The organism is Sphingobacteriaceae bacterium (assembly GCA_002319075.1).
In the GTDB taxonomy this organism is placed as follows: domain Bacteria; phylum Bacteroidota; class Bacteroidia; order B-17B0; family Aurantibacillaceae; genus Aurantibacillus.
On sequence record NVQB01000001.1, the window covers coordinates 1,149,661 to 1,380,346 of the forward strand.

216 protein-coding genes and 1 tRNA gene (2 of these 217 running past the window's edge) are annotated in these 230,686 nt (G+C 38.3%); 130 read left to right on the forward strand and 87 right to left on the reverse strand.

Annotation, left to right across the window (positions count from 1 at the left end; all coding sequences use genetic code 11):
• From CNR22_05150 to CNR22_05285, 28 genes are all read left to right on the forward strand, one after another.
• Positions 1 to 1,089 carry the 3' portion of a beta-ketoacyl synthase gene (locus CNR22_05150; GenBank protein ID PBQ31175.1) on the forward strand. Its footprint begins 129 nt before the window's first position, so 1,089 of the gene's 1,218 nt are visible here — the last part of the coding sequence; the start codon falls outside the window, past its left edge; its stop codon occupies positions 1,087 to 1,089.
• 22 nt (positions 1,090 to 1,111) lie between these two features.
• On the forward strand, positions 1,112 to 1,369 hold the full coding sequence (locus CNR22_05155; protein ID PBQ31176.1) for an acyl carrier protein: 258 nt from the start codon (positions 1,112 to 1,114) through the stop codon (positions 1,367 to 1,369).
• A 7-nt stretch (positions 1,370 to 1,376) separates the two neighbouring features.
• Entirely contained in the window at positions 1,377 to 2,279 is a 903-nt protein-coding gene (locus CNR22_05160; GenBank protein PBQ31177.1) for a lipid A biosynthesis acyltransferase, read from the forward strand.
• A gap of 93 nt (positions 2,280 to 2,372) precedes the next feature.
• Complete coding sequence (locus CNR22_05165) at positions 2,373 to 2,846, forward strand: hypothetical protein (GenBank protein PBQ31178.1); 474 nt, start codon at positions 2,373 to 2,375, stop codon at positions 2,844 to 2,846.
• Between the two features lie 3 nt (positions 2,847 to 2,849).
• Positions 2,850 to 3,749, forward strand: a complete 900-nt coding sequence (locus CNR22_05170) for a hypothetical protein (GenBank protein PBQ31179.1) — start codon at positions 2,850 to 2,852, stop codon at positions 3,747 to 3,749.
• 4 nt (positions 3,750 to 3,753) lie between these two features.
• Positions 3,754 to 4,899 (forward strand): hypothetical protein, encoded by a 1,146-nt coding sequence (locus CNR22_05175; protein PBQ31180.1) that lies wholly within the window; start codon positions 3,754 to 3,756, stop codon positions 4,897 to 4,899.
• A 28-nt stretch (positions 4,900 to 4,927) separates the two neighbouring features.
• Entirely contained in the window at positions 4,928 to 5,341 is a 414-nt protein-coding gene (locus CNR22_05180) for a hypothetical protein (protein PBQ31181.1), read from the forward strand.
• Complete coding sequence (locus tag CNR22_05185; protein PBQ31182.1) at positions 5,325 to 6,332, forward strand: peptidase; 1,008 nt, start codon at positions 5,325 to 5,327, stop codon at positions 6,330 to 6,332. The genes CNR22_05180 and CNR22_05185 overlap by 17 nt, the downstream gene beginning before the upstream one ends.
• A complete protein-coding gene (locus CNR22_05190; GenBank protein ID PBQ31183.1) occupies positions 6,333 to 7,088 on the forward strand; it encodes an ABC transporter ATP-binding protein in 756 nt (251 codons plus the stop codon).
• Positions 7,081 to 8,361 (forward strand): ABC transporter permease, encoded by a 1,281-nt coding sequence (locus CNR22_05195; GenBank protein ID PBQ31184.1) that lies wholly within the window; start codon positions 7,081 to 7,083, stop codon positions 8,359 to 8,361. The genes CNR22_05190 and CNR22_05195 overlap by 8 nt, the downstream gene beginning before the upstream one ends.
• A 3-nt stretch (positions 8,362 to 8,364) precedes the next feature.
• Positions 8,365 to 8,637: an acyl carrier protein gene (locus CNR22_05200; GenBank protein PBQ31185.1), complete on the forward strand. Its 273-nt coding sequence runs from the start codon at positions 8,365 to 8,367 to the stop codon at positions 8,635 to 8,637.
• 3 nt (positions 8,638 to 8,640) lie between these two features.
• A complete protein-coding gene (locus CNR22_05205; protein ID PBQ31186.1) occupies positions 8,641 to 9,828 on the forward strand; it encodes a 3-oxoacyl-ACP synthase in 1,188 nt (395 codons plus the stop codon).
• Positions 9,829 to 9,830: 2 nt separating this feature from the next.
• On the forward strand, positions 9,831 to 10,874 hold the full coding sequence (locus CNR22_05210) for a hypothetical protein (GenBank protein ID PBQ31187.1): 1,044 nt from the start codon (positions 9,831 to 9,833) through the stop codon (positions 10,872 to 10,874).
• 98 nt (positions 10,875 to 10,972) lie between these two features.
• The gene (locus CNR22_05215) at positions 10,973 to 11,389 is read left to right on the forward strand and encodes a 3-hydroxyacyl-ACP dehydratase (protein PBQ34826.1); all 417 of its coding nucleotides are present in this window, start codon (positions 10,973 to 10,975) and stop codon (positions 11,387 to 11,389) included.
• A 2-nt stretch (positions 11,390 to 11,391) separates the two neighbouring features.
• Positions 11,392 to 11,814 carry a 4-hydroxybenzoyl-CoA thioesterase gene (locus CNR22_05220; protein PBQ31188.1) on the forward strand — a complete coding sequence of 141 codons (423 nt, stop codon included), beginning with the start codon at positions 11,392 to 11,394 and terminating at the stop codon, positions 11,812 to 11,814.
• A 3-nt stretch (positions 11,815 to 11,817) separates the two neighbouring features.
• Positions 11,818 to 12,957: a beta-ketoacyl synthase gene (locus tag CNR22_05225; GenBank protein PBQ31189.1), complete on the forward strand. Its 1,140-nt coding sequence runs from the start codon at positions 11,818 to 11,820 to the stop codon at positions 12,955 to 12,957.
• Entirely contained in the window at positions 12,958 to 13,614 is a 657-nt protein-coding gene (locus tag CNR22_05230) for a 3-oxoacyl-ACP synthase (protein ID PBQ31190.1), read from the forward strand.
• Between the two features lie 2 nt (positions 13,615 to 13,616).
• The gene (locus CNR22_05235) at positions 13,617 to 13,877 is read left to right on the forward strand and encodes an acyl carrier protein (GenBank protein PBQ31191.1); all 261 of its coding nucleotides are present in this window, start codon (positions 13,617 to 13,619) and stop codon (positions 13,875 to 13,877) included.
• Between the two features lie 25 nt (positions 13,878 to 13,902).
• Complete coding sequence (locus CNR22_05240; GenBank protein ID PBQ31192.1) at positions 13,903 to 15,093, forward strand: beta-ACP synthase; 1,191 nt, start codon at positions 13,903 to 13,905, stop codon at positions 15,091 to 15,093.
• 1 nt (position 15,094) lies between these two features.
• Entirely contained in the window at positions 15,095 to 16,153 is a 1,059-nt protein-coding gene (locus tag CNR22_05245; GenBank protein PBQ31193.1) for a 3-oxoacyl-ACP synthase, read from the forward strand.
• Positions 16,147 to 16,917 (forward strand): polysaccharide deacetylase, encoded by a 771-nt coding sequence (locus CNR22_05250; GenBank protein ID PBQ31194.1) that lies wholly within the window; start codon positions 16,147 to 16,149, stop codon positions 16,915 to 16,917. The genes CNR22_05245 and CNR22_05250 overlap by 7 nt, the downstream gene beginning before the upstream one ends.
• Positions 16,910 to 17,542 carry a cell envelope biogenesis protein LolA gene (locus CNR22_05255; GenBank protein ID PBQ31195.1) on the forward strand — a complete coding sequence of 211 codons (633 nt, stop codon included), beginning with the start codon at positions 16,910 to 16,912 and terminating at the stop codon, positions 17,540 to 17,542. The genes CNR22_05250 and CNR22_05255 overlap by 8 nt, the downstream gene beginning before the upstream one ends.
• Positions 17,505 to 18,152, forward strand: coding sequence for a hypothetical protein (locus tag CNR22_05260; protein PBQ31196.1), 648 nt, complete (start codon positions 17,505 to 17,507; stop codon positions 18,150 to 18,152). The genes CNR22_05255 and CNR22_05260 overlap by 38 nt, the downstream gene beginning before the upstream one ends.
• The gene (locus tag CNR22_05265; protein ID PBQ31197.1) at positions 18,152 to 18,538 is read left to right on the forward strand and encodes a 3-hydroxyacyl-ACP dehydratase; all 387 of its coding nucleotides are present in this window, start codon (positions 18,152 to 18,154) and stop codon (positions 18,536 to 18,538) included. The genes CNR22_05260 and CNR22_05265 overlap by 1 nt, the downstream gene beginning before the upstream one ends.
• A 75-nt stretch (positions 18,539 to 18,613) precedes the next feature.
• A complete protein-coding gene (locus CNR22_05270; protein ID PBQ31198.1) occupies positions 18,614 to 19,798 on the forward strand; it encodes a glycosyltransferase in 1,185 nt (394 codons plus the stop codon).
• Positions 19,799 to 19,801: 3 nt separating this feature from the next.
• On the forward strand, positions 19,802 to 23,680 hold the full coding sequence (locus tag CNR22_05275) for a glycerol acyltransferase (protein PBQ31199.1): 3,879 nt from the start codon (positions 19,802 to 19,804) through the stop codon (positions 23,678 to 23,680).
• Positions 23,625 to 25,193, forward strand: a complete 1,569-nt coding sequence (locus CNR22_05280) for an all-trans-retinol 13,14-reductase (protein PBQ31200.1) — start codon at positions 23,625 to 23,627, stop codon at positions 25,191 to 25,193. Before CNR22_05275 ends, CNR22_05280 begins: the two co-directional genes overlap by 56 nt.
• The gene (locus tag CNR22_05285) at positions 25,193 to 25,981 is read left to right on the forward strand and encodes an inositol monophosphatase (GenBank protein ID PBQ31201.1); all 789 of its coding nucleotides are present in this window, start codon (positions 25,193 to 25,195) and stop codon (positions 25,979 to 25,981) included. The genes CNR22_05280 and CNR22_05285 overlap by 1 nt, the downstream gene beginning before the upstream one ends.
• Positions 25,982 to 25,994: 13 nt before the next feature.
• Here the strand turns inward: CNR22_05285 and CNR22_05290 are convergent, their stop codons facing one another.
• From CNR22_05290 to CNR22_05305, 4 genes are all read right to left on the reverse strand, one after another.
• Positions 25,995 to 26,306 (reverse strand): hypothetical protein, encoded by a 312-nt coding sequence (locus CNR22_05290; protein PBQ31202.1) that lies wholly within the window; start codon positions 26,304 to 26,306, stop codon positions 25,995 to 25,997.
• Positions 26,307 to 26,527: 221 nt separating this feature from the next.
• On the reverse strand, positions 26,528 to 27,355 hold the full coding sequence (locus CNR22_05295; protein ID PBQ31203.1) for a 50S ribosomal protein L11 methyltransferase: 828 nt from the start codon (positions 27,353 to 27,355) through the stop codon (positions 26,528 to 26,530).
• Entirely contained in the window at positions 27,352 to 28,113 is a 762-nt protein-coding gene (locus tag CNR22_05300; GenBank protein PBQ31204.1) for a triose-phosphate isomerase, read from the reverse strand. Before CNR22_05300 ends, CNR22_05295 begins: the two co-directional genes overlap by 4 nt.
• 7 nt (positions 28,114 to 28,120) lie before the next feature.
• Positions 28,121 to 29,197: an ABC transporter permease gene (locus tag CNR22_05305; GenBank protein ID PBQ31205.1), complete on the reverse strand. Its 1,077-nt coding sequence runs from the start codon at positions 29,195 to 29,197 to the stop codon at positions 28,121 to 28,123.
• Between the two features lie 171 nt (positions 29,198 to 29,368).
• Between CNR22_05305 and CNR22_05310 the strand changes: the two genes are divergently transcribed.
• On the forward strand, positions 29,369 to 31,666 hold the full coding sequence (locus tag CNR22_05310) for a hypothetical protein (GenBank protein PBQ31206.1): 2,298 nt from the start codon (positions 29,369 to 29,371) through the stop codon (positions 31,664 to 31,666).
• A 64-nt stretch (positions 31,667 to 31,730) separates the two neighbouring features.
• Here the strand turns inward: CNR22_05310 and CNR22_05315 are convergent, their stop codons facing one another.
• From CNR22_05315 to CNR22_05330, 4 genes are read right to left on the reverse strand one after another with little or no spacing between them, the layout of a single operon-like run.
• Positions 31,731 to 31,952: a hypothetical protein gene (locus CNR22_05315; GenBank protein PBQ31207.1), complete on the reverse strand. Its 222-nt coding sequence runs from the start codon at positions 31,950 to 31,952 to the stop codon at positions 31,731 to 31,733.
• A gap of 10 nt (positions 31,953 to 31,962) precedes the next feature.
• On the reverse strand, positions 31,963 to 32,169 hold the full coding sequence (locus CNR22_05320; GenBank protein PBQ31208.1) for a hypothetical protein: 207 nt from the start codon (positions 32,167 to 32,169) through the stop codon (positions 31,963 to 31,965).
• Between the two features lie 23 nt (positions 32,170 to 32,192).
• Positions 32,193 to 33,203, reverse strand: a complete 1,011-nt coding sequence (locus CNR22_05325) for a methylmalonyl Co-A mutase-associated GTPase MeaB (GenBank protein ID PBQ31209.1) — start codon at positions 33,201 to 33,203, stop codon at positions 32,193 to 32,195.
• Complete coding sequence (locus tag CNR22_05330) at positions 33,187 to 33,960, reverse strand: AMP nucleosidase (protein PBQ31210.1); 774 nt, start codon at positions 33,958 to 33,960, stop codon at positions 33,187 to 33,189. Before CNR22_05330 ends, CNR22_05325 begins: the two co-directional genes overlap by 17 nt.
• Before the next feature lie 135 nt (positions 33,961 to 34,095).
• Between CNR22_05330 and CNR22_05335 the strand changes: the two genes are divergently transcribed.
• A complete protein-coding gene (locus CNR22_05335) occupies positions 34,096 to 34,470 on the forward strand; it encodes a restriction endonuclease subunit R (protein ID PBQ31211.1) in 375 nt (124 codons plus the stop codon).
• A 741-nt stretch (positions 34,471 to 35,211) separates the two neighbouring features.
• Here CNR22_05335 and dnaN read toward each other — a convergent pair.
• The 4 genes from dnaN to CNR22_05355 form a co-directional block, all read right to left on the reverse strand.
• Positions 35,212 to 36,333, reverse strand: a complete 1,122-nt coding sequence (gene dnaN / locus CNR22_05340; GenBank protein PBQ31212.1) for a DNA polymerase III subunit beta — start codon at positions 36,331 to 36,333, stop codon at positions 35,212 to 35,214.
• Between the two features lie 70 nt (positions 36,334 to 36,403).
• On the reverse strand, positions 36,404 to 37,444 hold the full coding sequence (locus CNR22_05345) for a hypothetical protein (GenBank protein ID PBQ31213.1): 1,041 nt from the start codon (positions 37,442 to 37,444) through the stop codon (positions 36,404 to 36,406).
• Positions 37,445 to 37,482: 38 nt separating this feature from the next.
• Positions 37,483 to 38,523: a hypothetical protein gene (locus CNR22_05350; GenBank protein ID PBQ31214.1), complete on the reverse strand. Its 1,041-nt coding sequence runs from the start codon at positions 38,521 to 38,523 to the stop codon at positions 37,483 to 37,485.
• A gap of 92 nt (positions 38,524 to 38,615) precedes the next feature.
• The gene (locus CNR22_05355) at positions 38,616 to 41,435 is read right to left on the reverse strand and encodes a hypothetical protein (GenBank protein ID PBQ31215.1); all 2,820 of its coding nucleotides are present in this window, start codon (positions 41,433 to 41,435) and stop codon (positions 38,616 to 38,618) included.
• Between the two features lie 172 nt (positions 41,436 to 41,607).
• Between CNR22_05355 and CNR22_05360 the strand changes: the two genes are divergently transcribed.
• Positions 41,608 to 43,509 (forward strand): amidophosphoribosyltransferase, encoded by a 1,902-nt coding sequence (locus tag CNR22_05360; protein ID PBQ31216.1) that lies wholly within the window; start codon positions 41,608 to 41,610, stop codon positions 43,507 to 43,509.
• Between the two features lie 169 nt (positions 43,510 to 43,678).
• On the opposite strand, the gene CNR22_05365 is transcribed toward CNR22_05360, so the two are convergent.
• Together CNR22_05365 and CNR22_05370 are read right to left on the reverse strand one after the other, a co-directional pair.
• Positions 43,679 to 43,957 carry a hypothetical protein gene (locus CNR22_05365; GenBank protein PBQ31217.1) on the reverse strand — a complete coding sequence of 93 codons (279 nt, stop codon included), beginning with the start codon at positions 43,955 to 43,957 and terminating at the stop codon, positions 43,679 to 43,681.
• Positions 43,958 to 44,011: 54 nt separating this feature from the next.
• Positions 44,012 to 44,455: an SsrA-binding protein gene (locus CNR22_05370; GenBank protein ID PBQ34827.1), complete on the reverse strand. Its 444-nt coding sequence runs from the start codon at positions 44,453 to 44,455 to the stop codon at positions 44,012 to 44,014.
• Here CNR22_05370 and CNR22_05375 point away from each other — a divergent pair.
• Positions 44,448 to 44,987: a GNAT family N-acetyltransferase gene (locus CNR22_05375; GenBank protein PBQ31218.1), complete on the forward strand. Its 540-nt coding sequence runs from the start codon at positions 44,448 to 44,450 to the stop codon at positions 44,985 to 44,987. The two genes, CNR22_05370 and CNR22_05375, sit on opposite strands and share 8 nt — an antisense overlap.
• Positions 44,988 to 45,049: 62 nt before the next feature.
• Here CNR22_05375 and CNR22_05380 read toward each other — a convergent pair whose 3' ends face one another.
• Together CNR22_05380 and CNR22_05385 are read right to left on the reverse strand one after the other, a co-directional pair.
• On the reverse strand, positions 45,050 to 47,080 hold the full coding sequence (locus tag CNR22_05380) for an excinuclease ABC subunit B (protein PBQ31219.1): 2,031 nt from the start codon (positions 47,078 to 47,080) through the stop codon (positions 45,050 to 45,052).
• A gap of 171 nt (positions 47,081 to 47,251) precedes the next feature.
• Positions 47,252 to 48,022, reverse strand: a complete 771-nt coding sequence (locus tag CNR22_05385) for a peptidase M15 (GenBank protein PBQ31220.1) — start codon at positions 48,020 to 48,022, stop codon at positions 47,252 to 47,254.
• A gap of 62 nt (positions 48,023 to 48,084) precedes the next feature.
• Here CNR22_05385 and CNR22_05390 point away from each other — a divergent pair, with 62 nt between their 5' ends.
• From CNR22_05390 to CNR22_05435, 10 genes are all read left to right on the forward strand, one after another.
• Entirely contained in the window at positions 48,085 to 48,573 is a 489-nt protein-coding gene (locus CNR22_05390; GenBank protein PBQ31221.1) for a YajQ family cyclic di-GMP-binding protein, read from the forward strand.
• Positions 48,574 to 48,631: 58 nt separating this feature from the next.
• Entirely contained in the window at positions 48,632 to 49,654 is a 1,023-nt protein-coding gene (locus tag CNR22_05395; protein ID PBQ31222.1) for a dehydrogenase, read from the forward strand.
• A gap of 183 nt (positions 49,655 to 49,837) precedes the next feature.
• The gene (locus CNR22_05400; protein ID PBQ31223.1) at positions 49,838 to 50,788 is read left to right on the forward strand and encodes a phosphoribosylaminoimidazolesuccinocarboxamide synthase; all 951 of its coding nucleotides are present in this window, start codon (positions 49,838 to 49,840) and stop codon (positions 50,786 to 50,788) included.
• A gap of 297 nt (positions 50,789 to 51,085) precedes the next feature.
• Positions 51,086 to 52,282 (forward strand): hypothetical protein, encoded by a 1,197-nt coding sequence (locus tag CNR22_05405; GenBank protein ID PBQ31224.1) that lies wholly within the window; start codon positions 51,086 to 51,088, stop codon positions 52,280 to 52,282.
• 131 nt (positions 52,283 to 52,413) lie between these two features.
• Positions 52,414 to 52,842 carry a hypothetical protein gene (locus CNR22_05410; GenBank protein PBQ31225.1) on the forward strand — a complete coding sequence of 143 codons (429 nt, stop codon included), beginning with the start codon at positions 52,414 to 52,416 and terminating at the stop codon, positions 52,840 to 52,842.
• A 107-nt stretch (positions 52,843 to 52,949) separates the two neighbouring features.
• Positions 52,950 to 53,564, forward strand: a complete 615-nt coding sequence (locus CNR22_05415) for a histidine kinase (GenBank protein PBQ34828.1) — start codon at positions 52,950 to 52,952, stop codon at positions 53,562 to 53,564.
• A gap of 1 nt (position 53,565) precedes the next feature.
• On the forward strand, positions 53,566 to 53,901 hold the full coding sequence (locus CNR22_05420; GenBank protein ID PBQ31226.1) for a hypothetical protein: 336 nt from the start codon (positions 53,566 to 53,568) through the stop codon (positions 53,899 to 53,901).
• Positions 53,902 to 54,026: 125 nt separating this feature from the next.
• Positions 54,027 to 54,977: a hypothetical protein gene (locus CNR22_05425; GenBank protein PBQ31227.1), complete on the forward strand. Its 951-nt coding sequence runs from the start codon at positions 54,027 to 54,029 to the stop codon at positions 54,975 to 54,977.
• Entirely contained in the window at positions 54,974 to 55,888 is a 915-nt protein-coding gene (locus CNR22_05430) for a hypothetical protein (protein PBQ31228.1), read from the forward strand. The genes CNR22_05425 and CNR22_05430 overlap by 4 nt, the downstream gene beginning before the upstream one ends.
• Before the next feature lie 40 nt (positions 55,889 to 55,928).
• A complete protein-coding gene (locus CNR22_05435; GenBank protein ID PBQ31229.1) occupies positions 55,929 to 56,834 on the forward strand; it encodes a hypothetical protein in 906 nt (301 codons plus the stop codon).
• Between the two features lie 4 nt (positions 56,835 to 56,838).
• On the opposite strand, the gene CNR22_05440 is transcribed toward CNR22_05435, so the two are convergent.
• The 3 genes from CNR22_05440 to CNR22_05450 form a co-directional block, all read right to left on the reverse strand.
• Positions 56,839 to 58,398 (reverse strand): ATPase, encoded by a 1,560-nt coding sequence (locus CNR22_05440; protein ID PBQ31230.1) that lies wholly within the window; start codon positions 58,396 to 58,398, stop codon positions 56,839 to 56,841.
• A gap of 94 nt (positions 58,399 to 58,492) precedes the next feature.
• A complete protein-coding gene (locus CNR22_05445; GenBank protein PBQ31231.1) occupies positions 58,493 to 59,194 on the reverse strand; it encodes a DNA-binding response regulator in 702 nt (233 codons plus the stop codon).
• Positions 59,191 to 60,453, reverse strand: a complete 1,263-nt coding sequence (locus CNR22_05450) for a two-component sensor histidine kinase (protein PBQ31232.1) — start codon at positions 60,451 to 60,453, stop codon at positions 59,191 to 59,193. Before CNR22_05450 ends, CNR22_05445 begins: the two co-directional genes overlap by 4 nt.
• Before the next feature lie 175 nt (positions 60,454 to 60,628).
• On the opposite strand from CNR22_05450, the gene CNR22_05455 reads away from it, so the two are divergent.
• Positions 60,629 to 61,045, forward strand: coding sequence for a hypothetical protein (locus tag CNR22_05455; protein ID PBQ31233.1), 417 nt, complete (start codon positions 60,629 to 60,631; stop codon positions 61,043 to 61,045).
• A gap of 34 nt (positions 61,046 to 61,079) precedes the next feature.
• Here the strand turns inward: CNR22_05455 and CNR22_05460 are convergent, their stop codons facing one another.
• From CNR22_05460 to CNR22_05500, 9 genes are all read right to left on the reverse strand, one after another.
• Positions 61,080 to 61,724: a hypothetical protein gene (locus CNR22_05460; protein ID PBQ31234.1), complete on the reverse strand. Its 645-nt coding sequence runs from the start codon at positions 61,722 to 61,724 to the stop codon at positions 61,080 to 61,082.
• Positions 61,725 to 61,833: 109 nt separating this feature from the next.
• On the reverse strand, positions 61,834 to 63,447 hold the full coding sequence (gene pckA, locus CNR22_05465; GenBank protein ID PBQ31235.1) for a phosphoenolpyruvate carboxykinase (ATP): 1,614 nt from the start codon (positions 63,445 to 63,447) through the stop codon (positions 61,834 to 61,836).
• Between the two features lie 93 nt (positions 63,448 to 63,540).
• Positions 63,541 to 63,918, reverse strand: coding sequence for a hypothetical protein (locus tag CNR22_05470; GenBank protein ID PBQ31236.1), 378 nt, complete (start codon positions 63,916 to 63,918; stop codon positions 63,541 to 63,543).
• Between the two features lie 78 nt (positions 63,919 to 63,996).
• Entirely contained in the window at positions 63,997 to 64,413 is a 417-nt protein-coding gene (locus CNR22_05475) for a hypothetical protein (protein PBQ31237.1), read from the reverse strand.
• A gap of 31 nt (positions 64,414 to 64,444) precedes the next feature.
• Positions 64,445 to 65,101: a hypothetical protein gene (locus CNR22_05480; protein ID PBQ31238.1), complete on the reverse strand. Its 657-nt coding sequence runs from the start codon at positions 65,099 to 65,101 to the stop codon at positions 64,445 to 64,447.
• Positions 65,049 to 65,654, reverse strand: a complete 606-nt coding sequence (locus CNR22_05485) for a peptide deformylase (protein PBQ31239.1) — start codon at positions 65,652 to 65,654, stop codon at positions 65,049 to 65,051. The genes CNR22_05480 and CNR22_05485 overlap by 53 nt, the downstream gene beginning before the upstream one ends.
• A gap of 65 nt (positions 65,655 to 65,719) precedes the next feature.
• Positions 65,720 to 67,198 (reverse strand): IMP dehydrogenase, encoded by a 1,479-nt coding sequence (locus CNR22_05490; GenBank protein PBQ31240.1) that lies wholly within the window; start codon positions 67,196 to 67,198, stop codon positions 65,720 to 65,722.
• Positions 67,199 to 67,785: 587 nt separating this feature from the next.
• Complete coding sequence (locus tag CNR22_05495; GenBank protein ID PBQ31241.1) at positions 67,786 to 68,535, reverse strand: DNA-binding response regulator; 750 nt, start codon at positions 68,533 to 68,535, stop codon at positions 67,786 to 67,788.
• An 11-nt stretch (positions 68,536 to 68,546) separates the two neighbouring features.
• Entirely contained in the window at positions 68,547 to 71,372 is a 2,826-nt protein-coding gene (locus CNR22_05500; GenBank protein PBQ31242.1) for a hypothetical protein, read from the reverse strand.
• Between the two features lie 349 nt (positions 71,373 to 71,721).
• On the opposite strand from CNR22_05500, the gene CNR22_05505 reads away from it, so the two are divergent.
• A complete protein-coding gene (locus CNR22_05505) occupies positions 71,722 to 72,222 on the forward strand; it encodes an isopentenyl-diphosphate delta-isomerase (protein PBQ31243.1) in 501 nt (166 codons plus the stop codon).
• A gap of 1 nt (position 72,223) precedes the next feature.
• On the opposite strand, the gene CNR22_05510 is transcribed toward CNR22_05505, so the two are convergent.
• The 5 genes from CNR22_05510 to CNR22_05530 form a co-directional block, all read right to left on the reverse strand.
• Positions 72,224 to 72,889 carry a hypothetical protein gene (locus tag CNR22_05510; protein PBQ31244.1) on the reverse strand — a complete coding sequence of 222 codons (666 nt, stop codon included), beginning with the start codon at positions 72,887 to 72,889 and terminating at the stop codon, positions 72,224 to 72,226.
• 80 nt (positions 72,890 to 72,969) lie between these two features.
• A complete protein-coding gene (locus CNR22_05515) occupies positions 72,970 to 73,962 on the reverse strand; it encodes a hypothetical protein (GenBank protein ID PBQ31245.1) in 993 nt (330 codons plus the stop codon).
• A 137-nt stretch (positions 73,963 to 74,099) separates the two neighbouring features.
• Positions 74,100 to 74,675: an RNA polymerase sigma-70 factor gene (locus tag CNR22_05520; GenBank protein ID PBQ31246.1), complete on the reverse strand. Its 576-nt coding sequence runs from the start codon at positions 74,673 to 74,675 to the stop codon at positions 74,100 to 74,102.
• 109 nt (positions 74,676 to 74,784) lie between these two features.
• A complete protein-coding gene (locus CNR22_05525) occupies positions 74,785 to 75,096 on the reverse strand; it encodes an antibiotic biosynthesis monooxygenase (protein PBQ31247.1) in 312 nt (103 codons plus the stop codon).
• Positions 75,093 to 75,908, reverse strand: coding sequence for a hypothetical protein (locus CNR22_05530; protein ID PBQ31248.1), 816 nt, complete (start codon positions 75,906 to 75,908; stop codon positions 75,093 to 75,095). Before CNR22_05530 ends, CNR22_05525 begins: the two co-directional genes overlap by 4 nt.
• Before the next feature lie 102 nt (positions 75,909 to 76,010).
• Here CNR22_05530 and CNR22_05535 point away from each other — a divergent pair, with 102 nt between their 5' ends.
• Positions 76,011 to 76,961 carry a phosphate starvation-inducible protein PhoH gene (locus tag CNR22_05535; GenBank protein ID PBQ34829.1) on the forward strand — a complete coding sequence of 317 codons (951 nt, stop codon included), beginning with the start codon at positions 76,011 to 76,013 and terminating at the stop codon, positions 76,959 to 76,961.
• A 29-nt stretch (positions 76,962 to 76,990) separates the two neighbouring features.
• Entirely contained in the window at positions 76,991 to 77,983 is a 993-nt protein-coding gene (locus CNR22_05540; GenBank protein PBQ31249.1) for a hypothetical protein, read from the forward strand.
• A 45-nt stretch (positions 77,984 to 78,028) separates the two neighbouring features.
• On the opposite strand, the gene CNR22_05545 is transcribed toward CNR22_05540, so the two are convergent.
• From CNR22_05545 to CNR22_05560, 4 genes are all read right to left on the reverse strand, one after another.
• On the reverse strand, positions 78,029 to 79,003 hold the full coding sequence (locus tag CNR22_05545) for an NAD-dependent dehydratase (GenBank protein PBQ31250.1): 975 nt from the start codon (positions 79,001 to 79,003) through the stop codon (positions 78,029 to 78,031).
• 29 nt (positions 79,004 to 79,032) lie between these two features.
• Positions 79,033 to 80,358, reverse strand: a complete 1,326-nt coding sequence (locus tag CNR22_05550) for a UDP-glucose 6-dehydrogenase (protein PBQ31251.1) — start codon at positions 80,356 to 80,358, stop codon at positions 79,033 to 79,035.
• Between the two features lie 29 nt (positions 80,359 to 80,387).
• Positions 80,388 to 81,497 carry a transcriptional regulator gene (locus tag CNR22_05555; GenBank protein PBQ34830.1) on the reverse strand — a complete coding sequence of 370 codons (1,110 nt, stop codon included), beginning with the start codon at positions 81,495 to 81,497 and terminating at the stop codon, positions 80,388 to 80,390.
• 64 nt (positions 81,498 to 81,561) lie between these two features.
• A complete protein-coding gene (locus CNR22_05560; protein PBQ31252.1) occupies positions 81,562 to 81,975 on the reverse strand; it encodes a thioesterase in 414 nt (137 codons plus the stop codon).
• 310 nt (positions 81,976 to 82,285) lie between these two features.
• Here CNR22_05560 and CNR22_05565 point away from each other — a divergent pair, with 310 nt between their 5' ends.
• From CNR22_05565 to CNR22_05585, 5 genes are all read left to right on the forward strand, one after another.
• Entirely contained in the window at positions 82,286 to 82,591 is a 306-nt protein-coding gene (locus CNR22_05565) for a hypothetical protein (protein ID PBQ31253.1), read from the forward strand.
• Between the two features lie 6 nt (positions 82,592 to 82,597).
• Positions 82,598 to 82,822 (forward strand): hypothetical protein, encoded by a 225-nt coding sequence (locus tag CNR22_05570; protein PBQ31254.1) that lies wholly within the window; start codon positions 82,598 to 82,600, stop codon positions 82,820 to 82,822.
• A gap of 4 nt (positions 82,823 to 82,826) precedes the next feature.
• Positions 82,827 to 84,266 (forward strand): chromosomal replication initiator protein DnaA, encoded by a 1,440-nt coding sequence (locus CNR22_05575; protein PBQ34831.1) that lies wholly within the window; start codon positions 82,827 to 82,829, stop codon positions 84,264 to 84,266.
• Positions 84,267 to 84,385: 119 nt separating this feature from the next.
• On the forward strand, positions 84,386 to 85,294 hold the full coding sequence (locus CNR22_05580; GenBank protein ID PBQ31255.1) for a 3-hydroxybutyryl-CoA dehydrogenase: 909 nt from the start codon (positions 84,386 to 84,388) through the stop codon (positions 85,292 to 85,294).
• A 15-nt stretch (positions 85,295 to 85,309) separates the two neighbouring features.
• Entirely contained in the window at positions 85,310 to 85,738 is a 429-nt protein-coding gene (locus tag CNR22_05585; protein PBQ31256.1) for a hypothetical protein, read from the forward strand.
• Between the two features lie 128 nt (positions 85,739 to 85,866).
• Here CNR22_05585 and CNR22_05590 read toward each other — a convergent pair whose 3' ends face one another.
• From CNR22_05590 to CNR22_05635, 10 genes are all read right to left on the reverse strand, one after another.
• Positions 85,867 to 86,856: a 2-amino-3-carboxymuconate-6-semialdehyde decarboxylase gene (locus CNR22_05590; protein PBQ31257.1), complete on the reverse strand. Its 990-nt coding sequence runs from the start codon at positions 86,854 to 86,856 to the stop codon at positions 85,867 to 85,869.
• A gap of 4 nt (positions 86,857 to 86,860) precedes the next feature.
• On the reverse strand, positions 86,861 to 88,048 hold the full coding sequence (locus CNR22_05595; GenBank protein ID PBQ31258.1) for a hypothetical protein: 1,188 nt from the start codon (positions 88,046 to 88,048) through the stop codon (positions 86,861 to 86,863).
• 3 nt (positions 88,049 to 88,051) lie between these two features.
• Positions 88,052 to 89,236 (reverse strand): hypothetical protein, encoded by a 1,185-nt coding sequence (locus CNR22_05600; protein PBQ31259.1) that lies wholly within the window; start codon positions 89,234 to 89,236, stop codon positions 88,052 to 88,054.
• Between the two features lie 91 nt (positions 89,237 to 89,327).
• On the reverse strand, positions 89,328 to 89,675 hold the full coding sequence (locus CNR22_05605; protein PBQ31260.1) for a MerR family transcriptional regulator: 348 nt from the start codon (positions 89,673 to 89,675) through the stop codon (positions 89,328 to 89,330).
• Positions 89,676 to 89,831: 156 nt separating this feature from the next.
• Complete coding sequence (locus CNR22_05610) at positions 89,832 to 90,821, reverse strand: hypothetical protein (protein PBQ31261.1); 990 nt, start codon at positions 90,819 to 90,821, stop codon at positions 89,832 to 89,834.
• A 95-nt stretch (positions 90,822 to 90,916) separates the two neighbouring features.
• Positions 90,917 to 91,846: a DUF2279 domain-containing protein gene (locus CNR22_05615; protein ID PBQ31262.1), complete on the reverse strand. Its 930-nt coding sequence runs from the start codon at positions 91,844 to 91,846 to the stop codon at positions 90,917 to 90,919.
• Positions 91,847 to 93,019: a hypothetical protein gene (locus CNR22_05620; GenBank protein PBQ31263.1), complete on the reverse strand. Its 1,173-nt coding sequence runs from the start codon at positions 93,017 to 93,019 to the stop codon at positions 91,847 to 91,849.
• On the reverse strand, positions 93,016 to 93,447 hold the full coding sequence (locus tag CNR22_05625; protein PBQ31264.1) for a hypothetical protein: 432 nt from the start codon (positions 93,445 to 93,447) through the stop codon (positions 93,016 to 93,018). The genes CNR22_05620 and CNR22_05625 overlap by 4 nt, the downstream gene beginning before the upstream one ends.
• Positions 93,447 to 94,214: a hypothetical protein gene (locus tag CNR22_05630; GenBank protein PBQ31265.1), complete on the reverse strand. Its 768-nt coding sequence runs from the start codon at positions 94,212 to 94,214 to the stop codon at positions 93,447 to 93,449. Before CNR22_05630 ends, CNR22_05625 begins: the two co-directional genes overlap by 1 nt.
• Positions 94,215 to 94,244: 30 nt before the next feature.
• Entirely contained in the window at positions 94,245 to 94,793 is a 549-nt protein-coding gene (locus tag CNR22_05635) for an RNA polymerase subunit sigma (GenBank protein PBQ31266.1), read from the reverse strand.
• 58 nt (positions 94,794 to 94,851) lie between these two features.
• Between CNR22_05635 and CNR22_05640 the strand changes: the two genes are divergently transcribed.
• Positions 94,852 to 95,205, forward strand: coding sequence for a hypothetical protein (locus tag CNR22_05640; GenBank protein ID PBQ31267.1), 354 nt, complete (start codon positions 94,852 to 94,854; stop codon positions 95,203 to 95,205).
• Here the strand turns inward: CNR22_05640 and CNR22_05645 are convergent.
• On the reverse strand, positions 95,189 to 97,351 hold the full coding sequence (locus CNR22_05645) for a hypothetical protein (GenBank protein ID PBQ31268.1): 2,163 nt from the start codon (positions 97,349 to 97,351) through the stop codon (positions 95,189 to 95,191). The two genes, CNR22_05640 and CNR22_05645, sit on opposite strands and share 17 nt — an antisense overlap.
• A gap of 130 nt (positions 97,352 to 97,481) precedes the next feature.
• Between CNR22_05645 and CNR22_05650 the strand changes: the two genes are divergently transcribed.
• The 3 genes from CNR22_05650 to CNR22_05660 all read left to right on the forward strand — a co-directional run bounded on the left by CNR22_05650 (position 97,482) and on the right by CNR22_05660 (position 103,551).
• Positions 97,482 to 100,865 carry a methylmalonyl-CoA mutase gene (locus tag CNR22_05650; protein PBQ34832.1) on the forward strand — a complete coding sequence of 1,128 codons (3,384 nt, stop codon included), beginning with the start codon at positions 97,482 to 97,484 and terminating at the stop codon, positions 100,863 to 100,865.
• A 189-nt stretch (positions 100,866 to 101,054) separates the two neighbouring features.
• A complete protein-coding gene (locus tag CNR22_05655; protein PBQ31269.1) occupies positions 101,055 to 102,188 on the forward strand; it encodes an ATPase in 1,134 nt (377 codons plus the stop codon).
• A 7-nt stretch (positions 102,189 to 102,195) separates the two neighbouring features.
• A complete protein-coding gene (locus CNR22_05660) occupies positions 102,196 to 103,551 on the forward strand; it encodes a hypothetical protein (GenBank protein PBQ31270.1) in 1,356 nt (451 codons plus the stop codon).
• 351 nt (positions 103,552 to 103,902) lie between these two features.
• On the opposite strand, the gene CNR22_05665 is transcribed toward CNR22_05660, so the two are convergent.
• Positions 103,903 to 104,898, reverse strand: coding sequence for an LPS biosynthesis protein WbpP (locus CNR22_05665; GenBank protein PBQ31271.1), 996 nt, complete (start codon positions 104,896 to 104,898; stop codon positions 103,903 to 103,905).
• A gap of 734 nt (positions 104,899 to 105,632) precedes the next feature.
• Here CNR22_05665 and CNR22_05670 point away from each other — a divergent pair.
• The 7 genes from CNR22_05670 (at position 105,633) to CNR22_05700 (ending at position 111,876) form a co-directional block, all read left to right on the forward strand.
• Positions 105,633 to 105,989, forward strand: coding sequence for a hypothetical protein (locus CNR22_05670; GenBank protein ID PBQ31272.1), 357 nt, complete (start codon positions 105,633 to 105,635; stop codon positions 105,987 to 105,989).
• A 462-nt stretch (positions 105,990 to 106,451) separates the two neighbouring features.
• Positions 106,452 to 106,853, forward strand: coding sequence for an AAA family ATPase (locus tag CNR22_05675; protein PBQ31273.1), 402 nt, complete (start codon positions 106,452 to 106,454; stop codon positions 106,851 to 106,853).
• An 81-nt stretch (positions 106,854 to 106,934) separates the two neighbouring features.
• Positions 106,935 to 107,705 carry a hypothetical protein gene (locus CNR22_05680; GenBank protein PBQ31274.1) on the forward strand — a complete coding sequence of 257 codons (771 nt, stop codon included), beginning with the start codon at positions 106,935 to 106,937 and terminating at the stop codon, positions 107,703 to 107,705.
• A gap of 116 nt (positions 107,706 to 107,821) precedes the next feature.
• The gene (locus CNR22_05685; protein ID PBQ31275.1) at positions 107,822 to 108,922 is read left to right on the forward strand and encodes a tRNA 2-thiouridine(34) synthase MnmA; all 1,101 of its coding nucleotides are present in this window, start codon (positions 107,822 to 107,824) and stop codon (positions 108,920 to 108,922) included.
• 100 nt (positions 108,923 to 109,022) lie between these two features.
• Positions 109,023 to 109,907 carry a [acyl-carrier-protein] S-malonyltransferase gene (gene fabD / locus CNR22_05690; GenBank protein ID PBQ31276.1) on the forward strand — a complete coding sequence of 295 codons (885 nt, stop codon included), beginning with the start codon at positions 109,023 to 109,025 and terminating at the stop codon, positions 109,905 to 109,907.
• 6 nt (positions 109,908 to 109,913) lie between these two features.
• A complete protein-coding gene (locus tag CNR22_05695) occupies positions 109,914 to 110,642 on the forward strand; it encodes a hypothetical protein (protein ID PBQ31277.1) in 729 nt (242 codons plus the stop codon).
• A gap of 16 nt (positions 110,643 to 110,658) precedes the next feature.
• Positions 110,659 to 111,876: an alanine dehydrogenase gene (locus tag CNR22_05700; GenBank protein PBQ31278.1), complete on the forward strand. Its 1,218-nt coding sequence runs from the start codon at positions 110,659 to 110,661 to the stop codon at positions 111,874 to 111,876.
• Positions 111,877 to 111,937: 61 nt separating this feature from the next.
• Here CNR22_05700 and CNR22_05705 read toward each other — a convergent pair whose 3' ends face one another.
• The 3 genes from CNR22_05705 to CNR22_05715 form a co-directional block, all read right to left on the reverse strand.
• Positions 111,938 to 113,428 (reverse strand): hypothetical protein, encoded by a 1,491-nt coding sequence (locus tag CNR22_05705; protein ID PBQ31279.1) that lies wholly within the window; start codon positions 113,426 to 113,428, stop codon positions 111,938 to 111,940.
• 28 nt (positions 113,429 to 113,456) lie between these two features.
• Complete coding sequence (locus CNR22_05710; protein ID PBQ31280.1) at positions 113,457 to 114,959, reverse strand: hypothetical protein; 1,503 nt, start codon at positions 114,957 to 114,959, stop codon at positions 113,457 to 113,459.
• Between the two features lie 84 nt (positions 114,960 to 115,043).
• Positions 115,044 to 116,093, reverse strand: a complete 1,050-nt coding sequence (locus CNR22_05715; protein PBQ31281.1) for an anhydro-N-acetylmuramic acid kinase — start codon at positions 116,091 to 116,093, stop codon at positions 115,044 to 115,046.
• Positions 116,094 to 116,205: 112 nt separating this feature from the next.
• On the opposite strand from CNR22_05715, the gene CNR22_05720 reads away from it, so the two are divergent.
• The 6 genes from CNR22_05720 (at position 116,206) to CNR22_05745 (ending at position 121,091) form a co-directional block, all read left to right on the forward strand.
• A complete protein-coding gene (locus CNR22_05720; protein ID PBQ34833.1) occupies positions 116,206 to 117,345 on the forward strand; it encodes an acyl-CoA dehydrogenase in 1,140 nt (379 codons plus the stop codon).
• Between the two features lie 155 nt (positions 117,346 to 117,500).
• The gene (locus CNR22_05725; protein ID PBQ31282.1) at positions 117,501 to 118,913 is read left to right on the forward strand and encodes a hypothetical protein; all 1,413 of its coding nucleotides are present in this window, start codon (positions 117,501 to 117,503) and stop codon (positions 118,911 to 118,913) included.
• A 2-nt stretch (positions 118,914 to 118,915) separates the two neighbouring features.
• Positions 118,916 to 119,707 carry a phosphosulfolactate synthase gene (locus CNR22_05730; GenBank protein PBQ31283.1) on the forward strand — a complete coding sequence of 264 codons (792 nt, stop codon included), beginning with the start codon at positions 118,916 to 118,918 and terminating at the stop codon, positions 119,705 to 119,707.
• Between the two features lie 12 nt (positions 119,708 to 119,719).
• On the forward strand, positions 119,720 to 120,028 hold the full coding sequence (locus CNR22_05735) for an NADH oxidase (GenBank protein PBQ31284.1): 309 nt from the start codon (positions 119,720 to 119,722) through the stop codon (positions 120,026 to 120,028).
• A 4-nt stretch (positions 120,029 to 120,032) separates the two neighbouring features.
• Positions 120,033 to 120,674: a hypothetical protein gene (locus CNR22_05740; protein PBQ31285.1), complete on the forward strand. Its 642-nt coding sequence runs from the start codon at positions 120,033 to 120,035 to the stop codon at positions 120,672 to 120,674.
• A gap of 120 nt (positions 120,675 to 120,794) precedes the next feature.
• Positions 120,795 to 121,091, forward strand: a complete 297-nt coding sequence (locus tag CNR22_05745; GenBank protein PBQ31286.1) for a hypothetical protein — start codon at positions 120,795 to 120,797, stop codon at positions 121,089 to 121,091.
• Between the two features lie 448 nt (positions 121,092 to 121,539).
• Here the strand turns inward: CNR22_05745 and CNR22_05750 are convergent, their stop codons facing one another.
• The 4 genes from CNR22_05750 to CNR22_05765 all read right to left on the reverse strand — a co-directional run bounded on the left by CNR22_05750 (position 121,540) and on the right by CNR22_05765 (position 126,697).
• The gene (locus CNR22_05750) at positions 121,540 to 124,053 is read right to left on the reverse strand and encodes a hypothetical protein (protein PBQ31287.1); all 2,514 of its coding nucleotides are present in this window, start codon (positions 124,051 to 124,053) and stop codon (positions 121,540 to 121,542) included.
• A gap of 116 nt (positions 124,054 to 124,169) precedes the next feature.
• Complete coding sequence (locus tag CNR22_05755; protein ID PBQ31288.1) at positions 124,170 to 124,949, reverse strand: XRE family transcriptional regulator; 780 nt, start codon at positions 124,947 to 124,949, stop codon at positions 124,170 to 124,172.
• Between the two features lie 86 nt (positions 124,950 to 125,035).
• Positions 125,036 to 125,440, reverse strand: coding sequence for a hypothetical protein (locus tag CNR22_05760; GenBank protein PBQ31289.1), 405 nt, complete (start codon positions 125,438 to 125,440; stop codon positions 125,036 to 125,038).
• Positions 125,441 to 125,515: 75 nt separating this feature from the next.
• Positions 125,516 to 126,697, reverse strand: a complete 1,182-nt coding sequence (locus tag CNR22_05765) for a hypothetical protein (GenBank protein ID PBQ31290.1) — start codon at positions 126,695 to 126,697, stop codon at positions 125,516 to 125,518.
• Positions 126,698 to 126,784: 87 nt separating this feature from the next.
• Between CNR22_05765 and CNR22_05770 the strand changes: the two genes are divergently transcribed.
• Complete coding sequence (locus CNR22_05770; protein ID PBQ31291.1) at positions 126,785 to 127,153, forward strand: hypothetical protein; 369 nt, start codon at positions 126,785 to 126,787, stop codon at positions 127,151 to 127,153.
• On the opposite strand, the gene CNR22_05775 is transcribed toward CNR22_05770, so the two are convergent.
• The 3 genes from CNR22_05775 to CNR22_05785 form a co-directional block, all read right to left on the reverse strand.
• Complete coding sequence (locus tag CNR22_05775; GenBank protein PBQ31292.1) at positions 127,154 to 127,909, reverse strand: hypothetical protein; 756 nt, start codon at positions 127,907 to 127,909, stop codon at positions 127,154 to 127,156.
• A 438-nt stretch (positions 127,910 to 128,347) separates the two neighbouring features.
• Positions 128,348 to 128,821, reverse strand: a complete 474-nt coding sequence (locus CNR22_05780) for a hypothetical protein (GenBank protein ID PBQ31293.1) — start codon at positions 128,819 to 128,821, stop codon at positions 128,348 to 128,350.
• A gap of 248 nt (positions 128,822 to 129,069) precedes the next feature.
• Entirely contained in the window at positions 129,070 to 129,573 is a 504-nt protein-coding gene (locus CNR22_05785; protein PBQ31294.1) for an ATPase, read from the reverse strand.
• Between the two features lie 182 nt (positions 129,574 to 129,755).
• On the opposite strand from CNR22_05785, the gene CNR22_05790 reads away from it, so the two are divergent.
• The 7 genes from CNR22_05790 (at position 129,756) to CNR22_05820 (ending at position 134,227) form a co-directional block, all read left to right on the forward strand.
• Entirely contained in the window at positions 129,756 to 130,529 is a 774-nt protein-coding gene (locus tag CNR22_05790) for an AraC family transcriptional regulator (protein ID PBQ31295.1), read from the forward strand.
• Positions 130,530 to 130,591: 62 nt separating this feature from the next.
• On the forward strand, positions 130,592 to 131,134 hold the full coding sequence (locus CNR22_05795; protein PBQ31296.1) for an ester cyclase: 543 nt from the start codon (positions 130,592 to 130,594) through the stop codon (positions 131,132 to 131,134).
• A 122-nt stretch (positions 131,135 to 131,256) separates the two neighbouring features.
• A complete protein-coding gene (locus CNR22_05800; protein ID PBQ31297.1) occupies positions 131,257 to 132,291 on the forward strand; it encodes an LLM class flavin-dependent oxidoreductase in 1,035 nt (344 codons plus the stop codon).
• 447 nt (positions 132,292 to 132,738) lie between these two features.
• Complete coding sequence (locus tag CNR22_05805) at positions 132,739 to 132,948, forward strand: transcriptional regulator (protein PBQ31298.1); 210 nt, start codon at positions 132,739 to 132,741, stop codon at positions 132,946 to 132,948.
• Between the two features lie 6 nt (positions 132,949 to 132,954).
• Positions 132,955 to 133,284, forward strand: a complete 330-nt coding sequence (locus CNR22_05810) for a phosphatidylinositol kinase (GenBank protein PBQ31299.1) — start codon at positions 132,955 to 132,957, stop codon at positions 133,282 to 133,284.
• Between the two features lie 436 nt (positions 133,285 to 133,720).
• Positions 133,721 to 133,906, forward strand: coding sequence for a hypothetical protein (locus tag CNR22_05815; protein PBQ34834.1), 186 nt, complete (start codon positions 133,721 to 133,723; stop codon positions 133,904 to 133,906).
• Positions 133,907 to 133,909: 3 nt separating this feature from the next.
• The gene (locus CNR22_05820; protein ID PBQ31300.1) at positions 133,910 to 134,227 is read left to right on the forward strand and encodes a hypothetical protein; all 318 of its coding nucleotides are present in this window, start codon (positions 133,910 to 133,912) and stop codon (positions 134,225 to 134,227) included.
• A gap of 311 nt (positions 134,228 to 134,538) precedes the next feature.
• Here the strand turns inward: CNR22_05820 and CNR22_05825 are convergent, their stop codons facing one another.
• From CNR22_05825 to CNR22_05835, 3 genes are all read right to left on the reverse strand, one after another.
• Entirely contained in the window at positions 134,539 to 135,492 is a 954-nt protein-coding gene (locus tag CNR22_05825) for a DDE transposase (GenBank protein PBQ31301.1), read from the reverse strand.
• 25 nt (positions 135,493 to 135,517) lie between these two features.
• Positions 135,518 to 135,874 (reverse strand): transposase, encoded by a 357-nt coding sequence (locus CNR22_05830; GenBank protein ID PBQ31302.1) that lies wholly within the window; start codon positions 135,872 to 135,874, stop codon positions 135,518 to 135,520.
• Positions 135,875 to 136,021: 147 nt separating this feature from the next.
• Positions 136,022 to 136,098, reverse strand: a tRNA-Pro gene (locus tag CNR22_05835).
• A gap of 148 nt (positions 136,099 to 136,246) precedes the next feature.
• Between CNR22_05835 and CNR22_05840 the strand changes: the two genes are divergently transcribed.
• From CNR22_05840 to CNR22_05850, 3 genes are read left to right on the forward strand one after another with little or no spacing between them, the layout of a single operon-like run.
• Complete coding sequence (locus CNR22_05840; GenBank protein ID PBQ31303.1) at positions 136,247 to 137,773, forward strand: glutamine-hydrolyzing GMP synthase; 1,527 nt, start codon at positions 136,247 to 136,249, stop codon at positions 137,771 to 137,773.
• Positions 137,774 to 137,800: 27 nt separating this feature from the next.
• The gene (locus tag CNR22_05845) at positions 137,801 to 139,513 is read left to right on the forward strand and encodes a hypothetical protein (GenBank protein ID PBQ31304.1); all 1,713 of its coding nucleotides are present in this window, start codon (positions 137,801 to 137,803) and stop codon (positions 139,511 to 139,513) included.
• Positions 139,504 to 140,445, forward strand: a complete 942-nt coding sequence (locus CNR22_05850; GenBank protein PBQ31305.1) for an oxygen-dependent coproporphyrinogen oxidase — start codon at positions 139,504 to 139,506, stop codon at positions 140,443 to 140,445. The genes CNR22_05845 and CNR22_05850 overlap by 10 nt, the downstream gene beginning before the upstream one ends.
• A gap of 6 nt (positions 140,446 to 140,451) precedes the next feature.
• On the opposite strand, the gene CNR22_05855 is transcribed toward CNR22_05850, so the two are convergent.
• Together CNR22_05855 and CNR22_05860 are read right to left on the reverse strand one after the other, a co-directional pair.
• Positions 140,452 to 140,718, reverse strand: coding sequence for a hypothetical protein (locus CNR22_05855; GenBank protein PBQ31306.1), 267 nt, complete (start codon positions 140,716 to 140,718; stop codon positions 140,452 to 140,454).
• On the reverse strand, positions 140,718 to 142,226 hold the full coding sequence (locus tag CNR22_05860) for a DEAD/DEAH box helicase (GenBank protein ID PBQ31307.1): 1,509 nt from the start codon (positions 142,224 to 142,226) through the stop codon (positions 140,718 to 140,720). The genes CNR22_05855 and CNR22_05860 overlap by 1 nt, the downstream gene beginning before the upstream one ends.
• A gap of 133 nt (positions 142,227 to 142,359) precedes the next feature.
• Between CNR22_05860 and lnt the strand changes: the two genes are divergently transcribed.
• The 10 genes from lnt to CNR22_05910 all read left to right on the forward strand — a co-directional run bounded on the left by lnt (position 142,360) and on the right by CNR22_05910 (position 152,354).
• On the forward strand, positions 142,360 to 143,967 hold the full coding sequence (lnt, locus tag CNR22_05865; protein PBQ31308.1) for an apolipoprotein N-acyltransferase: 1,608 nt from the start codon (positions 142,360 to 142,362) through the stop codon (positions 143,965 to 143,967).
• Between the two features lie 68 nt (positions 143,968 to 144,035).
• Positions 144,036 to 145,442, forward strand: a complete 1,407-nt coding sequence (gene lpdA, locus CNR22_05870; protein PBQ31309.1) for a dihydrolipoyl dehydrogenase — start codon at positions 144,036 to 144,038, stop codon at positions 145,440 to 145,442.
• 70 nt (positions 145,443 to 145,512) lie between these two features.
• A complete protein-coding gene (gene purE, locus CNR22_05875; protein PBQ31310.1) occupies positions 145,513 to 146,007 on the forward strand; it encodes a 5-(carboxyamino)imidazole ribonucleotide mutase in 495 nt (164 codons plus the stop codon).
• 56 nt (positions 146,008 to 146,063) lie between these two features.
• Positions 146,064 to 146,285, forward strand: coding sequence for a hypothetical protein (locus CNR22_05880; GenBank protein ID PBQ31311.1), 222 nt, complete (start codon positions 146,064 to 146,066; stop codon positions 146,283 to 146,285).
• Positions 146,286 to 146,294: 9 nt separating this feature from the next.
• Complete coding sequence (locus CNR22_05885) at positions 146,295 to 146,588, forward strand: hypothetical protein (GenBank protein ID PBQ31312.1); 294 nt, start codon at positions 146,295 to 146,297, stop codon at positions 146,586 to 146,588.
• Positions 146,585 to 147,961 (forward strand): peptidase M28 family protein, encoded by a 1,377-nt coding sequence (locus tag CNR22_05890; GenBank protein ID PBQ31313.1) that lies wholly within the window; start codon positions 146,585 to 146,587, stop codon positions 147,959 to 147,961. The genes CNR22_05885 and CNR22_05890 overlap by 4 nt, the downstream gene beginning before the upstream one ends.
• Positions 147,962 to 148,021: 60 nt before the next feature.
• Positions 148,022 to 148,933, forward strand: coding sequence for a hypothetical protein (locus CNR22_05895; GenBank protein ID PBQ31314.1), 912 nt, complete (start codon positions 148,022 to 148,024; stop codon positions 148,931 to 148,933).
• Between the two features lie 144 nt (positions 148,934 to 149,077).
• Complete coding sequence (gene rocD, locus CNR22_05900; GenBank protein PBQ34835.1) at positions 149,078 to 150,277, forward strand: ornithine--oxo-acid transaminase; 1,200 nt, start codon at positions 149,078 to 149,080, stop codon at positions 150,275 to 150,277.
• Positions 150,278 to 150,283: 6 nt separating this feature from the next.
• Entirely contained in the window at positions 150,284 to 151,165 is an 882-nt protein-coding gene (locus tag CNR22_05905; protein ID PBQ31315.1) for a hypothetical protein, read from the forward strand.
• Between the two features lie 31 nt (positions 151,166 to 151,196).
• The gene (locus CNR22_05910) at positions 151,197 to 152,354 is read left to right on the forward strand and encodes an RNA methyltransferase (protein PBQ34836.1); all 1,158 of its coding nucleotides are present in this window, start codon (positions 151,197 to 151,199) and stop codon (positions 152,352 to 152,354) included.
• A 78-nt stretch (positions 152,355 to 152,432) separates the two neighbouring features.
• Here CNR22_05910 and CNR22_05915 read toward each other — a convergent pair whose 3' ends face one another.
• Positions 152,433 to 153,170 (reverse strand): hypothetical protein, encoded by a 738-nt coding sequence (locus CNR22_05915; protein PBQ31316.1) that lies wholly within the window; start codon positions 153,168 to 153,170, stop codon positions 152,433 to 152,435.
• A gap of 279 nt (positions 153,171 to 153,449) precedes the next feature.
• Positions 153,450 to 154,157 carry a 2-phosphosulfolactate phosphatase gene (locus tag CNR22_05920; GenBank protein PBQ31317.1) on the reverse strand — a complete coding sequence of 236 codons (708 nt, stop codon included), beginning with the start codon at positions 154,155 to 154,157 and terminating at the stop codon, positions 153,450 to 153,452.
• Positions 154,158 to 154,397: 240 nt separating this feature from the next.
• On the opposite strand from CNR22_05920, the gene CNR22_05925 reads away from it, so the two are divergent.
• From CNR22_05925 to CNR22_05940, 4 genes are read left to right on the forward strand one after another with little or no spacing between them, the layout of a single operon-like run.
• On the forward strand, positions 154,398 to 154,979 hold the full coding sequence (locus tag CNR22_05925) for a phosphoheptose isomerase (GenBank protein PBQ31318.1): 582 nt from the start codon (positions 154,398 to 154,400) through the stop codon (positions 154,977 to 154,979).
• A gap of 6 nt (positions 154,980 to 154,985) precedes the next feature.
• Positions 154,986 to 155,699 (forward strand): D-glycero-D-manno-heptose 1-phosphate guanosyltransferase, encoded by a 714-nt coding sequence (locus CNR22_05930; GenBank protein PBQ31319.1) that lies wholly within the window; start codon positions 154,986 to 154,988, stop codon positions 155,697 to 155,699.
• Positions 155,671 to 156,225 (forward strand): phosphatase, encoded by a 555-nt coding sequence (locus CNR22_05935; GenBank protein PBQ31320.1) that lies wholly within the window; start codon positions 155,671 to 155,673, stop codon positions 156,223 to 156,225. Before CNR22_05930 ends, CNR22_05935 begins: the two co-directional genes overlap by 29 nt.
• A complete protein-coding gene (locus CNR22_05940; protein PBQ31321.1) occupies positions 156,222 to 156,965 on the forward strand; it encodes a glycosyl transferase in 744 nt (247 codons plus the stop codon). Before CNR22_05935 ends, CNR22_05940 begins: the two co-directional genes overlap by 4 nt.
• Positions 156,966 to 156,976: 11 nt before the next feature.
• Here the strand turns inward: CNR22_05940 and CNR22_05945 are convergent, their stop codons facing one another.
• Entirely contained in the window at positions 156,977 to 160,000 is a 3,024-nt protein-coding gene (locus CNR22_05945) for a hypothetical protein (protein ID PBQ31322.1), read from the reverse strand.
• A 230-nt stretch (positions 160,001 to 160,230) separates the two neighbouring features.
• Positions 160,231 to 160,527: a GNAT family N-acetyltransferase gene (locus tag CNR22_05950; GenBank protein PBQ31323.1), complete on the reverse strand. Its 297-nt coding sequence runs from the start codon at positions 160,525 to 160,527 to the stop codon at positions 160,231 to 160,233.
• Between the two features lie 131 nt (positions 160,528 to 160,658).
• Here CNR22_05950 and CNR22_05955 point away from each other — a divergent pair, with 131 nt between their 5' ends.
• A complete protein-coding gene (locus CNR22_05955; protein ID PBQ31324.1) occupies positions 160,659 to 161,192 on the forward strand; it encodes a hypothetical protein in 534 nt (177 codons plus the stop codon).
• A gap of 27 nt (positions 161,193 to 161,219) precedes the next feature.
• Here the strand turns inward: CNR22_05955 and CNR22_05960 are convergent, their stop codons facing one another.
• On the reverse strand, positions 161,220 to 161,501 hold the full coding sequence (locus CNR22_05960; protein ID PBQ31325.1) for a hypothetical protein: 282 nt from the start codon (positions 161,499 to 161,501) through the stop codon (positions 161,220 to 161,222).
• A gap of 142 nt (positions 161,502 to 161,643) precedes the next feature.
• Between CNR22_05960 and CNR22_05965 the strand changes: the two genes are divergently transcribed.
• Both CNR22_05965 and CNR22_05970 read left to right on the forward strand, forming a co-directional pair.
• Positions 161,644 to 162,720 (forward strand): hypothetical protein, encoded by a 1,077-nt coding sequence (locus CNR22_05965; protein ID PBQ31326.1) that lies wholly within the window; start codon positions 161,644 to 161,646, stop codon positions 162,718 to 162,720.
• Positions 162,721 to 162,794: 74 nt separating this feature from the next.
• On the forward strand, positions 162,795 to 164,636 hold the full coding sequence (locus CNR22_05970; GenBank protein PBQ31327.1) for a hypothetical protein: 1,842 nt from the start codon (positions 162,795 to 162,797) through the stop codon (positions 164,634 to 164,636).
• Positions 164,637 to 164,643: 7 nt separating this feature from the next.
• Here CNR22_05970 and CNR22_05975 read toward each other — a convergent pair whose 3' ends face one another.
• The 5 genes from CNR22_05975 to CNR22_05995 all read right to left on the reverse strand — a co-directional run bounded on the left by CNR22_05975 (position 164,644) and on the right by CNR22_05995 (position 169,708).
• The gene (locus CNR22_05975) at positions 164,644 to 165,105 is read right to left on the reverse strand and encodes a hypothetical protein (protein ID PBQ31328.1); all 462 of its coding nucleotides are present in this window, start codon (positions 165,103 to 165,105) and stop codon (positions 164,644 to 164,646) included.
• 17 nt (positions 165,106 to 165,122) lie between these two features.
• Complete coding sequence (locus CNR22_05980) at positions 165,123 to 166,754, reverse strand: NADP-dependent glyceraldehyde-3-phosphate dehydrogenase (protein PBQ31329.1); 1,632 nt, start codon at positions 166,752 to 166,754, stop codon at positions 165,123 to 165,125.
• Between the two features lie 268 nt (positions 166,755 to 167,022).
• Positions 167,023 to 168,054: a transcriptional regulator gene (locus CNR22_05985; GenBank protein PBQ31330.1), complete on the reverse strand. Its 1,032-nt coding sequence runs from the start codon at positions 168,052 to 168,054 to the stop codon at positions 167,023 to 167,025.
• On the reverse strand, positions 168,054 to 169,094 hold the full coding sequence (locus CNR22_05990) for a LacI family transcriptional regulator (protein PBQ31331.1): 1,041 nt from the start codon (positions 169,092 to 169,094) through the stop codon (positions 168,054 to 168,056). Before CNR22_05990 ends, CNR22_05985 begins: the two co-directional genes overlap by 1 nt.
• Before the next feature lie 92 nt (positions 169,095 to 169,186).
• Complete coding sequence (locus CNR22_05995) at positions 169,187 to 169,708, reverse strand: TetR family transcriptional regulator (protein ID PBQ31332.1); 522 nt, start codon at positions 169,706 to 169,708, stop codon at positions 169,187 to 169,189.
• Between the two features lie 248 nt (positions 169,709 to 169,956).
• Between CNR22_05995 and CNR22_06000 the strand changes: the two genes are divergently transcribed.
• The 10 genes from CNR22_06000 to CNR22_06045 all read left to right on the forward strand — a co-directional run bounded on the left by CNR22_06000 (position 169,957) and on the right by CNR22_06045 (position 187,971).
• Entirely contained in the window at positions 169,957 to 172,959 is a 3,003-nt protein-coding gene (locus CNR22_06000; GenBank protein ID PBQ31333.1) for a SusC/RagA family protein, read from the forward strand.
• A gap of 22 nt (positions 172,960 to 172,981) precedes the next feature.
• On the forward strand, positions 172,982 to 174,613 hold the full coding sequence (locus CNR22_06005; protein PBQ31334.1) for a RagB/SusD family nutrient uptake outer membrane protein: 1,632 nt from the start codon (positions 172,982 to 172,984) through the stop codon (positions 174,611 to 174,613).
• A 77-nt stretch (positions 174,614 to 174,690) separates the two neighbouring features.
• Positions 174,691 to 175,836: a family 88 glycosyl hydrolase gene (locus CNR22_06010; protein PBQ31335.1), complete on the forward strand. Its 1,146-nt coding sequence runs from the start codon at positions 174,691 to 174,693 to the stop codon at positions 175,834 to 175,836.
• Between the two features lie 167 nt (positions 175,837 to 176,003).
• Positions 176,004 to 178,136, forward strand: a complete 2,133-nt coding sequence (locus tag CNR22_06015; protein PBQ31336.1) for a hypothetical protein — start codon at positions 176,004 to 176,006, stop codon at positions 178,134 to 178,136.
• A gap of 5 nt (positions 178,137 to 178,141) precedes the next feature.
• Positions 178,142 to 179,500, forward strand: a complete 1,359-nt coding sequence (locus CNR22_06020) for a family 88 glycosyl hydrolase (protein ID PBQ31337.1) — start codon at positions 178,142 to 178,144, stop codon at positions 179,498 to 179,500.
• Between the two features lie 6 nt (positions 179,501 to 179,506).
• Complete coding sequence (locus CNR22_06025) at positions 179,507 to 180,877, forward strand: rhamnogalacturonan acetylesterase (protein ID PBQ31338.1); 1,371 nt, start codon at positions 179,507 to 179,509, stop codon at positions 180,875 to 180,877.
• Positions 180,874 to 183,765, forward strand: a complete 2,892-nt coding sequence (locus tag CNR22_06030; GenBank protein PBQ31339.1) for a glycoside hydrolase family 2 protein — start codon at positions 180,874 to 180,876, stop codon at positions 183,763 to 183,765. Before CNR22_06025 ends, CNR22_06030 begins: the two co-directional genes overlap by 4 nt.
• Before the next feature lie 70 nt (positions 183,766 to 183,835).
• Complete coding sequence (locus CNR22_06035; GenBank protein ID PBQ34837.1) at positions 183,836 to 184,291, forward strand: DUF4440 domain-containing protein; 456 nt, start codon at positions 183,836 to 183,838, stop codon at positions 184,289 to 184,291.
• Positions 184,292 to 184,325: 34 nt separating this feature from the next.
• Positions 184,326 to 187,208, forward strand: a complete 2,883-nt coding sequence (locus CNR22_06040) for a glycoside hydrolase family 2 (protein PBQ31340.1) — start codon at positions 184,326 to 184,328, stop codon at positions 187,206 to 187,208.
• A gap of 1 nt (position 187,209) precedes the next feature.
• Positions 187,210 to 187,971, forward strand: coding sequence for a GntR family transcriptional regulator (locus CNR22_06045; protein ID PBQ31341.1), 762 nt, complete (start codon positions 187,210 to 187,212; stop codon positions 187,969 to 187,971).
• 3 nt (positions 187,972 to 187,974) lie between these two features.
• On the opposite strand, the gene CNR22_06050 is transcribed toward CNR22_06045, so the two are convergent.
• The gene (locus CNR22_06050; protein ID PBQ31342.1) at positions 187,975 to 189,240 is read right to left on the reverse strand and encodes an ammonia channel protein; all 1,266 of its coding nucleotides are present in this window, start codon (positions 189,238 to 189,240) and stop codon (positions 187,975 to 187,977) included.
• Positions 189,241 to 189,577: 337 nt separating this feature from the next.
• On the opposite strand from CNR22_06050, the gene CNR22_06055 reads away from it, so the two are divergent.
• The 7 genes from CNR22_06055 (at position 189,578) to CNR22_06085 (ending at position 200,409) form a co-directional block, all read left to right on the forward strand.
• Positions 189,578 to 190,996, forward strand: coding sequence for an exo-poly-alpha-D-galacturonosidase (locus tag CNR22_06055; GenBank protein PBQ31343.1), 1,419 nt, complete (start codon positions 189,578 to 189,580; stop codon positions 190,994 to 190,996).
• A gap of 2 nt (positions 190,997 to 190,998) precedes the next feature.
• The gene (locus tag CNR22_06060) at positions 190,999 to 192,432 is read left to right on the forward strand and encodes an arylsulfatase (protein ID PBQ31344.1); all 1,434 of its coding nucleotides are present in this window, start codon (positions 190,999 to 191,001) and stop codon (positions 192,430 to 192,432) included.
• The gene (locus tag CNR22_06065) at positions 192,422 to 193,210 is read left to right on the forward strand and encodes a lysophospholipase (GenBank protein PBQ31345.1); all 789 of its coding nucleotides are present in this window, start codon (positions 192,422 to 192,424) and stop codon (positions 193,208 to 193,210) included. Before CNR22_06060 ends, CNR22_06065 begins: the two co-directional genes overlap by 11 nt.
• A gap of 7 nt (positions 193,211 to 193,217) precedes the next feature.
• Entirely contained in the window at positions 193,218 to 194,138 is a 921-nt protein-coding gene (locus CNR22_06070) for an alpha/beta hydrolase (protein PBQ31346.1), read from the forward strand.
• Between the two features lie 243 nt (positions 194,139 to 194,381).
• Positions 194,382 to 197,528: a SusC/RagA family TonB-linked outer membrane protein gene (locus CNR22_06075; protein PBQ34838.1), complete on the forward strand. Its 3,147-nt coding sequence runs from the start codon at positions 194,382 to 194,384 to the stop codon at positions 197,526 to 197,528.
• 11 nt (positions 197,529 to 197,539) lie between these two features.
• Positions 197,540 to 199,045, forward strand: coding sequence for a RagB/SusD family nutrient uptake outer membrane protein (locus CNR22_06080; GenBank protein PBQ31347.1), 1,506 nt, complete (start codon positions 197,540 to 197,542; stop codon positions 199,043 to 199,045).
• A gap of 101 nt (positions 199,046 to 199,146) precedes the next feature.
• On the forward strand, positions 199,147 to 200,409 hold the full coding sequence (locus CNR22_06085; GenBank protein PBQ31348.1) for a hypothetical protein: 1,263 nt from the start codon (positions 199,147 to 199,149) through the stop codon (positions 200,407 to 200,409).
• A 31-nt stretch (positions 200,410 to 200,440) separates the two neighbouring features.
• Here the strand turns inward: CNR22_06085 and CNR22_06090 are convergent, their stop codons facing one another.
• Genes CNR22_06090 through CNR22_06100 form a run of 3 tightly spaced genes read right to left on the reverse strand, consistent with a single transcriptional unit; the run spans position 200,441 to position 202,868 of the window.
• Positions 200,441 to 201,334: a branched-chain amino acid aminotransferase gene (locus CNR22_06090; GenBank protein PBQ31349.1), complete on the reverse strand. Its 894-nt coding sequence runs from the start codon at positions 201,332 to 201,334 to the stop codon at positions 200,441 to 200,443.
• Positions 201,331 to 202,047: a hypothetical protein gene (locus CNR22_06095; protein ID PBQ31350.1), complete on the reverse strand. Its 717-nt coding sequence runs from the start codon at positions 202,045 to 202,047 to the stop codon at positions 201,331 to 201,333. Before CNR22_06095 ends, CNR22_06090 begins: the two co-directional genes overlap by 4 nt.
• 32 nt (positions 202,048 to 202,079) lie before the next feature.
• Positions 202,080 to 202,868 carry a heme oxygenase gene (locus tag CNR22_06100; protein ID PBQ31351.1) on the reverse strand — a complete coding sequence of 263 codons (789 nt, stop codon included), beginning with the start codon at positions 202,866 to 202,868 and terminating at the stop codon, positions 202,080 to 202,082.
• Positions 202,869 to 203,097: 229 nt separating this feature from the next.
• Here CNR22_06100 and CNR22_06105 point away from each other — a divergent pair, with 229 nt between their 5' ends.
• The 15 genes from CNR22_06105 to CNR22_06175 all read left to right on the forward strand — a co-directional run bounded on the left by CNR22_06105 (position 203,098) and on the right by CNR22_06175 (position 218,783).
• Positions 203,098 to 203,298, forward strand: coding sequence for a hypothetical protein (locus tag CNR22_06105; protein PBQ31352.1), 201 nt, complete (start codon positions 203,098 to 203,100; stop codon positions 203,296 to 203,298).
• 47 nt (positions 203,299 to 203,345) lie between these two features.
• Complete coding sequence (locus CNR22_06110) at positions 203,346 to 204,992, forward strand: glycoside hydrolase (protein PBQ31353.1); 1,647 nt, start codon at positions 203,346 to 203,348, stop codon at positions 204,990 to 204,992.
• Positions 204,993 to 205,006: 14 nt separating this feature from the next.
• Positions 205,007 to 206,926, forward strand: a complete 1,920-nt coding sequence (locus tag CNR22_06115; GenBank protein PBQ31354.1) for a glucuronyl hydrolase — start codon at positions 205,007 to 205,009, stop codon at positions 206,924 to 206,926.
• On the forward strand, positions 206,926 to 207,957 hold the full coding sequence (locus tag CNR22_06120) for a pectinesterase (protein ID PBQ31355.1): 1,032 nt from the start codon (positions 206,926 to 206,928) through the stop codon (positions 207,955 to 207,957). Before CNR22_06115 ends, CNR22_06120 begins: the two co-directional genes overlap by 1 nt.
• A 4-nt stretch (positions 207,958 to 207,961) precedes the next feature.
• Positions 207,962 to 209,482 carry an altronate oxidoreductase gene (locus tag CNR22_06125; protein PBQ31356.1) on the forward strand — a complete coding sequence of 507 codons (1,521 nt, stop codon included), beginning with the start codon at positions 207,962 to 207,964 and terminating at the stop codon, positions 209,480 to 209,482.
• A gap of 41 nt (positions 209,483 to 209,523) precedes the next feature.
• Positions 209,524 to 211,173 (forward strand): altronate hydrolase, encoded by a 1,650-nt coding sequence (locus tag CNR22_06130; GenBank protein PBQ31357.1) that lies wholly within the window; start codon positions 209,524 to 209,526, stop codon positions 211,171 to 211,173.
• Between the two features lie 30 nt (positions 211,174 to 211,203).
• On the forward strand, positions 211,204 to 212,640 hold the full coding sequence (locus tag CNR22_06135) for a glucuronate isomerase (GenBank protein PBQ31358.1): 1,437 nt from the start codon (positions 211,204 to 211,206) through the stop codon (positions 212,638 to 212,640).
• An 8-nt stretch (positions 212,641 to 212,648) separates the two neighbouring features.
• Entirely contained in the window at positions 212,649 to 213,404 is a 756-nt protein-coding gene (locus CNR22_06140; protein ID PBQ34839.1) for a 2-deoxy-D-gluconate 3-dehydrogenase, read from the forward strand.
• Between the two features lie 87 nt (positions 213,405 to 213,491).
• On the forward strand, positions 213,492 to 214,322 hold the full coding sequence (locus CNR22_06145) for a 5-dehydro-4-deoxy-D-glucuronate isomerase (GenBank protein ID PBQ31359.1): 831 nt from the start codon (positions 213,492 to 213,494) through the stop codon (positions 214,320 to 214,322).
• A complete protein-coding gene (locus tag CNR22_06150) occupies positions 214,322 to 215,383 on the forward strand; it encodes a carbohydrate kinase (protein ID PBQ31360.1) in 1,062 nt (353 codons plus the stop codon). Before CNR22_06145 ends, CNR22_06150 begins: the two co-directional genes overlap by 1 nt.
• A complete protein-coding gene (locus CNR22_06155; GenBank protein ID PBQ31361.1) occupies positions 215,380 to 216,042 on the forward strand; it encodes a bifunctional 4-hydroxy-2-oxoglutarate aldolase/2-dehydro-3-deoxy-phosphogluconate aldolase in 663 nt (220 codons plus the stop codon). Before CNR22_06150 ends, CNR22_06155 begins: the two co-directional genes overlap by 4 nt.
• A gap of 2 nt (positions 216,043 to 216,044) precedes the next feature.
• A complete protein-coding gene (locus CNR22_06160) occupies positions 216,045 to 217,376 on the forward strand; it encodes an MFS transporter (GenBank protein ID PBQ31362.1) in 1,332 nt (443 codons plus the stop codon).
• Positions 217,376 to 217,699, forward strand: a complete 324-nt coding sequence (locus tag CNR22_06165; protein PBQ31363.1) for a cupin — start codon at positions 217,376 to 217,378, stop codon at positions 217,697 to 217,699. Before CNR22_06160 ends, CNR22_06165 begins: the two co-directional genes overlap by 1 nt.
• Positions 217,696 to 218,343 (forward strand): haloacid dehalogenase, encoded by a 648-nt coding sequence (locus CNR22_06170; GenBank protein PBQ31364.1) that lies wholly within the window; start codon positions 217,696 to 217,698, stop codon positions 218,341 to 218,343. The genes CNR22_06165 and CNR22_06170 overlap by 4 nt, the downstream gene beginning before the upstream one ends.
• Positions 218,340 to 218,783: an II family cellulose-binding protein gene (locus tag CNR22_06175; protein ID PBQ31365.1), complete on the forward strand. Its 444-nt coding sequence runs from the start codon at positions 218,340 to 218,342 to the stop codon at positions 218,781 to 218,783. The genes CNR22_06170 and CNR22_06175 overlap by 4 nt, the downstream gene beginning before the upstream one ends.
• Positions 218,784 to 218,810: 27 nt before the next feature.
• Here the strand turns inward: CNR22_06175 and CNR22_06180 are convergent, their stop codons facing one another.
• On the reverse strand, positions 218,811 to 219,011 hold the full coding sequence (locus CNR22_06180; protein PBQ31366.1) for a hypothetical protein: 201 nt from the start codon (positions 219,009 to 219,011) through the stop codon (positions 218,811 to 218,813).
• A 3-nt stretch (positions 219,012 to 219,014) separates the two neighbouring features.
• A complete protein-coding gene (locus CNR22_06185; GenBank protein PBQ31367.1) occupies positions 219,015 to 220,562 on the reverse strand; it encodes a deoxycytidylate deaminase in 1,548 nt (515 codons plus the stop codon).
• A gap of 603 nt (positions 220,563 to 221,165) precedes the next feature.
• Between CNR22_06185 and CNR22_06190 the strand changes: the two genes are divergently transcribed.
• Together CNR22_06190 and CNR22_06195 are read left to right on the forward strand one after the other, a co-directional pair.
• Positions 221,166 to 222,551, forward strand: a complete 1,386-nt coding sequence (locus tag CNR22_06190) for a hypothetical protein (protein ID PBQ31368.1) — start codon at positions 221,166 to 221,168, stop codon at positions 222,549 to 222,551.
• 78 nt (positions 222,552 to 222,629) lie between these two features.
• Positions 222,630 to 223,580, forward strand: a complete 951-nt coding sequence (locus CNR22_06195) for a hypothetical protein (GenBank protein PBQ31369.1) — start codon at positions 222,630 to 222,632, stop codon at positions 223,578 to 223,580.
• Between the two features lie 141 nt (positions 223,581 to 223,721).
• Here the strand turns inward: CNR22_06195 and CNR22_06200 are convergent, their stop codons facing one another.
• From CNR22_06200 to CNR22_06230, 7 genes are all read right to left on the reverse strand, one after another.
• A complete protein-coding gene (locus tag CNR22_06200; protein ID PBQ31370.1) occupies positions 223,722 to 224,309 on the reverse strand; it encodes a lactate utilization protein B/C in 588 nt (195 codons plus the stop codon).
• A complete protein-coding gene (locus CNR22_06205) occupies positions 224,306 to 225,688 on the reverse strand; it encodes a 4Fe-4S ferredoxin (protein PBQ31371.1) in 1,383 nt (460 codons plus the stop codon). Before CNR22_06205 ends, CNR22_06200 begins: the two co-directional genes overlap by 4 nt.
• 1 nt (position 225,689) lies before the next feature.
• A complete protein-coding gene (locus CNR22_06210) occupies positions 225,690 to 226,424 on the reverse strand; it encodes a Fe-S oxidoreductase (GenBank protein PBQ31372.1) in 735 nt (244 codons plus the stop codon).
• Positions 226,421 to 227,806 (reverse strand): carbohydrate kinase, encoded by a 1,386-nt coding sequence (locus CNR22_06215; GenBank protein PBQ31373.1) that lies wholly within the window; start codon positions 227,804 to 227,806, stop codon positions 226,421 to 226,423. Before CNR22_06215 ends, CNR22_06210 begins: the two co-directional genes overlap by 4 nt.
• 14 nt (positions 227,807 to 227,820) lie before the next feature.
• A complete protein-coding gene (locus CNR22_06220; GenBank protein PBQ31374.1) occupies positions 227,821 to 229,092 on the reverse strand; it encodes a sugar isomerase in 1,272 nt (423 codons plus the stop codon).
• A gap of 43 nt (positions 229,093 to 229,135) precedes the next feature.
• On the reverse strand, positions 229,136 to 229,450 hold the full coding sequence (locus CNR22_06225) for an L-rhamnose mutarotase (GenBank protein ID PBQ31375.1): 315 nt from the start codon (positions 229,448 to 229,450) through the stop codon (positions 229,136 to 229,138).
• Positions 229,451 to 229,563: 113 nt separating this feature from the next.
• Positions 229,564 to 230,686, reverse strand: partial view of a bifunctional rhamnulose-1-phosphate aldolase/short-chain dehydrogenase gene (locus tag CNR22_06230; GenBank protein ID PBQ31376.1) — the 3' portion only. Its footprint extends 998 nt past the window's final position; only the last 1,123 of its 2,121 coding nucleotides appear in the window; its start codon lies off the right edge, out of view; its stop codon occupies positions 229,564 to 229,566.

Sequence of the window (230,686 nt, forward strand, 5' to 3'; positions counted from 1 at the left end):
TACCGTTCTTGTTTAACCGGAAAGGTAACAACCCCTCAGTTAAAAGGTGTATTAGACCGTCGCGCCAGAGTGCAACTTTCACAGGAGGCTGAATACGCCTATCTTTCTACCGTTGAAGCATTGAAGAATGCCAAAATGGATCAAGAGTGGATTGATAAAAACGAAGTCGGCATTTTATTTGGTAACGACAGTTCTGCGAAAGCCGTAATGGAAGCCATTGATATTGTACGTGTAAAAAAGGATACTACACTCATTGGTTCAGGCTCTATATTTCAGTCGATGAATTGTACCGTGACAATGAACCTTTCTACAATTTTTAAATTAAAAGGTCTCAATTTTACTATCAGCGCTGCCTGCGCAAGTGGCTCCCACTCTATTGGCATGGCGTACCTGATGATTAAATGGGGGCTTCAAAATCATATTATTTGTGGCGGCGCGCAGGAGGTAAATCCTTTTGCTTTTGGAAGTTTCGACGGCTTAAGTGCCTTCTCTGTCAATCAAAGTGATCCTACAAAAGCTTCTCGTCCCTTCGACAAAGATCGTGACGGACTGGTGCCAAGCGGTGGTTCTGCTACTTTAATTTTAGAAGACTATGAATCTGCGGTAAAACGTGGCGCGCCTATTCTTGCTGAAGTTGTAGGTTATGGATTTTCTTCAAACGGAGAACATATTTCCAATTCAAGCGTTGATGGCCAGGTACGGTCTTTACAAATGGCTTTAAAAGACGCCAATATGACCCAGGCTGATATCGATTACATCAACGCTCACGCAACTTCTACCCCGGGCGGCGATACCGCTGAGGCAATTGCTATAGATACTGTATTTGGAGAAAGTAAACCTCTGGTAAGTTCAACAAAATCAATGACGGGTCATGAGTGCTGGATGGCGGGTGCCAGCGAGATAGTGTATTCTATGCTGATGATGCAAAACGACTTCGTAGCGCCGAATATTAACTTCGAAAATCCCGACGAGGCATCTGCTAAATTGAATATTGCCACTAAAACTGTTGATAAAAAGATAACTACTTTCCTCAGTAATTCTTTTGGATTTGGCGGAACAAATTCAACTTTGATAATTAAAAAAATATAACACCCGAAAATAGACTCAAACAATGACAAAAGATCTGATTATATCAAAAGTTAACGAGTTTTTAGTTGACGAATTCGAAGTAGAAAGCGCGAAAATAGTGCCAGATGCTAATATGCGCGAGACTTTAGATCTGGACAGCCTTGATTACGTTGATCTTGTTGTGGTGATTGAAAGTAATTTCGGTTTTAAAGTGGTGGGTGAAGATTTTATCAGCATCCATACTTTCCAGGATTTTTACGATTACTGTTACGAAAAAGTAAGTCAAAAAGACGCTGCTTAATTGCGCCATGCCTGAGAACAGCAAGTGGGAAGGAAAAACCAGGGGCGGGCTCAGCGGGCACAAAATTTTTGTATTTATTCTCAACACATTCGGGCTACCAGTTGCCTATTTCTTTTTGCGATTTGTAGCCTTTTACTTTTTTCTATTTACCAAATCCACAAAAACAGCGCTGAAATATTTTCGTGAAATTCACGAATATAAAGGCCTTAAGGCTTACCGCGCCACCTATCAGAATTATTTCCTATTCGGCCAGATTCTCCTCGATAAAGTAGCTTTATTATCCGGTGTAAAAACCAATTTTACGATCGAACACGATGGTCATGCCGAAAACCTCGAAAGTTTAAAAACTTCGGGCAAAGGCAGTATTCTTTTAAGTGCACATATCGGAAATTGGGAGATTGCCGGACAAATGCTGAACTCGTTAGACACGAAATTTAACGTGCTCATGTATGATAACGAAGCTGAGAAAATGAAAGAATACATGAGCAAAGTGATGGGCAAAAAAAGCTTTAATGTAATAGCTATTCGCGATGGAGACATGAGTCACCTCATAGAACTTCACAGAGCTTTTTCAAATAACGAACTCGTGGTGATGCACGGCGACCGTTTTCTTCCCGGTACGGCCACCATTGAGAAAAATTTTATGGGTAAGCCTGCAAAATTCCCGTCCGGGCCATTTATAATGGCGGCCAAATTCGGCGTTCCTGTTACGCTTGTTTTCGCGGTTAAAGAAACCAAAACCCATTACCATTTTTTTGCACGCAAACCCATTGAAATGAAACGTGCCCGAACAAAAGAAGACATGGAACTGGCGGTAAAAACAGGCTCCGATCAGTATATAAAAGAACTGGAGTTTATGCTTAAAAAATACCCCACACAATGGTTCAATTTTTATGATTTTTGGAAGTAATTTTTCCAATTAATAACAATTACCGCCACTATTTACAAAGTTTAACCCTTTGCTGAAATTTCATTTTGTGTTATCTTTAAGCACCCCTATTTTATGCAGTTGAAATTTACCATTTTGTTTACCCTTTGGCTTGGTGTTATTACTGCTCAATCGCCCTTTACGCGGAGCACATTTTACCATGCTTTTATGGGCAATAAAATAGAAGGAATCGACAAAGAATTGGAAGCTTTAAATGCGGTGAGCGGAAACGAAGCATTTAAAGGTGCTATGTTGATGAAAAAATCGGGCCTGGTTTCGCAAACCAAAGAAAAACTCAAGCTTTTTAAAGAAGGACATAAAGCTTTGGAACTCACTATACACAACGACTCTACAAATGCAGAATATCGGTTCCTGCGATTGGCGATTCAGGAAAATGCACCAAAAATCGTCAACTACAACAAAGAAATTAAGGCAGATGCTGCTTACCTTCGTAGAAATTACCAAGGTCTTTCACAAGGTTTGCAGAGAGTTGTAATAAACTACAGCAAAACCTCTAAAGAATTAAAGCCAGAGGATTTTAAACACTAAGTTATGAGTAAAAAAATACTAGTTCTTTATTATTCACAAACAGGACAGCTCACAGACATCCTGAACAGTTACACTCAGCCTTTAATTCAGGCTGGTAATACTGTGGAATTTGTAAGAGCGCATCCCCAAATTGAGTATTCTTTTCCATGGTCTGGTAAATCCTTTTTTGCTGTAATGCCAGATTGCATACAAGGTATTACTACAAATTTAAAACCATTCGAACTTAAAGAAAGCAAATACGATTTGATTATTTTTGGCTACCAGGCCTGGTTTTTATCGCCAAGTATCCCTGCCAACTCTCTATTGCAGGATCCACGGGTGCGAGCACTTATGAAAGATACGCCGGTAGTAACAATAACGGGTGCAAGAAATATGTGGATCAGCGCTCTCGAAAAAATTAAAGTCACTTTTAAAGAAATTGGCGCGAAACATGTAGGTAATATTGTTCTCGTGGATAAGCATCACAACCTTATTAGCTTTATAACTATTTTTCGCTGGATGTTCAAAGGTAAAAAAGAACAAGCCGGTTCGGTATTCCCAGCATCGGGAGTTTCACAGGAGGATATTAAACATACCCGGGTTCTTGGCGAAATTACCAATAAGCATTTAACAAATAGCGACTGGAGTACCTTGCAAAATGAACTTTTTGCCAATAAATCTGTTGTAGTAAAATACAATTTAATGTACACTGAATCAAAAGCCGTTCGTTTGTTTGGAATCTGGGCCAACTTAATAGTAAAAAGAAAAAACCGCGATCCATGGCTGGTAGCTTTCAAATATTATATTATTATCGCTTTGTTTATTGCGGCACCAGTCATTATTACCGTGCACACAATTTTCTTTAAGCCTTTTATGAGATCAAAAACAAAAAAACAATTAGCATATTACGCAGGAGTTAACTAAATCTATGTCTTTAAACAACGTCTACATAACCAATACGTCCTCATTTTTTCCTAACGACCCCATTGCCAACGATGAAATGGAAGGGTTTTTAGGTCAGCTTAACGGAAAACCTTCGAAATCAAGAGCGATAGTTTTACGCAACAACGGCATTAAACGCCGCTTCTACGCGATCAAAGAAGGAAAACTAACACATACAAACGCAGAAATGACGGCTCTTGCCGTGAAAGGATTATTCAAGGATAAACCTGAAAATATCAAGTCTGTGGAGCTTTTAAGTTGCGGGACTTCCTCGCCCGATCAGATGTTACCTTCTCACGGCGTAATGGCCCATGGCTATCTTCCGGAGATGAATCATATTGAGGTGGTTTCACCCTCAGGGGTTTGTTGCGCGGGAATGCATGCTTTAAAGTATGCATATATGTCGGTAAAGTCTGGTGAAATTGAAACAGCTGTAGCTACAGGTTCCGACAGATTTTCTGCTTCTTTACTTGCAAATAATTTCCAGGATGAAATCGAAAAATTAAAAGAGCTGGATAAAGATCCTTACATAAGTTTTGACAAGGATTTTTTACGCTGGATGCTCTCGGATGGTGCTGCTGCTTTTTTACTTTCAGATAAACCAAATACAAGCGGACTCAGCTTAAAGATAGAATGGATAGAAGGTTTTTCCTTCGCCAACGAATACGAAGCCTGCATGTATATGGGTGCTGAAAAAAATACAGACGGCACTTTAACGAGCTACCTCGATTATACTCCCCAGGAAGCAATGTCTAAATCTGTTTTTTCAATAAAACAGGACGTAAAATTATTGAGTAAAAACATTGTGGTTCTTGGAGGCATTGGGCTAAAACAATCTCTTGAAAAACATAAAGTTTCTACAAACGAAATAGATTATTTTTTACCGCATTTATCGAGTGGATTTTTTAAAGAAAAAGTATATGAACAATTAATCGTTAACGGAAATCCAATTCCTTACGACAAATGGTTTGTAAATTTAAGTGAAGTTGGAAATGTGGGAGCTGCCTCTGTTTACCTAATGGTAGACGAATTATTTAAAAGTGGAAAACTGAAAAAAGGAGAAAAAATTTTGTTACTCGTTCCTGAAAGCGGACGTTTCTCCTACATGTATGCCCTGCTTACTGTTTGTTAAGATTTAAAATTCCAGCTATAAATCACAAATGAAAAAAGAAGATATTCCTCAAGACCCGAGCGCCCTTAACCGGCACACAAAGGAGTTGTGTTATGCTACCGACAAAGACGGTAACTATGTAACTGCCCTTAGCGCCGGCTGGGACGTAAAAATAAAAGCTCTGGACCTTGCCTGGGAAGATATCGAAAAACGCATTGCAGAAGTAAAACAAAAAGTACTCAAAAAAGAAGCGAGTCCCCTGCTCTACTTTATGGAGCTGCGACTAATGGACATGATTATTCTTTCTGCTTATTCCGGTTTCTGGCAATGGCAGATCAAAAGACATATGAAACCGCAGGTTTTTGAAAAATTATCTCAGAAAAAATTAGAAAAATACGCCAAAGCATTTAATGTGAGTGTTGAGGAATTAAAAACGATGAACGTAAATGCAAGCTCAATTTAAACACCTGCAGGCCGCGCACTGCGAAAACGGTGTCACCACCAACCTACTCCAGCATGTTGGCGTAAATATTACCGAGCCTCTTGCTTTTGGCATCGGCTCCGGGTTATTTTACATCTATATTCCTTTTTTAAAAATCAATAATGGCCCGGCAATCGCTTTCAGAACGCAGCCGGGAAATATTTTTAGACGCACCTGCAAAAGTTTGGGCATTGAAGTCGTTCGTAAAAAATTCAGCTCTGAAAAAGAAGCTCAGAAATTTTTAGAAGAATGTATCGCTAACAATCAACCTGTGGGATGCCAGGTAGGTGTTTATTACCTGACGTATTTTCCAAAAGAATACCGCTTTCACTTTAACGCACACAATTTAATTGTTTACGGAAAAGAAGGCGACAATTTTTTAATCAGTGATCCTATCATGGAAAACGTTACCACACTTTCAAGCTACGAGCTGGAACGCGTGCGCTTTGCAAAAGGACCCTTTGCTCCGAAAGGACAATTGTATTACCCTAAAAAGAAAGCCGAAATTACTCCAGAGAATATTAAACAAGCCATTGTAACCGGCATCAAACGTAACGTGCGCGACATGCTGCACATACCCGGCCCTATTGCCGGAGTAAAAGGCATTAAATACACAGCGAACAAAATTAAAAAGTGGCGCGACACTTTAGGACTTGAAAAAGCAGGTTTATATTTAGCCCAGCTAGTGCGTATGCAGGAAGAAATTGGAACGGGCGGTGGTGGCTTCCGTTACATTTATGGAGCTTTCTTACAACAAGCCCAGGCTTATCATCCCAACGCCCCTTTAACCGAGCTTTCTAAAACATTTACGCAGGCCGGCGATCTTTGGCGTACTGCAGCTGTTCAGGCTTCCGGAATTTACAAAGGACGTATCACCGCACAAGCTGATTTTAACGTGATGGCTGATTATTTATATGAAATTTCCGATTTAGAAAAACAAGCTTTTATTTCGCTTTCTAAAATCAAATGGTAAATGAGCATCCCGGCCGTAGATATACACGCTCTGGATTTCAGTTATTCCAGTCCTCCACAAACTTTATTTGCGGGACTTAGTTTAAAGATCAATGCAGGTGAACGTTTTGGACTTTTTGGCCCGAACGGTGCAGGAAAAACAACTTTAATGAGTTGCATGACCGGTCTCTTAGCCTACAATGGAGGTACTATCCATTTGTTAGGAAAAGAAATTAAGAAAGAATCAAAAGACATAAAAAAACTTATTGGCTTTGTGCCACAGGATCTTGCTTTTTACCAGGAGTTAAGTCCTAAAGAAAACCTGGAGTACTTCGGAGCCCTTTCAGGGATGAACTCCACAAGCATCAAAAAAAGAACTGCTGAACTATTGGACGTTTTAAGCCTTACAGATGTAAAAGATAAACCCGTTCACAAATTCTCAGGCGGTATGAAACGCAAAGTGAATCTCGCCATCGGAGTGATTCACAATCCTGCTTTGTTATTTTTAGATGAACCCACCGTTGGTGTGGATATTCAAACGCGCAGAGTGATTGTGACTTATCTTAAAGAATTGAATGCCCAAGGTACAACGCTTGTGTATACTTCTCATCAGCTAAGTGAAGCACAGGAACTTTGTACAGACATCGCTATGATTCATGAAGGAAAACTTATTGAACAGGGTAGTCCCGAAACTCTTTTTACTAAACACCAGGAAAAAAATCTGGAAGGTTTATTTATAAAACTCACCGGCAAAAATTACAAAGAACTAAATGTTTAAGCTTTGGGCCAGCATAAAAAAAGATCTGCGCCTTTTAACGCGTGATAAGGTAGGCTTGGTCCTCATGTTCGCCATGCCTATAATCCTCGCTATTCTTATCGCTGCCATTCAAAACAACACATTTAAACTGGTTAACGACAACAAAGTTTCCTTACTCATTTATAATGCCGACAATGCAGAAATCAGCAAACACTTCTCCCAGGCCATGAAAGAAGCCGGGATGTTTGAAATCAAAGAATATACTGGAAGCGCGACTCCCTCAGAAATTGTAAAGAGCATGGATAACGATGATGCTTTAGTAGCGATTATTATTCCCAAAGACTTCTCTGAAAAACTCGAAAATAAAGCAAAGGGACTAAGCTCCAGAGTATTAACAGATCTTGGACTTGGAACGGATACTTTAAAAGAAACGGCTCCGAACTTAGATGCTATGGAAGTCTATTACAGTCCTGTTTTACAAACATCGTTTCGTCAATCCATTAACGGAGCTATTCACGCTTCCCTACAGCTCATTGAAAATAAACTCCTGATAAAAAACATTTATGCTCTGGTAGATGAGAAAAAATCTCCCGGCAAATTAGAAGACGACATCTTAAAAGGTCAGATCGAAATTCGCGAGGTAGCGGCGGCGCGCAATGGTAGCCGAACAATTCCTAACGCCACGCAACATAACATTCCAGCCTGGACCATCTTCGCCATGTTTTTTATTGTTATTTCTTTAGGAAGCAGTGTGGTGAAAGAAAAGTTGAATGGCAGTTTTGTCCGTTTAAAAACATTGCCCAGCTCTTACCTCCTTTCTTTACTTTCGAAACAAATTACCTATTTAAGTGTTACCCTTTTGCAGGTAGCGGTTATTTTTGCTTTAGGTATTTATTTATTCCCACTTATGGGATTGCCGAAATTGAATCTGCCCGACGATATTTTTGCTTTGTTCCTTGTTTCCTTTGTTTGCGGATGGTGCGCTGTGAGTTACGCCATTACAATTGGCGTATTTTCGAACACACAAGAACAGGCCAATGGCTTTGGAGCCGTAACCATCGTTATTCTTGCGGCTATAGGTGGCTTATTAGTTCCGTCTTTTGCCATGCCAGACTCTTTTAGCGTAGCAATGAAAATTTCACCGCTACATTGGTGTCTTGAATCGTATTACGGTTTGTTTTTAGAAAATGGAACGCTGAAAGATATTATGGTGAATATTCTACCTTTATTAGGAATTACGATTTTACTCCAATTAATAGCATTCTGGGGTTTAAAGCGAAAAAATTTAATTTAAAATATGGAAAAAGAACAATTGAAAGAAGAGTTGAAAGCACAGGTAATAGAATTTTTAAACCTTGCGCCAATGACTGCAGCGGAGATTAAAGACGATATGCCATTTTTTGGAGAAGGCTTAGGACTTGATTCTATCGACTCGCTGGAGCTTGTTGTGATGTTGAAAAGACAGTACGGGATTGACATTCAGGATCCTAAAGAAGGCCGTAAAATCCTGGTCGACATTAATACCATGGCTGACTACGTAGAAAAAAACAGAACAATTCCTGAGCATTAAAACGTGAGTAGAATTTTTGTAACTGGAATTGGAGTCATCAGCGCTATCGGGAATAACGTTTCCGAAAATCATGCTGCCCTTAAAGCAGGCAAATGCGGGATGAGTAGCCTTGAAATGCTATCGTCCAACTTTGCAGACAAACTTCCTTTCGGAGAAGTAAAAATCAGTACTTCTGATTTAAAAGAAAAATTAAAGGCTCATGAGCCGGGCGTAACACGAACCAGTTTATTGGCTTTGCATGCCTGTGAAGAAGCTTTAAAAGACAGCGGCCTCTCCCTTGCAGATATTCAATCTAAAGACACTTGTTTAATCGGTGCTAGCACAGTAGGCGGCATGTGCCTTACGGATGAAATGTACCACGATGCAAACGAAAAAACCGTTGGTTCGGAATATCTGGGCTCCTACGATTTTGCTTCTGTGAATTTATATTTGCAGGAACGTTACAACATAAATGGCATTGTAAATACAATCAATACCGCTTGCTCTTCCTCCGCAAATGCGATTATGTATGGAGCAAGATTAATGAAACAAGGCCTCGCTAAACGCGCCATTGTTGGCGGTGTAGATAGCCTCGCAAAATTTACCATCAACGGATTTAATTCGCTAGCGATTCTTTCCAACGACATCTGCCGACCTTTCGATGCAGCGCGCAAAGGATTAAATCTTGGCGAAGGCGCAGCTTTTTTAATTTTAGAAAAAGAAGAAGATTGCTTTGGCAAAAAAATCTATGCCGAACTAACCGGCTATTGTAATGCCAACGACGCCTTTCATCCTTCGTCTTTATCTGATCAAGGTGATGGTCCCTTCCTGTCTATGCAAGGTGCTTTGAACTTAGCAAATTTAAAACCTGAAGACATTAGTTTTATAAACGCGCATGGAACCGGAACAGAAAATAACGATTCAGTAGAAAGTACAGCCATGCAACGTATTTTTTCAAAGGTTCCCGATTTCGCATCTACCAAATCCAATATTGGTCACACTCTTGGTGCTGCCGGATCTATTGAAGCGGTTTATAGTATTTTAAACATTACTCATAACGAAATTTATCCAGGACTTAATTTTTCGACCCCCATGGCAGACAAAGGTTTGAGTCCCGTTACAGAATACAAACAAAAAGAGATTCGCCATGTGCTTTCCAATTCTTTTGGATTTGGTGGCAATTGCAGTTCTTTATTATTTTCGAAAGTTTAAGCATGTTATACATTCATCATACTTCCTGCATCTCTGCTCAAAGTACATTTAAAGACCTGGATCTTGAGACCTTGCACGAATCGCATGAAAATAAATTAAAGGCCATTGAACCCGTTTACGAAGGCATTCCTCCCAACATTCTAAGAAGAATGGGAAAAGCCGTGAAGATCACGGTGGGCGCGGCTCTTCCGCTGGTGAACAAAACATACAAACTCGACGGAATCATTATTGGCACAGCGAATGGTGGTATGGAAGATTGTATTAAATTTATGAACCAGATCATAGAATATAACGAAGGTCTGCTAACTCCCGCCAATTTTGTACAAAGCACACCCAATGGACTCGCGGCGCAATTAGGTTTATTAAAACAAAACAAAGGCTATAACATCACGCACGTGCATCGTGGACATTCCTTTGAAAATGCAATTATTGATGCAAAACTTCTTTTGGAAGAATATCCCCACAATGTTTATTTGCTGGGTGCTGCAGACGAGATTTCCTCTTATAATTTTAATGTCGACTTTTTAGGCGGCTGGTACAAAAAAGAAACCGTTTCCAACAAAGATCTTTATACTGTTGATTCTCCCGCCAGTATTGCGGGAGAAGGGGCAACCATGTTTATAGTAAGCGCTGATAAAAAAGATGCTGTTGCAGAATTAAAAGCCATACATACTTTGCACAGCACAGATGCCCGTTATGTGAACACAGAATTAAAGTCTTTCTTACAAGAACACTTAAAAGGAGAAAGTCCGGATATGCTGATCACCGGCGAAAACGGAGATAACCGTTTTACCCACTTTTACGAAGATGCTGAAAAACTAATGCATGAGGAAACTACGATTTTGCGTTTTAAACACATGAGCGGAGAATATCCCACTGCGTCGGGACAAGCTGTGTGGCTGGCCTGCCAAATTTTACAAGGCCAGGCTATTCCAAAGCACACGATCAAAAAAGAAGGGACAGGAAACAACTTCAAAAACATTCTTATTTACAATAATTATAAAGGGTTGCAACATAGTTTTATGCTTCTTACCAATAATTTATAGAAACAGATGACTATCGTTGAATCAAAGTTTTTTAAATTAATCGTATTTTAGATTCTTAATTTTAAGCTATGCAAGCTCCTTTGGTTTCCAAAGAAAATATAACAGAATACATCCCACAAGCGCATCCGATTGTGATGATTGACACCTTGACTTATTGTGAAGGCGACACCACAAAAACCACTTTCAAGGTAGAAGAAGGAAACATTTTTGTAAAGAACGGCATTCTTCACGAACCCGGAATTATTGAGAACATCGCTCAGACTGCCGCCGCCAAAGCGGGTTACGAAGTCAAAAAATTAGGCGCCGAACCTTTGTTGGGATTTATAGGAGCGGTGAAAGATCTTAAAATCCATGCTTTTCCTAAAGTGGGAGATGTTTTAGAAACAACGGTTGTTATAAAAACGGAAATCATGGGTGTGACTTTAATAGAAGGAAGTTCTGTTTGCAATGGGGTTAAAATAGCGGACTGCGAAATGAAAATATTTATTCAAAGACCCGATCAAGCTAGTATCTAATTATGTCAAGATCTTTAACACACACGAGTTTTGTACACATCCGTTTTAGCGAGTGTGATCCCTTAAACATTGTCTGGCACGGAAACTATGTAAAATATTTTGAAGACGGTCGCGAGGCTTTTGGAAAAGCACATCAGTTTTCTTACGGAGAACTCTATACTCAGAACGGGGTTTCTGTTCCTTTGGTGCATATGGAAATGGATTTTAAACGCTCAGTGAGTTTTGGCGAAACCATTCGTGTGGAAACAAAAATGGTGGATAATCCAGCCGCTAAAATAGTTTTTGAATACAAATTGTTTAACGACAAAAACGAGATTCTTTGCACAGGCAAAACCATACAGGCCTTTGTGAATATGGAAAAGAAAGAACTCCTGATCACCATGCCTCCGTTTTTTGAAGCCTGGAAAGAAAAGCATTTAAAATAAAGTATGAGTGTTTTTTTCGGAGCGCATAACATCATCAGTCCACTTGGCTTTACCAGCCGTGAAAACTTCGATGCGCTTCTGAATGGAAAATCCGCACTCAAAAAAAAATCTTTCCCTTTTTCAGAAAAAGAAATCTTCTGCTCCACTCTGGAAGAATCGGAAGTAGACAAAAGATTTTCAAAACTTGGAAATGCAAAAAACTTCACGCATCTCGAAAAACTCTCTATCCTTTCTGTAAAAGATGTGGTGGATCAATCGGGGATTGATCTCTCCGACAAAAACAATCTCCTCATTGTATCTACTACGAAAGGCAACATTGATATTTTAGAAAATAACTATCCCCATCTTCCTCAAAAACGTGCATATTTAACAGAGTTTGCGAAAATCGTTGGCGATTTTTTTAAGTCGGTAAATACACCTATCGTTGTTTCGAATGCCTGCATTTCCGGACTTCTTGCCATTATTATTGCAAAACGTTTTATAGACGCAGATAAATATAAAAACATCATTGTCTGCGGTGCAGATCTGGTTTCTGAATTTACCTTATCCGGTTTTAAATCTTTTAATGCCATGAGCGACGAAGCCTGTAAACCTTTCGACGCCAATCGTACCGGTATTAATTTGGGCGAAGCTGTTGCGAGTATTCTTCTTAGCTATGATAAACTTAGCAACATTCAAATCATTTCCGGAGCAAGCGCCAATGACGCCAATCATATTTCAGGACCATCACGCAATGGCGACGGACTTTACCAGGCTGTTACAGAAACGTTAGCAAAAGCAAATAAAACAAATGTTGATTTTATTTCAGCGCATGGCACGGCAACCGAATACAATGACGAAATGGAATCTATTGCTTTTTCAAGAGCGGGCATCAGCTCTTCACCTTTAAATAGTTTAAAAGGGTATTACGGTCATACTTTAGGAACGGCGGGTGTTTTAGAGAGCATTATTTCTATTTTATCGCTCCAGGAAAATACACTCATAAAATCTATGGGTTTTGAGATTCCCGGTACCAGCCAGGTTTTAAACATGATCACCAAAACAGAAACTAAAGATCCGATAGCTATCGGATTAAAAACCTGCTTAAAAACAACGTCCGGATTTGGAGGATGTAATGCAGCGGCTATTTTTGAAAAACTATAAGTGGAAACAAGTATACTTTCATATTGCAAAATTAAAAACAACTCCGTTTGGATCAACGGTACACTGGTAGCGCAGGCAGAGACTAATGAAGAGGCTACAACATTTTTAGCGACCCTTTATAAAACCAATGAACTGAATTATCCTAAATTTTTTAAAATGGATAAACTTTGCAAGCTTGGAGTACTTACTACTGAACTTGTGATCCGCAGTATTCAAGACTTTTCCGATATTCCAAAAAACAAAATAGCATTGGTTTTTTCAAATAGTGCATCCAGTTTAGAAACAGATAGAACACACGCTAAAACTATAGCTGACAAAGAAAATTATTTTCCAAGTCCCTCCGTTTTTGTGTATACACTTGCCAACATTGTGATTGGTGAAATTGCCATCAAACATAAAATAACCGGAGAAAATGCTTTTTTTGTTTCTGAAAAATTTGATGCAGAACTTATGGCTTCTTACACGGCTACATTATTGCAGGATACAGCTACTACCACTGTATTAGCAGGCTGGATCAACGTTGACGGTCCCGATTTAGAAGCCTTTGTATATTGCGTTAAAAATCTTAATTTTAAACAGGAAAAAAATACCGGAAATCCTGACGCTTATCAGCAGGAACACAATTCAAAAAACATACATTATTTATATAGTTTATAGACATGGAAGTACAGGAAATAGTGACAAATTTGAAATCACAAATTATTGAGCAATTAAATCTGGAAGGAATGAAGCCCGAAGATATAGATACTGATGCGCCCTTATTTGGATCAGGTCTGGGACTTGACTCTATTGATGCCCTGGAACTTATTGTACTTCTTGAAAAAAATTACAATGTTAAGATTGAAGATCCTAAAGAATCGAAAGCGATTTTTGCCTCTGTAAAAACAATGGCCGATTACATTGCTGTTCATTCAAAATAAAAATTTCTTTATTTTTTCTTAATTCATGTCAACCCGCGTTCATATAACAGGAATGGGAATAATTTCAGCCATTGGTGATTCTGTAGAGGAGTCTTTTCAATCGCTGAGCACCTGTAAAACCGGCATTGGCAAGCTGAATTATTTACAAACGAATCATAAAGAGGAATTTGTTTGCGGAGAAGTAAAACACACCAACGAAGAATTAAACAAAATCGCCGGAACAGAAAATTATAACCGCACAACCGTTCTTGGCCTCATCGCGGCCAAAGAGGCGATTCACAACGCAGGGATAAAAAACATTAAAGAAGTGCGTACGGGTTTTATTTCTTCTACCACCGTAGCAGGTATGTCGCATTCAGAATTAGTATACAAAGATTTTTTCGAAAACAGAACCGATGAAAATTTTATTGATACCCATTTCAGTGGCGTAAGCACCAACGAAATTGCCGCACACTTGGGCATTGATGAATTTGTGACAACAATCAGTACCGCCTGTTCGTCTGCAGCCAACGCTGTGATGCTCGGAGCAAGATTGATTAAAAACAATATGTTAGATCGCGTTATTGTGGGCGGTGTAGATGCACTTTCAAAATTTACGTTGAATGGATTTAATACATTAATGATTCTTGATACGCAATGGTGCAAACCTTTTGACGAAAACCGCAAAGGTCTGAACCTTGGTGAAGGTGCTGCTTACCTCGTTTTAGAATCGGAAGAACAAGTTAAAAAATCCGGCAAAAAAAGTCTGGCCATTTTAAGTGGTTATGGAAACGCGAACGATGCCTACCATCAAACAGCATCTTCCGCTGAAGGTCACGGTGCTTTTTTAGCGATGAAAAAAGCTTTCCAGGTTTCCGGATTAGACCCTCAAAGTATCAGTTACATCAACGCTCACGGTACCGGAACACCCAATAACGACTCTTCTGAAGGTATTGCGATGCAGACTATTTTTGAAAATAAAGTTCCGAAATTCAGTTCAACCAAAGCTTATACAGGTCATACACTGGCGGCGGCTGCCGGCATTGAGGCTGTAATTTCTATCTTGTCGCTGCAGAACAATATGATCTTTCCTTGTTTAAACAGATCTGAACAAATGAAAGATTTAACCATCACACCCGTAGATAATCTGGAAAAAGGCGTGCAGTTAAACCATGTGATGTCTAACTCTTTTGGTTTCGGCGGCAATTGTTCCACTCTCATTTTCAGTAAAAATTAAGATGGAAGCCTACATCAATTCACAAGCCTGTATTTCGCATCATAATACCATCAGTGATGATTTCTTTTTTGAAGAAATTCCTGCTACTCCCTCTTCTAATTTACTTTACGTCACCGCACCTGATTACAAAAATTATATACCGGCCAATAGCATTCGTCGCGCTTCACATATTTTAAAAATGGGGATCAGCGCGGGCCTCATGTGCCTGCGCAATTCCGGAGAAGAAAAAACAGACGCGATCATTGTTGGTACAGCCATGGGCTGTTTTGAAGATACCGATAAGTTTTTACGTTCAATAGATGAGAATAATGAACGGATGCTCACCCCTACTTCCTTTATTCAATCGACGCACAATACTGTTGCCGGGCAACTAGCTTTATTAGTAAAATGTCACGGATATAATTTCACCTACGTCCATCAGAATTTATCTTTCGAATATGCTTTGTTGGATGCTTTACTCTTATTAAAAGAAGATGAGGCAAAAACTATTTTAGTTGGAGGAGTAGATGAATTAATTCCACCATTGGTTGAATTATTTGAAAGAGCAGGGCACATAAAAAAAACACCTGATCTCCACGAGCCTCTGTGGTCAAGCACCAGCAAAGGGTATGTAGCAGGAGAAGGAGCCGCTTTTTTTAATCTTAGTAAAACAGTAACGGATAAAAGTATTGCCAAAATAAATGGCCTAAAAACCTTTCAAAGGATTTCAGATTCAACTACTCTTCTCGAGCAAAGTCAAACTTTTTTAAAAGAACTTGGCTTAAAGCTGGAAGATATGAGTCTTATTTTAAGTGGCATAAATGGTGATTCAGAAAAAGACCGGCACTTAACAGAGTTGGAATCTAAAATAGACCTGCCTTTCGCCTACTTCAAACACTTTTGCGGAGAGTATTTTACCTCTGGCGGTTTTGCTTTGTGGTTCGCTGCTTCCATCATTCAAAAACAACTGGTGCCCCAGGCGGCAACAAGAGACGAGGCTCCAAAAAAAGTCAAACACATTCTTATCATTAATCAGTACCAGGATGCCCTCTACTCTATGATTTGTGTTTCGCAATGTTAAGACATCGAAACATACTTATTCTTTTTCAAATTATTTTTGTCGCATTGATTTTACTGGATATCCGTTACAACGTTTCCTGGATCATTTATGTGCTGACCTTTTTAATTTTTTCGCTAATCGAGTTTTACGGCGCTTATTTTATCCACTCCAATTTTCACTTAACTGCCGTTTGTAAAACAGAGACTGCTGAAAAAATAATCGCATTAAGCTTTGATGATGGTCCTGTAGATGAAACGGAAAAAGTTCTGAAGGTTTTAAAAGAGTTTGATGTCAAAGCTACTTTTTTTTGCATTGGACAGCGTATTGCCGGAAAAGAAACTATTTTAGAGAAAATTAACTCAGAGGGCCACTTAATAGGTAATCACAGCTATTCCCACAGTTTTTTCTTCGACTTTAAAACAAAATCTGCCTTTATCAAAGACCTGGAACTCTGCAACAATTTAGTTTTTAAAGTAATTCAAAAGAAACCGAATTTTTTTCGTCCACCGTACGGGGTAACAACACCCGCACTTTCACGAGCTACAAAAACAATGAATTTTGACGTTATCGGCTGGAATATCCGTTCACTCGACACCAGCATTCAGAACAAAGAAACAGTTCTTCAACGCATTAAAGACAGGCTACAACCCGGATCCATCCTGCTTATGCACGACACCGTAACTGGCATAGATCTTGTATTAAAACAAGTACTAATTCACTTAAAAGAACAAAATTACAGAGTAGTTCCATTGGATCAGCTCATTCAAAAAAAAGCTTATGCCTAAATACCTCGTCTTTTTTATAGCTATTTTTTCATCGGTCATCTGTCATGCACAGGTTTTTAAGCCTATGAAAGACACTCTTGCCTTTAAGCAAAAAGTTGAGAAAATGTCAAAAGAAACTAACTCTATTGAGAGTGATTTTGTTCAGGTTAAGAATTTATCTGTACTCTCTGAAAAAATAACAAGCAAAGGTTCGTTTTCTTTCATGAAACAAAATAATCTACGCTGGGAATATGTAGATCCCTACAAGTATGTTATCGTTATAAACAAGGACAAGATCCTGATCAAAGACGAAAATAACAAAGTCAAAAAATACGATATGAATGCGAACAAAGTATTTAAAGAGATCAATGATATTATGATCTCCTGCGTAAATGGCGATATTTTGAAGTCAAATAAATTCAGTATTCATTATTTCGAAAATGAGAAAGGTTATAAACTCGAACTTCTTCCTAATGTGAAATCCATGAAAGAAAGTTTGAAAAAAATAAACATGTATTTTGACAAAAATGTAACTTCGGTCGTTAAACTTGAAATGATTGAAAATGGTGACGATAATACGACTATTGATTTCATGAATAAAAAATTAAATGCGCCAGTTTCTCCGGATAAATTTATTCTTAAGTAGTATTCTTTGCCTCGCGCTCGTTTCCTGCTCTCCGGCAAGCGGACATAAATTTGTGCGTACAGCAATTGTCACCGACAAAGATGTTCATCCCATTGTCAATAAAAACACCTCTCTTCTTTACAAAGCAAAAATTGATTTATTTAACCGTCACTTTAGCGGTTTAATAGTTCTGAAGCAGCTCGATGAAACCACTTCACATCTGACCTTTGTAACCGAAATTGGCATGAAAATGTTTGATTACGAAATAAGAGACAAAGACTTCAAATTGGTTTACGTCTTCGAACCTTTAAATAAACCTAAAATTACAAAGCTACTAACAGAAGACATGAAACTTATTTTATTGCAGCATCTTTTGAATCACGATGCAAACATGTATGAAAAGGAAGATCATAAAGTATACAAGGTTAAAGAAGATTTCCGATACTATTACGCGATAACGAATAAAACACAAAACGTTGGAAAAATAATTAAAAAAGGAACTCTGTTTAAAAAAGTAAAAGTCCTTTACCTTTACAACGATAGTCTGAATGCCAGCAAAATCAAGCTAAAACACAAAGGGCTCATCCGACTAAAAATAGAATTAAACGCGATTACTAAAACAGCCTCCTGATGAAAAACACTTTACTTACTGACTTTTTTACTGAGCTTTCTTCCACTTATACTTCTGAAAATTCTTCAGATTTTAAATGTCGCGTACGTTTAAATCCCGACCATCCCGTTTACAAAGGACATTTTCCTCAAATTCCGATTGCGCCCGGAGTATGTTTAACCCAAATGCTCAAAGAAATTTTAATGGAAAAATTTCAAGAAGAACTGGTAATGAAAAGCGGCGACAACATCAAATTTTTGGCCATGATCAATCCAAAAGAAACCCCGGAACTCGAAATTACTTTTTCAGTAAAAAAAACAGACGCTACTTTGGATGTAAATGCCACATATTCTAACGATAGCAGGGCTTACACCAAGTTTAAAGGCAAGTTTTCTATCGGGGAATAAAATGCCTTAAAGCTGCCGGAAATCGCCCTTTTTTGTTATTTTTACACTCCCCTTTTTTTTGGGCAGTTTAGGGTTATGAGCGAAGACAGATACACATTAAATCAGCGATTTGCAGACTTAAAATGCTGTGTCATTATTCCGACCTATAACAACGAAAAAACACTTTCAAAAGTGATTAGTGACACCCTGCAGTACACCGATAAAATTATCGTGGTTAATGATGGTGCAACCGACAGTACACCAAAAATCCTTGAAACGTTTGGAGATTCCATTAAAGTTTTAACGCATGCTGGTAATCTTGGAAAAGGAATGGCTTTGCGAGACGGTTTTAAAAAATCTGTTGCGCTAGGTTATGATTATGCCATTACTATTGATAGCGACGGACAACACTTTCCAAGTGATCTCGAAAATTTTCTGAATAAAATTGAAGAGCATCCGGGATCTTTAATTATCGGTGCAAGAAACATGAACTCAGAAAATGTTCCCGGTAAAAGTAGTTTCGGACATAAATTTTCAAACTTTTGGTTCCAGGTGGAAACAGGCATTAAGATGCCGGATACACAATCTGGCTACCGTTTGTATCCGGTAAAAAAACTTGAGAAACTGAATTTTTTTTCTCCGCGCTTTGAATTTGAAATTGAGGTCATTGTAAAATCAGCATGGCGCGGTATCCCTGTGATCTCGATGCCTATTAAGATATTTTATGCAAAAGGCGCTGAGCGAATTTCACACTTTCGCCCTGCAAAAGATTTTACGCGCATCAGCATCCTCAACACTTACCTGGTTATCCTGGCATTTAGCTGGTACAAACCATTACGCTTTTTTCGCGGACTCACTCCGGCTAACCTCAAGGCTTTTATTCAAAAACATTTCTTTAATAAAGATGAGTCTGTTCTTAAAAAATCGTTATCAGTTAGTCTTGGCATTTTTTTCGGAATCGTGCCCATTTGGGGCTATCAGCTGGTTGCGGCAATAGCAGCTTCCTATTTATTTAAGTTAAATAAGGCCATAGTGATTCTTACGGCAAACATTAGTATTCCGCCTTTGCTGCCTTTCATTCTAATTGCAAGCGTAAAAACGGGAGAACTTTTTACAGGAACAGAAACTGATTTGTCCCTCCGCAACATTTCATTGAAAACATTAAAATTAAATGCTTTTACTTATCTTGCAGGAGCCTGTATTCTGGCGGTTCTTTTTTCGCTGTTCATGGGTCTCACAACCTTTATTACCCTTAGCGTGATCAGAAAGAAAAAAAGTTAATCTATGTTGGCCCTACGCTTATATAACTTTTTTCAACGGCATAAAGCTTTGCTCTTTAGCAGTTTGGTTCTATTGTTTTTGACCTTTGGCTATTTTAGTTCTCAGATCGAAATGGAAGAAGACATCACCAAGTTTATTCCTAAAGATAAAAAGCTCGACGAGGTAAATTTTATTCTTCAGAATCTGAAGATAAAAGACAAACTCGTTATCAATCTTTATAATTCCGACAGTACAGCATCCGACCCTTCAGATTTAATGGCCTGTGCCGACCGTCTTGCGGACACTTTACAAAAAACGCACGAAGAGTTTATTAAAGAACTGAATTACAAAGTTTCTGATGGTTTAATGATGCAGACCTATGGAACTTTTTATAACAACCTGCCTCTATTTTTGGAAGAAAAAGATTATTCAAAAATCGAAGGTCTGCTACAGGTCGATAGTATTAAAAGTACGCTCCGTTCAAACTATAGAACTTTATTGTCACCTACCGGCATGATCCTCGGGCGCTACATGAGGCGTGACCCGTTGAACTTAACGCCTTTAACTCTCAAAAAAATCCAAAGTCTGCAATTCGATGAAAATTTTGGTGTTAATGAAGGTTACATACAAACTCAGGATCACAAAAATCTTTTGCTTTTTATCACGCCGTCGGTCCCTCCAAATGAAACAAAGATCAATAAAGCCTTTATTGAATCACTGGATGGCATAGTAAAACACCTTACAGAAGAATTTCAGGGAAAAGTTGTTATTGAATATTATGGGGCTACGCCCGTGTCGGTAGGCAACTCGGTACAAGTTCGTCACGATAGCATTTTCACTTCTCTCATCGCGCTTTGTGTGATCATGGTGCTGTTGTTTTTATTTTTCCGCCGTCTCCTGGTAATTCTCTACATTCTTTTACCCGTAGCTTTCGGCGGACTATTTTCCCTTACGCTTCTCTATTTTATTAAAGGAGAAATATCGGCTATTGCTTTAGGAGCCGGTTCTATAGTATTGGGAATTGCCATTAATTATTCCCTTCATTTTTTCACCCATTATAAACACGAACGTTCGGTAAAAAAAGTTATTGAAGATCTTACCTTACCCATGTTGGTGGGATGTACTACAACAGTTGGCGCTTTTTTAAGTCTGCAGTTTGCTAAATCACAAGCTTTGCATGACTTCGGTATGTTTGCAGGTTTCAGTCTTATTGGAGCTGTTCTATTTTCAATTATTGTTCTTCCACACCTGTTAAAAACAAAAAAAGATAAAAAAGAAGAAGATGCTCATCCCGCCAAAGAATCTTTCATCGACAGAGCATTGTCTTATCCACTCGACAAAAATAAATCGGTTGTCATACTGGCTTTTATTTTCACCATCATTTTTGCCTTCACTGCCCGCAACGTAAGTTTCGAAAGCGACATGATGAAAATGAATTATCAGTCGGATCAATTAAATAAGTCACAACAAAATATTGAGCGTATAAATAAATATTCTCTAAAGTCTGTTTATGTTATTTCGAAAGGAAAAGATCTTAACGATGCTTTAAAAGCAAATGAGCGGGCTACAGCAAAATTAGCCGCGCTAAAAAATGAAGGCTTTGTGGGAAAATATTCTTCTATCAGCTCCGTACTTGTATCTGATTCCTTACAAACCTTGCGTATAGAGCGCTGGAATACTTTCTGGACAAAAGCCCGTAAAGATTCTTTGAAACAAAATCTTCAGCGTTACAGTAAAGCTTACAAATTTAAAGAAGATGCCTATAATGAATTCTTTGCATTGTTAGATAAAGACTTTAAACCAATTGCTCTTTCAGAATTAGATAGTCTTAAAAAATTAGTGGCCAACGATTGGATTACCGAAAACAAAGATCTCACAACAATTGTGAGTCTCGTAAAAACGGAGCCAGAAGTCAAACAAAAAGTCTACGATAAATTCGAAGGAGATTCAGATGTTCTTGTCTTTGATAAACAATTCATGACAAACCAGTTTATTGAGATCATCAGTTCTGATTTTAACCTGATTCTTTTAATTACCGCTTTGCTTGTTTTTGGATTCATGTTGTTATCGCATGGAAGAATTGAACTGGCAATTATAAATTTCCTGCCAATGTTTATCAGTTGGCTTTGGATCTTAGGAATAATGGGCATCCTGGGACTCAAATTCAACATTATAAACATTATCATCTCGACTTTTATTTTTGGTTTAGGCGACGACTATTCTATTTTTATTATGGATGGTCTTGGTCATGAATACAAATACGGCAGAAAAAATCTTGCTTCTTATAAAACTTCCATCTTTCTTTCCGCACTCACAAACATTGTTGGTGTTGGTGTTTTAATTTTCGCCAAACATCCGGCTCTTAAATCCATTGCTGCTATCACTATTATCGGCATGTGTACCGTTCTGTTCATTTCTTTCATAGTGCAACCGCTTTTTTATAATTTTCTGATTCTAAATCGCCGTAAGCGTGGTTTACTGCCCTACACCTTATTCAATCTTCTTCTAACAGGCGTTGGGTTTTTAATCTTCATTGCAATTAGTTTGCTGGCACACGCTTCTGCTGTAACACTCTTTACCATTACCCCGGCCCCTCGCAAAAAGAAAAAATTAATTTTTCATTACCTGATCATGTATGCCTGCCGCATTATGGTATATCTTGTTGCTAACGTAAAGAAAAACATTATTAATCCTCAAAATGAAATATTCGAAAAACCTGCTGTCATTATAAGCAACCATCAATCCTTTATTGACCTTGCCTTACTTTTAATGTTGAATCCTAAAATTGTTGTCTTCACAAATGATACTGTTTGGAATTCGCCACTCTACGGACTCATAGCGCGTATGGCCGATTATTATCCTGCCTCGCGGGGTTACGAAAGTGCCATAGACCAAATGAAAAAGCTTACAAATGACGGTTATTCTGTTTTAATTTTTCCGGAGGGAACCCGTTCTGAAACAGGAGAAATTCTTCGGTTTCATAAAGGCGCATTTTATTTAGCAGAACAATTAAACCTTGAAATTCTTCCCATACTTTTGCATGGCGCTGGAGGCGTTGTTCCCAAAGGCGATTTTCACTTCAAAGAGGGTGAAGTAACCGTAAAATACCTCCCAAGAATTTTGCCAGAGGAAACAACTTACGGAACGGGATATAAAGAAAAATCGAAAGCGATTCGTGACTATTTTAGAACGGAATATTCTGCCCTGCAAAAAGAAAAAGAAACAGTAGATTATTTCCGTTCAAAATTAATAAAGAATTACATTTATAAAGGTCCAGTACTCGAATGGTATTGCCGCATCAAAGTTGGGCTGGAAGGAAATTATAAAAACTTTGAAAGTTACCTGCCTAAAAAAGGAAAGATCGTCGACATTGGTTGCGGCTACGGATTTTTGTCACTCATGCTCGGTTTCATGAGTAAAGAACGTGAGATTACAGGCATCGATTACGATGAAGAAAAAATAAACATAGCTGCGAACTGCGTTTCTAAAAATAAAACCACAGAATTTATTCATGCCGATGTTACGCAGTATGAATTTTCAGAATCAGATGCTTTTATAATCAATGACGTGTTGCATTACCTGCCGCAAGAACAACAAGTGGCCCTTATAAAAAAATGCATAAGGAACTTAAATCCAAAAGGTGTCATGATTATTCGCGACGCGGATGCAGATAAAAAACAACGTCATCGTGGCACGCGTTACACTGAATTTTTCTCAACTAACTCAGGCTTTAATAAAACAAAAGAGGGCGGACTTCATTTTGCCTCAGCAGACCTTATTCGCTCTACTTTAAACGAATTTAATTTTATAGAATACCAACTCATCGACGACACCAAATTAACATCGAATGTTACCTTTGTTATTCGTCACACAAACAAACTACAAAGTGGGATTAACGGATAGTAAATACGATATAGTAATTATCGGAAGCGGCCTGGGAGGCTTGTGCTCGGCTTACATTATGTCAAAAGAAGGATACAAAGTATGTGTGCTTGAAAAAAACAGGCAACTCGGCGGAAGTCTCCAGATCTTTTCAAGAGACAAGGTTATTTTTGATACAGGCATTCATTACATTGGTGGTTTAAGCGAGGGTCAGAATCTAAACAGGTACTTTAAATATTTCAACCTGATGGATAAACTGAAATTAAAGCAGATGGATAAAGATGGTTTTGATATTGTTACTTTCAGAGGCGATCCAAATGAATACAAACATGCGCAAGGTTATGGCAATTTTATAAATACACTTAGCGCACAATTTCCTGGTGAGAGGGCCAACCTCGAGCGTTACTGTAATAAAATGAAGGAGATATGTAGCTTTTTTCCACTCTATAATTTAGAAGAAGGAACAAAAGATCTTTTCACTGCCACATTTTTAGAAACAGACACCAAAGCCTATATTGAATCGGTTACTTCGAATAAAAAACTACAAAATGTACTCGCCGGCACAAATCCTTTATATGCTGGCGAACCAAATAAAACACCCCTTTATGTACACGCACTGGTGGTTAACACCTACATAGAAAGTGCCTGGAAGTGCATTGATGGCGGCGCGCAGATAGCCAAACACCTTTCTGACAGCATAAAAGAAATGGGCGGGGAGATTTACAATTATTGCGAAGCGGCAAAATTTAATTTTAGCGGCCACGAAATAAAAAGTGTGGAGCTTACCGACGGACGTAAGATTGAAGGAAAAACATTTATCTCAAATTGCGACCTATCAAAGACAATGGACATGATCGAGCCGGGGCATATTCGTCAGGCATACCGTCACAGAATTCAGAGTCTTGAAAACACGCCTTCCTCTTTCATTTTATACATTGTACTTAAAAAAGAAACCATTCCTTACTTTAATCATAACAAATACCATTATGATATTGATGACGTTTGGGATGCCATTAATTACGACGAAAATACCTGGCCAAAAGGCTTCGCTTTATTTCCGCAATCTTCAACAAAAAATCCTGCTTATACCGAAAGTCTGATCGTTATGGGTTATATGAACTACAAAGAAATGCAGGAGTGGTCGGATGTAGTAAATATTATTCCAAACAAAGTAAATGAGCGTGGTGAAAACTACGAAGAGTTTAAAGAAAGAAAATGCCAGTTACTCTTTAAGACTCTTTTTGCGCACATGCCAGAGCTGAAAGGTAACATTGAATCCTACTATTCCTCTACCCCGCTTACTTACAGAGATTATATTGGCAGTCGCGATGGCACCATGTATGGCATAGCAAAAGACTACCGCGATCCTCTAAAAACATTTATTTCTCCGAAAACAAAAGTTCCGAATTTATTGCTCACCGGGCAAAACCTCAATCTACACGGTGTACTGGGCGTAACGGTTAGCTCTGTTGTTACCTGTTCAGAAATTTTGGGTCAACAATACCTGATTAAAAAAATAAAAGAATATTCGTAATGCTGCCAGATAACATTTTAAATCAGGTAATCCTGACTGCAAAAACCGCCGGAGCCTTTATCAGACAAGAGCGTGAAAATTTTAATTACGCAAATGTCGAAATTAAAGGTTTGAATGATCTTGTGAGTTACGTAGACAAAACAGCAGAAGAGCTTATCGTGAAAGAGCTACATAACATTTATAAAGATGCCGGTTTTATAGTAGAAGAAAATACAAGAAGTGAAAAAAGAGACTATAATTGGATAGTTGACCCTTTGGATGGCACAACAAATTTTATACACGGCATTCCTTGTTATGCTGTAAGTATTGCTTTAGAATACAAAGGTGAAATAGTTCTTGGTGTTGTTTATGAAGTGAGTCGCGATGAGTGTTTTTACGCGCAAAAAGATAAAGGCGCTTTTTTGGACGGAAGAGCTATCCAGGTTTCGTCGCGTCAAACTGTTTCTGAAAGTCTTATTGCCACAGGCTTTCCCATTTATGACTTTGGAAGGGTTGACAACTACCTTGGCGCTCTAAAATATTTTATGGAGCGTACGCATGGCTTGAGAAGAATTGGTGCTGCATCTGTTGATCTTTGTTACGTGGCTTGCGGCCGAATGGATGCCTATTTTGAATACAATTTAAAACCCTGGGATGTTGCTGCAGGGGCGCTCATAGTAAAAGAAGCAGGTGGATCAGTTTATGATTTTTCGGGTGGAAATAATTGGCTCTTCGGTAAAGAAGTCTCGTGCTCGAATAAATTACTCGACGAAGAGTTTAACACAATCATTAGGGAATTTTTTTCGTAAAAGCATTTGTCAGTCAGTTAGCACAGCATTCAATAGTGGTTTTGTGCGTTGCGGAGTGCTTTCTGCTTGCATTTATCAGCATCGAAATTCTGTAGCCTTGTTTATAGGGAATAATATCCTGAATCTCACTTGCTTCGCCTCCAAACACCACTTCTACAAAAAAACCTTGCAGAAAATAAAGGCAGGTAATTCCCTCTTTTTCAGAATCCTGGTCTAAAAAAACACCATCTTTTCTCAGAAGATTTACTTGTTCACTTATACTTAGTTTTACGAAATCGTAAAAAGATTGAATATTTAGTAGCGGGAGTAAATTTTCTGTTCTCATAATTCTTATTTTACTGTAAAATTACAGCGATCAGAGTCCACCGGCAATCCACAGAACCTTTTGCCATTACACATGTAAGATTTTAGAGAAAATGCACAGGCTTTTGCATCCATAAAACAACTTTGCACTTCAAGCAAGATAGCTCGAAACCCTTATAATCAGAAAGATACAGAGGCTTGCAAATTCACCGCTGAAAAATAATATTCGCCTCTATTTATTTTTTAGACTTTTTTGAGCTGCATCATGGCCCATTCATTTTCATTTACTGTTCTTACAAAGTCAAAACCATTTGCTTTGGCCACCTGTGTCAATTCTTCAACGTCTGTAGTAAAAAAACCACTCAAAAAGAGCAGCGCATCTTTATCCATGATCTTTGAATAAGAAGGAATTTGGGCTTTAAGAATATTTTTATTGATGTTAGCTAAAATAATTTCGAAAGATTTTTCGTTGTCAAGCAGATCAACATCTCCCTGCTTTAAAAGGATATCCGGAAAGCCATTGGCACTGCAATTCTCTTTTGCATTTTCAACGCTCCATTCATCAATGTCGATTCCAACAGTATCACCCGCACCTAATTGCTTAGCGAGAATCGCAAGAATTCCAGTGCCGCAACCCATATCTAATACCCGTTTATTCTTTACTTCTGTAGAGAATAGTTCCCGGCACATCAACCTTGTAGTTTGGTGGTGACCTGTGCCAAAACTCATTTTTGGCATGATCACAATTTCCTGTTTTACAGTTGCGTTTTTTTCGTGGAAGGGAGCACGAATACATAAAAGATCATCCACAAAAACAGGTTCAAAGTTTTTTTCCCACTCAGCATTCCAGTTTGTTGCCGCAATTTTTTCAACCGTAAAAGCAAATACAAAATCTTCAAATTGAAACTCTGAAAAATCAAGCGTCGTTGCTTCTTCTTCCTTTATATAAGCTGTGAATCCTGTATCAGAATAGTCGAAACTTTCAAAACCTAGTTCTGAAATCATGGCCACAAGAATCTCTGACCCGGGCTGTGGTGGTTCTACGGTAAACCTGTATGCTAAATAACTCATGAGAAAGATTCCATGATAATACAAAAATCGTCTGCCTTCAAACTCGCTCCGCCAATTAAACCGCCATCCACATCGGGACAAGAGAAAAGCTCTTTTGCATTTTGAGCATTGCAACTTCCACCGTAAAGGATAGGCATTTCGTTCGCGATATCCTCCGAAAAAATTTCACCAATTACCCTTCTTATAAAAGCATGCATTTCCTGGGCCTGCTCAGGGCTGGCTGTCTCACCCGTACCTATAGCCCATACAGGCTCATAAGCTAAAACGAGTTGTGTTATTTTATCCTTCGGAAAATGATTTAAAACACTTTCCAATTGTTTTCTTACTACTTCAAAGTGTTGCTCCGCTTTGCGTTCTGCCAGCACTTCTCCAAAACAAAAGATAACATTAAGATTACTTTTTAAAGCCTGATCAATTTTCAAAGCCAGTTGAGAATCGGTTTCCGAAAAATAAGCACGTCGCTCGCTATGTCCTACCAGCACGCAATTACCACCTGCCGATTGAATCATTGCAGCCGAAACCTCACCTGTAAAAGCTCCTTTATCATGCTCACTGCAATTCTGAGCGCCAATATAAAAATCACGGTCCTCTCTAAAAATAACACTTAACATTTGAAGATAAGGTAAAGGAGGAAAAATGACTTTCTGTATCCCACCAATAGTGCCTGATTTTTCTTTTATAGCAGAGGCCAGGTCAAACGCCTCTTCCCAATTTAAGTTCATTTTCCAGTTACCTGCAACAATTTTTTTTCTGCTCATGATCAATTTATTTTACCCGTACACGTGGATCTAAAATGCCATAAATAATATCCACTACTATATTTATGATTACAAAAATAGAAGCAAAAATTAAAGTGGCTCCCATTACTACAGGAAGATCGTTATTATTTAAAGCTTCTACCACTTCGTTTCCTATTCCTTTCCAACTGAAGATCTTTTCTACAAAAACTGCGCCAGCCATTAAACCCGCAAACCAACCCGAAATAGCTGTAATAACAGGGTTTAAAGCGTTTTTTAAGGCATGTTTAAAAACAATCTTGCTAAACGATAATCCTTTCGCTCTCGCGGTACGAATATAATCCTGCGACAAAACATCCAGCAAAGAACTTCTGGTTAATTGAATAACAATGCTCAAAGGACGCATGCCTAAAGTTAATGCCGGCAGTATAAGATTTTTCAATTTTAATTCTTCACCATCAATGTTGAGTTCAAATAAACTTCCCGAGGGATTTAATCCGGTGTAATCCGCCAGTACATAGCCGAATAACCAGGCCATAATCAACCCCACAAGAAACGAAGGAGCGCTCATACCAAAAACCGTAGCCAGGAAAAAAATACTCCGGTCAAGCACCGAATTCTTTTTTACAGCAGTTACAATGCCCAATAGAATACCAATTACGGACGCAATAATGATGGCTACAAAGGCCAGGACGGCCGTTTCAGGTAAGGTTTCTTTAATAATTTCTGAGACGTTCTTTTTTGTAATGTAACTCCTTCTCAGGTAGGGAAATTTTAAAACCACTACTTCTTTTTTCCCAAGGGTAAATAAAGGGGTCCAATCGTATTTATCCGGATTGAGATAAGAAAGATCCCCCTCATCCCTGTAGTTATGAAGCGAAACAGGAGAAAGATCATTCAGATAATTGAGGTATTGACTACTTATTGGTTTGTCGGTTCCTAAATCCCTGTGAATCGCATCAATGGCATCCTTGTTGGCTCTTTGTCCAAGCATAACCGAAGCCGGATCGCCTGGCAAAACATTAAACAAAAAGAAGATGGTGGTAATAACTCCTAAAAGTACAACCAGCCCATAAAATAATTTTTTTAAGACAAATTTTATCACGTTTACAGCCCCTAATATAATATTTTATCCGAAGTGGAATAGGTCGCCCCTACCTTCTTTTTACACGATAATTCACCCAAAAACATCGCCGCTAAATTCCAGGCTTAATTCTTATAATAACTATTACAAATACTGCGTTATATCCGTACTTTTACAAAACAAATTCCTTTTGTGATTACCCCTAAACTGATACTCATAGCGTTTCTTTTTTTTATCGCCTGCGGTTCTATTCAAGCGCAAAAAATCGGCCTGGTACTTAGTGGCGGCGGAGCCAGTGGAATGTGCCACGTAGGCGTTTTAAAAGCTCTGGAAGAAAATAATATTCCGGTTGACTACGTGTGTGGTACCTCCATCGGCGGACTAATAGGTGCCTACTACGCTGTAGGTTATTCTCCCAAAGATATTGAGAGGCTTGTTAAAACTGCTTTTTTTGGAAGTATTTTACGGGGCGAACTACCTGTAAAATATGAATACATGGTAAAAAAACGGGATGATTATGCTGCCTGGGTAACTTTTAAATATGATTTCAGAAACAACTATTTAAAGAATCTTCCAACCAACGTTATAAATTCTATGCCCATCGATTATTACCTGATGGAAACTTTTACAGGGGTTGCGAATAAAATGCATAACAACTTTGACAGTCTTTTTGTACCATACCGTTGCGTGGCTGCCGACATTGAATGCAAACAACCGGTTATTTTTAAAAATGGAGATCTGCCGAGCGCTGTCAGAGCCAGTATGAGCTATCCCTTTTACCTCAGACCAATTAGTATTGATGGAAAGTTGTTATTTGATGGCGGTCTTTACGATAACTTTCCTACAGATGTGATGCAGAATGATTTTAAACCCGATTACATCATTGGCTCCAATGTTTCGGAAAAACCAGTAAAACCAGACGAAGATAATTTGTATTTACAGATCAGGAGTTTGCTCATGAGCCAGACAAACAACAATCCGAAGTTTGAAGGTGCTCTTATTGAACCATGGAGCGATGTGAATGTTTTTAATTTTGATAACGTACAGCGTCTTATCGATAGCGGTTATGCAGCGACAATAAGAGCTCTGCCCGAAATTAAAAAACAAATTTCCCGCCGTGCTAATGATGAAACACTTGCTGCAAAAAGAGAAGACTATAAAAAATACCAGAAGCTGGATGGCATTAAATTTGTTGATCTGGAGGTAGTAGGATTTAATAAAAAACAAACTCAGTTTATTACTAAAAGTTTATTTTTTAAGAGAAAACCTTTTACATTGGAACAACTTCAAAGACGCTACTTGCAGCTGGCCAGTGAGGATAAGATCAAAACTATGTTTCCTGTTACCAAACTCGACTCTTCAACAGGTAATTATAAACTGAAACTGGTTGGAAAAAAAGAAAAACCTTTTTATATAGAACCCGGAGCAATTATTTCTAACCGTCCAATAAGTGAGGCCTTTCTCGGACTTCAATACAATTACCTTGGAAGAATTGGTATAAGCGCTTATGCCAACGGATATCTCGGAAAATTAAATACAAGCACGCATGCAAAAGTGCGTTTTGACTTCCCGGGACGAATTCCTTTTTTTATTCAACCTTCTTTTACCATTTCACGCTGGGATTATTTTAGTAGTAGTGCGCTTTTTTATAATTTCGAAAAACCTGCTTACCTGGTGCAGATTGACAAATTCGGAGAACTTAAAGCGGGCATTCCCGTTGGCAATATATCGCAGTTTAATGTTGCAGGGGGATTTACAGAATGGAAGAATCAATATTACCAGACAGATAATTTTTCGAAAACAGACACTGCCGACGTTAGTTATTTTGATTATTGGTATATGCAGGCCGCCTACAAAATAAACACACTGAATAGAAGAATGTATGCCACCGAAGGTACTTATCTTAATGCCAGAGCACGTTATTTAAAAGGACAGGAAAGCTTTTATCCAGGCAATACAAGTACAGACACTATTACTTTCAAAAACAAAAACCAACCTGCCTGGCTGCAATTAAAACTAACTTTCGACAGTTATATCCGGACCTTCAAAAAATTCAAGCTTGGCCTTTTTTTAGAAGGAGTATATTCAACCCAAAGTTTTTTTAGTAATTATAAATCTACAATTCTCTCTGCACCGGTTTTTAATCCAACTCCCGAAAGTCAGACTTTTTTTCTCGATGCATACAGGGCGCATAATTATTTCGCAGGTGGCCTGAAAGCTATTACAAGTCCGGCTAAAAGTTTTGACATTCGTATTGAGGCATACGTGTTTCAACCATATCAATCTATCCGCGAAAATTCTAAAACCGGAAAAGCAGAATATTCATCGCCTTTCTTATACCGCTATTTGTCAGGAATGGCAGCGCTTGTATACAACAGTGCCGTTGGCCCTATCAGTATCGGCATTAACTATTACGATCAAAAAGATAACGCGATCTCACCATTTTTTCATATAGGCTATATTATTTATAACCATAAATCGATCGAATAATTACAGGCCAGAAGTTAAAAAAAACGCCATAAAAAAAGCCCCGATTATACCAGGGCTTTTAATTCTAAAATTCGTCTTCGTTAAAAAAGAAGTCATCCTTAGTCGGATAATCCGGCCAGATTTCTTCTATGCTTTCATAACTTTCTCCTTCGTCTTCCATCTCTTGCAAATTTTCAATCACTTCCATTGGAGCTCCGCTGCGCATAGCGTAATCGATTAATTCGTCTTTTGTTGCAGGCCAGGGCGCATCTTCTAACCAACTCGCTAATTCTAATGTCCAATACATATATTATGATTTAATTTTCGCTTTTTAATTCCTGCAAAAGAAAAAAAATTTTTGATAAGAAAAAAGAAATATTTATAAATATTAGTTTTTTTATTAAAAGTATAACATACTGCAAATCAATTAAATAACTAAGTTTTAACGGTAATGGCACTTTTTTGCCCTTAAATTTCGACCGAATGGCTCCATTATCAGGAGTATTGTGAAAAAGATTGACCAAAAACCGGGTTCAGAACTCCACGATCAATTTTCTTTTTTCAGGAAATTGTTCAGTAGTTGGTTAGCCAGGGCAAAGGGATGAAGATCTGTTCGCGTTTTTATTTCCTGCATTTTTTGCTGAACAGTTTCATCTGAATAAAAACGTTCCTTTAACTGCTCGTCAATAGCGTTTAAAAAAAGATCATACTGTTGCTCTTTTCTTTTTTGCTGGAAATAGGCATTAGAAGTAGTAAAATTTTTATAATCTTCTATCATTTCGTAAAGCTCTTTAATGCCTGTATTCTCGGTAGATGAACAAATCATTGTGCGAGCAGTCCACCCACTCTCCGGAGCTTGCAAAAGATGCATGGCATGCGCATATTCCGTTCTTGCCGATTTTGCTTTGATCAAATTATCTCCGTCTGCTTTGGTAATCACAAGTGCATCTGCCATTTCCATAATTCCTCGTTTTATCCCCTGCAATTCATCACCTGCTCCTGCCAGCATAAGCAAAAGAAAAAAGTCGGTGATTTTACTTACTGCTACTTCACTCTGCCCTACACCAACTGTTTCAACTATTATAAAATCATAACCTGCGGCTTCACATAAAAGTATGGTCTCGTAAGTTGCTTTTGTAACGCCTCCTAAAGTGCCGCTGCTCGGCGACGGACGAATGTAAACGTTCGCCATCGTTGATAATTCCTCCATGCGGGTTTTATCCCCTAAAATACTTCCCTTACTTCGGGTGCTTGACGGGTCGATAGCCAATACCGCAAGTTTACGTCCTTGTTTAACCACTTCTTTTCCGAAACTTTCTATGAAAGTGCTTTTACCTACACCGGGTACACCCGTAACTCCAAGGCGAAAGGAATTTCCGGAAGAAGAAATAATACCGTCAATAATTTTTTGTGCTATATCCTGGTGCGATTTATTCTGAGATTCTACAAGAGTAATGGCACGACTCAAAATTGCCACATCTCCCTTCAGAATGCCCTCTATAAAGAAGCGGGGATCTTTGTTGCTATATAAGTTTCCCGGCTTACTCAAATCGTAAATGTTTTACAGAAACGCCTTTATTTTGTAATTCTTTTAAAGCTTCAATACCAATTCTTAAATGTGTATTAACAAAATCTTCCGTTACTTTTAAATCACTTTGTTCGGTTTTCACGCCTTCTGCAATCATCGGTTGATCTGTAACAAGCATCAATGCCCCGGTAGGAATGCCATTACTGAAACCCACGGTAAAAACAGTAGCAGTTTCCATATCAATAGCCATAGTACGTAAACTCCTCAGGTAATCTTTAAACTTTTCATCGTGTTCCCAAACTCTTCTGTTTGTGCTGTAAATTGTTCCCGTCCAATAATCAAGCGCGTTTACACGAATGGTATGAGATATGGCTTTCTGAAGACTGAAGGCCGGAAGCGCCGGCACTTCCGGGGGCATGTAATCGTTACTGGTTCCCTCCCCGCGAATGGCTGCTATGGGTAATATTAAATCGCCTATCTGGTTCTTCTTTTTTAGCCCGCCACACTTCCCTAACAGCAATACGGCTTTGGGATGAATGGCTGTAAGCAGGTCCATAACGGTTGCCGCACTGGCGCTACCCATGCCAAAATTAATAATGGTTATATTTTCGGCTGTAGCGCTAAGCATAGCTTTCCCTTGTCCCATCACTTCTACACCATATTGTTTTGCGAACATATGTACATAATTCGAAAAGTTTACAAGAATGATATATTTCCCGAATGCCTCCAGGGGAACGCCTGTATAACGTGGTAACCAGTTATTTACAATCTCTTCTTTCGTCTTCATATCTGTCTTAATTAGTGATAAAAAAATAGCAGCGATTCAATTAATGTAAATATATTTAAAATAAATTTGTCATCCCTGGACTTCCCTCTTAAATATCCACCTTTTGCTGTGCGTTTAAAAAAGCTAGGCAATCAAATGCAGATCTTTGATTTTATCCGTAAAAAATGGTTGGTCTTAACCCCTGAAGAATGGGTAAGACAGCATGTTTTAAATTACCTGGTAACCGAAAAAAAATTCATTGCATCCTCCATTTCTGTAGAGAAAGAACTCATTCTAAACGATATTAAAAAACGTTACGATATTGTAGTGTACAACCGCGAGCTTAAACCTTATCTCATTATAGAATGCAAGGCGCCTTATATCGAATTGGATCGTTTGGTAGTAGAACAGGCTCTCCGCTATAATCTCACCGTTAAAGCCGATCTGTTAATGATCACAAATGGAGTCAGCGACCTCATCTTCAATTCAAAAAATGAAATAGTAGACCTGCCTCAACATATCCTCATCTGATATATTCAAAATCTTAAGGTGTAAGATCTAAATTAAAAAGTAAGCTAATTTGCCAGTTAGCACTCATAGCGAGCACGACTTCTCCGCGACAAAATATCGCTAGACAAAAGGCATTAATGTTATATCTATCTTACATAAACTGGACCCCTGGGCTTGGCAACGAATATTCAACTCCTGCACATCATCAGACTATTAATGTTCTTCGTAAACTTTGTACGGAATGGACAGGCTTTTCAATAAATATTCCGAGTATAACTTGGGTTTTATGGTTGTGACAAAAATAGAGACAACAGTGCTTGAAGTTAAAGGCCATCTTAGATCAGCATTAATACCGCGCGAATGTAAATTCAGCAAGTTCTCAACCAATGTCGGTTCAAGTATGGTGGGATAGTTACAGGGTAGCCGAATGTCAGTGCGAGCAGGATTAAAATCCAGTGGATCTTAAGGCCGGTAATCGCGAAAGCAATGTCAGTTCAAGCCTGGAAGAATGTCTCTTAGAGCCCAGTCGAATGCCAGTTCGAGCAGGATTAACATCCGGTGGATGTTAAGGCCGGCAATCGCGAAAGCAATGTCAGCTCAAGCCTGGAAGAATGTCAGTGGGAGCCCAGTCGAATGTCAGTTCGAGCAGGATTAACATCCAGTGGATGTTAAGGCCAGCTGATTGGCAGTCAAATGTCAGTTCGAGCGTAGTCAAATGTCAGTTCGAGTGTAGTCAAATGTCAGTTCGAGCGTAGTCGAGAACTAGTTATTCAACATCACCGGCATTACTAACATCAGCACATCTTCGCCCGGATTTGATTTATTATTCGGTAAAATAATACCTGCACGGTTTGGAGCGCTCATCTCGATAACGATTTCATCACAGTCTAAGTTACTTACCATCTCTACAAGAAAACGGGAATTGAAACCTATTTCCATGTCTTCACCCACATAAGTACAAGTCAATAACTCGTGACCTTCATTAGCGAAGTCTAAATCTTCAGCACTCACTCGCAATTGACTGCCGGTAACTTTTACACGGATCTGGTGAGTGGCTTTGTTAGAAAAAACGCTCACACGTTTTAATGCGCCAAGAAACGCACTTCTGTCAACCGTTAGTTTATTAGGATTTTGTTTTGGAATTACAGCTTCGTAATTCGGATATTTTCCGTCGATTAAACGACAGATTAAATTTACATTTCCAAAACTGAATAAAGCATTTGTTTTATTGAACTCAACTTTTACTGCATCATCCACACCCGTTAATAATGTTTTTAAAACATTCAAAGGTTTTTTTGGCATGATAAAAGAGGCAGAAGCTCCTGCTTTTGCATCATTACGGGTGTAACGTACAAGTTTGTGAGCATCCGTTGCAACAAAAATAGAATTCACTTCGCTGAACTGGCAAAATACGCCACTCATAACAGGACGAAGATCATCGTTACCGGTTGCAAAAATAGTTTTGTTGATAGCGCTTGCAAGCACATCACTTTTTATAACAATTGAAGTCTGTGACTCTAACTTCGGCATCTTCGGATACTCTGTTCCGTTTTGTCCCGAGATATTGTAATCACCCGTTTCTGTTTTAAGTTTTATGGAGTGTTTTGTTTTGTCAACGATAAAAGAGATCGGTTGCTCCGGAAGGTTTGCCAAAGAATCTAAAAGTGTTTTAGCAGGAACCGCAATACTACCACTATCATTTGAATCTACTTTTACAGTGGTTGTTATAGTAGTTTCCATATCACTTGCTGATAACGTCAACTCATTTTTATTTATCTCAAATAAAAAACAATCTAAAATCGGAATGGTGTTACTGGAGTTTAAAACCCCACCAATAGATTTCAAATGTTTTAATAAGGTTGACGCGGAAACAACAAAATTCATAGACTTAATTTTAAAAGCGAAATTACAGTAAGCAAAGGAAAATCCCCGCAAAAGGGATTATAGTTTTAAACTATTTTTTAACAGAACTCTGAGCGGAAAAATAATTTGACGTAACAAATAATTTTCCAAACACAAAATATTGAATAAGCGCCCACTCCCCGTCGTTATTGAAACTCAGGAAAAGCCGATCCGGATCATAATAATAAGTCACTCCGTGCTCAGGATTATCTTCATTGGTATATTGCTTTCTGAAAAAATTGTATTTTTCTACTTTATTGTCCTTTGTCGTGATGGTGAGAGAACTGAAGGGCTTTACTGTCATTAAAGAATCCTGTAACTTCTTGCTTTTGTTCGTCAACAATACTTCGTAAGAGATGTTTTGAAGATACACCAGGTACTGTCTCATCCTAGCATCATCATAAGTCAGTTGCTGCCCCTTCCCGTTTTTCAGGCTGAATGTATTGGCATTGATAAGATCAATTACAAATGAAGAGTCTGCCGGTGCCTCGTAATTCTGAAATGAGATCTGCTTCATCTCCGGTGGCGTGTAATTAAGCACCAGGCGATCGCGCCATTCATTTTCATTTACAATGTACCGTGGCATTAAGAATCCTTTAAAACCTGCTATAAAGCACACATAAGGATCTTTGTAGTTTTCGCCGTTTTCCGGATCACTCAGCAACATGTAACTGCCTTCTGAATCATCTGTCTCGTGGCCCACGTAATATTGCCGTACACGCTCATCTCCGGTATAGATCTCAACTTTAATGGCCTGCGCTGCCATATACTTTAAAGTACTTTCCCGCATAGTTTTCGGAACCGGATTTTTTACCTCAACCAGTTTGATCACCTCCAGTAAATTTAAAATGGCATCGCCCCGGCAGTTGTATTTATCATTTACAACCCAGCCTGTTTTCGTTCTTTTTAAATCAGACTTGTGCCCGTCTTTATCGGCCAAAAAAATTCTCGTAATTGCTGCTGTATCCCTGTATTTGAAGTTGCGCGACTCTTCATCCAGCGTTCCTGGTTTGGATTTTGCTTTATAAATATAGATAGAAACTCCTGCAAGAAGCAGCAGAATAAAAATAATAATGGAGGAAGATTTTTTCATGATAGAAGCAAGTACTTTAAAGGAAGATCAAAAAATTCTTATTTGAATTCTTTTCTCGACTCAAATAAAGAGCTGGCAAGGTTGTTATAGCGCAAAGAAATCTCAAATCCACCGAAACCTTTTGATGCCGTTCTATACGCTGAAACGTTTGCATCATAAGCCATTCCAATGGCATAATCGCCTAAATCAAAAATAAGTTTGGCTACTATGGCATCTTTGTTTCTGTAAAATACACCCAAACCGATAGCATTCTGCGTTTTTACACCTGTAACTTTTGTACCTGTACTCATACGGTATTTAAAGTACGATCCCATGTAAAGCTCACTGTAACTTCCCTGAGCCTGGTACATTACTGTTGGACTCCATGAAAATTTTGTATCCTCAATATCCAGCACCGAGGTTAACGCTGCAGTCCAGCGAACAGGCATTCTTGATTTTGATCCTGCACCGAATTCCTGGTTTGGTCTGTTTAAATGAAATGCACCCAAAGCTATTTTGAAAGACCTTACATCATCATGATCCTGATCTCTTTTATAGGTAGCAAATTCATAAGCTATACCTGCAGCTACGTCTACTGTTGTGTATTGTCTGTAAATGGCTTCGCGCGAGTCTAGATTCGGATCAATATAATTACCATTAAACTGTGAAGCGTAAGTAAGTTTGTCATAATTTCCGTTTGTAGCAGCAGTTCCGCCGGCAAGCCCAACACTTAAAGCGCTGTTGCGCCCCATTTTTAACAGAGCGCTTACATTCAGCAGCGCTGATGTTTTACGGATTTTAGCAACACCAGCCTGATCATTGAAAATAGTTAAACCAAGTCCCATAAAAGCCGGGCGTTTTTTCGATCTGAATAATCCACCGTCGAGAGACAAACCCATGGTTTGATAAGCATTATTCATAGCGGCCCACTGGTTGCGGTAATTAGCAATAGCTCTGAAATAACCATTGTAAAACCCGGTGTTTGCAGGACTTATCAGCAAAGGGGTTTCATACAACTGTGAGAAGTGAATGTCTTGCGCGTGCACTACACCAGATAAAGTAAAAACCAAAAGAGCTGAAAGGTATTTTATTTTCTTCATATACTATAATTTGCAACAGCTGCCACCAGCTGCGTGATCGTGTTATTCGTTTTATTTAGGATTGTTACCTGTAACATAAATTTCTGAGTCAGTTAGCGGGTTAAGGTTACATTTCCTTTTACCAGTTTTTGCTCATTGTAAATATTTCTGTAGCTGATAAAATAAGCATAAACACCGGTCTGTGCATCCTGACCTCTGAATCTGCCATCCCAGGCTGTAAATACGTCTACTGTTCTGAAAACTTCCTGGCCCCAGCGGTTAAAAATTGTCATTTGATACTCGGTAGCAAATTCAGCACTTCCCAAAGGACGGAAATCGTCATTAAGACCATCACCGTTTGGCGTAAAACCTGAAGGAATGTTTGTATTATCTCCCGAGCTGGAAATATCATTACGTTTATCTGTAAATACAGCTACAACGTTCCCTCCCGTGTTCCAATTCACTACGATAGAGTCGCTGCTCAAACCAGTAGCAATTGGTCCGTCAATTTCCCAGTGGTGGAATTTGTAATCTGAAGAACTTGCTGGAATTCCTTTGAAAGTGATGTTAGATTGATGATATTCGCCATACCAGGTATAGTAAGGAAGAACCGTTGTATTCAGTTGAACACTTCCTGCATCTTTTGGTCTGACGTCCACACTGATATTAAACGGACCGGTAAGACCAAAACAATTCCCATTTTTAAAAGCATCCTGCATGTAAAAACAACGCAGTTGAATTACTTTTCTCAATACACTCACATTCGTGTCCCAAAGGTGCAACTGGTCAGTAGAGGGAAATTTCCCTGGAAGTGGAGCAGAGGCAGGATCTTCGTGGTATTTCATTTCTTTTGAATAAAGAGCAGCCACATAATCCAATTGTTTAATAATGTTCTCACATTTTAAAGGTCCGTTTAATAGATCCTGGTAACGTGCAATGTATTCAGCTTTAAAGGTTGGATTTCTCATCAATTTGGTCATGATGTTACCGTGACCATTCAATGCGTTACTGGTTGGAACATAAAGTGTTGTTGCACCCGCCGCGTTAAACAAATAACAAGGAGGCAATGCATAATTTGGATACACCGGCTGACCTGAAGGAGATACAGCTGTATAATTGAAAATAGATGGCATATTCCATAAATAAAAATGCCATTTTCCACCATTCTTATTGGATTGACCACCTTTTGCAAGAGCAATGTTGTTAGTCCAAAGATCACTATTCATGGCATAACTGTTCAATGCCATAAAATCTATAAAACTGGCTTTGTCCATATTAGCCATTACTTTTTGGTAATCAGCTGTGTTTGAAGACACCACTTTTTTCATGGTGATATCGTAAACATTGGTGTTAAAATGCGAAGTTGGAGCAAAACTGGATTTAGATCCGTCCCAGTACGTCACATACCCTTCCTGAGGACTGTTCGTTGAACCTCTTACAACAAAGTTAAGATCTAATGAATCTAAAGATTGACCATTATAATACTGTTCATAATATTTGTCATAAACCTCTCGTAAATCATATACTCCCCAATAGGCTCCATTTACAAAAGCTACAACGGGCTTTATGTGAAGAGGACTAACATTCAGATTATTCTTAGCAGCGATTGATTGCATCACTATATCCCTTATACCCGTTCCGTAGGACGTTCCGGGAGCCTGTAGTGCAGAACCTGAGTGACTTTCATAATCCCCTGCTTTTACATGCAGGATTGGAAACACTCTTCTTGGTGTTGTACCCAGACCTTCTACGTTAAAAATATCCCCTTCAAAATCACATCCCGATCCTAAACGGTCGTCTTTGTGAATATAAAACCCTTTTTGTGACGTGATCCATTGTTCCTGGGGGGGTCTAGTCATCATCCCATACCCTTCGCTGATCTGCTTTTTCTTATCATAATATTCTACATGCACGGAAGGCGAGTAAGCACCCTGGCTGCCATTAAACCAGGCGGTATCAGCCTTATCAAGGGCTATGGAAATAACCCCGAATTCTTCAGAGAATCCATTGTGCTCCGTGCCAATAAAATAGGTATTTGTCTCACAAAAGCTTGGTAAAGTATTAACCGGACAATTTGGATTATTTAGCTTAGGCACAGCTATGGCACGAATCATTGTTGTGCCTTCCAGAGTAATAGGAACTAATGAATCGTTAAAGCGGTATGTTTGGCCTGATTGTGTTAGGTTGTCGTAAAACGGAACAGGGTAATCACCATTTTTAGTATAAAATACATTGTAACAAGAAGTGGTAGAATCGTAATTATTGCCCTGCAACCTGATATATGCAAGGGGTGCCGATCCTTCTGGTATAAAAACCCCTTCACTCGCGCTGGAAGTAAAAGTCAACTGCGTGTTCAGGAAGATGTTCGGCTTAGGAGCATAGCCATTTGCTGCAGGAGTTCCGTTCGCAAACTTTGGAGACTGGCTTGTAAAAAGTTTCCAGGCGCCGTTGCCAATGTTATCATAGTCAACACGGCCGCGAACGTGACCACCTTTGGTTGGCAACACAAAAATAGAATCATAAACTACGCCACTCGCATTGGATATGATAATCCATTGATTTTTACATTGCTCAACATTAAAATTTGTATGAAAGTTAACGCCGTCGTTTGTATTCTTTCCAGATAGCCAAACGAGGTAATAATTCTGAGGTTGTAAGACAGGAAAGTTAGAAGGGAATTTCCATTTTTTCAGATTTACACGGTCGTTTGTGAGATAAAAGTTGGCAAGGCTGATAGACTGTGTATGGTTACAATAAAGTTCCACGTAATCATTGAGAACACCTTTTTCGTCAGTAGCCCCAATTGGACCTGTGTTGGACACGCAATATTCATTTAAAATAATGGGATAGGTCGCCATCTGCGCCAACAAGGTTTGAGTTCCGTTTAAAATAAAGAAAAATCCAAAAACCAGTAAAAGTTTTCTTGTTATCATAATTAAAAATCGTGTTTTAGTTCAAAAATGTACTTTTCAAATATACACATTACATCTATATATCTCAAAAATAGGAATAGATATCTAAAAAAACGATTGTTATCCTTTCACAATTGTTAAATTTCGATTGTTAATTCCCGAATCAAAAGACTACCTTTGTTGCCCGGTTATTATGAGCGATATTATTCATCACGAGTGCGGTGTTGCACTCATCAGGTTATTAAAACCTTTAGATTATTATAAAACTAAATATGGTTCTACCAGGTATGGTTTGCACAAGCTTTACCAGCTTATGGAAAAAATGATCAACCGTGGTCAGGATGGCGCCGGAGTTGCTACCATCAAACTTGATGTACCCGCCGGAACGACTTACCTTGACCGCATGCGTTCTATTAAACCCAAAGCAACGCAAGACATTTTCGGGCACATTAATAATAATTTTATAGAGGCGCAGAAAAACTCACCTGATCTTTATAAAAATGCCCAGTGGCAAAAAGAGAATATCCCTTTTATGGGTGAGCTTCTGCTGGGTCATTTACGTTACGGTACTTTTGGAAAAAATAATGTAGCGGCCTGTCATCCTTTTAAACGTCAGAATAATTGGATGAGCCGTAATCTGGTTGTTGCAGGAAATTTTAATCTTACTAACGTAGATGAACTTTTTACGCATTTATTAGAACTTGGTCAGCACCCGGTTCAAAAAGCGGATACTGTTACGGTAATGGAAAAAATCGGTCACTTTCTCGACAAAGAAAATGACAAGCTTTTCAAAAAATTCAAAGAACAAAACGATAAAAATTACGAGATCAGCAAACTCATTCAGGCCAACATAGACGTAGCGTCAATTTTAAGAGAAAGTAGTAAAAAATGGGATGGCGGTTATGTTATGTGCGGAATGATCGGACATGGTGACGCGTTTGTTCTACGCGATCCTAACGGTATACGCCCAGCCTATTTTTACCAGGATGATGAAGTGATTGTAGTGGCAAGCGAACGCCCCGTTATACAAACTGTTTTTAATGTTCCTTTCGAAAAAGTGAATGAAGTAAAACCAGGGCATGCACTCATTATTAAAAAGAATGGTACTTTAACCGAGGAAGAAATTATTCAGCCTGAAAAAAAATTAGCTTGTTCCTTCGAACGTATTTATTTTAGCCGTGGTAACGATAAAGACATCTACAAAGAACGTATTTCACTGGGAAAAAATTTAACACAGGCCGTTCTTAAATCCGTTGGTCACGATCTTGAAAATACGGTTTTCAGTTATATTCCAAATACTGCTGAAGTGGCATTTGGCGGACTCGTAGAAGGACTTAACGATTATTCCAATAATTGGAAACGCGAAGAAATTCTGAAACTCAATAACAAGTTTACCGAGGCTCAGCTTAAAAAAATACTAGACACAAAACCACGCGTTGATAAAGTAGTTTTAAAAGATGCCAAACAGCGTACTTTTATAACCGATGATGAAAGCCGCGATAGTCTTGTAAATTTAATTTACGACGTTACTTACGGAACGGTGAAAAAAGGGGTTGACAATTTAGTTGTGCTCGACGACAGTATTGTTCGGGGTACCACTTTAAAACAGAGCATTTTAAAAATATTAGACCGGCTCGAACCAAAGAAAATTGTGGTAGTGAGCTCTGCACCGCAGATTCGTTACCCTGATTGTTACGGTATTGATATGGCAGTGCTTAAAAAGTTTGTTGCCTTTGAAGCCACTATTGCGCTTTTAAAAGAAGGTGGAAAAGAGAACTTCATTCAGGAGGTATATGAGCGCACTAAAATTGAGCTTGAAAAACCAAAAGAAGAACAGATAAACATGGTAAAGGAAATCTACAATTCTTTTAGCGATGAGCAGATTTCTAAAAAAATTGCTGATCTGATTAAACCGAAAGATTTGAAAGCTGATTTTGAGTTAATCTATCAAACCATTGACGGCTTGCATACTGCATGTCCCGAAAATGCCGGCGATTGGTATTTCAGTGGCAACTTCCCCACTCCGGGTGGAAACAAAGTTAGTAACCAGGCTTTCGTAAATTACATAGAAGGAAACAATAAGCGAGCTTATTAGACTTAGATGCAGGCCGCGTGGACTGCAGAGACACAGTACTGTAGCGCAAAATTATCGTTACTTTAATTTAGGGATTTTTTTTATTGCAATTTATTTTCTTGCGTTCTGACGCCTTGTAATTGCTGTCATGAATCATTGAAGTACCTTAAGGCTTGATTCTTTAACAACCTTATTCTTCGAGAATATTTATCTGTTCAATGGCATCGATCTGGATAGTGCGCTTGCCACTTCCTTTGCCTGGAATCCAAATGCTTGAATTGAATTTCTTTTTTGATTTTGTAATAATTTTTATTGCGTACTGCCCTCTTTTAGCGTGTGAAAACTCAGTACTTGACTCTAATCCTACATTCTTAAATACTATCATGTTATCACCAACGACTACAGAATCTAAAGGCTCTAAATAATAATTTGTACAACGAATATCATAGCCCTTATCGCAGGAAACCATCAACAAACAGAGGATGGCAAGGTTGAAGTAGACTATTTTTTTGATCTTCACGTCTTAAAATTTCCTGTTCATTTCGCGTTCAATGTCTTTTTTCTTGATATCGTCACGTTTATCGTAAGCTTTTTTACCCTTTGCCAGGGCAATGTTCAGCTTAGCAAAACCTTTATCGTTGATAAATAGTTTTATCGGAACAACCGTTAAGCCAGAATCTTTTACCCGCTTCAGCAATTTACTGAGCTCCTGTTTAGTGAGCAACAATTTGCGTTCGCGCAGGGGTTCGTGCTGGTAAAATGAAGCGTCTGCATATTCACTGATATGAAAATTCTTTACGAATAACTCATCATTCCTGAAATAACAATAACTATCAGAGAGTCCTGCTTTTCCTTCACGGATAGCTTTGATCTCTGTTCCTTTCAATACAAGTCCTGCAGTAAGTGTATCTAAAAACTGGTAGTCAAACTTTGCCCTGCGATTTTCTATATTAACGGTATTGCTTATCTTAGCCACAAGTCAAATTTACACATTTTTAATGCAGGATGTAAAATTAATACCCGCTGAACCAAAAGATATAGCGTTGATTGCAGCTCTGGCTGAACTCACATGGAATCAGCATTACCCGGCCATTATAAGTCAACAGCAAATTAATTATATGCTCGAAAAAATGTACAGTTTTGAGAGCCTTGAGGAACAAATGACTCAAAAAGGGCATATGTTTTTTCTTATCGCAGCGGCAAACGAAACTATTGGTTTCATTTCCGTTCACAGAGAAAATGAGAATGACTGGTTTCTCAATAAATTTTACATCGATCAGAATAAAGCGGGGAAAGGCATCGGAGCAGTGGTGTTCGAAGCAGTAAAAAAAACCATTAATCCCGCCAAAATAACCTTAACTGTGAACCGTCAGAATTTTAAATCGCTTAATTTTTATTTTAAGATGGGATTTAAGATTGAGCGTGTTGCCGATTTTGATATCGGAAATGGTTATGTGATGAATGATTTCGTGATGACCTGGCAAAAAGAAAAACACTAATTACACGAATTATTTTTTGTAACAACACTCCTTACAGGAGTGAAATTTATGAAATACGTATGTTACTCCTCCTTAGATTGCAGCATCTTCTCCAGAGCATACATTTCATCCCGTAAACGCGCGGCTTCCACAAAATCCATTTCTTTTGCGGCGCGTATCATCGACGATTTTATTTTCCCAATTTGTTTTTTCAATTCATCCGCATTCATATACTGAACCACCGGATCAGCTGCTAAACTTATCTCTTCAGATTCTGCATAGGCTTTTACCAGTTTTCCATTAACGGTTACTTCTACCCCACCAAATTGTGAGAGCGCCATTTTCTTACGCCCAGCCTGAACAGGAGTTATTTTGTTTACAAAATTATACTCAATCTGCTTTTTGCGACGACGCATGGTCTCATCAATAGTCAACTGCATACTCTCTGTGATCCGGTCGGCATACATGATCACTCTTCCGTTTACATTTCTTGCTGCCCGTCCCACCGTTTGCACAAGGCTTCGTTCATTTCTCAAAAAGCCTTCTTTGTCTGCATCTAAAATAGCTACCAGCGACACTTCGGGTAAATCCAAACCTTCGCGCAATAAATTAATCCCGATCAACACATCAAACATCCCTGCCCTTAACTGACGCAGAATTTCCACCCGTTCAAGAGTATCTACTTCACTATGAATGTAACGGCAACGGACATTCAGTTTCGTGAGGTATTTTGTAAGTTCTTCTGCCATACGTTTCGTTAAGGTGGTCACCAGTATACGTTCGTCCAAAGCAGCTACTTTATGAATCTCATCCAATAAATCATCTACCTGGTTGGCGCAAGGGCGAATATCGATTAGAGGATCTAAAATTCCGGTAGGTCTGATCAATTGCTCAACCACAATTCCTTCAGCTTCCTGCAATTCATATTCCGCAGGAGTAGCACTAACATAAATCACCTGGTTCACGATGCTGTAAAACTCTTCAAATTTTAAAGGACGATTATCCAATGCAGATGGCAAACGAAATCCATATTCTACAAGATTTACTTTGCGTGCCAAATCACCTCCAAACATCGCGCGCACTTGTGGCAAGGTAACATGACTCTCATCCACAATTAGTAAAAAATCTTTTGGAAAATAATCCATTAAACAAAAGGGGCGTGTGCCTGGAAGTCTGCCATCAAAATACCGAGAGTAATTCTCAATCCCGCTGCAATAGCCAAGTTCACGCATCATCTCCAAATCAAAATTCACACGTTCTTCAATACGTTTAGCTTCCAGAGTTTTATCTTGTTGCAAAAAAAACTCTACCTGCTTTTTCATGTCTTCTGCAATGCTTACCATGGCATTCTTTAAAGTGTCAGGAGCGGTTACAAAAAGGTTCGCAGGGAAAACGGTAAAACTCTCATGCTTTTTAATGATGTGATTATTAACGTTGTCAAAAGTTTCTATGCTTTCAATCTCATCGCCAAAAAATACAATCCGCACGCAAAAGTCCACGTAAGGCAGGTTAATATCTACGGTATCTCCTTTTACACGAAATGTTCCGCGGTTAAAATCACCAGTAGTGCGCGAATACAAAGACCCTACAAATTTGTAAAGCAATTTATTTCTTGAAATCGTTTGACCTTTTTCTACAACAATTATATTTTGCTTAAAGTCCGTAGGATTACCAATACCATAAATACAACTTACTGAACTTACAACGATCACATCGCGACGGCCGGACAGTAAAGAGCTGGAAGCACTCAAACGGCATTTTTCAATTTCCTCATTAATAGCCAGATCCTTTTCAATATAAGTTCCGGTAGTTGGCAGATAAGCTTCCGGCTGGTAGTAGTCGTAATAACTCACAAAATATTCAACAGCATTATTTGGAAAAAACTGTTTGAACTCGGCGTAAAGCTGTGCTGCCAGAGTTTTATTGTGACACAATACAAGCGTCGGTTTATCCACCTGCGCAATTACATTCGCAGCCGTAAAAGTTTTTCCAGAACCGGTAACACCAAGTAGTACCTGGTGCTGGGTATTGGAATTAATTCCGTCTACTAATTGTTTTATGGCCATCGGCTGATCACCGGTTGGCTCAAATTCGGAGGTAAGTTGAAATGCCATAGAGTATATAAAGTTAATCTACAGTTGGGAGTATTCAAAACCTGATGCTGGATTTTAGTAATTTTTGGAATCTGGATTCCCTGTCACTACTTTGCCACCGATGTAAAGGATTTCACAACTAAGTTTTAACTTACTCTGAAAGTCCGGAAAAAAGATCTGTGTAATCTGTGGCTACTTTATCAATCTATACTTGGCACTAGCTTCGGCCTTGGTACACAAACTGAAATGCCACCATTCACTGGTAATAGGATTCATTTTAGCAAGTAACATCACCTTACGAAGCAAAAGCCGGTTCTGGTAAGCTTCCTGGCTTAATTCCCCGCTTTTTAAAAATCTTGCTTCATAAATAGGTTCCGATAAATTTCCAAAAAAGTCGAAGTCTGTGCCCATATCCAGCCATTGGTTGGTTCTGGTGTTTATGAGGGTTAGATCTACGGCGCAACCATAATTGTGCATCGAGGTTTCCTCGGGGCGGGAAAGGTAGACTATTTTTTTATCCGGATGCATTTTTAAACTATCCCACATGATTTGCTGAATGTGTTGGGGGCGCGAAGCATCGAGGATCAGCAGACTTAAATCAGGATTAAGTTGTTTTAAATAATACTGAGCAGCCGCCACTTTGAGTGCTGTTTCGCAGTTAAAATAAGCATTGCGGAGACCGTCGTACAAATTGTACTTTAAAAAATTAAGCGTATCGGCATACATCAAATTAACTTTTATACTCGAATCCAGCGACTTGATATTTACCAGATCGTAAGTCTTGAAAAGAAATTCTACGTAGGAAGTATCAGGATTGTGAGCCGGATTTTTTTTATTTCCTGTACTATCCATTTCGGCGATCTCGTAAACAATTTGTTTTTTGATCCTGTATACATGATTGTGCTCTTCTATGTTGCAGGCAGTGAGAACTAAACTTAAGACAAGGATGTTAATATGTTTCAACTAAATTCGGGGCTTAGAGTTTAAAATCAATTACCTATTTTTGGACGTAAATTTAAAAGAATATGCCTTCATTTGATATAGCCAGTAAACTCGACGCGCAATTATTAGATAATGCCGTAAATGTAGCGAAAAAAGACATTTTAAACCGGTGGGATTTCAGAGATAGTAAAAGCACGATTGAATTAAACAAAAAAGACCTGCTTATAAATATCGCTACTGAAAATGACATGCGCCTCGATGCTATAATCGACGCCATCCATTCCCGTATGATCAAACAGGGCCTCGATCCTCGCGGCTTGGACGAAAGCAAGGAACATTATCCAAGTGGCCCGCTAATTAAAAAAGACATTAAAGTAAGACAAGGTATTGAGAAAGAGGCTTCCAAGAAAATATTGAAAGACATTAAAGACAGTAAAATAAAAGTTACCGCTCAAATAATGGATGACATTATTCGTGTAAGTGCTAAAAAAATTGATGATCTGCAGGAAGTTATAGCCCTTTGTAGAAGGGGTGATTATGAAATTCCGCTTCAGTTTATTAACATGAAATAAATGTTTTCAGTCGATCTGCTCAAAACTCTAACCCGTATATTTTAATTACTTTTGCCGCATGATTATCAGAAGCAAAGCTCCTTTAAGAATTGGTCTGGCCGGCGGCGGAACAGATGTTAGTCCCTATTCTGACCTTTATGGCGGTGCCATCTTAAATGCAACCATCGACCTTTATGCCTATGCTTCTTTAGAACCACTCACTAATGGCACTATTGAGTTTGTTATTGACGGCACCGAAAAAAATTTTAAAGTAAAAACTGAAAAGGAACTTAAACTTAGTGAGGGATTCGAGCTTTTTATCGGCGTGTACAATCGCGTGATCAAACAATTTAATCTTGAGCCTCTTTCCTTCCGTTTAACTTCGTACATCGAGGCGCCCCAGGGATCAGGACTAGGCACCTCATCAACGCTGGTTGTATCAATGCTGGGCGCTTTTGTAGAATGGCTGAATCTTCCTTTAGGTAAATATGATATTGCACATTTAGCGTACGAGATTGAACGTGTAGATCTGAATATGGCAGGTGGTAAACAAGACCAGTACGCTGCAACATTTGGGGGAATAAATTATATTGAATTTTTTGAAAAAGATAAGGTCATTGTAAATCCTTTACAACTGAAACCAGAGATCATTTACGAACTGGAAAACAATATTCTTCTCTATTTTACGGCTACACAAAGGCTTTCGGCCAACATTATCCGCGAACAGGTAAAAAACGTAAACGATAAAAACACTAAAAGTGTAGATGCCATGCACAATTTAAAGGAGCAGGCGCATCAAATGAAAGAAGCCCTCCTTCGCGGAGAACTAAATAAGATCGGTGAAATTTTAAATTTCGGCTGGAAAAATAAAAAAGATATGGCCCAAAGTATTTCCAATACTTTAATTGATTCTATCTATACCATGGCTCTTGAACATGGCGCTACCGGAGGGAAGATCTCGGGCGCAGGTGGTGGTGGCTTTATGTTTTTTTATTGTCCCGCTGTTACTAAAATAAAAGTGGCAAAAGCCATTCAATCACTTGGTGGAAACATTCAGCCGTTCAAATTTACACAACAAGGTCTGGTTACCTGGAAGATGTGAACGGAGCCACGACTGCAGGGACGAGAAGAGAATCATAGCCTGGATGCTAAAAAATAATTTGAAGCTTCCATAATTTGAAAGACTTATAAGAATCATGCCGCTGATAAATCCCAAGCGTTTATTAATCGTTTATATCATTTCTTAAAACATTCTGTCTTATTTATTAAATTCGCCTTTTTAGATATGGCAACGACTACACTCGATAAAACAGATTTTAAACTTCCCGGACAAAGCGCTTATTACAAAGGAAAGGTGCGCGATGTATACACAATTAATAACGACATTCTGGTAATGATCGCAAGCGACCGCATCAGTGCATTCGATGTGGTGCTGCCAAGAGGAATTCCTTACAAAGGGCAAGTGTTGAACCAGATCGCCGAACAGTTTTTAAAAGCAACAAGCGACATTGTTCCTAACTGGTTAATTTCTACACCGCATCCAAATGTGAGTATCGGCCGTATGTGCCAACCTTTTAAAGTTGAGATGGTTGTACGCGGATATCTCGCGGGGCACGCTGCCAGAACTTATGCCAGTGGCCTGAGAACTTTATGCGGTGTAACTTTGCCGGAAGGTCTTATTGAAAACGACAAATTGCCGCAGCCCATCATTACTCCTACTACCAAAGCTTCCGAAGGACATGATGAAGATATCAGCAAAGAAGAAATTATTAAACAGGGCATCGTAAGCAAAGAACATTACGAGCAACTTGAAAAATACACACTTGCTTTGTATGCTCGTGGACAGGAAATTGCAAACAAAATGGGGTTGATTCTTGTAGATACCAAATACGAATTTGGTCTTTTTCAAAATGAGATTGTTTTGATGGACGAAATCCATACACCTGATTCTTCCCGCTATTTTTATCAAGAAGGATATCAGGAGCGTCAGAAAAAAGGAGAAGAACAAAAACAACTCAGTAAAGAATTTGTACGACGCTGGCTGATCGAGAATGGCTTCCAGGGCAAAGAAGGACAAACTATTCCTGCCATGAGTGATGAATGGGTAACTGAAATCAGTGACCGCTACATTGAGCTTTATGAAAAAGTTACCGGAAAATCTTTTATAAAATCAGACTACAGCAACATTCAAAAAGACGTTGAAGCGGCCATTCTAAAAGGCCTTTCAGCATTATAGATTGATACTGTATTTTTTACCAGGTTTAATAGTTAACCCGGAGTTTTTATGAACTCCGGGTTAATTTTTGTTCTGAAGTTTAGCTGGTTGCATAATTTTGATAAAACACTCCCCGCCTGTCGTAGAAACGCGCATCCTTTTTTGCGGAAATACGCAAAGTAGTTTGCGCAAACACGAAATTATTTCGTGGAAATACGCAGGCGTCTACTGCTATTTCTACGTTGCCCCTTAAGCAACTAAGCGCGAATTTTATCTACTGAATTTTTCGAATTAACCCCGTTAAGATTCAGTACCATAATGAGCGCTCTCACAAAAAATATTTTTGCTGAAATTCCAGGAAGTCCTGAAAGGCTTTATGAGCAGAGTATTGAGAGCTTCTTTAAAGTATTTAATGTTGCACCAGGGGGCATGTGCCTCACTGAAAACTCACTTTTGGTTGAAGTGAACCCTATGTTTGAAAACATGTTTGGACATAGCCGGGCGGAAGCCATGGGCAAGAGTAATCTTGCTCTTGGCACGCTACGGGAAGAGGAAGTTATGAAAGTTGGTGAGATTTTCAGAACTACTGGTAAACTTTTTAATGAGGAAGTGACCTGTTATCATAAAAATGGTAAAAAGGTACATTGCCTGGTTACTACAAGTACTCTGCTGATTGGTGGCAAACAGTTAATCCTGACTTCCTTCAGCGATGTTACCTCCTTAAAAAAACAAAGCGCTACCATAGCAGAACAGCATAAAGATCTTTTTGACAGTGTCACCTACGCCAAACGTATACAAGAAGCAATTTTTTCCTCGCCGCAAACATTTCACACAGTGTTACCGGATTCTTTTCTCCTTCTAAAACCCAAATCTATCGTTACTGGTGATTTTTACTGGCTCGAGAAAAAAGGAAATAAAATTTATGTAGCCGCGGCTGATTGCACCGGCCACGGAGTTCCCGGAGCTTTAATGAGTATCATTGGGCACAACATCATCAGCAAGTCTCTTAGTCCTAAAAACTTAACCCGTCCTTGCGAAATTTTAAATGATTTAAGCAGCGAAATTTTTAAAACGCTTCAGCAAAACTTAAACAGTCACGGCGTTAAAGATGGCATGGACATTTCTCTCATCAGCATCGATACTGAAAACATGGTGATGGAATATGCCGCTGCCCGGCAACCTGTTTATCGCATACGCAACAATGAGTTGGTGAAGCTTATGCCAGATCGTTTTCCAATTGGAATTTACACCGGCCAACATTTGCAGGAATTTAATAACCAGCAAATTAGTCTTCAGCGGGGCGACACCATTTACATGTTTACGGATGGATACACGGATCAGTTCGGTGGTCCGGAAAAGAAAAAATTTAAAGCACTGCAATTTCAAAAACTCTTGCTTTCTATTCAGACTTTTTCCATGGATGAACAAAAACAAATTCTCCTGAAAGAACTTTCTGATTGGCAAGAAGACTGTGTGCAGGTAGATGATATTATGATTATTGGCATAAAAATATAAACTAAAAACCCATCAGTTTTGAACGCATCGCCCAAAAAAACAAACATACCAGCATTGAGTAGTCCGGTTAGTGGACTGCTCTTTGCAGGAATGGAGTTTATGATGTGTAACTGATTAATAAAAACTCAACTATGAAAAATGTAAGCCTGCACTACAACGGTAAACTCAAAAAAGTAAGTATTGCCGTAAACAAAGCAAACGAAATTTTAAGTTCTACGCAATTCTATGAGCAAATAAGAGCTTACAAAAAATTCGACAACAGTCCGCTGAGTCCCGAAATTATCTCAAGACTGTTGCAGGATTCCGGTCACCAGATTGAAGTAACTGTCAACTGGATAGTTCCGATCGTAAAAACAAAACACAATAAAATAAGTGTTTCCGGCTGGGATTTTAGCAGCAATTTACCTGCAGGCGTTAACAATCTCATCTATGAAACAGTCAACTCTATGGATTGCCTCTATAACATTTTAAATAACGAATCAGTTCCTTCTTATAACCAGGGAAGTCTTACCGCCCCATGGGTAATTGGCGCTATTGCGGAAGTGATGGTACTGAAGTAAAGCTTTTTTTAACGGTCTCATTTTAGTCATCTAGAATTATTTTTATGAACCAGCCATTTGATATTACAGGAAAAACAGAAGTGGAACTTCTGGAACTATTTACTGATATGCAATTTGAACTGGAACATGAAAAAAGATTCCATGGTACCGTCGATCATTTACTCGAAGGACTTCAAATTATCGATTTCAACTGGCGCTATGTTTACGTAAATGAAGCTGTTGTGAAACAAAGTAAATTTTCACGGGAACAACTTCTCGGGCACTCCATGATGGAAATCTATCCAGGACTTGAGCAAACAGAACTCTTTAAAGTAATGAGTTTATCGATGAACGCCCGGGTGCCACATCTTTTTGAAAATGTCTTTACATTTCCCGATAACTCTACAGGGTGCTTCGAATTAAGCATACAGCCCACAGAAGGCGGTCTCACAATATTATCCAACGATATCAGCGAAAAGAAAAAGGCCGAAAAAGAAAAAGCAGAGCGTTCTGCTGCCCTGGAAAGGCTCATTTTTATGACCTCACACAACCTTCGCCAGCCCGTAACACAAGTACAAGGACTTGCTAACCTATTAAAAAGCCAGGTGCAGAGCCTCGCAGAGGCAAACCCTGAACTTAAAAAAATCGTCGACTATCTTATACACTCCGCATCTTCCCTCGATAACGTAACACGTGATCTCACCAGTTACATACAAAGTATCGAACTTAAAGCAAAAAAATAAGATGATACGAACCGACAAATACAAAAAAGGAGTAATGGCTGTATCTAAAAAAGCTGCGCAGCTCAATCCTCTGTTAGGTTGCTACCAAGCCCATTATCTGAATGAAGAGGGCCGTTTTATGATACAATTAAGTAATTGTCAGCTAGAGATTGACATAGACATTGCGCGCGACTACGATCAAAACTCACCTTTATTACACGAAGGTAGAATACACCAGGCAGCTTTTGCCTACAAACCCGATGACCGGGTTTACAAAGAAACAAACAAGATAGATCAGGCCTGGAGAAAATTATTTATCGATGTTCGGAAATCTTATCCGGGCGAGGCGGAGTTGTGAAGAAACATTACCACCCCTTGTTTGTCTGCTTTTTTTTACTACATTTAGTAGTAGCGAAATTAAAAATGTAAGACGTTAACGTGAAAAAGGTGATTGAAAAATTTGCCTTCTGATTTTATTAAAGAATGAAATCGAAAATTCACGAAGACCTTGAATTTAAAACTATAAACATGAGTAAAAAACTCTTACCCATACTCATTATCTTAATTTCAGTAGTGCACTTAAACTCCCAATCGTTATTTTGCCCCCCGGGCGCGGGATGGAATTTTGTTTATAATGCCTTTCTCATGGACCCTACGCCAGATCTCATAAATGTTGCCGCCTGGAACGGTGGAAAAACTATTTTAAATGGGGAAACCGTTACTATTTTAAAACATAGCAAATTATTTGCTCAATGTAATATGACAAACATTTATGAATCTTATCTTAAAGAAGTTGGTGACACTGTATTTATAAAAAATATACATACAAATAATCAGTGGCGCATTTTATTTAATTTTGCTGCCTCTCCTGGTCACAGCTGGGTTACCTCATTAAGTTTCGCAGGTGTCTCTTTTACGGTCACTGTAGACAGCGTTGGCAGTATTTTAAAAAATAACCTTACGTTAAAGGTGCTTCATGCTTCCTACAAACAAAGTAATCCTCCGCGTAGTTATAAAGCTGATATTATAGAGCGTATTGGGGGTTCTTATTTTCTTTTTAATTTTTACCATGGTCCTGTAAGCGATGGTGACTATATGACCGAGTATTTATGCTATCAGGATAGCGCTTTAGGTCTGCTGCAATTTTCAAATAAACCTTGCTATTATTCTAATCTGACAAGCCTTTCAGAAAATAATTTATCTTCATTATTTAGAATGTATCCTAATCCAACAAGCGACTTCCTTCACATTGACCTCACCAGGCAAGAAGAAGCCGAAGTAAAAATTATAGATATTACAGGAAAAGAACGGAGCAACATCAGAGTAGAAGGAAGCGCAAAAATTCCCGTTTATGATCTTCCTAACGGAATTTATCTCCTGAATGTTTACGAAGGAAAAGAAAAAACTTTCAGCACTAAATTTATTAAGGAATGAAAAAACTTCTACCCATACTCATAGCTTCTATTTTCTTCGGAAACCTGAAATCTCAGTTAGTATTTTGTCCGCCAGGAGCTGAGTGGCATTATTACTTTAACTGGTTCAACGGAGGAAAAATCAATGAACACGTCAAATATGTGGGAGACTCGCTGGATGGTTCTGACACTTTAAAAATTTTAAGTCACAAGCGTCTTCTTTTAGGATGTAGTCCCCTTATGAGTAAAACATTGATAAAACAAAAAGGCGACACCATCTTTTTCAAGAACAGCCAGACGCAAAATGGCTGGCAGGTCTTATACAATTTTGCAGCTACAACGGGCCAAAGCTGGAAGACAACGGTAGATAATGGCAATACATTTGTAATAACTTATACTTTTACGGTTGACTCCGTCAAACAGGTTTTAGTTAATGGCTCTAGCCTTAAAAGATTATATGTTAAAGAAAAAGCAATTTTTTCCAGTCAAAGCTACACCTGGAATACGACTACAAGTGTCACAGAACGTTTAGGCTGTGATAATTTTTTGTTTAATTTCCGACCTTATAATTTCGGTTGGTGTGATGCCGATTATTTTGCTGAGCGCTTATGTTACAAAGACAATTCATTTGGCTTACTGAAGTTTACAGATAAATCCTGCGATTACTCTATTCCAGTTGGTATCTCTGAGCAAAGCCAGAACGCAAAGCTTAGAGTGTATCCTAATCCTGTACAAGATTTTTTATTGGTTGATTTAGAGTCTGCTTACGAAGTTGCATCTATTATCACTGACATTTCCGGCAGGCCCTTAAGAAAAATAAAACTGGATAAAAATTCTAAAATAGATATCAGCGATCTATCCAAAGGGATTTATTTTTTATCCATTTTTGAAGGAACAGAAAAAAACTTCACGACGAAATTTATCAAAGAATGAAATCGAATATTCACGAAGACCAGAGTTTAAAACTATAAACATGAATAAAAAAATTCTACCCATACTTTTTTGTCTTGTGATTTTTTCAAGCCTAAAATCGCAGTCTCTATTTTGTCCACCGGGAGCTCAATGGCGCTACGTGTATAATGCATTTAACCTGGATCCTACTCCTGAATTTGTAAATGTGGCTGCCTGGAATGCAGGAACTACAACTGTTAACGGCGAAACGGTCACCATTTTAAAACATAACAAATTATTTTCACAATACAACATAAAGACTATTTATGAATCCTATCTGAAAGAAGTTGGCGATACGGTGTTTATGAAAAGTGCTGTTACAAATGATCAATGGCGTATCTTATTTAATTTTGCGGCAACAGCAGGTCAAAGTTGGGTTACACCTTTAAATTTTTCAGGCGTTTCCTTCACTGTCACCATCGACAGTGTAAGTACTGCTATTACAAATGGAATAAGTTTAAAAACGCTTCATGCAGTTTATAATCAATCTAACCCTTCGCGTTCATATCATTCCACTATAACCGAACGCATCGGTGGCTACTACTACTTATTTAACTTCTGGCGCGGGCCCTATTCCGACGGAGATTACATGACTGACTTTTTATGTTATCAAGACAGTGCTTTAGGGCTTGTACAATTTTCAAATAAACCTTGTAACTATTCAAATCTTACAGGACTTTCAGAAGAAAATCAAACTCGCATACTAAGAATATTTCCAAATCCCGCCGCAGATTTCCTTTACCTTGATGTTGCGCAGGGAAGGGAAACAGAAGCGAGAATTATAGACATTTCGGGTAAAGAAGTCAGAAAAATAAAATTTGATAGCAATTCAAAAATACCCGTTTATGATCTTCCTTATGGAATTTATCTTTTGACCATTTTTGAAGGCACAGAAAAAATTTACAGCACTAAATTTATAAAAGAGTAAGCTATTAAAACCACGAAGAACCTTTTTTCTTTCTACCAGATCCACCAATCCCAAGTACGCCCAGTAATCCGCGAGCGACCTCTTTAACAACCGTTCTACCCACCTGGCGAACCATAGTGTTTTCAGATAATTTTTCTATGGTAGATTTTTCTTCTTTGGCGGGACGTTTTTCTTTTTTCGCTCTAGGCGATTCTTCTTCCTCAACCGTCGCTGCGGATAATTTTTCATTCAAAATTTCAAAAGCGCTTTCTCGGTCAATAATCTCATTGTATTTGGGAGCAATATTACTAGCTGAAACACAAGCAGAAATTTCATCCGGACTCAACACACCTATTCTACTTGAAGGCGCTCTCAAATGCGTTGCAGCTAAGGGTGTCGGACTTCCTTTTTCATTGAGACAAGTTACCAATGCTTCACCAATACCTAAGCTGGTGAGGAGTTCATCTGTTTTATAAAATTCAGAGAGGGGGTAATTTTCGGCTGTTTTTCTAATAGCCTTTCTATCCTTTTCCGTAAAGGCTCTCAGGGCATGTTGCACCTTTAAGCCTAACTGCGCTAAAACTGCTTCTGGAATATCATAAGGATTTTGAGTACAAAAATAAATACCCACCCCTTTACTCCTAATTAATTTTATAATCGATTCGATCTGATCACGCAAAGCTTCTGACGCTTCCTTAAAAATTAAATGTGCTTCGTCAATAAAAATACAAAGTCTTGGTTTTTCAAGATCCCCTGCTTCCGGAAAAGTCTGGTAAACCTCAGCCAAAAGGCACAACATAAAGGTCGAAAACAATTTAGGCTTGTCCTGTATATCCACCAAACGAATAATAGAGCAAATGCCTTTGCCGGAAGCATCCAGTCGCACAAGATCATTCACATCAAAAGAACGTTCACCAAAAAAGATTTCTGCACCCTGGGATTCCAGTTCAATAACAGATCTCAAAATAGTAGACAAAGAAGCAGGAGAAACATTTCCATAATTTTTACGAATCTCTTCTTTCCCTTCTTCTCCAATATAATTTAAAAGGCTTTTAAAATCTTTAAGGTCCAGAAGTGGTAATTTTTTATCATCCGCATATTTAAAAACAATGGCTACAATCCCACTTTGTGTATCGTTTAAATTTAAAACTTTAGAAAATAACACCGGCCCAAACTCACTAACAGTTGCCCTCAGACGCGCTCCTTTTTCTTTAGAGAGCGTAAGAAACTCTACAGTTGTCGCCGCAGGTTTAAAAGGAATGCCGATGGCTTCATGCCGTTCTTCTATTTTAGAATTACTTGTACCTTCTTTAGCGATACCACTTAAATCTCCTTTTAAATCCATCATCAACACCGGCACACCTTTGGCACAAATGTTTTCTGCAATGATTTGTAGTGTCACTGTTTTACCGGTTCCGGTAGCTCCAGCAATCAAACCATGACGGTTTAAGGTTCTTAAAGGAAGTTTCACCTGGGCCTCTTTTTGTGGTTGTCCGTCGAGAAGCGCTGAACCCAATAAAATATACTCTCCTTTAGTAGAATATCCTGCAACGATGCTATCAACAAATTTTGTACTGCCTGCCATGATTTAATTTTCCATAAAATTAAAAAGCTTTCAGCAAGCTTTCAAACTTAATTAATTTCTTTTACAAGCAATTTAAACAGTTTACCAACAAGAGCTAAGATACTTTGTTTTGCTTATCAGAAAATCTGAATCCAATTCCGTGAAGATTCTCAATACTTATTGCCTTGTCCTTTGCCAAAATTTTTCGAAGGCGTGAAATGAAGACATCCAGGCTTCTCCCTAAAAAATAATCGTCATTACCCCAGAGTTTTTTTAAGATCTCTTCGCGTTTTAAAACAGTATCAGGATTGTCTAAAAATAATTTCAAAAGTTGTGCTTCGCGCTGGGTAAGCGAAACTTTGTCATTCTCGCGGTTTAAACTGTAATTGAGAGCATTAAATTGATAAGATCCCACAGGATAAAAACTTTTGTCTGGCCCACCCGTTTTTTTTGAACGCGTCAAAAATATTTCCATCTTCAATAATAATTCTTCAATGCTGAAAGGTTTAACCAGGTAATCGTCAGCGCCCAAACGCAGCCCCTTTATACGGTCTTCTTTTAATATTTTTGACGAAAGAAATAAGATGGGAACATCGGGATTAATTTTTCTAATCTCTGTAGTTAACTCAAAACCGTCCATCTTAGGAAGCATGATATCAAAAATGCAAAGGTCAAATTTCTCCTGTTTAAAAACCTCATAGCAGCTTACACCATCGGTACAATGCGTTACCTGGTACTGACTCTGCTCAAGATTATCTTTAGTAAGATAGGCAAGCGTTTCGTCATCTTCTGCGTAAAGTATTTTTATGGGCGTCATAGTTTATTGGGAATTTGAATAGCGACGGTAATTCCTTCTTCCTTATTATTAAAGGCAGTTATTTTCCAATGATGAAGCAGACAAATCTTTTTCACATAGTATAATCCTAAACCAAAACCGTTAACCTCATTGCTGCGGGAATTCGGAATCCGGTAGAACTTATCGAATATAAAGGAAATTTTCTTTTTTGAAATGCCAATGCCATTGTCGCTAAATTCAAGTTGTAAATTTTTTCCCAGATCTTTAGCGCGAATAATAATTTCCGGACTCTGCTCGCAGTATTTCACCGAGTTATCGATCACATTGTAAACAAGATTTGTAAAATGAAATTCATCAGCAAAAATCTCTAGCTTAGTTTTAGGGAAGTCTAACTCAACTTTTAAGGTTTCGTATTTCAAACGAATATTATCAATAACGCCTTCTATCATAGGCCGTAAAGGATTGTGCGTTTTACTGAGAGCCAGCGGAGCATTATCTGATTTAGCAATATTTAAAACCTTCTCGATGTGTTTGTTTAGCTTATTACTTTGATCAATAATTATTCCGGTGTATTTTCCCAGCTTTTCATCTGACAGTATTTTCTCTTGTTTATAAAGGTAGTTAGATGCAATTAAAATAGACGACAAAGGCGTTTTAAACTCATGGGTCATATTATTTATAAAATCACGTTGAAGCTCTGAGTACTTTTTTTGCTGAAGAATGGTAAAGATAGAATAGACATAAATAATTAACACTAAAACCAGAATGCCGGAAAGGATCAGCCAAAATCTCAATGATCCAATAAGAAAACTTCTTTCTTTTGGAAAACGAATAGCAAAATAATAGATCAGGTTTTTTTGTTTTGGAAAATGCATGGAAGATTTTTTCTTTTCATGGTCCTGAAAAGAAATATAATTCCCATAAATCATCTCATCGCTCTGGCACTTATAAATGGCGTACTCGAAGTCTGTTAAGAGATTTGATTTCTCAAACTCTGTCTTTAAACAATATTCCAGCACCTGGGCATCAAAGTCATTATTTACATTCACAATGTAATAATCGTTAGAGATCTTATTTATAGGATTGTTTAAGGGGAATTCATTTCCATTCAACTTATATAGCCGCTCTACCACATGCAATAAGGTAATATGAACCGTTTGGCTGAATTTTTTTCCCTCGTTATTAAAGGCTTGTTTAGTCCATAAAAACTGAAGGACCAGTACCCCCGTTATGGCTACCAATCCTAAAATAAGAACGCTGTTTAGTTTGTTCAGTTTCAAGGTGTAGATTTCTTTTCCCTAATATTAGAGAAAAAAGATTGGCTATGGAGGACATTAACATGTCATTAACAAAAATTTAAAGGTGCTTAACAGGCTTGCTTATTGTGTGAGGCTACTTTTGTAGAGACATCTTGCAAGACGATCTCTTTTTTTATTCACCTTTAAAATTAAACTTATGAAAACCACATTAAAAATTTCAACGCTTGTATTAGCAGCTGTGTTTATGTCTTTTGCCCCTGCTTCGATTAAAGTTCCGGTAACCGGCACTGAAATTCCAGCCTCAGTAAAAACAAGCATTAAATGGAAAAACACCGAGATACAGCTTGGCGAAATTCCGCAAAACAAACCCGTAACTATTGAATTTGAATTTATGAACGATGGCGGGAGTCCGCTACTAATAACCAATGTCCAGGCCTCCTGCGGTTGTACATCAACTAATTTTGTTAAAACACCTGTTCTTCCCGGGGAAAGCACGAAGATAACTGCCGTTTTTAATGCGGCTGCCAAAGGTGCTTTTCATAAACAAGTTACCGTAACTACCAATGCAGAGGATGGTCCAAAAAGTTTAAGTTTTGCAGGAACCGTTATCTAATTCCAGGGCCGGCAGAGATAAAGCTGCCGGCTTTTTAATTCTTGATAAACTTAATTGTCTCTTTTGTTTCATTACCTGAAACACAAATAAAATATAAGCCAGGGGCAAGGTCTTCAATCTCGATTTCGATTTCGGTTTTCTGAGGTAACTCAAGAGTTTTTACAACTCTTCCGTCAGCGGAATACATTGTTGCTTTTAGAAAACCGGAATTCTGCAAGAAAACTTTATCGCTGGCAGGATTTGGAAAAATTAGTACCGGTTTTTTTTTAATCTCCTGCAACCCGGTGGTAGTTGCAACAACGAGATTTAAACTTACAACATTGCTGTCTGTAGGATGGCAGACTTGTTGTCCTGAAGACATATAAGCTTTGTGCTTTAAAGTGTACGATCCTGCAGCTAATTGGCCTAAGGTGAGCGTATCAACAAAATCCTGTGTAGCTGGAAGCATACCATTCCAATAACAAGCCCGTATATTTATTTCTTTGGGACTTTGTGTCACCGAAAATGAAGCCTGATCTACCACAATACCCTGGTTAGGAGTTGTAACCTTTGTAATGATTTTCACTATATCAGAACTTGTAGGAAATTGCGGAATGACGGTTGGAGTTCCCATATAAGGCATTTGCGACCAGCCGGGAAATGCAGAGATTAAAACTGCAAGGAGTAAAAGTTTTTTCATGATTTTTGTTTAGTTACGATTTACAAGGATAGTGCCAGAAATGAGGATTAGGGGAATAAAAAAAGTCCCCCGGATAACCAGGGGACTTCTAATACAAATCTCAAAATCATTAAGCAGTTACAGCTACTTTAGGAGCTGCAGCGAGAATTTCTTCATTAGCAGCAGAAGCATATTGACTGAAGTTTTTAATAAACTGTTCGGCTAAATTTTTAGCTTTTTCATCATAAGCATTTTTATCAGACCAGCTATTGCGAGGATCCATTAATTCTGCAGGCACACCTTCGCAAGCTTTAGGGAACGCCAGACCGAAGAAATTAGTTGTACCATACTCGGCTTTGTCTAACTGGCCGGTTAAAGCTGCAGTAATTAAAGCACGGGTGTACGACAATTTAATACGGCTTCCAGTTCCATAAGAACCCCCTACCCATCCGGTATTTAATAACCAAACGTTTACTTTATGTTTCTTTAGTTTTTCTCCTAATAACTCAGCGTATTTTGTTGGATGCAATGGTAAAAATGCTTTTCCAAAACAAGCAGAGAAAGTAGTAGTAGGTTCAGTGATTCCCATTTCAGTACCTGCAACTTTTGCAGTATAACCGGAAATGAAATTATACATAGCCTGACCTGTTGTTAATTTGCTGATTGGAGGTAAAACTCCGAACGCATCACAAGTAAGGAAGAAAATGTTTTTTGGCATATCGCCTACTGCAGGAGTTACTGCGTTATCGATATAATCTGCAGGATAACTTACGCGTGTGTTTTCAGTTCTTGAAATGTTAGCGTAATCAACAGTAGTTGTTCCTTCGTAGAAACCGATGTTTTCTAAAAGCGACCCAAATTTAATAGCGTTAAAAATTTGCGGTTCCTTTTCTTTAGTAAGATCTACACATTTTGCATAGCATCCACCTTCGAAGTTAAACACGCCTTTATCGCTCCAGCCGTGCTCATCGTCTCCAATAAGTTTACGGTTAGGATCAGCGCTTAACGTTGTTTTTCCAGTTCCAGAAAGACCAAAGAAAATAGCAGTATCACCTTCTTTACCAATGTTGGCAGAGCAGTGCATACTTAATACTTTTTTCTCGTGAGGTAAAATATAATTTAAAACAGAGAAGATAGATTTTTTAATTTCTCCTGTATACCCCGTTCCACCAATTAAAATTGTTTTTTTGGTAAAGTTGATAATCGCGAAATTATGTTGGCGAGTGCCATCAATAGCAGCATCAGCTTTAAAACCCGGTGCATTTAATATCACCCAATCGTGTTTGAAGTTCTTAATTTCATCATCCGTTGGACGTAAGAATAAATTGTAAGCGAATAAATTACTCCAGGCATGTTCGTTAACCACACGAATGTTTAAACGAAAAGTCGGGTCAGCGCAAACGTATGCGTCACGAACGAAAACTTCTTTGTTACCCAGGTATGCAAGCATACGGTTGTGCAGGGCATCAAATTTATCAGATTCAAAACGGTTGTTTACATCTCCCCACCAAACACTGTCTTTTGTATTGTCATCATACACCACGTATTTATCTTTCGGAGAACGCCCTGTAAACTCACCAGTATCAATGGCCAAAGCGCCAACATCTGTCAAAACTCCTTCGCCTCTTACAATACACTCTTCAATTAATTCACTCGGGTGAAGATTCCAGTACGCCATATCAACATTTGAAAGGCCAAGTTGTGCGACTGAAGCATTCTCTGCTTTAATTCCAATTTCGTTCATTATAAATTATAAAGGTTTATAGACTGCAAAATTACGAAAAAAACCGCTCTTCTCTGAGCAGTTTTTCCACAATTTTATATTTTCTAAATCAATTTATCTTATTGATACTGAGACTAATTGACCCTCTTTTGCTATCTTTTTCAGTTGGTTAATAAATTCCGTTTTTTTCTTTCCTTTTAGTTCCGTAAGAGGTAGACAAATACGCGTTTCGCCTTCGCGACCGATGGTTTTCGATGTAGAAGCGAGTTTCCTTTCTTCTATGAGCTTAGTAACTTTTTCAAACGCGGCACCGTCTATCCCTGAACCATAGCTGCCAAAAGCTACTTCTGCAGCACAAGCATTATCTGATACACCTTTATAAACAGTTGGTTCTTTGGTTGGTTGTGGCCCTGATGCATTTATAACCTGTGACTTACAGGATACAATGAGTAAACATACAAGGGTGCTGGTGAAAAAAATGAAACGTTGCATATTTTTTTAGTTTATGTGAATGTAAGAATTAAATTCCATTGCCTCTTTATTACAAAGACCGCTCCGGACTTGATGTATTTAACTTTTTTTAAAGGCGGCAATGGCAAGACATAACCATCCTGCTACGAACAACAGTCCACCAATTGGAGTAACTGGACCTAGTACTTTTAAACCTTCGGCACCGATTAAACTTCTTGTGCAAAGAAAATAGAGCGACCCGCTGAATAAAATAATGCCCCAGAAAAAAAGCTGGTAAGCAGCGTTCAGAAATTTATTTGTGTATGAATTTTTCAGAATTAAAATTACCGACATTGCCAGGGTATGATACATCTGGTATTTCACCGCGGTATCGAAACCATTGAGTTGATCAATTGTAATTAAACCGCCCGGCAATTGATTTTTGAGAGCATGCGCACCAAGAGCGCCAAGAGCAACCGCTATGGCGCCTAAAACGCCAACTGTTATAAACTGTTTTGGAAGAGATGTAGTTTCCATAGTATCTTCATTAAGAGATTTAATTATCTGCCTACTTTTTTCTTTTGCCTTTTAACTCCTCAAGAATCTGGGCGTCTGTTTTTCCAAGAAAATTGATAGCGCCTTTTGCGCTCGAAGCCCATTCGCTTTTAGGGTATTCCTCAATGATCTTGTTGTATAGCTTGCGGGCTTCTTCTTCGTTGTTTAAGTACGTGGCCTCGTCGTACAACTGTGCCAGCAAAAATAAAGCAGCAGGACGATTTTTAAAAGCAGGATAGGTGTCGATACACTTTTCCAAAGCTATTTTTGCTTGTGGAATATTATTTATTACGCGTGCAACCTGGGCAGTTTTAATCAAAAAAACAGGACTTAGACTATCGTTGGAACAATAATAAGCGATGTCGGTAAAAGCTTTAATGGCTTTGTTGGCCGCTACCGGATCTATCTCTAATTGATGCATCAACACACTGTCCATATGTTTCGCTTCGGCTACCAACTTTTTGCAGTCGGTTAGATAATTTTTATCTACACGCTTAGGCTCTGTTGGCGCAGCGCTGTCAAGAGCAGTTTCTTTTTTAGATGTATTATTGGAACAGGAAAAAGTGAGCAGTAAAAAAGAAAGAAGGAAACTGCATACTAAAATCTTCCGCATAAACTTATTTTTTTGGTTTGTAGACTTTCGTTTTATAGTCGGCAGAAATTTTGCCATTAGCAATATCGTTTAATTTGCCTGAAATCATTTTACGTTTAAAAGGACTTATTTTATCTGTAAATAATTTTCCGTCAATATGATCATACTCATGTTGAATAACACGCGCAATAACGCCATTGTATTTCTCAACATGCTTTTTGAATTTCTCGTCGTAGTATTCAATTTCAATATTGGGCATACGGCTAACATCTTCCCTTATTTTAGGAATACTTAAACAGCCTTCGCTAAACTTCCATTCTTCACCTTCTTCATCAAGAATGCGGGCGTTGATAAATACTTTTTTGAAAGCCTGAAGTTCCTTGCGTTGTTCTGGAGTGAATTCATCATCCTCCTCATCATCTTCATCCACCTCTGCAAATGGATGTGTATCTACAATAAAAAGACGGATAGCTTTTCCAATTTGCGGAGCAGCAAGGCCAACACCTTTTGCTTTGTACATAGTCTCAAACATATCTTTGATCAATTGATCAAGACCTTCATAATTTTTATCAATATCAACCCCTACTTTTCTCAGTACAGGATCTCCATAAACAACTATTGGTAATACCATTTCTATTTTCTATTTCGGGTTTGTTATTTCGGGTTAGCGCGTAACACGGAATAATTACTAATTGATTATCGACTGTAGTTCGGTGCTTCACGTGTAATTACAACATCATGCGGGTGACTTTCTTTTACCCCTGCTGCAGTTATACGAATGAATTTTGCATTTTGTAAAGCTTTAATATCTTTTGCTCCGCAATACCCCATACCGGCTTTTACACCACCAATTACCTGGTAAATAATTTCCGAAAGATTTCCTTTGTAAGGAACACGTCCACTAATTCCTTCAGGTACTAATTTTTTAATATCGTCTTCCGCATCCTGGAAATAACGGTCTTTACTTCCTTTTTGCATCGCTTCTAACGAGCCCATGCCACGGTAGGATTTAAACTTACGCCCCTCAAAAATAATAGTTTCACCCGGACTCTCTTCTGTTCCTGCGAACATTCCGCCCATCATTACCGTTCCTGCACCAGCTGCTAAAGCTTTTACAACATCACCGGTAAAACGAATACCACCGTCGGCGATCAGAGGAACACCTGTGCCTTTTAAAGCATTGGCAACATCTAAAATAGCAGATAATTGCGGCACACCCACACCTGCAATAATTCGCGTAGTGCAGATAGAACCTGGCCCAATACCAACTTTTACAGCGTCTGCTCCTGCCTTTACAAGGGCTAAAGCAGCTTTACCGGTGGCTATATTTCCAACAATAACTTCCAGGTTTTTATATTTCTTTTTTACTTCTTTTAATTTCTCAATAACTCCTTTGCTATGTCCGTGCGCAGTATCAATAATAACAGCATCAACTCCAGCATTTACCAGGGCATCTACACGCTCCATGGTATCGGCTGTAACACCTACTGCTGCAGCCACACGTAAACGCCCTCTTTCATCTTTGGCAGCGTTCGGACGTACTTTCATTTTGATCATGTCTTTGTAGGTGATCAATCCAACAAGTTTGTTAGCTTTATCTACTATAGGTAATTTTTCAATCTTATGCTCCTGCAAAATTTCTTCTGCCTTTTTCAAAGTAATTCCATACTGAGCAGTGATTAACTGCGCATAAGGTGTCATTACCTGGATAACGGGTTTTTTAAAATCCTTTTCAAAACGTAGATCACGACTGGTTACAATTCCCAGCAATTTATTTTGCTTGTCCACGATTGGAATACCGCCGATTTTATTGTCAGTCATCAACTTCACCGCATCTCCAATAGATGCGTCGGCTACAATGGTCACAGGATCCATGATCATTCCGCTTTCGCTGCGTTTAACCTTGCGCACCTGCTCGGCTTGCTCAGCTATAGTCATATTCTTATGCAGAACACCGATTCCACCTTCCTGGGCAATAGCTATAGCCAGGCTATGTTCTGTTACGGTATCCATCGCAGCAGAAACTATTGGCGTATTCAATTTAATTTTTTTAGTGAAATTTGAAGCGATAGTTACTTCGCGTGGCAATACTTCTGAATAATCGGGAACTAATAATACATCATCGTAAGTTAGTCCTTCGGGAACAAACTTGTTGGTTAAGAAATTGGAAGCCATTGAAAATGAATTTTAAGGTTTTAAAATTCGGGCAAATATACGACTTTATTTTTGATTTGATAAAAACCTTGATTTGAAAAGGGTTCTGGCGCTTCTTTTTATGATTTTTTTATGATATTCCCTTACTAACCTTTTCTGTTTTGAAACCCCTGGTCTGGTTCATCGCTAACACCAAAGGTAAATTCGGATCCATCGTAAAATACTATCGGGACTAAAAACGAAAAAGCCACTCCGCGGAAAATCTCCATAATCCGGAAGTGGCTAGATTCTTGTTATAACTAAACAAAACCCTGAAAAGAACGTGCTATAAAATTAATTCTGTGGAGGGTGTTTTTTTTATTGCTTTTAATAAGTGGTTTATTTGGATTTATAAGTGGATGTGCGCAGTAAAGATGGAAAATAAAAGATTGTTTTGAACCGGCACTCGCACCTGCATCTTGGCCCTTGCATCTGGGCTCCCGCCTCTCGTATCTTGACTCCAGCACATTGCATCGTCGTTCTTGCATCTTTACTCCTGGCTCTTGACTATAGCATCTTTGCTCCTGCCTTCTGGATCTAGCATCCTGGCTCTTGCCCCTCAGCTGTTGCTAGGATTTATTCAATTTCTCCATGAAAGCTTCTTTTTTACGGCGGGAAATTTCGATTTTAGATCCATCGCTCATAATGGCGTAACCTCCGTCTTCTTTCAAAAAACGTATAACGTGATTCATATTGATTAAATGATGATGATGTACCCTGATAAAATCTCCCTCTGGAAGAAGTTCTTCGTAATGTTTTAACCCGGCACTAATCATCAGTTTGCGTTTATCGCTGAGATAAAAGGTGGTATAACTTCCATCTGCCTCGCAACGAACGATATCTTTAATATTAACTATTTCATAAGCATTGCCTGTTGGCAAAGTGATCTTTTGAAAATTTTCATCAGAACGTTTTAATTGCTGAATTAAAAACTGGAGATTCTCCATGTTAGGAATCGAGCTTTTTTTCTTTACTACCTTGTCTACTGCAATTTTTAACTCATCAATATCAATAGGCTTTAAAAGATAGTCACAAGCGCTGTACTTGATAGCACGAATCGCATGTTGATCGCTTGCTGTGGCAAATATTAATTCAAATTTTTGTCCAGGAACTTTTTCAAGCAGATCAAATCCACTTCCATCGGGCATGCTTATATCTAAAAACACAAGCTCAGGATGCAGAGACTCAATCATCTCCACGCCTTCTTTCACATTTGTAGCAAGTCCTACAACGCTAAGTTCAGGGCAATTCTTTTGGATAATGCCTGCAAGCATTTCCCTGCTTTTTTGTTCATCTTCAATTATCAGAGTCTTGATCATGTTGTTTCTTTTTAGCCGGTTAGCGGAACAAACAATCGCACCTGGGTTCCCAGCGAATTATTATTTGCGTCTTTTAAATCGGTTACGGTTACACTTAACTGTGAATTATTTATTTCATTTAATATTTTTAATCTGTCTTCGGTAATTTTCATGCCTAATGACTTGTATTTTTTAACCGGCATAGTGCGTCTTATTTCCGACGCTTTTTCCCTGCCAATTCCGTTATCTGCAATGGTGCAAATTAAAAAATTATTTTCAGAACTCAGGCGAATAGTTAATTTTCCTTTATAAGAAGCTGGATTTAAGCCGTGCAGGATGGCATTTTCTACATAAGGTTGCATTAACAAGGGAGGCATAATGTCATAATCCACATCCACACTGTCTTCCACAATAATTTCATATTCGAATTTATCTTCAAAACGCATTTGTTCCAGTTCAAGATAAAGTTTTAAAGCTTCAAGGTCATCACTCACTGTAACCGTTGGTCGCTCTGAATTATTTAAGATGATACGTACCAAACGCGCAAATTTATTCAGGAATTTAATGGCTTCGTCGCCTTTAGTTGTAAAAATATAATGTTGTATAGAGTTTAAAGAATTAAAAATGAAATGCGGATTCATTTGCGAGCGCAGGGCCTTTAATTCTATTTTACTCATCTCTACTTTTCTTTCGAAGTCGAGTCTTTGTTTCTTTTTAATATTGTAAACCCGAAGTGTAAAGAAAATATAGAAGCCTGCAAATACTCCCAGCACCGAGATTAATAAAAACCACCAGGTGGAATAAAAAGGAGATTTAATACTAAATGTAAATCTCGCCTCAGTAGTGTTCCACAGGCCTTCATTATTGCATGACCGTACTCTAAAAGTATATTTTCCGGGTGCAAGATTGGCATATTTGCTGTAATCTTCGCTGCTTGGAGAACTCCATTCTTTATCGCCTGCAAGGCCTTCCAGTTTTTTCTGGTACAAAACATTATCAGGATTTGTGAGGCAAATTCCCCGGTAATAAAAAGAGAGGGTATTGTAATCACTTGGTAGAACAACACTGTCCTGAAGTAAAGTGTCTTCGTTCAACAAGGTAATTTTTTGAATAAGTGTTTTATTTTCAATGGTGTTTTTTTTGAGACTTGCAGGTTCATGCTTTACCAAACCGCTTACTGTGCCAAACCAAAGCGAACCATCCGGATCTTCCCATATGCCGTTTGAATTACACTCCACTCCTAAAAAGCCCTGAAGTTTTCCGTAAGAAATAATCTGCGTTTTACCTGTCTCCAGATAATGTTTCAGATCAAGCCGGTTAATTCCCTGGTTTGTTCCAATCCAAAGCACGGAACTATCCTGCGCAAACTCTATTGAATAAACAAGTTCAGAATTTAAACCGTTTTGCTCATTAATGTATTGCGTAGTATTTGTGCGAGTATTTAAAATCATAACGCCGTTAAGAGTCGCAACAAAAATATAGCCTTTGTAATATTTCAGTGAAAAATAATCTTCTTCTTTTATTCCATTGCCTTTGCTATAATTACTGATTATGCCATTGGCTATTTTATAAAGTCCACCCGGAGATGTGCCAACAAAAAGGTGACCTTGTTCATCTTCACACAAACCATACACTTGTACGTTTTGTTTTCCCGGAAGTGCATAATAATGAAGTTCGGGATTATTGTTTTTCCATTTAAGAGAAGCAATGCCATTTCCGCCTGCAATCCAGGTTGTGTTATCGCGGCCTTTATAAATGAATTCGTAAGTACCTTTAAATTCTTTTGGAAGCGGGATACTTTGAAACCTTTCGTTTTTAAACTGAGTAAGTCCGTTTTTTGTTCCGAAAATTAAACGGCCATCTGCATCCTGAATGCCTGTCTTACATTCTACTGTTGTAAGGCCATCTTTAAAACCATATCTTTTAAAATATCCCTGGCTATATTTATAGATGCCATTGTTCTGTGAACAGATCCATAAATTTTTATCGGTATCGCGAAAGATCTGGTAAATAAAAGCATTACCAGGGCCGTTAATCCGGTCGAAGGTTGAAAAAGAATTATCTCGGTACCTGTATAAGCCGCTGTGAGTTGCGATCCACAAATTATCCTCCCGGTCGCGAAGAATAGACCTTACGTGATTAGAATTATTATCAGAGCCAATATTGTAGTAAACAAAATTGTGACCATCGTAACGAAGTAAACCTGTTTGTGAACCCACCCATAAAAATTGATTATTCTGATTTGTTACGGAGCTAATGTTTTCATCAATTAAACCACTCTCAACAAAATAGTTTATAAATTTTTGTGTGGTAAGATCAAAAAAACTTAGCCCGCGATTTGTACCTATTACAAGATAGTTTTTAAAACGGGTGATGCAATTTACTTTGTTGCTGGCTAGTCCGCTGGATTCGTCAAGGATACGAAATGTTCGGGGTCCATATAAAATAAGTCCGCGGTCAGAGCCAACAAAAACTACAGAAGTATCTGTATTAAAAAGACAGTTTATTTTGTAGCCTTCGGTCTTTTTTACAGAGGTAATTTTATCGTCCTGAAATATGAAAAGTCCCTTGGTAGTTCCAATAAACATGCTGTGATCAAAGCCTTTACACAGAGCCGTTACCGGGGGAATTATAGAATTATTCTGTTTATTGTAGTTAAAAAACTGCTTACCTCTGAATACACTGATTCCTTTTGTGGTTCCAACATAAATTTCTCCCTTATCATCCGCACATATTGCATTTACATTATGATCAATTAATCCGCTCTTAAGATTATAATTCTCGAAAACTTTACCATCAAAACGACTAAGCCCGCCAAATCCCCCACTCCAGAGATAACCATTCTGATCCTGAAACAAACATGACACCTGAACAAAGGGCAACCCACTCTCTACACTATAATTTTTAAAGAAGAATTGTTGTGCTCTGAGTCCTGTAAAAAGACTAAGACACAAACAGACGAATATGTATTGGGTGTAGCGGATAAATGTTTCTACTAATTTAACTTTAATATTAACTATTTAAAAAAAAGAATAAACAAGTGGAGCACTTTACTACTTAATTGGCTTTGAGGTATCTTTTTTACAAAGTATGAAAGACTACACAGGAAGGAAACGCCGGGTTTAGATAGTTCTGAAGATTTTATTTCATTGGCTGGAACTGTGCAGGCGAATTTAATCTTATCTTTAAAAATTTGAAATTAGCGCTGTGACCGAAGAAGTTATTTTAGTGAACGAGCAAGACCAGGAGCTCGGAACGATGGAAAAAATGGAAGCCCATGTAAAAGGTTTACTTCACAGAGCTTTCTCCGTTTTTATTTTCAATTCTAAAAAAGAGCTCCTTATACAACAGAGGGCGCTATCCAAATATCATAGTCCCGCTTTGTGGACCAATACCTGCTGTTCGCATCCGCGCCCGGGTGAAAAAACGCATGATGCTGCCTTAAGACGCATGAGAGAAGAAATGGGCATGGAAACCACCCTGGAACACATGAGTAGTTTCATTTACAAAACAACCTTTGAAAATGGATTAACCGAATTTGAATACGATCATATCTATACAGGTAAATCAAATGAAGATCCCATCATTAATCCGAAAGAAGTGAATGCTTATAAATGGATGAGCCTGGATGACATCAAATCAGATCTGAAAACACATCCCGAAATCTACACCTACTGGTTCAAACTGGCAATAGAAAAACTCTTTTAGATTACCATTTAAAGGTAACGCCACCAGAGATGAACGAGGTGCCTACGCCTCCTACTGCCTCGCCAAACAAAGCTACTTTAGGAACAAAATACCAACGCGCTCCTGCAATAAAAGATGCTACCGGCATAACACCTCCATCGCTACGTTGATAGAGTTGTGTATCAGGATCGGTACTGTTAGACGAGTATTTATAAGTTGTAACTCTAAAACCAATTAGCATACCACCATAAACCTCAGCGTTTTTTGTATTTAAAACATCCCAGTGATAGATACCTCTTGCTGCGAATGTGAGGTAATTCCATCTATGTTCGTAATAGTATCTTTCATTTTTATAGTAATAGTTATCATAACGGGAGTGGGATGTTCTGAAGCTCGCAAAGCCACCTACTCCAAGGTATCCAGGTCCCAGCTTTTTTTTCCAACCCTGCTCGTAGCTTACACTTATCAGTGGCGAACTTCCATAACTGTAACCTCCGCCGAGTCCATAACTACGGTAAGTTGCAAAACCGAAACCAATACCTACATTTAAGAGGTGGGTACTTTCGTCAAAACAAGTTCCGTTTTTGCCGGTACCATTTTTAAATTTTATGGGATTGTTTCCGTCTTTTGCATTCGTGATTGCCGATAATAAAATCAAGGCTGCAACAAATAGTAATGCTTTCTTCATAGGGGTTAATTATAAAAAAGTAGTGTTCAAAAATTGATAATGAAAGTACAAAGGTAGACTTCTGGAATTAAAAACGTATACTATTTTTTCCCAAAAAGTTTGTCGAAAAAGTTTTTGATCTTAGCGCGGAGGCTTTCTTTCTGCCACCATTTATAATTCTTGCGCTCGTGTTTAGATTTTAAAATCTCGCTTTTGGTCTTGTTATAGTAACCACTTTCACCAGGAGCAAGCACAAGTTTTTTCACGTCTTTGTATCCAACCCCTGAGAACTCAACAGCCCCGGTGGCAACAATAACTTCCACTTCTTTATCAGAACTATGACTTTTTACATTAAACGTGGTGGATCTTCCTTTTACAAGCGTGTTTTCGCATGCAACCATAAACAAAACGGAATCTTTTTTCACATCAAAATAGGCTTCGCCCGTAAGAGATACGTAACGGTTTGACTTATTAAAATTTTGCGGATATTCAAGTTTGCTATTAGCATTCAGATAAACAATACTATTATCAGGCAACATAAAAATTTCCATCGAATCTCCGGTAATAACCGTTACAACAGCATCAGATGTTTGAGAAGGAAATTTAAATTTCGCTGAAGTTTTAGCAAGTGGTTTTGTTTTTGTTTTAGAAGAAGCCAAAGAGTCTAATGTAATACTATTAAAATCCGGCTCATTAATTTCAACCGGTGCTTCAACAGCTTTATTAGCGCTGTTATTTGCTAAAACAGGCGTAGTGGCAGATTTCGATGATACAAAATACACTTTTACAACTATGCCCATTACCAGAAACAGAGTAACAGCAGCGGCAATTCTGAACCAGCTATAGTTTACTTTGGTAACTTTTATTTCAGGTTGAGTTTCGGTTAAATGTTTAAACTGATCCCATGCCTGATTAACATCGGCATCTTTTTCTTTTTTAAGATGCAGCGAAGCCTTCCAGAATTTCTCCACGCTGTCGAATTCAGCCTGATGTGAGGGATCTTGTTTTAACCACTCTTTTATTTTTTTTTCTTCCTCGTGAGTTGCGTTCCCGGAAAGATACTTTCCAAAAAGTATGTCTTTATTTGCCAGCATTTAGTCTATTTATTTTAAACCTTTGTTTTGCCTTACACTGGTTTGATTCTATGACCGAAAAACCGGCCCTTACCCCCAAAGAATCTACCGTTTAAAGCTAATGTATTGATAATGAACTGCTAAAATTCCAATCTTTTTTAAATTATTAATCCTGAATCGTGCAAAATCTTAAAAATAACTGAAAATCCCAGTACTGTGGCCAGCGAAAAAAACTCTTTTGTGAGGTAAGGTTTTAAATCTTCTTTCATCTTTTTCAAAGCAATTCCCATTTGATTTTCCACTGTTTTAATCGACAATCCCAGGTACTCAGAAATCTCTTTATTTTTTAATCCTTCAAAGCGACTTAAAACAAAAATAGCCTTGCATTTTGGCGGCAAAGCGTTTAAAGCTAATTGTATTTTTGATTCCAATTCTTTAACCAAAACCGGAGTGTCTGTTTGTCCCGAGGACTCAATCTTTAAATCGCCAATACTGGTTTTATTTTTATTGTTTTCCAGATAGGTGATCGAGGCGTTGATAACGGATTTAAACAAATAGGCTTTTTTATTTAGAATTGCTGAAACCTCATCTCTTCTGTTCCAGAGTTTAATAAAAACGTCCTGAACCACGTCGTGAGCGGCATCTGCGTCGCCCACAATGTTTTCAGCAGCATTGCGCAGCATTTTGTAATGCACTTTGTACATCTCTTCAAAATTATCTGCAAGGTCTGTCATTGGTCACAAAGATACACAAATGAATGATTGAAATTCTGTAGAATATTTGTCGTTTCAAAGAGGCTATACGTCGATCTGCAAGCCTCGCAGGAGCAAGCTTATTTTAATATTAGTGGCTGTGAGACGCTTGTGAAAAATCAAGTTCATTGAGCGACCATGCTGAGGGCTTGTCGTTAAAGAGAATTTTTGTGGCGCCCCATACTTTTTCAAACAATTCGGAATGGCGATATGCGTTTAAATGCTCTTCGCTTTTCCACAAACTAAACGTAAAAAAAATAGTTGGTGTGTTTTTATCCTGCAACAATTCCACATGGTTACAGCCCTCGAAGCCTTTAATATATTGCCAGTTGTTTTCAAAAATAGATTTGAATTCTTCTATTTTTTCGGGATCAAAACTCATTTTCACAATACGTTTAATCATAAAATTTCTATTAATAAATTAAAATCAAAGGTGGTACCTATATCGCGTGGAAACAGCATATTGTAAGCGCTTTTACCGTTCGCCGCTATTTCGAGGTAACCAAAACTATTAAAAAGCGCTAAAGGTGTTCCATATTTCACCTCGTCGTAAGTGGTATGGATTTTTGTAATGCGCGCGCCCGGCAGTGTAATAAGAAACTCCTTTTTACCGATGATCTCTGCAAAACGCTCTTTGGTTATATTGGTGATGATGTTTCCAAAATCATCCACATAAATTCCCTTTCCCCGCAATATATTTCCATTTACAAAACTATCAAACTGAAAGGCTTTATAGTAGTCGCTTGTTAGTACGGCAATCTCTTCTATTTTTTTATTCTGAAGAATATGAATAGCAACATCTGCAAAAACATCTTTTAAAAAGAAATGGTGTTTATTTTCTCCTTCATAATAAATTTGATAAACGGGTTCGTTAAAAGCGGCATCAATCAAGGTAAAAAGCCCAGTATCTGGACAAATGATGTATTGATTTTTATATTTAGTTACCAGGTAGCGAGAATTGTCAACGTTATTTGCTTTGTTCAAATTACTGCGATCAACAATAAATTTGATTGCCACAAGGTGTATACTTCCCTCGGGAAAATAAGCCAAAGAATTCTTAATGATAAATGCTGCGTCTGAAATATTGTTCTCCTTGATCTCGCAGCTTAAATCTACAATATGGTGCGAAGGTTCTGAAGAAATGAGTTTTGCTTTAACTATGGCCAAATAAGGGTCGCGGTAGCCAAGATCGGTTGTTAAAGTAATAATGCTCATTTGTTCAAAAATAATTATTATTTATGCGCTTATTTTTTTAAACTTGATGTAGAGATTAACAGGGTTATAAACAAATCAAGTCCCTGTATGAAAGATGCACTTATGAATGAAAAAATAATCACCCTTGACAGCATTGAGCCAGTTGAAATTTACGGTGTGAATGATGTAAAACTGAATGTCATTAAAAAACATTTTCCAAAACTTAAATTAATTGCCAGAGGCTATTCACTGAAAGTACTTGGTGATGCCCAGGAAATTACACGTTTCGAAAAAAAACTTGATCTTCTAGTAGATCATTACCACCGCAGCGGAGTTCTTACAGATACTGTAATTGAACGCCTGCTGGGGCAAACCGGCGATAATATTGTTGAATCAAAAGACGAGGCGTTAAATAATGACATAATTCTTTTTGGAAATAACGGCCTTGTTATAAAAGCCAAAACCGAGAACCAACGTAAAATGGTGAGCGGTATTGTTAAGAATGATATGCTCTTCGCTGTTGGTCCTGCGGGAACCGGTAAGACCTACACTGCTGTTGCCCTGGCGGTAAAAGCTTTAAAGAACAAAGAGGTGAAACGTATAATTTTGACGCGACCTGCAGTTGAAGCGGGAGAAAATCTTGGTTTCCTGCCCGGGGATATGAAAGAAAAGCTCGACCCTTATATGCAGCCATTGTATGACGCCTTAAACGATATGATTCCCAGTGAGAAGCTGAATCAATATTTAGAAAGTCGCACAGTTCAAATTGCTCCCCTGGCTTTTATGAGAGGTCGTACTTTAGACAATGCTTTTGTAATACTTGATGAAGCGCAGAATACCACAGAAAGCCAGATGAAGATGTTTTTAACCCGTATGGGTGCAAATGCTAAATTTATTGTGACCGGCGATCCAACTCAGGTCGATCTTCCTGCAAGGCAGAACAGTGGCTTACTTCAGGCGTTGCGTTTATTAAAAAAGGTAGAAGGTATTAGTGTTATTGAACTAGATAACACCGATGTAATTCGCCATAAATTAGTAAGAGCTATTATTGAAAAATACGAAGCAAAACCTTAATAATTCATTTTTGCTTATCCGATACATCTTTGAAGAAGCGCAGTTCAATACTTATTTTATTTCTATTTACCGTAACAGCTTTCTTTGCACAAAAAGCACAAGAGGCTCTCGGGCTGAAGACCTGGTATAGCAATGTTGCTTTTGGCTCGGATAATGTGATCCTGTCTACCGATAATGGTAACAACTCGCTTTATGAGATCAGGTTTTCAGTCACCGGCAAATTAGTTTTAAAACACCTTAAAAAAAAGCTGTTCGATACTGCTGCTACTTATTTCGTAAAAAAGAACAATCTTACTGTTAAGTTAAACTACAAGGATTCTTCCAAAATCTTTGAATATAAAATCAGGCGTATATCAGGCAATCAGGCATATGAATTAAACCTTACTGCAAGTTCAAAGTATTTTAAACGCAAAGGTGATGATACCATTGTTACAAAGCTGGTTCTCACACAAGGCACGAAAAGAAAAGTGATTAAAAACATGCAATCAGTGATCGTGTTTTCCAAAAAGAGAGCTTTAAAAAACGACAGCATTGATTTCGCTATCTGGGGACAGCTTGTGGGCTATATTGCAGATACACTCATTATTGACTGTGACCAGTATATTGAACATAATTTCTACAAGAAACATCCCGATTCGCTGCACTACATTAGCCCCGAGCTATACGATACCGTTATACGCATAAAAGTTCCTGTCAGGGAAGTAACCAAGATTTATACGCAGCGCGAAAGTTTCACTTCTGTTACCAATGGATTAACTTACACTGCTTTGGGAACCGGCCTTGTTTTTATTGGCGGCTCGCTCATTTTTAATGATAAGGATTTTGGATCTAACCTTGGAGCTATTGGCGTTGTTTCACTTTTAACGATCCCTTTCTCCTTTGGAACTGGTTTAATTTTTGCCACCGAAAAATACTATCTCATCGCCACTGAAAAGCAGTCGAAAACCTGGAAAGTGGAGCGCAGAATGCCACACAAAATTGAGATTAAACACAAGCCGAAGCCTGTAAATAAAAAATCCTGAAGCGAGAGGAATTCTTCACTTCAGGATCAGTTATTCTAAAAGAAATTAGTTGAAAGTTCTGTGTTCTACCTTATTTAAATCGTCTTTGCTTAGAGATTTAAAGTATTCATAAGTTATTTTTAAGCCCTCTGCACGATTCACCTTCGGCTCCCAACCCAAAATTTCTTTTGCTTTGGTAATATCGGGACGACGTTGTTTGGGATCATCTTTAGGCAATGGCAATGAAATTAATTTTTGTTTAGCTCCGGTAAGTTTTAAAATCTCTTCACCAAATTCTTTAATGGTGATCTCGCTTGGATTGCCAATGTTTACAGGCAAATGATAATCACTCATCAGTAAACGGTAAATGCCTTCCACCAAATCATCCACGTAACAAAAACTACGCGTTTGAGATCCATCCCCAAACATGGTAAGGTCCTCACCACGCAATGCCTGTCCGATAAATGCCGGTAATACGCGGCCGTCATTCAGTCGCATACGTGGCCCATAAGTATTAAAAATACGAATGATTCGCGTTTCTAATCCGTGATAATCGTGATAGGCCATGGTAATGGCTTCCATAAAACGTTTAGCTTCGTCGTAACAACCACGGGGACCAACAGGATTTACATTTCCCCAATATTCTTCTGTTTGCGGATGCACGTGTGGATCTCCATAAACCTCGCTGGTAGAAGCAACAAGAACTCTTGCTTTTTTTACACGTGCCAATCCAAGAACATTATGAGACCCTAAGGAAGAAACCTTTAAAGTTTGAATAGGAATTTTTAAATAGTCGATAGGGCTTGCGGGTGAAGCAAAATGTAAAATATAGTCGATATCGCCTGGTACATGGATAAATTTAGACACGTCGTGGTGATAAAACTCAAACTGTTCTAATTTAAACAGGTGTTCGATGTTTTTAAGGTCGCCGGTAATTAAATTATCCATGGCAACAACGCGCATTCCTTCCTTTATAAAGCGATCACATAAATGCGATCCTAAAAAACCTGCTGCTCCTGTTATTAATATTCTTTTTTGCATAGTTATTTAAGTGTTCAGGTTTTAAAATTCTAAGTATTTGTGTTAACCCCGATACAGTAATAATCGTAACCCAAATCTTTCATATCCTTGTGATCAAAAATATTTCTTCCGTCAAAAATAACTTTGTTTGAAAGACGCTTTCCGACTTCTTCAAAATCAGGAGATCTGAATTCAGGCCATTCTGTTACTATCAATAAAGCATCCGCTCCATTCATGGTATCGTACATATCGTTGGAATACGCAATAGTGTCGCCAATCATTCTTTGTGCTTCGTGCATGGCAACCGGATCATAAGCCACAACACTTGCTCCTGCTTTTAATAATTTTTCGATGATCACTAAGCTTGGAGCTTCACGCATGTCGTCTGTTTTTGGCTTGAAGGATAAGCCCCAAAGCGCAAAAGTTTTACCTTTTAAGTTATTATTAAAATGCGTGCGAACCTTATTAAACAACACTTCTTTTTGAAGCTCGTTTACTTCTTCTACAGCATTTAAAATACGCATGTTGTATTTATGTTCTTTAGCCGTTTTAATCAAGGCTTTTACATCTTTAGGAAAACAGCTTCCTCCATAACCAACACCCGGGTAAATAAATTTATGACCAATACGGCCATCGCTTCCAATTCCTTTTCGCACCATGTTTACGTCTGCGCCCATGATCTCACAAAGATTGGCCACGTCGTTCATAAAACTGATTTTAGTTGCTAACATAGCATTGGCTGCATATTTGGTCATTTCAGCACTCGGAATATCCATAAAAATAATAGGATGCCCGTTCAATAAAAATGGCTTGTACAATTTGCGCATTATTTCTTCCGCCTCATGTCTGTCGGTGCCAACTACAATGCGATCTGGTTTCATAAAATCTTCGATAGCTGCTCCTTCTTTTAAAAATTCAGGATTGGAGGCAACATAAAAATCAATTTTGGCGCCACGCTTGTCAAGCTCTGCCTGCAAAGCTTTACGTACTTTTTCTGCTGTGGTTACCGGAACGGTAGATTTTGTGACAACTACCAAGGGTTTTTGCATGTGCTGGCCTATACCAGCTGCTACTGCTAAAACATACTTCAAATCTGCTGAACCATCTTCATCAGGAGGTGTTCCCACTGCAATAAAGGCTACTTCAGCTTCTTTGATGCTTTCCTGCAAAGAAGTAGAAAAATGTAAACGTTTTTTTGTGGTATTTCTTTCCACCATTTCTTCAAGACCTGGCTCGTAAATGGGCAGAATACCTTTATTGAGGTTATCAATCTTTTGTTGATCGATGTCAACACAGGTTACATCCACCCCTACCTCGGCAAAACAAGTTCCCGTTACTAAACCTACGTATCCTGTTCCTACAACTGTAATTTTCATATAATATATAAATATTGCCGCTTAAGCGGCTAGATTAATTCTAAAACTGTTTTAGTAATATATTCCAAAGTTTCCTGATCAAGCTCTGTATGCATTGGGAGCGAAAGCACGCAAGCGCATAATTTTTCTGTCACAGGAAAATTACCTGGTTTATGGCGTTCACTTGCAAAAGCTTTTTGCATATGTAAAGGTATAGGATAATAGATCATAGAAGACACACCGCGTTCGGCTAATTGTTCGCGGAGCTTTGATCTGTCAATATCTTTTAATTGCAAAGTGTATTGATGAAATACATGATTTGAATGTTTAGAGCGAAAAGGTGTTTTTAATTTAGGGTGATTTGCAAAAGCTTTATCGTAATGATCTGCCACCTTATTTCTCGCCGCAGCATATTCATCCAGGTGTTTAAGTTTTACTTTCAAGATAGCGGCCTGAATTGTGTCGAGACGCGAGTTTACACCAAGAACATCATGATGATATTGTATACTTTGTCCATGATGGGCAATCATCCTTAATTTTTTAGCCAGCTCGTCGTCGTTGGTATACATAGCACCGCCGTCACCGTAACACCCTAAATTCTTACTTGGAAAAAAAGAAGTACAACCTATCGTACCAATAGTTCCGGCCTTTGCTGTTTTACCGTCGGCAAAGAAATAATCACTCCCAATGGCCTGGGCCACATCTTCAATAACATATAAGTTGTGTTTTTTTGCTATAGCCATGATCTTTTCCATATTAGCGCATTGTCCGAATAAATGCACCGGAACAATGGCTTTGGTTTTTGATGTTATATTGCGCTCCATTGCCTCAATATCAATATCAAAAGTATCAGGATAAACATCTACAAGAACAGGAGTAAGACCAAGAAGGCCGATTACCTCTGCGGTAGCTACATATGTAAAACTAGCGGTAATAACTTCATCACCTGCTTTTAAACCAAGGGCCATCATAGCAATTTGTAAGGCATCGGTGCCATTGGCACAGGGAATAACGTGTTTTACTTTCAGATAAGCCTCAAGATCTGCCTGAAATTCTTTAACAGCCGGACCGTTAATAAACGCCGTTGTATCGAGTACTTGTTGAATGCCTGCGTCTACTTCACTTTTAATCTTCTCGTATTGACCTTTCAGGTCAACCATTTGAATTTTTTTTGTCGAAATCATCTTCTTCCTTTGGATCAGCGAAAATACTAAATTTTAGGCACTAAACAGGAAAAAAGGGATCAAAAGCCTTACTAAACCAATCAGGCAGACCACATACCTTACCCGTGACTTTATCAACGCAAACAAGCACTACCTGTCCAGAATTGAGAAGTTCTCCTTTAGCATTAAAACACTCATAATCAAATGGAAGCCTTACCCCTTTTGGTTTTTCCCACATGCGGGTTACCACTGTAATTTCATCGTCGTAAAGAGCAGGTTTTTTATAATTAATAGAGTAATCTACAACCGGCAGCATAATTCCACGAGCCTCCACCTCTTTATAACTAAATCCCAGTAAACGCATGGCTTCTACCCTACCTACTTCATAATACTGCGCGTATATTCCATAATAAGCGTAGCCCATTTGGTCGGTTTCGCCATATCTCACTCTGATTTTTGTTTCTGCTCTGATCATAAAAAGTGCTTTTTACAAATTTACCGAAATAATGAAGCTCAGATCTTAAAAAAACGCTCGAATTAAACCTATTTATTAAGATGATTGGTATGAACCAGCCTTAAAACTTTGACTCACCTTTTACCCTAATTAAGCAAGATGCTTTTCTAATCCACTTCACTTATAAAAGTCAAAAAAAACACAAAATAAATCAAAACAAAAGTAATCCTTTCTTATACTTATTTTTTTCATTCTGCAAGCACAAAAAAACAGAAAAGAAAAAAAATATCTTTTTTTTTGACATTGAAAAAAAACGACAGTAAACGGATAATTGAAAACAAACAAGCATTTAAAAAAATTCAGTACGAAATCCCGAAAATTGGTTTTTGATTATTGTAATTCTGATTTTAGTTACCATTACGATTTATTTTTTGGCTGCCCGCTGCGTTTAAAAAAAATTTGCGAGAAATTATTCCATTTTTTTTTAATTCGCTGTAAGCCTTTTAAAAGTAAGGGGTCCGGAAATTATGTGGTTGCGAATTCGTTTGTGATCCAGGCTAAAAACAGGTATCTTGTATCTATAAAAGTTAGAAATGAACTCGTGCCATACAAAAACAATTTCTTAGATAAAAAATAAAAATGAGTGTGTAAGCATTTTATAATAACGAAAAAAAAAATACAAAACACTACCCGCGAAGAAATTAAATTGGGTCAGACAAAAAAAAACCGAAATTGCAAGCGAGGAAGAAAAATTTTCCCAAACTTTTTTTTCGTATTTCCTATTGCAAAGACAAATAATCGCATTATATTTACAAACACTATTGCGTTGATTACTTATAACACCAAAATATTTAAAACTTTTTTATAACATGATGAAAGAAAAAACTGCTGAGCAAGTTTGGAATGGTTGCCTGGAAATTGTAAAAGATAATGTTAGCCCACAAAATTTTAAAACATGGTTTGATCCGATTAAACCAATCAAAATAAATAACAACGTTTTAACCATTCAGGTTCCCTCACAATTTTTTTATGAATGGATTGAAGAACATTACATCACTTTAATTAAAAAAGTAATTAAAAAAGAATTAGGGCCAGAAGGTCGTTTAGAATACAATATTATTATGGATAATGCTTCAGGTAAAACTGAAACTCCTATTACTTTTAAATTACCTAATATCAATACCAATTTAAAAAACCCTTCGGTTTCTATGCCGATTGATATCAGCGGTAATAATCCTATTAAAAATCCCTTTGTTATTCCAGGTTTAAAAAAGGTTCAGGTTGAATCTCAGTTAAATCCAAATTACAGCTTTGACAATTTTGTAGAAGGAGACTGTAACCGCTTGTCCCGCAGCGCAGGATACGCAGTAGCACAAAAACCAGGTGGAAATGCTTTTAATCCTTTATTATTATATGGTGGTGTTGGTTTAGGTAAAACCCACTTAGCTCAGGCCATTGGTATCGAAGTAAAAAAGAATTATCCTAACAAGACTGTACTTTATGTACAATCTGAAAAATTTATTACTCAGTTTATTGAGTCTATTAAAAACAACAATCAAAATGATTTCGTACACTTCTACCAAATGATAGACGTGTTGATCATTGATGACGTTCAATACTTTGCAGGAAAAGAAAAAACACAAGATGTGTTCTTCCATATCTTTAATCACCTGCACCAATTAGGAAAACAAATTATCTTAACGGCAGACCGTGCTCCTGTTGACATCCAGGGAATCGAACAACGCTTATTATCCCGTTTCAAATGGGGGCTTAGCGCTGATCTTCAGGCACCTGGATTAGAAACACGTATCGCGATCTTAGATAAAAAAGTATACAACGAAGGAATTCAACTTCCAAAAGAGGTAAACGAATACCTTGCCTATAGCATTACTTCAAACGTACGTGAACTAGAAGGAGCATTAATCTCTTTACTGGCACAATCAAGCTTAAACAAGAAAACAATCACTTTGGAATTAGCCAAAACAATGATTGATAAATTTGTGAAGAGTACTGCACGCGAGGTTTCCATTGATTATATTCAAAAAGTAGTTTGTGACTATTTTGATCTTGCTATTGACACTATGAAATCAAAAACACGTAAACGTGAAGTGGTTCAAGCCCGTCAGATTGCAATGTACTTTGCAAAAAGTATGACCAAATCATCTTTAGCTACAATCGGTATGCATTGCGGTGGTAAAGATCACGCTACTGTATTACATGCTTGCCGCACGGTAAATAACTTAATGGATACTGATAAACGTTTTAAAGCTTACATCGAAGAGCTTGAGAAAAAAATCAGCATTACTAATTAAAATTTAAATTTTAACACAAAGAAAACCTTTCGGAAACGAAGGGTTTTTTTTATGATTGTTTAAAATTTTCTTTGTTAAAACCGAATTTCTCTACTAGCTTTAAAAACTAAATTATTTTTATGAAGAACATTACTGTGATAGGCAGCGGAACCATGGGAAACGGCATTGCACATACATTTGCGCAAGCGGGCTATAGTGTGAATCTTGTTGATGTAAATGAAAATGCCCTGCAAAAAGCTATAGCAACCATTACCAAAAATTTAGACAGACAAGTTCAAAAAGGAACTATCGACGACGCTGCTAAAACTACAACTTTAAAAAATATAAGTACTTCCACCGACCTTACCAAAGCTGCTTCAAATGCCGATCTTGTAGTGGAAGCTGCCAGCGAGAACATAGAGATTAAATTCAAAATTTTTAAGCAGCTCGACGAAATCTGTCCTCCTAATACCATACTTGCAAGTAACACTTCCTCTATATCTATTACACAAATTGCAGCAGTTACAAAGCGCGCAGATAAAGTAATCGGCATGCACTTTATGAATCCGGTACCGGTGATGAAGCTCGTTGAAGTGATTCGTGGTTACAGTACCTCAGATGAGGTGTGTGATCTGATCATGGAAACTTCTAAAAAATTGGGAAAAATTCCTGTAGAGGTAAATGACATTCCGGGATTCGTAGCAAATAGAATTTTAATGCCTATGATTAACGAAGCTATCATAACTCTAAATGAGGGAGTTGCCGGTGTTGAAGAAATTGATACGGTTATGAAATTAGGCATGGCTCATCCGATGGGTCCTTTACAATTAGCGGATTTTATTGGCCTGGATGTATGCCTGAACATTCTACGCGTGCTACAAGATGGTTTTGGAAACCCGAAATACGCTCCTTGTCCTTTATTAGTAAATATGGTAACCGCAGGTCACCTGGGTGTAAAATCAGGAAAAGGGTTTTATGATTACAGTAGTGGCACCAAAGATTTAATTTTAGCCGATCGTTTTAAAAAGAAAACCAACGCAATAGCATAATAATACTTCTCTTCCTTGTCATCCAATTACTCAGATATACTGCCCATCGAATTTCCGAACATCCCAAGTGCCGGAGTGTACTATTTTAACACGAAAAGTGGTCTTCGCTACGAAGTAAGATTCGGCAGATTGCAGGATAATATTTTACACGCGAATATCGTTTTTGGGGTCATTAACGATGAATTTGAAGGTGAAGAATACATTACAACCAATCGCGGTGAAGTTTACCAGGTAATGAATACGATTGTAGAAATTGTAAAAAATTACATGAAAGAACATCCTAAAGTAAATATTTACGAATTTAACGCGGTTGGAAGAGATGGGGAAGACGAGTACGTTGAGAACGCACGCATGGCTTTATACCGCAGGTTTCTTCCCAGAATCTTTGAATCAGGATGGAAGTTTAAGATTGAAGGGAATTTCGCTCTCGTTACCAAGGCCTAGGCCACAGATGCCTCTAATCCCCTGATCTGTTTTCAATAGTCTCGTTATTCTATGAAAAGTTCGTTAAGTGCCGCTGTAAAAGAAGGCCCACGATTATCCAAGTAATCGGAGCCTCACGTGGTGCAATTCTACAATCCCAGCCAGCTTTTAGCGGCTGATCCCATTATAGTTTCTTTCTCTGATTGTTTTAGTGGCGAGGTTCTCACAAGTTCTCCAGGTACTGCTTCGCCTAAGGGAAAAGGATAATCGCTTCCCTGCACAACTTTATCAACGCCAACCATATCAATAATGTATTGTAGCATCTTATGATCGCATACATGACTATCCACCCAAAACTTTCCGAGATAATCTTTGGGATTTACCGGATTATCGATAGCTACAAGGTCTGGACGGCAATCCCAGCCATGTTCGATGCGACTGATGGTTGGTAAAAAAGATCCTCCACCATGTGCAAAACACACTTTCAGATTTTTATATTTTTCAAAAATTCCACCAAAAATCATACTGCAAATGGCTCTGCTGATTTCTGCGGGCATTCCTACAAGCCACGGTAACCAATATTTTGCCATGTGTTCTTGTCCCATCATTTGCCAGGGATGCACCAATATAGCAGCGTTTAATTTTTCGCAGGCTGCAAAAAACTCATCAAACTGCGTTTCGTTCAAATTTAAATTATTGATGTTACTACCTATTTGTACACCTCTGAAACCGAGTTTCATACAACGCTCTAACTCTTTTACGGCCATATCTGTATCCTGCATGGGCACGGTAGCTAATCCAATAAATTTTTCAGGATGATTATTTACAGTAGTTGCAATGTCATCATTTAAGAATTGACTGATCTCGAGACCATCTTTTGCTTTTGCCCAATAGCTGAACATTACAGGAATGGTACAGATAACCTGCATGTCGGCCAAGTGGTGTTGCATCTCATTTATTCGTACTTCAGCATCCCAGCAATTATCGGTTATTTCTCTAAAGCGTTTGTTTCCCTGCATCATCCAGGCTCTTCCCGGCGCATGATGATCTAAAGTGATGAATTCACCATAACCAAATTTCTTGGTAAAATCCGGAAGTTGTTTAGGGATAATGTGCGTGTGAGTATCTATAGTAAACATGATGTTATTTTTTAACTGCGTGTTTTTTTTGTAATTCGTAATTATAAAATTGTCTTCCTAATTCAGCTAAATAAGGAAGCGCAATTGTTTTGTAATCGTATTTTCCATCGTTGATGACCTCATCTTCATTTGCATAAATTACCGCACTCAGCATAAATTCTATTCCGGCGGATTTATCTAAAAAGTAAGCACAGTCGGACATAAAGCCATACGATTGCCCCACAATATTAGTAATTATTAAATTAGTATTTTCGATAGACCTTTTTGAATCGCCATAAAAAAGGTACTTTTTATAACTGTCGTAATAAACCTTAGGATCGTATTTAGGGCTGATACTTTGGCGGGGAAAAATGCTGAGGTAGTTCCTGAGAAATAATCTTTGCTCTTCTGTAATTTTAAACTTACCGGATTGGTTGAAAATAAGTTCTTGTAAAATCGTGTGACAATCAATAAGGCTCATGTAGTTGGAGCCAGCAAAGTTTTTGGGAGTGTTTATTTTTTTATTATTTGAATCGTAATATGCTTTTCCAACTTGCATATTCCGATCAGTACTGGCATAGTGCCGTGCGGAGGTTTGTTCCTTTTGGGTGTATAATACATTTAAATTAGGATCGAGGAAAGAAACAGGGTTTGTTATAACATTGTCTTTTCCACGGCAATTACCGTCATAACGACTCAAAATACGAATCCCTGGATAACCCCCCTTCTCCAGATTTTCATGAATATAATCTACGCCAAGAAATTCGTAAACCCTGCTGTAGGCTGCATTATCACTTACCAATAGCATTTTTTTTATATACTGCTCAATACTTGGATAGTTATTTGAAGAACTTGTGTCGCGCTTTACTTTTTTGTGACAGATTATGGAACTATCCGTAAACATTATAGCATCCTGGTTCACGCCTATCTCATTGAGTTTTTGAAGAGCCAAAATACTTACAGGCAATTTTACAAGACTTGCGCAGTAAAAATAGTTTTCAGGCTTTACATTAAAATAATGATTCGTAAAACCAGGTTTATCGCCAGAGCGGTTAATCTCGGTATAAATAATTTGAAGGTGATATTTATCTGGCTGAGAACTTATTTTTTTTAGCAGTGGACTTTTTTTAAAAATGGTGTCGAAACCAAACTGGCAGTAGCTTAAAGTTGGCCATTTAAGACAAATAAGTATGAGCAGACACCATCTTAGCATTCCTTAATTGCGCCTGGCTACCATTAAATTGCTGTTCTTATCTTTAAAATTGTAACCAATTCCAAAACCAAGTGCAGTTGAATTGCCGTGTTTATAAAGCGAATCAAGATCTTTTTGGTAAGCGTTTTTAAAGAGGGAGATGGGTTTGGTATATTCGCCGAATAATTTGTAGCTCCAGTTTGCATCATCTTGTTTAAAGTAACGCAAAGCTATACCACTATCATCCTGTACAATAGTAGAAGAGCCTTTTAAAATAATTTCACGTACAAATGAAAAATAGGTTTTATGCAAAAGGTAAGACGCTCCTTTAAGATAGGTATTAAAATTTTTAAAGCTTCGAAGATAAGTCTTGAAACCTGGATTTGAATCCAAAGCCACATCCACTACATTAAGAGAATAATAGTTCAATTCTTTTAACTTGTTCTCGGCAGTTTTATACAGAATCTCCACGCCTTTACTTTTAAGATTAGAAGTTTTTAAAGTTTCGAATGAAGCCAAATATATCTTATTACCCAGAGAGTCGACAGTGACAGGTTTTGCAGAAACGATGGCATTTCCGGTTCTGCTTAAAAACAAAAACAATAAATGAATGGTTCCGTCTACCTCTCCGTTTTTAAGATCTTTACTCATAGCTTCTGTTCTAAAAAAACTAAAGTTTAAAATTGCATGTAAAGAAGAATTCAGTTTATCGTAATAGCGTTTTAATGAATCTCCTTTTAATGCGTTAAATTCCGGTAAGGTTCCTACAGGTTCCAATCCTATCATAACTGTTTTATCAGCCTGTGGGAAAAACAAATTCGCGTATAAAATATCCGGACCAGAAAAAGGATAAAACAAGTTTGGTTCAGGTTTTATTTCTACCATAAGTTCTTTGTTTCTGAACTCCAGCAATTTTTGCATACGTGTGGAATCGAAATTATTCCAGCGTTTTGAAAAGTCATCTGAAAAATTTTTGTAGTGTTGATTTTCCGTGGTACCACTAAACATTTTTCCAGGAGGATAAATACCGGCAATTAATTCTGCCACAGCATTCAGAGAGTCGTTGATTTTTATCTCCGGTTTTTCAGCTATTTTTGTTAAGCTATCTGTAACAAGTGAATCTTTCTGATTCTTTTTTTCACTATGAGCATTATCGTTTTTCGGCGCGCAACCTAAAAGTAATAAAGCCAAAACAATGTATTTTGTCATGGCCGCAAAAGTAATAAAATTGTGCGTATGCCTATTAAAAAAGGGACAATTACCCTAAGAGACGGCTGTTAAATTTAAAGGGAACCGGAGTTTAATCCTGATTATCGCGAAGTTCGATGAGTTTTGCTTTTATATTCTTAAGTTTTTCAATCACATCGGCATGGGAGCCTGCTGACTTAACAACAGATTTATTTTTAAGTTGTTCCTTTGCGCCTTGAATGGTATACCCTTTTTGTTTTACCAGCTCAACGATGCTGGCAATGTGTTCGATATCCTTTTTTGTAAATAAGCGATTACCTTTTTTGTTTTTCGTCGGTTTAAGTACGTCAAATTCCTTTTCCCAAAAACGAAGCGTACTGGCGTTTAAGTCAAACAAGTCAGAAACCTCGCTAATGGAATAGTATAGCTTTTCGGTTTCTTCTTTTTCGTTTACACTCATAATAGGATTTTTAACTGTTTTAAAAGTAAATCTATTTGTTACAAAGTCAATCTTTAGTTTTCAACAGAAAACCTATGATTTAAACAGTAAGCGAAGGTTATGAGCATAAAAAAAGCCATCTCCGCAGAGATAGCTTTCGTTCTGATAATTTCCAGATTAAGGAAGTGTTATATTAAATACACGCCCGTTAATAGTTACCGTTGCAGCCATGTCACAAGCACCATTTCCGAAATCTATGGTACGTAATGGACGGCTACCTGGTGTATAAGCAATAGTTCCACTAATAAAAGGGTGACGGTGAGGGCGGGAAACAGGATCGGGAGCGCAATTAAAATCTCTTACCAGGTTGGTAGCGTTTGCAGTAAAGTTTTCTCCTTTAGCATTAACACCACTGGCGCTGCCATTGATTTTCACCATGGCCTTAGTCCAATCGATTGGCATAGCCTGACCTTTATAACAGAGTGTATCACCTGTATTCATCAATTCCTTTGTACGGTTGCAAGACCAGCTAATAGTACCTCCGCTATTTGGTTTTACTATAGAGATATTGGCTACAACCGACCATTTAAGATTAGTTCCGGGATTAGCAGTACTCGGAATAGAGCTGGAAGTAATATTACTTACTGACTTGCTAATAATAGTTACAGCGTACCCATCAACCACATAATTCTGAGATGTTACACTCATGTTAAAGCCTGGATTTCTGTAGCGGGTGGCACCTGATGCAGATCCTGAAAAATCATAGATCAATTTTCCGGTACGGGTTCTACCATCTTTTCCAATACAACCGCTTGTACCAAAGTCGATGGTTACAACTTGATTATTCACTGTTACTGCTGCACATCCCGACGCTTCCAATGCTTCAACAGAAGAAGGGCCACTTGTCTTGTAGGTAGATAAAGACCCATTGTCTGAAACCTGGCTTCCCATAGACTCTATATCTGCTACATAACTTTCAGCCACATTATTATCAGTGGCGGTGCTTTGTTCTGTATCTTCGGCGATAGTTTCTTCCTTATCTTTTTTACGGCACGAGCTAAAAGATAAAGAGGCTACTGTAAAAATTACTGCGAGACCCATAGAGATTTTGGATGTTCTATATCCCGGCTTGTACTGACCTTTGAGGTTTTTTAGTTGATTTTCCATTTTTTATTCTGGTTTAGTTTATTTGAATCTTTGACTCAAGGAATGCATCAAGGTTTAACCAAAAAAGAAATAATTTAAAAAAAAAAGAAAAATACTTAGTAATAAATCGGATAAAAACGAAAGCCGTTCTTAGTGCATTGCAGGGCTGGCGCTGGAAATTTCAGCATGTTAACCACTGAAAAAATTCCTTTTAAAATTTTTGATTTTGTTTTAATACGTGTCAGGTCCACATCTAAACTTAAATAGAATCTTCGTTCTCTGTCAAATTTTAAAACGTTCCCTTCATTATCCACAACCACACTATTATTGTAGTGACCACCAAGCATGCCATAAGCACCATAGCCCAAGGCTATATTTAACCATTTCGGAAATTTGTTTTCTCTTTTTATAAATGCAGAAGGATTTATGCTTAACCAATAAGTTTGTCCATTGTAATCCTTTAGAACCTGCGTGTAAGGTGTTTCACCAAGTAAAGCAGGATTGTATTTTGCAAGTCCGCTTTCTGAATAAGACAATTTTAGCTGGAAACGCTGTTCTCTCCAGGCAAGCTCCTGGGCAATAGCCATGCCGGTTCCCAAACCATCGGCCAATTGATCTCCCCATGAAAATCCCCAGCCTCTGCTAAAACCATCCATTACTTCTATTGTTGTCATGTACACAAATCCAATACCCCCACCGTAAATAAGTTTTTGTTTTCTTGTATAACCTGCCCAGTCAAAAGCATTCATCATTAAGCGTGACATTTGATATGTGGTGAAAGTATGTCCTACTTTATCCATCTGAAGCCACTCTTTGTTATCATTGAAAAAATGAAATTTCCCTGTATTATATCCGCTATACCAGGCTACGTTCAAATAAAAAAGAGAACCTACAGTTAAGGCACCTGTTGAAGATGCAAGAACTACTTTTCGCTTTTTAAATGGGTCGGCTTTAAGAGAATCGTTTTGACCCAAAAAAACCTGAGTCAGAAAAACTAAAAAAATAAATAAGGAAAGCCTCGGGCGCATCCCTGTAAAGATAAGCATTTAGAAATCATTATAGTCTACCAGGTCCTCAACGGATTTAAGATTTAAATCTGATTTTTTCTTCTTCGGAGAAAGAGGAATTTGCGCATTACCATTACTATTCGGGTCAATGCTAGTATTCAAATCAACAGCATCATAAATATTCTTATTATTAAAGTAAGACCGCGTTTTACCGAATTTTAAAACGAATCCGAAATTGAAAAAGAGTGAAGGCGCTATGTTCTTTCTATAAAAATAAGTACTATAATAACTTCGTCTTCTGTTAGCGTTTTCAGAGTAAAAGGTAATTGTGTTTCCTGTGCTTAGGCCTGTTGCTAAATAAAAATTAAAATTACGACTTACCCTAATATCAAACCTTACTCCCGTATTCAGTTCCCTGCGGGTGAAATGGAAAGTGGCATCGGTTTTTTTGTAATACAGAGAATCGGCATTTGAAAAATTAAACAGACCTCCCTGCGGACGTGTGTAAAAACTAAAAATAACTTTTGAACCCATGGGTACATTTAAACTTGCGCTTCTTGGAAATTGCACACTCACATTTACTTTATCAAGACGACCAACCCTGAGCCCTATAAACGGCCAGTAAAATCGATTTCCCCACATAAAAGATTTTGTAATCCCGAGTCGCCAGTTAAAGTGATCGTTAACATTGTGACTATAAACAAGTGTGCTGGCAAGTCTGTAATAAGGTTTAGAAGACGGGTACGTAATGTCACGCGTTACAAAAGGAGAAACGTCTGCAAACCAAACTCCTTTTTTTCCGGTATTGTAAATAAAGCGCATACCAACACCAAACTTAACAAGGTTATGATCGCCTAACCCATCAAACACCGGACGTAAAGACAAAAAATTAGCTGTGAGCAACAGATGGGAATTTTGTATTGTTCCATCTGTCGCTGTTCTATCTTTTGTGAAAACCGGGGTTAGGAAAGAAAAAGTAAATTGTTTGATGCCATAGCTTTTTAAACGTTTACTTAAAGCGTTGGAAGTATCTTTAAATTCTCTGTTTGGCTTTCGGTAAGAGTCAAGAACAATAAGCGTGTTAAAATAGTGCTTGGGGAGTTTTAGTTTTAAACTGTCGTAAGTTGTTTGCGAATTCAGCTTAGTGGAAAATAAAAAAAACAAGCAAGTGAATCCTGCCAGCCCTTTTAAAATATAAGAGTTGTTCTTCAATTATCGCTTTCTCCTTTTATACTCTTTATTACTTTTAATCTGAACTCTTCTTCTGCAACATGTAATTTTACGAGTTTTTTTGCTCCAACAATTACTTTTAGTCTGTCATAGTATTGCCTGTGGATGTCAGCCTCGGCTTGTTTTGATTGAACAAAAAGAACTGATAATTGTTCAGCTTCCCTGTCGCTAAGATTCTCCGGCCTGCTTTTATAACTCTGACGGAGATTTCTACGAATCGCTTTTATCTTTTCATTGTATTCGTTGTAAACAGGCCAGAATTTTTCCGACTCAGAGGGTGTTAAACCAACATTCTCTGTAATATAGGCTACCCGCAAAGCCTCCACCTTATCCTTGCCCGATTGGGCAAAAACAGAGTTTCCCTCCACGAAAAACAAAAAAATTATGGCTATGCGTAACAAGTACTTCATTATATATCTTCTAAATCCTCTTCTTCTAAAAGGTTATTTATACTGCTATCCTGACTTTTATCCTTAACCTCATCAGCCTTTTTTGCGTCCAGTTTTTTTTCAAGAGCAGAAGGATCCACTAGATCGTACAACTGATCATCATCGAGACTCTCTATACTTTTACTTTTTACAATATCCTGTTTATCAAGACAGGCAATCGTTCCACAATCTACAGGTTCTATGGGAACAAAATAAAAATTATAAAGCCAAAGCCCTATAACTACCACAAACATAGCTGCTGCAGCCAGGCTAACTTTTTTAGTAAAAAGCGAAATAACTTTTGCTCTCTTTTTTGGATCTACTTTTTCTGAAATTAGTTTTTCTGTTTTTTCAAAATAATTTTCAGGGATAACAAAATTATTTTTTTTATCGAACGACTGTAATATTGGAAATACATTTTCCTCATTAACCAAAACCTTTGCTAATTCTATAACTTCCAGCTCTGCAAAATAATTTTGAGGAACCGAAAAAGCATTCACCCGCTCTAGTTTTTTTAAAGCAGGATAATCCATTAGCTCTAACTGGTGTTCGTTTTCAGAAAAATAATTTTCGGGAACAGCGAAAGCGTTCACGTTTTTAAGCGCACTTAGACGTGGAAATTTTTTATGTTCTTCTTGCCACTCTATTTTATTCATGATAGAGCCGGCAGACTTTTGAAAATAGCCCTCTGGCAAACCGAAATTTCCCGGCAGATCGTTGAATTGATTATTTTCGTCTTTATCTATCACGCTTTATAGATGCTTTATTAGCTAAAAGGTTTAAGCTCCCACCAGGATTTCTTCAATTTTTTTTGAAGCAATATGATAACTGGCCTTTAAAGCTCCAACAGAGGTCTCCAGGATGTGAGACATTTCCTCATAAGGTGTTTCGTCATAGTAACGCATATTAAACACGATTCTTTGTTTTTCAGGCAAAGTCAAAATGGCTTGTTGTAATTTTAACTGTATTTCGTCGCCCGAAAAATAGTTATCGCTTTCAAGGTTCTTACTTAATTCATATTCTATAGAATGAATAGAAGTCGTATTCTTTTTCGCTTTTTGACGTAGTAAGGTCAAAGCCTCATTCGTAGCTATCCTGTATATCCAGGTGTAGAGTTGACTTTCCTCTTTAAAGTTCTCTAAGCCCTTCCAGATTTTGATAAAGGTATTTTGCAGTACGTCATCACTATCGTCGTGATCAATAACAATTTTACGAATGTGCCAGTAAAGGCGTTGTTGGTATTTTGAGATTAAATGACCAAGAGCGGCATTACGCGTTTTTTCATCGCGAAACAGTTCTAAAATGGTTTTATCATCAATTTGAGCCAAAACTTTTTATTGTTAGACGTAAAAATAAAGTAAAAGTTTAATTTTGAGTGAAAATAAAATGGATCTTCTCGATAAAATACGGAAATACGAAAGTATGCACATCGTGTTCTGGCTCATAAAAGACACCTGCTGGATGCTGGAGCTTAAGTGGTTAGGGGCTATAATGATGGCACCCACTCTTTTTCTTGCCGGTTATATAATTTATAAAACCTTAGGAACTAAAGACGCCTATCTCAATGCAGCAATACTATTTTGGATCATGGCCAATAGTTTTTGGATGATGATGGAATTTTTTAACGACAACGCGTACAAATATTATGCATCCATACCTTTTGGCTTAGGATTTTTATTCGTGGGTATTTTTTATTGGCGTGATTACCAGAATAAAAAAACCGCTATTCTCCAACAATAATTTTGCGTGTTGAAGATGCTTTGTCTATCTCAATTTTTAGAAAATAAATTCCCTTTGGTAAAGCACCGCCGCTGTTTATAATGTGTTTTTGTTCGCCCGATTCAAACTGAGTTTCTGTAAATTCTTCCATTATACGTCCTGTAATATCGCACACCGAAAATGTTATTTTCCTAGGCTCAGTGAGTTGAAAAGATACTGTTAACGCACCTTTAGAAGGTACAGGATAAACATTAAGATTCTGAATCTTTAACCTGTTCTGTTCAATGGAAGTTGGTCCCGTAATATTGATATCATCAATGTAGATTGTATTTGCAGCAGGAATTGTGTCGCGTGTATACTCAAATTTAAAATTCACATATGACGCTGACAATGCCTGTGGCAAAAGAATCGTTTCGGTACGCCACTCACTTTTTTGCGGAACAAAATTGGAGGCGGCACTACTGCTGGTTACAAGAGATTGTCCTGCTTTGGAATAAATAGCACCCCATGTGTTACCACAATCTACCGAAAGATATACTTTTAAACTGTTTACATGGTTTGTTGTGACCTCAGCCGTTGCAACTTTAAAAGTGAGAACAGGTCCGGGATTAGTTCCCATATTTATAGCGGGGCTAATCATCGATGTGACTGTTTTTCGGGTATTATTTGCGGGATTAATTTTAGCAGAGTAGGTTCCGGTATAAGCGGCATCGGCCGATTGCTCCCATTTAGACGCACCGCTCGAAGATTGCAGTGTCCAGTTTGTATTTAATGCGGAAAGATTTTCAAACCCTTCTGACCAATAATTGGTAAAAACTGCTATTGGGCTTGTGACATTTATAATATTACTTTTTGTAACTGGAGCTGAAGTTCCCGCAGTATTAGAGACAGTATAACTTACAGAATAAACTCCTGGAAGTGCATAGGTGACAACAGGCGCAGACGCTGTAGATACTGCAGGAGAACCTCCGGGAAAAGACCAGCTATAAGAAGTCGGTTGACCATTCCAGGAGGCGTCTTTAAAAACCACAGGTGAACTGACACAAGTTTTAGAGCGGCTGTATTTGAAGTCAGCAACCGGAATACAAGCGGAAGATGGGTTTAAAATGCCGGTGGCAATAAGATTAGCATTGGTCCATAAATTATTTCTGCCTCCTGCCGTATTTTGTAAGGCAAACTGCATGTGCTGCCCCTGTTCACTTGTAAACATTCTACAGCAATAAGAATAATCCATATAGTTTTGAAAATTCTCACTTACCCCTGGCGTGCAAAGTTGATACTGCGAAGGAATTGCTGGATTTGGACAATTTAGATATCCCGGTGTAGGAGGTGTGTCATTTATAAAATCGTCGCCTGAGCAATCTACTCCTGCGTTATTAGAACCGCCAAATACATGATTAAGATCTAACCAATGTCCTGCCTCATGCGTTAATACCCGCGATAAAAAACTACTTCCGGTTCCAATTGAGCCAAAATAATTATTCAGAACTACAATGGCGTCGTAAGAGTCGCCAGGAGAAAAAGTTCCCGGAAAATAGGTATAACCTGATGCTCCAAAGCCTCCTGTTAAGGTGATAGTTCTTACTAAATAAACATTCAAATATTTGGTCGGGTCCCAGGTATGCGAAAATAAAGTCGGAGAAGTATCATCCCAGTCAGTATCAGTGTCGTAATGATGCACAATGCCATTCGTGCAATTGCCCAATGGATCCTTCGTTGCTAACTCAAATTGAATTTTTGTGGAATCTGCTATATTTTTAAATACCGGGATAATTTCTGTGGTATCGGGATTTTGTCTGGCAAAATCGCGGTTTAAAATTCTCAGTCCATCTTTAACCTGGGCATCAGAAATATTTTCAGGACCATTTACATGCAACACGTGGAAAACAATAGGAATAATGTATGTTGCACTTGGTTGAGGACGTTGCGCACTGCTGCGTTGCGACTGAAATCTCGCATCTCTGCTTATCTTCAACCCGGGATTTTTGTCATAGATCCTTTTCATAACTACATCGGTGGCACAGTGATTGTCTTGCGCTGTAACTGAAACAGAAATAAGACTTATGAAAAGCAAATAAATTTTTCTCATGAAAAAGAAGTTAGGTTTTACAAATATAGACCATTTCCCGGACGACTTCTTCCCCTTCAATAACTGGTGTAATTCCATCTGTAAATGGTTATTAAACACATAATTCTGTCACCGCTTGCTGATTATGAAGCAGATGCGTTTCTTTTACCTCAAAATTGAAAAAATTGGCTTAAATCTGCTAAATTTATACCTCCCTAAACGACTACTGATGATTGAAACTATACCGTATCAAACGAAACACAAAATCCGCATTGTAACTGCCGCTGCTTTATTCGATGGTCACGATGCTGCCATAAATATTATGCGCCGCGTAATGCAAAGTACAGGCGCTGAAATAATTCACTTAGGACACGATCGCAGCGTTCAGGAAATTGTAGATTGCGCCATCCAGGAAGATGCTAATGCGATAGCCATAACCAGTTATCAGGGCGGACACAATGAGTATTTTAAATACATGTACGATCTTTTGAAAGAACGTGGCTGTGCGCATATTAAAATATTTGGTGGCGGAGGTGGAACTATACTTCCTTCGGAAATTGAAGAACTTCATAATTATGGTATCACGCGCATCTATCATCCTGATGATGGTCGTAACTTAGGTTTGCAAGGAATGATCAATGATGTTTTAAAACAAAGTGATTATGCTACCGGAACAAATTTAAACGGAGAAGTAAAACATTTAAAAGAAAAAGATCATAAATCTATAGCTAAGTTAATTTCGGCAGCAGAAAATTTTAATGAGGAAAGTAAAGCGGTGTTAGATCCTATCCGTAAAGAAGCAAAAACTTCCAAAACACCGGTTATTGGTATTACAGGAACAGGTGGAGCCGGTAAATCTTCTTTGGTGGATGAATTGGTACGTAGATTTCTTTTAGATTTTCCAGAGAAAAAAATAGGTATCGTTTCTGTAGATCCAAGTAAAAGAAAAACAGGTGGCGCATTGCTGGGAGACCGTATACGTATGAACTCGATCAAAAACGAAAGAGTTTATATGCGTTCTTTAGCAACCCGTCAAAGTAATTTAGCTTTATCAAAATATGTTCAGGATGCAATTGATATCTTAAAAGTATCGGGTTTTGATCTAGTGATAATTGAAACTGCTGGTATCGGACAAAGTGATACAGAGATTATTGAGCATAGCAATATGAGTCTTTACATCATGACTCCTGAATTTGGTGCTGCATCGCAGTTAGAAAAAATCGACATGTTGGAATTTGCTGACATTGTTGCTATTAATAAATTTGACAAGCGCGGTGCACTTGATGCTTTACGCGATGTAAAAAAACAATACAAACGCAACCATAATCTGTGGGAAGCAAAAGATGAAGAGCTTCCTGTATTTGGAACCATAGCGTCTCAGTTTAACGATCCAGGCACAAACACTTTATACAAAGCTTTAATGGATAAGCTGGTAGAAAAAACCGGCACAGACCTGAAGTCAACTTTTAAAGTTACGGATGAAATGAGCGAGAAAATCTATATTATTCCGCCAAATCGTACACGTTACCTGAGTGAAATCTCTGAGGCTTCAAGAACTTATGATAAATGGACAAATGATCAAAGTAACATTGCCATTAAGCTACAAAGTATTCGCACTACCATTCAGACTCTGAAAGATTCTAAAATGGATGATAAAGACCGTATTATTAAATCTTTGGAAGAACAAGCGGAAATTATCCGTTTAGATTTGGACCCGCGTAATTTAAAAACGTTAGAGACTTTCGACGATAAGAAAAAACAATATCAAAACGAATATTATGTTTTTAAAGTTCGTGATAAGGAGATAAAAATTAAAACACATTACGAAAGTTTGTCGCATTCGCAAATCCCAAAAGTATCTGTTCCAAAATACACAGGTTGGGGAGATATTTTAAAATGGAGTTTACGCGAAAACTTTCCTGGAGAATTTCCTTATACCTCCGGAATTTATCCATTTAAACGTGAAGGGGAAGATCCAACACGTATGTTTGCCGGCGAAGGCGGGCCAGAAAGAACCAACAAACGTTTTCATTATGTGAGTAAAGGTTTGCCTGCAGCGCGTTTGAGTACGGCGTTTGACAGTGTAACACTTTATGGAAATGATCCTGATCACCGTCCTGATATTTACGGAAAAGTGGGTAACTCCGGTGTGAGTGTTTGTTGTTTAGATGACGCTAAAAAATTATACAGTGGCTTTAATTTGGCCGATCCGAAGACATCGGTATCTATGACCATTAATGGTCCTGCTGCTACCATTGCGGCTTTCTTTATGAATGCTGCAATCGATCAGCAATGCGAGCTTTACATCAAAGAAAATAAATTAGAAAAAGAAGTAGAGAAAAAGATCGCGGATATCTACAAGAAAAAAGGAACAACCCGTCCGAAATACAATTTAGAGGAACTACCAGAAGGCAACAACGGTTTAGGCTTAATGTTACTGGGAGTAACCGGCGACATGGTTTTGCCTGCCGATGTTTATGAAAAAATAAAAACATTCACTTTAGCTCAGGTACGCGGAACGGTTCAGGCAGACATTTTAAAAGAAGACCAGGCTCAAAACACCTGTATTTTTAGTACCGAGTTTAGCCTGCGTGTGATGGGTGACGTGCAGCAGTATTTTATTGATAAGAACGTAAGAAATTTTTATTCGGTTTCTATCAGTGGTTATCACATCGCTGAGGCCGGCGCTAATCCTATTTCACAGCTTGCCTTTACTTTATCAAATGGATTTACATTTGTAGAGTATTACTTAAGTCGCGGCATGAACATTAATGATTTCGCGCCCAACTTATCCTTCTTTTTCAGTAACGGAATTGACCCTGAATATTCTGTAATCGGCCGCGTGTCCCGTCGTATATGGGCCAAAGCTATGAAACAAAAATACGGAGCAAACGAAAGAAGCCAGATGTTGAAATACCACATTCAAACTTCAGGACGTTCTTTGCACGCTCAGGAAATTGATTTTAATGATATCCGTACTACACTTCAGGCTCTGTACGCGATTTATGACAACTGTAACTCCCTTCATACAAATGCCTACGATGAAGCTATTACAACACCCACCGAAGAATCAGTGCGTCGCGCTATGGCCATTCAATTGATCATTAACCGCGAGCTGGGTTTAGCCAAAAATGAAAATCCATTACAAGGCGCGTTCATCATTGAAGAATTAACGGATCTCGTGGAAGAAGCCGTGCTAAGTGAATTCGACCGCATTACAGAACGTGGTGGTGTTTTAGGAGCTATGGAAACCATGTATCAACGTAGCAAGATTCAGGAAGAAAGTTTGTACTATGAAACTTTAAAACATAACGGTGAATACCCTTTAATTGGCGTAAACACCTTCTTAAGTTCTAAAGGCAGTCCAACTGTGTTACCGCGTGAGGTTATTCGCTCTACTACAGAAGAGAAGGAAGACCAGATCAAAACCCGTAATAGTTTGTGGGAAACCCATAAAGATAAAAGCCCCGAGATTTTAAAAACACTTCAGCACAAAGCCATTCAAAATGAAAACTTATTTGAAGGCTTGATGGAAGCTGTGAAATATTGCTCTTTAGGACAAATTACAAACGCACTTTTTGAAGTAGGTGGACAGTATAGAAGGAACATGTAATAACCCTTCAATTTGCTTCCTATTGCTCTAAAAATCAAACTCTTTCAATTACTTGATATTTAACACTTTACATTCATAAAACGTTAATTCTGTCAATATAATGACAATTTTTATATAAATTTAGTCAATACAATGACAATTTTTACATTAATTTAGTCAATATACTGCCTAAATTAATACCTTTAGGATATGGAAATACATCGCATTCAAACCGAAGAACTCCTGAAAAGTTTGAAACCCCAAAAAGTAATTTTACTTCTTGGTGCGCGCCGCGTTGGTAAATCGGTGCTACTGGAAAGCGTTTTAAAAAACTATAAGCGCCCTTATTTATACCTCAACGGCGAAGACGAAGACACGCATCAATTGCTCGCACAACGTACGGTAAGCAATTACACAAGGGTATTAAATGGCAATGATTTATTGGTGATCGATGAAGCGCAAGGCATTCCAGAGATTGGTAAAAAATTAAAATTAATGGTAGATTCTATTAAAGGCTTAAAAATTCTTGTCACAGGATCTTCCGCTTTTGATATTCTCAACATTTCGGGCGAACCACTCACAGGAAGAAGTACGGTTATTAACCTTTACCCGATATGGCAAGGCGAACTAAAAGAAAATGCCTTGCAAATAAAACAAAATCTCGAAGACCGGCTTGTGTATGGTTCTTATCCAGAGCTATGGCATCTAAAGTCTGCTGATGAAAAAAAGCGGTATCTCTCAGATCTCGTAAATGCTTATCTCCTAAAAGACATTTTAATTCTCGACGGCTTACGAAATGCATCTGTAGTTTTTAGTCTTTTAAAAATGGTGGCTTATCAAATTGGAAAAGAAGTTTCTTATAATGAGCTGGGCGCCGCATTAGGCATAAGTAAGAACACTGTCGAAAAATATCTGAACCTGCTAACCAAAGTCTTTGTTCTTTACAAAGTATCTGCATACAGCAATAATTTAAGAAAAGAAATTTCTAAGAGCCAACGTTGGTATTTTGTGGATAACGGAATACGCAACGCCATTATCGGCGACTTTGAACCTTTAGCGTTGAGAAGAGATGACGATAAAGGAATGCTTTGGGAAAATTATCTTTTTATGGAAAGACTAAAAAGAAACACTTACAAAAAAAATAATCCTGAAACTTATTTCTGGCGAACCTACGATCAACAAGAGATAGACCTGGTGGAAGTAAAAGCTAAAAAAATAAATTCTTTTGAGTTTAAATACAGCTCTAAGAAACTGCCAAAACAACCAGTTGCTTTTGCAAAAGCCTACCCCGGCTCAGGTTTTGAAGTAATTAACGATAAAACGTATTTGGACTTTATACTTTAAATGAACCATGAAAAAATTACTTAACATAGGTTACAATGCCGCAAATGAAGAGTCATTGAGTCGAAAGATTAGAATTTCCAACCTTATCTCGCTGATTACGATTGTTTACATGGCAATATTTACGCCACTTTCAATTTCCTTTCATATTACCGGATCTGCAGAAACCAATATCATTTTCCTGCTTATATCCGTGTGCAATTTTTTACTCCACAAAAAAGGTCTTCATCAACTTTCCTTCCATATTTCCTGTATCTATGGTATTGTGTATTTCTCTTTGGCAACCATTATTTTTGGATTAGAATCAAGTATGCATCTATTTCTACTCATCATGGCAATGATAGTAGTTATGTTATTTGATGAAATGCTAATATTAAAAATTTACAATTTTTCAATTGTAGCTATCTTTTTTATTTTAATGATGTATATGAAAAACAGGGAAGGTTCATTTCACTTAGATGGACCGTTAAGAGAAATACAGAAGATCATTAACATATCTAATCTGTTTTCACTCTTTTTGATTACTATCGTTTTTTTCATCTTTTTTAAACGTGACAATGTGCTATATCAAAAACTCCTGCTGGAACAAAAAAAAATAGTACAGGAAAAACAAACAGAAGTAATCGACAGTATTACTTATGCTAAGCGCATACAGGACGCTATCCTTCCCCCGTTGCATTATTGGGCGAAAAATTTACCGCAAAGCTTTATACTATATAAACCGAAAGATATTGTAGCCGGAGATTTTTATTGGATGGAAAAAGGTAATGACGAAAACCATATTTTTTTCGCAGCTGCCGATTGCACTGGTCACGGAGTTCCTGGCGCAATGGTTTCAGTTGTCTGTAACAACGCATTGAACAGAAGTCTGCTCGAATTTAATTTAACCGAAACAGGAAAAATCCTTGATAAAACAAGAGAACTTGTTATTGAAACTTTTGGCAAAAGCAATAACGAAGTAAAAGATGGGATGGATATTAGCCTTTGCCGTTTAAACACTGCAACACTTGAATTACAATGGTCTGGGGCCAATAACCCTTTGTGGTACATACGCAACTCTGAACTGCTGGAAATTAAACCCAACAAACAACCCATTGGTAACTACACCGAACAGACGTCCTTTACGACACATAGCTTACAACTCAAAAAAGGAGATTCACTTTACATTTTTTCAGATGGTTACGCGGATCAATTTGGGGGACCAAAGGGGAAAAAATTCAAATACAAACAATTGGAAGCTGAGCTTATCCGGATTCATAAAAATAACCCGAATGATCAAAAACAGATTCTTGATAAAGTGTTTGAAGACTGGAAAGCCAATTTAGAACAGCTGGATGATGTTTGTATTATTGGAGTTCAGGTTTAATATAACAACCAGTCAATCAATTATCTTTTAGGTATTCACTAATTAGCTGTCCTTCGGTTACGAATTTCGAATTACCCGAAACAATGTATGGGCACCTTTATATATTTCGCTGGAAAAAACCAGGGAGGTGGCTACTCATTAAATGGACCATCTTATTCTAATAGCACCCCCATAGCGAAATAATTAAACCGACTCTATCTTGCCGTTAATGCCGAAGTAAATTTCTGTTTTAAATTAGTAAATAAACAAACCCTTAGTTTAGGAGTAAAAATATTGGTTGAAAGCAGTGATGGTTTCAACACTGTAAAACATTATCCTTTTACAGGTTTTGTTGCCTATGGCCTAAGATAATTACTCACCTTGCAGATTTTCCCAGTACCACTTTACGGATTCTTTAAGCCCTTGCTCTAAAGTATGAGAGGGTTTATATCCTAGCAATGTTTTTGCTTTTTCAATAGAGGCGAGAGAGTGCGGAATATCCCCTGCCCTTTCAGGACCATATTGAATTTTAACCTCAGCAATTTTTGAGTCAAACTCGGATAAAAACTTTTTTAGTATAGACGTTAATTTGTTCAGATCGGCGCGTTCGCCTACTGCGGTATTAAACACCTGTCCAATGGCATCGGGGTTTTCGGTTAAGGCCGCAAGATGATTCATTTGAATCACGTTATCTATATAAGTAAAGTCGCGTGAATTTGTACCATCTCCATTAATAAGAGGAGATTTATATTCCATAAAAGACTTTGTAAATTTTGGTATCGCTGCAGCATAAGCCCCATCCGGATCCTGATGGCGACCGTAAACATTAAAGTAGCGGAGACCAATTAGCTGCATACCATAGTTTAATCCAAACACATGCGCGTACAGCTCATTTACATACTTCGTAACGGCATAGGGCGACAATGGTTTTCCAATAACATCCTCCGTTTTTGGAAGAGATTTTGAGTCGCCATATGTAGACGAACTGGCAGCATACACAAAACGTGTTACTTTGGCGTCGCGTGCGGCTATTAACATATTTAAAAAGCCGCTGACATTTACTTCGTTAGTAGTAAGAGGGTCGTTCAGAGACCTTGGCACAGAACCCAAAGCCGCCTGCTGCAAAACAATATCTACACCTTCAACTGCTTTTTTACAATCCTCAGGATGACGAATATCTCCAGTAACTAAAGTAAAATTTTTATGATCTAAAAAAGACGCAATGTTTTGTTTTTTTCCAGTGGAAAAATTATCAAGACAAATAACACGGTTATTAGTTTGTAAAAGGTCGTGGCATAAATTAGAGCCTATAAAGCCCGCGCCGCCTGTAACAAGAACACTAGAATCTGAAATTTTTGAATAAGACATTTGATTTTGATATAGATCTTAAAGGCGTAAATATAGACACATTTTATTACTCCTTTAACGTATAATAACAAAATACTATTAAACTATGGCACTGGCTTTGCATCTAATTTTCTAAATTTAGTCATCATGAAATAGCCTGTTGCCTACCGCACAAACACATACCAAGAAAACAGGGCTATACCATATGACAATTCAAAAACAATAATATCTACTTATGAAAACCAGTTTAACCATCAGCGTGCTTGTAACAGCGTTTATGTTGTCAGGTGCTTCTGCCTTCTCACAAAGCGATTCTCTCGGAATGCCGGGTGACAATCTTGACCTCAATGCGGTGTTAAGTATTTTTAAAAAATCAGCTTCTATCGAAGACTTTGAGAAAAATCTAAACTCGGCATCTACCAAAATAAATAACCTTGATTTAAACAGCGACGGACAGGTGGATTACCTTCGAGTAGTAGACTATGGTAAAGAGGATTTTCACTCCATAGTTATACAAGATGCGGTTAGTAAAACAGAATCGCAGGATGTGGCTGTAATTGAAATTGTAAAAAAAGGAGATAACACCGCACACATTCAAATTGTTGGCGATGAAACTTTGTATGGTAAAGACTACATTATTGAGCCCGAAGACCAGGCACCTTTAAATGCTGATTCCAAAAAAACTGAAAGTCCTTCCACGGACGATGCGTATGCTTCACAAAATTCGTCTTCAGGTACTACGCATGTTATGGTAAATGTTTGGGCATGGCCAAGTGTTTCTTATATCTACGCTCCAGGCTACAGCTATTGGGTTTCACCCTGGTATTGGGGATATTACCCCGGCTGGTATTCGCCTTGGGCACCCTACGGATATTATTCTTACCGCCGCGGATTTTACGGTTACAACTATGGCTTTTATGGGTATCGCAGATATCACCACGCTTTTCCTCACGTGCATAACTACTATTATGGAAGACGCGTTTCTTCAGGTTATGTTCAAAAAACTGCTCCTCATTACGGAAGACGTACAAATAATAATGGTTACAACGGGGCGCGTTCTTCGCAAGGCGGAACAAACAGAAGAGAAGGCGTTCGTAGCAATGGTGCTGTAAATCCGAATCAGGGTGCAAACCGCGGTCGCACACAGAGCAATCAACAGCGTCAACAAAATACAAATAAAGGTACAACTACACCGAACCAAAGAAGGGAAAATACCCGCCAGACATCTCCCGGCACGAGTCCTGGAACAAATCGTCAGCAACGTGTAAATCAAAGTACTCCACGTAGCAATCAGAGTTCGCCGAACGTAAATCCTGGCAGCAACAGAAAATCTCAGGCAAGTCCTGGTAGCCCTGCCCCTTCAGGAGGCTCGAGAGTTGGTAATCCTGGCGGAGGTACACGCTCCGGCGGTGGAGCCGGTAGACCCAGCGGAGGTGGTTCGGGCGGCGGTAGATCTGGTGGTGGTGGTGGCAATGGCGGCAGAAAATAATTTTAAAGGCTATACTTGTATAGCCTTTTTTCTTTTCACGATTTCTTAAGCGAAAATTTTTTGTATCATTGATCTCCGTTATTTTATGCCTTCACTTATCCTTTTAAGAGGTTTACCCGGCTCAGGAAAATCAACACTTGCCAAAGTACTAAGCGAAAATACCTGGCCTGTGTTTTCAATAGATAGCTATTTTACTGATCCCGTTACCAACACCTACATTTTTCAATTCGACAAAAATCATCTCGCCTACAAACACTGTCAGGATCAAACACGCAAAGCAATGAACGATGGCGTTGAAAAAATTTTTGTGGATAATACTTTCACTATTGATTGGGAAATAGAACCTTACTTCAAAATGGCTGCTGAGGCAGGTTACCAGGTATTTGTGATGACAGTGGAAAAATACCACAGCGGAAATAACATTCATAATGTGGCAGACGAGCAACTCAAAAAAATGGCCGACAAATACAAAGTGAAGCTGATGTAATTCAATGCCTTTTGTTGATTCTTTTAAAAAGATGACACTCTTTTTCCATGTATCTTTACCGCTAAAATTTATTATACGTTTATGAGAAAATTACTTTCTTTTCTTTTTATACTTCCATTGATTTTTGCATCTGCTCAAACAACAGATTCTAAAGGAAAAAAACAGGGCTACTGGAAAAAGACAGATGAGAAAAATAAACTCGTGTACGAGGGCATGTTTAAAGACGATCAACCGGTAGGCAAATTCAAATACTATTATCCGAATGATTCTGTCCGCGCAATAATGAATTTTAAACCCGATGGCAAAGGCGCCTATGTGAAACTTTTTCACATGACCGGCAAACGCATGGGCGAAGGCAAATATAGCGGCATGGAAATTAAAGACAGCACCTGGACTTATTACGATGAAGCAGGTGTATTAATCTCCCGTGAAAATTATAAAGCCGGTAAAAAAGAAGGCCAATCTTTTGTATACTTACCCGATGGCACTATTTCGGAAATGCGCACTTTTAAAAACGACATACAGGATGGTCCGTTTAAAGAATATTTTTCGAGCAATTCCATCAAGGCCGAAGGAAACTATCTTAATGGACACATGGAAGGAAGGATTAGTTATCGTTTTCCAAATGGTACCGAGGTAGCTGCGGGTTATTATAAAAATGGCGTTAAAAATGGTCCGTGGATTTATAAAACGGAAAGCGGTAAAGTTCGCGAGAAAGAACTTTACAAAAACGGATCTTTAGCTTCAAAAAAAGAGACTGATGAGTTTTTTGCTAAGAATAAAACAGAAAGTAAACCAGCTTCTCAAACACCCGTTCAGCAAAAACCAGCTCCGAAGAAGCAGACGAAATAGTAGTCTTGTTCTCAAATCAGCAAAAATTAACTTTAGTACAATCTTACTGGCTGCCTCTCAAGCCGATTATTCGTATCTTTACCAGCGCTAAATTAAAGCCTTAGCAAACAATAAACATGAGCAAGCACGGTAAAGTATTGGTAGCAATGAGTGGTGGGATCGACAGCAGTGTCACAGCTATGATGCTTCATGAGCAGGGTTACGAAGTTATTGGCATTACCATGAAAACGTGGGATTACGAGAGCTCTGGTTCGAGTAAACGCGAAACGGGTTGTTGTAGTTTAGACAGCATCAATGACGCGCGCACCATGGCTGTATCTTATGGCTTTCCCCATTATATTCTGGATATACGCGGAGAATTCGGAGAGTTTATTATCAATAATTTTGTTGAAGAGTATTTGGCCGGACGCACACCCAATCCTTGTGTGCTTTGCAATACACATATAAAATGGGATGCTTTGCTGAAACGTGCAGACATGCTGGATTGCGAATTTATCGCTACAGGGCATTATGCGCAGGTGCGTGAAGAAAATAACCGCAGAGTAATTTATAAAGGACTCGATCAATCAAAAGATCAAACTTATGTGTTATGGGGACTTCCCCAAGAAAGCCTTCGCCGCACCATGTTTCCATTGGGCCAGTTTCAAAAAACCGAGATCAAACAAATGGCCAAAGACGCCGGATTTTATGATCTCGCTAATAAAAGCGAGAGTTATGATATTTGTTTTGTTCCTGACAATGATTACAGAGAATTTTTAAAACACCGCATGCCCGATCTTGAAAAAAAGGTAGAAGGTGGAAATTATATTTTTAAAGGTAAGAACGTAGGCAAACACCGGGGGTATCCATTCTATACTGTGGGACAGCGTAAAGGACTGGATATCGCACTGGGAGCACCCGTTTTTGTTAAAGAAATTATACCTGAAACCAACACGGTTATTTTGGGCGATAAAGAAGATCTGGAAGAAAACCATTTGACAGTGCGAGATTTCAATCTTATTAAATACGAAACACTTCCTGAAGATTTTGTTGGCTTAACCAAGATTCGTTATAAAGACGCAGGAACTCTTGCCACTATTAACACGATTGACAATAAACTTGACGTGATTTTCCATTCCTCAGTAAATGGTGTGGCTCCCGGACAAAGCGCCGTAATTTATGAAGGAAATGATCTTATTGGCGGAGGCTTTATTGACCGTAAAAAACTTTTATTTTAGGGGATTCCTAACAGTATGCCGTTGATTAAGCCTCATTGTTTGGGTTTGATTATTAGCATTATTCTGTTAAATTTACCATTCTAACATTATCACATTTTCTATGCAAAAAGCCTACATATTTCCAGGTCAGGGTTCGCAATTTCCAGGTATGGGGAAAGAACTTTATGATACTAATTCCCAGGCAAAAGACCTTTTTGAAAAGGCAAACGACATTTTAGGTTTTCGCATTACCGATACTCTTTTTTCGGGAAGCGAAGAAGAATTAAAACAAACGAAAATAACACAGCCAGCCGTATTCTTGCATTCTGTTGTGCTTGCTTCTACACTTGCAGACTTTAAACCAGATATGGTTGCGGGTCACTCTTTAGGTGAATTTTCTGCTTTGGTAGCAAATAAAACTTTGAGTTTTGAAGATGGACTCTCGCTGGTATACAAGCGTGCGCTCGCGATGCAGAAAGCCTGCGAAATTAATCCAAGCACTATGGCGGCTATTTTAAATTTAGACGACAAGATCGTGGAAGATATCTGCGCAGAAATTACAGCTGGCGGAAATGTGGTAGTAGCAGCAAATTATAACTGTCCCGGTCAATTGGTAATTTCAGGAAGTATTGAAGGGATTACTATAGCTTGCGAAAAATTAAAAGCGGCGGGTGCCAAACGTGCTTTGGTATTGCCGGTTGGCGGAGCATTTCATTCACCTTTAATGGAACCAGCGCGTGTAGAATTGGAAGCTGCTATTAACTCTACAAAATTCAGTCATCCAATCTGTCCGGTATATCAAAATGTGACTGCCAACGCGGTTTCTGATCCGGCAGCTATTCAAAAAAATCTTATCGCTCAATTAACTGCGCCGGTGCGCTGGACTCAAAGCGTACAACAAATGGTTAACGATGGTGCAACTCAGTTTATTGAGGTTGGTCCCGGAAAAGTTTTACAAGGTTTAGTTAAAAAAATTAATGCCACGGCAGAAGCCATGAGTGCATAATAACACATGAAAAAAATAATTACAATTTTAATCTTTCTTTTGTCGCTGCAGATCCCGGCGCAAAAACTTTTTAAGGGTGTTGGCGTATTTGGAGCTTTAACTGTTTCAAAACATGAATACAGAAACAAAGATGATGATCAAAAGGCCGATACACCTTACGTTTACAACCGTTTTTATCCTCAAACGCATGTCTCCAAAGAATTTCTGAATTGGGGTGCCGGTATTTTTTTAGAATTATCGCGCAATGAAAATGTGCGCTGGCAAACCGAGCTTGAGTACATGAATAAAGGTGCTAAAGAAATGGGAGTTCTGAATTATTATACAGGAGAAAGATCTGGTGCTTACAGTAATAATAAACTCACATACATTCAATGGAATAACTACATTAAATTCTGGAATCCCATTTTTTCGAATGCTCATTGGTATTTCATGGCGGGAGTTCGCTTAGAGTATTTATTTAGAAGTTCCGCTACTGTTTACCCGGACGTTGTTGCAAGTTTTCCTAAATTTTGGTTTAGCGGGGATTTAGCTGTTGGTTATGAATTTCCTGTGACACAAAAAATTGGCGTATTTGTTGAGCAACACTGGAATCCAGATATTATTCCGCATAAATATAATGGAAATACGAATGTTCGTGCACGTAGTTTTGAAACACGTGTGGGACTAACTTACCGTCCAAGAAAAAGAAGAATTGACGACTGTAACGCTCCTGTTTATAAGGGACCGGCGTTCTAATTAAAAAAAGGAAACTATGGTAATGACAAAAGATGTACTTTATTCTCTAACCAAAGGCGGCTTTGCGCCACAGGAGGAGATGCTCGAAGTTGCCAGAAAAAAAGGCAAACTTTATATTGGAATTCCAAAAGAAATTGCTTTCCAGGAAAACAGGGTGCCACTGGTGCCTGATGCTGTTGCCTTACTGGTTAATAACGGTCACCGCATAGTTATTGAAGCCGGTGCCGGAAAAGCTGCTAATTTCGAAGATACTGATTACAGTGAGGCTGGTGCAGAAATTGTTCATTCTCCAATAGATGTTTACAAAGCAGACACCATTTTAAAAATTGCTCCTCCTACCCTGGAAGAGATTGAGATGATGCAGCCGAAACAAACTTTGTATAGCGCTTTGCAATTACCTGTTCAACCACAGGACTTCCTGAAAAAATTAATCTCTAAGAAATTAAACTGTGTTGCCTTCGATCTTATCATTGATGAAGCTGGAATTTTTCCGGTGATCCGCGCTATGGGAGAAATTGCAGGCGGCGCAAGTATTACAATAGCAGCCGAACTCTTAAGCAATGTAAACAATGGCGTTGGATCCATATTAGGCGGTATCAGCGGCATTTCTCCAACTGAAGTTATTATTATCGGCGCGGGAACCGTTGGTGAGTTCGCAGCGCGTGCCGCCATAGGCCTTGGAGCAACTGTAAAAGTATTCGACAATTCAACTTCCCGTTTAAGAAGGTTACAAAGTCAACTGGGAAGTCGTGTGTTTACTTCTGTTATTATTCCGAAAGTACTTGAAAAACATTTAAAATCAGCAGACGTAGCGATCGGTGCTTTGCGCGCTACACGCGGACGCACACCTTGCATTGTTACAGAAAATATGGTGAGCGAAATGAAAACTGGTTCGGTTATTATCGATGTAAGCATTGACCAGGGAGGTGTTTTTGAAACTTCAGAATTAACCAACCATACACATCCAGTATTTCGCAAACATGGAGTAATTCATTATTGCGTGCCAAACATCAATAGTCGTGTTGCAAGAACAGCTTCTTATGCTTTCAGTAATATTTTTTCGCAGATCATGTTAAACATGGGTGATGAAGGTGGCTTTGATGGCATCGTGCGAAAAGATGCCGGTTTAAGAAACGGGGTTTATATTTACAATGGTATTCTTACTAACCAATATTTAGGAGAAGCATTTCATCTTCCTTTTAAAGACATTAATTTATTGATGGCAGCCATCTAATAGCTTCAAAAAGAAAGCCCCGTAATCAATGATTGCGGGGCTTTTTTTTATGAAACAAACTCTACTCTTTAATAAGTTTAAGTGTCTCTGTTTTTCCTGCTGAATTTATTTTAGCGTAATAAACACCCGCTGAAAATTCCTTTAGGTCTATTTTTAATTTTTTACTGGTAGTTTGCGTGCTAAGAATAATTCTTCCACTTAGATCAATTACTTCCACGAATTTCATTTCTGAATTTTCGGATTCAAAAGTATAAACTCCGCTGCCCGGATTAGGATAAACTTTAAACATCGAAGCTGAAGAGTTGCTTGTTAATCCACTACAATTGTCTGAAGAGAAGAAGATAGCCGTTGTTTTCTTGCAACCATCAGAACCCATACCAATAAGATTTATGGAATTAGAAATGGCTGCCGTGTATGTATAAAGCGTGCCGGAAGCATTTCCCTGACTGGTTGACCAGGTATAACTCAAACTACCTGCGCTGCTCGCTGTAAAGGTTATTACATCAAACCTGCAAAGAGTACTCAATGATTTTGAAGCGCTGTATGTAAATACAGGCAAAGGATTAACGGTAACAGTGTAATTCGCGATTGATGAACAGCCACTTGAGTTTGTCCCGGTTACCGTGTAAATAGTAGTAACTGCTGGAGTTACTGTTATTGCTGCTGATGTGGCGCCGGTGTTCCACGAATAAGAGGTGGCGCCATTTGCCTGCAAACCTATATTAGCACCTAAACAAACAGAATTATCTCCGACAACCACAATGCCCGGAGCAGGCAGCAGTGTTACATACGGAGCATTTAAAGTCGCGGAACAACCACTAAGCATATTGGTACCTATAACATAATATTGCATGTTTTGATTAGGCATTGCGGTAAAACTCGATGCCGTTGAGCCATTGCTCCAACTGTAAGTATCAGCTCCACTTACAGTAGCAGAATAAGTTTGTCCATTACATAATGTGTTTGTAGCTGTAACAATTGTTAAGCTGGGGGAATTGCCAGCCGAAGTGCAAGGAATACTAACGTCAAAATCATCCCATGTTAAAGAAGGATTACTGAAAGAATTATTTATACTTATTCCACGTATGGCGAAATAATAAGTACCACTTGAAGCTACTGCAAAAGTATTGCTAAGAGCCACATAGGCAGGAGAAGCAGGAAAATTTACCGAAGCAAGAGAAACCAACCCTGATGAGGTCTGGCTTGTGCCGAGCATAATGGATAAATCACTCCAGGAATTAGAACTAGCCGAAGAAACTTTGTGCCAGAGAGATGCAGAATAGGTTACTCCCGCATTTAAATTTACAGCCCGCGAATAAAAGTAGCTTGTACCAACGGGACCATCCAGAAATCCTGCAGAACCATTACCCAGTGAGTAGGTAACACAAGTAGTCGGATTACTAATAGCCCAGCATGCAGGCAATTGATTGTTAGCTGTGAAGCCACTAAAATTCTCATGATAAGGAACTGTTGTGGCAGTTGCGCATTGTGAGAATGAGCGTGTAAAAAATAAACACGCAAGCAGTGTAAGTGTGAGGTAGATTTTTTTCATGTGGTGTGTGGTTATTTAGATGGTGAGTTTATTCTTTTATAAGTTTGATTGAAACCGGCTTTCCCAGGGAGCTTATGTTTATGTTATAAATGCCCGCGCAAAATTGTTCAAGATTTATTTTTATTTGAGCGGAAGATGATTGACTGCTGGAAACGATCTTGCCTGTAAAATCCTTAATTACTATTGTTTTCAAATCCTCACTTCCGGAATCAAGAATGTACTGGCCCTTACCTGGGTTAGGATAAATTTTAAATTCTGTAACCTCATTACGTTTGATACCGGTGCAAGCAGCCACATTTAAAACATACACTGCCTTTGCAAAACAGCCATTTGCCCCGGTACCGGTAAGGTTTACGGTTGTTGCACTGGTAGCTTCAAGGCTAAAGGACGACCCTGAAAAAAGTCCTTGATTTGTAAACCATTGGTAACTAACAGCACCCTCGGCTTTGAAGCTTACGGTTTCTCCTTTACAAACCGTAGGCGTTAAAGCAGAAACACTGTAATTAATTACAGGCAGAGGGTTGACGATAACAGAGTACTCGGCTGACGCTTTACAACCACTGGCATTTGTTCCTACAACCGTATAAGTTGAGGGAGCTGATGGCGTGACTGTTATCACTGCTGAGATAGCTCCGTTGCTCCATAAATAAGAATTGGCGCCATTTGCAACCAAGGTTATATTGTCGCCCAAACAAACGCTCGGTTTACTTCCAGTTACAATAACAGGTGGCGATGGAAAGAGGGAAACGTTAACCGCCGCTGAGCTCGAGCAACCGGTTAACGTACTTGTGCCCACTACAGAATAGCTAGTGTTGAAAAAAGATGAATTGGTACTTGTATTTGTTGGTGCAGTTGTTCCGTCAAACCATAAATAACTATCTGCTCCACTAGCTGTTGCAGTAAAATTATTTTGACCCTGACATATGGAATTCGTATTTGCAACCACCGTTACGCTAGGGGTATTGGCTGAAATAGTGCAGGGAATAATTACGTTAAACCCATCCCAGTAGAGCACCGATGATCCGGAAACTCCATTGCTTATGCCCCTCACAGCAAAATAATAAACACCACTGGAAGCTACAGCAAAAGTGCCACTTACGGGTGAATAAATCATATTTACGGCAGCACCATTTGTACTAGCCAGAGTTACTACACCAGTAGAACTTTGACCTGTGCCTAATAGAATCGAAAAATCCGTCCATGTAATAGTAGTATTTGACAAAACTTTATACCACGCAGAGGTCGAGTAAGTAATGCCGGCGTAGAGTTGAACAGCTTTAGAGTAAAAATAGCTCGACTGTGCAGGACTATAATAAAACGCGGCACCTGCTGTCCCGGTCCACCCTGCTCCCGTAAAGGTCAAGCAGGTAGAAGGGTTGCTTATTGCCCAACAGCCAGGCAATTGGTTGTTAGTGGTAATGATTTCAAATCCTTCATAGTAAGGAACTGTTGTTGGAGTTGAACATTGAGAAAAAGATTTTATACAAAATAAAGAGGCAACAAGAATAAGAAACGGGTAGATTTTTTTCATGGGATTGGGTTTAGTGTTAAATTAAAGGTATTCAAAATTAAATAGCCTCCAACTAAATTAACAGATACTTTACCCGTTTGTTATCTAAATGCTGTAGATCGCCCCACCACCACTTGTTTGGGAAGCGCCAGTGACCGTATGAAGCGTATTCGTTTTCTGACTAACACGTAAGTAGCCCAGGAAGGCAAAAATTAAAGCTTCTTTAAAATTAATTACTTCATCCGAAGGAAGAACAAGGTCACATTGGGTTTTTGATTTAATCCTTTCGATTAAATAAGAATTAAAGGCTCCTCCACCTGTAATGAGCACATTTTTAAGTTTCAAGCGATTCAATTCATTTGAAATAATGTCGGCAATGTGCTCAGTAGACGTGGCTAATAGGTCTTGTGTGCCTGTTTTATCTTCGAGAAGGAGTTCAACATTTTTTTCAAACCATTCACGGCCTATGGATTTAGCACCTCTCTGATTATAATACTCAAAAGTGTTTAGTGTATTTAAAAGCGAATCGTTCACTTTTCCGGATCGTGCTAGCTCTCCATTTTCATCGTAAGCCTTTCCTGCTCTTTCCGCTAAAAGATTTAGCAGCATGTTAGCTTCACAGATGTCGTAGGCAACTCTATTTCCACTGACATCGTCGTAAGAAATATTTGCAATGCCTCCGATATTAAGACAAGCGTCGTAATCGGAAAACAACTGTTTATCGCCTATAGGAACCAAAGGCGCGCCTTGTCCACCAAGGGCCACATCCAGACTTCTGAAATCGCAGACAGTTGTTATTTTTGCATTCGCTGCAATTGTGGCGCCACAACCGAGTTGTGTACTAAAACCAAGAGAGGGTTGATGAAAAACGGTGTGCCCGTGAGAAGCAATCAGGTCAGGTTTTAAATTCGTTTCTTTTAAAAAACTATTTACTTCCCCGGCCATGTACTTTCCGTAAGCAGCATGTAGTGCAAAATAAGACTCGGCGCTGGCATTTTTCGCTTCCAGCAGACGTGTTTTCCAGTCATTAGAATAAGCAACTGTTTTGGCGCTTATAATTTTATAGGAGTATTTTCCAGACTGCTGTTCCAACTCACATAAGGCAAGGTCTAAGCCATCGAGTGAAGTGCCGCTCATAAGGCCCAGAACCAGCATTTTATCGTGTATTTCCAGGGTCAAAATAAATCTCTTATTAAATTGCAGCAATGGGACTATACCATTATATTTGCAAGGTTACAAAAAAAATATAAACCTTAAAATTATCCCTATGCATTTCGAGTTATCCGAAGAACATTTAATGATTCAAAAAGCGGCCAGAGAGTTTGCGCAGAATGAATTAAAGCCAGGAGTTATTGAACGCGATGAACTTCAAAAATTTCCAACTGAGCAGATCAAAAAAATGGGTGAGCTTGGATTTATGGGAATGATGGTTGACCCTAAATACGGCGGAGGTGGCATGGATGCTATTTCTTACGTTTTAGCCATGGAAGAAATCTCTAAGATAGATGCTTCCTGCAGTGTAGTAATGAGCGTAAATAACTCACTTGTTTGCTGGGGACTGGAAACATTTGGAAACGAAGAACAAAAACAAAAATATTTAGTGCCTTTGGCTAAAGGAGAAAAAATCGGAGCATTTTGCTTGAGCGAGCCGGAAGCTGGAAGTGATGCAACCTCTCAAAGAACTACCGCAAAAGATATGGGTGACCATTATCTATTAAACGGAACAAAAAACTGGATCACGAATGGTAATAGCGCATCTACTTATTTAGTAATCGCTCAAACCAATGTAGAAGCTGGTCACCGTGGTATTAACGCGCTCATTGTTGAAAAAGGAATGCCCGGCTTTACTGTTGGCCCTAAAGAAAACAAAATGGGAATCCGTGCCAGCGACACGCACTCTTTAATGTTTGATAATGTAAAAGTTCCAAAAGAAAATCGTATCGGCGAAGACGGATTCGGATTTAAATTCGCCATGAAAACATTAAGCGGAGGCCGCATCGGTATTGCTTCTCAGGCATTAGGAATTGCTAGTGGGGCTTTCGAATTAGCTTTAGCATATTCAAAAGAACGTAAAGCGTTTGGAAAAGAAATCAGTCAGCACCAGGCAATTCAGTTTAAATTGGCTGATATGGCTACAAAAATTGAAGCAGCGCGTTTATTGATTTTCCATGCTGCCTGGTTAAAAGATCAACATTTACCATTAGATAAAGAAAGCGCCATGGCAAAAGTATTTGCCAGCGAAGCAGCTATGTGGGTAACCACAGAAGCGGTTCAGGTTCATGGTGGCTACGGTTACGTAAAAGAGTACCATGTAGAACGTTTGATGCGTGACGCCAAGATTACGCAGATTTATGAGGGCACGAGCGAAATACAGCGTATTGTGATTTCCCGCGCTTTGTTAAGCTAAAATCTTTTTAAATTCCTATTCTTCCTGAAGCCTCCTTTTTGTTAAAAAGGAGGCTTTTTTGTTATAAATTTTTTTAATAAAATCAATCTTTTTTAATGAAATTATAGCCGTAATTTTAAGGATTGGTATTTATACAGAAATAAATATTTACAGGTATGAGTGAGTACGACGATGATGCGGACGGATTGAATGACAAGGAATTTGAAGAGAACTTAAGACTTTTCGAAGATATGCTGACCACTGGTCAGGTTCATTTTTTTGATGCGGATGATATTGAGGAGATTATAGATTATTATCTTCAGTGGTTGAATTATGATATGGCCAAAAAGGCTATTGATTACGGATTGGAGCGTTATCCTTTTTCCACGATCATTAAAATCCGTTATGCCCAATTTCTTTCGAGCCAACATTACACTTACGAAGCGCTCAACATTCTTAACGAAGTAGAACAAATCGAACGCAATAATTTTGAGCTTTATATGGCTCGTGGATACATCTACAGCCAAATGGGTCTGGGTGAACAGGCTATTGAGAATTTCAAGAATGCCATTCCACTTTCAGATCAAAAAGATGAGGTATATGTAGCACTTGGTGTTGAATTCTTAAATGAAGACAAGCCAGATGACGCTCTCTATTACCTTAAGAAGGCAATCAAGATGAATCCTAAAAACGAAGTAGCATTAAATGAACTTTCTTTGTGCTTCGACCTTACCGGAAAATCAGATGAAGCTATTGGCTTCTTTGAGCAATACATTGACAATCACCCATACAGTTATTTTGCCTGGTTTAATCTCGGCTTAGGATACGGACGCATTGGTCTTTTTGAGAAAGCCATTGAAGCCTATGATTATGCCTTGGCTATAAATGAACAATTTAGTTCAGCCTATTTTAATAAAGCAAATTCGTTAGCGCAATTAAATAAGTTTGAAGAAGCAATTGAAGTTTATAAAGAAACTTTCAAGTACGAAGATCAGGAACCTACTACTTATTATTACATCGGCGAGTGTTACGAAAACCTCGATCGTTTTGAGGAAGCCCTTGTTAACTACAATAAATGCGTAAAACTCGATCCGGCAAACGCTGATGCTTGGTTAGGTATTGGGGTTGTTCTCGACGCTATGAACCGGTTAACGGAAGGCGTACATTACATTAAAAAAGCCATTGAGATTAACCCCAACGAACCTGAATACTGGTATGTATTTGCCGAAGTTCAGGAAAAACTTGGATTTATTGAAGAGGCTGCCATGGCCTACCAACGGGTTATAGAACTCGATTACCCCGATTACGACGTATGGTTGGATTACTCTAAACTTTTGCACCATAACGGTTACGTAGACGACGCTATTAAAAACCTCAACGAAGGCATTAAGAAATTTCCGGATGTTGCTGAACTGTATTACCGTCTCTCTATAATATTATTAGATAAACACCGTCGTAAAGAATCACTCGATATTTTAGCCCGCGCTATGGATATGGATTTTACAAAACACGACGAAATTTTTGAATACGCACCTGTTTTAAAAAATGACCAGGAAATTTTAAATTTAATCTCCGGTTTCAAAAAATAATTATGGCAAATCAATATAACTTCAACCTCTCCCACTTACCTGAACGCACAACCAGCCCACGTAAAAACGGTGTTACTATGGTAATGGATAAAGGGATTAGTCTGCGTCAGGCAGAAGATTTTATCAGCGTGTCGGCCGACTACGTTGACTTTGTAAAACTGGGTTTCGGAACCTCTTTAATTACAAAGAATGTAAAAGATAAAATTAAGTTGTATAAAGATGCCGGCATGAAAGTTTATGTGGGCGGTACCTTGTTCGAAGCTTTTATAGCACGCAACAAATTTGACGACTACAGAAAATACATTGCTGACCTTGGATTGGATTCTGCAGAAGTAAGCGATGGCAGTGTTGAAATTAATCACGAAAAGAAATGCGAATATATAAGCATTCTTGCAAAAGATTACACCGTGTTAAGTGAAGTTGGCAGTAAAGAAGAAGGCGTGATCATTCACCCTGCGCGATGGATTAACATGATGTTGAATGAATTGCAGGCTGGTGCTTTTAAAGTGATTGCCGAAGCAAGAGAAAGCGGAACTGTTGGTATTTTTCACAAGAATGGAAGTGCTCACACTATGCTTATCAACCGCATTGTAAATAAAGTAAAGATTGAAAATATCATCTGGGAAACCCCTCAAAAAAGTCAGCAGGTTTATTTTTTAAAATTATTCGGATGCAATGTAAACGTTGGTAATATTGGTGTTGACGATGTTATTCCATTAGAAACCTTACGTTTAGGGTTACGCGGAGACACCTTCTTTACTTTTTTACCGGAAGAAATGAAACAACCCCTTTAATAGTTTAATAACATGAAAGAAATTACAGTACAGGAATTAAAAAAACTCATCGACGAGAAAGCGGATTTTCAATTGATTGATGTGCGCGAAGAGCACGAGTTTGACGAAGCAAATCTGAATGGAACCTTAATTCCTATGGGTGAAGCCTTAGATCGCGCTGATGAAATTTCAAAAGATAAACAAGTTGTAATTCATTGCCGCAGCGGTAAACGCAGTGCAACTGTTATTGGAGCTTTAGAAAGTCAGTTAGGCTACACCAACCTTTACAATCTTAAAGGTGGTATTCTTGCATATATTGAAGAAATCGGATTAGAAAAATAAACCCATGGTAGAATTATTTAAACACATCTTACACCTCGATTTCGATTGGTTGTTTGCCAATTATGGAGCGGCTATTTACACCGTTCTTTTCCTGGTTATATTTATTGAAACCGGTTTAGTGGCTATGCCATTTTTACCCGGCGATTCTCTTTTATTTACTGCAGGATTATTTGCAAGAACCGGGCATTTAAATATGTCTTATCTCTTAATTCTTCTCTTCATTGCTGCCGTATTAGGCGACAATTGTAATTACTGGATAGGAAGAAAAATTGGTGTCAAAATTTTTGATCTCAAATTAAAAGGCCGTCCCATTGCGAAAAGAGAATACCTTGACAAAACGCATGAGTTCTTTGAAAAACACGGCACTAAAGCCATCATCATGGCCCGTTTCGTTCCTTTCGTTAGAACTTTTGCACCCTTTGCAGCGGGCGTAGGCAAAATGGATTATAAAAGGTTTTTAAGCTTCGACGTTCTTGGTGGGGCTCTTTGGATAGGCAGTTTAACTACAGCCGGTTATCTTTTAGGAAAAGTTGATTTTATCAGAAAACATATTGATTTGGTTTGCCTTGGAATTATTTTTATTTCCGTGGTACCGATTATTTTTTCTGCTTTGAAAAGCAGAATGCAAAGCAAACAATCTTCTTAATTAGCTAAGCATTAAAAAAAGCAGGATAAATTAATTATCCTGCTTTTTTTGTTCACTCCTAGCTTATAAAACGAAAACCATAAAGTACCGTTAAATTAGAGAGTTTAATTAATCACATCTATGTTAAGGCAGCTTGTTAAATACTGTGTCGCTTTTCTTGTTGTATGTTTTTCTTTTATCAAAGGAACCGACTTCCTCTACAGCGGCGTAAGCTATACTAGGGACGTTGAACTTAAACTCGATACAATGCAGCGTACTGTCAGCGTCTACCTACTTCCCCCTAGTATTGACTGTCTCTATTTTTTTAATGACGCCACAGCAGGCAACCTATTCTATAAACAGGAAATCACTTCTGACTCCATAAGATTTAAGAATATAACCGCACGAGCGCTGCAATTAGTTGTAGAAAAAGAATAAGGCGATACAGAATTATATAATTTTAAGTACAATGACTCAACTAATAGCTATCAATTAGAAAAGTGTAATTGCTTAAATAGACTATCTGACAAAATGTATATAATGCACCATTTTTATAAGATGTTTTTTATTTTTTGGACTCAGCTAATAGTAGTATTGACTCTTGATTTTTTATTATTCCGCAAAACCGATTCACTTAAGAAGAACTGGGTTATGTCATCAATTTTTATTTTTCTTGGCACCTGTGTAATCTATCATCCGCTTATTAAGATACTGATACTATAATCCATTAGAGCTTTCTGGGTCATGTTTTTTTTTGAACGCTATTCACTGCAGATATAAATTAGATTACGTAGCTGGTAAAAATTTAAACGATATATTGCAAGCATACGCCATAAAAAAAGGGAATGATGCAATGCACCATTCCCTTTCTATTAGGAATTGTATATTAGTTTTTTATAAGCTTGATTACTTTGTTTGCATTACCTGAAGTAATTTTTACAGAATAAACACCTGCTGCAAGACCATCAACACTTACGTTTATTTGATCTTCAGAAGATTTTGTATTAACAACAACACGTCCTGTAACATCCGTTACAATTACTTGTTTAGTTACACCATTTGCTAAGCCAACAGTGAAAAGACCATTGGTTGGATTTGGATAAAGGTTAACCCCGGTTAATTCAGAACTTATTTCATTTAAACCTACACAAGCTGAAACATTCACCGCTACCTGCGCTGAAGCTGAGCAACCACGGAAATCAGTTCCTGTTAATGTATAAACAGTGCTTGACGTCGGATTTACTAAAGCCTGTTGTGTAAGGATAATTGTAGAGTTATTGATCCATTGGTAGCTGATAGCACCACTTCCGGTTAACGTTGCCGTTTCACCTGCACAAAGTTCGTTAGGTGCAGAGCTCACTGCTGTTACAGGAGGCAAAGGATTAACACCAATCGTTGCTACTACAGATGTTTTACAGCCGATATTGTTTGTACCGGTTACCGTGTAAGAAGTTGCCACTGTTGGAGCAACTGTTGCTGTTGAATTCGTAGATCCGGTACTCCAGCTGTAAGAAGTAGCTGAACCCAAAGCAACTAATGATGCCGATGAGCCCAAACATACTGATGGTGTTGAAACATAAATTGAAACAACGGGTGAAGGATTTATTGTAAGCATTGGTGTTACAGTTGTTGAACAACCGGATGCTGTGTTAGTGGCTACCACGCTGATATTTACATTAGTCGAATAAGGAATGAATGTAATAGAAGGAGCGATTTCGCCTGTGCTCCAGGTAAATTCATCGCCACCGGTAGCAGAAATAGTAATATCCTGATCACTACAAAGATTAGCCGGACTTGTGGTTAAAGAGACAGTTGGCGCATTTAACGAGCAAGGAATTGTGACAGATAAATCATCAAATGTTAAGAAATTTGGAGTACTATTTCCAATACATTTAATGGCTATGTAATAAATTCCCGACGTTGCTACAGTAAATGTGTTTGATAAAAGTTGGTAGAAAGTACCTGTAACTGGGGTTACGGAAGCAATTGTAGTTAATCCTACAGTAGATTGCGTTGATCCCAGGTTTAATGAAAGATTAGACCAACCAAGTGCGCCGTCAGTAATGTACCAAACAGCCGCCGAATACGTAACACCTGGCTCCATTTGAACGCCGTTAGAATAAAAATAATCTCCCGCGGCATTTGTACCGAAGCGGAATGAAGCAAATTTAGATCCTGTATGCGGAATTCTATTGTTAGCTGCAGCTACAGTGTAAGTTTGATTAATGGTGGGTAAATTACTGGCAGCCCATGAACAGTTTGGCAACTGGTTGTTCACCGTAATACCTTCAAATCCTTCGTAATAAGGCACCGTATTAATTGTTACGCCGGCAATATTTACACCATAAGGTGTAGCAGTTGAACTTTGTGGTCCCACACTGCATGTAATTACCGCCTGGTAGTAACTCGTTACCGTTACATTGCTGGCAGCATAAGAAGAGTTAGTTGCAGTAGGAACGATAGTAAAGGGCCCTACAGCTGATTGATCTGAAACGTACCACTGATAACTGATACCGGTGTTTGTATAAGAGTTTACAAGATTTAAGGTAGACGCACCGCCCGGACAAATTAAAGAAAATGTGGACGCAACTGTATTACTAGCCGGTGCTCCTGAACATGGTGGTGGTGGAGTCCACTCGTAAACCTGACCACTTACAGGTTGTAATCCAGAGGTATTGATATTACAAACATCAGTATTAACAGTTCCAGGAATAGAGCTGGCCCATACAGTTGGACTCACAACGCTTCTGTTATTAAAGTCAGCATTTGAATTTCCTCTGATACCTACCTGGCCGCCTGTTGTACTTGTGATCGTTTGCGAACCATAAACAATATTTATTACATTGGTTGTTTCTTGTAAACGGATCTGAAAATTAAGAAAATCGTTCCCTAAAAAAACACGGTAGTTAGTCCATTGAATAACACATTCGCGGTTTGGTGGAGAACCCACTGTTTGCACTCTTAAGCTTCCATTGTTAGATACTAAATCTCTCCCAAAAGCAGACACCCTGTTTTGTAAAATGGCAGGAGCGGTGCTTGCCCCTGAAATACCTGCTCCAAGGCCGGTATTATTTAGGTTGACCGGATTTGGGGTTAATGCAGACTGACCAAATGCAATCCACCCGTTGTTGTCAATACCAAAAACATCATAGGTATTAAAATTAAAAGTAAAATTAAATCCAATAGGAATACCCGGGCCGGTAGTTTGATTTAAAGTTGGGTTGGCAGGATTAACGAATGCTCCGTCGTCAGTAGTAGAAGTTGCAAATACAGTTCCTCCTGTAATTGGCAGGTAGGTTCCCTGGTATTGGGAAAACCCATAAATTGAGACTTGTGCGGACGCAGAAAAGGCGAGTATGCCGGTTGCTGCGACCAGTAGGTTTTTGTACACTTTTTTCATAGTTAGTTATGTTGGATTTATTAAACTAAATTATGAAAAAATTGCACATTTCCTACATTAACAGTTAAAGGCTTCTGAGAATAAATGTTAATTAGTAAATTGACTTTGATTAACTTTTAATTAAGTTTTTTCTCCTTCTTAATCTCAGCCAACTCTACCTTCAGCCCACGTAACATATTCATAATGCTATCCAGATTAAGTTCTTCATTTTGATATTGATTCATATTAATACAACATGTGTATTCCCAAATTTCAAGGATTTCGCTCAACTTTACCTTATAGGGTTGATAAACTTTATTATCAGAATGTAATTCAAAGGTTCCTTCTTTTTTATTAAAATTCATGATACGTTTGTACGACAAGCCATCGTCTTTTGTAACGATAACATAGGTACTTCCTAATTTTACATCTTCCGCTTTCTCGATATATTTTCCTATCACAAAAGAACCCTCTTTAATAGGCGGCATGCTATCACCTTTAATAGGAAAAGCGCGGTGTTTGCCTGTTGGTAAAAATGGCAAACGCATTTGTGGTAATTTTTCAATATAATCAGGATCAGCATAACCCCTTAAATACCCAGCGGATGCTTTTAAAGGAATGAGCTCTACCATATCGTTTCCATCTTGATCTAAAAGTATGGGAAATAAAATACGGTTCTTGCCCACTTTCATTAAGCCATCCAGATTTGTTTTTTTAAGATCGCCTCTTACAAGTGCATCGATAGCAATATGAAAAAACTCCGACAGGCGAATAAGTAAATCAATAGGGGGTTCGTTACGAGCTTCTTCGTAACCGCCAATGCGGGATCGGGTAACTTGTAACTCGTCGGCTAATTGCTCTTGTGACAAGCCTTTCAGGCCTCGTAAAAAACGGATATTGGAAGAAATTTTGCTCATTGCTATAATTTATAGTTTAAAATTACTATTAATTATAGTTATTTGCAAATGCTGTTTTACAAGATTTTGTTATTAAATTTTAAAATTTAAACTTTAACTCTCACCTTTTCCAATGACAACAGCCACTTGACGGCATCTTTTTCAGAATTAAAGATTTTACTTGGTTTTTGGGGTTTATTCAGACTTAAATAAAGATTCGCCATAACGCGTTGTGTTATAGACTTAACCACCATAGCATCGGCGATCGTATATCTCTGACCCTCTTCGCTCGCCGAAAAAGCCATCGCCTCTTCATTTACCTGGGTTAATTCCTCAGCCATCATTAATACAAGGATCTCTTTTCCCTTAGATAAAATGCCGATCGCATCGTTCAGCTCTTTTGTTCGTTTTCCGTCAATCACAAGCTCTCCAAATACCTCTATGCGCACTAGTTTTGCATCCAGCAACTGCACTTTCGCGTAAGAAAAAATAATTTCCTGTAAAATTTTCATAAGAGAAAGATAACCAAATTTCCTATTTCAGCACCTCAGAGGATTTTAAAAGCTTCTACGAAGATATAAACACTTTTAAAAATATTTGAGCCACTTGATGTGCTTGTGCGTAAGCTTGTAATTACCATACCACCTGCACAAAGGATACATGAAGATGATCAAACACATCCAGTACAAATAAATAAAAGGTAAAGTTAAACCCACGCCCGATTCTGGTCTACCAAATTGCATAATGCCAAACGGCATCTCAGCCCACTCTACCCCCTGCAGCCGAATCATTACAAACATCGAAATATGAATAATGTACCAATGCAGAATATAAAAAAACATAGGTACACGTCCGTAAACCACGAAAATTCTGATAAACCTGTTGTCTTTACTTTCTACTAAATACAGTACAAAGAACATGATCGATAAAGTTGCGCAGGCATATAACAAAGAGGGTGGGTATTTTGTAAGATCAATAAAAGAAAAAAAAGTGTTTAAAGGCGTAGATTGTAAAGACCATGGCTTGCGATCGCCATACACATTAAAAAACCGCAGGATAATAAAAGTAAAAAGTGCCGCAAGTGCCGTTAAAATTAAAACACGGGATCGCCTCTTAGTTTCAAAAGTAAAAACTTGTCCGAAGCCATAGCCGCATAATAAAATTCCTAACCAGGGGATAATGGCATAACCAATCATCAATCCGCGCTCTTCACCCATTTTAAAAAAGCCTCGATCAAATAATAAGCTCCAAATAAATCCTAATGCCGATTCTTTATTGATGTGTACCTGCGGTGTAAGATTATGAAGAATAACTATCCCGAGTCCAATAAATCCAAGTGTTTTTGCTGGAATTTTGAGCAGAAAAGAAAGGATAAAGAAACCTGCGCCTATAGCGAAGATTACCTGAAATAAAAAAGTACGGAAATAAATATCGAACCACACACCAAAACCTACGACTGTTACTTCCAGAATCATTAATAAAATACCGCGACTTCGCAAAAACCCTTTTGTTTTAGAAAGATCATTTTGATTTATAAATGTCAGGTAAGCCGAAACGCCTCCTAGAAAAACAAAAATGGGAGCACACAAATGCGTAATCCATCGTGTCATAAACAAAGCCGGAGTGGTTGTAGCAAGATCAAGCGGATCGTTGGTTAAAGAAGTAGTGTGCAAAAGATCACGGATATGATCAATTGCCATAATCACTATAACAAGCCCGCGCATAAAATCTATGGAGCTTATTCTTGAGCTTTTAATGAGTTCTTTCATTTAAATTTTTGGAATGCCTAAATGTAAGAAATACAATTTGCAGAATGAATCCAGGGAAATATAAAATCATTTAGTATTTTAGTAATAATGACAACGGAAAGCAAGAAAGAAATTTCCAAATTCACAAATGGAAAAACTGAACAAAGTTTAGTTCTGTTGGAGCATTTTATAAATCACTTCGAAAGCATTGGAAACATTACCCTGCATGCGGCAAAAACAATGATTGGAATATCTAATGGTAAAAAACGTATTGCCTGGATCACGCAGATTGGCAAAAATTTCATCCATGTTGTTTTTCCTTTCAAAAAAGAATACCCCGATAATTTGTGTTTTCAAAAAATTGCACAAGTTCCTGGAGATGCAAAACAATTTAATCACCATTTCAGAATGCTGTTACCTGAAGATGTAAATGAAGAAGTTTTAAGATTTATGAAGCGGGCAATTGAAAGCCAATAACTATTTTACCAGTTTCGAAATTTCTTCTTTGGATTTATCAATCCACAAAGTAACGCCTCCTTTTTCTCTGCGGCTCATCCGTTCAGATTCTTCTACAATATCAAAAAAAATAAGACCAGCCTCTTCTATGCGACTTTGTCTTAATAAAAAACATCCGTAATTATATCTTGCCTCATAATTCGAAAAGCGGTGATTCATTGCCTGATATTGTTTCTCAACAAGACTAGTATTTCCAGTCTTTTCAAGAGCCAATGCATATAAAAGATTGGTATGGCTTTTTGAAAAATTCATGGCATTTGTTATTTTAAGACCAGTACGTACAACTTCATCCATCCTGTCCAGTTGATAATAAGCATGAATAAGTTGCTTTAAGATATGTTCATTATCATGAAAAATCCCTGTAAGGGCAGGCTCATAAAGTTCAATCGCTTTTTCAAACATGCCACTCTCAAGATAAGCATCTGCTAAGGCAACTCTATTTGTGAAAGTACTTGTAAACTTGAAATTTTTCTCAAGGTTTTTTATCCTTCCACCAGGATTTACAAAGGCAACCGCCTTTTCCTGAATATCAGAAACATGATTTCGCTTTACTATTTCGGTGAAAATGTAAACCAATGACCCTACTAAAGGCAAAAAAACAATTATCCAGATCCATTTTTGCTGATTGCCCTTGCGGTAAGAATGAAATACGCATAGTGCTTGTAAAGCAAGAATGAAATAATAATATTCTGAAAAACTGCCAAACAGATCGTACATAAGGGAATTAATTATTAGCGGCTTAAATATAATAATTAATGTATTATCAATACAAAACAAGCTTACTGGCGGTAGAATTGGTGAAATTCTCAGAAGAGAAAAAACCTTATGAGTTGGTCAAAAAATTTATGGTGAGAAGTTTTAAGTCGGTTCGTGACTGGATATCAGTCATGCGACAAAATTACTAGTTACTGTTACAAATTTTGTGGTCATTCGAACTATTCCTCTAAGACTGACAAAGATTGCCTCATGTCACAAATAATTTTAAACTAATTAATTATGATAATTTACGACGATGGACTATTTGCCTTCGGCAAATAGTCCATCGTCGTAATTTCTCCTTTAAGATTCAAATAATTCAACGATCACAATAGCTATCGGGAGAGAAATCTGCGTCACAGAAAGTGTTGACTAACAGGACGCACTTCCGAACAACTCTCAGTTCACCTTAAGAAGTTTGATGGTTATACCTATCTGCCCAAGATGATAAGCATCGTGATGAATGAGTCCAAACAAAATATCTTTATTTGTAAATTCAGATAGATGGTATTTTTTGCTAAGAAATTCTTCGCTGCAAGTATCGATATATTCTATCAAACGCTGGTGAGCGCGATAAAACTCTTTTTTTAAAACAGACCAACCTTTTTTACGCAAAACTTCGTTTGTTTTCCAATCATTTTCATCGTTATCTTTTAAAGTGTTTGCAATACAATTCATACGGTCTAAGCAAGCTTCGATCCAAACACTTATATGAGAGAGTAACTCAGCAACGCTGTGCACTTCGGCAATGGGCCTTGTAAACGCGAGATCGTCCGTTAGACCAGCCAACTTCTTATTGAAATTTTCATCCAGCCATAAGGGACCCTCCAACAAATCGTTTAGCTGTTTAGTTATATCCTCTTTAATTTTCATGTACTGCAAAAATAACTCCGGACAAACATCTTACCGTCCATCACGAGCCTGTCAAAGTTTTTAATATCCCGCTGTCTCATCTTCTTCATCGCTTCCATTACTCTCGCGGTTTTTGGTAATCAAACTCTTGCCACCAGAAGCGTCTTTAAAAAAAAGAGGCATAGTACTCCGTAGCTTTTTCCTCAACTTTTTTTTTTAGAAACCCTAAATGAGGTTTGATTTTTTGAAGCTTTTAAGCACACCTTCGATTAGATAGAATGCCATTTTAAATTATTTTCGAGTTTATCGAGTGATTCAAGCCAGCCCTGAACGCAATCATTGTAGGCTTCAACCGGTAAACCCTCTTGTTTTAAGGAAATAAATGTTTTTTCATTGTCTGCCTGTAATTCTACTGTTGTTAAAAGAGCTTCGGGCCAATCGCCTGCCATTTCAGCTGGAGCAGAGATGATGTTTCCCGAACTATCCGAAAAACTATCCGTCATAACAAGTTTCTTATAAGGGACAATTTCCTTATAAATTCCTGTTGAGTAAATTTCTTCCCCATCTTTTGCCTTCATACTAATGAAATATTTGCCGCCAATTTGTAAATTAATCTCACAATGAGGGCAGGTATAAGCTTTTGGTCCCCACCACTTATGAAGCAACTCACAATTTGTCCAGGCTTTCCAAACCTCCGAAACAGGGAGATTCACAGTCTTTTCAAGGGATAGGGTTTTTCGCGTCCCGGGAGATTTTTCTTTAATAGTCGTCATTGGTAATTAGTAAAAAATGATTGTTGCTTCGTTAAATGCTTTGTTGAACCTTTAAGTGTTGCAAACAAAATGCCAGCGACCTTCAAAGGTAAAAGGCGTCATTCTATATACCAGGCACAAAGTTCCTAACTCCTCAAATTTCTATTTGAAAAACCATTCTTTTGCCGCAACTTTATTGTACAATGTTTTCAGAAAGATATAGTCCTTGCCCGGCTCTTCAGCCGTTTATTAAAACAATGATGATCATTGAAAGCTCAGAGGGTATGCAAAACAAGCTTTTGCCGGATACCTCTATTGTTATAGCGTTCAGATTAAGAGGGACTGTAAGTTCAGTAGATATAAAAGGGAAAACGACACTTCCCACTTCCCTCATAACCGGACTTCGCAAATCCTCACGCCTTGTGAATTACGAAAAAAATACGGCGGTGCTTTTAGTTATATTCAAAGAAACGGGCCTTTCCACTTTTCTCAAAACGCCGGCTCACGAATTTTTCGGAGAAAGCATTTCCCTTGAGCAGCTCTTCCCTAAAGAGCAACTGCATGCCTTAGAAGATCAACTTGCAGATTCTCATTCCAACCTTGAAAGTTTTCAATTATCCGAACGTTTTTTTCTTAAATTTTTGTCATCCAAAAAGCAAGACTACCTGATAGTAAACGCTGTTCAAACAATTAAACTTTCAAAAGGATCCCTTCCAGTTAAAATTCTTGTAAACACTTTTCCTATTAGCCACGATGCTTTTGAAAAACGATTTCGAAAAACAACGGGCACTAGTCCAAAACATTTTTCCTCTATAGTTCGTTTCCGGCATCTGATCTCGAACTATACCGCAAACGTCACTCTAACAGATCTAGCATATGACTCCGGCTTTTTCGATCAAAATCATTTTATAAAAAATTTTAAATCTTTTACAGGCGAAACTCCACGCATTTTCTTTCAGGCAGGACGCTTCTGGTAAATCACTGATTTTTTACTATTTATCTTTTTTTCATCTCTGTAGTTTTGATAAAAATTTACAAGATGAAAAAAATTATTCTCTATTGCGTTATAGTAGCTGGCGTTTCAGTAACGTTTTCAAGCTTCACAGGTAGTAAATTAAAAAATCAGAAACATTTTCCAAATCACAAAACCATGATCAACAAAAACAAAGAAGTAATTCGTAAATTATACGAAGAAGCCTTAAACAGAAGAAATTACAGTCTTTTAAAACAACTTGTGTCTGAAGATTACATTGGGCCGCGCGGAGAAAAAGGTGCCGAAGGAATGGAAGGAAGCGTGAAACCTCTTATTGTTTCTTTTCCCGAAGTACAATGGAAAATTGAAGACCTGTTGGAAGAGGGCGACAAAGTAGTTGTGCGCTGGTATTGGCAAGCCACACACAAAGAAACATACCAGGGAATTACAGCAACTAACAGATTAGTAAAAAGTGAAGCCATTGCAATTTATGTTTTAAAAGATGAAAAAATAATAGGGGCAACAATGATTACCGATCGCCTGGGATTTTTAATGCAATTGGGTGTTATATTGCCGGAGCAATTGCCAGGAAACCAATCAAAAAAATAGCGAATGTTCGCTCTGTACAATCCATAAAAAAAGTTATACTGCTTCCTTATGGGTGGTATCCAAAAAGAAAGCGACTCTATTTTTGAAAGCGATAATCTTATCTTTAACCTAAATTTTAATTTATGGAAATAGGAATAGATAGTTTCGCTGCAGCGGCGATTGGCAATGATGTAGGCTCGAAAACAAACAGTATGGACGCCCTTGGGAAACTCCTGGAACGCATTGAGCACGCCGATAAATCGGGGCTTCACGTGTTTGGCATAGGCGAACATCACCGCAAAGAATTTCTCGACTCTGCGCCTACTATGATTCTTGCAGCAGCAGCTTCCCGCACAAAACAGATCCGTCTTACCAGTGCGGTTACGGTTTTAAGCGCTGCCGATCCTGTGAGAGTTTTTCAAAACTTTGCAACCCTTGATCTTATCTCTAAAGGACGTGCTGAAATCGTTGCCGGACGAGGCTCTTTTACAGAAGCTTTTCCTTTGTTTGGCCTGAATCTTAATGATTACGATGAACTCTTTAGCGAAAAACTAGAGCTTCTTTTGAAAATACGCGACAATGAATCTGTTACCTGGTCAGGAAAATTTCGTCCGGCTTTAAAAAATCAAGCTATTTATCCAAGACCTATTCAAGATCTTTTCCCGGTTTGGATCGGCGTTGGCGGAACACCTGAATCCTTCGTCCGTGCAGGAACTCTGGGCCTTCCGCTTATGGTGGCAGTTATTGGTGGCGAAACACATCGTTTTCGTCCTTTGATAGACCTTTATAGAGAAGCGGGAAAACGGGCCGGACATGCTCCTGAAAAATTAAAAGTTGGCCTGCATTCCTTAGGATACATTAGCGCAAGCTCACAACAAGCGGTGGAGGAATTTTATCCAGGTTATGCCGAAACCTTTACCAGAATTGGAAAAGAAAGAGGATGGCCCCCGGTTACTAAAGCACATTTTGATGCGCAAAACGGAGCAAGAGGGGCGTTGATGATTGGTGGTCCGGAAGAAATCGCTGAAAAAATTCTCCGTCACAGTGAAGCCCTGGGAGGTATTTCCAGATTTACTTTTCAGATGGACAATGCAGGACTAACGCATGAAAAATTGATGAAAGCCATTGAGTTGATCGGGGAGAAGGTGATTCCTTTGGTAAATGCAAAATCTAACTAGTTGTAAAGGCTTAATTCGCTGCATTCGCCTGAGTTTTGCGAGGTGAAAAAATAACCTGCAGGCAAAATTTGATCGCAGAATCACACCTAGTTTAGCTAAGGTGATCTGGTTTTTAGGAAGGTCGCAACCAAACTCGGATCAGTGGAAAAAGCTGGAGGCGGATTTAAAAATTCATTTTCCGAAGTCAAGCCTGATAGTCCATTTTTACAGCAATTAGTCAATTTTTAAAGTCCAAATGTTCCATGAGAGTACAGTTCAGTATAATGGTACAAATCTATCAATTATACGTAATTTCCACTTTTTTCCGCATTTGTACCATTCTAACGATGTATTTTAGACTATTCGCGCGTATTCTCTATTTTGCTTTTAAAAGCAGTTATGATGGTACAAATTTGACATTCATAAAGAAAACTCCCTAATTTGATAGAATATTACCAATATAATGGCATGGAAGTAGCAGAAATAGGTAAAACAGTAAAGCATAGACGGGAGGCATTAGATCTAACTATAAGAGATCTGGCTGAGGTTACAGGTCTATCTAAAACAACAATTACTCAAATCGAAACAGGTAGCAGCAACCCTACGTTTGAAGTACTACAAAAGATTTTTGAGTATCTCAACCTGGAGATGAAAATAGAAGTCAGAAAGCAAATATAACCTTCTATGAAAATCGGAAATAAATTAGAAGTCATTTATAAAGGAGTAATCAAAGCAGGCATTCTGTGGGTTGATGATGACGGATATCATTTTGAGTATGATGATGTATTTATTAACGATAACTCAGTGCGACCAATTTCAGTCAATTTATCAAAGACAACAAAGACGCATCATTCCAAAGAATTGTTTCACTATTTCAAATCCATTCTTAGCGAAGGCGAGAATCGCCAACAAATTTGCAAAGCACTAAGTATTGATCCCAGCGATGACTGGAGCCTATTGGCATTGACCTGCCAACATGATACAATTGCAGCTATAACGGTAAAAACGATATAACATGGCACAATGTAACGGATGCTTAAAAGATGATATAAATGGTTTTTGCTCTTCCTGTCAGAGAATTCTATTTGACCGCTCAAAAGTAACGCCCCAACTTAAATTCAATTGGGAAGATATATCAAAAATAATCGACGGTCAACCAACTGGATTTAGTATTTCAGGAGTGCAATGAAAAGGATTTATTGGAAAACCTAGGGGTATTGAATTACTTCCAAAAATGGATGTTGATGAAAAATCTCAATATATCCTAAAACCAATGCTATCACGGTTTAATTTGCCAGACCAATCACCTGCAAATGAGCCTGTGATTATGTAAATAGCTAAACAACTTTCAAAATCAAAATTGCCGAGTGTACGTTTATGAAATTTGCAAACGGAACACCTGCATACGTCACCAGACGATTTGATTATAACGCAAATGGTGAAAAATTAAATCAGGAAGATTTCGTGTCAGTACTTAAAGCTGCAGATAAATAAATCAAAGTCATACCAAGATGTTGGTGAATGGCTAAGCCCGCTAAACAAAGTTGATTTTCTTCGCATACTGATATTCAATTTCCTCACAGGAAATGGTGATGTTCATTTAAAAAACATATCCCTGCTTGAAACTGCCCACTGAGACATGATGCTATCTCCTGCTTACGATTTAATGAATACCAAAATTCATCTTACTGATAATTTACTGGCATTGAATCTATTCGAAGAACTGGAACAAACCAGCTTGCCACGGGGACAAAAATATAATTATAAAAGTGCTGATTTTATTGAGTTTGGAAAGCGTTTGAATATTGATGCGACTTTAATTAAGAAGATCGTTGACTTATTAATTCAAAAAGAAAGTGAACTTCTCGTATTAGTCGATAAGTCATTTTTATCTGATGAAGCGAAAACACTTTACAAAAATAATGTGGTTGCGAATTACAAATTGTTTAAGCAATAAGCGCATTTGTGAACCACTATGCAACCAGTAGAAATTAAAATGCTTAGCAGATAGTCAAACTCTTAAAAAGAGTGCAACCATCTTCGATTAAACTTACTAAGATATCTTAACCAGACACTTACATAGCAGTAGTTAACGTAAGGCACAAATAGCAAAAAAACCTGAAAACAGAAGCTTTCAGGTTTTTTTGTTGGGGTGGCCAGTTTAGATGCCCTGATCTGGTTTTTAGGGAGGTGACAAACTAACAACCAATCTTGCTTAAGAGAGATTGTGTTTTTTTGGGATCAGGCGCAAAATCTGTGGAGTAAAATTTAGGCAAATAGTTTAGAGAGTCTAAATAGGAAGAAATTTACATCTGTAACTCCTCGGTATTGCGCTCTAAAAGCTTTGATTTTCGCATTAAATGATTCGGCTGAGGCATTAGTACTTCTGTTATTAAAGTAGTTTAGTATTCTTTTGTAATTGTTTTCAATGGTTCTGGATAGGGTATTGAAGGTCTTGAACCCAGATTGGGCAACCTCTTCATGCCATTTGGCTAATCTTGTAAACGCATATATTTTCTCTTTTGTATTGCTGTAGATCCAGGATAATTTTTGAGCCAGACCATACGCTTTTTTAATATCAGGATAACGATCAAAAAGTATGTTAGCTCTTTGGGATTGTTCTAAAGTCCAGTTGTGTTCGGCTTTGTAGAGTAAATAGCGGCTTCTTGCGAGTAGTTGTTTGAGAGTCTCACCATTACTTAAAATTTCAGGGACATAAGCTCTTTTGTTTTTCCGGGATTCGTCAATGCCATTATTTTCAGCCTCTATAGCTTCCCAACGATGTCTTATTCTTATTTCCTGGAGTGCTTCGGTAGCTAACTGTTGAACATGGAAGCGATCAATAACCATACTTGCATGAGGAAAACATTTTTTTACGATTAACCCCATGCTACCCGCAAGATCCAGTGTGACTTCACGAACTCTCTTTCTAAGATGTAAGGGGATACTTTGTAGCAATGAGATTATGCTCTCCGAGTGAGTCCCCTTTAAAATCGCAACTATGGTACCCTTCTTCCCTTTTGCCGCTTTGTTGGAGAGGATTGTGTAAAGCTCTGAGTGTGATAAACAGGTCTCATCAATGGATAAATAAGGACCAATGTTTTCAGGAAATATAATTCCTTGTTCGGCTTTATTCTTGTATTTCCAATCGTTATAATCACTTAATTTCTTACGATAGTAACGCTGAAGCTTTTTGCCATTAATGCCGTAAAATGAGCCTATAGTTTTAATGCTATGCGCATGCGTATCAACTAATTTCTTTTAAAAAAGCCGCAAAATCGTTTGTGATTCGCGTCCCTTTTGTAATGATATCCCAATTACGAAAAACTACACTTCCGGTCTCCTCATTAAGCCAGCGACGACGCTTGACATGCAGAAAAACATTGTGCCCCCGAATCGGAAAATCTTGTATAGTTACCTGATCAAAAAAACCTTTTGAAGTTAATCGGACAGTCGCGTACTCAGCAGGAATAGTGCTTATCTCTTGTAAATACAAATCAATGCGCTCGCTTTCTGAGTCTTTTTTATAACCTGTGAGTTCAAAATAATCGCAAATCCCCTCAGGTAATACTATTTTTAAAAAGTCATTGTAGGATGGGTCCATAGTTAGTTTTAGTCCCCGTAAAATTCAGATTATTTTTTCTTCCCCACAACTTTTGCGCCTGATCCAACTTTTGCGCCTGATCCTAAGCGAGCCTGCGGCTTGGTGGAAAATAAAAAATCCTTTCAGCAAAGCTGAAAGGATTTTTGTTTGTCGGGGTGGCCAGATTCGAACTGACGACCTCCTGCTCCCAAAGCAGGCGCGATACCGGGCTACGCTACACCCCGATTGTGTGCGTACTCAAATTAAATTTTGAGAGTGCAAATATACGATTATTTTATCTTCTACAAAAAAAGTATGCATTTTTCTTAAAAATGTTTAACCCGCTGTGAATTAGACTTTTTGGCCGAAAATTAAATTGTATTTTTGTTCTCTATGCAAGAACAGATTCTCATTTTAGATTTTGGTTCTCAATTTACACAGTTAATTGCCCGCCGTTTGCGCGAATTAAACGTTTATTGCGAAATTCATCCTTATACAAAAGTTCCTAAAATTACCCCTGACATTAAAGGTGTTATACTTTCCGGAAGTCCACACAGCGTGCGTGAAGAAAATGCACCAAGACCTGATTTGTCTGAAATAAAAGGTAAACTTCCTTTGTTAGGGGTTTGCTATGGCGCCCAGTTTCTTGCACATTTTTTTGGTGGTGAAGTTGGTAAATCAAACTCCCGCGAATACGGACGGGCGCACCTTGAAATAAAGGATAAGGAAAGCAGACTTTTTAAAGATGTTAATGATTCTGTAGTTTGGATGAGTCATGGCGACACTATTCTAACTATTCCTTCCACCTATAAAATTACGGCTAGCACCCACGATGTTAAAGTGGCAGCATACGATATTGCCGGTGAAGATACTTTTGCGATTCAGTTCCACCCTGAGGTTTATCATACAGCTGAGGGAACTAAAATCCTGAAAAATTTTGTGTACGGCATTTGTAAATGCAAAGGCGATTGGACACCCGCATCTTTTATCGATACAACCATTTCTGATCTTAAAAAACAATTGGGTGACGAAAAAGTAATTCTTGGTCTGAGTGGTGGTGTAGACAGTAGCGTTGCTGCGATGATACTTCACAAAGCTATTGGTACAAATTTGCATTGCATTTTTGTTGACAATGGTCTGCTTCGTAAAAACGAATTTGAAAGTGTTCTCGAATCCTATAAGCACATGGGATTAAATGTAAAAGGAGTGAATGCTAAAGATAAATTCTATTCAGAATTAAACGGCGTTTCTGATCCTGAGAAAAAACGTAAGGCTATTGGTAAAGTATTTATCGATGTATTTGACGAAGAATCGAAACTTGTTGCAAACGCACAATGGCTTGCGCAGGGCACTATTTATCCTGACGTTATTGAAAGTGTTAGTGTAAAAGGACCTTCTGCTACTATTAAATCTCATCATAACGTAGGCGGACTACCCGACTACATGAAATTAAAGATTGTAGAGCCACTTCGCAGTTTATTTAAAGACGAAGTGCGCCGAGTTGGTAAAGAATTAGGTCTCGACGAAAACATCCTGAATCGTCATCCCTTTCCCGGGCCCGGATTGGCAATACGTATTCTCGGAGAAATTACAGAAGAAAAGATTCGCATCATACAGGAAGTAGATGCTATTTTTATTGATGGATTAAAATCACACGACTTGTATAAAGAAGTTTGGCAGGCCGGTGCAATTTTCCTTCCCATTCAAAGTGTTGGCGTTATGGGCGATGAAAGAACTTACGAAAGTGTTGTAGCCTTAAGAGCTGTAAGCAGCACAGATGGCATGACAGCAGACTGGTGCCACTTACCCTATGAGTTTCTTGCTAAAATAAGCAACGAGATCATAAACAAGGTAAGAGGCGTTAATCGCGTGGTTTATGACATTAGCTCTAAACCACCAGCAACTATTGAGTGGGAATAATCCTTTAATCTAAGTTTACCATCTTTAATGATTATTACACAAAGTAAAAAATATATTCTTTTCAGCCTTTTGGTTCTGACGAGCTTCATTAGCTTGGCGCAGACCAAATCCACAAACATTCAAACCGTTGACGGAAAGAAATATTATATTCATAAAATTGAAAAGAGTCAGAGCCTTTATGCTATCTCAAAAACATACAGCATTAGTCTTGAAGAGATTTACAAAGTAAACCCAGAGCTAAAAACACAGGGAGCAAAAGTAGACCAGGAGATTAAAATTCCTCTTGCTGTTAGTCCACCCGCTCCGGCAAGTAACACTTTGAGCTCTATCACTTCTAGCGTAGCAATTGATACAAATAAATACATCACTTATAAAATCGCTAAAAGTGAAACGATTTATAGCATTACACGCCGTTTTAATATTTCAGAAAAACAGTTGGCTAACTATAATCCCGGCATTACCCCAGCTCTTAGAGAAGGGCAAACTATAATTGTTGGCGAAAAAACTAAAAAGAAAACCCAGGTAAAAGAAAAAGAATCTAAAAATACAACAGTGGTTAAAGAACATAAATCTTCTCACTTTAGCCTGATAGATTCAAGTTTATTTAAACCGGTTTCAAAACCCAAAAAAGAAAAATACAACGTTGCTTTAATCCTTCCGTTTCGACTTGATCAAACTTTGACTGTAGACGTAAACGAACTGGCGAAAACAAACAGCAATTTTCCTGTTGTACCAGCACTTGCGATTGATTTTTATTTAGGGTTTAAACGCGCCGTAGATTCTTTGCTGGCTAAAGATTTTGAGGTAGATATCCTTCTATATGAAAGTGATGACAAGGATTCGCTCAAACTAGAGCAAATTGTAAAGGATCCCAAATTTAAAGAGCTCGATCTTATCTTCGGACCATTATATGCCCATGGCTTTAAAACCATCTCTAAAAAAGCCAAGGAATTAAATATTCCAATTGTGTCGCCGATCACGCAACAAAACAAAATTCTTTACAATAACATTTACATTTCAAAAACGAACCCCTCACAATTTACCTTATTGGAAAGTCTTGCAGATTATTGCATAGATTCTCTTGTTGGAACGAATAATAATATTGTGTTGATGCTTTTGTCAGAAAAAGATAAAAAAGAACTTGCTTTCGTAACAGCTTTTAAAAAATACTACAACGAGAAACAAAAAGCTCTCGGAAAAGGAATCAAAGACACTATAACACTTGCAAAAGGAATGAGTGCCCTCAAGAATGCATTTAAGCCCGGGGTAAAAAACATTGTTGTAACCTTAAGTTCTAACCAGGTATATCTTGCTGACTTTACAACGCAACTTTCTATGGCAGGTGACAAGAAAGAAGTGACCCTTTGCGGATGGGAAAGCCTTACGGAGACAGAAAATATTGACCAGGAATATTTGAACCAATTAAATTACGTATTCCCGCACCAGTTTAACATCACTAACCTTTCAGCGTACTCAACTATTACAAAATCTTACCAGGAGCAGCAGCAGGCGTTACCGGGCGAATATTTCTACATTGGGTTTGACATTGGTTTTTATTATCTCATGAATTTAAAAACTACCGGTCCTAATTTTGTTTACAACCTGAATAATCTTCCCTACGAAAGTAATTACATGCGTTTTAAATATGCGCGTCCCGATTTCACAACAGGTTTCGATAACCGCGGGGCATATATTTTTAAGTATTCTGACTATCACTTGCAAAAAACAGGATGGAAATAAACAGAGATGAAATTTCTGCATGGTTAAAAAATCTGCAGGATTCTATTTGTATCGCTTTGGAAAAAGCAGATGGCAAAGCTCAGTTTGAAGAAGAGAACTGGAGCCGCCCTGAAGGCGGAGGTGGAAGAACCCGCATCATGCGCGAGGGAAATGTAATTGAAAAAGGCGGCGTATTATTCAGCGCTGTGGAAGGAGATGCTCCCGACTTCTTATTTAAAGAGAAAGAACATTCAGTTTCCGGAACACAAGATTCAAAAGAAAAACCGAAATTCTTCGCTACTGGAGTTTCCATTGTTATTCATCCACAAAATCCCATGGTTCCAATCATCCACATGAACATCCGTTATTTTGAAATGACGAATGGTGTGCGGTGGCTGGGAGGAGGGATTGACCTTACTCCGCATTATGTTGTGGAAGAGGATGCTAAGTTTTTTCATATCGCTCTTAAAACGGTTTGCGACAAACATAATAAGACCTACTATACCCAATTTAAAAAATGGGCCGACGATTATTTTTATATTCCGCACCGTAAAGAAACGCGGGGCATTGGAGGGATCTTCTTTGATCGTTTAAATGAAGACGCTTCCATGAACTTTGAAAAAAACCTCGCTTTCTGGAAAGCGGTGGGTGAAACCTTTGCTCCCACTTACACAGAACTCATTGCCAGAAATAAAAACAAAAAATTTTCCGAAAAAAATAAACAGTGGCAATTATTGCGCCGTGGTCGTTACGTAGAGTTTAATCTTGTTTACGACAAAGGGACAAAATTTGGTCTTGAAACCAACGGACGTGTGGAATCCATTTTAATGAGTCTGCCAAAATTAGCAAGTTGGGAATACGATTTTAAAACGGATGAAAATTCTGAAGAAGGAAAAACCTTGAGCCTTTTGAAAAAAGACCTAAATTGGGCTAGTGAGGAAAGTAAGGGATAAAAACTATTACTTCCGGAATTTAAAAATCATCAGCATTAAAAAGATCACAGGCAGGGAACTTAAAAACATGCCTATGTACCCTTTAGGAAATTTTTCCTGCTCCGAATAATGTTTCTCATTTAAAAAAATATTTATCACAGCGAAGATAAAGCCGAATATAGCAAGTGCTACCCCATAAAACATAAACTGTTTTTGATAAACGCACAAGGTTGCCAGAAGGCCGATTCCGACAGAGAGGTAGCCGCTCAGTTTGTAAAGTTTTTTAACATCCATTATTCGGCGTAGTAGGTCATTAACCTTCTTCTTAATTTACTAGCGTAACTCTGACTCTGCCAATCAATGTGATTGTTGGTAGAATTAATGCATTTACCAAACTGTTTCATACGGTATTTCATTTCTTCACCCAGGAGATTGAATAATTCAAGAGCCTCTTCAAAATCAGCAGCATTGTCTTTAATACGGCCAAAGTGATCTTCCAGGCTTTCATCTACAACTGTCTGTGGTTTTTTTCCTTTACGAAGCGCCATTGCATAACGGTCGCGTACAATAAAGGCTTCAGCACTTGAGTTAAGAAAACGCTCTTTAATTTCTGGAGGAAGGTCGTAATCATTTACCAATTCGTAATCCCACTCGTCTTTGTAACGTTGCTCAAGATACATGTGCGGCGCCACAAACACGTGATTCCAGTCAATAGGATACTGCCATAAATTAAAGCGGCGCGAATTGTTCCCTAAATCGATGATATTGAAAGTCTTTTTGTTTGGGAGCACACGGCTACCACGACCAATCATTTGATGATAGAGTGTAAGGGACTTTGTAGCACGATTAAGAAAAATGGTTTCCACTTCCGGTTCGTCAAAACCTGTAGTTAAGATACTAACGGAAGTAAGGATACCGTCTTTGGTCTTGCGAAACCAATCCAAGGTATCTACCCGTTCTTTATCGCTAAAGGTACTGTCCAGATGCTTAATTGGGTAGCCTTTAGCTTTAAAAGTTTCGTATACTGCGCGACTGGTTAAAATACCTGCATTAAAAATTAAAGTCTTTTTTCCTTTTGAAAGTTCTTCGTAAGCCTCCACAAGTTTACCCTGCATGATAGCTTGTGTATATAACTGTTCGTGAGATCCAACGGTAAACTCACCGTTATTACCGACACGTAAAGAGCTTAAGTTAACATCGTAAGAAAAAGTCTGCCCCTCGCACAAAAATCCCTGCTCGATAAGATTAGAAATACTCTCGCCAACAATAAGTTCGGTATAAGTTTGATATAAGGGTAATTTCTTATTACTGCTTAAAGGTGTTGCTGTTACACCTAAAATATTTACGTCATTAAAATAATGGAAAATTTTGCGGAAAGAGTTGTTGTGAGCCTCATCGACAATCACTAATCCTATGTCCTCTAAAAATTTATCATTTTCCTGTAAACGGTTATTTAAAGTCTCAACAAGCGCTATAAAAGAGTTGTAATGACTTTGCTGCGGCAATTGTTTTACATCACTTGTAATAACCTTATTTGAAATCCCTGCCTCCGCTAAAACATCGGAAGTTTGTTTTCCTAACTCGATGCGGTGTGTGAGAATTAAAACTTTACGTTTGCTCTGAGCTATATAACGCTTTGCAATTTCACTAAAAATAATCGTTTTACCTCCACCTGTAGGGAGCTGAAAAAGTAGATTAGCGTTTGGAGGTAACTCGCTCAAACGGTTAAAAATTCTATTTACGGCTTGTTCCTGGTAAGGATATAATTTACGTGATTCTGCGGCTTCTAGGGTTTCTTCCATTTAAAAAAGGCAATTTGCAAATATACTGCTAAAGCGGCCAATTCTGTAAATAAATATTAAATAAAATGTGAAGATTTAAACAACGGCTAAATACTTTTCGTTAAAAAAAGCAATAATGGTATCTTAGCCATTTATGAAAAGTAAAATCCACCTTGTTATTTTAAGTTTCATCTCAGCGCTTTTACTTTCCATTTCGTGGTACTGGCACCTGACGATTTGTATATTTTTTGCGTTTGTGCCTCTCTTATTTGTAGAAGACCGGATTTCTTCATCCGGTAATTCTAAAGGCGCAGCGAAATTATTCCCCTACGCTTACCTTTGTTTTTTTACGTGGAATATCCTCGTGACCTGGTGGGTAGTTTACGCGTCTGTAGGTGGCGCTAGTATGGCGTTTCTGGCCAATTCACTATTGATGTCGGCTGTGTTTGTCGTTTTTTCAGTCATTAAAAATCGCCTTAACAAATCATGGGCAATTTGGCTATTGATTCCAATCTGGATTGCATGGGAACATGGCCACACTTTATGGGACCTAACGTGGACCTGGCTAACCATAGGAAATGTTTTTGCGTTTAACACCAACTGGATTCAATGGTACGAATTTACCGGTACCTCTGGCGGAACGCTCTGGGTGCTAGCTACAAACATTTTTATCTTCCAGATTTTAAAAAACAATAGCAAACTTAAAGTCTTTTCAAAACCTATTCTCAAAATTGCCGCACTGATTATCGTTCCTATAGTTATTTCATATACTATTCTTGTAAGCTACACTTTAAAGCAGGCAAACACAACTGTAAAAGAAGACCCCAAAAACGTAGTGGTTGTTCAACCCAATATTGATCCCTACAACGCTAAATTCAGCATGGAATATCAGTCACAGTTTTTAAAAGTAATGGATCTTATACGGGGGAAAGTTACGGATGAAACCGATTTTTTAGTCCTGCCAGAGACCTTTATCACCGATGATCTAGATGAAAGTGCGATCTCAGAATCAGAAGCACTTTACTGGTTCAGGGATAGTTTAATTCGCCGGTTTCCAAACTTAAAAATTGTTACCGGTGGAAATACTTACATTGTTTATGAAAACGAAAAAGACAATACAGCAACCTCGCGCAAAGATTCGCGCACGGGAAAAAATTACGATGTATTTAACAGTGCAGTGTATCTCGACAAAAACGTTGTAGAAGTTTATCATAAATCAAAACTTGTTCCGGGCGTCGAGCAAATGCCCTTTCCTGCGCTGCTAAAGCCTTTGGAAGGACTGGCAATTAACATGGGCGGAACGATGGGGAGCCTAGGCAAACAGGATAAACGTTCCGTATTCAGTGATAGTGCGGCACATACCAGTATTGCGCCCGTTGTGTGTTACGAAAGTGTCTACGCGGATTATGTAACCGGCTACATCCGCAATGGAGCAAATTTTATTTTCATCATTACCAACGACGGCTGGTGGCAGGATACTCCCGGATACATTCAACATTTGAATTATGCGCGTTTAAGAGCTATAGAAAACAGGAGGCAGATCGCACGTTCGGCAAACACCGGCATTAGCTGCTTTATTGATGAATTCGGAACGATTTCGGAAGCAACAAACTGGTGGGAAGAGGCAGTTATTGAAAAAAAGATGCGACCAAACAATGAACTCACTTTTTTTTCACGCTTTGGCGATCTAATTTCGTATACCAGCGTTTTTGCAAGTATGCTATTGATACTCTGGTCCTTATTTTTACGCTTTAAAAAGTAAAAACCTCTCACAAAAAAACCGTAAATTCACCCTGATTTTTTAAGTGCTAATTAATAGACAATTTATATATGGAAAAATTTGATGTAACCATTATTGGTGGTGGTCCCGGCGGATATGTAGCCGCAATTCGCTGTGCACAGTTAGGTATGAAAACGGCATTGGTAGAAAAATATCCTTCTTTAGGTGGAACTTGCCTTAACGTGGGTTGCATTCCATCAAAAGCTTTACTGGATTCAAGCGAACATTTTTACAATGCTGTTCATCACTTCGAAGAGCATGGTATCGACATTAAAGCGCCGAAAGTGAATCTGAAACAAATGATTGAACGCAAACGCGGTGTCGTAAAAATGACGGTGGACGGGATCAATTTTTTAATGAAAAAAAATAAGATCACCGTTTATACAGGTCACGGAACTTTTGTAACTAAAAACACTATTGAAGTTGCAAAAGCTGACGGAAGCAAAGAACAAATTGAAACTGGAAAAACAATTATTGCAACGGGGTCAAAGCCTTCTTCCTTACCAGGAATTGAAATTGACAAAAAACGTGTAATTACTTCCACCGAAGCATTAGAAATGACCGAAGTCCCTAAAAACCTTATCATTATTGGTGGCGGCGTTATCGGACTAGAATTAGGAAGCGTTTACGGCCGCTTAGGAAGCAAAGTAACGGTGGTTGAATTTATGGATCGCATCATTCCTGGAATGGATGGCGCCTTGAGTAAAGAGTTAACCCGCGTACTTAAAAAGAATTTAGGATTTGAATTCTTAATGAAACATAAAGTTACCGGTGTAAAAGCAAGCGCCAAAGAGGTAACCGTTACCGCATTAAATGCAAAAGATGAACCTATAGAAATTAAAGGCGACTACTGTTTAGTTTCAGTGGGACGTAAACCTTACACGGATAATTTAGGTCTTGAAAAAATAGGCGTAAAACTAGATAACCGTGGACGAATTGAAACAGACGATCATCTGAAAACCAGTGTGGATGGCATTTACGCTATTGGTGATGTTGTGAAAGGTGCTATGTTGGCTCACAAAGCGGAAGAAGAAGGAACCTATGTGGCTGAGCAATTAGCCGGACAAAAACCACATATCAATTACAACTTGATTCCAGGTGTTGTTTACACATGGCCTGAAGTTGCTGCAGTAGGATTTACCGAAGAGCAATTAAAAGAGCAAGGAAAAAAATACAGGGTTGGTTCATTTCCTTTTAAAGCAAGCGGAAGAGCAAGAGCGAGTATGGATACAGATGGTTTTGTAAAAGTATTGGCCGATGAAGCTACAGATGAAATTTTGGGTGTACACATGATCGGTCCGCGCACCGCAGACATGATTGCTGAAGCCGTGGTAGCCATGGAATACAGGGCGAGTGCAGAAGATATAAGCAGAATGAGTCACGCGCACCCTACTTTTACAGAAAGTATGAAGGAAGCCTGTCTTGATGCTACAGGAAAAAGAGCAATACATATTTAACCTCTCGACTGCACCCGATCTGACATCAACTGTTTGTCTTTTCGAGTGTGGTTGAAATCCAAATAAAAAAATGATGAGCAATCCAAAAGTTGGAATTATAATGGGAAGTAACAGCGATTTGCCAACTATGCAGGCCGCTGCGGACATCCTGAAACAGTTTGATATCGCTTATGAAATCGACGTTGTTTCAGCGCATCGCACTCCAGAAAAAATGTTTGACTATGCCAAAAGCGCTCATGGCAGAGGTTTGCAGGTTATTATTGCCGGAGCCGGCGGTGCCGCGCACTTACCGGGAATGGTTGCTTCTTTAACTCCTTTACCGGTTATCGGTGTGCCAGTAAAAAGCAGCAACAGTATTGATGGTTGGGATAGCTTATTAAGCATAGTACAAATGCCTAATGGTGTTCCGGTTGCCACGGTAGCAGTTAACGCTTCGCAGAACGCCGGAATTTTAGCAGCACAAATAATTGGGTGCTCCGATAAAGTTATACTGGATAAAATGATTTCTTTTAAAGAAGGCTTGAAAGAAAAAGTATTGCAGGCGAGTAAGGAGATGAAGAAATAAATTTGTGATAGTTTATTCAGCCTGGATATTTCCTACATTTGAATACAGGCCTTACCATGCGGAAATTTCTTTTTTTTTCTTTACCCTTGATAATCTTTTCGTGCAAACGAAATTATACCTGCCATTGTCAGACGGTAGATAAGAATAAGCAGGTTTTGGAAGAAGCAGAAATGAAAGTAAAATCAAAAGATTCAAAACGCGCATATCTAGATTGTTTAAACGAGTATATAAGTAAAGCCAGTAGACAGGGCGAAGAAATCCAATGCGATGTTCAATAACTTTTTAAAGTGGCAAAAAAAAACAATCTCATAAAGCTTGGCGATGCCATTAACCAGATTTTCAAACAGGAAAAACTGGATATTAAAATTTCTCAATTCTCAGTGAAGAACGGTTGGAAAGAGATTGTAGGGGATATGATTGCCAATAGCACGACCGAAATCTTCTTCAATGAAAAAGTTATTTTTATTACGCTTAACTCTGCGGCTTTAAAACATGAACTTACTTTCAGACGCGAGGAATTAATAAATGCCATCAACAAATTTTGTGGCTATAAGCTTGTAGATACAATTGTAATCCGATGAAATATCTTTTTATTTTTTTAAGTCTGGGATTTTTTAAACCGGTTGTTTTTTCGCAAAACCAGGATTCACTTGTTATACGCAAGATCTACGATCATTATCTCACAAAAAGCAGGTGTTATTCAAATCTCGAAGAACTCACTACAAAAATAGGCGGACGGTTAAGTGGAAGTCCCCAGGCCGCGCAAGCCGTTGAGTGGGCCAAAAAGGCGATGTATGCAGCAGGCGCTGATACGGTTATTCTTCAACCTTGTATGGTGCCGCATTGGGTAAGAGGAGCAAAAGAAAAATGTTCATTTACCTCCGCTAAATCAAAAACGCCGATCTCACTTAAGTGTATTGCGCTCGGAAGTTCGGTAGGCACAGGTGCAAAAGGAGTCAAGGCACAGGTTATCCAGGTAAAAAGTTTTGAAGATCTTGAGAGGCTAGGTGAAAAAAATATCAAAGGAAAAATAGTTTTTTACAATGTATTTTTTGACCAGACAAAAATTCGTACCGGAAATGCTTATGGCGAAACGGTGAAGTTTAGGGCCCGGGGTGCGAGTTATGCTGCCAAATACGGTGCTGTGGCATGCCTTGTGCGCAGTATGACTTCCGTTGCCGACGACGAGCCTCACACAGGAAACATGGCTTACGACACCACTATTTCCAAAATAAAAATTGCTGCAGTAGCTTTGAGTTATAAAGCTGCCGACCTTTTACTCGAAGGACTTTCGAAAGACAATGATGTGCTTGTTTATCTTGAAACGCATTGCGAAAAGTTACCCGACGCTCCCTCTTTTAACGTGGTAGGACAAATTAACGGAAGCGAAAAACCAAATGAATTTATCATTGCCGGTGGTCACCTCGACAGCTGGGATAATGGCCAGGGCGCGCATGACGATGGCGCCGGCATAGTGCAATGCGTAGAGATTTTATCTGCGTTTAAACAATCAGGCATTCGCCCTAAACATTCAATAAGAGCTGTAGCTTTTATGAATGAAGAAAATGGTTTGGCAGGAGGAAATGCTTATGCAAAATTCGCTAAGGAAAAAAACGAAAAACACATTGCCGCTTTAGAAGCAGATGCAGGAGGTTACACTCCAAGAGGTTTTCTGGTAGACACGGCAAAAGGATTATACAAGCAAGTTAGCGGCTGGAAAGCCTTATTTCATCCTTATCTTATAGATCGTGTTGAAATGGAAGGCGGTGGGGCTGACCTCAACGCTTTGGCAAACTCTGGAGTTCCCTGCATAGGATTTGAGCCCGATACTCAAAGATACTTCGACATTCATCACACAGCTGCTGATACCTTCGACAAAATAAATAAGCGTGAACTGGAACTCAGTGGCGCCGCTATTGCAGCCCTGCTTTACCTTTTAGATGCATATAACTGATCTTTAAAAAAGCACCTCTACTGGCATTAAATTTGAAGTTAGTTTTAAGATTCTGATTTCATGTTTTTAGTAAAAAAATCTTTTGCGCTTCGCTCAAAAAGCTTCCTCTTTTTTTGCGTAGGACTCTTTACTTTCTCTTCCGTTTTTTCTCAAAGAAATTATGAAGCAAAATCTTTTATCTACAATACACTGATTGGAGGCATCTCAAGTGGTATTGGAGCGCTCATCAATAAACATAAAGACGAAAAACCATTAAGAGCATTTACAAAAGGTTTTACGATTGGCTGCGGCGGAGGCGCGGTTATGTATGCCGGAAAAAAAAGCAACATACTCATTGCCCGTCAAAAAAACATAGGTTATGCCTGGCTATCACGTGGCATTTTTAGTGCAGGAAATTCAATAGTCGAAAATGCTTCGGCTAATCGTTTGTGGTATTCGCAGTGGCATTATGATTTAGGATTTGTGCGGCTGGAGTTAAAAACAAATGGCAAAACTACCCTGATTCCAAAGCTTTTACCTTCAGCTTTCGGAGCATTCGCGTTCACTGCCCTACACGGACATTTAAATGCAATTGCGAGTTTAGAATGCGGAACCTTTATATTTGAAAATGTAAAGATTAGTTACGCACCCTACCTGGTTGGTTCCACTACTGGAAATAACGTTTTGTTCGTTGATTCGCTCCGAACAACCGAAAGATATCATGAAGTCTTTGCACACGAAATGGTTCATACCTGCCAGTTCCAGGAGCTCTCAGGCTTTAATTATTACTTTAATCCACTCACAACAAGGTGGAAAGAAAAGTCGTCCATGTTCAGAAAGATCAGCAAGTATGTTTACGGAGACATTAACTATGAACTTATGCTTATTAATTATTTTTTTGTGCAAGGAAGTATTATAAAAAACCGGTATTGCAGCAATTTTCTCGAAAATGAAGCGGAGGTTCTCACTACCGGAAGAATTTCTTGTCCCTGATTAAAATTTAAGTTTAAAGCGTAGAACTCTCTGCTTTTCACTGGGGCCTTAGTGTCTCAAAGGCCATATAATTGGCCCTTTTTGCGTATATTTACCTATTAATTTAAAACTATGACTGAGACTGCAACTAAGAGCGCGCATTTAATGGAATTAGAAGACAATTATGGAGCCCATAATTATCATCCTATTCCAGTTGTATTAGAAAAAGGAGAAGGTGTGTTTGTGTGGGATGTGGAAGGAAAAAAGTATTTTGATTTTCTTGCAGCATATAGCGCAGTAAACCAGGGACATTGTCACCCGCGTATTGTAAAGGCCTTAACAACACAAGCTCAAAAACTGACCTTAACTTCCCGTGCATTTTATAATTCTGTGCTTGGCGAATACGAAAAATACATTACTTCTTATTTTGGTTACGATAAAGTTTTGCCCATGAATACCGGCGTTGAAGGTGGCGAAACCGCTTTAAAACTGGCACGTCGCTGGGCTTACGATGTTAAGGGAGTAAAAGAAAATAAAGCGAAAATGGTTTTCGCCAAAGGAAATTTTTGGGGAAGAACATTAGCAGCCATTTCTGCAAGTAACGATCCAAGCAGTACCAATGGCTTTGGTCCATTTTTACCAGGCTACGAATTAATAGATTATAACGATTTACAGGCCTTAGAAAATGCCATTAAAGATCCCAACACAGCTGCGTTTATGGTAGAGCCCATACAGGGCGAAGCCGGAGTTGTAGTTCCTGACGAAGGGTATTTAAAAGGTGTTCGCGATCTGTGTACAAAATATAATGTACTATTTATCGCCGATGAAGTTCAGACAGGTTTGGCCAGAACAGGAAAAATGCTTGCCTGTGATCATGAAGATGTGAAGCCTGATATTTTGGTTTTGGGTAAAGCTTTGAGCGGTGGTTTAATGCCCGTAAGCGCAGTTCTTGCAAACAATGAAGTGATGCTTACTATTAAACCAGGCGAACATGGCAGTACTTACGGCGGAAACCCTCTTGCTTGTGCCGTAGCAATGGAAGCTCTCAAAGTTTTAAAAGAGGAAAAACTTGCTGAAAACTCTGAAAAACTGGGAATCGTATTTAGAAGTGAAATGAATAAGTTGAAAGACGAGTGTGATGTTATTACACTTGTTCGCGGACGCGGTTTATTCAACGCTATTGTTATAAAAGAAAAAAATGGTAAAACAGCATGGGACGTTTGTGTAAAATTTGCTGAAGAAGGTTTGCTTGCAAAACCCACGCATGGAGATATTATCCGTTTCGCTCCACCGCTTGTTATTACCGAAGCGCAACTCATGGAATGCGTTGCCATTATTCGTAAAGTTATTTTATCTTTTGCCTGAGTTTAAATGATCACTTACAATCCAAAAGACTGGTTTAAACTTATTGTTCATTTTCACAAATCAGATACCTTTCGTATTCTGTTTCCAACCATGTCGTTGCTTGGAGCAATTACCTGGGTGATCTGTATTATTGAAAAGAAGTTTTTAACCATAGAAATTCCAACCTTAACTATCTTTCACCAGATAGCTGGTTTTATAATCTCGATGGTTTTGGTTTTTCGTATTAACACCGCTTACGATCGCTGGTGGGAAGGCCGGAAACTGTGGGGCGCACTGGTTAATAATACCCGTAACCTGGCTATGAAACTTCACGCTTTTATACCTGCAAATGATTTAAAAACGCGGCAAGAATTTTTCTACCTAATTACAAATTTCCCTTTCGCCCTTAAAGAGCATTTGAGAAATAATGTAACTAATGAGGATATAAAATTTACACCGGCCCTAACAGAGCAAGCTTATACCAAAACATCTCATAAGCCAAATTACATAGCCCGCCAGCTTGGAACCTATACTTTAGAATTCACGAAGAATACAATTCATTCGCCAAACGACTTCCTGGTATTGAGTGAAAACATCAATCAATTTACAGATATATGCGGAGCGTGTGAGCGGATTAAAAGAACGCCTATTCCCTACTCCTACAGTATTTTTATTAAGAAAATTATTTTTCTATATATTATTACCATGCCCATTTCTTTTGGATTAACCATTGGCTACTGGGCAATTCCAATTGTAATGATCATGTTTTATGCATTTGCTTCTCTTGAAATTATCAGTGAAGAAATTGAAGATCCCTTTGGAACAGACTCCAACGACCTACCCACAGATGAAATGTCGGTAAGAATTAAAGAAAACGTACGCGAAATATTATTAGGAGATGAAGATTAATTACGACTACAACCACACAGGTGACTTTGAAATGAAAGTAACCACTTTTTTTGGCCTCGAAGAAATTCTTGCAAAAGAACTTCTGCAGCTTGGTGGAAAAGAAATAACAGAATTTAAAAGAGGTGTTTCCGTTGTGGGTGATATCGGTTTTTTATACAAGGCAAATCTTTGTTTACACACGGCGTTAAAAGTTATTATTCCTATCACAAAATTTACTGCCGACAATGAGCAGGAACTTTACGACAACATTAAGTCTATTGACTGGGAGCGTTTTATTTCCAACAGCGATACCCTTATGGTGGAAAGCGTTTTAAATTCGGAGATCTTTACCCACAGTCAGTTTGTTTCTCAAAAAGTTAAAGACGGCATTGTAGATCGTTTCCGCGATAAAACCGGTAAACGTCCCGATGTTGATCTCTTACATCCGGCATTTAAACTTTACGTTCACATTTATAAAAATGAAGTTTCGTTAAATATTGATAGCAGCGGAGATCCTTTATACAAAAGAGGGTATCGTTCCGATATTAATGAAGCTCCAATGAAAGAAGTACTTGCTGCAGGACTTGTGAAATTAGCAGGGTGGGAAAGGCATCACCTGCTTGTGGATGGAATGTGCGGTGCAGGCACCATTGCCATTGAAGCGGCACTCTGGGCAAACAATATTCCCCCGGGATATTACCGCAATGAATTTGGTTTTATGCGTTGGAGAAATTTTGACGAGAAAACTTACGATACCATTTTCGATAGTGCCATTAATAAGATCAGAAATGATAAGGTAGAAATTATTGCAAACGATATTGATTTTCCAACGCTTAAGAAAGCAAAAATAAATACCAAAAATGCGAAAGTGGATGATGTGATAAACTGCACGCAGGAATCTTTTTTTGATATGACTCCTCCGCGTCAGGCAGGTGTCGTTATTTTGAATCCCCCGTATGGAGAAAGAATGCCGGTTCCGGAAATTGAAAACATGTACAAAGAAATTGGAAATAAATTAAAAAAAGATTTCAAAGGTTTTAGTGCATGGATCATTACCAGTAGTCCCGAAGCCATTAAGAGCATAGGATTGCGACCATCGAGAAGAATACAGATTTTTAACGGGTCTTTGGAGTGTCGTTATTTGAAGTTTGACTTGTATGATGGAAGTAAAAAAGCCGTAAAAAATCCTGACACGATGGTTAAAAGATAATTTTAATTTAGCGTTGAAAGCTGGTGCTCTAAGAAGCTTTAGTTTGCTCTCCTCATTTTATTAGATTCCTCCTTCCATTTAAAAAACGCGGAACCGTTTAAAGAGGTCGTCTCTTTTTCTTACCGAAACAGGAATATCTTCGCCATTAGAAAGCGTAACGTGACTGGTATCCCGCGAATAAGAAACAATCGAATCTAAATTTACAAGATACGAATGATGGATCCTCACAAATGAGGCAGTCATGGCTGTTTCAAATTCTTTTAGATTTTTATATGAAGTGTAAAAATCTTTTGTGTTTACATGAATTTCTGAATGTTTACCTAAAGCCTTTATAAAAACAATATCCTTTTTATCCAGCGCGATCAATTTGTTTTTATAATTAATCATCAAAGGCGTTTCAGATTCGTTCTTAGCTTTCACTAACTCTCCTTTCAGACCTACAAACTTTGCAGAGGCGTCTTTTGAACACAGTTTCATTACTTTTTTAACTGCATTTACAAATTCAGACTCGTTAAGTGGTTTTAGCAGGTAATCCACTACGCTATATTTAAAAGCTTCGATAGCATAATCTTTATAAGCCGTTACAACAATTACATATATAAAATCTTTTATCTCCTTAAGCACATCGAAACCCACCCCGTCTTTTAACTCCATATCTAAAAAAACAACATCGTATTCAGACGAATTTATTAACTCGACAGCATTACCAACCGAGGCCGATTCTTCTATAGTTTCAATCTGAGAAAAATGTTTTTCTAAACAAGTTCTAAGATAAAGGCGATTGACCTTGTGATCGTCTATTATTAAGGCTTTCATAAATTGAAGTTCAGATTGAGTGCATCCTAAACTAATCAAAATCAGACGAAATCCACCACCATTTTAGCTGGATTAAGAGTTAAACACTTATTCTAAAAATATAACAGTTATTCCAAATGCAGGGCAGATAAGGGACGATAACACCCGATTTAAGGTAAAATTTTCTCCTAAATATGTTAAAAAGAGATTAAAAAAACAGGTGAAAAATCGACCAATTTTTAATTTGTCCTATAAAAACTTAGACGTACTACTACGCGCGTTTACACTTTAGAATTCCTTTTATCCTTTCACGAGAAACTTCCTGTCCATGATGGGAATTACCGGGCACTGATTCGGAGTTAAGCAATATTTAATATCCCGTTCAAGATCCAGCTTTTCAAGACGATTGCGATGAGATGAATGTGCAAGAAAACCGTAAAGGTCATGCTTTGCCAGTTTGTAGAGTTCCATAGCAGCTATGGCCGAGTCGCAGGCGGAATTAAACCCGTATTTATAAATGAGCTGCTCTGCTACTGCGCCGGCGTATAAAGTATCCTCGAGGTTAAATTTATTTTTCCATCCCGCGCAGAGAAACACAACATCCTTCTTTTCTTTTTTTAAAAACTCAATAACGGCGTCAAGATTTAAAAAGCTACCGATAATGACTTTGTGAGCATCTTTTGCTACAGAAATTGCTTGCGTTCCATTAGTAGTTGTAATGGCAATAGTTTTTCCTTTTACTTTGGCGTTCATATACCCAAAAGGACTGTTGCCAAGATCGAAGCCTTGTACTATTTCACCATCTCTTTCAGCTGCTACGAGATACCCTTGTTCCTTATAGGATTGAGCTTCCTCAACGGTAGCAACGGGAATCATTTTGGTAACGCCATTAAAAAAAGCTGTAGTGATAGCAGAAGAAGCTCTTAAAATATCAATGACAACAACAATGGAATTGGAATTATGGAATAAGGGGTAAGAAAGTGGGCTAAAACAAACTTCAATATTCATATTCAGTTTTTAAAAAAAGATCGATAACCCGTTAGTTCAAAATACACAGGCTTAGTCACTAACAAACATAAGGTTTTTTATGATTATTGTAAAATTACAATTTGTAACTCTTGCTTGTTTCGGAAGCTTATGCTAACAAAGCTTGCAGAAGGGCCAGCTGAGAAAAGAAATCCCCAGTGGGTCTCAAAATTTGTGCCGGGCGCCTCTGTTTTGTCACTAAAAAATACATAAATTTAAACCATGATAGATTTTATTAAATCAAAAATTCAGACGTCGATTGATCTGAAAACGTCTTTACTAAACAATACTCAAATTTTAACTGCTGTAGATGCAATTGTTAAAGAAATTTGTACCAGCTATAAAAACCAAGGGAAAGTACTTTGGTGCGGAAACGGTGGTAGCGCAGCAGACTCTCAACACCTGGCCGCTGAGTTAAGCGGGAGATTTTATTACGACCGTCCACCACTCTTTTCTGAAGCTTTACATGTAAATACCAGCTACATTACTGCTGTAGCAAATGATTACAGCTACGACATCATATATAGTCGCCTGGTGGAAGCCATGGGTAAAAAGGGAGATGTTCTTTTAGGGCTGAGCACCAGTGGTAACAGCGGTAATGTGATAAAGGCTTTTGAAAAAGCGAACGAAATGGGACTGATAACGATCGGTTTTACCGGCGAAACAGGCGGTAAAATGAAAGACCTTTGCAAATACCTTATTAATATTCCAAGTAAAGACACTCCCAGAATACAGGAATGCCACATGCTTTTAGGACACACTATTTGTGAAATGGTGGAAATAAATTTATTTCCTAAGAACTAATTCTTAATGCTTCAAACAGCAATTATACTGGCCGGGGGATTCGGCACTCGTTTACAAAGCGTTGTGAGTGATCTGCCAAAGCCGATGGCTCCAATAAATGGTGAGCCTTATTTAAATTATCAGCTGAATTATTTAAAGCATTACGGTATTAAGAAAGTAATTTTTTCTTTAGGGTATCTGGCGGAGAAAATTCAAAATTATTATAAATCAAGTTTTAACGGACTTGAAATTGATTACGTTGTAGAGCAAAAACCTTTGGGTACCGGCGGTGGCATACGTATGGCTATGGAACACTGCAAAGACGACTATGCATTAATTTTGAACGGTGATTCTTTTTTCGACATTAATCTTCACGACTATTTCAGATTACATGTGAATGAAGTTTCTGAGTTTTCGTTGGCTCTTAGAAAGGTAGAAAACGCTTCAAGGTATGGCACTATTGAAATAGACGCGAATGACCGAATAACTTCTTTCCGCGAAAAAACAAACGAAAACAAAGCGGGGCTGATAAACGGGGGTGTTTATATTCTGAATAAACAACTTTACCTGGAGTCTACACCTCAAAAAATAAATTTTTCCATTGAAAAAGATTTTTTCGAAAAACAACTCGCTGCCCTGCAAATAAAGGGATTTGAGTTTACTGGATATTTCATAGATATTGGCATTCCGGAAGATTATACAAAAGCACAAAATGACTTTAAAGGATTTACATATAGATAAAAGCTGGACTTTGTTTCTTGATCGTGACGGGGTAATCAATAAAAAGCTCGAGAACGATTACGTGAAACACTGGATAGAATTTGAATTTTTAGAAGGAAGCATTGATGCTGTAAAATACCTTGCCACACTTTTCGGGAAAATTGTTGTGGTTACAAATCAACAGGGAATAGGCAAACGGCTTTACCGTACTGAAGACTTAGAATTGATTCATAAAAACATGCTTTATGAAATTGATTTTTATGGCGGAAAGATTGATAAAGTTTATTTTTCCCCTTACCTCACGGCCGAGAATCACCCTAGCCGCAAACCAGGAATTGGTATGGCTTTAAACGCTCAGAAAGATTTTCCTGAAATTGATTTCAAAAAAAGCATTGTGGTGGGCGATAGTATGAGTGATATGGAATTCGGCAAAAATGCAGGTATGAAAACCATTTTTATCTCCGAAGAAAAACGACAGGATGAAAAAATAGATTTTAATTTTAAATCACTGAATGAGCTGGTAATTACTTTACAAAACACACTTTGAAAATCTCTATTATAACCATTACCTACAACTCTGCTGCAACGCTCGAAGAAACGCTTCTTTCGGTCATTAACCAGACTTACCACGATATAGAATATATTATCGTAGATGGAAAATCAACGGATGACACTTTAAAGATCATAGACAAACACAAGGATAAGATTTCGAAAGTAATTTCCGAAAAAGACAAAGGTTTGTACGATGCGCTGAATAAAGGAATTGATATGGCTACGGGCGACGTGATTGGCATTTTGCACTCCGATGATTTTTACATTGACAACCAGGTGATTGAAAAATACGCGAAAACGTTTTTGAAAAATAATTCTGATTCAGTGTATAGCGATTTGTATTATGTAGATAAAAGTAATACTGACAAAATCATCCGTAAATGGAAAAGCGGAGATTATTCCGAAAAATCCTTTATAAATGGCTGGATGCCACCCCACCCGACTTTCTTCTTAAAGAAAGAAATCTATAAAAAATTCGGCAAGTTTAACACGGATTTTAAAAGTGCCGCTGACTATGAATTGATGTTGCGTTTTATTGAAAAAAATAAAATCAGCATTTCCTATTTACCTGAATATACCGTTAAAATGAGGGTGGGAGGTAAAAGTAATGTGAGTGTGCAAAACCGTGTAAATGCTAATTTTGAAGACCGCAGAGCCTGGGAAATAAATGGCCTTAAGCCAAGGTTTTATACCTTGTACTTAAAGCCATTTCGTAAAATTCTTCAGTTTTTTTAATCCGAACCGGATTATTCTTTGATTAATTTCATTGTTTTGATAGTTTTTCCGGAACCATCTAAAACACTGATAATATACATCCCGTTAGAAATAGTATCTAATTTTATTTTTTCCTCTGAGCTATTTAAAGTTTTTATCAGGACTAATCTGCCTGTAGCATCGGCAATCGCAACACTCGCATTTGCGATTCCGCTATTAACAACTAAATTATCTTTAGCGGGATTTGGATAAATACTTACAGAACTTGCAGGGTTTGTTTTTGCAATGCCTGTGCACTCTTCTACAATTAAAGAGGTTTCAGCAACATTCGAACAAGTTGACCCTGCATCTGTATAAACATAAGATACACTATAGGTGCCAGCACCAAGAGCAGAGGCGCTGAAGACGTTACCGTTCATTCCACTACCCGTATAAATCCCACCAGCAGGACTACCTTGCAGATCTATCTGATCGCCTGCGCAAACAGGTGCGGATGGATTTAAAAGAGTAACAACCGGAGCTGAAACTATAGAAACCTGAACAGGTACTCTTGGACTTGCACACTCTTCTTTAGAAATATTCCAGCCGTAGAAGAAATAGTAGGCGCTGTTGCCAGTGTTGGAAGTAGTAATGTTTACGCACCCACCGATGTTATAGGGATAATTTAAACCAGAAGTAGAACGGTAAAGATTTGTGGCCGAGCCCGTAGCAAGACCTATTCTGTAATTTGCACCAACTGTGAGAGGGCAATTAAGAACAACTGTATTAGCACCTATTGCCAGTGTTACCGTAGTTGTAAAAACAACCTGATTGGCTGAGTTTCTTATTTGGATAACGCGGGCGCCGTTGGTTTGCGCAGACATGATTACTGAATTGAGAACTCCGTTTTGCAATACATCAAAAATCAAGTAATTCGAAGTTCCGCCCCCAATACCACCGCCTGTAGGGCTCAATTTACCCCCCACTACATTGGCAAGGGTAACTGTGTTGGCAGCATAATAGGTAACATTTGTTGTAATTGCAGGCGTCGAAAAAATGCTCCCACTGCCCAGGGGAGCTCCGCCTGTTGGATTCTCGTACCATTTTACGGTAGCATTTCCGGTGGCGGTTAGCACCGCCGAGCCATTCTCACACCCGTTTGCATCAGCTGTAACCGGCGCCGGAATCGGAGGATTAACCACCACATAGGTTGTTTTTGTAATACTATCCAGTAGGTTAGCACATCCGATCACCTTTAACTTTATAGAGTAAGAACCCACGGCCGTGTAAGTATGTGCAGCGTTAGTGCTTGTAGATGCGGAAGAGCCGTCACCAAAATCCCAGGTATAAGATAAACCGTTTGCGGTAGTATTGCTAAAGGTAACTGTAGCAGGAGCTGAACAGAAACTGGTTACATTGGAATAAAAATTCGGAACCAAACCATTTACATAATTTGTACCCACTCCTACCGCGTACCATGCCTTTGTTGTTTGAATAACCTGGTTGCTGCAATCACCATAAAGATCCCTGGCTGCCTGAATGGTTAACAATCTTGCATTTGCATAATTCGTGCTTGGAGTAAAATACACGGTTAGCGCTCTGAAAGCAATTGCCGCTGCATCTGTAAAGCCAATGCCTGAAACCGAATAAGCATTCGAGATATCATTTGTTCCTGATCCTCCAGACGTTAATAAATAAAACCAGTAATTTGCCACACCGCTATTTGTATGCACTCCGCCGTTATCAGCAGTGCCGGTGTAATAGTATGTTCCGCCATAAGTATCCGGATTAAAGAAGGAACTTGGATTCGACATATCTCTCAAACCACCGTTTGTAATATCCTCACCGATTTTCCAACTCCATTGATTTGGTCTTGCATAGTTTTCAATAGATTGTCCGAAAATGTCCGAGAAGGCTTCATTTAAAGCACCAGACTCGTTACTGTAAGTTAGATTTCCTGAGTTTGAAGTAAGGCCATGTGTAATTTCATGACCACAAACATCCAGACCTGTAAAGATTGTGTATCCGCTACCACCATCACCATAGGTCATGCGGTTGCCATCCCAAAAAGCGTTGGTATAACCTACAGTGTAATGCACATAACTTAATAATTTAAAGCCAGCGTTGTTAATACTGTTTCTATTGTGTTCGTTTAAATAATAATCGTAAGTCATTTCAGCTCCCCAATGAGCGTCTGTAGCTCCCTGGTCTACACCTGTGCTTGTCCAGTTACTTGTAGTATTTGTAAAATCGCTGGCTGAACTATAGCTTACTGTATTTTTTAAATTGTAGGTTTCAATACCCAAACCTCTTTGCGTTTCTCTTAAGCGATAAAGAGTTCCGGTATTATCCACCGTCATATTTTGATTACCACTGTATTTTGTTACGGCTGTACCTGGTACGTCAGCAGTGCAAATCAGGTTTTGTTCGTCTAACACTTTTCCTGTAGAAGCATCAACAAATACGTTTGCGCGGTAGAGCGGCACCTCTGCATAAATATTAAAACAATAAGTATTAAACAACTTACCATCCTTTTCAAGAATCATTTTTTGAGCTACAGGCTTGTATGAAAAAGAAGGGTCATTTAACGCCTCGCGCATGTGACGTTCTTCAGCAACATTTTCCCATTTATATTTTTCAGCATTTACTTTTGCTAAAGCATAAGAAAGTGCCTGCGATTCATTTATAACAAAACTATTTCCGGTAGCATCCACATCAGAAAGATCACCATTCAGCGAAACAAGTTTGCCGTTTTTACAATGAGCGATAATAACCTTATTGGCAAGAGGTATACCGTTTTGCAGAATAGCAAATTTTATGTTTGTGTAACCAATGCCATCTTTTTCAGTTTTCTGTATCGAAACCTTATTTATTCCATTGCCAAAAAGAGTAGTATTCAAAAACGCTTCAAGACCATTTTCGCCGATAGAACGTTTAGCATCTATCTGAGCAAAAGTCAGTTTGTTTTCGGTAGTATAAGAAACATTTTCTGCGTAAGGCAGAAGATTTGAATTTCCTTGTCCAAAAGTGATTTGAGCAAGAAAAAATAAGCATAAAGAACCTACTGTTTTTTTCATGTGTGATTGGTAATTTTTGATTCCACAATGTAGAGAATTTATTATTACGTGCTTTCACATTATACCTCAAAAAACAGCCACTTATACAATTTAACAAATTTGCAGCGACCGGCATTTAAGTCCCAAACTTACCAAAACCCCCTAATTACGAGGCTAACAACGTAGCGTCACCCCAAAAGCGGGAGGAAGACATTAAAAATCAATTAGAACCAAAAGGTGGCGCATAGGAGCTAAAACAGGATGTCTTTATAAAGCTCTGAACCTTCTAACACTTTTTTTGCATAGGGACAAGCAGGAATGATTTTGTAGTTGTTTTTCCGGGCAAAATCAACTGCAGCTTCCACAAGTTTTCTGGCTATTCCCTTACCTTCGTTTTCAGGATTTACCACTGTATGTTCAATACTAAAAACAGTTTCGTCTTTAAAAATATACAGCAGGTTGGCAATACGTTCGCCATTGTTTTCCACATAAAAAATTCCGGAGTTCTCGCGTTTATCATGTTTTACTTCCATGTTTTTTTTAAACAAATTTAGGCTTTTAAGCAGTATGAGAAGCTATTTGCAAATTACAAATGAATCTTACATGTGTAGGTTAGAATAAGGGATCTGTTTTAAATAAGCCTAAATACAACGGATCTTTGATAAACAAAAAACAACTCATGATCTCCCATTTTAAAACACCCGCAAAACTTCTCCTCATTCTGGTTTTAATAGTACAATCTCATTCTTCTTACGCGAGAGGAAAAAAGCAGGATCCTCCAGTTAGGAAAGATAGTTCGACGCATGTTTTATTAAATACAAAAATACTGGTAAATACAAAAAATACCGTGGGCAGCTACAGATTAGAGGTTTTGTACAGAGACATAATAATTAATTCTTTCACCGTTAAAAATAACTCCCCTGTAAGACTTCTGTTAAAAAAAGATTCGCCGTATGTTATCAAAATTTCGAAGAAAGGCTACATACCAAGGTTTATTTGCATCAATACTAACATGCATGAAAAAACGAATAAAAGCATTTATTATTTAAACCTTGAAACGGAATTTATTGCCGCCTCGGCAGCAATGACTTTAGATGATGAAGCCCTTCAGCTGCCGTCTGCTTTGGTATCTTATAATAAAAAGGCCGGTAACTTTGAAAACAACAAAGACTACTCACTTTTTGTTCTGCAAAGAATTTATGCCGGAAAGTAAATTTTCTAAACTCTATGCGCTAACTGACTATTTGCGCAACCAGTTAAAAAATCGCTTATTAATAAAAGGTATGTAAAAGAACGCCATAACAGGTACAAGTATTACACTCACCACTAATGTTCTTAAAGGTGCTGGAAAATCTACCAACATAGGAAGTATTGTAATAGAAATGATAGTGATTGCCGGATAGATAAAGCACCAAACCAGTAAGGCAAATTTCCATTTTTTTGGCATTGAAGGTTGATTCATACGCTTAAATTTTTTTGTAAAAATACGTTTTATAACTAACCGATCGTTTTCACCAAACACTAAAAACGTTCCATTTAAATACTCCTGCCCACTTATCTGGACGGTTTTACGTATAAAAAGCGGGTATAGAAAGCAGGAATTTCTCTGTAAAACGGATATTATTTTTTTGTAGATTTGCTCCCATACCCTAACCCCAAATACTATGAAAAAAATCTACAAACTTTCTTTTTTAATTCTGGTTCTGCAATTTGTAAACGTGCAAATTACCTTTTCCCAGGCGCCGGTAATCAATGCTGTTCAGGGGCAGACAATAGTTTGCTCCACTGGTAATATAGCTGCTGCCGTTTACAGCGTTACTGCAAGCAACAACCCAACGTCTTATTACTGGACAGTTTTTAATGCGTCGGACGGCTCGGCAACTTTCGCGAGTCCAAGTGCCTCATCGACATCCGTTTCCTTTTCAACAACTTCAGGCGTGGCCAGTTTTACCCTCATGTGTGTGGCTTATAACGGATCTGGCGTTAGCTCTCCCATAATGCTTGTTGTGAAAGTATTTGAAACGCCTTCTGTAACTTTTTCAGGTGTTAGCACACTTTGCCAGGGCGGTTCGGGAAACATATCCGCAAGCTCCACAAGCTCTACACTTTTTCAGTCAAGTTCAACAACAATCTTCTGGGCACCTGCAACGGGGCTTAGTTCCACCTCTTCGCCAAGTGTGATTGCTAATCCTCCCGCTACAACAAACTATACAATTCTTACTTCTTTTGGTCCTTGTACCACTACAAACTATTTTTTAGTTACAGTAACTCCAGCACCTTCCGTTAGTGCTATGTTTACACCAAGTGTTATCTGTAAAGGAGAAAAAAGTATTTTAAATCTGAGTGGAACTGCTTTGAGTTATTCGGTTAATGGGGCTTTAACTTCCATCTCATCGAGTTATTCACCTACCCAAAACACCTCTTATACCGTAAATGGCACAGGAACGGGAAGTTGTCAGAGTACGGCAAGTGTTGTTTCCCTGGTTGTAAATCCCTGCACAGGAATTAATGATTACACCGAAGAAAAATCCAGATTGTACATCTATCCTAATCCAAGCAATGGAACTTTTAAGTTGAAATCTGAAACAGATGCCCACGTGGTAATCGTTAATGAACTTGGTCAGCAGGTTAAAACACTTCATCTAAACGCAAGTTCTGAGACTGCAATTAGCGGTTTAAGTGCAGGAATCTACTTTGTGGTCAGCAAAACTGAGAAAAAGAAAATAGTCGTCACTCCATAAATATTAATTTTAATTTTAAAAACCGGTTAAGGCCGGTTTTTTTATTTTTACTGACTAAACACTAAATCGGATTTATGAATCAAGCAGTGCGGACAAAACTTTTCCTACTTGGCATAGTAATTTCTTCTGTAATTGGCTTCCCTTTTATTCTGGATCCAACATTGATGCCGCGATTCATAGCGCTGGTAATTTTTGCAGCTCTGAGCTTGTACTTTTTTTATAAGGTTAATAGTTCATTCATTGTAAAAGTTGATCTCATTCTTCTTTCCTATGCCTCTTACACTTTGTTTTGCTGTCTCTCGTTCTTGTGGTCCACAACAAGTTCCGAGGCCATATTTGAATCTTCTAAACAGTTTTTGAATTTATTTGTTTTTCTACTGACTTATTTTAGTTTAAAAACAGACTATACCTTCTTCATAAAATCTCTTCTTAAAGTTTCTGTTATTCTTTTTGTATTTATTTTTCTTTTTGCTCTTTTTCAAATTTCGGGATTGGAAAACCTGGATAAGGAGTCTCTGTATCAGGTTAAAAGTATACAAGGTCATAAAAATTTATTTTCGAGTTTTCTTTTTCTGAATCTCTTCTTTTTAATAAGTGCAACTTATAAACTTGAAAAAAAATGGAAGTTAATGGCGGGCATTTGCATTGCACTTAACCTGGGCCTTCTTTTTTTTCTTAGAACAAAAGCTGTGTGGACAGGATCAGGAATCGCTCTTTTAGTTTTTATTACTTTCTATCTGTTTTCTAAAAGCGTTAAAAGCTCAAAGCACAAACTAAATTTAGCTGTGGTCTTAGCATTGACTATTGGCTTTGCCAACCTATTCTTTTTAGGACTTTTACAACCTATCATTCAAAAAAGTGTACACTATACTTCGAAGGCCGATTCATTAAACGCACTTACGGGTATTAAACTAGAAGAAGAACGTTTAATCATGTGGGATAAGACCTACCATCTCATTCAGCAAAAACCTGTGGCGGGCGTTGGGATGGGAAACTGGCAGGTTCATTTTCCAGATGCTACTCTAAGCGGATTATGGCGTGGAGAAGATTTAAATTACACTTATCAAAGGCCGCATAATGATTTTCTGTGGATACTTTCGGAAACAGGGCTTGTGGGCTTCAATTTATTTTTACTGTTTTTGTTCTCAACACTCTTCCTGTTAGTCAGAACTCTTCGCGTACTCTATCCAGGTACCGATAAGAACTTACAACTTGATATTTTAGTTTGCGTGGCTTTTATCAGCGGCTATTACACCATTTCATTTTTTGATTTCCCTAAAGAACGCATCGAACATGGCATCTGGATCAATCTCATTTTAGGATTTGCCTATTATCTTATAAAAACGCAGGGTTCACCAAGGTTCTATTTCACTATTAGAATTGGCAGAAGTCATCTGGCCATTACTGCAGTTTTACTTATTTTTATTTTTAGTATTGGACTCTTAAGATTTAAAGGTGAATTTTTTATGAGAAGGCTACTGATCTACAAAAGCACCAATCAACTTCTTAACGTTGTAAGTTCAGGTAACAGTGCTCAATCTTTTGCCTACACGATTGACGCTACATCCGTTCCTGTTAGCTGGTATACCGGCAACGCAAAAGCGGCGCTTGGACACTTTGAGGATGCCCAGAAGGATTTTATAACTGCCTATAAATTAAGCCCCTTCAATAAAAATGTTTTAAATGATCTGGGATCGTCTTACGTGTATACCAATGATGTGTTACGGGCTAAAGTACTTTACGAAGAGGCTGCCCGTATTAGCCCCCGTTTCGACGATCCTAAATTAAATCTTGCTGCGATGTATATCAATGCGAAAGATTTTAAAACGGCTTCCTTCTGGCTAAAATCTTTAATGCACGATTCTGAACGTAGAAAAAATTACGAGCAAATTGTGGGAGCGTTAAGCGACAAGTAACAAAAAATCATTTAAAACTTAAAGGAGCTGAACGGTTATAAGACAGCAGTGTGTCGGCATTTCGCCGGCGTGCATACCTGGCCAGATAAGAACCAGGAGTGGTGTGACCGGAGTATAAGTAGATTTGTTTTACTGAATGCTCTCTGCACCATTTGTCGAGACCTATAGAAATAAATGCGGAGTGGTCGTAAACCAAAAGTGATGGCAGCTGTTTTAATTTCCCTAAACGCGTCAACATCTTCACTATCTGAGTTTCCACCGAACTGTTTATTTCGATTGCTTCCAGAGCCAATACCAATTTTTTGGACTGGTCTGCCAGTGTTATAAATTTAATTTCGCGGCCATTCCACAACGTCTCGCCTGTAAAACTTAGTTCCCAGATTTTTGACGACTGACTTAAATCAATAAGATTTTGTTTGTACAATTTATTGAGGCGCGTGTTTTTTATAAGTCTGCTTGAATTAAACATATTTTTTAATGACTGCTTTAGAAAATAAACTTTGTACTTAAAAAATTTGAACGTTCGTTACTGATAATATCGTTGATCAATTCTTTATTATTATCTGTAAGTTTGGTTGCTACGAGTGAACGGATGGAGAAAGCGCGTAAAGCATCATGCACTGAAAGAGTTCCTTCAGCACTGTCTTTTCTGCCTGTAAAAGGAAAAGAATCGGGTCCGCGCTGGCTTTGACTATTAATGTTTACACGACCTACAAGATTTACAGCAACATCAATAACCTGTGCAATTTCTGCAGAATCGTTACTGAACAAACTCATTTGTTGCCCGTAAGTTGAATCGATCATATATTGAATAGCTTCGCTTATATCATCAAAAGGAACGATTGGAATTACCGGACCAAATTGTTCTTCGTGGTATAATTTCATTTTATCATTTACCGGATATACAACGGCAGGATAAACAAACGACTCAGAAGTTGCGCCACCGTTTTCGTTCATAACACTTGCTCCGTGAGCCACCGCGTCGTCGATACATTCTTTCAAATATCCTGGCTTATGGGGCTCAGGCAGTGGAGTAAGATTAACACCTGGTTCCCATGGCATTCCATATTTTAATTTTGCGATAGCTTCATTAAGTCCCTTAATAAATTCGGTAGCCAGAGAACGATGTACCAGAATAATTTTGAGAGCTGTGCACCGCTGACCGTTAAAGGACAAAGCCCCTAAAATAGTTTCCTGTACTGCCTGTGTTAAGTCGGCATGTTTAGAAACGATTGCTGCATTTTTAGCATCTAATCCCAATACTGCGCGAAGACGGTTTACTTTTGGATGTAATTTTTTAATATCATTAGCTACGCGGCTAGAACCGATAAGCGAAAGAACATTTACTTTACCAGATTTCATTAATACAGGAACAATATCAGCACCTCTTCCATAAATACTATTTACCACACCTTTTGGGAAACACTCTTTAAATGCTTCCAGCAGAGGGTAATGTAAAAGCGTTCCATGCTTTGGTGTTTTAAATAACAAAGTATTTCCCATAATGATAGCGGGAATTAACGTTGTATATGTTTCGTTTAAAGGATAATTAAATGGCCCCATGCAGAGTACAACTCCCAGGGGAACGCGGCGCGCTTGTCCGGCTATGCCTTGCTCAATGGCAAAGTTAGAGGCCTGGCGATCCATGGTTTTTAAAGCGTCAACCGTAGCGTAAATGTATTCAATGGTGCGATCAAACTCTTTTACAGAATCGGTGTACGATTTGCCGATCTCCCACATAATGAGTTTAACAGTAAGATCTTTTTTCTTTATGATATGATGAACAAATTTCTCTACGCATTTGATTCTGCTGCTCACACTCATTGAAGGCCACTCGCCTCTCCCGTGATCGTACGCGTTTTCTGCTGCGGCCAGAGCCTCGAGTGCTTCAGTTTCGCCACAAATAGGATAGGTGCCAATGAGTTTACGTTCTAAACCTTTTTCTGTTCTGATACAAACGGGTGAATATACTTTGTGCGTAGCTCCCGACCATTTCTTCATTTCCCCGTTAATGAGGAATTCATTCTGGTTAATTTCTTCATTCAAACGGTATTCAGCGGGAATCTGATCTTCCGATACGAATATTTTTTCGAAGGATACTTTTTCTTTTATTATCATGATTTCAATTTTTGAATTTTGGTTTGCGAACGTCAGCTTAGAAATTATTCAGCTTAGCTAAACCTGAAATTATCCTTTTATACCTGCTGAACTATCCTGAACCGGCCTGACCTTACAATTTCTTAACGTTGGTTCGGGAATAGATTGCAACGCTCAAAAACAATGTTACAGAATAAAAAACGCGATGACGACAAAGCGAATGGAATTAATTACGCAATCGTTTTCGGCATCGATTGCAACCGAAATTTGAAAAAACACCAATTAAAATTTAAAGAGACTCTCTTAAAATAAGAGCGAAGGGGATTTCGACCTGGCTTGTAGAATGCTCAAGTACAAGCTTTGCGGCCGTTTCGCCCATGAGTTTAAAATCTGTAGAGACAGTTGTTATTCCTTTGAGGATTATTTTTTTCAGAGGCACTTCGTTGTAAGAAATGATTCCGATATCTGTTCCGATATGAAGGCCCTGAGAAATAATGCGTTCGATTAAGACCACCAGATCATCTTCCATTAAATTAATAAAAACATCGCCTTTATTAATTGTTTCATGCGTTACAGAAGGAATTACTTTACACTCGAATTTAAATTCTGCACAAAAGCGTTTTACACCTTCAATAATTTCTTCGGGATAGTAACTGTTTTCGGGAAAAATTATTTTTATCGTGGAATAATTTCTCAGGCGTGTTTCAGCTTTTGTAAGCGCAGAATAGATATCCTTGGAGAAATTTTCGTAGACAGCACCATACTCGCCTTTAATGCCGGGCATAGATCTATCCAATATAATTAATTTTCCTTTGGGGATTGTATTGATAATTTCATGTGCATTTTCACCTCCCTCAATAAAATGGGGAATGATCACATAATAAGAATAATCCTGCTTAGCGTTGGCGAGTATTTTTTTGAACAAACCAAAATCGCTGTTATAAATAAAAAGATCTATAAAAACATTTTCGCCCATTGCTGCGGCGAAGGAATCATAAATGATTTTTTTGTGCGCGCTGAGTTTATTAAACAATAAAAAAATACGTGTTGGTTTTGTAAAATCTGTATTCTCAATAAAATAGCCTTTGCCCGGAACGGAGCCCAGTACGCCTTTTTGTTTCAGCGATCTATAGCCTTTTTCGGCAGTATCCCTCGAAATTTCAAGTTGAAAACTTAATTCGTTGATAGAAGGAAGAAGATCGCCTTTCTTAATGGAACCAGAAGCAATACCGTCTAATATAGAATTATAGAGCTGAAGATATTTAGGAGTGGATGAGTATTCATTCACCTTTATCAGCTCAAACATTCTTTTTGCATCCATTATTTTTTCTTTTTCTTGAATGAAGATTCGCGTTCAAATAACTGGCAGGGTAAAACGTTGTAATTAAATTTTTCAAGCTTGGTTTTACTGGCTATTAACTGAAGTAAAAGATTTATAGCATTTTGTCCTATATCAAAGGCGGGTTGATGCACCACAGATAGTGAGGGGTTGAGCAGTTCACTTAAATCGCGGTTAGAAAATCCAACCAGTGCCACATCGTCGGGCATTTTAATATTATTGGCCTTTAGATAACGCAGCGTTCTCGTAGTTAAATTATCTCCACAAGTAAGAATTGCATCCGGCTTCACCTTCATACTGAACAGTTCCTGTAATGAATTTTCAACTTCATTGAGAACCATTCCACCATGTGCGCAGTATTTCACGTAATCCGGGTTAGGGACAATTTTATTTTCAAGGTGCGCTTTCAAATAGCCAGCGTGCCTGTTTTGCATGGTAGAAAGATGCGGGGCATTTCCCAGAAAAGCAATTTTTTTGTAGCCATTTTTAATAAAATGAGTTACTGCGTCGTAAGCTCCTTGCTCGTTATCAGAAATAACTTTATGTGTTTTTATTTCATTTGCAATACAATCGAAAAATACGATGGGCATATTTTTATCGTGCAATCCCTGGTAATGGTCTACGTTGGTGGTTTCCGAAGAAAGGGAAACCAAAAGGCCATCCACAGAACGAGAGGCAAGATGGGCTACGTTAATCAACTCTCTTTCGTATGAGCCATAGGTTTGTGTGATAATAACATTGTATCCTTTATCATAGGCGATGGATTCAATTCCGTTAATGGCCTGGGAGAAAAAATTATTTGCAATTTCACTTACAACAATTCCAATAGCCTTACTTGAACGCTCCTTCAGACTCAGTGCAATCTGATTTGGCTTATAGTTCATTTTTTGGGCGTACTCTGTAACTATGCGTTTTGTTTCGGCGCTAATTTCATAGCTATCTCTTAAGGCCCGCGATACTGTTGAGATTGACAACCCTAGTGCCTTTGCAATATCCTTAATGGTTATGGTCTCAAATTTCATGTCTATTACTTTAAACAAGTATACACAAAAATTGTAATAAGTAAAACAAAAACAGGGAAAGCAGTGCTAATACAGGGCAAATAGATAAAAAATTAAAGTGAATATTTTTCTTTGATGAACGCTTGCATTTTTTTTATTTCTGCAGGTTGCGTAATTTTTAATTTCCAAAGAGCATCTACCAAAAGGAGTAAAAGTTCTGTTTCTTTTTCCGGCTTTTTATAATCAAGTTCTGAAAAAGCCTTAACCAGCAGGGCGTACACGGGCTTGATAAAAGCAGCGTGTTGTTTGCCGGAAATATCCATGAACATAAGCCTGGATTGTAATTCCCAAAAATCAGGCTCTTCTGTAACAAGTTTATAAGGTAATTCTATGATGTTAAAAATAAATTTACGCGGATCACTTTCTTTCATCATGCCCCGATTTTGCTCGATCACACGCTTGTATCCACTTTTGATTATGAAAGTGAGCAATTGCTCTTTGTTTCCAAAATGTTTAAAAATCAATGCTTCAGAAACTCCAGCCTCCTGGGCTATAAGCTGTGTGGTTGTGCTTCTGTAGCCCTTGTGCGCGAAAAGATTAAGCGCCACTTCACTGATTTTTTGTTTACGATCCATTCGGATAAGTCGTTTTTTTGTTACTCAAATCTATTCAAAAAAAGCCGAATTTTTATTTTATAAGCTCCGATAGTTACAAAACTTTGCCCGGACCGCAAACTCGCAAACGTTTCCGGCAACGATTGCGCAATTTTTCTTTTAGTTTATTTAACAATAGGGGCAAAAATGTCATACAATTGTTATCGAGTAAGTGAATACTTACTTAAAAAAACAACCAAAAAAAAATACTAAATTAAACAAAGCAACTAATGAGAAAACGACTACACACACTAAATCGAGCCGCATTAACATGTCTCTTGTTAATGACTGCATCTCTAATTACTGCACAAACACGTAATATTACGGGCCGCCTTATAAGCGCCGGTAATGACACCCTCGTGGGTGCAGTGGTTAAGCAGAAAGGAACAAATGTTGGAACACAAACTGGACCGGATGGAAGTTATTCCCTTACAGTTCCGGATACTGCAAATGTTACACTCATATTTTCTTACATAGGATATGCCGACAAAGAAGTTGTTGTAGGATTGCAATCTTCTGCCAGCCCTGTAATGGAAGACGACTCAAAAATTTTAGACGACGTTGTTGTGGTTGGTTATGGTACCGTTAAGAAAAGTGATCTTACCGGATCGGTTGCAAGCATTAAACCCGACGAACTCAAAAAAGTTCCGACTGCCAATATTATGGAATCTATTCAGGGTAAAGTTGCCGGTGTGGATATTACGAGAACAAGTGGAGAGGCCGGCGCGGCGGTTAATGTAACCGTTCGTGGTAACCGTTCGATTACGGCAGGTAACGGACCGTTATATATAGTTGACGGAGTTCAATACTCGAACATCCAGGATATCAATCCTAACGACATTCAAAGTATGGAAGTTCTAAAAGACGCGTCCTCTACTGCTATTTATGGATCACGCGGTTCAAACGGTGTTATTATCGTTACTACCAAAAGAGGTGCCTCGGGAAAAACAAAAGTGTTCTTTAACAGTTACACAGGTTTTTCGCAGGTGGAAGGGATGCCGGAAGGTTTGAGCGGTGAGCAGTACATTGCGCTTCGCCGTGAAGCCTACCGTACTAACGGAATATGGAACAGCGTTGCAGATGATCCTAAAATTTTTAACGGTGCTGAATTAGGCTGGATTGCCGATGGCACTTCAACAAATTATGTTGACAAATTAGTACACAACGGCCTGCAACAAGATTATCAAATTGGTATTTCAGGTGGAACAAACAAATTAAAATCTTATTTCTCGTTAGACTACTATCAAGAAAAAGGCATTGTGAAATTAGACGAGTTGAAACGCTACACCGGTCGCGTTAACCTGGATTATTCTGTAAATAAGTATTTCAAAGTTGGAACACAAACACAGATAACCTATTATGACCAAAGTAAGAGATCGAATGCTATGACAAAAGCCCTTGGTACAACACCACTAGGACCCGCTTTTGACGACGGAGGAACATTAATTTATTATCCCGGAACAGGAGCCAATCCAAATCCTTTAGCTGACGAGCAAGCGAATGTATATTCCAACCTTGGCAACACTTTAAGAATTTTTCCTACTGTTTACGCTGAATTAACTCCATTTAAGGGATTCACGGCCAGAACAAATGTGTCGTTAAATATGACCTCTGCACAGGAAGGCTTGTATGCCGGAGCATTTAGCGTTGGCCAACTAGGTACGGTTTCAAAATCAAGTATGACAAACAATAACAATAATAATCTTGATTGGCAGGGAATTTTAAATTACACCAAAGAAATTAAAAACCATTCTTTTGGAATTACTGCATTAACAGAATTGATCCAAAACAAAACGGTTACTATGAATGCGCAGGGTCAAAACCAATTGGTAGCCTCACAGCTATTTTACAATGTTGGTGCCAACACTCAAAACGTAGCCATTGCAAGTGGTTATTCAAAAACGGCATTAGTGTCTTTCGCGGGTCGCGTTAATTACGCTTTTAAAAGCAGGTATTTGTTAACAGCTACCATGCGCAGCGATGGAGCATCTGTTCTTGCTGAAGGCAACAAATGGGATTACTTTCCTTCAGTAGCTGCGGGCTGGCGTTTCAGCGAAGAGAAATTCTTCGCAGGAGCTAAGAAAACTTTCAACACTGCTAAATTAAGAGCCAGTTATGGATTAGCGGGTAATGCCTCAGTAGCTGCTTATTCTTCTCAAAACACTTTAATCAGAATTCCTTTTGCTTATGGTGATAATTCAGCAACCGGATATGTTTACAATTCACAAATTGGTAACCCCGATCTTAAATGGGAAAAATCAGCAACTGCAGATATCGGACTTGATATAGGAATGTTGAATGATAGAATTCAGTTTACGGGTGATGTATACGACACACACACAAACAACTTATTATTGAACCGTGTTCTTCCGCTTTCTACCGGTGTAAGCGCCGTAACTGAAAACGTTGGAAAAACCCGTAACCGTGGGATTGAACTATCGTTAACTTCAGTGAATATCCAAAAGAAAAATTTTCAATGGAGTACTACTGTTACCTTTATGAAAAATAAAGAAGAAGTTAAAGAACTTGTTGGCGGTGTAAACATTTTAAATATCGGAACATCTTCAAATCCACAATACTTAGTAGTTGGTTCACCCGTTAACACCTTTTTTGATTACCAAAAGGTTGGCATCTGGCAATTAGGTCAGGAAGATGAGGCTGCTAAATTTGGACAAAAACCCGGAGATATTCATGTGAAAGACGTGAATGGTGACGGCAAAATAAATACTGATGACCGTACTGTTCTTGGGTCGCAGGTTCCAAAATGGAGCGGTGGATTTAATTCTGAATTCAAATACAAGGGATTTGATTTGAGTTTTTACATCTACGCACGTGTTGGTCAAAAAGTTTATTTAAACAACACCGGGAATCTTTACGATCCGCGCGTACAATGGAACAGTGTTAACATGAATGGTTTTGATTACTGGACACCTGAAAATCCAACAAACGATCTTCCTCGTCCGAACTCTAACTTAACTTATAGCAGCCTTCAATACTATAACACTATTGGTTATATGAATGGTTCTTTTGTGAAGTTAAGAAATGTTCAAATTGGCTATACTTTCCCGACGAGAATTACACAAAAAGTTAAAATCGAAAGACTTAAAGTATACGTAACAGGAAAAAATCTCATCACCTGGAGCAAGACCAAAAATTATGATCCGGAAATGAACGGCTCGTTAAATAATCCTTTAGTAAGATTATTCATTGGTGGTGTAAATATTGATTTCTAATTAAAGCATTAAAATAAAGACTATGAAATATTCATATATAAAAGCAGGTTTATTAATCACAATTCTATCAATATCAGTTGTGGCTTGCAAGAAAAAACTTGAAGAATACAATCCAAGCGGATTAACAGATCAAAGTGTTTATACCACTCCGGCAGGTTTTGAGAGCCTGGTAAACGGAGCCTATTCCTTCCAGCGCTGGTGGTACGGAAAAGTTCAGGGGTATGCTATCTCAGAAATGGGCACGGACCTTTGGGCAAGTGGCTCTGCAGATCAGTATCCTGAATTAACGCAATACACAAACTTACAAGGTGTAAGCGAGCCGGTTACTACTGAATGGTCGAAGCTTTATGCTGCGGTGAATATGTGTAACACCGGCCTTGCAAAAATTGACGGTTCAGGATTAAGTGCAGCTCTAATTAAAACACGTACCGCTGAATTAAAATTTTTAAGAGCATTTTATTATTGGCATATAGTAGAGATGTGGGGCGGCGTTAATTTTAGTACTGTGCCTACCGAAGGTATTGTTACGACTGCAAACAAGACCCCCGTTGAAAAATTCTATGAGCAAATTTTTGCCGACCTTACTGATGCTATTGCAGGATTGCCAAACACAACTGCAGACTATGGCAGAGCAACAAAACCAGCAGCCGAGGCTTTTATGGCAAGGATGTGTATAACGCGCGGACGTCACGCAGATGCAATTACTTACGCAAATAACGTGATTACCAAATACACTTTTTCCCTTTTACCAAACTATGCTGATCTCTGGAAAATGTCAAATCTTCAAAATAAAGAAATCGTGTATGCAGTAAATTACTCCTCTAATTTATTATTAAACGACCGTACTGATCCTGTAAACTACCCAACCGGCGACGGTAATGGAAGTAACAATGGTCATCTTTTCTTTGTTATGAAATATGATGATCAACCTGGGATGGCAAGAGATATAAATGGCGGACGACCATACAATCGCTGGATGCCTTCGCGCTTTTTACTTGATTTATTTACTACCGGCGACACACGTTACGACGCCTCATTTAACCAGGTTTGGTATTCTAATTCGGCTACACGCCCAGCAGGTATGGCACTTGGTGACACGGCGCTTTTCGCGACAAAAAAATCGATAGCTGTAAAATCAACCAAGTACAAAACATTTGACAGAGATGTTGTATACAATGCAAACGGGTCTGCGAAAAACAGATTACAGTATGTGGCTTTGAAAAAATTCATGGATCCAACACGTACATCAGTTAACGAACAACAAAGTGCGAGAGATGCGTATGTGATCAGGCTGCCGGAAATGTACCTGATTATTGCAGAGGCAAATTTAGCTTTGGGTAACACGGCTGCGGCAGCCACAGCAATTAATACAGTGAGACAAAGAGCGGCTGGTGGGACTAATGTTCTTGATATAACAGCAGCCGACGTAACTCTTGATTTTATACTGGATGAGAGAGCCCGTGAATTTGCAGGTGAACAATTGCGCTGGTTTGACTTAAAACGTACTAATACCTTAGTTAGCCGCGTTCAGGCTCATAATCCGGATGTGGCCGCAAAAATTCAATCTTATCATATAGTTCGTCCGATTCCTCAAAGTCAGATTGATGCTGTAACAAATAAAGGAGAGTTTTCACAAAATCCTGGTTACCAATAGTCAAATTTTTAACTTTATAAAAAGTGTGTGAAGCAATTCACACACTTTTATTTTTTAATTCTTTCTTTAATAGTTCTATGCTTAATTTTAAAAAAATAGTTTCCGCTTTTCTTTTCATCACATTCTTTTCCGGATCTATTCCCCTGAATGCGCAAACCCTTCCCGATAAAAAACAAGTATTATCCTCTATGCAACTTGCCAATTCGTATTTCATGGCAAAATGGCCGGACGCAGGAAAAGATATTACCGTAAAAGAAATTACCCGCCCCAGCAATATATGGACAAGAGCCGTTTATTATGAAGGCCTCATGGAACTTTATAAAACAGACAAACAGAAGAAATACCTTGATTACGCGGTACAATGGGGCGAAGCTCATAAATGGGGCCTTCGCAAAGGAGTAGAAACCCGTAATGCTGATAATCAATGCTGCGGACAAATTTACTTTGATGTTTATAAACTAACCAAAAAACCAGAATGCATTAAGGACATAAAAGCATCTATTGACCTTATGGTTAAAAGTGATAAGGAAGATGACTGGAACTGGATTGACGCTATTCAAATGGCAATGCCTGTTTTTGTGCGACTTGGTGTGGAATACAAAGACACGAGTTATTTTAATAAAATGTACAAACTCTATGCTTTTGCAAAGTATAAACATGGAGGAAATGGCTTATATAATGCCGCCGATAAATTATGGTGGAGAGATAAAGATTTTGTTCCTCCGTATAAAGAGCCTAACGGTGAAGACTGCTACTGGAGTCGTGGTAATGGCTGGGTAGTTGCCGCACTGGTGCGCGTTTTAGAAAAATTACCAAAATCAGATCCACACTATAAAGAGTATTTACAGGATTATAAAGATATGATGGGCGCTTTATTGCCTATACAACACGCCGATGGACTTTGGACCGCCAGCCTGCACGATTCAACAAATTACGGAGGAAAAGAAATTACCGGAAGTTCGCTTTTTATTTATGGAATGGCCTGGGGAATAAATAATAAACTACTTGATAAAAAAATATACTTACCTGTTATTGCAAAATCATGGAATACAATTGTAAAAGATGCCGTTCATGCTGATGGTTTTTTAGGGTATGTTCAGGGAACGGGGAAAGAACCGAAAGACGGGCAACCTGTAACTTACACAAGCGTTCCGGACTTTGAAGATTATGGCCTGGGATGTTTCTTACTTGCAGGTACCGAAATCTATAAATTAAAACGTTAAATCCGGGATCAGATTATTGTTTTTTATTCATTAAAATGTTAGTGATTTTAGGATTACAAGACCGTAATCTGCTCCGGGGTTTTCTTTCTTTCTAAACTATTTAAATTCTTAAAAAAACAGACAATACAGGACAGTGTTTTGATTAATAATACCAATATTTGAAAAGCATGAAACACATTGCCTATTTACTTATTTTTATTTTTGTTAGCGGGCATTTTTTTGCGCAGGAAAAAATAAACCGGAAAGAAGTTGTTCAAAGACATAGAGTTGAATTAAAAAAACCAGATACTCTTTCATCTCTTACAGTGGGCAACGGCGAGTTCGCCTTTACAGCAGACATCACAGGTTTGCAAACATTTCCTAAAGAATACCAAAACGGAGTACCGCTGGGAACCCAGTCAGAATGGGGATGGCACAGCTTTCCTAATACGGAGAACTATAAGTTTGAAGAAACTTTCCGGTATTACGATTTAGATAACCGTAAAATTCCCTACTCCGTTCAATTAAAAGAGCAGAGAGGAAAAGATGCCTGCGAGTATTTTCGTAAAAACGCTCATCGTTTACAATTGGCAAATATCGGAATGGATATTTACAAAAAAGATGGCACTCTTATTCAACTCAAAGACCTTACAGATTGTTCGCAGACGCTTGATCCCTGGTCGGGAGAACTATCAAGTACTTTTAACGTAGAAGGAGAGGAAATAAAAGTTACTACTTACGGACATCAGCAAAAAGATTTAATAGGTTTTAAAATAAATTCAAATTTATTACAACAAGGAAAAATAAAGATTAATATCAAATTCCCCTTTCCAACTGCTCAATTTTCAGATATGGGTGTTTATTATGGCGATGCTGAAAAACACAGCTCACAAATAACCACCAACAAAAAAAACAGCGGCATAATTAAACATACTTTAGATACAAGCACTTATTTTCTGAACGTAAACTGGTCAAATAAAGCCGAACTAACCGAAAAATCTAAACATTATTTCAGTATTAGTCCTGATGCCTCAAGTGCAACCTTTGAGTGCACTATTCTTTTTACAAAAAACAATAAACTTCAAAACACTGACAATTTCGCTTCTGCAAAAACAAGCAGTGAAACAAGTTGGGAAAAATTCTGGCAATCAGGCGGAGCAATTGATTTTAGTGGAAGCACAGACACCAGAGCCAATGAACTTGAACGCAGAATTATTCTTTCACAATATCTTACCAAAGTGCAATGCGCGGGTAATTGTCCACCACAGGAAACCGGTTTAACATACAATAGCTGGTATGGTAAACCTCACCTTGAAATGTACTGGTGGCATGCCGCGCATTTTGCACTTTGGAACCGTACTGATTTACTTGAAAAAAGTATGCAATGGTATTTTGCAGCTTACAAAGGAGCGCAGGAAATTGCTAAACGACAAGGATACAAAGGCGCACGCTGGCAAAAAATGACGGACAATGCGGGAAACGAAAGTCCTTCATCTATAGGCGCGCTGCTCATCTGGCAACAACCTCACCTTATTTATTTAGCCGATTTGGTTTATAAAACCAGGAAGGATGAGAAAACCCTTGACAAATATAAAGAACTGGTATTTGCTACTGCAGATTTCATGGCGTCATTTCCTCAATATGACAAGGAAAAAAAACACTACAATTTAGGGAAAGGTTTAATTCCGGCACAGGAATGCTTTAATGCAGCAGACACTTATAACCCCACTTATGAGCTGGCTTACTGGCACTGGGCCCTGAACAAAGCGCAGGAATGGCGGATACTATCAGGCCTGGAAAGAAAAAAAGAATGGGACGATGTTATCAAAGCCTTAGCTCCTCTTCCACAAAAAAACGGTGTGTATTTAGCAGCAGAAAGTGTGCCCGATTGTTACGCTGCTGACAGTAAGTATTTAATCGACCATCCTGCGGTTCTTGCCGCTTTAAGTACAATTCCGCCCTCTAACGGTTTAGATACCGCCGCAATGCACCGTACATTTAATTGGGTAGATAAAGTATGGACCTGGGAACACACCTGGGGCTGGGATTTTCCCTTAGTGGCGATGACAGCTGTGAGACTAAACTCACCTAAGCAGGCTTTGGATGCGTTATTTATGAACGTTCAAACCAACACTTATTTACCCAATGGCCATAATTACCAGGACGAACGCCTGACCATCTATTTGCCCGGAAATGGCGGACTATTATCAGCTGTAGCACTGATGTGCGCTGGTTCAGAAAATTCAAAAATTGAAAATCCCGGTTTTCCAAAAGACGGTAGCTGGAAAGTGAAATGGGAGAATTTAAATAAAATGCCTTAAGACCGATGAAAAAAATAATCTTACTATCCGCCTTCGCCGCAAGTTTTACATACGCACACGCTCAATACACGAGTGGTAAAGGAAACGATGTTACCAGCCCGCTTCATTTAATGAAACCTGACTATGTAACTCCGTATTCGGCCATGAGCAAGGAAGACATTAAAAAAGTGATAGACCGAGTTTATGCTTATCTCGATGCGGTAACACCTGCGCAGATGGTAAACAAACAAACCAACGAAGTGGTTAGCGATATTCTAAAACTGGATACAAATACAATTGTTCAACCTGGCGATTACCGCTTGACAAGTTATGAATGGGGTGTTACCTATTCTGCTTTTTTGCGCGCTACTGAAACTACCTCAGATAAAAAATATTCAGAGTATGTCAAAAAACGTTTCGATTTCCTTGCCACCTGGGTTCCACCTGTAAAAAAATTAGTGGATGCAGGTAAGTATAAAACCAAAGACTTCCCTTTACACCAACCAATTGCACCACATGCGCTAGATGATGCCGGAGCGGTGTGCGCTGCTATGATCAAAGCAACAAATGCCGGATTAAATACAAACCTCCGTCCTCTTATTGATAATTACATTGCTTATGTGGCAACAAAAGAATACAGATTGGCTGACGGAACATTGGCCCGTAACCGTCCGCAAAAAAACACCTTATGGTTAGACGATCTATACATGGGAGTTCCCGCAATCGCTAATATGGGAAAACTAACAAACGAAAAAAAGTATTTTGATGACGCTGTTAATCAACTTAAATTATTTACTGAACGCATGTTTAATAAAGAGAAAGGTCTTTACATGCACGGGTGGGTAGAGGGCATGGAGCAACACCCGCAATTTCACTGGGGACGCGCTAATGGTTGGGCGATTTTAACCATGGTTGAATTGCTAGACGTACTACCAGAAAATCATGAAGGAAGACCATATGTACTATCGCAACTAAAAGCACATGCGAAAGGCTTAGCGTCCTATCAATCGGGCTTTGGATTCTGGCATCAATTATTAGATCGTGAAGATTCTTATCTGGAAACTTCTGCCACAGCCATCTACGCTTATTGTTTTGCGCATGCTATTAATAAAGGGTGGCTGGATGCTAAGGCCTACGCGCCAGCAGCTATGTTAGCATGGAATGCCGTAGCCACAAAAGTAAATGATAAAGGGCAAGTAGAAGGTACCTGTGTTGGTACCGGAATGGCCTTTGATCCTGCATTTTATTATTATCGTCCTGTAAATGTTTTCGCTGCGCACGGATATGGTCCGGTAATTATGGCCGGTGCCGAAATGTATGAACTTATGAAAACGAGTCCCCTTAAACTTAATGACAGCTCCATTCAGTACTACAAAGACAAATAAAGCCAGATGTTATTTAAACAAATAATTAAGATCAGTGTTGTTACTTTGCTTGCGTTGTATGTTACAAAAACTTACAGCCAAAAAAATACAGATCTTAAGTTTGATTTTGGAAATAATACTGCTCCATCAGGATTTATAAAAATAACTCCACAAACAAAATTTACTTACAACCTCGGTTATGGATTTGTGAATACTACAGATCTTGTGAGTATCAGTGACTCTTCAAAAAACACTTTTTCCAGAGGATATATTACCAGCAATAAACCTTTTTTTTTCGCTGTAAAACTGCCTGATGGAAATTATGATGTAACCATTACTCTTGGCGATGGCACTGGAAGATCAGCCACAACTGTTCGCGCAGAATGCAGACGTTTGTTTTTACAAAATGTAAAAACAAAGCAAGGTGAAATTCTTAAACAAAGTTTTACCGTACACGTTAAAGATAGCCTCATAAGAAACGCTGAAGACAAAATTATTAGTTCCGTTAAATTAAAACCAAGAGAACGGAGTTATTTACATTGGGACAACTTACTTACCCTGGAGTTTAACGATAGCCTTCCGAAAGTAAGGATGATCGAAATTAAAAGAAATGAAAAAGCTATAACTGTTTTTTTAGCCGGCAATTCTACGGTAGTTGACCAGGACCGTGAACCCTGGGCGGCGTGGGGACAGTTCTTTCCCTCGTTTTTTGAATCGCAAAAAATATGCATTGCTAACTATGCAGAGTCGGGAGAGACCTTAAAGGCTTTTGAAAAAGAAAACCGCCTGGCGAAGCTTATGAGTCTGGCAAAAAAAGGAGATTACCTTTTTATTGAATTTACACACAACGATCAGAAACCTGGCGGTAATCATTTAGATCCTTTTACCACCTACAAAGACACCTTAAAATCATGGATCCGCCAGGCAAAAAAAAGAAACATCATTCCAGTTCTGGTCACCTCGATGCACAGAAGAGTTTTTGATTCAAGCGGGCATGTAGTGAATACCTTGCTGGACTATCCGGAAGCTATGCGCCAGGCTGCCCGGGAAGAAAAAGTAGTACTGATAGATTTGAATGCCATGAGCAAAGTACTTTACGAAAGCTGGGGTGTCGAAAACTCAGTTAAAGCATTTGTGCATTATCCGGCACATACCTTTCCAGGACAGGATCTCGAATTAAAAGACAACACACATTTCAATCCTTATGGCGCTTACGAACTGGCACGCTGTGTAATAAGTGAATTGCACCGATCGAATTTGCCTTTGAAAAACTATTTAAAAAAAGATATTTCAGATTTTGATCCATCTAAACCCGACGCCTTTTCAAACTGGTATTGGCCGCTTAGTCCATTAACAGAATCAGTAAAGCCGACGGAAATTAAACTCAACGAACTATGATAAAAAAGATTTTTCTCTTCAGCGTATTTTCTCTAGCCCTTTCAGGCACTTCACAAACGCAGTGGCCGACAATAACCCAGGCAAATAAACCATGGACCCGCTGGTGGTGGGAAGGAAGCGGCGTTGACAAAGAAGGTTTAAGTGCTGCGATGAAACTCTACCAGCAAGCAGGACTTGGCGGTTTAGAAATAACTCCCATTTACGGAGTAAAAGGCGCGGAAGATAAATTCTTAAATTTCTTAACACCCCAATGGACCGAAATGCTTCAGTATACTTTAAACGAAGCGGCTAAACTAAACCTGGGCATAGACATGGCAACCGGCACGGGTTGGCCTTTTGGCGGTCCCTGGGTTAAACCGGCAGATGCTTGTAAAAATATTCATCTAAAAACATACAGCTTAAAAGAAGGCGAAGAATTAAAAGACACGATCTATTTTACGCAAAAAACCATGGTGCGAACCGTAAGTGGAAAACCAGTAGACATCACCACACTTTCCTATCCTATTGCAACAAATAAGAATTTACAGACCTGCGCCTTTGATCAGGTTGTTTATCCAATTCCTCTCGATCTTCATGTGTTAATGGCCTATTCTGATAAAGGAGTTGTTATTGATCTTACAAAAAAAGTAAATGCAAAAGGCAAATTAAACTGGAAAGCTCCGAAAGGAAACTGGAATCTTTACGCACTGTTTATGGGTTGGCATGGCAAACAGGTCGAACGGGCCGCTCCTGGTGGTGAAGGAGATGTTATAGATCATTTTAACGAACAAGCTTTAAAAAATTATCTTTCAGAATTTGACAAAGCATTTAAAGGAAAAGACTTATCCGGTTTAAGAAGTTTTTTTAACGACTCTTACGAAGTAGACGATGCGCGAGGTCAAAGCAACTGGACTCCGGAGTTTTTCAAAGAATTCAGTGCAAGACGAGGTTACGATCTAAGAAATGAACTCCCATCGCTTTACCAGATTGAAAAATCTGAAAAGACAGCTCGCGTTCTGTATGATTATCGCTTAACTATTTCTGAACTACTTTTAGAAAAATTTACCAAGCCATGGCATACATGGGCAAAAGAAAAAGGAAAATTAATACGCAACCAATCGCATGGATCTCCTGCCAATATTCTTGATTTATATGATGCTATCGATATCCCGGAAACAGAAGGAAAAAACGCCATGCGTTTTAAATTTGCAACTTCAGCGGCCAACGTAAGCGGCAAACCTTTGGCATCAGCAGAAGCATCTACATGGCTCAATGAACATTTTGTTTCTAAATTAAGCGACGTTAAAAAAAACCTCGATGATTATTTTGTTGGAGGGGTAAATCATATTTTTTACCACGGTACAAATTACTCTCCCCAAAATGATGCATGGCCGGGCTGGTTATTTTATGCTGCAGTGCATTTTACTCCTTCAAACCCTTTCTGGAAAGATTTTGGAACACTCAATAATTATGTAGCGCACTGCCAGTCTTTTTTACAAAAAGGAAAGTCAGATAATGATGTGCTGGTTTACTTCCCTTACAATGATAAAATATCTGAAGTAAATAACGAAGCTGATTACCGCCAAACCTATTCTGAACACGATCCGAAACATGTATCCGGATTTTTATATCACTTTGATGGCATGAATGGTTTTGAAAAAACTGATTTCAAAACATCTTCAGACATGCTACTTGAAAAAGGATACACTTTTGATTTTATTTCTGACAAACAACTTGAACTGACAACCTCTACAGGAGGACTTCTGGAAACTACGGGCAATTCTTACAAAACAATTTTGCTGAGCAATACAAAATACATTAGCCTGCAAACCTTTACCAAACTTGCGGACCTCGTAAAATCAGGCGCAACCGTTATTTTCTATAAAGATTCTCCCTCTCTTGTTCCAGGACTATCGCATTTGAAAAAAAACCAGGCCGGACTGGACGCCCTTTTAAAACAATTAAATTACAGCAAGACCTCGGTTACCTCTATACAACAAGCGGTTTTAGGTAAAGGAAAATTTATTAAAGGAGACGACCTTTCTGAACTTTTAAAATTTGCTTCTGTAAGCAGAGAAAGTCTTGCTGATAAAGGTCTCGGTTTTGTGCGCCGTAAATTAGGAACTGGCCACTACTACTTTATTACAAATTCAGGTACCAACAGAATAAACGATTACGTTAGCATAGAAAGTAAAGGGGCCACAGTAGTTTTATTTGATCCTATGTTCGAAAGAAAAGGCCTCGCTAAAATTAAAAAAGACGATGGTGGAAAAATAGAAGTTTTTCTTCAATTGGAACCAGGTGAAAGCTGCATTTTGCAGGTCACCCCTACCATTGTTAATGATGTTCTTTTTCCTTACAGCAAGTCTAACGGTTCTGCAGAAGTGCTAAAAGGAAAATGGATTGTAAAATTTTTAAGCGGAGGCCCGGTGTTGCCGGCAAGTTACGAAACTGAAAATCCCGCGCCATGGACGGCCCAGTCGGCAGCAGACTACCAGAATTTTTCCGGAACGGCCGAATACAGTACCACATTCGATAAGCCAACAACCAATTCTGAAGCCTATCAGCTTGATCTTGGAAAAGTTGAGGAAAGCGCTGAAGTAATTTTGAACGGAAAAAAAATGGCCACACTTATTGGACCGAATTACAAGGTAATTATTCCTGCAGCTTCGTTACAAGACAATAATCAACTACAGATAGTAGTAACGAATGGAATGGCTAACAGAATTATTGATCTTGAAAAAAGAGGTGTGGAATGGAAAAAATTCTACAACGTTAACTTTCCGGCGCACGATGCCGAAAACAGAAACAAAGACAACTTATTTACTGCTAAAAGCTGGACAGTGCGTCCGTCGGGCCTTACAGAAAAAGTAACACTAAGCCCCATTACACTTGAACATAAACCTTAGGTAGAAAAACTTTCTCTTAACAGTTTCACTAAAACTAAATGCAATGAAATCAATGATTCACGAAGGCGTAATGCCAAAAATCAAAACCTTAAGTAAAAAACTAATCTTAACACTCGCCCTTATGACAAGTATTTCAACAACCACAATCGCACAATCAAAAGAAGAAAAAGAAGTAGCAAGCGCCCTAGAAGCTTTACGAGTTGCCATGGTTGACGCTGATAAAAAAGGCCTGGAAGAAGCAGCATCAGAAGATCTTAGCTATGGTCACTCTGGTGGTCATGTAGAAGGTAAAGCAGAGTTTGTAGATAAAATTGCAAGCGGAAAATCTGATTTCGTTACCATTGAGGTTTCAAACCAGACCATTAAAATTGTGGGTGATAATGCCATTGTAAGACATGACCTTAAACTGGAAACCAACGATGGTGGTAAGCCAGGAAATGTTTCACTACACGTTTTATACGTTTGGAAAAAACAGCATGGCCATTGGAAAATGATCGCCAGGCAAGCAGTTAAAATTGCGCACTAATTAATAACCTGCTTCGGCAGTTTAAATTCCATAAATGAAAAAAATATTTTTTGTTAGTCTTTTTGCTGTGTTTTATTTTGCCGATATTTTTGCGCAGACAAAACAGATTCAATATTTGTCCGGCACGGGAAGCGACAAAACCGTTGCCTGGGATTTCTTTTGCACCAGCGGAAGAAAGAGTGGCGCCTGGACTAAAATACAAGTCCCTTCCTGCTGGGAACAACAAGGCTTTGGAGAATATAATTTTGGACGGGATTATAAAACTTACGGAAAAAATTTTCGGTTTGCGGACGAAAAAGGGATGTATAAATTTGAATTCAAAGTCCCTGCTTCCTGGAAAGATAAAGAGGTGTTTATTGTTTTTGATGGATCTATGACGGATACAGAAGTCAAAATCAATGGCAAGCCTGCAGGTAAATTACACCAGGGAGCTTTCTATAGATTTAAATACAATATCTCAGACAAACTTAAATATGACCAGACAAATTTGTTAGAGGTAACTGTAAGCAAAATGTCAGCCGATGAAAGTGTGAACAATGCCGAGCGCCTTGCTGACTACTGGATTTTCGGCGGAATTTTCCGTCCGGTTTTCTTAGAAGCAGTTCCAAAGCAAGCTATTGATTATGTAGCTATAGATGCAAAAGCCAATGGCGACTTTGCCATGCAGGTTCACACGAAAGGGTTGTTGCAGGCATCTGATATTGTTACAGAAATACGCGATTCAAAAAATAAAATCGTGGCAAGTACTACGACAAAAGCAAACAAAGACGATTCACTTATTCTAGTGACTTCAAAAGTTCAAAATGTTTTACAATGGACTTCAGAAACCCCAAGACTTTATTCGGTAAACGTTTCGCTAAGAGCTGGCGGGAAAACACTTTACCAGCTTTCAGAAAAAACCGGATTCAGAACAATTGAAATAAGAAGAGGAAACGGCGTTTATATTAATGGTGTACAGGTAAAAATGAAAGGTGTTAACCGTCATTGCTGGTGGCCAACGACAGGCAGAACATTAAATGACAGCCTTCAGCTGGCAGACGTAAAGCTGCTAAAAGAAATGAACATGAATGCCGTGCGATGTTCTCACTATCCACCTGATGCAAAATTCCTGGACCTTTGTGACTCTTTGGGACTATATGTTTTGGACGAATTGGCTGGCTGGCAAAAATGGTATAGCTCAAAAGCGGGCGAGCCATTGGTAAAAGAACTTGTACTAAGAGATTTAAATCACGCCAGTATTATTTTCTGGGATAATGGCAATGAAGGTGGAACCAATAAAGAGCTCGACGATGATTTTTATAAATGGGATTTCTCAAAACGTCCCGTAATTCACCCACATCATAAACCAGGCAATGAATACAACGGCATTGATTGTAATCATTATGAAGACTTTTACAGCAGCACAAAAATTTTAAACGATTCGCTAATCTACATGCCTACAGAATTCCTGCATGCACAGGATGATGGCGGCGCCGGCTCTGCGATGTCGGAATTCTGGGAATTACATTGGAATGCAAAAAAATCAGCCGGTGGATTTATCTGGGCATTCAACGATGAAGGCATTGTAAGAACAGATCATAACAACCAGGTGGATGCGAATGGCGTTAACGCGCCCGACGGAATACTTGGTCCGTTCCGTGAAAAAGAAGGTAGCTTTTTTGCCTTGCGAGAGATATTTTCTCCTGTTAAAATTTCAATGAAAAAACTACCCGATAATTTCTCTGGCAGCATTGAAATTGAAAACAGGTACCACTTCACCAATATCAGCACCTGTACTTTTCAATGGGCCCTGGTTAATTACAGAAAGCCCCAGGAAAGTTTCGCAGGTTATACTATTGCTAAAAAAGGCTCTGCCCTAGCCCCTTCTATTGCACCGCTTCAGAAAGGAAATTTAAGTATCCCGATCCCGGCGGATTTCAAAAACTACGATGCACTTGTTTTAAGCGCCAACGATGGGTTCGGAAAGGAAATATATAAATGGACCTGGAAGATTAAACCCAATACATTATTACTTGATGGCATTGTAACTATGAATGATAGCATTGCTTCCGCGTACGAAAATGATACCGCGTATGTTCTTTCTGGTTCGGATATTATCATTAGTCTGTCGAAAAAAACCGGGCAACTGGCAAACGGGTTAAAGAGTAAATCTTCTACCATGGATAAATTGTCGTTTAGCAATGGGCCTTTGTTTACACAAGGAGAAACTAAAGTACTGGCTTCAAAAAGATACAAGGATGGAAATAATGCCATTGTTGAATTTGTTTATGAAGGAAATTTAAAATCGGCTAAATGGACAATCTTCGGCAGTGGATGGGTAAAACTGGATTATGAGTATAATTTGAATGGCACATATAATTTCAGCGGAATAAGTTTTTCTTATCCTGAAAATTTTATTCTTGGCGTTAAGTGGATGGGCAAAGGTCCATACCGCCAGTGGAAAAACCGTAGTGCAGGCACTCCAGTAAATGTTTATCACAAATTGTATAATAACACACAAACAGGTTATTCTCCTATGATTTATCCCGAATTTAAAGGCTACTACGGTGACATTACCTGGATGGAATTTAATACTGTTGAAGGAAAATTTTATGTAGCGAGTCAGGACACGGGTCTATACGTGCGTCTTTTCGACTTTTACGGCTTAACAGGCATTAAAAATTTCCCTGAGTTACCTGTTGGAAATATTTCCTTTCTCGATTGTATTCCACCAATGGGAACAAAATTAGGATTGACTATTAATCCGAATACTCATGTTCTTGGTGTGCAGAGTGAACAAACAAAAATAAGCGGTCCGGTAAAAAGAACACTGTGGTTTTATTTTGGTTTACCTAAAAGTGATGCATCTAAAAAAGAACAGTATTCGCGGCCTGCAATTGATGAAGTGTTTGATACAACTGCTCCCAAAACAAACTAACATGAAGACAAAATTTTTAAACTATTTACTCTTAAGTCTGGTCTTTTCTTTATTTGCTTTCGCTAAAAAAGCAGAGAACATAAAAGTCTACCTGATCGGTGATTCTACCTGTGCCATTAAAGAACCGAATAAATATCCTGAAACCGGCTGGGGCATGCCGTTTGTGTATTTCTTTGACTCCAGCATAGTTGTTGATAACCGAGCTAAAAACGGAAGAAGCACAAGAACATTTATTGAAGAAAAATTATGGCAACCGGTAGTTGAGAACCTAAAAGAAGGAGATTATGTTTTTATTCAGTTCGGACATAATGACGAGGTGAAGACAAAAAAGAGTTACACGACTGAAGAAGAATTCAAAAAAAATCTGGTGCGTTATATAACAGAATCAAAAAATAAAAAAGCACTTCCCATTCTTATTACCCCTGTGGCAAGAAGAAAATTTGACAGCGTTGGCGTTTTTGTAAAAACACATGAAGTTTATTCTGCTATTGTGAGAGAAGTGGCCAGGCAGCAGCAGATTCCGCTCATAGATTTGGATATTAAAAGCACAGAGCTTCTTATAAAAATGGGAGTAGAAAATTCGCGCATGCTTTTTTTACAACTTGCTAAAGGCGAGCATCCCAATTATCCCGAAGGTATAGAAGACAACACACACTTCAATGAATTTGGTGCTAGGAAAATAGCACAAATCGTTTTAGAAGACATCCGGAAATTGAATTTACCACTTGCCGCACATATCGTGAAGCCCGGTGAAAAAAAATAATCATTAGAGCTTTTCGCCGTGCTGACTTAAATCGAGGCCTAAGAATTCCGCTTCGGCATCTACTCTTAAAGGAATGATCATGTCAGTAATTTTTAAAAGAATCCAGGTTCCGCCAAAAATGAATACAGAAACACAAACCATCGCCAGGAGCTGAACTAAAAACAGCCTGCTTTCACCAAAAAATAATCCATTATCAACAACAGCGCTGTTTACTGCCGAGCTTGCAAATACACCCGTGAGAAGCATTCCAACTATCCCTCCTACGCCATGTGACGGAAAAACATCTAAGGTGTCATCAATAGAAGTACGACTTCTAAACTCAATTACAAGATTACTTATCACACTGCTGATGCATCCTATCAAAATAGCGTGGGATATACTTACATACCCGGCAGCGGGAGTAATAGCCACGAGTCCAACCACAATTCCAATACATGTGCCCATGGCACTCGGTTTTCTTTTTCTAAATACATCAAAACAAATCCACGCAAAGGCTGCTGCTGCTGAAGCAATAGAAGTAGTAGCCAAAACATTTGCCGCTGTTGAGTTTGCTGCATAAGCCGAACCTGCATTAAAACCAAACCAACCAAACCAAAGAAGACCTGTACCTATCATTACATAAGTTATTCGCGCAGGGCTATGACTAACATCGTTACGGCGTTTTAAATACAAAGCACTGGCAAGAGCGGCCCAGCCGGCGCTCATGTGAATAACAGTTCCACCTGCAAAATCAAGAACACCCAGCTTAAAGAGAATTCCCTCAGGATGCCAGGTGGCGTGTGCAAGTGGACTATAGATAAATACTGAAAACAAACAGATAAAAACAAGGTAAGCACTAAAACGGATACGCTCTGCAAAAGCGCCGGTGATAAGTGCCGGCGTAATGATTGCAAACTTCAACTGAAAAATCGCGTATAAAATTAATGGAATTGTCGGGGCAGTAACCCAGGGCGTGCCGTTCATGACATCTTTCATCATAAAAAAAGTAAAAGGGTTGCCTATGATTCCGCCAAGTGATTCCCCGAAACATAAACTAAATCCAACCAATACCCATAGCATAGTGATGACCACCATGCTAACAAAACTCTGTAACATGGTTGAGATAACATTTTTTTTACTCACCATACCCCCATAAAAAAAAGCAAGTCCCGGCGTCATAATCAAAACAAGTGCCGTAGACGCCAGCATCCACGCTGTGTCAGCGGCATTAATTGTGGGCGCCACGGGCGGAATAGAATCATTGCCAGGAAAAAACAGGCAAATACTCATAAAAAAACAAAAGAACAAAAGCAGGAAAAGACGTTTATTCATAGCGGGTAGAATTAATATATCTTGCCGAAATTATATTTTTTCTATAAAAACAGTATGAATACTTACGCAAACGATAACGCCTCAAACAGCAAAACCTGATTTTACTTTTTAAAAACAAATGATTTTGATGTGCAATTTTAAAAAGACATAAGAATACGTCTCTTCGTTTATATTTGAAATTACAGGATAGAACAGGACAGACTTAGGCTTGTCTTTTTTTTTCTTTACTAAAGTATTTAAGTAATCACTCATCTGATTATTCCTTTACTTTAAACAGGAATAAAATAAATAATCTATGAAAAAAAATCTTGCCATCTGTTTTCTTTTAATTTCTGGTTTCTTCTTCGCTCAAAAAACAGGTGACATGTCCTGGGTAAAAAAAGTAGGTGCCAGAAAATTTCCCGCCAGTCAGGCCGTTTTCAACGTTAATTCTTATGGAGCAGTTAATGATGGAGTTACTCTGTCAACAGAATCTATCCAAAAAGCTATTGACGATTGCGCCAAAAAAGGCGGTGGAATTATTTCGTTTAACGCAGGTACCTATGTTATGGGATCCATTTTCTTAAAAGAAAACGTACACCTTAAAATCGATAAAGGTGTTCTTATTTTAGGATCACAAAATTTTTTAGACTATCCCGAAATTGACACACGCATTGCAGGAATAGAAATGAAATGGCCCGCGGCCCTTATTAATATCATGAATACCAAAAATGTTGCTGTGAGTGGAGAAGGTGTAATTAATGCAAGAGGAAAATTTTGCTGGGATAAATACTGGACAATGCGAAAAGAATACGATGCTAAAGGTTTACGATGGATAGTGGATTATGATGCCAAACGCGTGAGAACTTTTCTCGTACAAAATTCATCTGATGTTTCACTCACAGGTCTCACTTTTGAAAACGCCGGTTTTTGGACCGTTCAGCTGCTGTACTCAGATCATCTTACGGTTGATGGTATAACTATTAAAAATAACAAAGACGGTAAAGGTCCTAGTACCGATGGAATAGATGTAGATTCCTCTAGTTGGGTTTTAATTGAAAATTGTGATATCGACTGCAATGATGATGATTTTTGTTTGAAGGCAGGAAGAGACTGGGATGGTTTGCGTGTGAACAAACCTACAGAATACGTTGTTATTAGAAAATGTATTGCGCGAAAAGGTGGTGGACTCTTAACTTTAGGAAGCGAGACATCAGGGTATATTCGCCACGTACTGGCCACGGATCTTATTGCAAAAGGTACGGGTAACGGATTTCATATCAAATCAGCAACCACTCGCGGTGGCGGTGTAGAAGACATTCACTTTGAAAATATTCAAATGGACAGTGTGAAAAATGTTTTTCATTTTACTATGAATTGGAATCCGGCCTACAGTTACTCAAAATTGCCGGAAGGAATAGACCCGGAAAATATTCCAGCGCATTGGACAACCATGTTAAATAAAGTAGACCCCGTTGAGAAAGGAACTCCGCATTTTAAGGATGTGTATGTAAAAAACATTAAAGTGAGTAGTGCCAAAGTGATCATACTCGCTGAAGGCATGAAAGCGTCTTATCTGCAAAATTTTAATTTCCAGGATGTAAACATACTTGGTGACGAAAAAGGAAAAATTGAATTTGCCGAAAACTGGACTTTTAAAAATGTAAAGTTGTTGTCTAAAAGTGATAAAGACCTGCAGGTAACGGAGTCTGTAAATGTAACTGTTCCAAAATAATTATGAAAAATCTCTTATTTACAATTTCTCTTGTACTAGCACTTATTACAAAAGCACAAACAGCCCAGGGGCCTAATATTATTTTTATTCTTGCCGACGACCTTGGTTATGGCGACGTAGGATGTTATGGTCAGCAAAAAATAAAAACACCGAATATTGACGCACTTGCCAGAGAAGGAAAACGTTTTACGCAATTCTACTCAGGTACTGCGGTTTGCGCGCCTGCACGCACTTCCCTTATGTCGGGCTTACATACGGGCCATACACCAATTCGTGGTAACAAAACTTTTAAACCTGAAGGACAAACTCCACTTCCTGATTCGATTATTACTTTCGCAACCCGTCTACAAAATTCAGGCTATAACACTGCAGCTTTTGGAAAGTGGTCTTTGGGATTTATAGGAACATCGGGCGATCCTGCTAAGAAAGGAATTCAGAACTTTTATGGTTATAATTGTCAAACATTAGCTCACGATTATTATCCCGATCATCTTTGGGAAAATACAACCCGCATCGAATTTCCTTCGAATGCACGTAAGCACGACCATTATTCTGCGGACATTATTCATGAAAAAGCCATGCAATTTATTAGCGCGCAAAACAAAGAAAAACCCTTCTTTATTTATTTACCTTACACACTTCCTCACGCTGATTTAAATTTACCAGAAGATTCTGTTTATAAAAGTTACGTGCAATTGTTTAACGAACCTACTCGCAACATAAGCAGTCCTGCAGATACCATCGGCGGAAAATTATTTCAGAAATACCCACACGCTGCTTTTGCTGCTATGGTTTCCAGACTGGATAGATACGTAGGAGAAATAACACAACTGATTGATAAAATGGGGTTTGGGGAGAATACTATAATTATTTTTACGAGCGACAATGGTCCTCATCGCGAAGGCGGAGCAGACCCGGAATTCTTTAAAAGCGGCGGTATTTACAAAGGCATAAAAAGAGATCTTTACGAAGGTGGTATTCGCGAACCGTTTATTGCCCGCTGGAAAGGGACTATCAAACCAGGTGTGGACAATTCAAGTATTTTTGCACTCTACGATTTTTATAATACGGTAATGGATCTGTCAAAACAGCCCGCGGCCTATTATACAAAAGATGGCATCTCTTTTCTGCCAACTTTGCTGGATAAAAAACAAAGTCAGCACCTCTATTTATATTGGGAGCTAAATGAGTTTGGTGGTAAGCAAGCCATTCGCGTTGGAAAATGGAAAGGAGTAAAAACAAACATACTCGAAAATGCGAATTCACCTCTGGAACTATACGATCTCGAGAAAGATCCATCAGAACTTTATAATCTTGCAGAAAAAAACCCTGCAGTTGCTAAAAAATTAAATGTACTCATTCAGTCTGCACATGTCGCTAATAAGGACTGGCCGCTGCTTTTAAACGAAAACAAGTCTTCATTACATGAAAAATAAGATCCGTTACTCTTTAGGGTTTATCGTTGTCGCATCCCTTCTATTCTCTTTTACCTTTCTTTCAAAGGAAAAACCCACACTCTTTATTATTGGAGATTCTACTGTGAAAAACGGAGATAATACCGGCAAAGATAATTTGTGGGGCTGGGGAAGTTTTATCCAGAATTATTTCGACACCCTGAAAATTTCTATACACAATGATGCTATTGGTGGAAGAAGCAGTAAATCTTTTATTACCGACGGACGTTGGGATAAACTAATGAGTGAATTAAAACCCGGAGATTTTGTGATCATTCAATTTGGTCATAACGATCGGGGTCCGCTTGACGATACTGCTCGTGCGCGAGGCACCATTAAGGGAACTGGAGAGGAAACGAAAGACATTTATAATCCTGTTAGAAAAGTAAAGGAAACCGTACACACATACGGATGGTATCTTCGCAAGTACGTAAACGAAAGTAAATCAAAAGGAGCAATCCCTATTATTTGTTCTCTTGTTCCAAGAAACATCTGGACAAATGGAAGAGTAGAACGTTGCAACGATGATTACACTAAATGGGCTAAAGAAGTTGCTGCAGAAACCAAAGTCAGTTTTATTGACTTGAACAATCTGGTAGCAGACAAATACGAAGCAATGGATTCTGTAAAAGTAAAACTTTTTTTCCCGAAAGACCATACTCATACAAATTTAGAAGGTGCTAAATTGAACACCGAAACCGTAGTAAGCGGAATAAAAAATTTAAAGGAAAATCCGTTAAAAAATTATTTAATTCAATAAAACTACCATGACAGCTTTAAAAAACCACCTTTTAATAAGTCTTATGGCTTTTACAACACTTTTTAAAGCGCAGGAAATCATCCCTTTATACAGTGGAGAAATCCCTAATTCAAAGCCCTGCAACCTGGTAGAATCAAGTACTACAACCTTACGGGCTTCCGATAGCGTCATGGTCGAACGCGTCTCTCATGTTACAAAACCCGAGCTGATCGCTTTTTTTCCGCCGGCCGGAAAAGCAAACGGCACCTCTGTTATTATTTGCCCCGGTGGCGCATATAAAATTCTTGCTATAAACATTGAAGGTTATGATGTTGCTAAAAAACTAAACGCAGCGGGCATCACAGCGTTTGTTTTAAAATACCGGTTACCAAGTGACACCAGTATGCGCGATAAGAGTATTGGCCCTTTACAAGATGCCCAAAGAGCTATACAACTTGTAAAAGAAAATGCAGAAAAATGGCGGCTTGATAGCACAAGAGTTGGCTTGATGGGATTTTCAGCAGGCGGTCATCTTGCTTCTACTGCCGCAACCCATTTTAAAGAAGTAATTCCAAATGCTCAGAAAATAAATCTCATTCCATCTTTCTTAATTCTCGCATATCCTGTTATCAGTTTTGAAGACAGCCTGACACACCTTATCTCGCGCTCACGCTTGTTAGGACCATCACAATCACCTGAAGCAATACATTTGTATTCTAACGATAAACAAGTAAGTTCGAAAACACCTAAAACATTTATCGTTCACGCCATTGATGACAAAGGGGTGAAGGTTGAAAATTCATTGTACTTCATAGCAGCTTTAAAAAAATACAAAGTGCCTGTAGAGGTATTCTTGTATGCTAAAGGAGGCCACGGTTTCGGAATTCTAAATAAAACCACTCCCGTTAACTGGATCGACGATTGTATCCGTTGGATAAATACAAACTAATTTTTCACATTATTCACTACAGTAGGATAAACGGATTTTGTATCTATTCTTTAAAAAAAAAATCTTACTATCTGTAGCACTTTCAAAGCTTTTTTTTATTTCGACAGGATAGTGCATAACGGTTTCCGTGAATCATTTTTTTTTCTTTGGCTCAACAGAGTGAGTGACTACTTATTTTAGTGAGTAGTCGCTTATTTTTTGAATAAATAGAAACTATTGTTAACCACAATTAAACAAACACACATGAAAAAAAAACTACTAACATGGTGCCTTACATTACTGTCCATAGCAGCGTTTGCTCAAACGCGGACTATAACGGGCAAGATTATTGGTTCTGCAAAAGACACCCTTGCCGGTGTTGTTGTAAAGGAAAAAGGAACCAGTAACGGAACATTAACCGATGCAAATGGCAACTTCTCTCTTGTTGTGGCCGATACTGCAAATGTTACACTTCAACTATCTGCCGTAGGATTTCGCGATAAGGAAGTAAAACTAGGAACACTTTCTTCTGCGAATTTAACTTTGGAGGAAGATGCAGAACTTCTCGACGATGTTGTTATTGTGGGATATGGTACTCAAAAGGCCTCATCGATAAGCGGCGCTATTGCGACATTTAAAGCCGACAACCTCGAAGAAAGGCCCGTGGCAAGGGTAGATCAGGCATTGGTAGGACAAATGGCCGGCGTGCAGGTAAAACAAACTTCCGGAGCCCCGGGTAAAGCCATGAGTATTCAGGTACGGGGTGCAGGATCTATTTCCGGAGGCAACGAACCTTTATACGTGTTAGATGGTTTTCCTTTAAGTCAGTCGGCTCCCGGAGCCAGTGGCAGCTTTGCAACAAATCCGCTCGATAATATTAATCCCAACGACATCGAATCTATTCAGGTTTTAAAGGATGCTTCGGCAGCAGCCATTTATGGATCACGCGCTGCAAACGGTGTTGTTATCATAACTACCAAAAAAGGAAAATCAGGAAAACCACAACTTAACTTTAACGTTACCAGCGGCTTTTCGCAAGCAAGTAAACGCGTAAAGATGATGGATGGCGATCAGTGGATTAACAGAGCAACAGAGATGATCAACGCTCAATGGGTAGCTTCTGGTACCGGAAGAACTGCTTCTCAAACAACAGAACAAAGAAGACAAATATTAAACTTACCTGCAGGGGGTATTAATCCAACTTATATGCTCGACGACCGCTGGGCGCAACCGGGTCGCCCTGGTCTGCAGGAAATAAACTGGCAGGATGAAATTTTCCGTACTGGTTTCATGCAGAATTATCAATTGTCAGCAAGCGGCGCTACTGATTACATGCGCTATTATATATCCGGAAACGTAGGTAGTCAGGATGGTTTTGTAAAAGGTATGGATTTTACAAATTATTCAGCAAGAGCTAACGTGGAAGTAACGCCTAATAAAAAATTCAAATTTGGTATTAATCTTGCGCCTACCTTTTCCATAAGAAATGATCCGGGTGTTGAAGGTAAAGATGGTATCCTTCACCAGGCAGTATCTTTTTCTCCTATACAAGAAGCCAGTTCTGGCTTGCACGTTAACACTTATGATAACGCTGGTTATATCTGGTCTAACTCACTTAATAGCTCTGTAGATAAATTAACTACTCAGGTAGGAGAAAATAAATTATTCAGAACACTTGCAACCACTTACCTCAATTATGAAGTGCTTCCGGGGCTTGTGGCGCGCACCACGGTGAATCTTGACAATGCTGACAATACAAGAAAAACATTTATACCTTACACGCTTGTAGGTACGCTTGCGTCAAGACAAGGTCAACCAGGTGTTAATACCTCAGGCACCTACTCGGCTTACCGCAACCAAACTTTTGTAAATGAAAATACACTAGGCTATTCGAAAAAATTCAAAGAAGTACACAACCTTTCTGTTCTTGCGGGTCACGCCTATACCACAGGTAAAATTGATAACGTAAACATCGCTTCAACGGGCGGCTATGCAAACAGCTCTATCACCACACTTAATGCAGCTACAGGTATTACTGGACCTGCAAGTACAAACACCAGCGAAAGTAAAAATGTATTAATCTCCTACTTCGGAAGGGTGCAATACGATTACGCAGGTAAATACCTTTTATCTGCAAGCTTAAGACGCGATGGGTCGTCTCGTTTTGGTGCTAATAACAAGTGGGGTTATTTCCCTTCTGCCTCTGCCGCCTGGAGAATTTCAAGCGAAAAATTCATGGCAAAAACGACGAAAATAATGAACGATTTAAAACTTCGCGCAAGTTGGGGTAGATCAGGAAACTATAACATTGGCGATTATTCAAGCATATCAACACTTGGTTTCTCAAACTACACTTACAATGGAGCTTTGGCTACCGGACAAGCGCCAAACATTCTTGCTAATCCTGATTTAAGCTGGGAAAAAACAGAGACATTTAACTATGGTGTTGATATGGGATTTTTTAAGAACAGGATTACTTTTTCTGCAGACTATTACACTAAAAGAAGTACTGACCTTTTATTGAACGTACCCGTACTACAATCTACAGGCTTTGTAACTTCTTTATCCAATGTAGGTGAAGTATTGAACAAAGGATGGGAATTAGAACTAACCAGCAACAATGTTGTGAGAAAATCCTTCAGCTGGAAAACATCTGCCAATTTAACACATAACAAAAATGAAGTGATTGCACTTGGTAAAGGTCAAACTAAAATTGAGCTTCCTTCCTCTTTTGATATTTCCAATACAGTGTTACAGGTGGGAGATCAGATGAACAGTATCTATGTTGTACAGCAAGATGGTTATCTTACTGCGCAGGATATTGCAGATCATGCACCGGTTTACGGAACACAAACTGTTGGAGATCCTAAATATGTAGATGCTAATGGTGACAATAAAATCGACGCCAATGACCGCGTAGTTGTAGGTCACCCCAACCCTAATTACATCTTCGGACTCACCAACACGGTAAAATACAAAGGATTTGATCTTTCTGTTCTTGTTCAGGGTCAGCAAGGTGGTAGTGTGTATTCTCTTTTTGGAAGAGCTATAAACCGCACGGGTCAAGGCTCACAAGATAATACACTTGCCGAAAATGAAGGAACAAAATACTATTCCACATTTGGACGTATCGTAAATACTGATTGGTTGTACTCTTCAGATTATTTAAGCATCCGTAGCATTGTTCTTGGTTATGATCTGAAAAAAGTGATAAAAAGCGAAAAAATCCAGGCTGCCAGATTTTACGTTTCTCTTGAAAATTATTTCTCCTGGAATAAATACAAAGGCGGATTTAATCCGGAAGCTTCTAATACAGACTTAAGTGGAAGTGCTGTTTTCCCTAATGCAGGAGACTATGGTGGACTTCCCCTAGCCAAATCACTAATTTTCGGTTTGAATATCACCTTTTAATCTTAAAAAAAATGAAAACAACTTCTAAAAGATATTTCCCCGGACTACTGGTAATCGCGTTATTTGTGATCTCTTCCTGTAAAAAGGATCTGAACCAAATACCAATTTCCAACTCTACAACAATCACTTTTTATAAAACGCAAAGTGATTTCACGCAAGCCTTAACAGCAATATATAATGACCTAAGAACTTTCCCAAACAGAATGCTCAATTTATCTGAAACACGTTCGGATAATTTATATGCTGCTTCTGACGGCGGAGTGAGAGATTGGGAAGGCATTAACGGCTTTGCTTCTACACTTAACAACAACCCATACATTGTAGAAGCGTACAAAACAGATTTCAACGGAATCTACCGTGTTAATGAATTCCTTAGTCAAATGGAAACTAACGGATCAATTATCTCAAATCCTGCCTTGCGCACGCAATATGAAGCAGAGGCTAAATTTTTACGTGCTTTCTACTATTTTGATCTTGTAAGATGGTTTGGCAAAGTTCCTCTCGTAGATAAAGTGCTCACTGCTAAAGATGCCGAAACAATTGGCAGAAGTCCGGTTGCAGATATTTACAAATTTATTATCGCCGATCTTGAATTTGCAAAATCAAATTTACCATTAAATCAAACGGATAAAGGGCGTGCTACTCTCAATGCCGCCAAAGGAATTCTTGCCCTTGTTTATATGACGCGTTCAGGTCCAACATACGGGATCGAAGGGCCGGGTCTTGGCACTAACGACTGGCAAACAGCAAATACACTTCTTGGAGAGATAATAGCAAGCAATAAGTACTCTGCAGTTGCAACCTTTACAAGCATATTTTCTTATAGTAATGAAAACTCAACTGAAGTTGTCTTCGACATACAGTACTTAAGCGGCGGTATTGGCGTAGGAGCTAACTTTGTATGGCTGCTGACTCCAGACGGTTACTTTCAATCTTTTGGTCTACCAACCCAGGGTGCACTTTTCATCCGTCCGGTTTCGCAAAACTTTCTAAATTCTTTTGCTGCAGAACCGGGTGACATTAGAAGAGCCGCTACCATTACGAATTCGTATGTTTCAAATGGCGTAACTGAATCGCGTCCGTTTTACACAAAATATGTAGACGTTACAAAATATGGAAAAGATGCAGCAGATTGGCCAATCAATTATATAGTGATGCGTTATACGGACGTGCTGCTCATGAAAGCAGAATGTATTTTACACGGCGCAACAGGCTCCCAGGGAGACGTTGACGCAGCTGTAAATCTGGTGCGCGCCCGGGCTGGTTTAACGCCCGTATCAGGCGTAACTATGGCAAGTTTAATGGAAGAAAGAAGAAAAGAGTTTGCTGCGGAAGGGTTGAGATGGCATGATCTTGTAAGAAGCGGTTTAGTAACAACTATAATGCCTGCATGGATTGCAGCTGATGATGTACAACATCGCATTAGTCCTTTTCAACCGAACTATATTATTTATCCCATTCCCCTGTCAGAATTAACTACGCTTCCTGGATTATATACACAAAATCCTGGATACTAAATTTATCTGTTTCATCGAAAAAAACAGTCTAAAACATACTAGCCTGCCACTGTTAAAAGGCAGGCTATTTTTTTAATGTCATTATTTTATCTCTCTGAAAAATGAAAAAAAACAGCGCATTCATTCTCATCTTTTTTCTAAGCTTATGCAACACCATTTATTCTCAACAGGAAATGGAAACAGGTGGTAAAGAAATGCCTGATGAGTGGATCGACAAAGACACCAAACACAAAGTTGTATGCATCTCCAGACGAGAAGGGATAAACCTGAGTTTTTACTTTCACAACAATCCTTTTGTTGGAAATAAAATGGTGTTTTACGGAAGCAACGAAAGACAAAAAGAAAATTATCCAGGCGAACTAAAAAACAAATCACAGGAAATTTACAACCTGAATGTAAAAAACAAACAACTTTACCTTCTTGATCTCGCTACTTTAAAAATTGAACAGCTTACGCATAATGGAAGTGCTATGGCTGGTGAAATTTTATCTGCCTCTACACATGAAATTTTCTATCAAATAAACGACAGCGTTTTCGCTACAGATGTAAACACGAAAAAAGAAAGGCTGCTTTATGTTTTCCCGAACGATTTTAAAGGAAATATAACCTCCGTAAATTCTGATGGAACCTTGCTGGGCGGTGCCTGGGGAACAGACAAAGAAAAAGAACTTTTCAAGAAGTATCCTGAGAAACACGATTTTTTTAATATCGTTTTTGAAGCGCATCTCCCTCGAACTTTATTTACGCTAAATACAAAAACAGCTCAACTCAATAAAATATGGACAGATTCTGCCTGGTTAAACCACGTTCAGTTTTCCACAACGAATCCAAACTTATTAATGTTTTGTCACGAAGGTCCGTGGCACAAAGTTGATCGGATATGGACAATAGATGTTGTATCTAAAGAAGTAACAAAAGTGCACACGCGCACCATGGAAAATGAAATTGCCGGACACGAATGGTTTAGCGCCGACGGCAAAACTATTTGGTTTGATTTACAAATGCCTAAAGGTGAAACATTTTTTGTAGCTGGACGTGACGTTGCAAGCGGTAGAGAAAAAAAATTCGCGTTAAAAAGAGACGAATGGAGTATTCATTTTAATAGTTCAAAAGATAATTTAACCTTCTGCGGAGATGGTGGAGATCCGGGGCAGGTAGCCAAGGCAAAAGATGGTCAGTGGATTTATCTTTTTATTCCCGAAGGAGATCATTTCACCTCTGAAAAGTTAGTAAACATGAAAAATCACAATTACAAACTTGAACCCAATGTTCATTTTTCACCAGACGAGAAATGGATTATTTTCCGCGCAAACTTTGAAGGGAAAGAAGAGATCTACGCAGTAAAAATTGAAAAAGAGAAATAGCACTTCTACTTCTCTTTTTTTTTATTCTTATTCAGGCAGCAACCATTTCTGAGGCTACACCTTTTACAAGTTTTGTGTAATCGTCTGCTAACATTGCACCGATTGTATCGCTGAATTTCTTAGCGAAAATACTATCATTTACCGATTGAATACCCACAACTTCTGATGCTGTTCCCGTGTAAAAGGCACCATCTGCTCCTACTAAACTTTCCGGGCGAATGTGTCCGACTTTTACAGTGATGCCCCTTTTTTCTGCCAGCTCAATAATTGTACTCCGCGTAATTCCACTTAAAATATTTCCTTTTGGCGGTGTATAAAGTATACCGTTTTTTTCCATGAAGAAATTAGCTCCCGGTCCTTCGGCAATATTTCCCTGTGCATCTAAAAGTAGCGCTTCATCATAGCCTTTTAATTTTGCTTCTGTGCTTGCAATAATAGAATTTGCATACTGTCCTGCACACTTTGATTCAATAGGTACAGCAAATGGATTTGGTCTTTGATAAGAAGAAATCATAAGGCGCAATGTTCTGTCGCCTAAATATTTGGGCCAGTCCCATGCTGCGATTAAAAGATCTGCCTTTAACGGCGCAGTTAACGACATGTTAGGTTCCTGTGCATAAGCCAGTGGACGAATATAGGCTTCCTTCAGGTTATTTAATTCCAGTAATTTGTAGGTTGCTTTTTCCAGTTCCTGCGCAGTGTATGCAAGCGGAAGATAAATGAGATCACACGAGCGCTTCAAGCGTTCGAAATGTTCCAATCCTTTAAATATAACAGTACCCTTTGGCGTCATGTAGGCTCTAATACCCTCAAAAACGGCATATCCATAGTGCAGACTTTGTGCATATAAATTGCAATTTGTCTCTTTCACATTTTTAAATTCTCCATTGATAAAAACAATGGAATCTTCATTATAATAATTCATGCTGATTTCTTTAATAGATTAGTTATTTGGTTAACTTGATTTAATTTTTTTTCGTAATCGGAAATGATCTGATCGAAAGTTGCCGCAACATGATCCGCTTTGCTCACTACATTATCGCGGCGCACATTTTCTACAAAGGCGTAAAAAACAGATGCAATCCCGGCTTCACGAACCTCATAGTCCGTATATCCATCACCAATCACGATAATTTCACCACTCAGGTTGAGCTGAGAAACTAACTTTACTTTACCTTGTGGGGAAGCAAGGAGATTACTGTGATCAAAACCGATAATATTTTCATACTCATCGAAAATAAAAGAATTGGCAAAAACATTTTCTGCCTTAATACCATACTCCAACACTACCGGCAAAATAAATTCACAGAAGCCATTAGATACAATAAAAACTTTGTCGGCATTTAATTTTAAAAACTCTTTGTTAGCACTGAAGGATGCAGATACCATTCCGCGTAAAATCTCAATAAGTGGCTTAAGATGTTTTTTGTGAGCATTTAATAAAAGTAAGCGCGATTCTAGTGATTCATTGATAGAGAGTTCACCCCTCATTCCTTTGTCTGTTATAGCTTTAACCTGATCGAGAATCACCGATCTTTCATTTTCATTGGTGTAGCACAATTTACATAACTCATCGAATGCCTCAACTTTCACAAATGTGCTGTCGAAGTCTATAATAAAATTGTGTGCTTTTTCCATATCTTTTAAATGAATTTGATTGCTTTCTACTATTAAAGGTGAACAGGTTGTTTAATTCTTTCAAGAATAGAATCCCATAATTCTATTCTCCCCAGCAGCGAACGATTTATCGCGTAGGTGGCCTCTGTCCATTTCATTTCGTCGTCTCCGCAAAGTTCACGCGTCATCTCATGAGCAACCTTCGAAAGATCATCGTCTTTATCTTTAATGTGCAGATCTATGTAGTATTTGAAAATACTTACACGCTCAGGATTCTGATGATCCAGCTCCTGGATAAAATTGATGAACATATCAGGAAGTAAATCTCTGCGGCCGAAAGTGAACACTGCAGCCTGCACGTGCACCTTGTCGCCAGAAATAGAGGTTTCAATTGTATTTTTAATAAACCGGCGTGCTGAACCGCGAATATTACTTGTAGCTAATGAGTTGCTGAAGGATTCGCCACTTTTTAATTTATTGAGTAACGAAAGAACAGGCCGCATATCACAACCCACTTGTTCCATAGCCTTCAGGTAAATTTCAAAATGACTGCTACGATTTCCTTCATGATCAATTCCACTTTCTTCTTCCAACACTATTTTATTGATCATATACCTCGTTTTTGCATTCCCTCTCGGAATCCAGGGAACATGAATTGAAGTAAGTTTTTGTTGCAGAACCTTTAAAACAGACATGAAATCCCACACGGCAAATACATGTTGTTCCATAAATATTGTAAGATCTTCGAGAGATTTTATTTCATTGTAAATTGGATGAGTTTTTACCTGATGCCTTAAGCTTTCAATCTCAGCTTCTAGTTGTTTAAGTCTTTCGTTTTGCATGTGTGTAGTTTTTAATAATTATACTTAAGTTACCGTACTATTTTGCTTGTCGTCATTCTTAAATGACCAGGTACAAGATTTAAAATCTTTGAATTCTTTTATAGCATCAGAATATCTTTCTATAACACAAAAAAATCTCTTTTTCAAATCATGTAGTTTGTCGCTTCTTCAAAACTGCTCCTTTCAAATTTCCAAGAACATAAATTGCGTTACATTCTCATTTTTTCAAATGTGCAATCTTTTTTATGGAAATAATAATTTCCAGCCGACAATATTCACGCAAACGGTTGCGCTGGAATCACCTGAAAATACTGGCATTCCGACCCATATTCCAACTTTTAATCCCGTCCTCGAAAATGCAAAGGTTACCGGCAACGTTTGCGTAAGTTTTCCTGTTAAATACCGCTCTACGTATGAAAAAACACAGTAAACTTGTGTTGTTGAGACATTAAAAATGAGTAATCACTCACTAAATTTATGAGACAAAAACTGATATTATTTTTCGCAGCAATTCATTGTCTTTCGTTTGCTCAAACAAAAGCAGATTGGAAACTTCCTGTCGTAACTGAACCTACTTTTAAAAAAGATTCATTTAATATAAAAAATTACGGCGCCGTTCCCGATGGCATCACGCTGAATACAAAAAGCATTAACGACGCTATTAACGCGTGTCATGCAAAAGGTGGTGGTGTAGTTGTTATTCCTTCAGGACAGTGGTTAAGTGGTCCCATCGAATTAAAAAGCAATGTTAACCTGCATTTGCAGGAAAATGCTTTCCTGCTTTTTACAAAAGATAAAAGTCAGTATGCACTGGTAGCTACCAACTGGGAAGGCCTTCCAGCGGTACGCAACCAATCTCCGGTTTCAGGTACAAATCTTCAAAATATCGCCATCACCGGAAAAGGAATCATCAATGGAAATGGGGATGCCTGGAGAGCAGTAAAAAAAGATAAGCTCACAGAAACACAGTGGCAAAAATTGATTTCTTCAGGTGGAGTCCTTTCTGAAAACGGAAAACAATGGTATCCCTCTGAACAGTTTTTACAAGCTTCAAAACTTGACAAACCGGGCGTTTTAACGAATGGAAAAACACTTGATGACTATAAAAATTACAAAGATTTTTTTCGTCCGAATTTAGTTGTTCTTACTTCCTGCAAAAAAGTTTTGATAGAAGGTTTGACTTTTGAAAGTTCAGCAGCCTGGTGCTTGCATCCGTTAATGTGCGAAAATCTCACAGTAAGAGGTGTTACAGTAAAAAATCCCTGGTATGCCCAAAACGGCGATGGTATTGACGTGGAGAGCTGCTCCAACGTGCTTATTGAAAATTCAAGTTTTGATGTTGGCGACGATGGTATTTGCATTAAATCAGGCCGTGACGAAGAGGGAAGAAAAAGAGCCATGCCAACACAAAATTTAATAGCACGTAATTGCGTGGTGTATCATGCGCATGGAGGATTTGTTATTGGCAGCGAAATGAGTGGGGGTGCCAGAAATATTTTTGTGGAGAACTGCACTTTTATTGGAACCGACATAGGTCTTCGTTTTAAAACAACCCGCGGAAGAGGTGGCGTTGTAGAAAATATCTTTGTTCGCAACATTAACATGAAAGATATTATTGCGGAAGCTATTTTATTCGATATGTATTACATGGCGAAAGACCCGGTTGTTTTAGCAGGCGAATCAAGAGCTGATATTAAAATTGAAACCTTTCCTGTAACCGAAGCAACTCCGGTTTTCAAAAATTTCCATATAGAAAACGTGGTTTGTGATGGCGCAGAAAAAGCAATTTTTATACGTGGTCTGCCCGAGATGAACATCACTGATATTCACCTTGAAAACATTACCATACAGGCGAATAAAGGCATTGAAATTACGGAAGCGGCTGCTATTACTTTAAAAAATGTGTATGTTATCCCGGTGGAAACTAATCCCGTGGTAAAGATCAATAATGCAAGTAATATTTCTTTTGAAAAAAGTCGCTTTAAAGATGGATCTGATTTGATTTTTGAAATCAGTGGTGCCAAAACAAAAAATCTAAAAGTAACCAACTCAGCGCTGGCAAAAGCTAAAACACAAACAAAATTTTTAGAGAATGTTTCAGAAAAAGTTCTTGAAATAAAGTAGAACCCCTTTTGTTTATGATCAAAAAAAACGCCCTCATACTTTTAATAGCTGTTATTTTCTTAAAAGGGAATGCACAGGAAAAACCTTTGTCACAACAGATGGCTGCCACCATTATGGAACTCTGGAAAGATTCTATGAAAGTAAAAATGGATGGACAGCCCGCGCCGTGGTCATACGAACAAGGTGTTGCATTGGAAGGATTCGAAGTACTATGGAAAAATACTGCTGATGCACGCTATTTTGATTACATAAAAAAAGCTATGGATTTTTTCGTGAAAGAAGATGGAACTATCCGTCGTCTGAAAGAAAATGAATACAATATTGACAATGTAAAAAATGGTCGCTCTCTGATTTTACTTTATCACGTCACCAATCACTATAAATACCTCAAAGCCGCGCAAATTTTAAGAAATCAATTAAGAACCCATCCGCGCACTTCTGAAGGTGGATTCTGGCATAAAAATATTTATCCACACCAAATGTGGCTCGACGGACTTTATATGGCAGAGCCATTTTACGCTGAATATGCAGCGGCTTTTAACGAACCTAAAGCTTTTGATGATATTGCCGCGCAATTCATCCTGATGGAGAAACATGCGCGCAATTCTAAAACAGGTTTGTTATACCATGGCTGGGACGAATCTAAAGGAATGAAATGGGCGGATGAAACCACCGGCTGCTCACCTAATTTTTGGGCGAGAGCTATTGGCTGGTATGCCATGGCCTTAGTAGATGTGCTTGATAATTTTCCGGAGACCCACCCAAAAAGAGATTCCCTTATTTCCATTCTTAATCGTGTATGCACCGCAGTTGAAAAAGTTCAGGACCCTGCAACCGGACTCTGGTACCAGGTAATCGATAAACCAACAGGTAAAGGAAATTATTTTGAGTCTTCTGCATCTTGCATGTTCACTTACGCCTTCGCTAAAGGGGTTAGAAAAGGCTATCTGAATGAATCGTATTTAAAAGCTGCGAATAAAGCATATGAAGGTATTAAGAAAGAATTTATTGAAAAGCGTTCTGAAGGAAAAATTAATTTAAAAGGAACTTGCAGCGTTGCAGGCCTGGGAGGCAGAAAATATAGAAGTGGGAGTTATGAATACTATTTGAGCGAGCCTGTTGTAACAAATGATCCTAAAGGTGTTGGGTCATTTTTATTAGCAGCTAATGAGATGGAAATGGCCTCCACAGTGGCGTTGGGAAAAGGTAAAACCGTTCTCCTCGATAATTATTTCAATAAAGAAACAAAAACAGATTCTTCGGGTTTTACCTTCGACCATCATTACGTTTGGAATGAAGAAGAACTAAACGGATTTTCATTCTTCGCGCATGTTTTTAATAAATATGGTGTAAAAACACTTCAATCGAAAGAACAACCTGCTCCTGCTCTTCTTGCTAAAAGCAACATCTACATAATTGTCGATCCGGATAATAAAAAAGAAAGTGCTAACCCTAATTTTATAACGGATAAAAACATAAAGGATATCTACGATTGGGTTAAAAATGGTGGCGTTCTTTTATTATTCGCTAACGACACAGGTCATACAGAATTACCCGGCATTAACAAGCTGGCCGCGAAATTTGGAATTCATTACAAAGATCAGCCTATTAACATGCTCAACGGAAAAGAATATGAAAAGGGTGCAGTAATGATATCTCCAAACAACGAAATTTTTCCGCACGTAAAAAAGATTTATGCAAAGGAAGTTGCTCCTGTTGAAGTAAAATCGCCCGCAAAACTGGTGCTCTCAAAAGGAAATGACGGAGTGATCGCTGTTTCCAGGGTTGGAAAAGGAACAGTATTTGCAATTGGAGACCCCTGGTTATACAACGAATATATAGATGACCGTAAAATTTCAGCCAATGAATACGAAAATTATAAAGCCGCTGAAGATCTTGTAAACTGGGCTATAAAACAACTACAAAAAAAATAATGCCGGTACCAACTAAAATATCCGTTTTTGTTTGCATTGCTTTTCTTAGCATTGCAACTTGCTTTGCGCAGTCAAAAAAAATCATTGTATCTCAAACTGGTCCTGCTGACTTTAAGAGTATTCAGGCTGCCATTGCAAGCTTAAGCGATTCTTCAGCAACCCCAAGAACTATTTTTATTAAAAAAGGAACCTACAACGAAAAAATTTATATTGAGAAGCACAATATTATTTTAGAAGGGGAAGACAAAGAAAATACAATTGTTACCTACGCTATTGCGCGTGACGAGTGGAAATGCGAGCACCCTGGAGACTGGGGAGTTGCGACGGTTAACATTGATGGCAATGATGTCACTTTTAAAAACATGACTTTCATTAATAGTTACGGTTTCGACTGGAAAGCTGACAAAGTTATTTATTGCCCCACCGATACTTTTTCGGATCATTCAAAAAAGATAAACCGTTTCGGTCACCAGATGACCGTTAGAACGATGAAAGCTACGCGTTTCAAGGCAGTTAATTGTGTGTTCAGATCCTATGCAGGTGATACAATGAGCCCCTGGAATGTAAAATACGGACTGTTTTATTTTAAGGATTGCACCATGGAAGGTGGCGTTGATTTCTATTGTCCGAGAGGCTGGGCTTACGCGGATAACTGCAAATTTATAGCTACACGCGGCGATGCAGCGATATGGCACGACGGATCACATACCGAAGACTCAAAAACAGTTTTAAACAATTGCTCCTTTGAAGGCTACGATAAATTTGTTTTGGGGCGTTATCACCGCGATGCACAATTTTACTTACTGAACTGTAAGTTCGCGGCGAACATGAAAGACACTACGATCTACCGTGTTGCCACAAAAAATGTAATCCGTTGGGGACACCGCGTTTATTTTTATAACTGTCACAAAGAAGGTGGCGACTATAAATGGTTTTCAGATAACATTCAAACAGCAGCCGGTTCGCCTGATCCAAAAAAAATTGACCCCTACTGGGTTTTTGGAAAAAGGTGGAATCCACTAATAGACTAGTAAAATGATTCTTTCGAAACAACATATAAGCAAAATAGTTCCTAATAAGGACCTTAAAATTCCAAACGAAAAACTTTTTTCTCTGCCTGAAAAAGTTCTGCAATTTGGAACAGGAGTTCTACTGCGTGGCCTGCCTGATCATTTGATTGATGAAGCAAACCGTAACGGTATTTTCAATGGGCGTATAGTAGTAGTTAAATCAACCGGCAAAGGCGGTACCGACGATTTTGATAAGCAGGGAGGTTTATACACCCTATGTGTTCGCGGTTTAGATAAGGGTGTTCAGAAGGATGAAAAGATAATCAACGCATCCATTAGCCGTGTGCTTTCTGCCAAAGAAGACTGGAAAAAAATTATGACCTACGCTGCCGATAAAGATCTGCAGGTGATTATTTCAAACACTACCGAAACAGGCATAAAATTAGTTCGTGAAGGACTTCTATTCGCTTCGCCGCCAGAATCTTATCCAGGTAAATTAGTTGTCTTTCTTTACGAGCGTTTCAAAGTTTTTAAAGGAAATGCCTCAAGTGGCCTGGTAATTCTACCAACAGAACTAATTTCAGAAAACGGTAAACAACTTCGCACAATTTGCATTCAACTAGCCGAGCTCAATCACTACGAAAGTGATTTTATCCACTGGTTGCAAACGGCTAACGATTTCTGCAATACCCTTGTAGACCGGATTGTTCCCGGAGCACTTCCCGTAACAGAACACAGGGCAGTTGAAAAACAATTAGGGTATTCAGACAAATTGATGATAATGGCTGAGCCTTATTATTTATGGGCCATTGAAACCACAAATGAGCGCACTAAAAAAACATTATCCTTCGTTACAAAACAAAGTAATGCCATTATTTGCGACAACATTTATAAGTACAAAGAAATCAAATTAAGACTTTTAAACGCGTCTCATACATTTAGCTGCGCATTAGCTCTGCAATTAGGTTTTACGACAGTTAAGCAAGCTATGGAAAATAAATTTTTCCGTAATTATATTTCAGGACTTATAGAGCAAGAGATAATTCCAGCCATTGTTGGAACTGAAATTACATTAGAAGAAGCGAAAGAATTTGCTTCAAAAGTGATTGACCGTTTCGCTAATCCTTTCATTGCACACGAATGGCTGAATATTTCGGCGCAGTATACGTTAAAACTAGTCTCACGCTGTATTAAGGTTATAGAGAATCATTACAAATTCTCTAAGACTGCCCCAAAAAACATTACACTCGGCTTTGCAGCTTACATTTTATTTATGAGGTCGCGAAAAAATGATGAAGGCAAATTTATCGCGACTATTCGAGGCAAAGAATTTTTAATAACAGACGACAAAGCTTCAATACTTCATAAACACTGGCAGCTAGAGGACCCCTCAAAAGTCGTTAAAGCCATCTTAAAAGATGAAACACTTTGGGATATGGATCTGACAAATTTTCCAGACTTTGAAGAAAGTGTGCTAAGAGCAATGGATTCTTTAAGTGAAAAAAATACCGATACGCTGCTTGCGCACGCATTAACCACGCCTTAATTTAAACGAGACAACTAAATACTGTCACTAAAATAAAAAACATGAAACGCAGCGTTTTAAAAGTACATCCAAAAGATAACGTGATAGTAGCTTTGCAGGATCTTGCCAAAGGAAGCACTATCCAGCTGGATGGAAAAGAATACATCCTGCTGGAAGATATTCCTGCGAAACATAAATTTATCTCGGAGCCGGTAAAAATTCACGAACCTGTTATAATGTATGGTGTTTTAGTTGGAAAAGCTAAAGAAGATTTACAAGTTGGCGTACGCATCTCGACCGAAAATTTACATCACGCATCTAGTAGCTACGATTTAGGAGAACGAAGACTGGGTTGGAATGTTCCGGAAACAACTAAATTTAATGAAAGGACTTTTAATGGATATCACCGTTCCGACGGCAGTGTTGGGATCTCCAATTATTGGTTGATTATCCCCCTGGTGTTTTGCGAAAACAGAAATGTAGAAGTTATGCGTGAAGCTTTATTGGATGAACTTGGATACGCGCGGCCAAAGAAATACAAAAAATTCACCGAGAATCTTATTAACTTATATAAAGCAGGAAAAAGTGTTGAAGAAATTCTTCAAACAGACTTTACTTCGTCGTTAACCGCTGCACAAACAAAATTATTTGAAAATATTGATGGCGTAAAGTTTCTCACGCACGAAGGCGGCTGCGGCGGTATTCGTCAGGATTCACAAACCCTTTGCGGATTGCTTGCCGGATACATCACCCATCCAAATGTTGCCGGTGCAACTATCCTTAGTCTTGGTTGCCAAAATGCACAGGTAAGCATTTTACAGGAAGAAATTAAAAAACGCTCAGCAAATTTCGACAAACCTTTAATTGTTCTTGAACAACAAAAAATAGGAAAAGAAACAGATCTTATTTCAAAAGGTATTCGTGAAACTTTCGGGGCTCTTATAGCAGCCAACGAAAACAAAAGGAAACCAGCACCCATAAGCAAACTTGTTATAGGACTTGAATGTGGCGGATCAGATGGGTTCTCTGGAATCTCAGCTAATCCTGCAATCGGGTACACATCCGACCTTTTGATCGCAGCCGGCGGAAGTGTTATTCTCTCTGAGTTTCCGGAGCTCTGCGGTGTTGAACAGGAACTAAGTGACCGCTGCACAAATGTTGACATGGCAAAAAAATTTATGCACCTCATGAAAACATATAACCAACGTGCAGAAGATGCCGGGAGCGGATTCTACATGAATCCATCACCGGGAAATATTAAAGATGGTTTGATTACAGATGCTATTAAATCTGCGGGTGCAGCAAAAAAAGGCGGAACATCGCCAGTTGCGGACGTGCTGGATTACCCTGAACAAATAAAAAATCACGGTCTGAATTTATTATGTACCCCCGGAAATGACGTAGAATCGACCACTGCCGAAGTAGGATCGGGTGCTACAATTGTATTATTCACAACAGGTCTCGGTACCCCAACCGGAAATCCAATTGCCCCGGTTGTAAAACTGTCGAGTAACACTGCTCTATACAAAAAAATGCCAGATATCATTGATATTAACGCCGGGACTATTATTGATGGTGAAGAAACTATTGAGGAAGCGGGTGAACGCATTCTCGATTTTGTAATACGTGTAGCCAGCGGAGAACAAGAAGTTCTCTCGGTGAAAAACGGACAAGATGATTTTATTCCCTGGAAGAGAGGGGTTTCTCTTTAAACTAATTAAAACCACAAAAGTACTTAAGCAATGAAAAAATTTTTAGACGATAATTTTTTACTACAAAGTTCAACGGCTCAGAACTTATATCATTACTATGCAAAAGATTTACCCATCATTGACTACCACTGCCATCTCTCACAAGCGTTAATAGCAGAAGATCATAATTTTGAAAATCTTACAAAGATCTGGTTAGCCGGCGATCACTATAAATGGAGGGCTATGCGCACGAATGGTGTCGACGAGAGTTATATCACCGGCGATAAAAGCGATCTTGACAAATTTAAACAATGGGCTAAAACGGTTCCGTATACTTTGAGAAATCCACTTTATCATTGGACCCATCTTGAACTTCAACGCTACTTTAACATTCACTATTCATTAAATAACGAAACAGCGCAGGACATTTATGATGAATGTACTGCAAAACTTCAGACTTCAGATTACAGCGTAAGAAATTTACTTCGTAAGATGAATGTTGCATTAATTTGCACAACCGACGATCCCATAGATAATCTGGCTGATCATGCAAAATTGAAAAAAGAAAGCTTTGAAATTCCGATTCTGCCGGCATTCAGACCAGATAATGCAATGAATGTAGACAACATTGAAGTATTTAATGCCTATGTAAAAAAAGTAGAAAAGACCTCTAATGTTTCCGTATCCAACTTCAGCGATTATGTAAAGGCACTTAAAAGTCGTCACGACTTTTTTGCAGAGATTGGCTGCACCGTTTCTGACCATGGTTTAGAAGAAATCTATGCCGAAAATTATACGACTATAGAAATCGAAAAAATATTTTCTGAAATACTTTTAGGAACCGAAGTTAGCCTCGAAGATAAACGCAAATTTAAATCGGCCATGCTCGTTTTATTTGCTGAATGGGATTTTGAAAAAGGCTGGACACAACAATACCATCTTGGCGCCATTCGCAACAATAATTTACGCATGATTAAAAGCCTGGGCCCCGACACGGGTTGGGATTCTATCGGAGACTTTCAGCAGGCAAAATCATTAGCGAAATTTTTAGGACGATTAGATGCCGAAAACAAACTTACCAAGACCATCATCTACAATCTTAATCCCGCTGACAATGAAGTTATGGCTACCATGATCGGTAACTTTAACGACGGATCGATGGCCGGTAAAGTGCAATGGGGCTCGGCATGGTGGTTTCTCGATCAAAAAGACGGAATGACCAAACAAATAAACGCCCTTTCCAACATGGGCTTAGTAAGTAAATTTATCGGAATGCTTACCGACTCCCGAAGTTTTCTTTCCTATCCACGTCACGAATATTTCAGAAGATTGCTGTGTAATTTATTTGGAGAAGAAATCGAAAACGGCGAGTTGCCAAATGATATGGAGTGGACCGGTAAAATAATAAAAGACATCTGTTTCCATAATGCACAAAATTATTTCGGCTGGAAATCACTAACGAACGTAAAAACTTTAAATAACCAATGAGTCTAAACATTTTTGACCTAAAAGGCAAAACCGCTTTAATAACAGGGGGTAACAAAGGTATTGGAAAAGGCATGGCGCTGGGCCTGGCTGAAGCTGGAGCAGATATTCTCGTGGTATCTTCCTCCATAGAATTAGAAGGCAGCGCCATTGAAAAAGAAGTGCGCGCGTTGGGTCGCAATTTTAAAGCTTACCAGGCAGATTTTACAGATCGCAGCAGTCTTTATGCTTTCATTGATAAAGTTCAGAAAGAAAATAAAACAATAGATATTCTTTGTAACAATGCGGGTACCATTATGCGCAAACCGGCAGCTGAGCACCCGGATGAATATTGGGATAAAGTTCTTGCGATAAATCTTGATTCACAATTTATTCTGGCAAGAGAGATCGGAAAAAAAATGATCGAACAAAAAAGTGGAAAAATAATTTTCACGTGTTCTTTACTGAGTTTTCAGGGCGGAATAAATGTTCCCGGATACGCTGCAAGCAAAGGCGCTGTAGCCAGTCTTGTGAAAGCACTTGCAAACGAATGGGCATCAAAAGGAATTAATGTTAACGGAATCGCTCCAGGATATATTGCTACAGACAACACAGAAGCACTTCGCAACGATGCAGAGCGCAGCAAATCAATTTTGGAAAGAATACCTGCAGGCCGATGGGGAGAAGCGGAAGATTTTAAAGGTCCTGCCGTATTTCTCGCGTCACGCTCTTCAAATTATATAAATGGCACCATACTTACCGTTGACGGCGGTTGGATGGGAAGATAACAGCGACGCAGGCCCGTTAAAAAACGGGACGCTTGACTAGTGGTAATAAAAAAAAGAATTAAAGTTTAGAACAAACATAAACACACTATGGAAATCAGATTTGAACACCATCCTAAAGAAGTAAGCAGGATGAATACCGAAGAATTACGTAATGCATTTCTCGTTGAAAAATGTATAGTTAACGACGAGATCAACTATATGTATTCGCATTATGACCGCGTAATTATAGGTGGGGCAAAACCTGTACACAAAACACTTGTGCTACAAAATGATCCGGAATTGCGTTCTGACTATTTTTTAGAACGTCGTGAACTCGGAATCATTAATGTGGGTGGTAGCGGTAGCGTTGAAGCAGATGGAATTAAACACGATCTTGAAAAATTAAGTTGTTTATACCTTGGCAAAGGCACAAAAAAAGTTTCTTTCAAAAGCAAAGATCCTAAAAATCCTGCCAGCTTTTTTTTGATGTCAACACCGGCACATTTTATCTATCCTAATACCGTAATGCACAAAGAAAGTGCCTCGCCGGTAAATCTTGGTGATGGATCTACATCTAACAAAAGAACCATCTACAAATACATTCACCTGGAAGGCATTCGCAGCTGTCAATTGGTAATGGGTTTAACCGTTCTTGAAAATGGAAGTGTTTGGAATTCGGTTCCTCCACATACGCATACACGCAGAACAGAAGTTTATTTTTATTTCGATCTACCAGAACAACAACGTTTGTTCCACTACATGGGCGAACCAACAGAGACAAGACATTTACTTATGAAAAATCATCAGGCGGTTATTTCTCCACCCTGGTCGGTACACTTTGGAAGTGGAACTTCTAATTATGCTTTCATATGGGCAATGGCCGGTGAAAATCAAGTGTACAGTGATATGGATGCTCTGGCCGTAACCGATCTTAAATAATGGCACCTGAAAAAAAAATAATTCATAAAACTGTTCTCTGCTTTGGCGAGTTGCTCCTGCGCATGTCACCAAGAATAAATGGAGAATGGATTAACGATAATACTATACCCACTTATGTGGGCGGTGCAGAACTAAATGTTGCTACTGCTTTGGCAAAATGGAAAATTCCAAGTAAATATTTCACAGCCCTTCCAGATCACGCCTTAAGTCATGAGCTTATAAACTACTTAAAGAAAAAAAATATCGATGCCTCTTCTGTAAATTTATCGGGAGAAAGAATTGGTATCTATTTTTTACCGCAAGGGAGTGATCTTAAAAATTCGGGGGTGATCTATGACAGAGCCCATTCTTCATTTTCGCAATTAAAGCCAGGCATGATTGACTGGAATAAAACACTAAAAGATGTTACCTGGTTTCATTTCAGCGCAATTAATCCCGCACTTAATTTAAATGTCACCGCACTTTGCCTCGAAGCTTTAGAAGCAGCTTCCAAAAAAAAGATTACCATTTCTATGGATCTGAATTTTCGCGCCAAGCTTTGGAAGTATGGAAAAAATCCAGTGGATATAATGCCGCAACTAGCATCCTATTGCGATCTGATCATGGGAAATATTTGGGCCGCCGAAAAGTTATTAGGCATTTCTGTAGATCTTAAAATTCTTAGAAAAAACAGTAAAAAGGCTTACCTTGAACATGCTCTGTACACTTCCGAAGAAATTATTAAGCGTTTTCCAAAAGTAAAAACAGTGGCCAATACTTTTCGCTTCGACAGAAAAGGCAGCGCCATAAATTATTATGCCACTCTTTACACTGAAAATAAATTGTATGTTGCAGATGAAATAAATGCTACCGAAATAAAAGATAAAATTGGAAGCGGCGATTGCTTTATGTCCGGACTTATTTACGGATTTTATAAAAACAACACCCCTTCTAAAATTGTAAATTTCTCAGCAGCAGCGGCGGTAGGAAAAATGTACGAAACCAGCGATGCAACCAATCAATCACCGGCCAAAATAACCGCGGACGTAAAAAGGAACACGGAATTAAAAGATAAAAAATGAGCAAACAACAAACATCTTTAGACCTGATTTTAAAACAAGCCATGTTGCCACTTTTTTTTCACCCTGGTGAAGAAGTAAGTATTCATGTTCTGAAAGCGCTTTATAGCGCCGGCATCAGAAGTGTAGAATATACAAATCGTGGACCAGAAGCCTTAGGGAACTTCAAAAAATTACTGGCCGTAAAAAAATCAGAAATGAAAGATTTGCAATTAGGAATCGGAACGATTAAAAATAAAGAGTCGGCCGCACAGTTTATTGAAGCTGGAGCAGATTATTTAGTAAGTCCCGGTTACATTGCAGAGGTAGGAGACATTGCAGGAAAAAACAACATTCTCTGGATTCCAGGCTGCATGACTAGTTCTGAGATTATTGCGGCAGAAAATGCAGGAGTGAAATTCATTAAACTTTTTCCAGGAAACATTCTGGGTCCGGCATTTATGTCTTCTATCAAAGATATCTTCCCGGATATTTACTTTATGCCAACCGGCGGAGTTGATTTAACTTCAGAAAGTATTGGCGGCTGGTTTAAATCTGGTGTTAGCGCGGTAGGCATGGGAAGTAAACTCATTACCAAAGAATTATTGGAACAAAAAAATTATACTAAAATTGAAACACTTACCAAAGAAGCGCTAAGTCTTGTAGCCTCTCTAAAAAAATAAAAATGAGTACAAGTACACTGAATCAAAAAATGGGCACGTATCGCTGGACAATTTGTTCTCTGCTATTCTTTGCTACCACTATAAATTATCTCGACCGCGTAGTAATCGCTCTCTTAAAATCAGATCTAACCGTCTATTTTAACTGGAGCGGTATTGAAGCTATTGAGAACTACGCCAATCTTGAAATTGTATTTAAAATTTCCTACGCATTTGGAATGGTTATAGCGGGAAGACTTATAGATAAACTCGGAACAAAAATAGGGTATGGACTATTTACATTCTTATGGAGCGTTGCTGCTGTTTGTCATGCCCTGGCAAAAAGCACCCTGGGCTTTGGCTTCGCGCGCTTTGGCCTTGGAGTGATGGAGTCCGGAAATTTTCCAGCAGCCATAAAAACAGTAGCAGAATGGTTTCCAAAAAAAGAACGCGCCTTCGCTACTGGCATTTTTAATTCTGGAGCTAACATTGGAGCCATTATAGCACCTCTTTCAGTTCCCGTAATTGCTGAACGCTGGGGTTGGCAATGGGCATTTATCATAACAGGTTCAATGGGATTTATCTGGCTCATCTTTTGGTTTTTACTCTATGAAATTCCCGCCAAACAAGCGCGCCTTAAAAAAGAAGAGTTTGATTATATTCACAGCGATGTGGATGAACAAAATGATACCGCTACAAACGAGAGCGCACCACGTATTACCTGGGCTAAACTATTAACGTTTAAACAGACATGGGCCTTTGTTCTTGGTAAATTTTTAACTGATCCTATTTGGTGGTTCTATTTATTCTGGCTACCCGACTTTTTACAAAATCAATACGGTTTAAAAGGTACAGAAGTTTCTTTTCCCGTAGCTATGGTATACATCATGTCCAGCTTTGGAAGTATTGGTGGCGGGTGGTTGCCCATGTTTTTAATTAACAGGGGAGTTCCGGCATTTAAGGCGCGCAAGAGATCTATGCTGGTGTACGCTTTTTTAGTTATACCAATTATTTCTGCACAATTATTAGGTTCACTTAACATGTGGCTCGCTGTAATGGTTATCGGTTTAGCAACAGCGGCCCACCAGGCATGGAGCGCAAATATTTTCACTACCGTAAGCGACATGTTTCCTAAAAGAGCAACGGCTTCCGTAACCGGCATCGGTGGAATGTTTGGTGCATTGGGCGGAATCGCACTTACTTTATTGGTTCAAAAACGTCTGTTCGTTTACTTTGAATCTCTTGGTAAAATTGAAGTAGCTTATTATATTATGTTCATCGTATGCGGCCTGGCATATCTTCTCGCATGGCTGATCATGCATGTACTTGTTCCTAAAATGAAACCAGTAGAAATTTAATGGAGGCTTTTCATTTAACTAACCAAACCTGGACAGAGCTGGGAAATGGCGTTAAGCGCCAGATAGTGAGTTATGATGAAAACGTAATGCTTGTAAAAGTCAAATTTGACTCGGGTGCTATTGGAGTTTTACATCAGCATCCTCATGTTCAGATGAGTTACGTAGAATCGGGAGTTTTTGAATACACCATCGACGGGGCAAAACAAATTCTTCGCAAGGGTGAAAGTTGTTTTGTTCCCTCCAATAAACTTCACGGTTGCGTTTGTTTAGAAACTGGAATTCTTCTCGATGTCTTTAGTCCTTGCAGACAAGATTTTTTATGACGGTAAGAAGTATCATATTCGACTGCGACGGGGTGTTGGTAGACAGCGAGAAACTTGCGATCAAAGCTTTATTGTTACTCGCAAGACCCTATGGATTCAAGCTAGGCCTTTCTGAAACAATGCGATTATTTCATGGAAAAAGCTACCAATATTGTTTCGATACCATCAGAGCTGGCTGCAAATATCCTTTACCTGGCGATTACGAAGAACGCTACCGTCGCCTAAGTTTCGACTATTTTAAACGGGAACTTAAACCTGTAAAAGGTGTTATTGGTTTTATCAATGCTCTGCGTGTGCCTTTCTGCGTGGCATCCAGTGGACCCCGGGATAAAATATTCTTGAATCTTCAGCTAGCTGGCCTTGCTGATAAGTTTCACAACGCTATTTTTAGTTGTTATGACATCGGGAAATTTAAACCGGAACCGGATATTTTTCTCCATGCTGCCAAAGAAATGGATTTCAGTGTGGAAGACTGTATTGTTATTGAGGATAGCCCGACAGGCGTGCAAGCTGCTGTGGCTGGAGGATTTAAAGTATACGGACTGGCAACAAAACATACCGAAAAAGAACTCCAAGAAGCCGGAGCCATAACCTTTAGTAATTTTAAAGAACTCACGGCCCTTTTAAACTTTCGGGAGTCATGACTATTTCTATAAACACTCCTGCTCTGCTCTTTCCAGCTATCAGCTTAATTATGCTGGCTTATACAAATCGTTTTCTTGCTTTGGCTGCCGTTGTGCGAAATCTTCACGACAGAACCAAGACCGGAGAACCGAATCCTGTTTTACACGCACAAATAAAAAGTCTGCGTTACCGTTTAAAACTAATTAAAGCCATGCAATTTATGGGGGTGCTGAGTTTTCTTCTTGCACTAGTGTCAATGTATTTTATAAATGCCAATAACGAAACACCCGCCAATATAACTTTTGCAATTTCAGTAGTGCTTTTTGCGGGCTCCTTGTTTATTTCTCTGCTTGAGATACAGGTAAGCACAAAGGCGCTGGAGCTGGAACTCAGCGACATGGAAGGTCTCGACGACAAGGGAATTTTTGGTTACCTGAAAGATTCTTTGAAGAAGAAGTAGTGAAATTTGCATTTTCCTTTTAAACACTTAACGTAAAAGAATTCTTCTGTAAATTTCTTTGCGATAATCCAACTGTACGATTTTAGCTTCTTTTAAAATTATCTTTTCTTGATCTTCATTTCTAGAAAATTCAACTTTATTTTCATGTAATTGATGAACAATTGATTCGATGTTCGATTCAAAGCTAAATTCTAACTGTATTTGAATATCTATTTTTTTTGAACTCATTAACTAAATGATTTTCCTACTAATTAAATTCTCAGTAACTTCTTTTTCTAATTTTGGAATTGACTGCAATGATAATGTTTTTTTTGGGAAAATCTTATCCTTGTGAACATCTATTTTTTTACCCTTACTATCTTTTCTTTGAGAAGTCATTTTAAAGAAATCCAAATATCTTTTTGGGGAAACGCCCTCAAACATTAATAATCTTAACTTTCCAGTTTCAGTTTCGTTTTCTGTAATAGAGTCATCATGCAATTTTATTGCCAGACTTTTACGGTAAGGTTCTATGTAATAAACCTCTTTAATACCAGCAGCTACAATATGCCTAGCGCAGTTGTGACAAGGGTAAGTTGTGCAATATAATTTACCACCGATTATTTTATTACCGCCAGTAATACCTGCATTTATTATTGCAGACATTTCGGCATGTACAGCCCTAGAAAACTCAATTAGTTGTTTAATTTTCGAATCCTTAATAACTTTAATTGCCTTAACTTTATTCTCCTCAGTTATTAGGTTTTCTGACATAAGAGTTTTAACTAATGATATTGTAATTAGATCCTTTTCTTCATCATTGAAACATTTTCCACCTTCTTTATGAATACAACGATGGTCTTTAGAACTCAGATAGTCATTTACGTCAAAATTATAAACTCCTCCACCAAATTTTGGAACATCGTTCCAACCTAATGACAATATATTCCCTTTTTCGTCCGTAATAGAAGCGCCAACTTGGCGAGACAAACAAGCAGAATTACCTGAAGCTGAATTAGCAGCATACATAGCTAGTTCATCACTCGAAGGAGTAACAATATCGGATTGGAAAATTAAATTGAAATATCTCTTTAACTTCTCTTCAAGGTTTGCTGTAGAATCTGAATCAAAACGTAAGAAAAAGTCAGATAATACAAAAGTATCATAAACATGCTGACCATTTTTAATTTTTTCGCCTATATCTTGATTCATAAGACTTATGACATTTTCTTCTTCAATACCAGAATGTATTAATCTTTTCTTTCTTTCATCGTAAGATGAAAAAAGACCAAATGAATAGAACAAATCAGAATAAATTAATTTAAATAATTCTAATTCATCTTTATGTTTTATTGAATTGATTAGAAAACAAACTCTTTTACTACTAAAGTTAAGATCATCCGCTTTAGATAACTCGCGGTTTACAGAGATTTCATTTATAGCAAGCTCAGCAAGTATACTTTCATTATGGACACTTCTCAATCTATTTCCCTCGTCAATAAGTTTCCGATATCGATCGTATTTATTATCCAATGCATCTAAATTAGGTTCACCAAATTTTTTAATTAGCTCACTAAGTTTTATTTCAACAACCTCATAATTGTACTGTTCTCTCAGAACTTTAGAGATTGTTTTAGAAACAATATCAATATTTGTTCCTATAAATCCACATAACCCTATTACCAATTCTTCGGTGTGCGTACCACGCAGTTTTTCTAAAAGATTTTTTTCTTTTTCCGAACTTATAGAAAGAGTTATTTCGGAATCTCTAGTTGTAAGATTTAATGCGGGCTCAGCCATAATTTTGGGTAAAAAATGAATTTATAAATTAGATTATTGAATTAAGCGATGCCTTAAATTATTAAATATAATAACTACAAAATACACGTCTTCACTACTTTATTAACCTATCATTGTTTTTTGTCATAAATAGTTCATTTTCAAGTTATTACATTTTAATTGGAAAATAATTACTATACTTTTATACTTTACTCTCGGTTTTTAAATATCAATTGTTTTCAGAAATTGTTTTTGGGTATCTTCAATTAGTATTTCCCTTTTCGAAATCCAAGTAGGCACAAACCCCATTGAGTTAAACTTAGCACTCTTCATTTTTTGCATGATTTTAAATTATCCTTTACAAGGCCTCATTAATTCTTAAGCATTAAATATATTTTAATAAAATTAGATTTTGAATCAGGTAAAAAAAATTGCTCTTACAAAGAGTATGAGATGTCGAGTTTTACTTCTATCTATTTTTTTAGAAAATACTGACAATGTATATGCGGACTATCTCAATTTTTGATATATTTAAACAACCCAGTAATCCCAAATCTTTACAATAAGTATAATGGTTTGTAGCGTTTAGTTTGATTTCAATGGTAATAAAATAGATTAAATATAATGAACATAGCAATCGTAATAGGTGTAAGTACATATAATCATTCGAGCAACAACCTGCCTGGCTGCAAAAATGATGCCGATGCAATTTATCAAATTTTAGAAAAAACTGATAAGTATAGCGATATCTTATACATTAATAAAAATGAACATAGTGCTAAAACTAAAGAACTATTAAGTAATTTTATTTTAAAGAATAAAGGAACGGTAATTAAAGAATTGTTTTTTTATTATTCGGGTCATGGAGAATTTTCAAATGAGGAATTTTACTACGTGTTATCTGATTTTGACCCTAAAAAGAAAAATCAGACCTCTCTTCAAAATAATGAAGTAGATGACCTAATTAGAACTCTGTCACCTGATCTTGTTATTAAATTTATAGACGCCTGCCAATCGGGGACGACTTATATCAAAGAAGGAAATATACTAAACAAATACTTTAACGATTCAAAAAAAGGATTTAATAAATGCTATTTCTTGAATTCGTCTCTCAATAACCAATCCTCTTTTCAAAACGAGCAACTAAGTTTTTTTACGTTTAGCTTTATCAAAGCGCTTAAGGAGCATCAAACAAAGGAGATACGCTATAAAGACATAATCGATGTGATTTCTGATGAGTTTTCTCAGAATCAGGATCAAACACCATTTTTTGTTATTCAAGCAGATCTAACGGAAAAATTTTGTTCATTCTCTAATGACTTAAAAGAATATCTAAATTCCTTTAATCCTGTTCTTTTAACAACTAATGAAACAGAAAGTACTCCGCTTACATTAGCTGATCTAGTGATAAACGATGCTAAGCAATACGTTGATAAAGAGGGCGCATTTAAAGCTATTGATTTCGTGCAAAAAGAGTTTGAATCAATAACTATATCTGGAGAGCTAAGTGGATTGTATAAATTAGAAGTGAGCCTCTTACAAGATTACGATTCTATCCCTAGTATAATTGCCATAGGTAAATGGCTTAAGGATAATAAGAATGATTATTTTGCAAGATTAGTATATGAAGAGAGAGTTGATTTTGATTCAGGAGAAGAATATACAAGTTTGACTGGGTTTGAGTTAAAGTTTGACACTCCCTACAAGGCAATTCTAATAGACATAAATAGGCTTTATCCTAATTTGACTTCGTATCAATGTGGTGTTGCATTCCTAATTTCTAAAAAATTAATAACTTTTTTCTATTTTATCACGAATTATATTGACGAAAGTTGGGATAACAGAAATTTGAATAGATCAGGAATAAAATGGGTCTATACCGAAGCTAAAATTTCAGATGAGGAAGCTATTAAATCAAACATAAAAGTAATAAAGGCTAAAATAGAGAAAACCATTATGGACGAACTAAGTGTCAAATTTGAAGCCAAAAAAGACGATCTGCCATTTTAAAATCTCGGAAGACATAAGTACATTTAGCATGCTGAGGACAGGTAAAGTGTTACTTTGCCTTACGTATGGCTCAATTATATGATAGACGAAACAAATAAAACTGGACTTATGGAGTTCTTAAAAAATTTAAGTTTGCCCGAATGGGTTAGCAAAAATATATTGACAGCTCTTGGAAAAGGGATTCAGGGCATTATAATAGAAGCAAGTGAAATTCCTAAGACGTCAATTAGGAATTATACGGAAAGACTTAAATTAATAGGTGAAATAAAAAGAGACCTTATTAGAAGAGCTTCAGAACATCAATTAAATCAAATTGACATTGAGCCGGACTTGGCTAAAAGAGCCCTAGAAAATCATGGTATTCAACTGATAGAAGAACAATTAAATAAAGAAACAATTGTTGCGAGAACAATTCAATCACTAAAAACCATCGAAACACCTTCAGAACAGCATGAAAAATTAATAAGTCCCGATTGGTTAACTTCGTTTTGGAATTTGGCAGGTACCAAATCAGAGGACGAGATACAAGAGATTCTAAGTAAGATTTTAGCAAATGAAATTTTACAACCTGGCAGCCTCAGTCTCCATACACTGCAAACGCTCTCAATTTTAAATAGTAAGGTTGGTAACTCATTTTCAAAACTTTGTAATCTAAGTATCGAAGACCTTACTAGAACGTATTTTATTCATCCTAACGTTTTCCCTTTTCAGAACGTTGGCGACTTACAAGATTATGAAATAAGCTTTAATGATTTGCTTGACTTGGATGGGGCTAATTTGATTAGATCCGCGGAAACAATTCGACTAAATTTTGCTAGCATTGAAAATCTGAATGTGGGAGAATATGATTATGAAGTCGTGGACTATGCATCTAAAAAAGCAAAATTAGATGTTTCTGGAAAACAATTGAATTTAATTTATTTTACTCAAGCAGGAAGAGAACTAAGAAGGTTAATTAAAATGACGCCAGTTGCCAAGTATACTGATGCTCTAAGTAAACATTTAGGGGATAATTTTAAACTGGAATAACATTACCTAACATAATTTCGGCACTACCGGACCACTGTCTATATTCAAAAGCAAATTTACGGACAGATAATTCATCTTTTTTCTGTACCTGTTATTATTTTAACTTCACTTCATGAAATTCAACAGAAAAAGAAGAAGGGACTAACTCAATATATATATCACCAAACTTCGCGCGCCATGCGCACCAATCACCAGAGATTGTTCAATGTCTGCTGTTTTTGAAGGTCCGGCTATAAAAGCTCCCCAACCCGTTTTAAAAGTATTTATTTTTTCATAAGCCTGGTGCATAGTTGCAACAAGGGTTTTTGCCTCTACTACTAAAACTAAATGCTGACAAATAAAAGGCAACAGCCGGTTGGGCAAATTAGAATCGTCTACCCAGATAGCACTGTTTTCAGCTACTCCCAATTGGCCTCTCACAAAAGAGAGATCTATTTTTTCAAGATCCACCGAACTACTCATTTCATCTATAGAAACATCCGGTGTTCCTATTTCGGAAATCGTATTTACAACAAATTTTCCATTTGCTTTTGCGTTTTCAAATTCTAATATAATCTCCTGCCAGTCTTTTAGCTGGATCACTTTAGAACCAATAAGTTCAGCTGTTTGAATAAATTGTTCGAGCACAGAAGTCTGATCTGAATCCGGATATACCGGCATAGCTGGACTTTCCACCAAGGCAGGTTTGTTTTGAGAAATTGCTTTTAAAATATCTTCTCTCGAACTCATGCTTTTTTATTTTTTATATACCAATCTCTAAAACTATGTTTTGGAGCAACAGGCATTTCTCTTTGTTTGTACCAGGGATTTAATGTATTATTTACAAGTCCGGGAAACATACGAATGATCCACCTTCCGGCCTTTCCCGCAAAACGAAATACTTTAGGATAAGACAAAACAAAGGCCATACCTTTCATTCCTGCAGTTTTTCCGGAAGAGGCATAACCTTCTTCCGTCAAAACCTGACGCCACTTCCAGAGTTGTTCGTGAATATTTATTTTAACGGGGCAAACATTTGTGCAGGAGCCACAAAGTGTAGAAGCAAATGGAAGATCTGCATTCTCACGCATGTTAATGTTTGGATTTAAGATAGAACCAATAGGCCCCGCTGTAGCATTGTGGTAACTGTGTCCGCCGCTTCTTCTATAAACCGGACAAGTATTAAAACAAGCTGCACAACGAATACATTTTAAAGAATTGCGAAAGTCTTCGCGGCCTAACTGTTTGCTGCGTCCATTATCTACAATTACAATATGCATTTCCTGGCCTTTGCGCGGACGGTGGAAATGACTGGAATAAGTTGTAATAGGTTGTCCGGTAGCACTGCGCGTGAGCAACCTTAAGAAAACAGAAAGATGTTCTGCTTTTGGGATTATTTTTTCAAACCCCATGCAGGCAATATGAATTTTGGCAGCGTGCGCACCCATGTCAGCATTTCCTTCATTTGTGCAGACCACAAAACCACCCGTTTCTGCCACTGCAAAATTAACACCGGTAATCGACAGGTCTGCCTCGATAAATTTATTTCTTAAATGTTGGCGTGCTGCTTCCGTTAAATATTGCGGATCATTATTTCCCTTTTCGGTATGTAAATGCTCATGAAAAGTATCGCTAACATCCTGTTTCTTTAAGTGAATAGCAGGTAGCACAATGTGGCTTGGTGGTTCGTTTCTAAATTGCACAATACGTTCACCAAGGTCGGTATCTACAACTTCAATACCTTTAGAAATCAAAAAAGGATTCAGGTGACATTCCTCCGTCAACATGGATTTACTCTTTACGATTTTTTTTACATTATTTTTTCGCGCTATTTCAAGAATGATCTCGTTATGCTCTTTGGCATCTGCGGCCCAATGCACTTTAACACCGTTTGCTTGTGCGTTCTTTTCAAATGCTAATAGATAGGTATCCAGGTTGGAAAGCGCATGGTTTTTAATTTGTGACCCGAGTTCACGCAGACTTTCCCACTCCGGTAATTTGTGAACGATCTTATCACGCTTTGCTCTTACAAACCAAAGTGTTTCGTCATGCCAGTTCGTGCGGGCTTCGTCAGAAATAAATTTTTCCGCTGCCACCGCATGTTCAACTGGTTTTAAAAATTTTTCCATCCTAACTATTTAAGATCTCCGCAATGTGAATTATTTTTACAGGACTTTTTTGACGCCGTAAAATACCTTCCAGGTGCATGAGACAGCTTACATCACCCCCTGTTATGTATTCAATATTATTTTCTTCATGCTCTGTAAGCCTGTCTTTACCCATCTTCACACTTACTGCTTCCTCAAACACACAAAACGTACCACCAAAACCGCAGCACTCATCTTTACGTTTAGGATAAGAAAGTTCCAACCCCTTTACCATGTTTAATAATTGTTCGGGTTTAGAAAATTCAGGTGAAACTAATTCCGTCATCGAAGAAAGGTGAAGTCCTCTTTGTCCGTGACAACTAATGTGCATTCCCACTTTATGTGGAAAAGAAACATTTAGTTGTTTTACTTTTAAAATGTCAGTCAAAAATTCAGTCAGTTCATAAACCCGGTTACGAATCCTCTCCGCTGCTGCGGGATTAGCATCGTCATGTAAATGTTCCTTTATATGCAATGCGCAACTGCCCGAAGGACAAACGACATAATCCGCATCTTTAAAATTTTCCGTAAAGTTTTTGTTACACGCCGAAGTCATCCCGTTAAAACCTGAATTGGCTAATGGTTGACCACAACACGTTTGATTTAAAGGATAATCGACTTCACAGCCCAGTTTCTGCAAAAGTTCATACGTAGCAACAGCTATGTTGGGATAAAACTGGTCAACATAGCAGGGTATGAATAAACTAACTTTTTTCATTTTATTTTTTCGCGTTCTCCCGCGTAGTAACGTAATTCAATGATATTGCTTGGAATAGATTTTTCATTCCACGAGCTGTGAATCGCCAGCGCAGCTCCAATAGCCGTAGCCTGCGCCATAGAGGCTCCATAAATTTCAATTCCGGGAAAAGCAACAGTAAGCAGATTCATATAAATTGCATTTTTACTAAACCCTCCATCCACAAAAATCCGTTTTACTTTTGTACCCTCCAGAACAAGTTGCGTAGAAAATAATTGTAAAGAAACAATGTCCAGAATGAGCTGATGATAAGCCTCTTCCGCCGAACTAAATTCTGAAATCTCACGCTTTTTAAATAACAGTTCTTTCGATCTGTTCTTCATACTATTGAACAAGATATTTCCGTTCTTTTTCTGAAGTTTAGTAGTAACGGGCTTATTGAATTCAAGATTTCTATAAAACGCCGGGGAATTATTAAAATAAGTTGCAATGCGCTCCACCTGCACTTCATGATCAAAACCCGAAAAAACGCGGGAAGCCTTTACTGGTTTACTTTCATAAGTGAGGTAACAAAGAGAATCATCTTCGAGTTGCTGCGCTGTTAAAGGCGATTGGTTAAACGGATTCAGACTGATACACCATGTTCCCGTAGAAATAAGGACAAAGGGTTCGGTGAAATTCATCAGGTAAGGAATGAGTGCCGCAGAACTATCATGCAACCCAATTCCAACTTTGTAAGTGTTGCCAGGAAATGCGGCTGATACCACTTCGGTGCAAGGCGCGATAAAAGGAAGTTTTCCGGTTATTCCCTCTTTGCGAACCCATTCGTGGTATTCGTTTTTTTCAAAGTTCCACATCCCGGTGTGACAGCCTATGCTGGTAACATCCGTGTAGGGCTTACCCGAAACAATGTAACTTAAATACTGAGGTAAATGAAAAGCATAACGTACTTTATCAAAAACCTCTGGCTGCTGGTGTTTTAATCTATAAAACTGTAAACCTGAATTCAGACTTCCTAAAACAGGCGAGGCGGTTTCCAGAGAAAATCTTTTTTCACCGCCATAGGTTTCGTAGAATTGTTTTTTCAAATCCTCCGGATAGGGTTTGAGGTAATTGTAAAGTGGTGTCAAAGGTTTATCCTCATCATCCACATAAACAAAGCTTGCGCCGTAGGTAGAGAAATTTAAGGCCTTTATCTCAAATTCCTTTTTTCGAAAAACATCGCGTAAAGAATCGAAAACAGACAAACGTAAACTCTCTATGTTTTCACAAGGATCACCGTCCTCATCAACAGTTTCAGTAAATCGAGCCGATCGCTCATAAACCAGATTGTAGTCTTCGTCAAATAAAAAAAGTTTTTTATTTGTTTTCCCTACATCTATTATCGCGATAACTTTCGTCATTTCTGTTTAAAATCTTAAAGTCCTGAGGCGATCGATTTGCTTCCGCGTTCTTTAATTAAAGCCTCGCGTAATTTATAATCACGAAACACTTCAATTGGCTGTATCGCAGCTCCAGCCTGAAGACGAGCCTCTGCTAACAAAGGACGCACATCTGTACGGTAAGCATCCTGCAATATACTTTCGGCTGCCACAACATCATTATTTTCCTGTGCTACTCGTAAAGCTTTTTGATCTACGATTAAAGACTGTGCATAAGCAATTTTAATAGCCTCTACCGATTGTAACAGATCCTCGAGTGGATCTTTAATGTTATGTGAAGCATCAATCATCCAGCTTAAGCCGGTTGCATGATTCATTCCTTTGTTATTCATTCCTTCCACTAACTCATTGTAGATCAAAAACAACTTATAGGGATTGATACTTCCAACCGTTAAATCATCGTCACCGTACTTGCTATCATTGAAGTGAAAGCCCCCTAATTTTTCTTCGTTCAATAACAAAGAAACAATTTGCTCGATGTTGGTGTTTGGCAAATGATGACCAAGATCCACTAGCGTAAAGGCTTTTTTTCCCAGTTTATTTGCCAACAAGAGCGATTGGCCCCAGTCGCCAATAGTAGTTGAATAAAAATATGGCTCGTACGGTTTATACTCAATCAGCATTTTCCATTTTTCAGGAAGCGCCGCATAAATTTCACCGAGACTTTCTAAAGTATTATTAAAGGCATTGCGCATATTGATTTGTCCCGGAAAGCTGGAACCATCAGCCAACCAAACGGATAAACAATCAGACCCCAGTTCAACACCATAACGAATTACTTCGATGTTGTGTTCAACTGCTTGTTTTCTTACCGCTCTGTCTGAATGATGCAATGAACCATGCTTGTAGCTGTGTTTTTGGTCCGCCTGATCCTGGAAGGTATTTGAATTAACGGCATCAAATTTTAAATCGTAACTCTCGGCAAGTGCTTTAATAGCTTTTGCTTCTTTTGGAATATCCCAGGGAATGTGTAAAGAGATGGATCCACTTGATTTGTTTAATGCATGTAATAAGCCAACATCTTCTATTTTTTGCTCCAGCGTTGCAGGTTCGCCACCGCCCGAAAATCTTCCGAAACGTGTTCCACCAGTGCCCAAAGCCCAGCTGGGAATCGCGATTTGAAGTGCTTTTAATTTTTCTACAACATCAGCAACATTAGAAACAGACTCTGCAAGAAAAGTATAACTCTTTTTATGCTTAGCCAAATGCTTTTGATTATGATCTTCTATGTGGTTAGTAATTTTCATAACACTAAGTAATTTACGTATTTAATTTTTAGAATTCAAAGATTTACATGAGACAAAAAACCTCTTTTAATTGCACCTGCTTCGGAGATAAATCTGGATTAGTCTCCATGATATCACTCATGTATTTCCACCATTTTTTCATCACCGGATGATTTGGAAGATCATTTAAAGTAGTGCCATCAATCACTTTCATAATACCGAAAAGATCGTTGTTATCTTCATCCAGATAAATGTAATATTCCAATACCCCGGTTTGTATAAGAAGCTCCTTGAGCTCAGGCCAGATGGCGTTGTGACGTGCAACATACTCCAGCTGAAAACCAGGAAGTAAATGCATTTTAAAAGAGATACGAGTCATGATGGTAGTTTTTGAAATCGCCGCAGCGAAGGTACACAGTGATGCAGATCGTTCTTAATTCCAGCTAATAAACCAAAAGATCCGTGTAACCCCGCGCGGCGATTGCTTAATTTTTAGCGAACAAAAGACGCGGCAATTCCACCGTCCACATTGATAATATTTCCCGTAGATTTATTTAACAACCCTCCTACCAAAGAGAAACAGCCATTAGCAATATCTTCCGGTAAAATAATTTCATTTAACAAAGTACGTTTAGCATAAAAAGCCGGCAATTCTTCCACTTTAATATTGTATGCTTTTGCACGGCCTTCAGCCCAGGCTCCTGCCCAAATTTTGCTATCAGAAATTACTGCATCCGGATTAACAACATTCACGCGGATTTTATCCGGGCCAAATTCAGCCGCGTTTAAACGACTCAAGTGAATTTGTGCGGCCTTTGCAGATCCGTATCCCGCGTTATTCGGTCCTGACACTAAACCGTTTTTGCTGGCAATATTAATAACGTCACCACCTAAAGCTTGTTTGCGCATTACCTTAACACCCGCTTGAGTTACCAGGAATTGTGCTTTTACAAGGATATCATATAAAAGATCCCAATCTTTTTCTGTGGTTTCTTCCACTGGTTTTGAAATAGAAATACCGGCGCAGTTTACCACGATGTCAATTCCACCAAAGGCTAACGAGGCAGCGTCAAAAGCGTTCGTAATCTGCTCTCCTTTTAATACATCTAAAAGTACTGAAGCGTATTGATCTTTGCTGTAAGTTTTTGCGAAGTCCGCCTTCGCTGCTTCTAAACGCTCTGCATCGTTGTCATTTATAATCACACATGCGCCTTCGTCAACAAATTTTTTCGCGATTGCTTTTCCAATGCCACCTGCACTTCCAGTTATCAGGGCAATTTTTCCTGACAAAGATTTTGGTTTCGGCATGCGTTGTAATTTCGCTTCTTCTAACAACCAATACTCAATATCGAATGCTTCTTGTCTTGGCAGCGAAGTGTATTCAGAAATTGCTTCAGCGCCTTTCATTACGTTGATAGCATTGATGTAAAATTCGGATGCTACCCGTGTAGTTTGTTTGTCTTTTGAAAACGTAAACATACCTACTCCTGGATATAAAATCACCACTGGATTTGGATCACGCATAGCAGGGCTATTTGCATGTTTACACGTGTCGTAATACTCCGTATACATTTTACGGTAAGCTTCAAATTGCGGCAATAATTTTTCTTTGATA

Bases quoted from the DNA above. Each gene is read 5' to 3' on its own strand.
- CNR22_05300 (PBQ31204.1), bottom strand. From the start codon at position 28,113: ATGAGCAGAAAAAAAATTGTTGCAGGTAACTGGAAAATGAACTTAAAT.
- CNR22_05855 (PBQ31306.1), bottom strand. From the start codon at position 140,718: ATGGATGTTAAAAAACTTTACAAACTGAGCGGCTACCTCTCTGTCGGA.
- CNR22_06025 (PBQ31338.1), top strand. From the start codon at position 179,507: ATGTTATTTAAACAAATAATTAAGATCAGTGTTGTTACTTTGCTTGCG.
- CNR22_06115 (PBQ31354.1), top strand. From the start codon at position 205,007: ATGATCAAAAAAAACGCCCTCATACTTTTAATAGCTGTTATTTTCTTA.
- CNR22_06080 (PBQ31347.1), top strand. From the start codon at position 197,540: ATGAAAACAACTTCTAAAAGATATTTCCCCGGACTACTGGTAATCGCG.
- CNR22_05985 (PBQ31330.1), bottom strand. From the start codon at position 168,054: ATGGATGCAAAAAGAATGTTTGAGCTGATAAAGGTGAATGAATACTCA.
- CNR22_05270 (PBQ31198.1), top strand. From the start codon at position 18,614: ATGAGCGAAGACAGATACACATTAAATCAGCGATTTGCAGACTTAAAA.
- CNR22_05415 (PBQ34828.1), top strand. From the start codon at position 52,950: ATGCAATTTGAACTGGAACATGAAAAAAGATTCCATGGTACCGTCGAT.
- CNR22_05970 (PBQ31327.1), top strand. From the start codon at position 162,795: ATGAATCAAGCAGTGCGGACAAAACTTTTCCTACTTGGCATAGTAATT.
- CNR22_06210 (PBQ31372.1), bottom strand. From the start codon at position 226,424: ATGAAAAAAGTTAGTTTATTCATACCCTGCTATGTTGACCAGTTTTAT.
- CNR22_06150 (PBQ31360.1), top strand. From the start codon at position 214,322: ATGGCACCTGAAAAAAAAATAATTCATAAAACTGTTCTCTGCTTTGGC.
- CNR22_05470 (PBQ31236.1), bottom strand. From the start codon at position 63,918: ATGCAACGTTTCATTTTTTTCACCAGCACCCTTGTATGTTTACTCATT.
- CNR22_06220 (PBQ31374.1), bottom strand. From the start codon at position 229,092: ATGAAAATTACTAACCACATAGAAGATCATAATCAAAAGCATTTGGCT.
- CNR22_06120 (PBQ31355.1), top strand. From the start codon at position 206,926: ATGCCGGTACCAACTAAAATATCCGTTTTTGTTTGCATTGCTTTTCTT.
- CNR22_06060 (PBQ31344.1), top strand. From the start codon at position 190,999: ATGAAAAATCTCTTATTTACAATTTCTCTTGTACTAGCACTTATTACA.
- CNR22_05685 (PBQ31275.1), top strand. From the start codon at position 107,822: ATGAGCAAGCACGGTAAAGTATTGGTAGCAATGAGTGGTGGGATCGAC.
- CNR22_05785 (PBQ31294.1), bottom strand. From the start codon at position 129,573: ATGACGACTATTAAAGAAAAATCTCCCGGGACGCGAAAAACCCTATCC.
- CNR22_05810 (PBQ31299.1), top strand. From the start codon at position 132,955: ATGAAAATCGGAAATAAATTAGAAGTCATTTATAAAGGAGTAATCAAA.
- CNR22_05355 (PBQ31215.1), bottom strand. From the start codon at position 41,435: ATGATAACAAGAAAACTTTTACTGGTTTTTGGATTTTTCTTTATTTTA.
- CNR22_05525 (PBQ31247.1), bottom strand. From the start codon at position 75,096: ATGATTAAACGTATTGTGAAAATGAGTTTTGATCCCGAAAAAATAGAA.
- CNR22_06050 (PBQ31342.1), bottom strand. From the start codon at position 189,240: ATGAGTATTTGCCTGTTTTTTCCTGGCAATGATTCTATTCCGCCCGTG.
- CNR22_05880 (PBQ31311.1), top strand. From the start codon at position 146,064: ATGCGGAAATTTCTTTTTTTTTCTTTACCCTTGATAATCTTTTCGTGC.
- CNR22_05535 (PBQ34829.1), top strand. From the start codon at position 76,011: ATGAATGAAAAAATAATCACCCTTGACAGCATTGAGCCAGTTGAAATT.
- CNR22_05425 (PBQ31227.1), top strand. From the start codon at position 54,027: ATGAAATCGAAAATTCACGAAGACCTTGAATTTAAAACTATAAACATG.
- CNR22_06095 (PBQ31350.1), bottom strand. From the start codon at position 202,047: ATGGAAAAAGCACACAATTTTATTATAGACTTCGACAGCACATTTGTG.
- CNR22_05600 (PBQ31259.1), bottom strand. From the start codon at position 89,236: ATGACAAAATACATTGTTTTGGCTTTATTACTTTTAGGTTGCGCGCCG.
- CNR22_06065 (PBQ31345.1), top strand. From the start codon at position 192,422: ATGAAAAATAAGATCCGTTACTCTTTAGGGTTTATCGTTGTCGCATCC.
- CNR22_05550 (PBQ31251.1), bottom strand. From the start codon at position 80,358: ATGAAAATTACAGTTGTAGGAACAGGATACGTAGGTTTAGTAACGGGA.
- CNR22_05555 (PBQ34830.1), bottom strand. From the start codon at position 81,497: ATGGTTGACCTGAAAGGTCAATACGAGAAGATTAAAAGTGAAGTAGAC.
- CNR22_05365 (PBQ31217.1), bottom strand. From the start codon at position 43,957: ATGGTTTCCTGCGATAAGGGCTATGATATTCGTTGTACAAATTATTAT.
- CNR22_05235 (PBQ31191.1), top strand. From the start codon at position 13,617: ATGGAAGTACAGGAAATAGTGACAAATTTGAAATCACAAATTATTGAG.
- CNR22_05195 (PBQ31184.1), top strand. From the start codon at position 7,081: ATGTTTAAGCTTTGGGCCAGCATAAAAAAAGATCTGCGCCTTTTAACG.
- CNR22_06125 (PBQ31356.1), top strand. From the start codon at position 207,962: ATGATTCTTTCGAAACAACATATAAGCAAAATAGTTCCTAATAAGGAC.
- CNR22_05845 (PBQ31304.1), top strand. From the start codon at position 137,801: ATGATTATTACACAAAGTAAAAAATATATTCTTTTCAGCCTTTTGGTT.
- CNR22_05360 (PBQ31216.1), top strand. From the start codon at position 41,608: ATGAGCGATATTATTCATCACGAGTGCGGTGTTGCACTCATCAGGTTA.
- CNR22_05820 (PBQ31300.1), top strand. From the start codon at position 133,910: ATGATGCTATCTCCTGCTTACGATTTAATGAATACCAAAATTCATCTT.
- CNR22_05485 (PBQ31239.1), bottom strand. From the start codon at position 65,654: ATGGTATTACCAATAGTTGTTTATGGAGATCCTGTACTGAGAAAAGTA.
- CNR22_05910 (PBQ34836.1), top strand. From the start codon at position 151,197: ATGAAAGTAACCACTTTTTTTGGCCTCGAAGAAATTCTTGCAAAAGAA.
- CNR22_05655 (PBQ31269.1), top strand. From the start codon at position 101,055: ATGGAAATACATCGCATTCAAACCGAAGAACTCCTGAAAAGTTTGAAA.
- CNR22_06160 (PBQ31362.1), top strand. From the start codon at position 216,045: ATGAGTACAAGTACACTGAATCAAAAAATGGGCACGTATCGCTGGACA.
- purE (PBQ31310.1), top strand. From the start codon at position 145,513: ATGATGAGCAATCCAAAAGTTGGAATTATAATGGGAAGTAACAGCGAT.
- CNR22_06135 (PBQ31358.1), top strand. From the start codon at position 211,204: ATGAAAAAATTTTTAGACGATAATTTTTTACTACAAAGTTCAACGGCT.
- CNR22_05245 (PBQ31193.1), top strand. From the start codon at position 15,095: ATGGAAGCCTACATCAATTCACAAGCCTGTATTTCGCATCATAATACC.
- CNR22_06145 (PBQ31359.1), top strand. From the start codon at position 213,492: ATGGAAATCAGATTTGAACACCATCCTAAAGAAGTAAGCAGGATGAAT.
- CNR22_06175 (PBQ31365.1), top strand. From the start codon at position 218,340: ATGACTATTTCTATAAACACTCCTGCTCTGCTCTTTCCAGCTATCAGC.
- CNR22_06185 (PBQ31367.1), bottom strand. From the start codon at position 220,562: ATGGCTGAGCCCGCATTAAATCTTACAACTAGAGATTCCGAAATAACT.
- CNR22_05515 (PBQ31245.1), bottom strand. From the start codon at position 73,962: ATGCTGGCAAATAAAGACATACTTTTTGGAAAGTATCTTTCCGGGAAC.
- CNR22_05915 (PBQ31316.1), bottom strand. From the start codon at position 153,170: ATGAAAGCCTTAATAATAGACGATCACAAGGTCAATCGCCTTTATCTT.
- CNR22_06100 (PBQ31351.1), bottom strand. From the start codon at position 202,868: ATGCAAAACGAAAGACTTAAACAACTAGAAGCTGAGATTGAAAGCTTA.
- CNR22_06170 (PBQ31364.1), top strand. From the start codon at position 217,696: ATGACGGTAAGAAGTATCATATTCGACTGCGACGGGGTGTTGGTAGAC.
- CNR22_05895 (PBQ31314.1), top strand. From the start codon at position 148,022: ATGTTTTTAGTAAAAAAATCTTTTGCGCTTCGCTCAAAAAGCTTCCTC.
- CNR22_05460 (PBQ31234.1), bottom strand. From the start codon at position 61,724: ATGAAAAAACTTTTACTCCTTGCAGTTTTAATCTCTGCATTTCCCGGC.
- CNR22_05700 (PBQ31278.1), top strand. From the start codon at position 110,659: ATGGTAATGACAAAAGATGTACTTTATTCTCTAACCAAAGGCGGCTTT.
- fabD (PBQ31276.1), top strand. From the start codon at position 109,023: ATGCAAAAAGCCTACATATTTCCAGGTCAGGGTTCGCAATTTCCAGGT.
- CNR22_05250 (PBQ31194.1), top strand. From the start codon at position 16,147: ATGTTAAGACATCGAAACATACTTATTCTTTTTCAAATTATTTTTGTC.
- CNR22_05995 (PBQ31332.1), bottom strand. From the start codon at position 169,708: ATGGATCGTAAACAAAAAATCAGTGAAGTGGCGCTTAATCTTTTCGCG.
- rocD (PBQ34835.1), top strand. From the start codon at position 149,078: ATGGAATTAGAAGACAATTATGGAGCCCATAATTATCATCCTATTCCA.
- CNR22_05315 (PBQ31207.1), bottom strand. From the start codon at position 31,952: ATGTATTGGACATTAGAATTAGCGAGTTGGTTAGAAGATGCGCCCTGG.
- CNR22_05695 (PBQ31277.1), top strand. From the start codon at position 109,914: ATGAAAAAAATAATTACAATTTTAATCTTTCTTTTGTCGCTGCAGATC.
- lpdA (PBQ31309.1), top strand. From the start codon at position 144,036: ATGGAAAAATTTGATGTAACCATTATTGGTGGTGGTCCCGGCGGATAT.
- CNR22_05625 (PBQ31264.1), bottom strand. From the start codon at position 93,447: ATGAAGTACTTGTTACGCATAGCCATAATTTTTTTGTTTTTCGTGGAG.
- CNR22_06205 (PBQ31371.1), bottom strand. From the start codon at position 225,688: ATGGAAAAATTTTTAAAACCAGTTGAACATGCGGTGGCAGCGGAAAAA.
- CNR22_05265 (PBQ31197.1), top strand. From the start codon at position 18,152: ATGAAAAACACTTTACTTACTGACTTTTTTACTGAGCTTTCTTCCACT.
- CNR22_05740 (PBQ31285.1), top strand. From the start codon at position 120,033: ATGGTAGAATTATTTAAACACATCTTACACCTCGATTTCGATTGGTTG.
- lnt (PBQ31308.1), top strand. From the start codon at position 142,360: ATGAAAAGTAAAATCCACCTTGTTATTTTAAGTTTCATCTCAGCGCTT.
- CNR22_05840 (PBQ31303.1), top strand. From the start codon at position 136,247: ATGCAAGAACAGATTCTCATTTTAGATTTTGGTTCTCAATTTACACAG.
- CNR22_05760 (PBQ31289.1), bottom strand. From the start codon at position 125,440: ATGAAAATTTTACAGGAAATTATTTTTTCTTACGCGAAAGTGCAGTTG.
- CNR22_05400 (PBQ31223.1), top strand. From the start codon at position 49,838: ATGGCAACGACTACACTCGATAAAACAGATTTTAAACTTCCCGGACAA.
- CNR22_05745 (PBQ31286.1), top strand. From the start codon at position 120,795: ATGTTAAGGCAGCTTGTTAAATACTGTGTCGCTTTTCTTGTTGTATGT.
- CNR22_05860 (PBQ31307.1), bottom strand. From the start codon at position 142,226: ATGGAAGAAACCCTAGAAGCCGCAGAATCACGTAAATTATATCCTTAC.
- CNR22_05955 (PBQ31324.1), top strand. From the start codon at position 160,659: ATGATCTCCCATTTTAAAACACCCGCAAAACTTCTCCTCATTCTGGTT.
- CNR22_05435 (PBQ31229.1), top strand. From the start codon at position 55,929: ATGAATAAAAAAATTCTACCCATACTTTTTTGTCTTGTGATTTTTTCA.
- CNR22_05795 (PBQ31296.1), top strand. From the start codon at position 130,592: ATGAAAAAAATTATTCTCTATTGCGTTATAGTAGCTGGCGTTTCAGTA.
- CNR22_06180 (PBQ31366.1), bottom strand. From the start codon at position 219,011: ATGAGTTCAAAAAAAATAGATATTCAAATACAGTTAGAATTTAGCTTT.
- CNR22_05420 (PBQ31226.1), top strand. From the start codon at position 53,566: ATGATACGAACCGACAAATACAAAAAAGGAGTAATGGCTGTATCTAAA.
- CNR22_06110 (PBQ31353.1), top strand. From the start codon at position 203,346: ATGAGACAAAAACTGATATTATTTTTCGCAGCAATTCATTGTCTTTCG.
- CNR22_05665 (PBQ31271.1), bottom strand. From the start codon at position 104,898: ATGTCTTATTCAAAAATTTCAGATTCTAGTGTTCTTGTTACAGGCGGC.
- CNR22_05925 (PBQ31318.1), top strand. From the start codon at position 154,398: ATGATAGATTTTATTAAATCAAAAATTCAGACGTCGATTGATCTGAAA.
- CNR22_06155 (PBQ31361.1), top strand. From the start codon at position 215,380: ATGAGCAAACAACAAACATCTTTAGACCTGATTTTAAAACAAGCCATG.
- CNR22_05210 (PBQ31187.1), top strand. From the start codon at position 9,831: ATGTTATACATTCATCATACTTCCTGCATCTCTGCTCAAAGTACATTT.
- CNR22_05395 (PBQ31222.1), top strand. From the start codon at position 48,632: ATGATTATCAGAAGCAAAGCTCCTTTAAGAATTGGTCTGGCCGGCGGC.
- CNR22_05390 (PBQ31221.1), top strand. From the start codon at position 48,085: ATGCCTTCATTTGATATAGCCAGTAAACTCGACGCGCAATTATTAGAT.
- CNR22_05165 (PBQ31178.1), top strand. From the start codon at position 2,373: ATGCAGTTGAAATTTACCATTTTGTTTACCCTTTGGCTTGGTGTTATT.
- CNR22_05590 (PBQ31257.1), bottom strand. From the start codon at position 86,856: ATGTTTACTATAGATACTCACACGCACATTATCCCTAAACAACTTCCG.
- CNR22_05200 (PBQ31185.1), top strand. From the start codon at position 8,365: ATGGAAAAAGAACAATTGAAAGAAGAGTTGAAAGCACAGGTAATAGAA.
- CNR22_05800 (PBQ31297.1), top strand. From the start codon at position 131,257: ATGGAAATAGGAATAGATAGTTTCGCTGCAGCGGCGATTGGCAATGAT.
- CNR22_06105 (PBQ31352.1), top strand. From the start codon at position 203,098: ATGTGCAATCTTTTTTATGGAAATAATAATTTCCAGCCGACAATATTC.
- CNR22_05705 (PBQ31279.1), bottom strand. From the start codon at position 113,428: ATGAAAAAAATCTACCTCACACTTACACTGCTTGCGTGTTTATTTTTT.
- CNR22_05280 (PBQ31200.1), top strand. From the start codon at position 23,625: ATGTTACCTTTGTTATTCGTCACACAAACAAACTACAAAGTGGGATTA.
- CNR22_05965 (PBQ31326.1), top strand. From the start codon at position 161,644: ATGAAAAAAATCTACAAACTTTCTTTTTTAATTCTGGTTCTGCAATTT.
- CNR22_06005 (PBQ31334.1), top strand. From the start codon at position 172,982: ATGAAATATTCATATATAAAAGCAGGTTTATTAATCACAATTCTATCA.
- CNR22_05770 (PBQ31291.1), top strand. From the start codon at position 126,785: ATGACAACGGAAAGCAAGAAAGAAATTTCCAAATTCACAAATGGAAAA.
- CNR22_05850 (PBQ31305.1), top strand. From the start codon at position 139,504: ATGGAAATAAACAGAGATGAAATTTCTGCATGGTTAAAAAATCTGCAG.
- CNR22_05610 (PBQ31261.1), bottom strand. From the start codon at position 90,821: ATGGAAAATCAACTAAAAAACCTCAAAGGTCAGTACAAGCCGGGATAT.
- CNR22_05275 (PBQ31199.1), top strand. From the start codon at position 19,802: ATGTTGGCCCTACGCTTATATAACTTTTTTCAACGGCATAAAGCTTTG.
- CNR22_05495 (PBQ31241.1), bottom strand. From the start codon at position 68,535: ATGATCAAGACTCTGATAATTGAAGATGAACAAAAAAGCAGGGAAATG.
- CNR22_05285 (PBQ31201.1), top strand. From the start codon at position 25,193: ATGCTGCCAGATAACATTTTAAATCAGGTAATCCTGACTGCAAAAACC.
- CNR22_05680 (PBQ31274.1), top strand. From the start codon at position 106,935: ATGAGAAAATTACTTTCTTTTCTTTTTATACTTCCATTGATTTTTGCA.
- CNR22_05975 (PBQ31328.1), bottom strand. From the start codon at position 165,105: ATGTTTAATTCAAGCAGACTTATAAAAAACACGCGCCTCAATAAATTG.
- CNR22_05350 (PBQ31214.1), bottom strand. From the start codon at position 38,523: ATGAAGAAAATAAAATACCTTTCAGCTCTTTTGGTTTTTACTTTATCT.
- CNR22_05780 (PBQ31293.1), bottom strand. From the start codon at position 128,821: ATGAAAATTAAAGAGGATATAACTAAACAGCTAAACGATTTGTTGGAG.
- CNR22_05510 (PBQ31244.1), bottom strand. From the start codon at position 72,889: ATGAAGAAAGCATTACTATTTGTTGCAGCCTTGATTTTATTATCGGCA.
- CNR22_05255 (PBQ31195.1), top strand. From the start codon at position 16,910: ATGCCTAAATACCTCGTCTTTTTTATAGCTATTTTTTCATCGGTCATC.
- CNR22_05225 (PBQ31189.1), top strand. From the start codon at position 11,818: ATGAGTGTTTTTTTCGGAGCGCATAACATCATCAGTCCACTTGGCTTT.
- CNR22_06030 (PBQ31339.1), top strand. From the start codon at position 180,874: ATGATAAAAAAGATTTTTCTCTTCAGCGTATTTTCTCTAGCCCTTTCA.
- CNR22_05755 (PBQ31288.1), bottom strand. From the start codon at position 124,949: ATGAGCAAAATTTCTTCCAATATCCGTTTTTTACGAGGCCTGAAAGGC.
- CNR22_05155 (PBQ31176.1), top strand. From the start codon at position 1,112: ATGACAAAAGATCTGATTATATCAAAAGTTAACGAGTTTTTAGTTGAC.
- CNR22_06020 (PBQ31337.1), top strand. From the start codon at position 178,142: ATGAAAAAAATAATCTTACTATCCGCCTTCGCCGCAAGTTTTACATAC.
- CNR22_06090 (PBQ31349.1), bottom strand. From the start codon at position 201,334: ATGAATTATTATAATGAAGATTCCATTGTTTTTATCAATGGAGAATTT.
- CNR22_05185 (PBQ31182.1), top strand. From the start codon at position 5,325: ATGCAAGCTCAATTTAAACACCTGCAGGCCGCGCACTGCGAAAACGGT.
- CNR22_05580 (PBQ31255.1), top strand. From the start codon at position 84,386: ATGAAGAACATTACTGTGATAGGCAGCGGAACCATGGGAAACGGCATT.
- CNR22_06055 (PBQ31343.1), top strand. From the start codon at position 189,578: ATGAAAAAAAATCTTGCCATCTGTTTTCTTTTAATTTCTGGTTTCTTC.
- CNR22_06225 (PBQ31375.1), bottom strand. From the start codon at position 229,450: ATGACTCGTATCTCTTTTAAAATGCATTTACTTCCTGGTTTTCAGCTG.
- CNR22_05710 (PBQ31280.1), bottom strand. From the start codon at position 114,959: ATGAAAAAAATCTACCCGTTTCTTATTCTTGTTGCCTCTTTATTTTGT.
- CNR22_05330 (PBQ31210.1), bottom strand. From the start codon at position 33,960: ATGAAGACGAAAGAAGAGATTGTAAATAACTGGTTACCACGTTATACA.
- CNR22_05180 (PBQ31181.1), top strand. From the start codon at position 4,928: ATGAAAAAAGAAGATATTCCTCAAGACCCGAGCGCCCTTAACCGGCAC.
- CNR22_05545 (PBQ31250.1), bottom strand. From the start codon at position 79,003: ATGCAAAAAAGAATATTAATAACAGGAGCAGCAGGTTTTTTAGGATCG.
- CNR22_05935 (PBQ31320.1), top strand. From the start codon at position 155,671: ATGACTTTAAAGGATTTACATATAGATAAAAGCTGGACTTTGTTTCTT.
- CNR22_05805 (PBQ31298.1), top strand. From the start codon at position 132,739: ATGGAAGTAGCAGAAATAGGTAAAACAGTAAAGCATAGACGGGAGGCA.
- CNR22_06000 (PBQ31333.1), top strand. From the start codon at position 169,957: ATGAGAAAACGACTACACACACTAAATCGAGCCGCATTAACATGTCTC.
- CNR22_05410 (PBQ31225.1), top strand. From the start codon at position 52,414: ATGAAAAATGTAAGCCTGCACTACAACGGTAAACTCAAAAAAGTAAGT.
- CNR22_06070 (PBQ31346.1), top strand. From the start codon at position 193,218: ATGACAGCTTTAAAAAACCACCTTTTAATAAGTCTTATGGCTTTTACA.
- CNR22_05720 (PBQ34833.1), top strand. From the start codon at position 116,206: ATGCATTTCGAGTTATCCGAAGAACATTTAATGATTCAAAAAGCGGCC.
- CNR22_06045 (PBQ31341.1), top strand. From the start codon at position 187,210: ATGAAGACAAAATTTTTAAACTATTTACTCTTAAGTCTGGTCTTTTCT.
- CNR22_05405 (PBQ31224.1), top strand. From the start codon at position 51,086: ATGAGCGCTCTCACAAAAAATATTTTTGCTGAAATTCCAGGAAGTCCT.
- CNR22_05660 (PBQ31270.1), top strand. From the start codon at position 102,196: ATGAAAAAATTACTTAACATAGGTTACAATGCCGCAAATGAAGAGTCA.
- CNR22_06165 (PBQ31363.1), top strand. From the start codon at position 217,376: ATGGAGGCTTTTCATTTAACTAACCAAACCTGGACAGAGCTGGGAAAT.
- CNR22_05675 (PBQ31273.1), top strand. From the start codon at position 106,452: ATGCCTTCACTTATCCTTTTAAGAGGTTTACCCGGCTCAGGAAAATCA.
- CNR22_05830 (PBQ31302.1), bottom strand. From the start codon at position 135,874: ATGGACCCATCCTACAATGACTTTTTAAAAATAGTATTACCTGAGGGG.
- pckA (PBQ31235.1), bottom strand. From the start codon at position 63,447: ATGAACGAAATTGGAATTAAAGCAGAGAATGCTTCAGTCGCACAACTT.
- CNR22_05595 (PBQ31258.1), bottom strand. From the start codon at position 88,048: ATGCTAAGATGGTGTCTGCTCATACTTATTTGTCTTAAATGGCCAACT.
- CNR22_05980 (PBQ31329.1), bottom strand. From the start codon at position 166,754: ATGATAATAAAAGAAAAAGTATCCTTCGAAAAAATATTCGTATCGGAA.
- CNR22_06010 (PBQ31335.1), top strand. From the start codon at position 174,691: ATGCTTAATTTTAAAAAAATAGTTTCCGCTTTTCTTTTCATCACATTC.
- CNR22_05345 (PBQ31213.1), bottom strand. From the start codon at position 37,444: ATGAAAAAATCTTCCTCCATTATTATTTTTATTCTGCTGCTTCTTGCA.
- CNR22_05775 (PBQ31292.1), bottom strand. From the start codon at position 127,909: ATGTACGATCTGTTTGGCAGTTTTTCAGAATATTATTATTTCATTCTT.
- CNR22_06085 (PBQ31348.1), top strand. From the start codon at position 199,147: ATGAAAAAAAACAGCGCATTCATTCTCATCTTTTTTCTAAGCTTATGC.
- CNR22_05335 (PBQ31211.1), top strand. From the start codon at position 34,096: ATGCAGATCTTTGATTTTATCCGTAAAAAATGGTTGGTCTTAACCCCT.
- CNR22_05380 (PBQ31219.1), bottom strand. From the start codon at position 47,080: ATGGCATTTCAACTTACCTCCGAATTTGAGCCAACCGGTGATCAGCCG.
- CNR22_05725 (PBQ31282.1), top strand. From the start codon at position 117,501: ATGAGTGAGTACGACGATGATGCGGACGGATTGAATGACAAGGAATTT.
- CNR22_05260 (PBQ31196.1), top strand. From the start codon at position 17,505: ATGCGCCAGTTTCTCCGGATAAATTTATTCTTAAGTAGTATTCTTTGC.
- CNR22_06195 (PBQ31369.1), top strand. From the start codon at position 222,630: ATGATAGACGAAACAAATAAAACTGGACTTATGGAGTTCTTAAAAAAT.
- CNR22_05945 (PBQ31322.1), bottom strand. From the start codon at position 160,000: ATGAAAAAAACAGTAGGTTCTTTATGCTTATTTTTTCTTGCTCAAATC.
- CNR22_06040 (PBQ31340.1), top strand. From the start codon at position 184,326: ATGAAAAAAATATTTTTTGTTAGTCTTTTTGCTGTGTTTTATTTTGCC.
- CNR22_05575 (PBQ34831.1), top strand. From the start codon at position 82,827: ATGAAAGAAAAAACTGCTGAGCAAGTTTGGAATGGTTGCCTGGAAATT.
- CNR22_05240 (PBQ31192.1), top strand. From the start codon at position 13,903: ATGTCAACCCGCGTTCATATAACAGGAATGGGAATAATTTCAGCCATT.
- CNR22_06130 (PBQ31357.1), top strand. From the start codon at position 209,524: ATGAAACGCAGCGTTTTAAAAGTACATCCAAAAGATAACGTGATAGTA.
- CNR22_06075 (PBQ34838.1), top strand. From the start codon at position 194,382: ATGAAAAAAAAACTACTAACATGGTGCCTTACATTACTGTCCATAGCA.
- CNR22_05670 (PBQ31272.1), top strand. From the start codon at position 105,633: ATGTTTGGGCATGGCCAAGTGTTTCTTATATCTACGCTCCAGGCTACA.
- CNR22_05730 (PBQ31283.1), top strand. From the start codon at position 118,916: ATGGCAAATCAATATAACTTCAACCTCTCCCACTTACCTGAACGCACA.
- CNR22_05170 (PBQ31179.1), top strand. From the start codon at position 2,850: ATGAGTAAAAAAATACTAGTTCTTTATTATTCACAAACAGGACAGCTC.
- CNR22_05790 (PBQ31295.1), top strand. From the start codon at position 129,756: ATGTTTTCAGAAAGATATAGTCCTTGCCCGGCTCTTCAGCCGTTTATT.
- CNR22_05765 (PBQ31290.1), bottom strand. From the start codon at position 126,697: ATGAAAGAACTCATTAAAAGCTCAAGAATAAGCTCCATAGATTTTATG.
- CNR22_05490 (PBQ31240.1), bottom strand. From the start codon at position 67,198: ATGGCTTCCAATTTCTTAACCAACAAGTTTGTTCCCGAAGGACTAACT.
- CNR22_05440 (PBQ31230.1), bottom strand. From the start codon at position 58,398: ATGGCAGGCAGTACAAAATTTGTTGATAGCATCGTTGCAGGATATTCT.
- CNR22_05560 (PBQ31252.1), bottom strand. From the start codon at position 81,975: ATGATCAGAGCAGAAACAAAAATCAGAGTGAGATATGGCGAAACCGAC.
- CNR22_05640 (PBQ31267.1), top strand. From the start codon at position 94,852: ATGGATCTTCTCGATAAAATACGGAAATACGAAAGTATGCACATCGTG.
- CNR22_05160 (PBQ31177.1), top strand. From the start codon at position 1,377: ATGCCTGAGAACAGCAAGTGGGAAGGAAAAACCAGGGGCGGGCTCAGC.
- CNR22_05295 (PBQ31203.1), bottom strand. From the start codon at position 27,355: ATGAGTTATTTAGCATACAGGTTTACCGTAGAACCACCACAGCCCGGG.
- CNR22_05905 (PBQ31315.1), top strand. From the start codon at position 150,284: ATGATCACTTACAATCCAAAAGACTGGTTTAAACTTATTGTTCATTTT.
- CNR22_05530 (PBQ31248.1), bottom strand. From the start codon at position 75,908: ATGAGCATTATTACTTTAACAACCGATCTTGGCTACCGCGACCCTTAT.
- CNR22_05890 (PBQ31313.1), top strand. From the start codon at position 146,585: ATGAAATATCTTTTTATTTTTTTAAGTCTGGGATTTTTTAAACCGGTT.
- CNR22_06015 (PBQ31336.1), top strand. From the start codon at position 176,004: ATGAAACACATTGCCTATTTACTTATTTTTATTTTTGTTAGCGGGCAT.
- CNR22_05475 (PBQ31237.1), bottom strand. From the start codon at position 64,413: ATGGAAACTACATCTCTTCCAAAACAGTTTATAACAGTTGGCGTTTTA.
- CNR22_05650 (PBQ34832.1), top strand. From the start codon at position 97,482: ATGATTGAAACTATACCGTATCAAACGAAACACAAAATCCGCATTGTA.
- CNR22_05445 (PBQ31231.1), bottom strand. From the start codon at position 59,194: ATGACGCCCATAAAAATACTTTACGCAGAAGATGACGAAACGCTTGCC.
- CNR22_05715 (PBQ31281.1), bottom strand. From the start codon at position 116,093: ATGCTGGTTCTGGGCCTTATGAGCGGCACTTCACTCGATGGCTTAGAC.
- CNR22_06190 (PBQ31368.1), top strand. From the start codon at position 221,166: ATGAACATAGCAATCGTAATAGGTGTAAGTACATATAATCATTCGAGC.
- CNR22_05920 (PBQ31317.1), bottom strand. From the start codon at position 154,157: ATGAATATTGAAGTTTGTTTTAGCCCACTTTCTTACCCCTTATTCCAT.
- CNR22_06200 (PBQ31370.1), bottom strand. From the start codon at position 224,309: ATGAGTTCGAGAGAAGATATTTTAAAAGCAATTTCTCAAAACAAACCT.
- CNR22_05750 (PBQ31287.1), bottom strand. From the start codon at position 124,053: ATGAAAAAAGTGTACAAAAACCTACTGGTCGCAGCAACCGGCATACTC.
- CNR22_05190 (PBQ31183.1), top strand. From the start codon at position 6,333: ATGAGCATCCCGGCCGTAGATATACACGCTCTGGATTTCAGTTATTCC.
- CNR22_05990 (PBQ31331.1), bottom strand. From the start codon at position 169,094: ATGAAATTTGAGACCATAACCATTAAGGATATTGCAAAGGCACTAGGG.
- CNR22_06215 (PBQ31373.1), bottom strand. From the start codon at position 227,806: ATGACGAAAGTTATCGCGATAATAGATGTAGGGAAAACAAATAAAAAA.
- CNR22_05175 (PBQ31180.1), top strand. From the start codon at position 3,754: ATGTCTTTAAACAACGTCTACATAACCAATACGTCCTCATTTTTTCCT.
- CNR22_05605 (PBQ31260.1), bottom strand. From the start codon at position 89,675: ATGAGTGTAAACGAAAAAGAAGAAACCGAAAAGCTATACTATTCCATT.
- CNR22_05735 (PBQ31284.1), top strand. From the start codon at position 119,720: ATGAAAGAAATTACAGTACAGGAATTAAAAAAACTCATCGACGAGAAA.
- CNR22_05430 (PBQ31228.1), top strand. From the start codon at position 54,974: ATGAAAAAACTTCTACCCATACTCATAGCTTCTATTTTCTTCGGAAAC.
- CNR22_05480 (PBQ31238.1), bottom strand. From the start codon at position 65,101: ATGGCAAAATTTCTGCCGACTATAAAACGAAAGTCTACAAACCAAAAA.
- dnaN (PBQ31212.1), bottom strand. From the start codon at position 36,333: ATGAATTTTGTTGTTTCCGCGTCAACCTTATTAAAACATTTGAAATCT.
- CNR22_05930 (PBQ31319.1), top strand. From the start codon at position 154,986: ATGCTTCAAACAGCAATTATACTGGCCGGGGGATTCGGCACTCGTTTA.
- CNR22_05455 (PBQ31233.1), top strand. From the start codon at position 60,629: ATGAAAACCACATTAAAAATTTCAACGCTTGTATTAGCAGCTGTGTTT.
- CNR22_06035 (PBQ34837.1), top strand. From the start codon at position 183,836: ATGCCAAAAATCAAAACCTTAAGTAAAAAACTAATCTTAACACTCGCC.
- CNR22_05290 (PBQ31202.1), bottom strand. From the start codon at position 26,306: ATGAGAACAGAAAATTTACTCCCGCTACTAAATATTCAATCTTTTTAC.
- CNR22_05520 (PBQ31246.1), bottom strand. From the start codon at position 74,675: ATGACAGACCTTGCAGATAATTTTGAAGAGATGTACAAAGTGCATTAC.
- CNR22_05615 (PBQ31262.1), bottom strand. From the start codon at position 91,846: ATGCTTATCTTTACAGGGATGCGCCCGAGGCTTTCCTTATTTATTTTT.
- CNR22_05645 (PBQ31268.1), bottom strand. From the start codon at position 97,351: ATGGAATTACACCAGTTATTGAAGGGGAAGAAGTCGTCCGGGAAATGG.
- CNR22_05220 (PBQ31188.1), top strand. From the start codon at position 11,392: ATGTCAAGATCTTTAACACACACGAGTTTTGTACACATCCGTTTTAGC.